This window comes from Stenotrophomonas maltophilia group sp. vghtpe118 (assembly GCF_052605195.1).
In genome coordinates this window covers 1-218,852 of sequence record NZ_CP199672.1, presented here as the reverse complement: position 1 = coordinate 218,852, position 218,852 = coordinate 1, and the positions used below count along the sequence as shown (strand labels likewise).

Annotated in this window: 217 protein-coding genes, 12 tRNA genes, 1 other RNA gene, 2 pseudogenes and 1 riboswitch (1 of these 233 running past the window's edge); of the genes and pseudogenes, 87 read left to right on the top strand and 145 right to left on the bottom strand. The window is 66.4% G+C overall.

What is annotated here, in order from left to right:
- On the top strand, positions 1-1,137 hold the 3' portion of the coding sequence (locus ACUDTM_RS01160; protein WP_111007452.1) for a BaiN/RdsA family NAD(P)/FAD-dependent oxidoreductase. The gene continues 48 nt to the left of window position 1, outside the view; 1,137 of the gene's 1,185 nt are visible here — the last part of the coding sequence; its start codon lies beyond the left edge, outside the window; it ends in the stop codon at positions 1,135-1,137.
- 91 nt (positions 1,138-1,228) lie between these two features.
- Positions 1,229-3,298, top strand: coding sequence for an EAL domain-containing response regulator (locus ACUDTM_RS01155; RefSeq protein WP_061477970.1), 2,070 nt, complete (start codon positions 1,229-1,231; stop codon positions 3,296-3,298).
- Positions 3,299-3,410: 112 nt separating this feature from the next.
- On the opposite strand, the gene fabV is transcribed toward ACUDTM_RS01155, so the two are convergent.
- The 6 genes from fabV to queA all read right to left on the bottom strand — a co-directional run bounded on the left by fabV (position 3,411) and on the right by queA (position 11,171).
- Entirely contained in the window at positions 3,411-4,670 is a 1,260-nt protein-coding gene (gene fabV, locus ACUDTM_RS01150) for an enoyl-ACP reductase FabV (protein ID WP_072168292.1), read from the bottom strand.
- A gap of 775 nt (positions 4,671-5,445) precedes the next feature.
- Positions 5,446-6,426: a protein translocase subunit SecF gene (gene secF, locus ACUDTM_RS01145; protein WP_049413603.1), complete on the bottom strand. Its 981-nt coding sequence runs from the start codon at positions 6,424-6,426 to the stop codon at positions 5,446-5,448.
- A gap of 16 nt (positions 6,427-6,442) precedes the next feature.
- Positions 6,443-8,299: a protein translocase subunit SecD gene (gene secD, locus ACUDTM_RS01140; protein ID WP_445391063.1), complete on the bottom strand. Its 1,857-nt coding sequence runs from the start codon at positions 8,297-8,299 to the stop codon at positions 6,443-6,445.
- 61 nt (positions 8,300-8,360) lie between these two features.
- Complete coding sequence (yajC, locus tag ACUDTM_RS01135; protein ID WP_005416201.1) at positions 8,361-8,705, bottom strand: preprotein translocase subunit YajC; 345 nt, start codon at positions 8,703-8,705, stop codon at positions 8,361-8,363.
- A gap of 138 nt (positions 8,706-8,843) precedes the next feature.
- Entirely contained in the window at positions 8,844-9,974 is a 1,131-nt protein-coding gene (gene tgt / locus ACUDTM_RS01130; RefSeq protein WP_014646826.1) for a tRNA guanosine(34) transglycosylase Tgt, read from the bottom strand.
- Between the two features lie 129 nt (positions 9,975-10,103).
- Complete coding sequence (queA, locus tag ACUDTM_RS01125; protein WP_072168295.1) at positions 10,104-11,171, bottom strand: tRNA preQ1(34) S-adenosylmethionine ribosyltransferase-isomerase QueA; 1,068 nt, start codon at positions 11,169-11,171, stop codon at positions 10,104-10,106.
- A gap of 210 nt (positions 11,172-11,381) precedes the next feature.
- Here queA and ACUDTM_RS01120 point away from each other — a divergent pair, with 210 nt between their 5' ends.
- Both ACUDTM_RS01120 and ACUDTM_RS01115 read left to right on the top strand, forming a co-directional pair.
- Positions 11,382-12,878: an aminotransferase class III-fold pyridoxal phosphate-dependent enzyme gene (locus ACUDTM_RS01120; protein ID WP_445391062.1), complete on the top strand. Its 1,497-nt coding sequence runs from the start codon at positions 11,382-11,384 to the stop codon at positions 12,876-12,878.
- Positions 12,879-13,129: 251 nt separating this feature from the next.
- The gene (locus ACUDTM_RS01115; protein ID WP_005416197.1) at positions 13,130-13,723 is read left to right on the top strand and encodes an LOG family protein; all 594 of its coding nucleotides are present in this window, start codon (positions 13,130-13,132) and stop codon (positions 13,721-13,723) included.
- Positions 13,724-13,742: 19 nt separating this feature from the next.
- Here the strand turns inward: ACUDTM_RS01115 and ACUDTM_RS01110 are convergent, their stop codons facing one another.
- The gene (locus ACUDTM_RS01110; RefSeq protein ID WP_088497659.1) at positions 13,743-16,583 is read right to left on the bottom strand and encodes a bifunctional diguanylate cyclase/phosphodiesterase; all 2,841 of its coding nucleotides are present in this window, start codon (positions 16,581-16,583) and stop codon (positions 13,743-13,745) included.
- A 247-nt stretch (positions 16,584-16,830) separates the two neighbouring features.
- Between ACUDTM_RS01110 and ACUDTM_RS01105 the strand changes: the two genes are divergently transcribed.
- From ACUDTM_RS01105 to ACUDTM_RS01085, 5 genes are all read left to right on the top strand, one after another.
- Positions 16,831-17,349 (top strand): RNA polymerase sigma factor, encoded by a 519-nt coding sequence (locus ACUDTM_RS01105; RefSeq protein ID WP_229298559.1) that lies wholly within the window; start codon positions 16,831-16,833, stop codon positions 17,347-17,349.
- The gene (locus tag ACUDTM_RS01100; protein WP_088497660.1) at positions 17,346-18,335 is read left to right on the top strand and encodes a hypothetical protein; all 990 of its coding nucleotides are present in this window, start codon (positions 17,346-17,348) and stop codon (positions 18,333-18,335) included. The genes ACUDTM_RS01105 and ACUDTM_RS01100 overlap by 4 nt, the downstream gene beginning before the upstream one ends.
- Before the next feature lie 40 nt (positions 18,336-18,375).
- Entirely contained in the window at positions 18,376-18,972 is a 597-nt protein-coding gene (locus ACUDTM_RS01095; RefSeq protein ID WP_072168299.1) for an IMPACT family protein, read from the top strand.
- Positions 18,965-20,737 carry an ABC transporter transmembrane domain-containing protein gene (locus ACUDTM_RS01090; RefSeq protein WP_072168300.1) on the top strand — a complete coding sequence of 591 codons (1,773 nt, stop codon included), beginning with the start codon at positions 18,965-18,967 and terminating at the stop codon, positions 20,735-20,737. Before ACUDTM_RS01095 ends, ACUDTM_RS01090 begins: the two co-directional genes overlap by 8 nt.
- A gap of 70 nt (positions 20,738-20,807) precedes the next feature.
- Positions 20,808-21,002, top strand: coding sequence for a hypothetical protein (locus ACUDTM_RS01085; RefSeq protein ID WP_005416191.1), 195 nt, complete (start codon positions 20,808-20,810; stop codon positions 21,000-21,002).
- A 259-nt stretch (positions 21,003-21,261) separates the two neighbouring features.
- On the opposite strand, the gene ACUDTM_RS01080 is transcribed toward ACUDTM_RS01085, so the two are convergent.
- The 3 genes from ACUDTM_RS01080 to ACUDTM_RS01070 form a co-directional block, all read right to left on the bottom strand.
- Complete coding sequence (locus tag ACUDTM_RS01080; RefSeq protein WP_088497661.1) at positions 21,262-22,386, bottom strand: prephenate dehydrogenase; 1,125 nt, start codon at positions 22,384-22,386, stop codon at positions 21,262-21,264.
- The gene (gene pdxY, locus ACUDTM_RS01075) at positions 22,383-23,291 is read right to left on the bottom strand and encodes a pyridoxal kinase (RefSeq protein ID WP_061477932.1); all 909 of its coding nucleotides are present in this window, start codon (positions 23,289-23,291) and stop codon (positions 22,383-22,385) included. The genes ACUDTM_RS01080 and pdxY overlap by 4 nt, the downstream gene beginning before the upstream one ends.
- Before the next feature lie 562 nt (positions 23,292-23,853).
- Positions 23,854-25,053, bottom strand: a complete 1,200-nt coding sequence (locus ACUDTM_RS01070) for an MFS transporter (protein WP_072168302.1) — start codon at positions 25,051-25,053, stop codon at positions 23,854-23,856.
- A 72-nt stretch (positions 25,054-25,125) separates the two neighbouring features.
- Between ACUDTM_RS01070 and ACUDTM_RS01065 the strand changes: the two genes are divergently transcribed.
- Entirely contained in the window at positions 25,126-25,923 is a 798-nt protein-coding gene (locus ACUDTM_RS01065) for an AraC family transcriptional regulator (RefSeq protein WP_065179663.1), read from the top strand.
- Between the two features lie 122 nt (positions 25,924-26,045).
- Here the strand turns inward: ACUDTM_RS01065 and dnaJ are convergent, their stop codons facing one another.
- From dnaJ to hrcA, 4 genes are all read right to left on the bottom strand, one after another.
- A complete protein-coding gene (gene dnaJ, locus ACUDTM_RS01060) occupies positions 26,046-27,170 on the bottom strand; it encodes a molecular chaperone DnaJ (protein ID WP_072168303.1) in 1,125 nt (374 codons plus the stop codon).
- Between the two features lie 154 nt (positions 27,171-27,324).
- Positions 27,325-29,247: a molecular chaperone DnaK gene (gene dnaK, locus ACUDTM_RS01055; protein WP_005416183.1), complete on the bottom strand. Its 1,923-nt coding sequence runs from the start codon at positions 29,245-29,247 to the stop codon at positions 27,325-27,327.
- Positions 29,248-29,428: 181 nt separating this feature from the next.
- Positions 29,429-29,944 carry a nucleotide exchange factor GrpE gene (grpE, locus tag ACUDTM_RS01050; RefSeq protein ID WP_061477936.1) on the bottom strand — a complete coding sequence of 172 codons (516 nt, stop codon included), beginning with the start codon at positions 29,942-29,944 and terminating at the stop codon, positions 29,429-29,431.
- A 63-nt stretch (positions 29,945-30,007) separates the two neighbouring features.
- Positions 30,008-31,072: a heat-inducible transcriptional repressor HrcA gene (gene hrcA / locus ACUDTM_RS01045; protein WP_005416180.1), complete on the bottom strand. Its 1,065-nt coding sequence runs from the start codon at positions 31,070-31,072 to the stop codon at positions 30,008-30,010.
- 115 nt (positions 31,073-31,187) lie between these two features.
- Between hrcA and recN the strand changes: the two genes are divergently transcribed.
- The gene (gene recN, locus ACUDTM_RS01040; protein ID WP_445391061.1) at positions 31,188-32,849 is read left to right on the top strand and encodes a DNA repair protein RecN; all 1,662 of its coding nucleotides are present in this window, start codon (positions 31,188-31,190) and stop codon (positions 32,847-32,849) included.
- Positions 32,850-32,974: 125 nt separating this feature from the next.
- Here recN and ACUDTM_RS01035 read toward each other — a convergent pair whose 3' ends face one another.
- Entirely contained in the window at positions 32,975-33,892 is a 918-nt protein-coding gene (locus tag ACUDTM_RS01035; RefSeq protein WP_088497210.1) for a LysR family transcriptional regulator, read from the bottom strand.
- A gap of 97 nt (positions 33,893-33,989) precedes the next feature.
- Here ACUDTM_RS01035 and ACUDTM_RS01030 point away from each other — a divergent pair, with 97 nt between their 5' ends.
- The gene (locus tag ACUDTM_RS01030) at positions 33,990-35,234 is read left to right on the top strand and encodes an SGNH/GDSL hydrolase family protein (protein ID WP_445391060.1); all 1,245 of its coding nucleotides are present in this window, start codon (positions 33,990-33,992) and stop codon (positions 35,232-35,234) included.
- A gap of 58 nt (positions 35,235-35,292) precedes the next feature.
- On the opposite strand, the gene fur is transcribed toward ACUDTM_RS01030, so the two are convergent.
- Entirely contained in the window at positions 35,293-35,709 is a 417-nt protein-coding gene (gene fur, locus ACUDTM_RS01025) for a ferric iron uptake transcriptional regulator (protein WP_014646807.1), read from the bottom strand.
- Positions 35,710-35,812: 103 nt separating this feature from the next.
- Between fur and ACUDTM_RS01020 the strand changes: the two genes are divergently transcribed.
- Complete coding sequence (locus tag ACUDTM_RS01020) at positions 35,813-36,205, top strand: outer membrane protein assembly factor BamE (protein WP_005409234.1); 393 nt, start codon at positions 35,813-35,815, stop codon at positions 36,203-36,205.
- A 34-nt stretch (positions 36,206-36,239) separates the two neighbouring features.
- Here ACUDTM_RS01020 and ACUDTM_RS01015 read toward each other — a convergent pair whose 3' ends face one another.
- The gene (locus tag ACUDTM_RS01015; protein ID WP_072168307.1) at positions 36,240-36,497 is read right to left on the bottom strand and encodes an RnfH family protein; all 258 of its coding nucleotides are present in this window, start codon (positions 36,495-36,497) and stop codon (positions 36,240-36,242) included.
- 3 nt (positions 36,498-36,500) lie between these two features.
- Entirely contained in the window at positions 36,501-36,926 is a 426-nt protein-coding gene (locus ACUDTM_RS01010) for a type II toxin-antitoxin system RatA family toxin (protein WP_061477941.1), read from the bottom strand.
- A gap of 57 nt (positions 36,927-36,983) precedes the next feature.
- Here ACUDTM_RS01010 and smpB point away from each other — a divergent pair, with 57 nt between their 5' ends.
- Complete coding sequence (smpB, locus tag ACUDTM_RS01005; RefSeq protein ID WP_005416174.1) at positions 36,984-37,487, top strand: SsrA-binding protein SmpB; 504 nt, start codon at positions 36,984-36,986, stop codon at positions 37,485-37,487.
- Between the two features lie 75 nt (positions 37,488-37,562).
- On the opposite strand, the gene ACUDTM_RS01000 is transcribed toward smpB, so the two are convergent.
- Positions 37,563-38,135: a hypothetical protein gene (locus ACUDTM_RS01000; protein WP_334271454.1), complete on the bottom strand. Its 573-nt coding sequence runs from the start codon at positions 38,133-38,135 to the stop codon at positions 37,563-37,565.
- 220 nt (positions 38,136-38,355) lie between these two features.
- Here ACUDTM_RS01000 and ssrA point away from each other — a divergent pair.
- Positions 38,356-38,709, top strand: a transfer-messenger RNA (tmRNA) gene (gene ssrA / locus ACUDTM_RS00995).
- Positions 38,710-38,874: 165 nt separating this feature from the next.
- On the top strand, positions 38,875-40,080 hold the full coding sequence (locus tag ACUDTM_RS00990; protein ID WP_343647823.1) for a phage integrase central domain-containing protein: 1,206 nt from the start codon (positions 38,875-38,877) through the stop codon (positions 40,078-40,080).
- A gap of 3 nt (positions 40,081-40,083) precedes the next feature.
- On the opposite strand, the gene ACUDTM_RS00985 is transcribed toward ACUDTM_RS00990, so the two are convergent.
- Entirely contained in the window at positions 40,084-40,587 is a 504-nt protein-coding gene (locus ACUDTM_RS00985; protein WP_088497207.1) for a hypothetical protein, read from the bottom strand.
- A gap of 279 nt (positions 40,588-40,866) precedes the next feature.
- Between ACUDTM_RS00985 and ACUDTM_RS00980 the strand changes: the two genes are divergently transcribed.
- A complete protein-coding gene (locus ACUDTM_RS00980; RefSeq protein ID WP_143592539.1) occupies positions 40,867-41,715 on the top strand; it encodes a hypothetical protein in 849 nt (282 codons plus the stop codon).
- 657 nt (positions 41,716-42,372) lie between these two features.
- A pseudogene (locus ACUDTM_RS00975) lies at positions 42,373-42,582 on the top strand (SOS response-associated peptidase family protein); the annotation flags it as partial.
- 40 nt (positions 42,583-42,622) lie between these two features.
- Here the strand turns inward: ACUDTM_RS00975 and ACUDTM_RS00970 are convergent.
- The 3 genes from ACUDTM_RS00970 to ACUDTM_RS00960 all read right to left on the bottom strand — a co-directional run bounded on the left by ACUDTM_RS00970 (position 42,623) and on the right by ACUDTM_RS00960 (position 44,515).
- Positions 42,623-43,186 carry a hypothetical protein gene (locus tag ACUDTM_RS00970; protein ID WP_445391059.1) on the bottom strand — a complete coding sequence of 188 codons (564 nt, stop codon included), beginning with the start codon at positions 43,184-43,186 and terminating at the stop codon, positions 42,623-42,625.
- A gap of 1 nt (position 43,187) precedes the next feature.
- Positions 43,188-43,958 carry a hypothetical protein gene (locus ACUDTM_RS00965; RefSeq protein ID WP_445391058.1) on the bottom strand — a complete coding sequence of 257 codons (771 nt, stop codon included), beginning with the start codon at positions 43,956-43,958 and terminating at the stop codon, positions 43,188-43,190.
- Between the two features lie 478 nt (positions 43,959-44,436).
- Positions 44,437-44,515, bottom strand: a tRNA-Met gene (locus tag ACUDTM_RS00960).
- 154 nt (positions 44,516-44,669) lie between these two features.
- Between ACUDTM_RS00960 and ACUDTM_RS00955 the strand changes: the two genes are divergently transcribed.
- Entirely contained in the window at positions 44,670-44,873 is a 204-nt protein-coding gene (locus tag ACUDTM_RS00955) for a hypothetical protein (protein ID WP_262093508.1), read from the top strand.
- On the opposite strand, the gene ACUDTM_RS00950 is transcribed toward ACUDTM_RS00955, so the two are convergent.
- From ACUDTM_RS00950 to ACUDTM_RS00935, 4 genes are read right to left on the bottom strand one after another with little or no spacing between them, the layout of a single operon-like run.
- Complete coding sequence (locus ACUDTM_RS00950) at positions 44,870-45,403, bottom strand: hypothetical protein (protein ID WP_343648306.1); 534 nt, start codon at positions 45,401-45,403, stop codon at positions 44,870-44,872. The genes ACUDTM_RS00955 and ACUDTM_RS00950 overlap by 4 nt on opposite strands.
- Entirely contained in the window at positions 45,393-45,605 is a 213-nt protein-coding gene (locus ACUDTM_RS00945) for a hypothetical protein (RefSeq protein WP_343648304.1), read from the bottom strand. Before ACUDTM_RS00945 ends, ACUDTM_RS00950 begins: the two co-directional genes overlap by 11 nt.
- Positions 45,602-46,111, bottom strand: a complete 510-nt coding sequence (locus tag ACUDTM_RS00940; RefSeq protein ID WP_343648302.1) for a hypothetical protein — start codon at positions 46,109-46,111, stop codon at positions 45,602-45,604. The genes ACUDTM_RS00945 and ACUDTM_RS00940 overlap by 4 nt, the downstream gene beginning before the upstream one ends.
- The gene (locus ACUDTM_RS00935; RefSeq protein WP_343648300.1) at positions 46,096-46,491 is read right to left on the bottom strand and encodes a Ref family recombination enhancement nuclease; all 396 of its coding nucleotides are present in this window, start codon (positions 46,489-46,491) and stop codon (positions 46,096-46,098) included. The genes ACUDTM_RS00940 and ACUDTM_RS00935 overlap by 16 nt, the downstream gene beginning before the upstream one ends.
- Positions 46,492-46,535: 44 nt before the next feature.
- Here ACUDTM_RS00935 and ACUDTM_RS00930 point away from each other — a divergent pair, with 44 nt between their 5' ends.
- Positions 46,536-47,177, top strand: coding sequence for a DUF4145 domain-containing protein (locus ACUDTM_RS00930; RefSeq protein WP_343648298.1), 642 nt, complete (start codon positions 46,536-46,538; stop codon positions 47,175-47,177).
- Positions 47,178-47,188: 11 nt separating this feature from the next.
- Here ACUDTM_RS00930 and ACUDTM_RS00925 read toward each other — a convergent pair whose 3' ends face one another.
- Together ACUDTM_RS00925 and ACUDTM_RS00920 are read right to left on the bottom strand one after the other, a co-directional pair.
- On the bottom strand, positions 47,189-47,809 hold the full coding sequence (locus ACUDTM_RS00925; protein ID WP_343648296.1) for a hypothetical protein: 621 nt from the start codon (positions 47,807-47,809) through the stop codon (positions 47,189-47,191).
- Positions 47,806-49,116, bottom strand: coding sequence for a replicative DNA helicase (locus ACUDTM_RS00920; RefSeq protein ID WP_445391057.1), 1,311 nt, complete (start codon positions 49,114-49,116; stop codon positions 47,806-47,808). Before ACUDTM_RS00920 ends, ACUDTM_RS00925 begins: the two co-directional genes overlap by 4 nt.
- Here ACUDTM_RS00920 and ACUDTM_RS00915 point away from each other — a divergent pair.
- Together ACUDTM_RS00915 and ACUDTM_RS00910 are read left to right on the top strand one after the other, a co-directional pair.
- Entirely contained in the window at positions 49,075-49,434 is a 360-nt protein-coding gene (locus ACUDTM_RS00915; protein WP_445391056.1) for a hypothetical protein, read from the top strand. The genes ACUDTM_RS00920 and ACUDTM_RS00915 overlap by 42 nt on opposite strands.
- Entirely contained in the window at positions 49,431-49,655 is a 225-nt protein-coding gene (locus ACUDTM_RS00910; protein ID WP_445391055.1) for a hypothetical protein, read from the top strand. Before ACUDTM_RS00915 ends, ACUDTM_RS00910 begins: the two co-directional genes overlap by 4 nt.
- 55 nt (positions 49,656-49,710) lie before the next feature.
- On the opposite strand, the gene ACUDTM_RS00905 is transcribed toward ACUDTM_RS00910, so the two are convergent.
- The gene (locus ACUDTM_RS00905) at positions 49,711-50,403 is read right to left on the bottom strand and encodes a hypothetical protein (RefSeq protein ID WP_445391054.1); all 693 of its coding nucleotides are present in this window, start codon (positions 50,401-50,403) and stop codon (positions 49,711-49,713) included.
- A 58-nt stretch (positions 50,404-50,461) separates the two neighbouring features.
- Between ACUDTM_RS00905 and ACUDTM_RS00900 the strand changes: the two genes are divergently transcribed.
- The 7 genes from ACUDTM_RS00900 (at position 50,462) to ACUDTM_RS00870 (ending at position 53,306) form a co-directional block, all read left to right on the top strand.
- Positions 50,462-50,614: a hypothetical protein gene (locus ACUDTM_RS00900; RefSeq protein ID WP_445391053.1), complete on the top strand. Its 153-nt coding sequence runs from the start codon at positions 50,462-50,464 to the stop codon at positions 50,612-50,614.
- On the top strand, positions 50,607-51,095 hold the full coding sequence (locus ACUDTM_RS00895; RefSeq protein WP_445391052.1) for a hypothetical protein: 489 nt from the start codon (positions 50,607-50,609) through the stop codon (positions 51,093-51,095). Before ACUDTM_RS00900 ends, ACUDTM_RS00895 begins: the two co-directional genes overlap by 8 nt.
- Positions 51,092-51,340 carry a hypothetical protein gene (locus ACUDTM_RS00890; protein ID WP_065197411.1) on the top strand — a complete coding sequence of 83 codons (249 nt, stop codon included), beginning with the start codon at positions 51,092-51,094 and terminating at the stop codon, positions 51,338-51,340. The genes ACUDTM_RS00895 and ACUDTM_RS00890 overlap by 4 nt, the downstream gene beginning before the upstream one ends.
- Positions 51,337-52,020: a DNA adenine methylase gene (locus tag ACUDTM_RS00885; protein WP_445391051.1), complete on the top strand. Its 684-nt coding sequence runs from the start codon at positions 51,337-51,339 to the stop codon at positions 52,018-52,020. The genes ACUDTM_RS00890 and ACUDTM_RS00885 overlap by 4 nt, the downstream gene beginning before the upstream one ends.
- Before the next feature lie 134 nt (positions 52,021-52,154).
- Positions 52,155-52,337 (top strand): hypothetical protein, encoded by a 183-nt coding sequence (locus ACUDTM_RS00880; RefSeq protein WP_445391050.1) that lies wholly within the window; start codon positions 52,155-52,157, stop codon positions 52,335-52,337.
- An 11-nt stretch (positions 52,338-52,348) separates the two neighbouring features.
- Positions 52,349-52,567 carry a helix-turn-helix transcriptional regulator gene (locus ACUDTM_RS00875; protein WP_065183319.1) on the top strand — a complete coding sequence of 73 codons (219 nt, stop codon included), beginning with the start codon at positions 52,349-52,351 and terminating at the stop codon, positions 52,565-52,567.
- Between the two features lie 256 nt (positions 52,568-52,823).
- Positions 52,824-53,306 (top strand): hypothetical protein, encoded by a 483-nt coding sequence (locus ACUDTM_RS00870; protein ID WP_334271453.1) that lies wholly within the window; start codon positions 52,824-52,826, stop codon positions 53,304-53,306.
- A gap of 14 nt (positions 53,307-53,320) precedes the next feature.
- Here ACUDTM_RS00870 and ACUDTM_RS00865 read toward each other — a convergent pair whose 3' ends face one another.
- Positions 53,321-53,782, bottom strand: coding sequence for a methyltransferase family protein (locus ACUDTM_RS00865; RefSeq protein WP_334271476.1), 462 nt, complete (start codon positions 53,780-53,782; stop codon positions 53,321-53,323).
- Positions 53,783-53,928: 146 nt separating this feature from the next.
- On the opposite strand from ACUDTM_RS00865, the gene ACUDTM_RS00860 reads away from it, so the two are divergent.
- Complete coding sequence (locus ACUDTM_RS00860) at positions 53,929-55,950, top strand: esterase/lipase family protein (RefSeq protein WP_445391049.1); 2,022 nt, start codon at positions 53,929-53,931, stop codon at positions 55,948-55,950.
- A gap of 17 nt (positions 55,951-55,967) precedes the next feature.
- Here ACUDTM_RS00860 and ACUDTM_RS00855 read toward each other — a convergent pair whose 3' ends face one another.
- Complete coding sequence (locus tag ACUDTM_RS00855; RefSeq protein WP_245884935.1) at positions 55,968-57,191, bottom strand: cytochrome P450; 1,224 nt, start codon at positions 57,189-57,191, stop codon at positions 55,968-55,970.
- A gap of 379 nt (positions 57,192-57,570) precedes the next feature.
- Here ACUDTM_RS00855 and hchA point away from each other — a divergent pair, with 379 nt between their 5' ends.
- The 3 genes from hchA (at position 57,571) to ACUDTM_RS00840 (ending at position 60,250) form a co-directional block, all read left to right on the top strand.
- Positions 57,571-58,443, top strand: a complete 873-nt coding sequence (gene hchA / locus ACUDTM_RS00850; RefSeq protein WP_445391048.1) for a glyoxalase III HchA — start codon at positions 57,571-57,573, stop codon at positions 58,441-58,443.
- A gap of 4 nt (positions 58,444-58,447) precedes the next feature.
- Positions 58,448-59,152 carry a PA1136 family autoinducer-binding transcriptional regulator gene (locus tag ACUDTM_RS00845; RefSeq protein WP_445391047.1) on the top strand — a complete coding sequence of 235 codons (705 nt, stop codon included), beginning with the start codon at positions 58,448-58,450 and terminating at the stop codon, positions 59,150-59,152.
- A 240-nt stretch (positions 59,153-59,392) separates the two neighbouring features.
- A complete protein-coding gene (locus ACUDTM_RS00840) occupies positions 59,393-60,250 on the top strand; it encodes an endonuclease/exonuclease/phosphatase family protein (protein ID WP_072168313.1) in 858 nt (285 codons plus the stop codon).
- A gap of 19 nt (positions 60,251-60,269) precedes the next feature.
- Here ACUDTM_RS00840 and ACUDTM_RS00835 read toward each other — a convergent pair whose 3' ends face one another.
- A complete protein-coding gene (locus ACUDTM_RS00835; protein WP_049414598.1) occupies positions 60,270-60,533 on the bottom strand; it encodes a hypothetical protein in 264 nt (87 codons plus the stop codon).
- Positions 60,534-60,674: 141 nt separating this feature from the next.
- Here ACUDTM_RS00835 and ACUDTM_RS00830 point away from each other — a divergent pair, with 141 nt between their 5' ends.
- Complete coding sequence (locus ACUDTM_RS00830) at positions 60,675-61,052, top strand: VOC family protein (RefSeq protein WP_005416164.1); 378 nt, start codon at positions 60,675-60,677, stop codon at positions 61,050-61,052.
- 43 nt (positions 61,053-61,095) lie between these two features.
- On the opposite strand, the gene ACUDTM_RS00825 is transcribed toward ACUDTM_RS00830, so the two are convergent.
- The 6 genes from ACUDTM_RS00825 to ACUDTM_RS00800 all read right to left on the bottom strand — a co-directional run bounded on the left by ACUDTM_RS00825 (position 61,096) and on the right by ACUDTM_RS00800 (position 68,923).
- On the bottom strand, positions 61,096-62,517 hold the full coding sequence (locus ACUDTM_RS00825) for an efflux transporter outer membrane subunit (protein WP_072168314.1): 1,422 nt from the start codon (positions 62,515-62,517) through the stop codon (positions 61,096-61,098).
- Complete coding sequence (locus ACUDTM_RS00820) at positions 62,511-63,248, bottom strand: SDR family oxidoreductase (protein WP_072168315.1); 738 nt, start codon at positions 63,246-63,248, stop codon at positions 62,511-62,513. Before ACUDTM_RS00820 ends, ACUDTM_RS00825 begins: the two co-directional genes overlap by 7 nt.
- A 67-nt stretch (positions 63,249-63,315) precedes the next feature.
- Positions 63,316-66,486, bottom strand: coding sequence for an efflux RND transporter permease subunit (locus ACUDTM_RS00815; RefSeq protein ID WP_072168316.1), 3,171 nt, complete (start codon positions 66,484-66,486; stop codon positions 63,316-63,318).
- A 127-nt stretch (positions 66,487-66,613) separates the two neighbouring features.
- Complete coding sequence (locus ACUDTM_RS00810) at positions 66,614-67,837, bottom strand: efflux RND transporter periplasmic adaptor subunit (protein ID WP_088497191.1); 1,224 nt, start codon at positions 67,835-67,837, stop codon at positions 66,614-66,616.
- Positions 67,838-67,928: 91 nt separating this feature from the next.
- A complete protein-coding gene (locus ACUDTM_RS00805; protein ID WP_072168317.1) occupies positions 67,929-68,699 on the bottom strand; it encodes an SDR family NAD(P)-dependent oxidoreductase in 771 nt (256 codons plus the stop codon).
- Entirely contained in the window at positions 68,696-68,923 is a 228-nt protein-coding gene (locus tag ACUDTM_RS00800) for a hypothetical protein (protein WP_049414419.1), read from the bottom strand. Before ACUDTM_RS00800 ends, ACUDTM_RS00805 begins: the two co-directional genes overlap by 4 nt.
- A gap of 147 nt (positions 68,924-69,070) precedes the next feature.
- On the opposite strand from ACUDTM_RS00800, the gene ACUDTM_RS00795 reads away from it, so the two are divergent.
- The gene (locus ACUDTM_RS00795) at positions 69,071-70,102 is read left to right on the top strand and encodes a LysR family transcriptional regulator (RefSeq protein WP_061477953.1); all 1,032 of its coding nucleotides are present in this window, start codon (positions 69,071-69,073) and stop codon (positions 70,100-70,102) included.
- Positions 70,103-70,304: 202 nt separating this feature from the next.
- Here ACUDTM_RS00795 and ACUDTM_RS00790 read toward each other — a convergent pair whose 3' ends face one another.
- Complete coding sequence (locus ACUDTM_RS00790; RefSeq protein ID WP_005416156.1) at positions 70,305-71,000, bottom strand: OmpA family lipoprotein; 696 nt, start codon at positions 70,998-71,000, stop codon at positions 70,305-70,307.
- Between the two features lie 139 nt (positions 71,001-71,139).
- The gene (locus tag ACUDTM_RS00785) at positions 71,140-72,555 is read right to left on the bottom strand and encodes a cryptochrome/photolyase family protein (protein WP_072168318.1); all 1,416 of its coding nucleotides are present in this window, start codon (positions 72,553-72,555) and stop codon (positions 71,140-71,142) included.
- Between the two features lie 109 nt (positions 72,556-72,664).
- Between ACUDTM_RS00785 and ACUDTM_RS00780 the strand changes: the two genes are divergently transcribed.
- Positions 72,665-73,249, top strand: coding sequence for an SMI1/KNR4 family protein (locus ACUDTM_RS00780; RefSeq protein ID WP_053499158.1), 585 nt, complete (start codon positions 72,665-72,667; stop codon positions 73,247-73,249).
- Between the two features lie 19 nt (positions 73,250-73,268).
- Here ACUDTM_RS00780 and ACUDTM_RS00775 read toward each other — a convergent pair whose 3' ends face one another.
- Genes ACUDTM_RS00775 through ACUDTM_RS00760 form a run of 4 tightly spaced genes read right to left on the bottom strand, consistent with a single transcriptional unit; the run spans position 73,269 to position 78,886 of the window.
- Complete coding sequence (locus ACUDTM_RS00775) at positions 73,269-73,883, bottom strand: inorganic diphosphatase (RefSeq protein WP_088497189.1); 615 nt, start codon at positions 73,881-73,883, stop codon at positions 73,269-73,271.
- A 10-nt stretch (positions 73,884-73,893) separates the two neighbouring features.
- Positions 73,894-75,261, bottom strand: a complete 1,368-nt coding sequence (locus ACUDTM_RS00770) for a metallophosphoesterase (protein ID WP_445391046.1) — start codon at positions 75,259-75,261, stop codon at positions 73,894-73,896.
- Positions 75,258-76,373 carry a phytase gene (locus tag ACUDTM_RS00765; protein WP_445391045.1) on the bottom strand — a complete coding sequence of 372 codons (1,116 nt, stop codon included), beginning with the start codon at positions 76,371-76,373 and terminating at the stop codon, positions 75,258-75,260. The genes ACUDTM_RS00770 and ACUDTM_RS00765 overlap by 4 nt, the downstream gene beginning before the upstream one ends.
- Positions 76,373-78,886 carry a TonB-dependent receptor gene (locus tag ACUDTM_RS00760; RefSeq protein ID WP_445391461.1) on the bottom strand — a complete coding sequence of 838 codons (2,514 nt, stop codon included), beginning with the start codon at positions 78,884-78,886 and terminating at the stop codon, positions 76,373-76,375. The genes ACUDTM_RS00765 and ACUDTM_RS00760 overlap by 1 nt, the downstream gene beginning before the upstream one ends.
- A gap of 217 nt (positions 78,887-79,103) precedes the next feature.
- Here ACUDTM_RS00760 and upp point away from each other — a divergent pair, with 217 nt between their 5' ends.
- Together upp and ACUDTM_RS00750 are read left to right on the top strand one after the other, a co-directional pair.
- Entirely contained in the window at positions 79,104-79,736 is a 633-nt protein-coding gene (upp, locus tag ACUDTM_RS00755; RefSeq protein WP_005416149.1) for a uracil phosphoribosyltransferase, read from the top strand.
- A gap of 185 nt (positions 79,737-79,921) precedes the next feature.
- Positions 79,922-80,215 (top strand): PsiF family protein, encoded by a 294-nt coding sequence (locus ACUDTM_RS00750; protein WP_272040857.1) that lies wholly within the window; start codon positions 79,922-79,924, stop codon positions 80,213-80,215.
- Between the two features lie 41 nt (positions 80,216-80,256).
- On the opposite strand, the gene ACUDTM_RS00745 is transcribed toward ACUDTM_RS00750, so the two are convergent.
- The 6 genes from ACUDTM_RS00745 to rsmD all read right to left on the bottom strand — a co-directional run bounded on the left by ACUDTM_RS00745 (position 80,257) and on the right by rsmD (position 85,068).
- Positions 80,257-81,144 (bottom strand): MBL fold metallo-hydrolase, encoded by an 888-nt coding sequence (locus tag ACUDTM_RS00745; protein ID WP_072168323.1) that lies wholly within the window; start codon positions 81,142-81,144, stop codon positions 80,257-80,259.
- A 117-nt stretch (positions 81,145-81,261) separates the two neighbouring features.
- Entirely contained in the window at positions 81,262-82,992 is a 1,731-nt protein-coding gene (gene ggt / locus ACUDTM_RS00740) for a gamma-glutamyltransferase (protein WP_072168324.1), read from the bottom strand.
- Complete coding sequence (locus tag ACUDTM_RS00735) at positions 82,989-83,270, bottom strand: YfhL family 4Fe-4S dicluster ferredoxin (RefSeq protein WP_004153175.1); 282 nt, start codon at positions 83,268-83,270, stop codon at positions 82,989-82,991. The genes ggt and ACUDTM_RS00735 overlap by 4 nt, the downstream gene beginning before the upstream one ends.
- A 132-nt stretch (positions 83,271-83,402) precedes the next feature.
- A complete protein-coding gene (locus tag ACUDTM_RS00730; protein ID WP_005409092.1) occupies positions 83,403-83,894 on the bottom strand; it encodes a hypothetical protein in 492 nt (163 codons plus the stop codon).
- Positions 83,895-83,953: 59 nt separating this feature from the next.
- Positions 83,954-84,463, bottom strand: coding sequence for a pantetheine-phosphate adenylyltransferase (coaD, locus tag ACUDTM_RS00725; RefSeq protein WP_005416145.1), 510 nt, complete (start codon positions 84,461-84,463; stop codon positions 83,954-83,956).
- Positions 84,464-84,489: 26 nt separating this feature from the next.
- On the bottom strand, positions 84,490-85,068 hold the full coding sequence (gene rsmD, locus ACUDTM_RS00720; RefSeq protein WP_072168325.1) for a 16S rRNA (guanine(966)-N(2))-methyltransferase RsmD: 579 nt from the start codon (positions 85,066-85,068) through the stop codon (positions 84,490-84,492).
- Between the two features lie 641 nt (positions 85,069-85,709).
- On the opposite strand from rsmD, the gene htpG reads away from it, so the two are divergent.
- Positions 85,710-87,602: a molecular chaperone HtpG gene (htpG, locus tag ACUDTM_RS00715; protein WP_072168326.1), complete on the top strand. Its 1,893-nt coding sequence runs from the start codon at positions 85,710-85,712 to the stop codon at positions 87,600-87,602.
- A 153-nt stretch (positions 87,603-87,755) separates the two neighbouring features.
- Here htpG and ACUDTM_RS00710 read toward each other — a convergent pair whose 3' ends face one another.
- Entirely contained in the window at positions 87,756-88,055 is a 300-nt protein-coding gene (locus tag ACUDTM_RS00710) for a hypothetical protein (protein ID WP_188241252.1), read from the bottom strand.
- Between the two features lie 129 nt (positions 88,056-88,184).
- Between ACUDTM_RS00710 and ftsY the strand changes: the two genes are divergently transcribed.
- The 3 genes from ftsY to ACUDTM_RS00695 all read left to right on the top strand — a co-directional run bounded on the left by ftsY (position 88,185) and on the right by ACUDTM_RS00695 (position 90,955).
- Complete coding sequence (gene ftsY / locus ACUDTM_RS00705; RefSeq protein ID WP_188241251.1) at positions 88,185-89,471, top strand: signal recognition particle-docking protein FtsY; 1,287 nt, start codon at positions 88,185-88,187, stop codon at positions 89,469-89,471.
- An 84-nt stretch (positions 89,472-89,555) separates the two neighbouring features.
- Positions 89,556-90,680 carry an A/G-specific adenine glycosylase gene (gene mutY, locus ACUDTM_RS00700; RefSeq protein WP_088496297.1) on the top strand — a complete coding sequence of 375 codons (1,125 nt, stop codon included), beginning with the start codon at positions 89,556-89,558 and terminating at the stop codon, positions 90,678-90,680.
- Positions 90,681-90,685: 5 nt separating this feature from the next.
- A complete protein-coding gene (locus ACUDTM_RS00695; RefSeq protein WP_438915199.1) occupies positions 90,686-90,955 on the top strand; it encodes an oxidative damage protection protein in 270 nt (89 codons plus the stop codon).
- 78 nt (positions 90,956-91,033) lie between these two features.
- Here the strand turns inward: ACUDTM_RS00695 and ACUDTM_RS00690 are convergent, their stop codons facing one another.
- From ACUDTM_RS00690 to ACUDTM_RS00645, 10 genes are all read right to left on the bottom strand, one after another.
- The gene (locus tag ACUDTM_RS00690; RefSeq protein WP_065195830.1) at positions 91,034-91,483 is read right to left on the bottom strand and encodes a DUF6491 family protein; all 450 of its coding nucleotides are present in this window, start codon (positions 91,481-91,483) and stop codon (positions 91,034-91,036) included.
- Positions 91,484-91,669: 186 nt separating this feature from the next.
- Positions 91,670-92,383: a lipoprotein-releasing ABC transporter ATP-binding protein LolD gene (gene lolD, locus ACUDTM_RS00685; protein ID WP_032954095.1), complete on the bottom strand. Its 714-nt coding sequence runs from the start codon at positions 92,381-92,383 to the stop codon at positions 91,670-91,672.
- Positions 92,376-93,617 carry a lipoprotein-releasing ABC transporter permease subunit gene (locus ACUDTM_RS00680; protein ID WP_005416136.1) on the bottom strand — a complete coding sequence of 414 codons (1,242 nt, stop codon included), beginning with the start codon at positions 93,615-93,617 and terminating at the stop codon, positions 92,376-92,378. The genes lolD and ACUDTM_RS00680 overlap by 8 nt, the downstream gene beginning before the upstream one ends.
- 23 nt (positions 93,618-93,640) lie before the next feature.
- Entirely contained in the window at positions 93,641-94,090 is a 450-nt protein-coding gene (locus ACUDTM_RS00675) for a hypothetical protein (protein WP_072168330.1), read from the bottom strand.
- Positions 94,041-94,289 carry an FAD assembly factor SdhE gene (locus ACUDTM_RS00670; protein WP_049413478.1) on the bottom strand — a complete coding sequence of 83 codons (249 nt, stop codon included), beginning with the start codon at positions 94,287-94,289 and terminating at the stop codon, positions 94,041-94,043. Before ACUDTM_RS00670 ends, ACUDTM_RS00675 begins: the two co-directional genes overlap by 50 nt.
- A 98-nt stretch (positions 94,290-94,387) precedes the next feature.
- Positions 94,388-95,173: a succinate dehydrogenase iron-sulfur subunit gene (locus tag ACUDTM_RS00665; protein WP_005409079.1), complete on the bottom strand. Its 786-nt coding sequence runs from the start codon at positions 95,171-95,173 to the stop codon at positions 94,388-94,390.
- 66 nt (positions 95,174-95,239) lie between these two features.
- On the bottom strand, positions 95,240-97,030 hold the full coding sequence (sdhA, locus tag ACUDTM_RS00660; protein WP_014036803.1) for a succinate dehydrogenase flavoprotein subunit: 1,791 nt from the start codon (positions 97,028-97,030) through the stop codon (positions 95,240-95,242).
- A 31-nt stretch (positions 97,031-97,061) separates the two neighbouring features.
- A complete protein-coding gene (gene sdhD, locus ACUDTM_RS00655; protein WP_005409077.1) occupies positions 97,062-97,448 on the bottom strand; it encodes a succinate dehydrogenase, hydrophobic membrane anchor protein in 387 nt (128 codons plus the stop codon).
- Entirely contained in the window at positions 97,445-97,837 is a 393-nt protein-coding gene (gene sdhC, locus ACUDTM_RS00650) for a succinate dehydrogenase, cytochrome b556 subunit (protein ID WP_005416132.1), read from the bottom strand. The genes sdhD and sdhC overlap by 4 nt, the downstream gene beginning before the upstream one ends.
- Before the next feature lie 56 nt (positions 97,838-97,893).
- Positions 97,894-98,064: a DUF1674 domain-containing protein gene (locus ACUDTM_RS00645; protein ID WP_252744393.1), complete on the bottom strand. Its 171-nt coding sequence runs from the start codon at positions 98,062-98,064 to the stop codon at positions 97,894-97,896.
- Between the two features lie 39 nt (positions 98,065-98,103).
- Between ACUDTM_RS00645 and ygfZ the strand changes: the two genes are divergently transcribed.
- Positions 98,104-98,973, top strand: coding sequence for a CAF17-like 4Fe-4S cluster assembly/insertion protein YgfZ (gene ygfZ, locus ACUDTM_RS00640; RefSeq protein ID WP_072168332.1), 870 nt, complete (start codon positions 98,104-98,106; stop codon positions 98,971-98,973).
- Positions 98,974-99,047: 74 nt separating this feature from the next.
- Here ygfZ and ACUDTM_RS00635 read toward each other — a convergent pair whose 3' ends face one another.
- Positions 99,048-100,130 carry an ABC transporter ATP-binding protein gene (locus ACUDTM_RS00635; RefSeq protein ID WP_353762355.1) on the bottom strand — a complete coding sequence of 361 codons (1,083 nt, stop codon included), beginning with the start codon at positions 100,128-100,130 and terminating at the stop codon, positions 99,048-99,050.
- Between the two features lie 352 nt (positions 100,131-100,482).
- Here ACUDTM_RS00635 and zwf point away from each other — a divergent pair, with 352 nt between their 5' ends.
- The 5 genes from zwf to eda all read left to right on the top strand — a co-directional run bounded on the left by zwf (position 100,483) and on the right by eda (position 106,482).
- The gene (gene zwf / locus ACUDTM_RS00630; RefSeq protein ID WP_072168334.1) at positions 100,483-101,919 is read left to right on the top strand and encodes a glucose-6-phosphate dehydrogenase; all 1,437 of its coding nucleotides are present in this window, start codon (positions 100,483-100,485) and stop codon (positions 101,917-101,919) included.
- Complete coding sequence (gene glk, locus ACUDTM_RS00625) at positions 101,916-102,923, top strand: glucokinase (RefSeq protein ID WP_072168335.1); 1,008 nt, start codon at positions 101,916-101,918, stop codon at positions 102,921-102,923. Before zwf ends, glk begins: the two co-directional genes overlap by 4 nt.
- Complete coding sequence (gene pgl / locus ACUDTM_RS00620) at positions 102,920-103,642, top strand: 6-phosphogluconolactonase (protein WP_049413491.1); 723 nt, start codon at positions 102,920-102,922, stop codon at positions 103,640-103,642. Before glk ends, pgl begins: the two co-directional genes overlap by 4 nt.
- A gap of 58 nt (positions 103,643-103,700) precedes the next feature.
- On the top strand, positions 103,701-105,617 hold the full coding sequence (gene edd, locus ACUDTM_RS00615; protein WP_445391044.1) for a phosphogluconate dehydratase: 1,917 nt from the start codon (positions 103,701-103,703) through the stop codon (positions 105,615-105,617).
- Positions 105,618-105,822: 205 nt separating this feature from the next.
- Positions 105,823-106,482 carry a bifunctional 4-hydroxy-2-oxoglutarate aldolase/2-dehydro-3-deoxy-phosphogluconate aldolase gene (eda, locus tag ACUDTM_RS00610; RefSeq protein ID WP_334271621.1) on the top strand — a complete coding sequence of 220 codons (660 nt, stop codon included), beginning with the start codon at positions 105,823-105,825 and terminating at the stop codon, positions 106,480-106,482.
- Positions 106,483-106,582: 100 nt separating this feature from the next.
- On the opposite strand, the gene ACUDTM_RS00605 is transcribed toward eda, so the two are convergent.
- The 3 genes from ACUDTM_RS00605 to ispG all read right to left on the bottom strand — a co-directional run bounded on the left by ACUDTM_RS00605 (position 106,583) and on the right by ispG (position 109,426).
- A complete protein-coding gene (locus ACUDTM_RS00605; RefSeq protein WP_005416124.1) occupies positions 106,583-107,230 on the bottom strand; it encodes a response regulator in 648 nt (215 codons plus the stop codon).
- Between the two features lie 170 nt (positions 107,231-107,400).
- Positions 107,401-108,180 (bottom strand): phosphatase PAP2 family protein, encoded by a 780-nt coding sequence (locus ACUDTM_RS00600; protein WP_088496460.1) that lies wholly within the window; start codon positions 108,178-108,180, stop codon positions 107,401-107,403.
- Entirely contained in the window at positions 108,161-109,426 is a 1,266-nt protein-coding gene (gene ispG / locus ACUDTM_RS00595; protein ID WP_049414673.1) for a flavodoxin-dependent (E)-4-hydroxy-3-methylbut-2-enyl-diphosphate synthase, read from the bottom strand. Before ispG ends, ACUDTM_RS00600 begins: the two co-directional genes overlap by 20 nt.
- A gap of 114 nt (positions 109,427-109,540) precedes the next feature.
- Here ispG and ACUDTM_RS00590 point away from each other — a divergent pair, with 114 nt between their 5' ends.
- Complete coding sequence (locus ACUDTM_RS00590; protein WP_049414674.1) at positions 109,541-110,767, top strand: ATP-binding protein; 1,227 nt, start codon at positions 109,541-109,543, stop codon at positions 110,765-110,767.
- Positions 110,764-111,327, top strand: a complete 564-nt coding sequence (locus ACUDTM_RS00585; RefSeq protein ID WP_005409063.1) for a response regulator transcription factor — start codon at positions 110,764-110,766, stop codon at positions 111,325-111,327. Before ACUDTM_RS00590 ends, ACUDTM_RS00585 begins: the two co-directional genes overlap by 4 nt.
- Before the next feature lie 102 nt (positions 111,328-111,429).
- On the opposite strand, the gene pgi is transcribed toward ACUDTM_RS00585, so the two are convergent.
- From pgi to pcnB, 6 genes are all read right to left on the bottom strand, one after another.
- Positions 111,430-112,944, bottom strand: a complete 1,515-nt coding sequence (gene pgi / locus ACUDTM_RS00580; RefSeq protein WP_072168337.1) for a glucose-6-phosphate isomerase — start codon at positions 112,942-112,944, stop codon at positions 111,430-111,432.
- Positions 112,941-113,321 carry an aspartate 1-decarboxylase gene (gene panD / locus ACUDTM_RS00575; protein ID WP_006432456.1) on the bottom strand — a complete coding sequence of 127 codons (381 nt, stop codon included), beginning with the start codon at positions 113,319-113,321 and terminating at the stop codon, positions 112,941-112,943. The genes pgi and panD overlap by 4 nt, the downstream gene beginning before the upstream one ends.
- Positions 113,322-113,482: 161 nt before the next feature.
- On the bottom strand, positions 113,483-114,322 hold the full coding sequence (gene panC / locus ACUDTM_RS00570; RefSeq protein ID WP_061480289.1) for a pantoate--beta-alanine ligase: 840 nt from the start codon (positions 114,320-114,322) through the stop codon (positions 113,483-113,485).
- The gene (gene panB, locus ACUDTM_RS00565; protein ID WP_049439732.1) at positions 114,319-115,134 is read right to left on the bottom strand and encodes a 3-methyl-2-oxobutanoate hydroxymethyltransferase; all 816 of its coding nucleotides are present in this window, start codon (positions 115,132-115,134) and stop codon (positions 114,319-114,321) included. Before panB ends, panC begins: the two co-directional genes overlap by 4 nt.
- A 34-nt stretch (positions 115,135-115,168) precedes the next feature.
- Entirely contained in the window at positions 115,169-115,654 is a 486-nt protein-coding gene (gene folK / locus ACUDTM_RS00560; RefSeq protein ID WP_072168338.1) for a 2-amino-4-hydroxy-6-hydroxymethyldihydropteridine diphosphokinase, read from the bottom strand.
- 3 nt (positions 115,655-115,657) lie between these two features.
- A complete protein-coding gene (gene pcnB / locus ACUDTM_RS00555) occupies positions 115,658-117,031 on the bottom strand; it encodes a polynucleotide adenylyltransferase PcnB (protein WP_049411322.1) in 1,374 nt (457 codons plus the stop codon).
- A 52-nt stretch (positions 117,032-117,083) separates the two neighbouring features.
- Here pcnB and ACUDTM_RS00550 point away from each other — a divergent pair.
- A tRNA-Glu gene (locus ACUDTM_RS00550) sits at positions 117,084-117,158 on the top strand.
- Between the two features lie 350 nt (positions 117,159-117,508).
- On the opposite strand, the gene ACUDTM_RS00545 is transcribed toward ACUDTM_RS00550, so the two are convergent.
- On the bottom strand, positions 117,509-118,933 hold the full coding sequence (locus ACUDTM_RS00545; protein ID WP_445391043.1) for a sugar porter family MFS transporter: 1,425 nt from the start codon (positions 118,931-118,933) through the stop codon (positions 117,509-117,511).
- Between the two features lie 194 nt (positions 118,934-119,127).
- Between ACUDTM_RS00545 and fdxA the strand changes: the two genes are divergently transcribed.
- Complete coding sequence (gene fdxA, locus ACUDTM_RS00540; RefSeq protein WP_005409054.1) at positions 119,128-119,451, top strand: ferredoxin FdxA; 324 nt, start codon at positions 119,128-119,130, stop codon at positions 119,449-119,451.
- A gap of 198 nt (positions 119,452-119,649) precedes the next feature.
- On the opposite strand, the gene ACUDTM_RS00535 is transcribed toward fdxA, so the two are convergent.
- The gene (locus ACUDTM_RS00535) at positions 119,650-120,165 is read right to left on the bottom strand and encodes a hypothetical protein (RefSeq protein WP_005416115.1); all 516 of its coding nucleotides are present in this window, start codon (positions 120,163-120,165) and stop codon (positions 119,650-119,652) included.
- A gap of 32 nt (positions 120,166-120,197) precedes the next feature.
- Positions 120,198-121,091 carry a 4-hydroxy-tetrahydrodipicolinate synthase gene (gene dapA, locus ACUDTM_RS00530; RefSeq protein WP_061480294.1) on the bottom strand — a complete coding sequence of 298 codons (894 nt, stop codon included), beginning with the start codon at positions 121,089-121,091 and terminating at the stop codon, positions 120,198-120,200.
- Positions 121,092-121,255: 164 nt separating this feature from the next.
- Between dapA and ACUDTM_RS00525 the strand changes: the two genes are divergently transcribed.
- The 10 genes from ACUDTM_RS00525 (at position 121,256) to ACUDTM_RS00480 (ending at position 127,215) form a co-directional block, all read left to right on the top strand.
- Positions 121,256-121,816 carry a glycine cleavage system protein R gene (locus ACUDTM_RS00525; RefSeq protein WP_005409051.1) on the top strand — a complete coding sequence of 187 codons (561 nt, stop codon included), beginning with the start codon at positions 121,256-121,258 and terminating at the stop codon, positions 121,814-121,816.
- Between the two features lie 79 nt (positions 121,817-121,895).
- A complete protein-coding gene (locus tag ACUDTM_RS00520; RefSeq protein ID WP_049411307.1) occupies positions 121,896-122,375 on the top strand; it encodes a peroxiredoxin in 480 nt (159 codons plus the stop codon).
- Positions 122,376-122,459: 84 nt separating this feature from the next.
- Entirely contained in the window at positions 122,460-123,860 is a 1,401-nt protein-coding gene (locus ACUDTM_RS00515; protein ID WP_005409049.1) for a PhoH family protein, read from the top strand.
- A complete protein-coding gene (locus tag ACUDTM_RS00510) occupies positions 123,857-124,363 on the top strand; it encodes a hypothetical protein (protein WP_088496462.1) in 507 nt (168 codons plus the stop codon). The genes ACUDTM_RS00515 and ACUDTM_RS00510 overlap by 4 nt, the downstream gene beginning before the upstream one ends.
- A 12-nt stretch (positions 124,364-124,375) precedes the next feature.
- Complete coding sequence (locus ACUDTM_RS00505; protein WP_053500054.1) at positions 124,376-125,044, top strand: YoaK family protein; 669 nt, start codon at positions 124,376-124,378, stop codon at positions 125,042-125,044.
- Positions 125,045-125,171: 127 nt separating this feature from the next.
- Positions 125,172-125,981, top strand: coding sequence for a bifunctional hydroxymethylpyrimidine kinase/phosphomethylpyrimidine kinase (gene thiD / locus ACUDTM_RS00500; protein WP_353080098.1), 810 nt, complete (start codon positions 125,172-125,174; stop codon positions 125,979-125,981).
- On the top strand, positions 125,978-126,904 hold the full coding sequence (locus ACUDTM_RS00495) for an alpha/beta hydrolase family protein (RefSeq protein WP_260808651.1): 927 nt from the start codon (positions 125,978-125,980) through the stop codon (positions 126,902-126,904). Before thiD ends, ACUDTM_RS00495 begins: the two co-directional genes overlap by 4 nt.
- Positions 126,895-126,971: transfer RNA gene (locus ACUDTM_RS00490), tRNA-Arg, on the top strand. Before ACUDTM_RS00495 ends, ACUDTM_RS00490 begins: the two co-directional genes overlap by 10 nt.
- A gap of 58 nt (positions 126,972-127,029) precedes the next feature.
- Positions 127,030-127,106 (top strand) — tRNA-Arg (locus ACUDTM_RS00485).
- A gap of 32 nt (positions 127,107-127,138) precedes the next feature.
- A tRNA-Arg gene (locus tag ACUDTM_RS00480) sits at positions 127,139-127,215 on the top strand.
- A 651-nt stretch (positions 127,216-127,866) separates the two neighbouring features.
- Here the strand turns inward: ACUDTM_RS00480 and ACUDTM_RS00475 are convergent.
- Positions 127,867-128,787 carry a LysR substrate-binding domain-containing protein gene (locus tag ACUDTM_RS00475; protein ID WP_072166658.1) on the bottom strand — a complete coding sequence of 307 codons (921 nt, stop codon included), beginning with the start codon at positions 128,785-128,787 and terminating at the stop codon, positions 127,867-127,869.
- Between the two features lie 140 nt (positions 128,788-128,927).
- Here ACUDTM_RS00475 and ACUDTM_RS00470 point away from each other — a divergent pair, with 140 nt between their 5' ends.
- Together ACUDTM_RS00470 and ACUDTM_RS00465 are read left to right on the top strand one after the other, a co-directional pair.
- The gene (locus ACUDTM_RS00470) at positions 128,928-129,629 is read left to right on the top strand and encodes a pirin family protein (protein ID WP_005416106.1); all 702 of its coding nucleotides are present in this window, start codon (positions 128,928-128,930) and stop codon (positions 129,627-129,629) included.
- Between the two features lie 169 nt (positions 129,630-129,798).
- Positions 129,799-130,938: an MFS transporter gene (locus ACUDTM_RS00465; RefSeq protein WP_151354883.1), complete on the top strand. Its 1,140-nt coding sequence runs from the start codon at positions 129,799-129,801 to the stop codon at positions 130,936-130,938.
- 81 nt (positions 130,939-131,019) lie between these two features.
- Here ACUDTM_RS00465 and ACUDTM_RS00460 read toward each other — a convergent pair whose 3' ends face one another.
- Positions 131,020-132,138, bottom strand: a complete 1,119-nt coding sequence (locus tag ACUDTM_RS00460; RefSeq protein WP_151354882.1) for an alpha/beta hydrolase — start codon at positions 132,136-132,138, stop codon at positions 131,020-131,022.
- Between the two features lie 182 nt (positions 132,139-132,320).
- On the opposite strand from ACUDTM_RS00460, the gene ACUDTM_RS00455 reads away from it, so the two are divergent.
- The 4 genes from ACUDTM_RS00455 to ACUDTM_RS00440 all read left to right on the top strand — a co-directional run bounded on the left by ACUDTM_RS00455 (position 132,321) and on the right by ACUDTM_RS00440 (position 139,201).
- Complete coding sequence (locus tag ACUDTM_RS00455; protein WP_353080121.1) at positions 132,321-133,667, top strand: c-type cytochrome; 1,347 nt, start codon at positions 132,321-132,323, stop codon at positions 133,665-133,667.
- A complete protein-coding gene (locus ACUDTM_RS00450) occupies positions 133,664-134,590 on the top strand; it encodes a c-type cytochrome (RefSeq protein WP_252744326.1) in 927 nt (308 codons plus the stop codon). The genes ACUDTM_RS00455 and ACUDTM_RS00450 overlap by 4 nt, the downstream gene beginning before the upstream one ends.
- Before the next feature lie 115 nt (positions 134,591-134,705).
- Positions 134,706-137,084 (top strand): TonB-dependent receptor domain-containing protein, encoded by a 2,379-nt coding sequence (locus tag ACUDTM_RS00445; RefSeq protein WP_438915180.1) that lies wholly within the window; start codon positions 134,706-134,708, stop codon positions 137,082-137,084.
- An 8-nt stretch (positions 137,085-137,092) separates the two neighbouring features.
- The gene (locus ACUDTM_RS00440) at positions 137,093-139,201 is read left to right on the top strand and encodes a phosphocholine-specific phospholipase C (protein ID WP_445391042.1); all 2,109 of its coding nucleotides are present in this window, start codon (positions 137,093-137,095) and stop codon (positions 139,199-139,201) included.
- A 109-nt stretch (positions 139,202-139,310) separates the two neighbouring features.
- On the opposite strand, the gene ACUDTM_RS00435 is transcribed toward ACUDTM_RS00440, so the two are convergent.
- From ACUDTM_RS00435 to ACUDTM_RS00420, 4 genes are all read right to left on the bottom strand, one after another.
- The gene (locus ACUDTM_RS00435; RefSeq protein ID WP_088497753.1) at positions 139,311-140,906 is read right to left on the bottom strand and encodes an alkaline phosphatase D family protein; all 1,596 of its coding nucleotides are present in this window, start codon (positions 140,904-140,906) and stop codon (positions 139,311-139,313) included.
- Between the two features lie 10 nt (positions 140,907-140,916).
- Complete coding sequence (locus tag ACUDTM_RS00430; protein WP_188241242.1) at positions 140,917-143,856, bottom strand: TonB-dependent receptor; 2,940 nt, start codon at positions 143,854-143,856, stop codon at positions 140,917-140,919.
- 140 nt (positions 143,857-143,996) lie between these two features.
- Positions 143,997-145,019 (bottom strand): FecR family protein, encoded by a 1,023-nt coding sequence (locus tag ACUDTM_RS00425; RefSeq protein WP_188241241.1) that lies wholly within the window; start codon positions 145,017-145,019, stop codon positions 143,997-143,999.
- Positions 145,016-145,531, bottom strand: coding sequence for an RNA polymerase sigma factor (locus ACUDTM_RS00420; protein ID WP_072166673.1), 516 nt, complete (start codon positions 145,529-145,531; stop codon positions 145,016-145,018). Before ACUDTM_RS00420 ends, ACUDTM_RS00425 begins: the two co-directional genes overlap by 4 nt.
- 327 nt (positions 145,532-145,858) lie before the next feature.
- Here ACUDTM_RS00420 and aceE point away from each other — a divergent pair.
- Positions 145,859-146,197: pseudogene (gene aceE / locus ACUDTM_RS00415) on the top strand (pyruvate dehydrogenase (acetyl-transferring), homodimeric type); the annotation flags it as partial.
- A gap of 68 nt (positions 146,198-146,265) precedes the next feature.
- Here aceE and ACUDTM_RS00410 read toward each other — a convergent pair.
- On the bottom strand, positions 146,266-146,748 hold the full coding sequence (locus ACUDTM_RS00410; RefSeq protein ID WP_061480151.1) for a hypothetical protein: 483 nt from the start codon (positions 146,746-146,748) through the stop codon (positions 146,266-146,268).
- A 223-nt stretch (positions 146,749-146,971) separates the two neighbouring features.
- On the opposite strand from ACUDTM_RS00410, the gene ACUDTM_RS00405 reads away from it, so the two are divergent.
- Entirely contained in the window at positions 146,972-149,302 is a 2,331-nt protein-coding gene (locus ACUDTM_RS00405; protein WP_445391041.1) for a TonB-dependent receptor, read from the top strand.
- Between the two features lie 119 nt (positions 149,303-149,421).
- Here the strand turns inward: ACUDTM_RS00405 and ACUDTM_RS00400 are convergent.
- The 15 genes from ACUDTM_RS00400 to rlmE form a co-directional block, all read right to left on the bottom strand.
- Positions 149,422-149,514, bottom strand: a tRNA-Ser gene (locus tag ACUDTM_RS00400).
- 78 nt (positions 149,515-149,592) lie between these two features.
- A complete protein-coding gene (gene csrA, locus ACUDTM_RS00395) occupies positions 149,593-149,796 on the bottom strand; it encodes a carbon storage regulator CsrA (protein WP_004152909.1) in 204 nt (67 codons plus the stop codon).
- A gap of 147 nt (positions 149,797-149,943) precedes the next feature.
- Entirely contained in the window at positions 149,944-152,592 is a 2,649-nt protein-coding gene (gene alaS, locus ACUDTM_RS00390) for an alanine--tRNA ligase (RefSeq protein ID WP_227837852.1), read from the bottom strand.
- Between the two features lie 109 nt (positions 152,593-152,701).
- A complete protein-coding gene (gene recX / locus ACUDTM_RS00385; protein ID WP_227837854.1) occupies positions 152,702-153,193 on the bottom strand; it encodes a recombination regulator RecX in 492 nt (163 codons plus the stop codon).
- Between the two features lie 110 nt (positions 153,194-153,303).
- A complete protein-coding gene (gene recA, locus ACUDTM_RS00380) occupies positions 153,304-154,341 on the bottom strand; it encodes a recombinase RecA (RefSeq protein WP_005416046.1) in 1,038 nt (345 codons plus the stop codon).
- A 204-nt stretch (positions 154,342-154,545) separates the two neighbouring features.
- Entirely contained in the window at positions 154,546-155,181 is a 636-nt protein-coding gene (gene lexA, locus ACUDTM_RS00375) for a transcriptional repressor LexA (protein WP_445391040.1), read from the bottom strand.
- A 182-nt stretch (positions 155,182-155,363) separates the two neighbouring features.
- Positions 155,364-157,046 (bottom strand): 2-polyprenylphenol 6-hydroxylase, encoded by a 1,683-nt coding sequence (gene ubiB, locus ACUDTM_RS00370; RefSeq protein ID WP_188218131.1) that lies wholly within the window; start codon positions 157,044-157,046, stop codon positions 155,364-155,366.
- Positions 157,047-157,080: 34 nt separating this feature from the next.
- Complete coding sequence (locus tag ACUDTM_RS00365; RefSeq protein ID WP_072166934.1) at positions 157,081-157,575, bottom strand: CinA family protein; 495 nt, start codon at positions 157,573-157,575, stop codon at positions 157,081-157,083.
- A gap of 122 nt (positions 157,576-157,697) precedes the next feature.
- Positions 157,698-159,008 (bottom strand): ribosome rescue GTPase HflX, encoded by a 1,311-nt coding sequence (gene hflX, locus ACUDTM_RS00360; RefSeq protein WP_005412934.1) that lies wholly within the window; start codon positions 159,006-159,008, stop codon positions 157,698-157,700.
- Positions 159,009-159,022: 14 nt separating this feature from the next.
- Positions 159,023-159,298, bottom strand: a complete 276-nt coding sequence (gene hfq, locus ACUDTM_RS00355; RefSeq protein ID WP_004152891.1) for an RNA chaperone Hfq — start codon at positions 159,296-159,298, stop codon at positions 159,023-159,025.
- A 96-nt stretch (positions 159,299-159,394) separates the two neighbouring features.
- A complete protein-coding gene (gene miaA, locus ACUDTM_RS00350) occupies positions 159,395-160,348 on the bottom strand; it encodes a tRNA (adenosine(37)-N6)-dimethylallyltransferase MiaA (protein WP_111178621.1) in 954 nt (317 codons plus the stop codon).
- Complete coding sequence (folP, locus tag ACUDTM_RS00345; RefSeq protein WP_445391039.1) at positions 160,348-161,244, bottom strand: dihydropteroate synthase; 897 nt, start codon at positions 161,242-161,244, stop codon at positions 160,348-160,350. The genes miaA and folP overlap by 1 nt, the downstream gene beginning before the upstream one ends.
- A gap of 678 nt (positions 161,245-161,922) precedes the next feature.
- The gene (locus ACUDTM_RS00340; RefSeq protein WP_049482998.1) at positions 161,923-162,108 is read right to left on the bottom strand and encodes a hypothetical protein; all 186 of its coding nucleotides are present in this window, start codon (positions 162,106-162,108) and stop codon (positions 161,923-161,925) included.
- Between the two features lie 102 nt (positions 162,109-162,210).
- Positions 162,211-164,145, bottom strand: coding sequence for an ATP-dependent zinc metalloprotease FtsH (gene ftsH, locus ACUDTM_RS00335; protein WP_005416038.1), 1,935 nt, complete (start codon positions 164,143-164,145; stop codon positions 162,211-162,213).
- Between the two features lie 69 nt (positions 164,146-164,214).
- A complete protein-coding gene (rlmE, locus tag ACUDTM_RS00330; protein ID WP_005409014.1) occupies positions 164,215-164,847 on the bottom strand; it encodes a 23S rRNA (uridine(2552)-2'-O)-methyltransferase RlmE in 633 nt (210 codons plus the stop codon).
- Positions 164,848-164,912: 65 nt separating this feature from the next.
- On the opposite strand from rlmE, the gene yhbY reads away from it, so the two are divergent.
- The gene (gene yhbY, locus ACUDTM_RS00325) at positions 164,913-165,218 is read left to right on the top strand and encodes a ribosome assembly RNA-binding protein YhbY (RefSeq protein ID WP_019658872.1); all 306 of its coding nucleotides are present in this window, start codon (positions 164,913-164,915) and stop codon (positions 165,216-165,218) included.
- Between the two features lie 13 nt (positions 165,219-165,231).
- The gene (locus tag ACUDTM_RS00320) at positions 165,232-165,606 is read left to right on the top strand and encodes an Mth938-like domain-containing protein (protein ID WP_061480160.1); all 375 of its coding nucleotides are present in this window, start codon (positions 165,232-165,234) and stop codon (positions 165,604-165,606) included.
- A gap of 28 nt (positions 165,607-165,634) precedes the next feature.
- On the opposite strand, the gene ACUDTM_RS00315 is transcribed toward ACUDTM_RS00320, so the two are convergent.
- The 5 genes from ACUDTM_RS00315 to surE form a co-directional block, all read right to left on the bottom strand.
- Positions 165,635-166,123, bottom strand: coding sequence for a hypothetical protein (locus ACUDTM_RS00315; protein WP_072166688.1), 489 nt, complete (start codon positions 166,121-166,123; stop codon positions 165,635-165,637).
- Between the two features lie 192 nt (positions 166,124-166,315).
- Positions 166,316-167,098 carry a peptidoglycan DD-metalloendopeptidase family protein gene (locus ACUDTM_RS00310; RefSeq protein ID WP_005416034.1) on the bottom strand — a complete coding sequence of 261 codons (783 nt, stop codon included), beginning with the start codon at positions 167,096-167,098 and terminating at the stop codon, positions 166,316-166,318.
- A complete protein-coding gene (locus ACUDTM_RS00305; RefSeq protein ID WP_005416033.1) occupies positions 167,095-167,709 on the bottom strand; it encodes a YqaA family protein in 615 nt (204 codons plus the stop codon). The genes ACUDTM_RS00310 and ACUDTM_RS00305 overlap by 4 nt, the downstream gene beginning before the upstream one ends.
- An 18-nt stretch (positions 167,710-167,727) precedes the next feature.
- Entirely contained in the window at positions 167,728-168,405 is a 678-nt protein-coding gene (locus ACUDTM_RS00300; RefSeq protein ID WP_005416032.1) for a protein-L-isoaspartate(D-aspartate) O-methyltransferase, read from the bottom strand.
- On the bottom strand, positions 168,402-169,181 hold the full coding sequence (surE, locus tag ACUDTM_RS00295) for a 5'/3'-nucleotidase SurE (RefSeq protein ID WP_005416031.1): 780 nt from the start codon (positions 169,179-169,181) through the stop codon (positions 168,402-168,404). Before surE ends, ACUDTM_RS00300 begins: the two co-directional genes overlap by 4 nt.
- Before the next feature lie 209 nt (positions 169,182-169,390).
- On the opposite strand from surE, the gene ACUDTM_RS00290 reads away from it, so the two are divergent.
- Positions 169,391-169,930 (top strand): Smr/MutS family protein, encoded by a 540-nt coding sequence (locus ACUDTM_RS00290; RefSeq protein WP_072166690.1) that lies wholly within the window; start codon positions 169,391-169,393, stop codon positions 169,928-169,930.
- Between the two features lie 70 nt (positions 169,931-170,000).
- Here the strand turns inward: ACUDTM_RS00290 and truD are convergent, their stop codons facing one another.
- The 10 genes from truD to ACUDTM_RS00240 all read right to left on the bottom strand — a co-directional run bounded on the left by truD (position 170,001) and on the right by ACUDTM_RS00240 (position 177,894).
- The gene (gene truD / locus ACUDTM_RS00285) at positions 170,001-171,032 is read right to left on the bottom strand and encodes a tRNA pseudouridine(13) synthase TruD (RefSeq protein ID WP_072166692.1); all 1,032 of its coding nucleotides are present in this window, start codon (positions 171,030-171,032) and stop codon (positions 170,001-170,003) included.
- Positions 171,029-171,526 (bottom strand): 2-C-methyl-D-erythritol 2,4-cyclodiphosphate synthase, encoded by a 498-nt coding sequence (gene ispF, locus ACUDTM_RS00280; protein WP_353080103.1) that lies wholly within the window; start codon positions 171,524-171,526, stop codon positions 171,029-171,031. The genes truD and ispF overlap by 4 nt, the downstream gene beginning before the upstream one ends.
- A gap of 34 nt (positions 171,527-171,560) precedes the next feature.
- Positions 171,561-172,259 carry a 2-C-methyl-D-erythritol 4-phosphate cytidylyltransferase gene (gene ispD, locus ACUDTM_RS00275; protein ID WP_005416029.1) on the bottom strand — a complete coding sequence of 233 codons (699 nt, stop codon included), beginning with the start codon at positions 172,257-172,259 and terminating at the stop codon, positions 171,561-171,563.
- Positions 172,256-172,609 (bottom strand): cell division protein FtsB, encoded by a 354-nt coding sequence (gene ftsB, locus ACUDTM_RS00270; RefSeq protein ID WP_005416028.1) that lies wholly within the window; start codon positions 172,607-172,609, stop codon positions 172,256-172,258. Before ftsB ends, ispD begins: the two co-directional genes overlap by 4 nt.
- 4 nt (positions 172,610-172,613) lie before the next feature.
- Positions 172,614-173,906, bottom strand: coding sequence for a phosphopyruvate hydratase (gene eno / locus ACUDTM_RS00265; RefSeq protein WP_053500065.1), 1,293 nt, complete (start codon positions 173,904-173,906; stop codon positions 172,614-172,616).
- 96 nt (positions 173,907-174,002) lie between these two features.
- Positions 174,003-174,332 carry a hypothetical protein gene (locus ACUDTM_RS00260; protein ID WP_061480167.1) on the bottom strand — a complete coding sequence of 110 codons (330 nt, stop codon included), beginning with the start codon at positions 174,330-174,332 and terminating at the stop codon, positions 174,003-174,005.
- On the bottom strand, positions 174,332-174,679 hold the full coding sequence (locus ACUDTM_RS00255) for a hypothetical protein (RefSeq protein WP_072166696.1): 348 nt from the start codon (positions 174,677-174,679) through the stop codon (positions 174,332-174,334). Before ACUDTM_RS00255 ends, ACUDTM_RS00260 begins: the two co-directional genes overlap by 1 nt.
- Complete coding sequence (gene kdsA / locus ACUDTM_RS00250; protein ID WP_049412800.1) at positions 174,676-175,506, bottom strand: 3-deoxy-8-phosphooctulonate synthase; 831 nt, start codon at positions 175,504-175,506, stop codon at positions 174,676-174,678. The genes ACUDTM_RS00255 and kdsA overlap by 4 nt, the downstream gene beginning before the upstream one ends.
- Before the next feature lie 89 nt (positions 175,507-175,595).
- On the bottom strand, positions 175,596-177,260 hold the full coding sequence (locus tag ACUDTM_RS00245) for a CTP synthase (protein ID WP_005416023.1): 1,665 nt from the start codon (positions 177,258-177,260) through the stop codon (positions 175,596-175,598).
- 400 nt (positions 177,261-177,660) lie between these two features.
- A complete protein-coding gene (locus ACUDTM_RS00240) occupies positions 177,661-177,894 on the bottom strand; it encodes a hypothetical protein (RefSeq protein ID WP_005408997.1) in 234 nt (77 codons plus the stop codon).
- 171 nt (positions 177,895-178,065) lie between these two features.
- Between ACUDTM_RS00240 and parE the strand changes: the two genes are divergently transcribed.
- From parE to ACUDTM_RS00225, 3 genes are all read left to right on the top strand, one after another.
- Positions 178,066-179,955 (top strand): DNA topoisomerase IV subunit B, encoded by a 1,890-nt coding sequence (parE, locus tag ACUDTM_RS00235; protein WP_061478449.1) that lies wholly within the window; start codon positions 178,066-178,068, stop codon positions 179,953-179,955.
- A 176-nt stretch (positions 179,956-180,131) separates the two neighbouring features.
- Positions 180,132-180,710, top strand: a complete 579-nt coding sequence (locus ACUDTM_RS00230) for a GNAT family N-acetyltransferase (RefSeq protein ID WP_072166935.1) — start codon at positions 180,132-180,134, stop codon at positions 180,708-180,710.
- Positions 180,711-180,820: 110 nt separating this feature from the next.
- Positions 180,821-182,317 carry a S10 family peptidase gene (locus ACUDTM_RS00225; protein WP_445391038.1) on the top strand — a complete coding sequence of 499 codons (1,497 nt, stop codon included), beginning with the start codon at positions 180,821-180,823 and terminating at the stop codon, positions 182,315-182,317.
- Positions 182,318-182,707: 390 nt separating this feature from the next.
- On the opposite strand, the gene ACUDTM_RS00220 is transcribed toward ACUDTM_RS00225, so the two are convergent.
- Positions 182,708-183,829, bottom strand: a complete 1,122-nt coding sequence (locus ACUDTM_RS00220; protein ID WP_019658889.1) for an inorganic phosphate transporter — start codon at positions 183,827-183,829, stop codon at positions 182,708-182,710.
- Between the two features lie 13 nt (positions 183,830-183,842).
- Positions 183,843-184,469, bottom strand: a complete 627-nt coding sequence (locus ACUDTM_RS00215; RefSeq protein WP_004152833.1) for a DUF47 domain-containing protein — start codon at positions 184,467-184,469, stop codon at positions 183,843-183,845.
- A gap of 292 nt (positions 184,470-184,761) precedes the next feature.
- Here ACUDTM_RS00215 and ACUDTM_RS00210 point away from each other — a divergent pair, with 292 nt between their 5' ends.
- Positions 184,762-186,066: a hemolysin family protein gene (locus ACUDTM_RS00210; RefSeq protein ID WP_088497741.1), complete on the top strand. Its 1,305-nt coding sequence runs from the start codon at positions 184,762-184,764 to the stop codon at positions 186,064-186,066.
- Entirely contained in the window at positions 186,050-186,709 is a 660-nt protein-coding gene (locus ACUDTM_RS00205; protein WP_053501113.1) for an exopolysaccharide biosynthesis protein, read from the top strand. Before ACUDTM_RS00210 ends, ACUDTM_RS00205 begins: the two co-directional genes overlap by 17 nt.
- A 112-nt stretch (positions 186,710-186,821) precedes the next feature.
- On the opposite strand, the gene ACUDTM_RS00200 is transcribed toward ACUDTM_RS00205, so the two are convergent.
- From ACUDTM_RS00200 to ACUDTM_RS00185, 4 genes are all read right to left on the bottom strand, one after another.
- Positions 186,822-187,319: a pyridoxamine 5'-phosphate oxidase family protein gene (locus ACUDTM_RS00200; protein ID WP_005416015.1), complete on the bottom strand. Its 498-nt coding sequence runs from the start codon at positions 187,317-187,319 to the stop codon at positions 186,822-186,824.
- A gap of 69 nt (positions 187,320-187,388) precedes the next feature.
- Positions 187,389-188,384: an LLM class flavin-dependent oxidoreductase gene (locus ACUDTM_RS00195; RefSeq protein ID WP_334271555.1), complete on the bottom strand. Its 996-nt coding sequence runs from the start codon at positions 188,382-188,384 to the stop codon at positions 187,389-187,391.
- A 192-nt stretch (positions 188,385-188,576) separates the two neighbouring features.
- Positions 188,577-189,344, bottom strand: coding sequence for a sulfurtransferase (locus tag ACUDTM_RS00190; protein WP_088497739.1), 768 nt, complete (start codon positions 189,342-189,344; stop codon positions 188,577-188,579).
- Positions 189,345-189,801: 457 nt separating this feature from the next.
- On the bottom strand, positions 189,802-190,167 hold the full coding sequence (locus ACUDTM_RS00185) for a DUF6164 family protein (RefSeq protein ID WP_072166702.1): 366 nt from the start codon (positions 190,165-190,167) through the stop codon (positions 189,802-189,804).
- 70 nt (positions 190,168-190,237) lie between these two features.
- On the opposite strand from ACUDTM_RS00185, the gene ACUDTM_RS00180 reads away from it, so the two are divergent.
- Together ACUDTM_RS00180 and ACUDTM_RS00175 are read left to right on the top strand one after the other, a co-directional pair.
- Positions 190,238-190,672: an FKBP-type peptidyl-prolyl cis-trans isomerase gene (locus ACUDTM_RS00180; RefSeq protein WP_005416011.1), complete on the top strand. Its 435-nt coding sequence runs from the start codon at positions 190,238-190,240 to the stop codon at positions 190,670-190,672.
- A complete protein-coding gene (locus ACUDTM_RS00175) occupies positions 190,659-191,906 on the top strand; it encodes a TIGR03862 family flavoprotein (RefSeq protein WP_334271553.1) in 1,248 nt (415 codons plus the stop codon). The genes ACUDTM_RS00180 and ACUDTM_RS00175 overlap by 14 nt, the downstream gene beginning before the upstream one ends.
- 39 nt (positions 191,907-191,945) lie before the next feature.
- On the opposite strand, the gene ACUDTM_RS00170 is transcribed toward ACUDTM_RS00175, so the two are convergent.
- The 4 genes from ACUDTM_RS00170 to ACUDTM_RS00155 all read right to left on the bottom strand — a co-directional run bounded on the left by ACUDTM_RS00170 (position 191,946) and on the right by ACUDTM_RS00155 (position 196,050).
- Positions 191,946-192,407, bottom strand: a complete 462-nt coding sequence (locus ACUDTM_RS00170; protein ID WP_088497737.1) for a GNAT family N-acetyltransferase — start codon at positions 192,405-192,407, stop codon at positions 191,946-191,948.
- A 100-nt stretch (positions 192,408-192,507) separates the two neighbouring features.
- Positions 192,508-194,130 carry an FMN-binding glutamate synthase family protein gene (locus ACUDTM_RS00165; RefSeq protein ID WP_061478458.1) on the bottom strand — a complete coding sequence of 541 codons (1,623 nt, stop codon included), beginning with the start codon at positions 194,128-194,130 and terminating at the stop codon, positions 192,508-192,510.
- Positions 194,131-194,185: 55 nt separating this feature from the next.
- The gene (locus ACUDTM_RS00160) at positions 194,186-195,472 is read right to left on the bottom strand and encodes a nucleotide sugar dehydrogenase (RefSeq protein ID WP_072166707.1); all 1,287 of its coding nucleotides are present in this window, start codon (positions 195,470-195,472) and stop codon (positions 194,186-194,188) included.
- 143 nt (positions 195,473-195,615) lie between these two features.
- A complete protein-coding gene (locus ACUDTM_RS00155; RefSeq protein WP_088497736.1) occupies positions 195,616-196,050 on the bottom strand; it encodes a BLUF domain-containing protein in 435 nt (144 codons plus the stop codon).
- 131 nt (positions 196,051-196,181) lie between these two features.
- On the opposite strand from ACUDTM_RS00155, the gene ACUDTM_RS00150 reads away from it, so the two are divergent.
- Positions 196,182-196,268 (top strand) — tRNA-Leu (locus tag ACUDTM_RS00150).
- A 21-nt stretch (positions 196,269-196,289) separates the two neighbouring features.
- On the opposite strand, the gene hemN is transcribed toward ACUDTM_RS00150, so the two are convergent.
- On the bottom strand, positions 196,290-197,699 hold the full coding sequence (hemN, locus tag ACUDTM_RS00145; RefSeq protein WP_072166936.1) for an oxygen-independent coproporphyrinogen III oxidase: 1,410 nt from the start codon (positions 197,697-197,699) through the stop codon (positions 196,290-196,292).
- A 44-nt stretch (positions 197,700-197,743) separates the two neighbouring features.
- Entirely contained in the window at positions 197,744-198,184 is a 441-nt protein-coding gene (locus tag ACUDTM_RS00140; RefSeq protein WP_088497761.1) for a group III truncated hemoglobin, read from the bottom strand.
- A 178-nt stretch (positions 198,185-198,362) separates the two neighbouring features.
- Between ACUDTM_RS00140 and ACUDTM_RS00135 the strand changes: the two genes are divergently transcribed.
- Together ACUDTM_RS00135 and ACUDTM_RS00130 are read left to right on the top strand one after the other, a co-directional pair.
- On the top strand, positions 198,363-198,650 hold the full coding sequence (locus tag ACUDTM_RS00135; protein ID WP_014036651.1) for a hypothetical protein: 288 nt from the start codon (positions 198,363-198,365) through the stop codon (positions 198,648-198,650).
- Positions 198,647-199,696, top strand: a complete 1,050-nt coding sequence (locus ACUDTM_RS00130) for a 4Fe-4S dicluster domain-containing protein (RefSeq protein ID WP_088497735.1) — start codon at positions 198,647-198,649, stop codon at positions 199,694-199,696. Before ACUDTM_RS00135 ends, ACUDTM_RS00130 begins: the two co-directional genes overlap by 4 nt.
- A 9-nt stretch (positions 199,697-199,705) precedes the next feature.
- Here the strand turns inward: ACUDTM_RS00130 and ACUDTM_RS00125 are convergent, their stop codons facing one another.
- Both ACUDTM_RS00125 and ACUDTM_RS00120 read right to left on the bottom strand, forming a co-directional pair.
- Positions 199,706-199,942, bottom strand: a complete 237-nt coding sequence (locus ACUDTM_RS00125; RefSeq protein ID WP_005416001.1) for a hypothetical protein — start codon at positions 199,940-199,942, stop codon at positions 199,706-199,708.
- A 359-nt stretch (positions 199,943-200,301) separates the two neighbouring features.
- Positions 200,302-200,505, bottom strand: coding sequence for a hypothetical protein (locus tag ACUDTM_RS00120; protein ID WP_061478465.1), 204 nt, complete (start codon positions 200,503-200,505; stop codon positions 200,302-200,304).
- Between the two features lie 111 nt (positions 200,506-200,616).
- On the opposite strand from ACUDTM_RS00120, the gene ACUDTM_RS00115 reads away from it, so the two are divergent.
- Both ACUDTM_RS00115 and crcB read left to right on the top strand, forming a co-directional pair.
- Positions 200,617-201,018, top strand: a complete 402-nt coding sequence (locus ACUDTM_RS00115) for a helix-turn-helix domain-containing protein (protein ID WP_061478466.1) — start codon at positions 200,617-200,619, stop codon at positions 201,016-201,018.
- Positions 201,019-201,040: 22 nt separating this feature from the next.
- Positions 201,041-201,104: riboswitch (Fluoride riboswitch) on the top strand.
- Between the two features lie 81 nt (positions 201,105-201,185).
- A complete protein-coding gene (crcB, locus tag ACUDTM_RS00110) occupies positions 201,186-201,578 on the top strand; it encodes a fluoride efflux transporter CrcB (RefSeq protein WP_072166715.1) in 393 nt (130 codons plus the stop codon).
- 3 nt (positions 201,579-201,581) lie between these two features.
- On the opposite strand, the gene ACUDTM_RS00105 is transcribed toward crcB, so the two are convergent.
- Positions 201,582-202,415: an AraC family transcriptional regulator gene (locus ACUDTM_RS00105; protein ID WP_088497733.1), complete on the bottom strand. Its 834-nt coding sequence runs from the start codon at positions 202,413-202,415 to the stop codon at positions 201,582-201,584.
- A 184-nt stretch (positions 202,416-202,599) separates the two neighbouring features.
- Between ACUDTM_RS00105 and ACUDTM_RS00100 the strand changes: the two genes are divergently transcribed.
- Positions 202,600-203,676 carry an alpha/beta hydrolase family protein gene (locus tag ACUDTM_RS00100; protein WP_445391037.1) on the top strand — a complete coding sequence of 359 codons (1,077 nt, stop codon included), beginning with the start codon at positions 202,600-202,602 and terminating at the stop codon, positions 203,674-203,676.
- A gap of 22 nt (positions 203,677-203,698) precedes the next feature.
- Here the strand turns inward: ACUDTM_RS00100 and ACUDTM_RS00095 are convergent, their stop codons facing one another.
- The 5 genes from ACUDTM_RS00095 to ACUDTM_RS00075 all read right to left on the bottom strand — a co-directional run bounded on the left by ACUDTM_RS00095 (position 203,699) and on the right by ACUDTM_RS00075 (position 205,651).
- Positions 203,699-203,968 (bottom strand): hypothetical protein, encoded by a 270-nt coding sequence (locus ACUDTM_RS00095; protein WP_005415995.1) that lies wholly within the window; start codon positions 203,966-203,968, stop codon positions 203,699-203,701.
- Between the two features lie 218 nt (positions 203,969-204,186).
- The gene (locus ACUDTM_RS00090; RefSeq protein ID WP_353762482.1) at positions 204,187-205,101 is read right to left on the bottom strand and encodes an ADP-ribosylglycohydrolase family protein; all 915 of its coding nucleotides are present in this window, start codon (positions 205,099-205,101) and stop codon (positions 204,187-204,189) included.
- A gap of 116 nt (positions 205,102-205,217) precedes the next feature.
- A tRNA-Cys gene (locus ACUDTM_RS00085) sits at positions 205,218-205,291 on the bottom strand.
- A 66-nt stretch (positions 205,292-205,357) separates the two neighbouring features.
- Positions 205,358-205,433: transfer RNA gene (locus tag ACUDTM_RS00080), tRNA-Gly, on the bottom strand.
- A gap of 142 nt (positions 205,434-205,575) precedes the next feature.
- Positions 205,576-205,651, bottom strand: a tRNA-Gly gene (locus tag ACUDTM_RS00075).
- A gap of 131 nt (positions 205,652-205,782) precedes the next feature.
- Here ACUDTM_RS00075 and ACUDTM_RS00070 point away from each other — a divergent pair.
- Entirely contained in the window at positions 205,783-206,232 is a 450-nt protein-coding gene (locus tag ACUDTM_RS00070) for a hypothetical protein (RefSeq protein ID WP_134968034.1), read from the top strand.
- A 4-nt stretch (positions 206,233-206,236) separates the two neighbouring features.
- On the opposite strand, the gene ACUDTM_RS00065 is transcribed toward ACUDTM_RS00070, so the two are convergent.
- The 13 genes from ACUDTM_RS00065 to ACUDTM_RS00005 all read right to left on the bottom strand — a co-directional run.
- Positions 206,237-207,157, bottom strand: coding sequence for an HlyD family secretion protein (locus ACUDTM_RS00065; RefSeq protein WP_445391036.1), 921 nt, complete (start codon positions 207,155-207,157; stop codon positions 206,237-206,239).
- Positions 207,154-207,882: an ABC transporter ATP-binding protein gene (locus tag ACUDTM_RS00060; RefSeq protein WP_188241110.1), complete on the bottom strand. Its 729-nt coding sequence runs from the start codon at positions 207,880-207,882 to the stop codon at positions 207,154-207,156. Before ACUDTM_RS00060 ends, ACUDTM_RS00065 begins: the two co-directional genes overlap by 4 nt.
- A 10-nt stretch (positions 207,883-207,892) precedes the next feature.
- Positions 207,893-209,032: an ABC transporter permease gene (locus tag ACUDTM_RS00055; protein ID WP_188241111.1), complete on the bottom strand. Its 1,140-nt coding sequence runs from the start codon at positions 209,030-209,032 to the stop codon at positions 207,893-207,895.
- Positions 209,029-210,492, bottom strand: coding sequence for an efflux transporter outer membrane subunit (locus ACUDTM_RS00050; protein WP_445391035.1), 1,464 nt, complete (start codon positions 210,490-210,492; stop codon positions 209,029-209,031). Before ACUDTM_RS00050 ends, ACUDTM_RS00055 begins: the two co-directional genes overlap by 4 nt.
- 605 nt (positions 210,493-211,097) lie before the next feature.
- Positions 211,098-211,173, bottom strand: a tRNA-Gly gene (locus ACUDTM_RS00045).
- A 114-nt stretch (positions 211,174-211,287) separates the two neighbouring features.
- Positions 211,288-212,571 carry a type II toxin-antitoxin system HipA family toxin gene (locus ACUDTM_RS00040; protein ID WP_445391034.1) on the bottom strand — a complete coding sequence of 428 codons (1,284 nt, stop codon included), beginning with the start codon at positions 212,569-212,571 and terminating at the stop codon, positions 211,288-211,290.
- On the bottom strand, positions 212,564-212,881 hold the full coding sequence (locus ACUDTM_RS00035) for a helix-turn-helix domain-containing protein (RefSeq protein WP_053501247.1): 318 nt from the start codon (positions 212,879-212,881) through the stop codon (positions 212,564-212,566). The genes ACUDTM_RS00040 and ACUDTM_RS00035 overlap by 8 nt, the downstream gene beginning before the upstream one ends.
- Before the next feature lie 155 nt (positions 212,882-213,036).
- The gene (locus ACUDTM_RS00030) at positions 213,037-214,143 is read right to left on the bottom strand and encodes an NAD(P)/FAD-dependent oxidoreductase (RefSeq protein WP_252745439.1); all 1,107 of its coding nucleotides are present in this window, start codon (positions 214,141-214,143) and stop codon (positions 213,037-213,039) included.
- Positions 214,144-214,370: 227 nt separating this feature from the next.
- Positions 214,371-214,446: transfer RNA gene (locus ACUDTM_RS00025), tRNA-Gly, on the bottom strand.
- Positions 214,447-214,681: 235 nt separating this feature from the next.
- Entirely contained in the window at positions 214,682-215,308 is a 627-nt protein-coding gene (pgsA, locus tag ACUDTM_RS00020) for a CDP-diacylglycerol--glycerol-3-phosphate 3-phosphatidyltransferase (RefSeq protein WP_005412825.1), read from the bottom strand.
- 18 nt (positions 215,309-215,326) lie between these two features.
- Positions 215,327-217,171 (bottom strand): excinuclease ABC subunit UvrC, encoded by a 1,845-nt coding sequence (gene uvrC, locus ACUDTM_RS00015; protein ID WP_053500510.1) that lies wholly within the window; start codon positions 217,169-217,171, stop codon positions 215,327-215,329.
- Complete coding sequence (locus tag ACUDTM_RS00010) at positions 217,168-218,580, bottom strand: hypothetical protein (protein WP_445391033.1); 1,413 nt, start codon at positions 218,578-218,580, stop codon at positions 217,168-217,170. Before ACUDTM_RS00010 ends, uvrC begins: the two co-directional genes overlap by 4 nt.
- On the bottom strand, positions 218,577-218,852 hold a 276-nt coding region (locus tag ACUDTM_RS00005; RefSeq protein ID WP_445391032.1), incomplete at its 5' end, for an arsenate reductase/protein-tyrosine-phosphatase family protein. The genes ACUDTM_RS00005 and ACUDTM_RS00010, both read right to left, overlap by 4 nt.

Here is a 218,852-nt window from a genome sequence, read left to right as displayed (position 1 = left end):
GGGCTGATGACCGCGATCACTGCCGGCCAGCGCGGCCGCCAGGTGCAGGTGATCGACCATGCCAACAAGGTCGGCAAGAAGATCCTGATGTCCGGCGGTGGCCGCTGCAACTTCACCAACACCGGCACCACCCCGGCCAACTTCCTGTCGGCCAACCCGCATTTCTGCAAGTCGGCGCTGGCCCGCTACACACCCTGGCATTTCATCGAGCTGGTGCACAAGCACGGCATCGCCTATCACGAAAAGGAACTGGGGCAGTTGTTCTGCGATGTCTCCTCCAAGCAGATCGTGAGAATGCTCGTGGACGAATGCCAGGCGGCCGGCGTACAGATCCGTACCGACTGCAGCGTGCAGCGCATCGAGCATGGCAGCGATGGTTTCCGCGTGCACACCACGCACGGCCTGTTCCATTGCGCCTCGCTGGTGGTTGCCACCGGTGGCCTGTCGATTCCCAGCATGGGGGCCAGCGGCTTTGGCTATGAAGTGGCCCGCCAGTTCGGTCACCAGGTGCTGCCGACCCGCGCCGGGCTGGTACCGCTGACCCTCAGCGGCAAGCACCAGGAGCGGCTGGCCGACCTCAGCGGCGTCGCACTGCCGATCGAGGCGCGCTGCAACGGCAAGAGCTTCCAGAACTTCATGCTGCTGACCCACCGTGGCGTGAGCGGCCCGGCCATCCTGCAGATCTCTTCGTTCTGGCAGCCCGGCGATGCGCTGGAGCTGGACCTGTTGCCGGGCCAGGATGCGGGCGAGTGGCTGCGCCAGATGAAGCGCGACCGCCCCGCCGCCGAGCTGCGCACGGTGCTGGGCGAGGTACTGCCGAAGCGGCTGGCACAGCGGCTGTGCGAGCACTGGCTGCCCGACCGCCCCGTGCGCCAGCTGGACGAGCCGGTGCTGCGCCAGGCTGCGCAGCTGCTGGGCGCATTCCCGCTGGTGGCCAGCGGCACCGAAGGCTACCGCACCGCCGAGGTCACCCTGGGCGGCGTGGACACCGCCGAAGTGTCATCCTCAACGATGGAATCCAAGCGCGTCCCCGGCCTGCACTTCGTTGGCGAGGTGCTGGACGTGACCGGCTGGCTGGGCGGCTACAACTTCCAATGGGCCTGGGCAAGCGGGCACGCAGCGGGCGGCGTGGTGTGAACCACTTCGCCGTTCCATTCGCGCAAGGGGGACGCGCATGGACGGTTCGCCGCGCATCGTGTATCTAGATTCGCAGATTGGGGAGCAGTGCATGCAGAACGCGAACGACATCACCATCCGCCTGCTGATCGTCGATGACAGCGGCGAGAATGCCGAAGCCATCGTCAGCACCCTGCGCAACAGCGGCATCGCGGTACGCCCGTGGCGCCCACAGGATGCAGCCGAGCTGGCCCAGGTGCTGACCAGCCAGGCCATCGACCTGGTGCTGGCCTCGCCGTCGCAGGGCATTCCGCTGCAGCTGGCAGCCCAGCACATCGCCGCCAGCGGCAAGGACATCCCGCTGGTGCTGCTGGCCGAGCGCATCGACGAGGACGAACTCGTGCAGGCCAGCAGCCATGGCATCCGTGCCCTTGCCCTGCGCCAGCGCCCCGAGCACCTGCTCGCCGTGGTCCGCGACCAGTGGGTCGACCTGCAGGCGCGCCGCGGCCTGCGCCGCATCGAGGCGCAGATGCGCGAGACCGAGCGCCGCTGCGACGCGCTGATCGCCTCCTCGCGCGACCCCATCGCCTACGTGCATGAAGGCATGCACATCCGCGCCAACGACGCCTACCTGGAGATGTTCGGCTACGAGCATTTCGACGACATCGAAGGCATTTCGCTGCTGGACATGGTCGCCGCCCAGCACGTGGAGGGCTTCAAGCAGCTGCTGAAGGGCCTCAGCCGTGGCGAGGCGCCGCCGCCCCAGTACCAGCTCGACGCGCGCCACCAGGACGGCAGTGCGTTCCCGGCGACGATGGAATTTGCGGCGGCCACCTACGAGGGCGAGTCCTGCCTGCAGGTGGTTCTCCGCCGCCGCATGGAGTTCGACCCCGAACTGGCACGCGAGGTCGAGGACCTGCGCCAGCGCGACCAGGTCACCGGCCTGCTCAATCGCCCGACCTTCATGCTGCAGCTGGAAAGCGCGGTGGCCCAGGCCGGGCGCAGCGAGGGCCAGTTCGGCCTGCTGCTGATCGAGCCGGACCACTACGCGCGCCTGCTGCCGGATATCGGCCTGGCCTCGGCCGACACCCTGATCGGCGCCCTCGCCGCCCTGCTGGCCGAAGTGGTTGGCGAGGACGCGCAACTGGCCCGTTTCGGCGAGCACAATTTCGCCGTGCTGCAGGCCGGGCCCTACGCACAGACCGTGGCGCTGGCCGAGCGCATCCGAGAAGCCTACGCCGCACACGTCTTCAGCATCGGCGCACGCTCGGCCACGGTGACGGTCAGCATCGGTGGCGTGCAGGTCGGTGAGAAGATCGCCAGCATCGGCCAGGTGCTGGCGCGCGCCAGCGAATGCACCCAGGCTGCAGCCGAGCTGGGTAACACCTGCCGCATCTTCGACCCGGCTGCTGCCGACCGTGTCGAGGAAGAGCGTGTGCAGCGCTGGGTGGCGCGCATCCGCGAGGCGCTGGCCGGCGACGGTTTCCAGCTTCACTACCAGCCGGTGCTGAACCTGCAGGGCGAACCACTGGAGCTGTACGAAGCCTATCTGCGCCTGGAAAACAATGGCGAGCTGCTGAGCCCGACCGCGTTCCTGGGCATCGCCGAGGAACACGGCCTGCTGGCCGACATCAACCGCTGGGTGGTCTCGCAGGCGATCGCGGTGCTGGGTGAACGCGCACGTGCGGGTCATGCCACCCAGGTGCTGGTGAAGGTCACGCCGGAATCGTTCGATGACCCACAGATGATCGCCACCCTGCGCCGCGAGCTGCAGGCACAGGGCGTGCCCGGCGAACGGCTGTGGCTGCATGCACCGGAAGCGAAGGTGTTCACCCACCTGCGCAGTGCACAGCAGTTCCTTGCCGAAGTGGCGCCACTGGGCTGCCGCATCGGCCTGGAGCAGTTCGGTTCCGGGCTGGACTCGTTCCAGCTGCTGGCCCACTTCCAGCCGCAGTTCCTCAAGCTGGACCGGGGCTTCACCAGCGACCTGGCCGCCACCCGCGAGAACATCGACCGCATCAGCCAGATCACCGCGCGTGCTCAGGAAGCGGGCATCTGCACCATTGCCGAATTCGTCAGCGATGCCAACTCGATGACGCTGCTGTTCAGTGCCGGCGTGGATTACGTGCAGGGCGATTTCGTCGGCCCGGCGCTGCCGGAGATGGGCTTCGAATTCGGGTGATGCCTCTCTGTAGCCGAGCCATGCTCGGCTGCGGGACTCAAGCGAAGAGCAGCCGAGCATGGCTCGGCTCTACACAAACCAGAAGGCCGGCTTTCGCCGGCCTTCTGCTTGATCAGGTCATGTCGACGAGATTTTCGATCTTCACGTCCGGATTGACGTCGGCCTCGTAGTCGACGCCCTCCACGCCAAAACCGAACAGGCGCAGGAAGTCGGCCTTGTAACCGGCCAGGTCGCTGATTTCGTACAGGTTCTCGTTGGTCACCTGCGGCCACAGCGCGACCACCTTGCCCTGCACGTCTGCGGCCATTTCCTTGTAGTCCGCACGCAGGCGGCCTTCCTCATCGACCAGCGCGACGGTGTGGCCGCCGCCATCGACCAGATCATGGCGCAGGCGATCAACCGCCGTGCCATCAGCCTTGCCGCCGTAAAGGATGTCGTACAGCACGTCGAGCTGCTCGATGCAGCCTTCGTGAGTGCCCTTTTCCTTCATCACCTTGAACAGCAGCGACAGGTACAGCGGCATGGTCGGAATGGCCGAGCTGGCCTGGGTCACCACGGCCTTCAGCACCGACACGCGCGCGTCGCCGCCGATTTTCGCCAGCTTTTCGCGCAGGCCCAGCACCTTGGTGTCCAGGTCCTTCTTGGCCGCGCCGATCGAGCCATTCCAGTAGATCGCCTGGGTGATCTCTTCGCCCACGTAGGTGAAGGCCGTGGTGGTACAACCATTGGCCAGCACGCCGGCATCGGCCAGTGCATCGATCCACATCTGCCAGTCCTCGCCGCCCATCACCGCGACGGTGCCGGCGATTTCTTCCGGGGTGGCCGGCTGCAGGGTGGTTTCGGTGATCACTTCCTTGTCGGTATCCAGCCCGCGCAGGGTGATCGGCTCGCCGATCGGCTTCAGCGTGGAGCTGATGATCTCGCCGGTCTTCGGGTGCTTGCGGCGCGGCGCGGCCAGGCTGTAGACAACCTGGTCGACCTGGCCCAGATCGGCCTTGATCATTTCGATGGTCTTCGCCTTCACTTCATCGGAGAAGGCATCGCCATTGATGCTCTTGGCATACAGGCCGGCTTCGTCGGCGTACTTGTGGAACGCGGCCGAGTTGTACCAGCCCGCGGTACCCGGCTTGGTCTCGCTGCCCGGTCGTTCGAAGAAGATACCGAGGGTGGCAGCGCCACTGCCGAAGGCAGCGGTGATGCGTGCGGCCAGGCCGTAGCCGGTGGAGGCGCCGATCACCAGCACACGCTTGGGACCGTTCTGGATCGGCGGGCGCGCACGGATGTAGTCGATCTGCTGCTTGACCGCGGCCTCGCAGCCGGTCGGGTGGGTGGTGACGCAGATGAAGCCGCGGACGCGCGGTTTGATGACCATGGATACCTCGGGTTGGCAGATGCGGCGCACGGGGCGCTCAGCAGGAGTACGGGCGCGCACGCGCGCGAACCGCAGGATCGTAGTGCGCGGGGGAAGATTGCACAACCGACGCTGGCGTAGGGTGGTGTTTCTTTTGCAGGGTTGCACCCTGCACCCGCAGAGGCCTGAGCAACGGCCAGAGCCAGAGCAACGTCAAAAGCTGGGTTCCTGGGGGTGGGCGGGGTGGGTCCGGTTGAGGGGGACGCTGCAAGTCCCCCTCCGAGGCCCGGCCCAGCCGCTGGCGGCTGTGCGTTCGGGCGCTTGCGAAGCAGTGCTTCGCAACCAAAGCGCCCTCACCCATGTAAGCTCGGTCGCCGCATCCATGCGGCTCACGCCCCCTCAACCGGACCCGCCCCGCCTTCGACAGACTTCCGCGATCTGTTGGAACGGCGTGCGGCCCTGGTAGGTGTCGACCTTGGTCGACACGGTTGAATTCATTCGATATCTGACAGATGTGTCGGCCAAGGTCGACACCTACCAACAGCCGCCGGAATCTGTCAGAGGTGGGGCGGTGTCGGAGTGCGGGGTGTCAGCCGCATGGATGCGGCTGCCAAGCCTACACGGACGTACTTGCGGCGTCCCCGCACTCCGACACCGTCCCGCCCACCCACGGAATACACGCTGTTGCTGTTGCCGGCCAGCGGCCGGCACTACCGCGGGTGCAGGGCTGCAAGCCCTGCAAACAAAAAACCCCGCTTGCGCGGGGTTCTCTGTGTGTTGCGTGCAGCGCGAACGCTTACGGGCGACGGGCCAGGGCCTCGACGTCCTTCGCCTTCGGCAGCAGGTCCTGCTTGCTCACGCGCAGCACACCAATCGTCAGCATCGGCACCGCCACCAGGATCGAGGACAGCACCACGATCACCGCGCCGATCATGTGCGTCTCGGCCAGCCCTTCCATCGAGCTGCCACCGTACAGGTACAGGGCAAGCGCCGACAGGAAGAACATCACGGCAGTGATCACCGTACGCGACAGCGTCTGGTTGATCGAACGGTTCAGCACTTCCATCGAGTCCACGCGCAGGCTGCGGAAGTTCTCACGGACGCGGTCGAAGACCACGATGATGTCGTTGATCGCAAAGCCCATCACCGACAGCAGGCCGGCCAGCACGGTCAGGTCGAACTCACGGCCCAGCAGGGACACGTAAGCGACCGTCACGATCAGGTCGAACATCGCCACGATGCTCGCGGTGACCGCGAACTTCCACTCGAAGCGAACCGCGATGTAGATCAGGAAGCCGGCCAGCATGAAGATGGTGGCATACAGGCCATTCATCGCCAGGTCCTTGCCGATCTGCGGGCCCACGAACTCGTTGCGGAGCACGGTGGCCTGATTGTCGGCAGTAGACAACGCCTTCACCACGGCAGCGGCCGTGGCCTTGTCCTCGTGGGCGGCATCGCCGGTACCCGGAGCATGCTCGCCGTGCGGGGCCAGGCGGATCAGCAGGTCGGTGTTGCCGCCGACGCTCTGCACCTGGGCGCCTTCGAAGCCACTCTGCTCGAGCTTGGTGCGGACCTGCTCAACATCCACCGCCTTGTCGAAGCGGGCTTCGATCAGGGTGCCGCCGGTGAAGTCCAGTGCGTAGTTGAAGCCTTTGATGCCGATGATGGCGACCGAGGCCAGGAACACCACGATGGTGACTGCCATGGCGACATGGCGCCAGCGCATGAAGTCGATCTTGGTGTCGTTCGGGAGGATGTGCAGCGGAAACAGTTTCATTGTGCGTGTCGTCCCGTCAGATGGCCACGTTCTGGAGCTTCTTGCGGCCGCCGTAGATCAGCGTCGCCAGCGCGCGCGATACGGTGATCGCGGTGAACATGGAGGCGAAAATACCGATGATCATGGTCAGTGCGAAGCCCTTCAGGGGACCGGTACCGAATGCGAACAGCGCCACGCCGACGATCAGGCCGGTCAGGTTGGCGTCAAGAATGGTGCCCGAAGCACGCTCGTAACCGGTCACGATCGCCGTCTTGCCCGGCACGCCGGCTCGCAGCTCTTCACGGATACGCTCGTTGATCAGCACGTTGGCGTCCACCGACAGGCCGACCGACAACGCCAGGCCGGCAAAGCCCGGCAGGGTCATGGTGGCACCGAACAGCGACATCACCGCCACTACGATCAGCAGGTTGAACAGCATCGCTGCCGAGGTGATCACACCGAACATGCGGTAGTACACGCTGAAGAACACCAGGGTGAACAGGAACGCGAACACCACCGCGCGCATGCCGTTCTTGACGTTCTCGGCGCCGAGGCTCGGGCCGACCACGCGCTCCTCGACGAAGTCCATCGGCGCAGCCAGCGAACCCGACTTCAGCAGCTTGGCCAGGTCTTCGGCTTCCTTCTTCTGCAGGCCGGTGGTCTGGAAGTTCTTGCCGAACACGCCGTTGATGTTGGCCACCGAGATCACTTCCTCGTTGACCTTGAAGCCACGCACTTCCTGGCCGTCGACGACGGTTACGGTTGGCACGCGCTCGGTGTAGACCACCGCCATCGGCTTGTTCACGTTGGCGCTGGTGAAGTCGAACATGCGCTGGCCACCGACGTTGTTCAGCGTCACGCTGACGGCCGGCGAGCCGCTGTTCGAATCGGTCACCGCCTGCGCACCGACCATCTGGTCGCCGGTGACGATCACGCGCTTGTTCAGCAGGATCGGGCCGCGGCCGTCACGCTGCTGGTAGACCTTCGCTTCCGGCGGAATGCGGCCGGAGTTGATGGCGTCCTGCGCATTGCCTTCAACCACCGCACGGTACTCCAGGGTGGCGGTGGCACCGATCATGCGCTTGGCTTCGGCGGTGTCCTGCACGCCCGGCAGCTGCACGACCACACGGTCGGCACCCTGGCGCTGGATGATCGGCTCGGCCACGCCGAGCTGGTTCACGCGGTTGCGCAGGGTGTTGATGTTCTGCTCGATGGCGCCGTTGGCGATCTGCGTGATCTCGGTCTCCGGCACGGTGACCGTGATGCGGTTGCCGCTGACGTCATAGCCGAGGGTCGGCTGCGCCTTGACCAGCGCGGCGCGGGCGCGCTGCGCGGCGTCATCGCCGGCGGATGGGCTCAGGTTGGCCACGATGCTGTTATCGGCGCGGCGTTCCACCGACTGGTAGGCGATGCGCGCGTCACGCAGGGTGCTGCGCACGTCTTCGGTATAGGCATCCAGGCGCTTGTCGAGGGCAGCCTTCTGGTCGACCTGCAGCACGAAATGCACGCCGCCCTGCAGGTCCAGGCCCAGCACCATCGGGCGACCGCCGAGGTTGGCCAGCCAGTCGGGCACGGTCGAAGCCAGGTTCAGCGCCACGGTGTACTTCTCGCCGACGGTGTCACGCAGGACGTCGCTGGCAGCGGACTGCGACTTCAGGTCCGACAGGCGGACGATCAGGCTTTCCCCTTCCTTTTCGGCACCGATGGTGGCGATGCCGGCCTTTTTCAGGTCGGCCAGCACACGGTCGCGCAGTGCATCGTCGATCTGCCCGCCACGGTTGGCGGTGATCTGGATGGCCGGGTCCTTCTGGTAGATGTTGGGCAGCGCATACAGCGCGCTGAGCGCCAGTACGATCAGGATGACGACGTACTTCCAGCGTGGAAATTCGAGCATTGCTTGGGTCCCGCGCGGCGCCATCCCCGGCGCCGCGGTTGTGCTTCGGAAAGGGAGTGGCTTACTTGGCCGAATCCAGGGTGCCGGTCGGCAGCACGCTGCCGACAGCGCCCTTCTGCACGCGGATGCGCACGTTGTCGGCCACTTCGACGGTGATGAAGTGGTCGCCAATGTCGGTGACCTTGCCGGCGATGCCGCCGTTGGTCAGCACTTCATCGCCGCGCTTGATCTTCTCCAGCATGGCCTTGTGCTCCTTCTGCCGCTTCATCTGCGGGCGGATCATCAGGAAGTACATGATGGCGATCAGGATGATCGGGAACAGCAGCGTGGTCAGGCCCATGCCCTGCGGTTGGCCGCCGGCGGCCTGGGCGTGGGCGGCGGGAATCAGGAAAGCAAGCAGGTTCATCGTTGGTCCTTTGGTTGGGCGGCGCTCCCGTCCCTTGAGGGGGCGGGGGTGTCGACCGCGGATCTGGGTCAGCCTTGAAGTATGCCACGGCCCCGGGCGTTCGTCCTTGGGCCGTTCGGCAGGGGGGGGGCGTCGGGGTTACAGCGGCGGGGCCACCGCTCCGCGTGCCGCGTAGAAGGACTCGCGGAAGGCCAGGAAGGTTCCCGCCTCGATCGCGGCACGGATGTCGGCCATGAGCTTTTCGTAATAGAACAGGTTGTGCAGGGTGCCCAGCATCGGCGCCAGCATCTCGTTGCAGCGGTCCAGGTGGCGCAGGTAGGACCGGGTGTAACCGCCGGTGCAGGCCACGCAGCCGCAGCCCGGCTCGATCGGGTCCATGTCCCGCGCGTACTGGGAATTGCGGATGCGAACGGTGCCGAACGAGGTGAAATAGTGGCCGTTGCGCGCATTACGGGTCGGCATCACGCAGTCGAACATGTCCACGCCGCGCGCCACGCCCTCGACCAGGTCCTCCGGCCGGCCCACGCCCATCAGGTAACGCGGCCGGTCGCCCGGCAGCTCCGGATCCAGGTGGTCGAGCATGGCATTGCGCTCGTGCTCCGGCTCGCCCACGGCCAGGCCGCCGATGGCGTAGCCGTCGAAGCCGATCGCCTGCAGGGCGTCGGCCGAGCGGCTGCGCAGGTCGGTGTGCACGCCCCCCTGGACGATGCCGAACAAGGCCGCGTCGTTGCCCAGCTCGTCATGCGCGTTGCGGCTGCGCTGGGCCCAGCGCAGGCTCAGCTCCATGGAACGGCGGGCAACGTCTTCGGTGGCGGGGTACGGGGTGCACTCGTCAAAGATCATCACGATGTCCGAATCGAGCACCTTCTGGATCTTCATGCTCTCCTCGGGACCGAGGAACACGCGGGCGCCGTCGGTGGGCGAGGCAAAGGTCACGCCCTGCTCGGTGATCTTGCGTCGATGGGCCAGCGAGAACACCTGGAAACCACCGGAGTCGGTCAGGATCGGGCCATCCCAGCGGCAGAAGCCGTGCAGCCCGCCGTGGTCGGCGATGATGTCCAGGCCCGGGCGCAGGTACAGGTGGAAGGTGTTGCCGAGGATGATCTCGGCGCCCAGCGCCCGCACCTGGTCCGGCAGGATGCCCTTGACCGAGCCATAGGTCCCCACCGGCATGAAGGCCGGCGTTTCCACCGTGCCACGCGGGAAGGTCAGGCGGCCACGGCGGGCACGGCCGTCGCGGGTCTGGAGCTGGAACTGCAGTCGGGACATGGAGCGGTCATTCGGGCAAATAGTTGTCTATTGTCTCCCAAGAAGGCGTACGCACCAAGGTGCGCACCCACGCACCCATAAGTACCCCGGCTTCCCAGGCGCTCTGCCCTCCCAAGGTGCCCTGCCTGCTCAGCCCGCCTGCGGGAACAGCAGCATCGCGTCGCCGTAGCTGAAGAAGCGGTAGCGCTGCTCGATCGCGTGCCGGTAGGCCTCGAACACGCGGTCCTTGCCTGCAAACGCCGAGATCATCATCAGCAGCGTGCTTTCGGGCAGGTGGAAATTGGTCACCATCGCGTCGACGCTGCGTATGCGGTAGCCCGGGGTGATGAAGATCTGGGTCTCGCCGGCGAACGGCAGCAGTTCGCCATCGCGCATCGCGCTTTCCAGCGCGCGCACCACGGTGGTGCCGACGCCGATCACCCGGCCACCGGCCGCGCGCGTGCGCCGCACCTGCTGCACCAGCTCGGCGCCGACGTTCAGCCACTCGCGGTGCATCACGTGGTCCTTCAGGTCATCGGCGCGCACCGGCTGGAAGGTGCCCGCGCCCACGTGCAGGGTGACGTGGCCGAACTCCACGCCCTTGTCCTTCAGCGCCGCCAGCAGCGGTTCGTCGAAATGCAGGCCGGCGGTCGGTGCCGCCACCGCGCCCACTTCGCGCGCGAACACGGTCTGGTAGCGCTCGCGGTCGTCCACGCCCGGTTCGCGCTGGATGTAGGGCGGCAACGGCAGGCGGCCGGCATGCAGCAGCCACTGCTCCAGCGACTCCGGCACATGGAACTGCAGCACGTAGAACTCGCCATCGCGGCCCAGCACCTCGGCTTCGCCACCGGCATCCAGCGCGATGCGGCTGCCGGCCTTCGGCGACTTGCTGGCGCCGACCTGCGCACGCGCCTGCTGAGCGCCGAGCAGGCGCTCGATCAGGATCTCCACGCGGCCGCCGCTGGCCTTCTGCCCGAACAGGCGCGCCGGAATCACCCGGGTGTCGTTGAACACCAGCAGGTCGCCCGGCTGCAGCAGCGACGGCAGGTCGCGCACCTGCAGGTCGGTGAAGGCACCGGGCGCCGGCGGTACCACCAGGAGGCGGCTGGCGGAACGTTCGGCCAAGGGAGCCTGCGCGATCAGTTCAGCCGGCAGGTCGTAATGGAAATCGGACTTCTTCAAGGCGGTGGGCGGCAACAGGTCGACAATGGCGCGCATTGTACGTCCAGCGTCTGCGAGCCGGCGCACTTCGCGGCGAACGTCGCGCAAAATGCTGCTATGCAGCAGGTTTCTGCGGGGTTATCGCGCAAAAAAACAAGTGCTAGCATCGAACCGGAAGTCCGCTGCACGAGCCTGCCCCAAGCGCGCGTGATGACGCGCGTTTTGCTTTTGATGGCCCGTGCGACCCATTGTTTCAGGAGATCTGCAATGAGCTTCATCGAACGCCTCGCCCCCCTGCGCAACCAGCCCGGCACCCGCCTCACCACCGGCCTGGACGATGCCACCCTGACCGCCCTGTCCGCCAACCACCCGCAGCTGATCGCCGCAGTGGACGCCGCCGCCGAGGAATTCGCGCGCGTGCAGGCCGACCTGGGGCCGCTGCTGGCGCAGGACGAACAGGCACAGATCGACGCGATGCAGGACGGATTCGTCAATTTCTATGCCGATGACGCGGTGACCCCCTACGTGGCGCTGGCCGCGCGCGGCCCATGGGTGGTCACCCTGAAGGGCGCCGTGCTGTACGACGCCGGCGGCTACGGCATGCTCGGCTTCGGGCACACCCCGGACGCCGTGCTGGAAGCCATGGCGCGCCCACAGGTGATGGCCAACATCATGACCCCCAGCCTGTCGCAGCAGCGCTTCATCACCGCCCTGCGCGCCGAGATCGGCCACCGCCGTGGCGGCTGCCCGTTCGCCCGTTTCATGTGCCTGAATTCCGGCTCCGAAGCCGTCGGCCTGGCCGCGCGCATCGCCGACGTCAACGCCAAGCTGCAGACCGATCCGGGTGCACGTCACGCCGGCGCTGCGATCAAGCGCGTGGTGGTCAAGGGCAGCTTCCATGGCCGTACCGACCGCCCTGCCCTCTATTCGGATTCCAGCCGCAAGAGCTACATGCAGCACCTGGCCAGCTACCGGGGCGAGGACTCGGTGATCACCGTGGCGCCGTACGATGAGGCCGGCCTGCGCAAGGTGTTCGAGGATGCCGCGCGCAACCAGTGGTTCATCGAAGCGGTGTTCCTCGAACCGGTGATGGGCGAAGGTGACCCGGGCCGTTCGGTGCCGCCGTCGTTCTATGCCGTTGCCCGTGAGCTGACGCGTGCACACGGCAGCCTGCTGCTGCTGGACTCGATCCAGGCCGGCCTGCGTGCGCATGGCGTGCTGTCGGTGGTCGACTACCCGGGCTTCGAAGGGCTTGACCCGCCGGACATGGAGACCTACTCCAAGGCGCTCAACGCCGCGCAGTACCCGCTGTCGGTGCTGGCGGTGACCGAGCACGCCGCGCAGCTGTACCGCAAGGGCATCTACGGCAACACCATGACCAGCAATCCGCGTGCGCTGGACGTGGCCTGCACCACCCTGGCCCAGCTGACCCCACAGGTACGCGCCAACATCGCCGAACGTGGTGCCGAGGCCGTGCGCAAGCTGGAACAGCTGAAGAACGAGCTGGGCGGGCTGATCACCAAGGTGCAGGGCACCGGGCTGCTGTTCTCCTGCGAGCTGGCCCCGCAGTTCAAGTGCTACGGCGCCAACTCCACCGAGGAATGGCTGCGCCAGCACGGCATCAACGTGATCCATGGCGGCGAAAACTCGCTGCGCTTCACCCCGCACTTCGGCATGGACAGCGAGGAGCTGGACCTGCTGGTGGGCATGGTCGGCCGCGCCCTGCGTGAAGGCCCGCGCCGCGAGCAGGCTGCGGCGGCGTAAGCCGCCGCTTGCGTAGAGCCAAAGGCAGCGGCAGGAGCCGCTGCCAACGTCGCTGGCGACGGCCCGAAGGGTGCCGGCCAGGACGACCGGCATAGCCCTTGCTCGGCTGGCCTTTGCCGCGATCTGAACGAAGAGCAGCCGAGCATGGCTCGGCTCTACAGAAGGGCTCATAATCCAAGGGCACCCCGTCTCTGACCGCCATGCGGTCGGTGACGGGGCGTTTTCGTTTCCGGTCAAGAGACAGAAGATCCATGAAATCGATCTGTGTGTACTGTGGTTCCAACGCTGGCAGCAAGCCGGCCTACACCGAACGCGCCATTGCCCTGGGTGATCGCATCGCCCGCGATGGCCTGCGCCTGGTGTATGGCGGCGGCAACGTTGGCCTGATGGGCACCGTGGCCAACGCCGTGCTCGCCGCTGGCGGCGAGGTGACCGGCGTGATCCCGCGCCAGCTGGCCGACTGGGAAGTGGCCCACCGCGGCCTGACCGAACTGGAGATCGTCGGCTCGATGCATGAGCGCAAGTCGCGCATGTTCGACCTCGCCGATGGCTTCGTTGCCCTGCCCGGTGGCTTCGGCACCATGGAAGAGATCTTCGAGATGCTGACCTGGCGCCAGCTGGGCATCGGCAACAAGCCGTGCGCGTTCCTCGATGTGGAAGGTTTCTACGCGCCGCTGATCGGCATGATCGACCGCATGGTGGAAGAGCGTTTCCTGCATCCGGACCAGCGCCAGGACCTCTGGTACGGCTCGGACATCGAGGAAATGCTGGTGTGGATGCAGAACTACCAGCCGGCGCAGGCCTCGAAGTGGATCGACGAGAAACGTCGCTCGGCTCTGCGCTGAAGTGAACCGTCGCGGTGGCTCACGCCAGCGTCCGCGCCCACGGTGCGGGACGGCCCAGCAGGTAGCCCTGGCCATAGTCGCAACCGAGTTCGCGCAGTGTCTGCCGCTGCGCCTCGGTCTCGATGCCTTCGCCAATGGTTTCGATGCCCAGAGTGCGGGCCAGTGACAGCACGCCTTCGACCAGCGCGCGCGTGCTCTGCACTTCCGGCCCGTGCAGGCCGGCGATGAAACTCTGGTCGATCTTCAATGTACTGATCGGGAATCGGTGCAGGTAGGACAGCGCAGAGAAGCCGGTACCAAAGTCGTCCAGCTGCACCTGGATGCCACGCTCGCGCAGGCCCTGCAGGATGCGCAGCGTGTGCGGCGCATCGTCCAGCAGCGCGACCTCGGTAATCTCCAGCCGCAGCCGGCGCGGATCGGCGCCACACGCGTCGAGCAGGCCGAACAGGCGGTCGCTGAACTCGGCCGAGCGGAAATGGCGCGGCGAAACGTTCACCGAGACATAGCTCTGCCCACCTTCGGCCAGGCGCGCGATGACCTGCTCGTAGATCAGCCAGTCGACCTGTTCGATCAGGCCACTTTCTTCTCCCAGCTCCAGGAACGCGCCGGGCAACAGCAGGCCACGACGCTCGTGCTGCCAGCGGAGCAATGCCTCATGTCCCACCACTTCGCCATCGGACAGGCGCACGATCGGCTGGAAGAACGGAACGAAATCACGGTTGTTGATCGCGCGGCGCAGATCGGCTTCCAGGTCGAGGCTGCGCATGGCCTGTTCACGCATGTCCTCGTCGAAGATCGCGCAGCGGTCATGGCCCTGTGCCTTGGCCCGGTACATCGCCGCATCCGCATCACGCAGCAGTTCCTCGCCGGTACGGTAGCGCGGATTCCACAACGCGATACCCAGGCTGCCGGACGGGAACAGCTCGCGGCCGGCGATCCATATCGATTCCTGCAATGCCAGCAACAAGCGCTGGCCGAAATCCAGCGCCTGTGCCAGGCCCTGCGGGCATTGCAGCAGCACCGCGAATTCATCACCGCCCAGCCGTGCCACCACGTCATCGGCGCCGGCCATCGATACGATGCGCTTGGCGACCTCCACCAGCATGCGGTCACCCGCGGCGTGGCCGATGCTGTCGTTGACCAGCTTGAAGCGATCCAGGTCGAGGAACAGCACGGCGAACACCGGCCCACCCTCGCGCTTGGCCAGCGCCAGCGCATCCTGCAGGCGATCGAGCAGGTGCAGCCGGTTGGGCAGGCCGGTCAGCGCATCGTGCATGGCCTGATGGGTCAGGCGTTGCTCGGCCCGCAGGCGCTCGCCGATCTGGCCGAGCAACTTCTCGTTGACCTCGGCCAGCTCACGCGTGCGTTCATCCACGCGCTTTTCAAGTTCGGCATGCGCCAAACGCAGCCGTTGCTGGTCGCGCTGGCGCGCCAACCCGGTTCCGATGTTCTGCGCAACGAACGTCAGCAGCCGCTGATCGTGCACGCTGAACGTACTGTTCTCGCTGTAACTCTGCACCACGATCGCACCGACCACCTCGTCATCGCGCAGCAGCGGCACGCCCAGCCAGCAATGCGAGCGCGCGCCGGATTCACGCACCTCGCCACTGGCCAGCAGCGCATCGATCTGGGCGCGTGAGGCCAGTAGGGGCCGCCGGTTGCGCACCACGTATTCGGTCAGGCCGCGACTGAACGGACGAGGTGCACGGCTGGCATTGTGCTCGTCCACCGAATAGACGAAGTCCAGGCCGTTGCCGCTTCCGTTCACCAGCGCGATATAGAAGTTGCGCGCATCGAGCAGGCGCCCGACCACGCCATGCACCTGCCCGTAGAACTGGGCCAGGCTGTCGGCCGACATCGCCATTTCGGCAATGTTGTACAGCGCGGTCTGCAGTTGCTCGGCGCGCCGGCGCTCCGCCACTTCATCCTGCAGGCTGCGGTTGGCACGCTGCAGTTCCAGCGTGCGCCGCTCCACCTGTTGCTCCAGCCGGACCTGCGCCTGGCGCCGATCCATCGCAGTCTGCACGTGCTGCGCGACAAAGCCCAGCAACGCCCGCTCGGCCTCGCCATAACGGGCCGCCAGCTCATAGCTCTGCACCACGATTGCGCCGCATACCCGGCCATCGCGCAGCATCGGCACACCCAGCCAGTCCAGGCTCTCGGGGCCACGCTGCGGGTCGTGCTCCTGCTCGACCACGCGTGCCAGAAGTTCGCGCGAGGGTCCGCTGAGCGGCTTGCCGTGGCGCAGCAGCGCGACGGTCAGGCTGCGCGGCATCTCGGCGGCGTCATGGCTCTGCGACGGGTCGGCGACGAAATCGTCGACCTGGTCGGCGAAGTACAGGAAGCGGATCTGGTCACGCACATCATCGTATTCAACGATGTAGCAGTTCTCCGCATACATCAGCGTGCCGAGCACGCCGTGCACGTGACGCAGCATCTCCGACATCTCCAGATCGGCGCCGGCCAGATCGGCGATCTGGAACAGCGCCTGCTGCAACCGTTCAGCCTCTTCCAGCGCCTTGATCTGCCCGGCCTGGCGGCCACGCTGCAGTGCCAGTTCCATGGCCTGACGGGCCAGCCCCCACCACGCCGCGGAAGGCACGGCGCCTTCCACCGACAGCTGCAGGCGTGCACCGTCATGTTCCCAGCCATGGCAGCCGTCGCCGATGCCCGGCGCAGTGAACGCGCCTGCCGCCCCATCGGCCGGCCACCCGTCCTGACCCCGCCCGAGCTGCGGGTCGTCCCAGCCGACGCGGACCACAGCCGTTTCCGGCAAAAGCGCATGCAACGCGCGCACCAGCGCCGTGCTCAGCACGGCCTCGTGTGGTGGCTCTTCCGCCGGTTCAGCATGCGTGGACAAATGACAATCTCTTGGCGCCGTCTATGCGTCGCCTCCCCTGAGCCGACGAGCATAGCGCGCCACCCGGGGGGCAATGGAAGCCCGTAAACCCCGAATCGTGCGCCCGTACGTTTTTCCTGCTGTCCGCAGCCCCTTCCGAGCCATGACCCTCGCCCTGCCCGCCCCTGCCACCGGCTATGCGCCATCGCCTGCAGGCCTTACCCTGTACGCCGTGGAAGCCAGCGCACTGCCAACCGATGAAGCCTTGATGCTGGCCTGGGCCGGCGGCGACCTGCACGCGTTCGAAAGCCTGTATGCGCGCCATCGCAAACGACTGTTCGGCTTCCTGCTGCGCCAACTGCGCGACAACGCGCTGGCCGAGGAGATCTTCCAGGACGTCTGGCAGCGGGTGATCAGCGCCCGTGCCGGGTGGCAGCCCGAAGCGGCGTTCAGCACCTGGCTGTTCCGCATCGCCCACAACCGCCTGAACGACCATTGGCGCGCCGCCCGCCATCGCCCTGCCGCGCCGGCCGACGCCGACCTGCGCCTGGCCGCGATCGAGGACGGGCAGACCCCGGAAGCCGAACTTTCCGAATTCGAACAACGTCGCCGCATCCAGCTGGCGATGGAGCAATTGCCGCCGGAGCAGCGCGAAGTGCTGCAACTGCGGCTGGATCAGGAACTGAGCCTGGAGGAGATCGGCCAGATCACCGGCGTAGGCCGGGAAACCGTGAAATCGCGGCTGCGCTATGCGATGGACAAGCTGCGTGCGGGATTGAACGCATGAACCGAGACGAACCGCTGACGCCGGAAGAACGCGAGCTGGCCCGGCTGCTCGGCCGTCGCGCCGAGCAGGCACCACCGGCCGCACTGGACGCCGCCATCCTGGCTGCGGCGCGTGCCGCCGTGGACGCTCCGGGTACAGATGTTGCCGCCTCTCCCGAGGCGCCGCGCAAGCAGCGCACAGGCCCGCGTTGGCCAGCGGTGTTCGGCATCGCCGCTTCGATGGTGTTCGCCATCGGCATCGCCTGGCAGCTGCGTCCTGAACCGCCGCCGGTTCCGGCGGGCGAGACTGCTGTTGCCGCAGCACCGGCTGCGGCAGAAGACGTCGCGACTGCCGATCAGGCCGCTGGAAGTGGTTCGGCCCACAGCGCAGTGGCGGTTGCGGAACCAGCCGCTGCGCCGGCAGCACCCGAGTCCGCCCCTGTTTCCGCTGCCCCAGCGCCGGCCATCGCGCGTGCGCACAAGCCTGCGCCGGCCAAGACCGCTGAAGTGCCGGCCCAGGCCGCACGATCCATGGCTGCGGATGCGGCCGCCGACACCTCCTTTGCGACGCTCCCGTCCGCTCCGGCTGCAGCACCGCCCGCGCCACCTGCACCGACCGCCTACTCGGCACCCGCACCGGCATTCGCGCCAGCAGCGTCCGGGGCAATGAAAGCACGCACGGCGGCGGCACCGGCAGCCAATGCCACCGAGGCCGAGCGGGCGCAGGCGCTGGATCGGGTGGAGATCACCTCGATGAAGCGTGAGGCGCCCAGCCGTTCCGCACCGGGCGTCATGCGCCGCGGCAGCGATGCGGGCCTGAGCGCGGATGCCGTGCAGGCCGAGGTGGACGCCGACGCGCGACTGCCGCGCCGGCAGTGGCTGCAGAAAATCCGCGCGCGTCGCGACGATGGCCAGCGCGATCTGGCCCGCGCCAGCCTGGAGCGCTACGTGCAACAGTATCCGGAAGCACGCCTGCCGCGCGACCTGCGCCCGTTGCTGGACGACTGAAGCAGAACGTGATCTCCGGCGACCCCGTAGAATGACGGGAATGCTCGATACCCTCGCCCAGCCTGTCAGCCACACGCTGGAAGTCAAACACAGTCGTTTCATCGCCCATGCTGCGCCGATCGACAGCGCCGCAGCGGCCATGGCGATCCTGCAGCAGGTTGCAGCAGCCGACGCGACCCACAACTGCTGGGCCTACCGGTACGGCCAGGACTACCGCTCCAGCGACGATGGCGAGCCCGCCGGAACGGCCGGACGACCGATCCTGGCGGCGATCGATGGCCAGGGGTTCGACCGCGTGATGGTGGTGGTGACGCGCTGGTTCGGCGGCATCAAGCTGGGCGCCGGTGGACTGGTGCGCGCCTACGGTGGCGCTGCCGCCGAGTGCCTGCGCACCGCCCCCCGCCTGCCCCTGGTGGCGATGGCCCGGCTGCAGCTGCTGGCCGGCTTCGAGGACCTGGGCACCCTGCACGCCACCCTGCCCGCCTTCGGCGCCGGGAAGCTCGATGAACGGTTCGATGCCAACGGCGTGTGCCTGCGGGCCGAATTGCCGGCCGATCAGGTCGATGCATTGAAAATCCGCCTGCGCGACGCCACCCGTGACCGTATCCGCATACAAGACGACACCCAGGATGACTGACAAGGACGACGCCCCTGCCTCGACCCCGCCGCTGCGCCGCCTCGGCAGCCTGCGGACGTTGTGGCCGTTCGTGCGCCGCCATAGCGGGTTGTTCACCGCCTGGCTGCTGGCCCTGGCGGTCTCTTCGGCCGCCACGCTGAGCCTGCCCCCCGCCGTGAAGCAGATGATCGACCACGGCTTCACCAGCGGTGGCCAGATCAACCGTGCCTTCGCCCTGCTGATGCTGGTGGCGGTGGTGCTGGCACTGGCGACGGCCGCACGGTTCTTCTTCGTGTCGCTGCTGGGCGAGAAGGTCGTCGCCGACCTGCGCAGCCGCCTGTACGCACACCTGATCCAGCTCGGCGCCGGTTTCCACGACCGCAGCCGCAGCGGCGAACTGGTCTCGCGCCTGACCGCCGACAGCGAACTGCTGCGCAGCGTGGTCGGTTCGACCATGTCGGTCGCCCTGCGCAGCAGCGTCACCGTGGTCGGCAGCCTGGCGATGCTGTTCGTCACCAGCCCGCGGCTGGCCGCGTGGTCACTGCTCGGCATCCCGCTGGCGGTGCTGCCGATCATCATCGGCGCGCGCAAGCTGCGCACGGTTGCGCGCAGCAGCCAGGACCGCATCGCCGATGCCAACAGCCTGGCCAGCGAGACGCTGGGCGCCGTGCGCACGGTGCAGGCGCATGCGCGCGAGCCCTATGAGCGCGGGCGCTTTGACAAGGCGCTGGGCGATGCCATCGGTGCCGCACGCCGGCGCATCGGTGCGCAATCACTGGTTACCGCCAGCGCCATCCTGCTGGTATTTGGCGCCATCGTTGGCGTGCTGTGGCTGGGCGCGCACGATGTCATCGACGGCCGCCTCAGTGCCGGCACGCTGGGCCAGTTCGTGTTGTACGCGCTGATCGGCGGCGGCTCGGTGGGCGCCCTGGCCGAAGTGTGGAACGAGCTGCAGCGTGCGGCCGGTGGCATGGGCCGTATCAGCGAGCTGCTGCAGGAAGACATCGAGATCCGTGCGCCCGCGCAGCCACATGCACTGCCGCAACCGCTACGCGGCGAAATCCAGTTCGACGACGTGGTGTTCCACTACCCGCAGCGCCCGGACCAGGCCGCGCTGGACCACTTCAATCTGCATGTCCGCCCGGGTGAGACCGTGGCCCTGGTCGGCCCGTCGGGCGCAGGCAAGAGCACGGTGCTGTCCATGCTGCTGCGCTTCCACGATCCGGCCAGCGGCCGCATCTGCGTGGATGGCATCGACGTGCGCCAGGTCGATCCGGCCGAGCTGCGCGCGCAGCTGGCACTGGTACCGCAGCAGCCGACGCTGTTCGCAGCCAGTGCACGCGACAACATCCGCTACGGCAGGCTGCAGGCCAGCGACGCCGAGGTCGAGGACGCCGCACGTGCAGCAGAGGCCGATGGCTTCCTGCGAGCATTGCCGCAAGGCTACGACAGTGAACTGGGCGAACGCGGTGCGCGCCTGTCCGGTGGCCAGCAACAGCGCGTGGCGATCGCCCGCGCGTTGCTGAAGAATGCGCCGATCCTGCTGCTGGACGAAGCCACCAGCGCGCTGGATGCGCAGAGCGAGCATGGCGTGCAGCAGGCACTTGAGCGGCTGATGGCCGGTCGCACCACGCTGGTCATCGCCCACCGCCTGGCCACCGTGCTCAAGGCCGACCGCATCGTGGTGATGGACCAGGGCCGTATCGTCGCCGAAGGTACCCATGCGCAGCTGCTGGCCGAAGGCGGACTGTACGCTGAACTGGCCCGACTGCAGTTCATCGATTGATGACGGCCGGCTAACATCGGCAAGACCAAGCTGGCCGCGCACCCGCAGCATCCGCTGAAGGAGGTACGCGATGTCGTTCCGTCAGTTCCCCGCCGTCGACAGTAATGGCGAAAGCCACATCATCATCGAATTCAAGCCCGAGGCGAACGGCAGCGGGCACCACTCCGAAGCCACGCCGCGCTATGAGCTGGATGACGGGCGCCAGCTGGTGCGCAATGGACGCGAGTTCACCACCAGTGGTGGTGAACTGCGGTTGACGATCTGAGGTTCGCCGGGCATGGCCCGGCGCTACCGCATTCGTGCTGCTCCGCGCTCGCGCTACCGGATCTCCATCCTCCGCTCTGGTAGGTGTCGACCTGGGTCGACACGCTTGTCGCCAAAAGGAGTCGAGCATGGCTCGACCCAACAAAGAAGCGCGGCCAATTTTTCGCCAGGTATCTTGACAGCCTTTCCCAGCAAGGGCTGAGCGAGGTTATCCACACATTTGCTTAGGATCCATCCACACCACCTGTGGATGAATGTGGTCAGCCGAGCACCCGCCCGATGCCGCTGGCATCCACTTCCGCAGCCGCCCGGGTGATCGCGGCCGGATCACTGCCGGCGATGAACCCGATGCGGAAGTGCACTTCGCCGCCGGGCGTACGTGAGGAATGGATCGAGGCCAGGCTGATGCGATGCTGCTCGAATACATTCAGCAGCTCACGCAGCGAGCCCGGCCGGTCTTCCGGCAGGTGCACCGACAGCGCGTTGCGCTCGGTCAGATCGGCCAGCAGATAGCCCACGCGTTCGAACGTATAGTTGCCGTCCGCCAGCGCCTGCTCACCGAAAGCACTGCGATTGGCCGACAGGAGCTGCTCGCGGAAGGCATCACGTGCACCGTCGTCCCCCTGCCCGACCTGCGCCTGCAGGGCCTGCAGCTGGCCCACCAGCCGCTCCAGCATCGGCGCCACATACGGGTTGCCGAACTGGATGTCTTCGTAGATCGCCGGGTTGAGCGACAGGATGCGCGAAATGATCGCCGTATCCAGCTCGAACGATGCCGAACGGTACGGCATCATCGCAGCCAGATCGCCCAGCTGCGGCTGGTACTGGCGCAACACGCCGGCCTGGGCCAGATGGGTGGCATGCACCATCGCCTGCACCAGCGCCATCATCTGGTCGTGGTGCTGCGGCGTGGCCCGCACGCACTCGGCCTGCAGCGCGGCGCACAGCGTATCGACCCACGCCTGCCAGAGCTGCAGCCGCGCTTCGCAGACCACCATCACCCGCCCCTTCAGGGTCGGCGCCTTCGGTGGTGCGGTCATCGGGTGCAGGCCAACCACTTCGGCCTGCGAGGCCAGCATCGCCTGCACCGGCGCCTCCTTTACCGAGGTCACATCCAGCCACAGCCTGCCCTGCTCGCGGCCCGCCGATTGCCGCACGTACTCGGCGATCAACGCCGGCGTGTGCCGGATCGGTGCCGAGAACACCAGCACATCGGCCTGCGCCAGCAGGTGTTCCGGCGTGTGCGAACCTGGGTCGGCCGGATCGTGGCCGATCACCTGCAGCTGCAGGTGCTGCTGGAAGAAGCGGGTCAGCCAGCGCCCGTAGGCGCCAGCGCTGCCGATGATGCCGACCGTGCGCGGCGTGCGTGGGTCCAGGCCGCTCATGCCACGCGTTCGGCGCGGAAGCGCATTCCTTCGGCCAGCGCCGCCGGCGCGGCGGCGACCACGTCGAATTCCTCGAAGCCGTTGTCCAGGGTCGCCTCCAGCGCCGCATGGGTGCCGGCAATCGCACGCGAAATCGCCTGCTGCATCGATTCGCCGCGCAGCAGGAACGACACCACCAGCGACATCAGCACATCGCCGGTACCGGCCACGTCCACCGGCAGCAGCGGCGAGGTCCAGCGCCAGGTTTCCTCGCGGCCGACGGCCAGGGTCACCAGTTCACCCGGGGTGCCGCCCACGCTGTGCGCGATCACCCAATGCGGGCCGCGATCCAGCAGCGTGCGCGCGGCGGCGAGGGCATCGGCCTCGGCCAGCGCCGGCATGCCGGTCAGGCGATTCAGTTCGAAAGCGTTGGGCGTCACCAGCCAGGCATGCGGCAGCAGGCGCTCGGCGAAGATCGCTTCCAGCCCGGGTTCCACGTAGGGGCCGGTGTGCGTGTCGCCAATCACCGGGTCCAGGCAATAGCGCAGCTGCGGGCAGCCCGGCAGGATGTCGTCCAGCCAGTCTGCGAAGGCGGCACCGTTGGCGGTGCTGCCGAAGTAGCCGGAGACCAGCATCTTCGCCCGCTGCGGCAGGCCGCGTTCGTGGGTGCCCAGCAGCAGGTCGGCGAACCAGTCAGCCGGCAGCACGCGGCCACGCGTGGTGTCGTAGAACGGCGCGTTGCTGAGAAGCACCGTCGGAATGCTTGCCACGCGCACGCCCAGCGCGCGCATCGGCGGTACGGCAGCGCTGTTGCCGGCGTGGCCGTAGACAAGTTGCGACTGGACCGAGATGACATCGATCGGCGACGGGCCGTCGGGCCGCTGGCGGCGGCCGTGGACCAGGTGGTTATCAAGGGATTCGCTCATGGTCGCATTCTACGCCCAAGGGGGTTTTCGGCAGGGCTTGCAGCCCTGCACATGCCGAAGCTGCAAGTAACGGCAACGGCAAAAGCGAGCTATCCGTGGGGTAGCGGGGCGGTGTCGGAATGCGGGGACGCCGCAAGTACGTCCCTGTAGGCTTGGCAGCCGCATCCATGCGGCTGACACCCCGCACTCCGACACCGCCCCGCCTTCGACAGGTTCACGCGGCTGTTGGTAACTGCGGCTGTTGGTGGGTGTCGACCTTGGTAGACACATCTGTCAGATATCAAATGAATTCATCCACGCATGGCATGGGTCTACCGTGTCGACCAAGGTCGACACCTACCAGAGCAGTACACCGTTCCGACAAATCGCAGGAAACTGTCGAAGGCGGGGTGGGTCCGGTTGCGGGGGCGTGAGCGCCATGGATGGCGCGACCGAGCCTGCAGGGACGTATTCACGGCGTCCCCCGCAACCGGACCCACCCCGCCAATCCACGGATAGCGCGCTTCGGCTGTTGCCGTTGCCTCTGCGGGTGCAGGGCTGCAAGCCCTGCAACCCAACCCCCTCAGCGAGCAGCAGGCCGCGACGGCGGCAGCCACGCCGCCACGATGCCCAGCAACGGCAGGAACGCGGTCAGCTGGTAGACGTACTCGATGCTGGTCCTGTCCGCCAACAGGCCGAGCACGGCGGCACCCAGCCCGCCCATACCGAACGCGAAACCGAAGAACAGGCCGGACACCATGCCGATGCGGTGCGGCATCATCTCCTGCGCGTACACCACGATGGCCGAGAATGCCGAGGACAGCACGAAGCCGATCAGTACCGCGAGCACCGTGGTCCACAGCAGATCGGCATGCGGCAGCATCAACGCAAACGGCGCCACGCCGAGGATCGAGGTCCAGATGATCGGCTTGCGGCCGATCCGGTCACCCAACGGGCCGCCGAGGAAGCCGCCAGCGGCGGACGCCACCAGGAACGCGAACAGGTGCAGCTGCGCCTGCGCCACCGGGATGCCGAAATGGTGGATCAGGTAGAAGGTGAAGTAGCTGCCGATGCTGGCCATGTAGAAGTACTTGCTGAAGATCAGCACCAGCAGGATCGCCAGCACCTTGGCCACCGTGCGTGGTGGATGGCGCGGCGCCATCGAGGCGGTACTGGCTGGGCGCGGCGTGCCCAGATGCAGCGCGTACCAGCGGCCGACATAGGTCAGCAGCGCGATGCCGATCAGGGCCGCGCCTGCGAACCACGACGCGGCATGCTGGCCGTACGGCACGATCACTGCCGCCGCAATCAGGGGGCCCAACGCGGTACCGAAATTGCCCCCCACCTGGAACACCGACTGCGCGAAGCCATGACGGCCGCCCGAGGCGAGCCGCGCGATGCGCGAGGCCTCCGGATGGAAGATCGCCGAGCCGATGCCGACCATTGCCGCTGCCAGCAGCACCATCGCGTAGTTCGGCGCGAAGCCGAGCAGCAGCATGCCGCACAAGGTCGAGGCCATGCCGATCGGTAGCGAATACGGTGCCGGGCGGCGGTCGGTGGCTACACCGATCAACGGCTGGAAGATCGACGCAGTGAGCTGATAGGTCAACGTGATCAGGCCGATCTGGGTGAAGCTGAGACTGAAGCCACCCTTGATCACCGGATAGATGGCCAGGATCAGCGACTGCATCATGTCGTTGACGACGTGCGAGGTGGAAATGGCGGCCAGCACGCCGGGGGCCGCCGGGCGTGAGGTCGTTGCGGGAGAAGCCAGGGTGGACATGGACGCAGTCAGGTTGGGGGCGAGCCCCGCATGCTACGGTTGCCCTTCCCTCCCTTCTGCCGCGTTCAGGTCATGCCCTATCGCAAAAAGGACATAGCCAGTGACGTCGATCCGGCCGCGCCCTGGCGGGAGGTTCCACTGCATCGCCCGGTCACCTATCGGGTCACCCAGTACCCCGTAGGTACCCACATCCCTGGTCACAAGCATCAGCGCCACCAGCTGGTCTACGCCATCTCCGGCCTGATGGTGGTGCGGTCGGAAGTCGGGCGCTGGGTGGTGCCATCGAACCGCGCGATCTGGATGCCGGCCGGCATGGTGCACGCGGTGGACTGCATCGCCGCCGTGCACATGCGCAGCCTGTACATCGACCCGCCGTTTGCCCCGCACCTGCCGACCGAGCCGTTCGCGGTGCAGGTGTCGCCCCTGCTGCGCGAGCTGCTGCAGGCCGCCACGCTGGTCAAGGGCGAGCACATCGAGGACAGCCGCGATGGCCGCGTGGTGCGCCTTCTGCTGGACGAACTGCATCGCATGGACGTGCTGCCTCTGCACCTGCCTGCGCCAAGCGACCCGCGCCTGCTGCGGATCTGCCAACACCTGCAGAAGCACCCCGGCGACGACGCCACACTGCAGGACTGGGCACAGGCGCTGGAGGTGGACGTGAAAACCATCCAGCGGCGCTTCGCCACCGAGCTGGGCATGACCTTCGGCCAGTGGCGGCAGCAGGCACGGCTGCTGGCCGCGATGGAACGGCTGGCGGTCGGTGACAAGGTCATCGATGTCGCGCTGGCGACGGGCTACGACAGCCCCAGCGCGTTCACCAGCATGTTCAAGCGCCAGCTGGGGCAGACACCTGCGGCGTTTTTCCGGTAACGCCGTCCACGCATGGCGTGGATCCACCATCGCGGCGCATGCCCGGCGGAAACCATCGCAGATCGCAAACGAGAACGCCGGGCATGGCCCGGCGCTTCCGCTTAACGCTTCGGTTGAAAAACTCAGGACGTCATCCGGTCCCAGAAGCCCTTCACGCCGTCGATGAAGGTGGCCGACTTCGGCGAATGCTTGCGCGCTTCCTCGCCGACGAAGGTGGCTTCGAACTGCTCCAGCAGCTTGCGCTGTTCGGTGGTGAGGTTGACCGGAGTCTCCACCACCACGCGGCAATACAGGTCGCCTTCGCTGCGGCTGCGCACCGAACGCACACCCTTGCCGCGCAGGCGGAACAGCTTGCCGGTCTGGGTCTCGGCCGGAATGCGGATCTCCGCTTCGCCGCCGAGGGTAGCCACGCGCACGGTGTCACCCAGTGCCGCCTGCGAGATGCGGATCGGCACTTCGCAGTGCAGGTCGTCGCCATCGCGCTGGAAGATCGCATGCTCGCGCACGCGCACTTCCACGTACAGGTCGCCCGGCGGCGTACCGGCCGGCCCGGCTTCACCCTCGCCCTGCAGGCGGATGCGGTCACCGGTATCGACGCCCGCCGGCACCTTCACCGACAGCACCTTGTCTTCCTCGACGCGGCCGTTGCCGTGGCAGGTCTTGCAGGGCTTGGCGATGATCTGGCCACGGCCGCCGCAGTTGTGGCAGGCCTGCTGCATGGCGAAGATGCCGCGCTGGATGCGCACCTGGCCGCGGCCATGGCACACGTTGCAGGTCTCGACCTTGCCGTCCTCGGAGCCACTGCCATCGCAGTCGCCGCACTCGGCCAGGGTCGGAATCTCGATGCGGCGCTCGACGCCGCGCACGGCCTCTTCCAGATCCAGCTCCATCACGTAGCCGATGTCGGCGCCGCGACGGGCCTGGCGCGGACCACCGCCGCCACCGCCAAAGATGTTGCCGAAGATATCGCCGAAGATATCGTTCATGTCCGGGCCGCCCGGGCCGCCGCCGCCCATGCCGTGCTCGAACGCGGCGTGGCCGTGGCTGTCGTACATGCGGCGCTTGTTGCCGTCGGACAGCACTTCGTAGGCTTCCTTGCACTCCTTGAAGGAGGCCTCGGCCGCCGCATCACCCGGGTTGCGGTCCGGATGGAACTTCATCGCGCAGCGACGGTACGCCTTCTTCAGCTCGTCGTCGGTGGCGGTGCGGGCAACGCCCAGCACTTCGTAGTAATCGCGCTTGCTCATATCGTGAATCGGGTTCCGGAAAGTCGGGATTCGTCAAAGCGGAAGAGCGGAACCAGGTCCGCTCTTGCGTCGGGCGCCCCGACACGCCGGTGGGCGGTCAGGACCCTGATGCGACAACGGGACGCTGGTGGCCAGCGTCCCGCGTCGGTCCGGATCAGGACTTCTTGTCGTCCTTGACTTCGGTGAACTCAGCGTCGACCACGTCATCCTGCGCCTTGCCGGCATTGCCGGCGTCGGCACCCGGGGCACCGCCCTGGTCGGCCGAAGCAGCGGCGAACAGCGACTGGCCAGCTTCTTCCAGTGCCTTCGACTTGGCTTCGATCTGTGCCTTGTCGTCGCCCTTCATCGCGGTTTCCAGGTCGGCCAGCGCCGCCTCGACCTTGCCGATGACATCGCCGCCGACCTTGCTGCCGTGCTCGGTGATGGCGCTGCGGGTGCCGTGGATCAGGGCGTCGGCCTGGTTGCGGGCCTGCACCAGTTCCTGGAACTTCTTGTCTTCCTCGCGGTTGGCTTCCGCGTCGGCGACCATGCGCGCGATCTCTTCCTCGGACAGGCCCGAACCGGCCTTGATCTCGACCTTCTGTTCCTTGTTGGTCTTCTTGTCCTTGGCCGACACGTGCAGGATGCCGTTGGCGTCGATGTCGAAGGACACTTCCACCTGCGGCAGGCCACGCGGGGCCGGCTCGATGCCGGACAGGTCGAACTTGGCCAGCGACTTGTTGAAGCGGGCCTGTTCGCGCTCACCCTGCAGCACGTGCACGGTCACGGCCGACTGGTTGTCCTCGGCGGTGGAGAACACCTGCGAGGCCTTGGTCGGGATGGTGGTGTTCTTCTCGATGATCTTGGTGAACACGCCACCCATGGTTTCGATACCCAGCGACAGTGGGGTCACGTCCAGCAGCAGCACGTCCTTGACGTCGCCGCCCAGCACGCCACCCTGGATCGCCGCACCCAGTGCCACGGCTTCGTCCGGGTTGACGTCCTTGCGCGGTTCCTTGCCGAAGAACTCGGTCACCGCCTGCTGCACCTTCGGCATGCGGGTCTGGCCGCCGACCAGGATCACTTCGCTGATGTCGCTCGAACGCAGGCCGGCATCGTTCAGGGCGACGCGGCACGGCTCGATCGACTTCTTGATCAGGTCGTCCACCAGTGCTTCCAGCTTGGCGCGGGTCAGCTTGATGTTCAGGTGCTTCGGACCCGACGCGTCAGCGGTGACGTACGGCAGGTTCACTTCGGTCTGCTGGGCGCTGGACAGCTCGATCTTGGCGCGCTCGGCAGCATCCTTCAGGCGCTGCAGGGCCAGCGGATCCTTGCGCAGGTCGATGCCCTGGTCCTTGTTGAATTCTTCAACCAGGTACTCGATGACGCGGTTGTCGAAGTCTTCGCCACCCAGGAAGGTGTCGCCGTTGGTGGCCAGCACTTCGAACTGCTTCTCGCCGTCGACATTGGCGATCTCGATCACCGAGACGTCGAAGGTGCCGCCGCCCAGGTCGTACACCACGATCTTGCGATCCTTGTTGTCGCCCTTGTCCAGGCCGTAGGCCAGCGCAGCCGCGGTCGGCTCGTTGATGATGCGCTTGACGTCCAGGCCGGCGATGCGACCGGCGTCCTTGGTCGCCTGGCGCTGGCTGTCGTTGAAGTAGGCCGGCACGGTAATGACCGCTTCGGTGACCTTCTCACCGAGGAAGTCCTCGGCGGTCTTCTTCATCTTCTCCAGCACCTTGGCCGAGATTTCCTGCGGGGCCATCTTCTTGCCGTCGCTGGTGGCGACCCAGGCATCGCCATTGTCATGGGCCAGGATGCTGTACGGGACGTGGGCGATGTCCTTCTGCACCTCGCCATCGGTGAACTTGCGGCCGATCAGGCGCTTCACCGCGTAGAAGGTGTTCTTCGGGTTGGTCACGGCCTGGCGCTTGGCCGAGGCACCGACCAGGACTTCGCCGTCCTTGGTGTAGGCGACGATCGACGGGGTGGTGCGATCGCCTTCCGAATTCTCGATGACGCGGGCCTTGCCGCCGTCCATGATCGCCACGCACGAGTTGGTGGTGCCGAGGTCGATACCAATGATCTTGCCCATGGGGGAGACTCCTGAGGATGCTTGTTGGGGTCAGTCCGGCCGTTCGGCCGGTGGATGAATACGATGTGGGGGAGGCCCGTGGAACATTCAAGCCACCTCCCGAACGCTGTGTTTCCGGTCGCGCGGCGCGTTCAGCGTCGGGCCGGGTCGCAGGTGATTCCCGCCGCCCGGCCCGGCAGGGTCAGTCGGCGGCCACCACCACCAGCGCCGGCCGCAGCAGGCGCTCGTTGAGCAGGTAGCCCTTCTGGAACACGGTCACCACGCTGCCCGGGGCAGCGCCCGGGGTCGGCGCCTGGCTGATGGCCTGGTGGTGCTCCGGGTTGAACGGCTGGCCGATCGGGTCCAGCAGGACCAGGCCGTTGTCGGCAGCGACCTTGAGCAGCTGCTTGTAGGTCAGCTCCAGGCCTTCGCGCAGCGGGTGCGGGTCGTCGCCGGCGGCCTTCAGGCCGGCATCCAGGCTGTCGAACACCGGCAACAGCTCGCCCAGCAGCTTCTCGTTGGCGAACTTGCGGGCCTGCTCGATGTCACGGGCAACACGCTTGCGCTGGTTTTCCAGGTCGGCGCGCTCACGCAGCGCATCGGCCTTGACCTGCTCGACTTCGGCGCGCAGGCGCTCGACTTCGTCGTTGACGCCGGCGGTGGCAGCCGCATCGGCGGCACTCTGCTGGGATTCGATATCTGGATGTTCGTGGTTCATGTCTGGGTCCCTGGCGGTCACTCTCCGCCTCCACCCACCCTAGTGTGGGCGGGATGCTGCGTTTCAAGCGTCGGATGTTCCCGGCGTGCGTCCGGCCGGCGAAAAGGCCGCGCCAAGCACATCGGCGGTGGCCTGGACCAGTGGGATCACCCGGTCGTAGGCCATCCGCTTGGGACCGATCACGCCCAGCACGCCCAGCACCTGGCCATTGGCGGTGTAAGGGGCAGTGACCAGCGAGACGCCCTGCAGCGGCATCATTCCGGTCTCTTCGCCGATGAAGATGCGCACCCCCGGCGCCTGGATGGTCCGCTCCAGCAGCTGCAGGATTTCGCGCTTGCTGGAGAACAGCTCGAACAGTTCGCGCAGGCGCTCCAGGTCGGACAGGTCCTGCACGCCCATCAAGCGGGTCTGCCCGGCCACCAGCATGTCGTCGGCCGCCGGCTGCAGGGCCTGCTCGGCCAGTTCGATGCTGTGGGCCAGCAACTGCTCCAGTTCGGACCGGGCGTCGCGCAGCTCCAGCAGCAGGCGGGTACGGATCTCGGCCATCGGCAGGCCGGCGAAATGCGCATTGAGGTAATTGGCGACCTGCTCCAGCTGGCCTGGCGCAAACTCCTGCCGGGTCTCGATCACCCGGTTCTGCACCTCGTTGTCGGCAAATACCAGGATCGCCAGCACCCGGCGCCCGTCCAGCGCCACGAAATCGATCTGGCGGAAGGCGAACTGCTCACGCCGCGGGGCGCTGACCACGCCGACGAAGTGGCTCATCGCCGACAGCAGCTCCGAGGCGCTGCCGAGCAGGGCCTGGGTACTGCCGCCGCCGGCCAGTTCCTGGCGCAACCGGGCCAGCTCGCCCTCGCCCGGCGGCTGCATCTGCAGCAGGCTGTCGACGAACACCCGGTAGCCATGCGCGGTCGGGACGCGGCCGGCCGAGGTATGTGGCGAGGCCAGCAGGCCCAGATCCTCCAGGTCGCCCAGGATGTTGCGGATGGTGGCCGGGCTGACCTCCAGGCCGGCCACGCGCGCCAGCGTCTGCGAGCCGACCGGCTCGCCGTCCTGGATGTATCGCGCGATCAGCGTGCGCAGCAGGTGGCGCGCACGCGGGGCAAGCTGGTCGGGAGAACCGTGCATGGAATCAACCTGTGAGACACGGACACTAGATAATGGCGGCGCATCGCCTTGGCAAGTCATTGGACCTCCCGCGCCCGCGTGCTAGCGTTGCGCGGCTGCTGACACCCCCTTACCCATGCTCAGACATCTTTCGATCAAGGATTTCGCCGTCGTCCGCGCCACCGAACTGGAGTTCGGGCCAGGCATGACCGTGGTTTCAGGCGAGACTGGCGCCGGCAAGTCGCTGATGGTCGACGCACTGGGCTTCCTGTCCGGCCTGCGCGCCGACAGCGGCGTGGTCCGCCATGGCGCCGCACGCGCCGAGCTTTCCGCCGAGTTCGCGCTGGAGCAGCTGCAGGCCGCCCGCCAGTGGCTGGCCGACAACGAGCTGGACGACGAGGACCAATGCCAGCTGCGCCGCGTAATCCGCGCCGACGGCGGCTCGCGGGCCTGGATCAATGGCCGCCCGGTGACGCTGGCACAGCTGGGCGACCTGGCCTCGCTGCTGGTGGAGATCCACGGCCAAAATGAACAGCAGGCGCTGCTGGCGCGCCCGTCGCAGCTGGCCCTGCTGGATGCCTATGCCGGCAACGAGAACGAGCGCCGCCAGGTGCGCCATGCCGCCGCGGCCTGGCAGGCACTGGTCGATGAATCGCTGGCGTTGTCGCAACAGGGCGACGTCAGTGACCGGATCGGCTTCCTGGAGCACCAGCTGCGCGAACTGGACCGCGAGGACCTTGAACCGGAGTCGATCGCCGCACTGGGTGCCAGCCACCGCCGCCAGGCCCACGCCAGCGCCCTGCTGAGCGCCTGCCAGGCGGCCAGCAACCAGCTCAACGGTGAAGACGGCAGCTCCGCGCTGGACCTGCTGCAGCAAGTGCGCCACGAGCTGTCGCGGCTGGTCGAGCACGACCCGCGCCTGGGCGAGGTGGACGGCCTGATCGAGAACGCCTCGATCCAGCTGCACGAAGCCCTGTCGCTGCTTGATCGCGTGCACGACGACCTCGACGCCGACCCGGAACAGTTCGAGGAGAACGAGCGCCGCCTCGGCCGCCTGCACGACCTGGCCCGCAAGCACCGCGTGCCGATGGACGAGCTGGGCGCGCAACGTGAGCGCATGCATGCCGAAGTGGAGCAACTGCGCGGTGCCGATGAGCGCCTGCAGCGCCTGGCCGGCGAGATCGACAAGGCCGCCGCCGCCTGGCGCGTACAGGCTGAAGTGCTGACCGCCAGCCGCCGCAGCGCCGCTGCCGAACTGTCGGCCACCACCACCGGCATCATCGCCGAGCTCGGCATGGGCGGCGGCCAGTTCCTGATCGAACTGGAGCCACAGGACAGCGGCAAGCCCGACCCGCAGGGTGCCGAGCGCGTCGAGTTCCTGGTGGCGGCCAACGCCGGCCAGCCGCCGCGCGCCCTGCGCAAGGTGGCCTCGGGCGGTGAACTGTCACGTATCTCGCTGGCCATCGAAGTGGCCGCGCTGGACCTGGATGCGGTGCCGACCATGGTGTTTGACGAGGTCGACTCCGGCATCGGCGGCGCGGTGGCTGACATCGTCGGCCAGAAGCTGCGCGCGCTCGGCGAGAAGCGCCAGGTACTGTGCGTGACCCACCTGCCGCAGGTCGCTTCCAAGGGCCACGCCCATTACCGGGTCAGCAAGGCCCCGGTGGAAGGCATGACCCAGAGCGCAGTGGAAAAGCTGGACAACAAGGCGCGCGAGGAAGAGCTGGCGCGCATGCTCGGCGGCGTGGAAGTGAGCAAGGAAGCGCGCGCCGCCGCCCGCAAGCTGCTGCAGGCCTGAGGCCTGTTCACGGTTATCCACGCATGGCGTGGATCTACAACCCACCCGCACGGTAGTGCCGGCCGCTGGCCGGCAACCCAACACCGGTGGACGATGATCGTGAGGTTGCCGGCCAGCGGCCGGCATTACCCCCGTGGCCGCGCCAGATCCACGTTCTCCACCAGGAAATCGAGGAACGCGCGTACCCGCAGCGGCAGGTAACCGCCCTGCCCCAGGAACACCGCGTGCACCTCTTCCAGGTCACCGGGATTGGCCTCTTCCAGCACCGGCAGCAAGCGCCCGGCAGCAATGTCCTCCTGCACCTGGAATGCCGCCAGCCGCGCCATGCCCAGCCCGCCCAGCACCAGCTGGCGCAGCGCATCGCCGTTGCTGGCGCGGGCATTGCCACTGGGCAGCAGCATCCGCTCGCGCCCCTCCTGCAGCAACGGCCACCCCTGCATCGCACGCGCGTGGCCGATGTCCAGCCGGTTGTGCGACTGCAGTTCCTCGGCAGTGCGTGGCAGCCCGTGCCGCTGCGCGTAGGCCGGTGCAGCCACGATCATCATCCGCGTCGCGCCCAGCCGTCGCGCCACCAGACTGGAGCTCTTCAGCGGCCCGGCCCGCACTGCCACGTCGGTGCGCTGCTCAAGCAGGTCGATCACCTCGTCGTTGAGGGTCAGGTCCACGCCCACCTGCGGGTTACGCTCAAGGAACGCCGGCAGCAGCGGCAACAGGAAATGGCGGCCAAACGGCACGTTGGAGTTGACCCGCAGCCGCCCGCGCGGCTCGGCATGGGCGCTGGCACAACGCTCGGCCTCCTCCAGGTCGGCCAGCACGCGCAGGCCACGCTCGTAGAACGCGCAGCCTTCCGGGGTCAGCTGCAGCTGGCGGGTGGAGCGTTGCAGCAGGCGCGTGCCCAGCCGTTGCTCCAGCCGCGCCACCAGCTTGCTGACCGCCGACGGCGTCATGTCCAGCGTGCGGGCCGCAGCGGAAAAGCCACCGGTCTCGATCACGCGCACGAACACTTCCAGTTCGCCGGATCGGTTGATGTCAGGTCGCGCCATGGCAATGAATCCAGTTCACAGATGATTGTCCATGCGCAGTCTAGTTCACAGATAAGCACGGAATCACCATGGCGGTCCCTCCACTCGGGACTGCCCGATGAACCGCTTGAGCCAGCTCACCGCCACCGCCCTGCTCGCCGTGTCCGGCGCCGCCAGTGCCGCATCCGCCCCGCACTGGGTCGCCAGCTGGCAGGCCAGCCCGCAGCCGGTCTGGAACGCGGATTTCCTGTTCCCGACCCTGGTCCCGGCCACACTGCAGGACCAGACCTTCCGCCAGACGGCGCGCATCAGCCTGGGCGGCCCGCGGCTGCGGGTGCGGCTGAGCAATGCCTACGGCACCCAGCCGCTGCGGATCGGAGCAGCCAGCGTGGCCGCACGCGCGGGCGCCATCCCGCAACCGCTCAGCTTCGGCGGCCAGCCCGGGGTGTTGATCGGGCCCGGTGAGGAACAGCTGAGCGATCCGCTCCCGCTGGCCACGGATGACCGCCAGGCAGTGCAGGTCAGCGTCTTTGTGCCGGGGCCGGCAACCGTTCAGACGTTCCATTGGGCAGGCCGCCAGACCAGTTGGATCGCCCCCGGCGACCAGAGCCGGGCCCAGGCCCTGAACGCAGCCAGCAGCACCACCGCCCGCCTGCTGCTGACCGGAATTGACGTCGAGGCCGGCGCCGACGCGCGCAGCGTGGTGGTGATCGGGGATTCGATAACCGACGGTGCCACCGCCAGCCTCGACCAGGACCAGCGCTGGACCGATCATCTGGCCGCGCGCCTGGCAGCGCGGGGCATAGCCGTGGTGAACGCCGGCATTTCCGGGGGGCGGCTGCTGCGCGACGGCATGGGTGAATCCGCCCTGGTCCGCTTCCGGCGCGACGCGCTGGACCAGCCTGCGGGATCCAGTGTGATCGTGCTGATGGGCATCAATGACATCAGCTGGCCAGGTACCGCATTCGCCCGGAACCAGGCCCGGCCCACGCTGGCCGAACTGCAGGCGGGGTATCGCGCGCTGGCAGAACAGGCCCGCCATCGTGGCGTGCGGATCATTGGCGCCACCCTGCCGCCGTTTGCCGACGCCCTGCCCGGCACGCCACTGGACGACTACTACCACCCGGACAAGGATGCCCTGCGCCAGCGGATCAATGCCTGGCTGCGCACGGACAGCCCGTTCGACGCAGTGATCGACCTGGACGCGGCGCTGCGCGACCCGGCCGATCCCTCACGGATGGCCGCCGCCTACGACTCCGGCGACCACCTCCACCCGGGTGACGCCGGCAACCGGGCCATGGCCGAGGCGGTCGATCTTGAGGTGCTCATGGGGCCATCCACGCCTGGCGTGGATCTACCGTAAGCAACGAAAAACCCCGGGCAGGCCCGGGGTTCCGTCGCATCCAGCTGGCCGGAACGGCTTACTTGCGCTTCTTGCGCACGTACAGCACCAGCGAGTGCTCTTCCAGCTCGTAGCCATGGTCTGCGGCGATCTTGCGCTGCAGCTCCTCGATCTCGTGGCTTTCGAACTCGATGATCTTGCCACTGTCCACGTCGACCATGTGGTCGTGGTGGCCGCCACGGTCCAGTTCGTAGACCGCCTGGCCGCCCTCGAAATTGTGCTTGAGCACGAGGCCGGCGGCCTCGAACTGGGTCAGCACCCGGTACACCGTGGCCAGGCCGATCTCGTCGCCGTGCTCCAGCAGCTGGCGGTAGATGTCTTCGGCGGTCATGTGATGCTGGTGGTGCTGGGCATTGCGCTGCTCGAGCAGCGCCAGGATCCGCATCCGCGGATGGGTCACCTTCAGGCCGACTTTACGCAGGTCGTGGGTTTCCATAGGTCTCCGTTCATTGGCGATTTAGCGCCAGCTGCCTCGGATTGGGTCGCGGTGGCACGCCGGGAGTGTATCATCGGTTTGATTTCCCCAACCGCCAGTCCCGATGCGCAATCTCCTGTTGGTCGCCGCCGTCGCCCTGTCCACCACCGGGTGCGGCATCATCTACAAGCAACCCATCTATCAGGGCAACCTGATCCGGGAAGATGCCGTGGCCAAGCTGCAGGTCGGGCAGAGCAAGCAGCAGGTCACCGCGCTGCTGGGCACCCCGTCCATTCCCGACCCGTTCCACGCCCAGCGCTGGGACTACACCTCCAGCCAGCGCGTGAACCGCCTGGGCCGTACCGAAGTGAAGAACTTCGTGGTGTTCTTCGAGAATGACACCGTGACCCGCTGGGAAGGCGATTACTTCCCGGGCAACGACAAGGCCCTGGCCCAGCAGACCGTGCGCCAGTTCGGCCGCAATCTGCCGAAGGACAAGAAGAAGAAGGGCCGCTGAGCCCCCTGCCCGTCCGCAGGTACGGCTGCCGGAATCAACCGCCGAGCGCGCGACGCCGGCGGTTATCCTTCGGATCTGCCAGCAGCGGGCGCAGCAGTTCGATGCGGTCGCCGTCCAGCAGAACCTGGTGCGGGCGTGCCACTACGCCATGCACGGCGACGGCGGGACAATCGGCACTGCCTTCCAGTGCGGCCGCCGCGACAGCATCGGCGACGGTGGCCCCCTCTTCCAGCTGCAGGCGGCACGACAGCACCCGCTGCGGCCAGGCCAGTACCACCTCGACTTCGATCATCGCTCAGCCCTCGTCGGCGACGCGGACGAAATCGTTGACCATGCGATCGGCCAGCCCCTGGAAGCCGATTGCCAGCGCCGGACCGAGCAGGCGCGAGCTGGGTTCGAACTCCAGGGTCAGGGTGACCTTGCAGGCATCCTCGGCCAGCGCATGGAATTCCCAGCGGCCGTGCAGCTGCTTGAACGGGCCATCGCGCAGCTGCATATCAATGCTGTGCGGGCGCCGCAGCGTGTTTTCGGTCTGGAACCAGGTGCTGAAAGAGCCCAGGCCGAGGTCCAGGCGCGCCACCAGGCGGTCCTCGCCCTGCTCCATGATCTGGGCAGCCGAGCACCAGCGGAAACGGCTCGGATAGGCCTGGACATCATTGACCAGGTCGAACATGCGCGCGGCCGAATGTTCGACCAGGGCGCTGCGGCGGATAGTAGGCATGAATACAGGACGTTTCGGCAATCGACCGGGCGGGCCCGAATCGGAGACAATACGGAAATGAGCAAGAACAGCGGCAAGGATAAAGCAAAGAGCGCGACGGCCAACAAAACCATCGCGTTGAACAAGCGTGCCCGCCACGAGTACCACATCGAAGAGCGCTTCGAGGCCGGCCTCGCCCTGCAGGGCTGGGAGGTCAAGTCGATCCGCGCAGGCCGCGGCAACATCATCGACGCCTACGCCTATGTGAAGCGCGGCGAGATCTACCTGATCGGCGCACAGATCACCCCGTTGATCCAGGCCTCCACCCACGTGGTGGCCAATGACCGGCGCGAGCGCAAGCTGCTGCTGCACCGAAACGAGATCGACAAGCTGATCGGCAAGGTCGAGCGCGATGGCTACACGATCGTGCCCACTGCGATGTACTGGAGCAAGAACAAGATCAAGCTCGAAGTCGCGCTGGCCAAGGGCAAGCAGACCCATGACAAGCGCGATGCCGCCAAGGACCGCGACTGGGCGATCGAGAAGCAGCGTGTGATGCGTCGCGGCAACCGCGACGCGTAAGGCTGTAGCGCCGAGCCATGCTCGGCTTCGGCAAGAAGGGCAGCCGAGCGCAGGCTCGGCTCTACAAAAGGCGGGTCACCCCGCCAGCATGCCCTGCCCGCGCATGCGCGGTGCCAGCGCCGCGTGCATCACGGCCAGGTGCATCACCACTGCCAGTTCCGGGGCATGCCGGTCATCGCCCGCGCGCCACTGCTGTGCCATCTGGGCCGCATCGGCCGGCAACAGGGCCAGCAACTGGGCGTCATCCAGCGAATCGGCAGCGCCCTGCAACTGGCGCGCCAGCTGCCGCGACTGCCACACATGCACGCCGATGCTGAGGCTGGCCAGCGACATCAGGACCACGGCCAGCCCGTGCTCGAACCACTGCGACAGCACTTCCGGCCCCCACAGCAGGGCCGCCAACACCGCCATGCCGGGCAGACGCCAGCCCAGCCAATGGATGCGACCGCGTTGCGACCAATGCACCACCACCGCACTGGCGACCAGTGCTGCGGCCGCTGTGGCCGGCAGTTCGGTCAGCGCGGTGGCCGCAAGCAGCACACCCAGCACGGCCCAGACCCAACCAGGCGGCAGCGCGCGCCGCTGGTAGTCGGCCCCGACGGGTCCGACCAGCTGTCGCAGGCTGCGTTGTTGGCTTGCCTCGGTCACCCACAGTCTCCGTGTTTGTCCTGGCCCGGATGGTCGCCGCCAGTGTGTCGCAAATTCGTGCCCATGACGTTACCAATCCGCTATGACGGAGGCTCTACAACTTGTTGTGGATTGCCAAGGTGACTGTTCAGCTGTTTTGCCGTAGCATTGCCACTGTTGGGCAGGCACTGACCGTGGCGACACGAAACAGGCCTTGTACCTCGCAGTACTTGAAGAAGCCGGGGGTGCATTGGTTTCGACGGGGGTTGTGAAGTCGCCTGGCGCATGCCGAGGGGGTAGCTTTCCTCGTAAATCCAGCTGCAAAACTCTAGTTGCCAACGACGACAACTACGCTCTGGCCGCTTAAGGCCTAAGCCTCGAAACCGCTTGTGTCCATGCTCGCGGTGTAGAGTCACTATCATGGAATCGCGCTGGACGGCTGCCTGTCAGTCCGGCACTAGAACACAACAGGCTGGTTCCCGGATGCGCTTTGCGCACCGTGCTGTTCGGGGACGAGATCCAACGGTGAGCTAAGCATGTAGTGCTGGGGATGGAGTGCCTTCGGACGGCGGTTCAATTCCGCCCACCTCCACCAACGAACGGTTCGTAAAGGACCGGAGAAGCCCGGAAACCCCCGCATCACAAGGGTTTCCGGGCTTTTTTATTGTCCGCAGCAGACCGGGGCAATCCGTTTCAATCCATGAGACGGTGGGGGTATATCAAGGGGTATCCGACCGCCCCCACTGAAGCGATACCCCCAATGCCTCTGACCGACGCAGCCATCAGGCGCGCCAAGCCCAGCGACAAGCCGCAGAAGATCACCGACGGTGGCGGCCTTTACCTCTACCTCACCCCGACCGGCGCACGCAGCTGGCGCTGGAAGTACCGCATCGCCGGCAAGGAGAAGCTGCTGTCGATCGGCCTGTACCCGGATGTCTCCTTGGCGCGCGCCCGCGAGGCCCGCGACGAAGCCCGCCGACTGCTGGCCCGAGGCGTCGACCCTGGCGCGCAGAAGAAGGCCGCTGCCCTCGCCCACTCCGCCCTTGGCTCGGACAGCTTCGAGACCATCGCCAATGAGTGGCTGGCCACACGCCCATGGGTGCCCAGCTATGCGGAGAAGGTCGAAGCCTGGATGAAGAATGACGTATTCCCGTGGATCGGGTCGCGCTCTGTAGCTGACCTCACCGCGCCGGATTTCCTCCGGGTGGCCCGACGCATCGAGGAACGCGGCGCAATCGAATCCGCGCATCGGATCATGCAGAACTGCGGCCAGATCATGCGCTACGCCGTGGCCACTGGCCGCGCCGAGCGAAACCCGGTTGCCGACCTGAAAGGAGCGCTCGCGCCGCCTAAGGAGGCCCACCATGCGGCGATTACTGACCCCGTGCAGCTGGGTGGCCTGCTGCGCTCCATCGAGGCATACAGCGGATCTGCCATCACCCGCGCGGCGCTGCGACTGGCGCCGCTGGTGTTCCTGCGTCCTGGCGAACTGCGACATGCGGAATGGGAGGAATTCGACCTCGACGCGGCCGTGTGGACTATCCCTGCCAGCAAGATGAAGATGCGTGCCGCACATTTGGTGCCGCTGTCCAGGCAGGCGCTGCAGATCCTGGAGGACATCAAGCCGATCACCGGCCGACACAAGTGGGTGTTCTCTGGCGCCCGCGATTCCAAACGCCCGATGTCAGAGAACGCCGTTACCGCAGCGCTGCGCAACATGGGTTACGACCGCACGATGATGACCGGCCACGGCTTCCGCGCGACGGCTCGCACCATTCTGGACGAGGTCCTGCACTTCCGCCCGGACATCATCGAGCACCAGCTTGCTCACGCGGTGAAGGATCCCAACGGCCGGGCCTACAACCGCACGTCGCACCTGCAGGAGCGCGTGCGGATGATGCAGGTCTGGGCGGATTACCTCGATGGTCTGCGCGACGGCAACGTGGTGAAGCTGCGGGCAGGATGAGGCCTACACGCCCCGCCGCATCTGCTGCAGCCCTGCCCTCACCCAGGCCTTGGTGCGAGCGTCCCTCGCTCGGGGTTTCGTCTCCGCTGGCGGCTTGCGCGGTTCAAGCGCCGCCTTGATCCGCTCGACCTCCTTCGCCCCTGCCTCGGCCAAGCGCCGGGCCTGTTGCTGCTGCTCGCGGGTTGGTGGCAGGCCGGGCAGCGGCGGCTCGGGCTGGATCGGGGTGCTGTCGGTCAGCCGGGCGACTGCCTGGCGCAGAGGCAGATCGGGATAGAGCCTGGCCGCACACCAGCGCTCGGCGTACCGCTTCGCCTGCCGGACGTTGGCCGCGCGCACTTCCTTCACCTGCCACATCTTCTGGCCTTCCATCCATAGCCGGACCCCAGGACCACCGTCGGGCGTGACGCTGGCCGTCTCGCGGCCGTTGTACCAAAGCGCCCAGCGCTCACCGGTTTGGACCCAGCCAGAGGGGATCGGGGCGGTGCGGAAGCCGTGGGAAGATCGCATGGCCGGAAGGATACGGCCGGCGGTCGCAGATCCTGCGAACACGGCGGCGACCTGGCTGAATCGTTCGGACTGGATGCCGGCGCGGCGCCACTCGGCGCTCCCGCTGAGCCAGCTGTGGCCCGACCTCGACTTTTAGCCTCAGCGCCATGAGAGCTCTGACGAGCGATATTGCGCGCTTCATGAATAGAAGCTAAATTCTACTCACCCAGCCCTGCCAGCAAAATGTAAAGCTCACTGTGGAGCGATCGTAACGTGCTTAAGAGGAGCTAAGGAAATCGCATGAGAACCGGCCTGTCTGTTCTTTTAGGTGCGCTACTAGGTGCGCTGCTCATCATTGGCATCGGGATATGGTTTTCAGAAAGCCGAGCGGAGTCCAGTGCAGTCCCGCCGGCTGCAGTGCAACGTGCAGCCCAACCACCCAGACAGGCCGAACGCCGCCCTCTGACTACCCAGCGGGTTAATGGGACAAGCAACAACTACGTCGTGATGCCCGGACGTGCGATTGATGTCGAAGCACAACTGAGGAACTCCGCCACTGCCGGCGACGCGGATGCCGCTTTCAAAATCTACCTCAAGCTAAACCAATGCTCTGATTCCATTGTCAATGGGGTTAGTGAGCAGGAACTTGCCATGTACCGCAAGGCTGGTGTTGACACCAAAACCCTTGAATCAATGGCTTCCAAACTTCGGTCTGACTGTGAGGGGGCACAGCAGTTAATTGCCGAACGCGGACGGTGGCTGGACAAAGCAGCCTCGGGAGGTCTTGAAGAAGCCCAAAAGCTATTCGCTGCCGATCCTAGCGCAATTCTTGGGACAAGTGACGTAACCAAGATTGATCCAGCAGCCGCGGACGCTTACGCAGAACGGAGCGAAGGATACATGACAGCCCTAGCGCGGACAGGGGACGTTGACGCCATGCTCTCACTATCACTGATGTACAAGGCAAGCGAGTTTACCCCGCGGGATCCGGTGCGATCAGCCGCCTATCGCTTGGCTGCTGAAGGGGTCGCACCTCTACAGATTAGACCTCAGCCGATTGAAATGACCATGAGGGGATTGAGCTCCCGGGAACAGGCTGAGGTGACACGATTGGCCAGAGAGATTCAGTCTCTGTGCTGCAAGAACTAGGCACGTCTTGCCTAGGGCGTCCTCGCCCCATCCAACGCAGGGATGAAGGTGGACGGAACTTTTCAATCAGAAGGATATGATTGTGATCAAAAAGACCCTAGCCTTAGCTTGTGTGTTTGTCTCGGGAATCGGCGCAGGCATCGCCGGCAACTACGTCTTCGGAACACCTGAATTGTATGGTCCATTTGTGTGCCAGGACTGCACACTCCGAACTCCCGCGCCAGACGCGGGGTCAAGAGCATATATCGACTATACAGACAATTGGCTCAACGACGGGCCCAATTACACTCGACTGACTGGCGACAAGTTCGTCGTGTGCAACGCGACACACTGTGCGACTTATACGCGCACTGCGAGTGGAGACTATATGGGAAGCCCTGCGGTGCCCCAAGACATGGGAACTGGCAGCGGAGGCGACGGCAACGACGGTGGCGGTGCCGCAGGCGGAAATGGCGGGATGGATACTCCCGGCAGCAACTGGGGCAACGAGCCACCAACATGCGGCAGGACCCACTGCAGCGGCACAGTAACCGTTGGCGGCTAACCAAGCTGACCAAAGCGATGGGTCTGCGGCAGACCCATCGCATCAGTTCATGATCCTGTAGGCTAGAGATTCTCGCCTCTCACATCGAGCTCAGTATTTTCTGACACGATACAAACAGCAGCAGCGTCTCGACCGACATCCATGACCGCATGCCGGTGTGGCTGCAGGCGGGACAGATCGACGAGTGGATGGCCGCCAGCCCCGACGACGCCATGGCCATGCTGCTGGCCAGCGAGCCGCCAGCGATGGAGGCCTACCGGGTCAGTCGCGCGGTGAACACGCCGCGGAACAATCGTGAGGATCTGCTGACCCAGGTTGCCTGAAGCAGGAGGGCCGAGCTTGGCTCGACCCTACCAGCCCCGGTCAGGCGATCGGGAAGCACTCCCACTGCAGCCGGTTGCCGGTGATCCGAGCCACCGACACCAGCTGTAGGCCAGGCGCCGCGGTCAGGAAATTCTCGACCGCGAACCGCTCGCGCTGCAGGCGGCAGTAGAGGCTGCCCCCTTTCATGTACGACAGGACCACGTCCGACACCGCCAGCTCGGCGTCCCGCTTCTCGTCCGTGGCCAGCCTGGGGTCGCTCATGCCCGGGAAGCTGGTGAACACCATCTGGTTCACTTGGGAGTCGTACCACCACAGCCAGGCCATCCCAGCCTGCACGAACGCGACATGCGCCCGCATGTTCTGATCGAACGCCAGGGCGATCTCGGTCATGCCCGGACGGCTGAACAGGACAACCGGCGCGACCCCGTCGGCGCTCAGGACCGCGTCGTCCCCCTTGACCTCGATGGTCCACAGCCGCGCCTGCAGGCCGGTGCTGGCATCGCCCAGGGCGTTGCCACCCAGCTCATAGTCGACCAAGGGCATGCGACGCGCGTTCACCTTCTCAACGAAATCGCCCGGCAGCGGGACGCTCGACAACGCCATGTCAGGGAACATGTCGCCCCCAGGTGCTGCGGACCTGCAGCGTCAGGACCTTGGTAGCGTCCTTCGGGATCTTCGGGGTGAACGAGGTCTGGAAGTCACTGAAGGTGTTCGACACCACCACGGCCCCCAGGCCGGTGGCAAAGTTGCTGTTGTTCAACTGTGCCGTGAGGACGTGGCTGCGGTAGTACGTGCCGTTCACATAGGGCTCGTTCGTGTAGTCCATCGAGTTCGACGTGCCGCCGGGCATGCTGGTGACCGAACCAAGAACGTTGCTCTCGGTACTGCGCGCGCCGGAAGCGCGGTTCGCCGTGTTGATGGTGATGGCGTCGCCGAGCTGCAGGCCCTGATTGCCGCCGATGTTGGCCGGGCGCAAGACACACGCATAGGTGACGCCACTGATGACGACATTGAAACTCACGTCCGCCTCGTTCACGTAGGCACGCAGCTCGTAGGTGACGTCAAGGACTTCGTCGCTCAGCACCGTGATGGTGCTCGGATTGCCACCACCGTCGAGGATCAGCGCTCGGCTGAACACCGCCGTCGAGGACCAGCCGATGCCAACCTCGGATAGGTTGCCCGCCGCAGCGCCGGCCGCAAACCGGAACGTCTTGCGCTTCCAACCGTAGCGCGGGGATACCACCATGCCGTTGGTGTCCGAGTTGATCGTGGTCGTGCTGGCGACGCGGGATTGCAGCTGAGTGTCCCCTTCCGCTGGGGCGGCGCTGCCAGACCCCACAATGCAGGTGCTGAGGTAGTCGCTATTGCTACCCATGCGGTCCAGGCCGGCGTTAACGACCAAGTTGTCGAACCAGTCGGCAGCCAGTCGGCGCGAGCCCTGGATCTCTTACCCCTGTGCGTCGACCTTGAACGCCTCGATCTTGAAGCGGCCGGCCACGGCATGCGGAATGTTCAGTTCAACGATGTTGTTTCGAGCGTTCATGCGAGGGTTCCCGAGGTAATGGACATGGATGCGTCGACGCCTTCAGGCGCCATGGTGGTAGTAATCAGCACTTGGGCCAACGTTCCGGAGACGATTGCCAGGCCGGAATCGACGCCCTCTGGCACCATCGTGTACCGGCGGCGTGACCTTCAGGGCTGCGGTCCCCACCGCGTCAATGATTTCTCCCCGCATGTCGGTTCCATGGTTGATCCGGTTCGGCATGACGCCCTCCCCGATTGGTCGATAGGTGCCCGTCACCGCAGCCCGGCAGGCTCGGCGAATTGGTCCGGTGAGGGTGGACGGGCGTAGATGGTTGCGGGGGCCGGATTCGAACCGGCGAATCTCCGGGTTATGAGCCCGGCAGCCTGGACCTCTGGCCTACGCCCGCAGGAAGCGCAGTCCCGGAAACGCAAAAGCCCCGACGCAGGGCCGGGGCTTCAGGGACAATTCTTGACAGTTGCAGAATTAGGACACTTCCTTGTGCAACTTGTCAACCAGGCCTCACCCCAATATGGTTTTGACCTCCAATCAAGGAGGAATAGCATGTTCGTAGTTTTCAACGCCACGCACCTGCGGAAAGACCACGTCACGTCCATCAGTTGCCCCTCCGAGGAGGGGTCGTTCAGCGGCAACGTCTTCCGAGTGGTGGTGAAAATGCTCAACGGTGACGACCACACGGTGGATTACCCCGACCGCCAACAAGCGCAGACTGCCGTAGACGCGCTCACGAAGGCCGTCATCGGCTAAGCGGCCCTCGCGCCGCCGATCCAATCGACGGCGCGCTGCAGCTCCCGGCGGTACTGCCAGACCGACAAAGTGCCGCCGTACTTCTCCGCCACCATGCGCGCCTTCACTGCCTGGCTGGCTGACACCGTGTACTCGGTATGCAGCACCAGAGCGCGCAGTGGGTGCTGGCGCATCATCGAGGCCAGCGCCTGCTCGACCCACCGCAGTTCGTCGGGGATACCGACGTCGACGGCGATCTCGGGGTTGTCGTGCGGTTTGTCGGCATCGTTCGTTGACCGCACCGGATCCACAGCCCATGCCGGCAGCATGCCCATGCCCTCCACGCCGCTGCGGTCGGCCATGAACCGCCGGCGGCTGGATCCATCCCGGCCGACCAGGTCGCGCAGGGCCCTTTCCCGGGTGCCTGGCGCCATGTCGCGGGCCTTCTCCAGCACGTGGGTGCTGCGGTCAGCGTAGGTCAGTGCGAAGCGGTTGGCCTGCGCATGACCCCATGCCCGGAGCTGTTGCACCAGGTAGTCATCAGTCGCCATCGCGCATCCCCTTCAGCACGTTCTCGTCGAATCGGAACACCGGCAGCAGGCCGTCGGTGTCGCAGCCGCCCTGCCGGTCCGGCCGGCGCTGGCAGTGCGCGGGGCTGCTGCCCCGCTCGCGCATGGTGCACACCGCGCACCGGCCATGCCGACGCAGGTAGGCGTTGTAGCGTTTCCGCGTGCGGGCCTCGGCCGTCGTCATGCGCCACCCCTGAGCAGGCTGTCGCAGTACAGGCCAATCAGCAGCGCATCGGCGCGACCGTTGTCCTTCTTCCGCTGCAACTGGGTCGCCGCGGCCGGGAATCGCTGGATAGCCAGCACGCGGCCGGCGTCCTTGCCCTTCCCCGACAGGTCGAAGCGGCGCTTCCACACCGACGGCTGCACTAGGACCAGCTGCAGGCCAAGCAGTCTCACAGTCGCCTTCAGCTGCCCGAAGCCCTCGGCCAGGTTGTGCCTGGCCACTGATCCCTCGATGGCCTTGCCCTCGTCGTTGCGCATCGGACGGGCGTGGATGCGTTCCAGAGCTACGGCGATCACCGCACCAGAATGGGCGTCCCGCTGTTGGCGAAGGAATGCGGCAACGGCGCGTGCGTCTACCTCCCCGTCCATCACCGGCATGTCGACCATCGGGCCGGGCTCGCCATCGATCAGCGTCACGATGGCGCCGGTCAGGCCGGGGTCGATGCCAAACGTCAGGCGGCTTGCCATTGGCGGGTCTCCTTCATGTGTTGCTCGATCAAGGTGTTCTGTAGGTCCAGCAGGTAGTCGTCGCTGCCGACCTCTTGGCGGAACTTGCGGGGTTGACGGGCAGAGGACGGGCCGAACAGTTCTTCGCACCGGGCAGCGGACATGCGCCCAAACGGCTCACCGCGGTGGGACCAGGGATTCAGGCCGATGGTGAAGTCGTGTCCTCGCCGCTTGGCGCCGTGCTTGCCGCCGACCGTCAGGTGGTGCACTTCGGCTGGAATCGGTCTGTCGCCCAGGTCGATTCCCAGGCTATGGGCGACGATGCAGCCGATTTCAGCGATGACATCCATCCGTTGCTGCTGGGCCACGGTCGGCTTGCCGGTTGAGCGTCCGCGCTTCATGCTTCCCCCCAAGCAGCCCGATCCCGGGTAACCATGGAGTGGATATGTCTGTAACTCTTGTCCGAGACTGCCCGCATTGCAGCGCGACCAACGTGGCTATGCAGCCAATCGCACTGGTTTCCAAAGGAAATACACGCAGCACGGCGGCGTTCTCCTGCAATAGATGCTCGGAAATCCTTTGCATCGGCTTCTTCCACCCTGCCAACAGTACAAATTGGGTGATGTCTTTCCTGGGCGATTTCGACCGATACATAAAGCAGACGAAATCTTCGATTGTTATCGAGTATCCAAAGAAGGACCGCCTCACTGCTCCGGCGAGCGTTCCTCAAGCGGTTGAACGCTCGTTCGTCCAAGGTCTCGACAATGCTCGCCGCGGAAACACTGATGCAGCGGCCTCCATGTTCCGAAAGGCCATTGATGCAGCCACTCGTGAACTTGATCCATCGCTTGCAGGCAAGATGCTGGCGAAACGGATTGACCTCCTCGCCGACGATGGAAAGCTCACCACTGATCTGAAGGAATGGGCTCACCTCATTCGCCTCGATGGCAATCAAGGTGCCCACGACGACGAAGAGCTCACTGCCGCCGAGGTTGAACAGCTCGAAGAATTCACCAAGCTGTTCCTCATCTACACGTTTACGCTTCCCGCACAGGTTCTCGCGCGCAAAGCTGGTGCGGAGCCTTGAAAACGGCCACATTAGGCGACCCTCCTGTTCTGCCCTGCCATGTCCCAGAATTCGGCGCGCACCTCGTCGAGCATCACGTGGGTGTAGCGGTGGCCGATGTACTCGGTCAGACCGTCGAACAGCTCCTGGAACCGGGCCTGTTCCATCTCGTCGAATGACAGGCTCTCGGCGCGCTTGACCGGGATGGTGCGGATCTCCGGCAGCACGCCTGCCAGCACCCTGCGGGCGCCTGCACCCAGCAGCGCCTCGCAGGAATCCAGCACCGCGGCGATCACTGGGGTGGCGTCCATTTCCACGGTCTCGCAGCAGACGTCAGCGTCCAGCTGCAGGCGCTTCACCGCATCGTGCGCGCCCAGCTGCTCCCAGCCTTCGACGTTGTCGACCATGAGGTGCCCGATCTTGTGGATGAGGCGGTGCTGCCATTCCTCGCGCGGCTGCTTCAGTTCGCCGCGGATCTCCCGGCCCACGCGGAACTTGCGATCGCGGAGCAGGCGCTGGTCGACCTCATGGGCCGGCACCAGGGCGCCCACCAGCGCACCGGTGTTCGGGTCGATCAGCTTGGCCACCACCAGGTAGATCGGCCGGCGCGCGCGCTTGGCGCGGATCTTCTTCGCTGCAGCGGTCTGGGTCACGCGACCTCCCCGAGCTCGTCGGCAGCGCTGCGGTTGACGTAGGACGTCGACCCGCCGTGCCAGGTCACCGGCACAACGCCGATGTTCCCGTGCCGGTTCTTCACCACGTTGATTTCTGCCGCGGTGCGCTCGGCCTGCGGGTTGGACAGGTCCCGCCACAGCATCATGATCTGGTCGGCTTCCTTCTCGATCTCCGAGCTGTCGGCCAGGTGCTTCATTTGCGGACGCTCGCCGTCGGCCTCGCGGTTTACCTGGGCGAGCGCGACCACAGGGATTCGCAGATCGCGCGCGAGGTTCTTCAGGCTGCGGGTAATGCCGCCCACCTGCTGGTGCTTCGGAGCGCGAGACATCGATGCGATCTCGATGCGCTGCAGGTAGTCCACATAAAGCACGCGGATGCCCAGCTGGTGTTTCCACCTGCGGGCCTCGCGCACCACCTCGGTGATGTCCGGCGATGGACGGTCGTGGATGCGCACCGGAAGCGCGCCGTACTGCTCGGCGGCGTGCAGCAGCGAGCCGACGTCGTCGTGGCGGAACTTGCCAGCGCGCAGGCGACCGACGTTGACACCCGACCCAGCGGCCAGCCAGCGCAGGCCCACCTGGTCGGCAGGCTGCTCGCCCGAGATCAGGCCCACCGGCCCGCCCTTGGCGCCAGCGGCAGTGGCGCCAAGCAGGAAGCCCGTCTTACCCATCGCCGGCCGCGCACCTACGATGATCAGGTCGCTGTCGTGGAAACCGCCCAGCGCCTCGTCCAGGTCGAAGATGCCCGTGGAAACGCCGATCAGCTTCCCGCCGTTGCGTTGCGCTTCCATGGCCTGAGCCACGGCGGCATCGAGCGCCGACTGCGAGGTGTGTTCGTAGCTGCGGTCCGCGGTATGCAGGGTCATCAGCCGTTGGATCGCAGCGTCGACCGCGTCTTCCTGCCGAGCCTGCGCGCCTTCCTGCAGCTCTCGCGCGATCGCCAGGGCCTCTCGGTCACGCCAAGCTGCCAGCAAGATCGAGGCCTGATAGGCCGGCTGGCTGCTGGGGTACAGGTCGCGGTCGACGCCGATCAGCATCGCCAGCTCGCTCAGTCGCGGGCTGCCCATGCGGTCGGCCACGTCCGAGATCGTTATGGCGTCCACAGGTTTGCCACCGGCGTCCATGCTGCGGATCAGCTCCCACAGCTGGCCGTGCGCCTCGTTGCCGAAGTGGCCCGGCTGCAGCGGCATGTCGGCGATGCTGGACGGGCGGCACATCGCCGTGTGCAGCACCTGGCGCTCGACATGATGGATCGCCGCGCGGTGGTTGGCTTCGAGGGTCGTCATGCGCTGAGCCTCGGCAGTGCGCCCTTCTGCTGCGCTGGCGCTGTACCCGGCCGGGTCGGCGCCTGGTTCTGCGCGCGGCTCAGCCAGGAATTCACGAACCGCATGGCACCGCTGCGGGTTTTCCGGTTCTTCGGGTTGGAGATCGTCCAGGCCTTGATCGCCCGCAAGGTCTGCATCACGTCGATGGCCGGATACAGCTCGGCGAACTCACGGACCTGGGCCTCGGTGATTTCGAAGGTCGAACTGAACCACCTCACCCAAAGCTGGCAGCGCCGCACCCGTTGGCCGCTGCTGGCAAATCAGGAGACCCATCCGTGACCAGCATCCACGTACAGCCGACCTTCGAGCTGGCCACGCAGGCTGAGAAGGACCGCCAGCGGGCCGAGATCGCCGACGACGTGGCGCAGTTCCTGCGCTCTGGCGGCAAGGTCCAGATCCTCGGCAACAGCCCCATCGACCGATCCACCCTCAGCCGCCGCAACCTGGCTGAGGGTGGCAGTCACAGCTGCGCGAAGACGCGGGAGACGCCACATGCTTGACCATGCCCTGGGCACCGAGGGCGTACCTCAATGCGATCGCCGAGACGCGAGAACCTCAAGACTTCTTGAGCAAGCCTTCTTCGTCAGGATAGTCGTGCTCACCGGCACCGGCGAACTCTCCGAATCGTCTTGCAAGCGTCAGACTCTCGGCCAACGTAGCCGCCAATTGGTCCCTCAACGCGGCGAAATCTTCGTTGTCCCCGTTGTAACTCATGATGATCATGTGCCCCTGAAAGTTGGAGCGGTAGAAGCGAGAGTCGACCCGCTGCGACGCGTCGACGAGCCCCCTGCACATACCGACAACCTGAGCAACCCGGTCGCCGAGCGAATCGGGAAGGTTATGCAAGCGGTCCAGAGACTCTTCCGTGGATGGCAAAAAGGTCCGGCCAAGCTCACCCAAGATCCATTCTGTGGTGGCCCGGTTATGGGGATCTGCGGGTCCGGAGGGAATAACTTTATCCAGACTACGGAGCACGGCACCCAGCTTAGTTGGCAGCACCAGGACCTCTGCCGCCAGCAAACTGCCCAGAATTCTGGCAGTGCCTTCGCGCAGAGCAACAGCCTCATTGTGTTGTTGGGCTGCGATGTCTTTCGCGTCTTTGGCAGTTTTTGCGGCACCGCGAGATGTGCTGTTGGCGATGGACGCGACCCAAATCGTACCGGCCGCGGCGAATACACCGACCACCACAGCCGCCCAATCAGCGATATTTCCCCAGTCCGCTTCGAGCGGACAGAACTCAATTGCCATAGATCCTCCCTGTTGAGGCGGATTCTGCCACGGCAAGAGCGCCTTGGGGGTCGTCTCCATGGCTGACCAGGTGCTCACCGCTGCAATGGTCCACGTGCTCGCCCTGGCCGGGTTCCTGGTCGGCATCGCCACCCTGTGGGCGATCAGCCGCGCATGCCGCGCCGCGCGCAATGGGCTGCGCTGGTGCTGGCGGAGGTGCGCTCATGGCTGAGGCAATCGACCACCGCGAGGTCGGCCGGCAGCTGGCCAGCATGTCCGGGGTCGAGCTCGACTCGATCGCTCCCCAGGATGCTCGTCTGTGGGAGGCCCGTGGCCAAGCGCTTCAGGCCCTCGCTGCCGGCGACATGGACGCCGCGCTACGCACCATGGGCATGGTGTCCTCGCGGATGATGGACCGAGACGAAGCATGGGAGATCGCATCGAACGCGGTAGCCGTTCGGATCGCCGCCGGCTGGACGCGCGACATGCTGGACAGCAGCACCGAGGCCGGCCGCGCGCCGTGTGGTCGCGGCTACTACCTGTTCTGCTCCGGGGCTATCGCGGTTTGCTACTTCCCGATGGTCTGCATCACCGACATGAACGGTCGCGGCTACCACTTCCATATCGCCCAGGACCTGCTCAACGAGCGAGATCCCAGCTCTTACGCAATCCGTCGTCCGGCCGTCCCGCAGCAGTTGGAGATGTTCCGATGATCGCCGCTGGCTTCCCGCTCGCCCGCCACAGGTTGCTGATCTTCATGCGGCAGCACCTGGCACTCGCCCGGCGCGTGCGTCTGCATGGCCCAGGCAATGGCGGCCTGATGGATCCGCCGTTCTGGCACTGCATGGACCTGGCCGCCGCGAATCGCGCGCGCCTGCTGCATCTGATCGCCGTTGAACGATCAGCAGTGCCCGCCCCATCTCCGGCGCTGCCGGCCCAACTGGACCTGTTCGCATGATTACCCGCCCCGCGCTCCGGTACCACGGTGGCAAGTGGCGGCTGGCCGATTGGATCATCGGACACCTGCCCCAGCACCACTGCTACGTCGAGCCGTTCGGCGGGGCAATGTCGGTGCTGCTGCGGAAGCGGCCATCCGCGATCGAGGTCTACAACGACCTCGACCAGCACGTGGTCGACTTCTTCCGGGTGCTGCGAGATCCAGTCAAGGCAGAGCAGCTGCGCCAGGCGCTGAGTCTGACACCCTACTCCCGCGCCGAGTTCGTGCAGGCCTGGGAGGACCACCCTGATCCGGTCGAAGCCGCACGCCGCATGGTGATTCGTACCGCGCAGGCGATCGGCGCCAAGAAGCGGCTGGCCCGGAACGGCTGGCGTGCTGGCCCCACCCACCACACACCGACCAGCATGTGGCGCGGGTGGCCAAAACACATTCCCGCATATGTCGATCGCCTGCAGGACGTGCTGATCGACCAGCAGCCAGCGGCCGACGTCATCGCGCAGTTCGATTCGCCGGAAACGCTGTTCTACGTCGACCCACCCTATGTGCTGAAGACCCGCTCCGGCGACCACCGGAAGGTCTACGCGCATGAGCTGGAAGACGCCGAGCACGTCGCGCTGCTGGACCAGCTGCTGCAGCTCCGCGGCATGGTGCTGCTCAGTGGGTACCGGCATCCGCTGTAAGACGAGGCACTGGTGGGCTGGCGCCGGGTCGACGTGCACGCGCGCGCCCAGTCCAACCAGCCCCGCATCGAATCCCTGTGGATCTCGCCTGCAGCCGCAGCAGCGCTGCCGCATCCCGCATTGGAGCTTGAACCATGCCCGACCAGCTTTTCCCCCGCGAACCGCGCCGCATGAAGCAGCCGGCCAAGGACGTGCTGCGCGAGCAGCTGGTGGTCGCGGCTGATGAAGTGATCCGCCTGCGCGCAGAGGTCATGCGCCTGCGCGATGCAGCAACCCAGGCTACCGAGCAGCTGCGCGCTGCGCTGGCCACGAACTGAAGGAGGACAACATGGCTACCGAGCCGCTCGTTTTCATCAAGATGCCAGAGGTCAAGCGCCGCACGGGCCTGGGCAAGACCACGATCTATGACCGAATCAGCGCCGGCACCTTCCCGGCGCCTGTGCCGCTGGGCGGCAACGCGGTAGGCTGGATCGAGGCTGAGGTGGACGCCTGGCAGGCCGCCCGGGTTGCCGAGCGGGATGGAATTGAACCCGCCAAGGCTGCATAGAGTGGGGGTATTGCTGGGGGTATCAGTTTCTGACACCAGCACCAACCGCCTTCACCATCAACAACACGTTCACATTGCGGTAGGGCCCACCTCCACCATCTGTAAGGCCTGTCGAGGCCGCAAGAAGCCGGATCTCCCGTCAACTGGGGTTCCGGCTTTTTTGTGCCTGCACGTCGCGCAGGAGGTGTGGCGCATAATCGGGATGACACCTCCAACACAGCAGTCCCTCCATCCGCGACCGCCAGAAGGATCTGCCATGAAAGCCCCCCTCGCGATGTCCCTGCTCCTCACCGCGCTCGCCGCAGCCCCAGCCACGCACGCCGCAGCCCCGGCCATCGCGCCGCCCGGCATCGCCACGCTGGAGGCGCTGCTGGCCTGCAAGGCAGGCTCGGATTTCAGTGCGGCCGACGCCATCGATGCGCTGCAGGCGGCCGGCCTGGCCAAGAAGCCGGGCGGCACGTTCGAGCCGGAGGACAAGCCGGTCGCGCTGTTTGGTGGCACGGTCACCAGTGCCGATGTGAACGTGGCCGAAGGCGAGAGGAGCCTCTTCGTGTACTTGAACGGTGTCGATGCCAAGCGCCTGGCCAAGGCCTGGTCGGTGACCGAAGTCAACGAGCACGCCAATACCGAAGAACCGTCGTACGCGAAGCGCATCGACAAGCGCCATACCCTGCACGTGATCGCGGGCGACGATTACGAGGGCTATTCGGCCGCACTGAAATGCCAGATCAGCCGCTGATGGCGTAGCCAACGCTACAGCCAGCGTGGCACGCGATGACGGTACTGCGCGTACGCCTCGGGAAAGCGGACCATCAGTGCCCGCTCCTCCGGCAGGATCTGCAGCCAAGTGATGTACGCCAGGAACAGCGGCACCACCAGCAGCGCGATCAGGTTCTGCAGGTACACCATGGCTCCCAGCAGAACCAGCGCCTGGCCGAGATACATCGGGTTTCGGGTGCGGCGATAGATTCCGCTGGTAACCAGCGCGCTCGACGCCGAAGGTCGCAGAGGATTGACGGTGGTACCGGCGCGTCGGAAAGAGATCTTGGGCAGCAAGTTGAGCACGACACCCAGCGTCACCGTCACCCCTGCCAGCAGAACCGGCACCGGCACCCGAAGGTGCAAACCCGGCCACAGCCAGCGTGCTGCAAAGCCCATAGCGGCGAACAGCAGCATTACCACGGGCGGGGGAATACGGGTTTCCAGCCAGACCATCGCGATCACCGTGTCCTTTCCATTGGCCGCAGTGTCACACGGGAATGGCTGAATCACCCAAGGCGGCCAGGCCCAAACCGACCGTCCGGTCTATTCCGCTTTGACAGGCCCACCGCTAGAGTGGCGCCACCGCGCAGGAGCATCGCATGGCTACCACGGGCTTGGGCTTCATCGGCCGCACGACACTCATCATCACCGTGCTGCTCACCCTGGGCGGCTGCGCGACGCTTCGCCAGTTCGGGCCGTCGGTGCAGGTTGCCTCAGTCACGCCCGGCCAGTACATCGCGCTCAAGCGCGGTGACATCCTGACCTCCGGCAAGCTCAGCGCGGCGACCATCGAGACCCTGCGCGTGGCCGGGCTCGACGAGGGCGTCTGTGCCAAGCCCGGCCTGCCCTGCATCGAGGCGATGGAAGGCAGCATCGTGGTGCGCGAGGAAGACAAGCGCTCCAGCCTGGCCGAGCTGTGGCTGCAGTATGCGATGACCCTGCCGGCGCCAAAGCGCGAGTACTCGGCATCCGGCCGCGCCAAGACGGCAATCACCGAGCTGGATGCCGACTTCCAGCCACGCCTCGATGCGTGGATGCAGGTCGCGCGCCAGGCCTATGCCTATCTGTTCTTCACCGAGCGCACGGCGAACCAGCGCGGCTTCGAAGACCGCCAGACCCAGGTGCGCGATTACTACAACCTGGCGGTGCAGGAAGCCTCGGTCCAGCTTTACAACGCCTATGCCACCGGGCGCGTGCACGGCCAGGCCAGCCATTTCCAGCTGGGCCGCTGGACCTTCGTGCTGGCCCCTTCAGACGAAGCATCGGCGCTGGACCAGCGTACCCCCAGCGAGCTGGTACCCGCCGCCTCGCTGTCGTTCACCGGTACGCTGCGCAGCGTGCATCGCCGCGATGGCTTCGGTGCCGAGCTGGTGGCGGTGATGGAGGACCCGGCCGGCAGCACGGCCACCACGCTTCGGGCAGCGGCGCAGGCAACGCAGGCCAGCACTTCGGCCACGCAGAGCTGGAGCGAGATGCCCTCGCCATCGATGACGGTGCTGCTGCGCTTCTCGGGGACAAACCTGTGGGAGGTGCTGCACGATGACGAGCCGGAGCTGGAGATCCACGATCCCTACCAGGTTTCGGAAGTGACCCTGCACGGCCAGCAGGTGCCACTGGCGGCCAACTTCACTGCCGGCTATGCGCTGTGGCTGGCCCGCTCCAACTTCAGCCGACAGTCGCTGCGCACGCTGTTCGGCGGCAAGGGCGGCATCGACACGCCGCATCTGTACATGATGCAGCCCTATGACCCGAACCGCCGCGTGCTGCTGATGATCCATGGCCTGGCCAGCAGTCCGGAAGCCTGGGTCAACGTGGCCAACGAACTGCTGCGCGACGACGAGATCCGCCGGGACTTCCAGGTCTGGCAGTTCTATTACCCGACCAACATGCCCATCGCGATGAGCCACGATGCGATGCGCCACACGCTGGCTGAAGTGTTCAAGCACTTCGACCCCAGCGGCAAGGCGCAGGCCTCGCATGACATGGTGCTGGTGGGGCACAGCATGGGCGGGGTCATCGCACGGTTGATGATCTCCTCCTCCGGCGACCACCTGGTCGACACCCTGCTGGCCACCGCGCAGATGACGCCCGCCCAGCGCGAACTGCTGCGCACCAAAGGCGCACCGGTGCTGACCTTCCTGCCGGAACCGGAAGTGTCCCGCGTGGTGTTCATCGCCACGCCGCATCGCGGCACCGACGTGGCGGGCACCCGCCTCGGCCGATGGATCGGCCGGCTGGTGCGGTTGCCACTGACCGTGCTGGAAGACGTCGCCACCATTGCCAACGACGGCCAGATCGACCGCAATGACGGCAAGCACGGCTACCAGATGAACAGCATCCAGAACCTGGACAAGGACGACCCGTTCGTCCGCGCCGTGGCTGACCTGCCGATGTCACCGAAGGTGCACTACCACTCGATCATCGCCCGCGCCAAGGCCGATGGCCCACTTGAGAAGACCGATGACGGGCTGGTGCCCTACTGGAGTTCACACCTGCCGCACGCGGATTCGGAGAAGGTGATCGTGTCCGGACACAGCGTGCAGGAAGCTACGCCGGCCATCGTCGAGCTGCGGCGGATCCTGCATGAGGACATGCAGGCACACGGGCGAACGGGAAAGTAAGCCGCCGTCCCGACAGATCAGGCACCGGCCGTACGACGCGAGAACGTGCCATGCAGCGCCGCCGGAATCGCAAAGCCCTCCATGCGCACCTCGGGCCGATAGTCGGCGCTGGGGGTGAAGCGGAACTCGCGTGCCAGCAGCGCGCACAGCAGTACCAGCTGTGCATTGCCGACCGCCGACCCCACGCAGGAACGCGTTGGGAAGCCGTAAGGCACATAGATGCCGGCGGTACGCTTGCGCCGTTCGGGCAACCAGCGATCAGGATCGAACTGCAGCGGGTCATCCCAGTACTTCGCCGAGCGGTGCTGGATGAACGAACTCAACTCGAACACTGTGCCTTCGGCGATGGCCTCCCCTTCCACCTGCAGATCGCAGGCGGCCACCCGGCGGTTGTTGAAGGGCGTGGAGTACAGCCGCATCACTTCCTTCAGGAAGCGCATCGTGCAGGGAATCCTGGCGATCGGCAGCGCATGGATCTCCGCATCCGAGAGCGGCGCGAATTCCTCCTCGATGCGCTGGCGCCAGTGTGGATGCATCTGCATCGCCAACAGCAGGCAGGCGGCCATCATGCCGGGCACGCCGGAAATGGCGATCAGCTGCACGGTGACCAGGTAGGTGACCTTGTCCAGGCCGATGCGCTCTCGCAGGCTCAGCAATGACTGCGCGTAGTCCAGCGCCGAACGTCCGCTGCGGACCCGGCGCTTGAGTTCGGCGGCGATCGCCCGTGATTCGGCACGGCCGATGAGGAAGTTGCGCAGCAGGTGGCGCCGATGGATGACCTGCTCGACCTGGGTGGTGTAGCGCAGATGCAGGGCGCGTTCGATGGCTGCGGTGCCGCGTGCGTCGAGCCCATCGATCACCAGTGGCACCAGCGGATGCGCCATCACCTTCCACACGGCTGGCGTGGCATCCAGCTCGCGCCCGCACAGTGCGTCCAATGCCTGCCGCATGCGCGACTGCAACGCCTCCAGAGTCTGTGCACTGGTGAGTTCAGCACTGCGCGTGGCAATCAGGCTGCGCACTTCGGTCCAGCGCACGCGTTCGTGCCGGCGGAACAGGTCGGCCAGCGACTCGACCACGAACAGGTGCTCGGAATTCTCCTTATCGACCTTGCCGGCCAGTTCCGGGCAGAACACCCCGATTCCACCGGTTTCCAGCTTCAGCACAGGCCCTTCGCGCTCCACGCGCGCAGCCAGGCGCTCGGCAGCAATGGCGCTGCCTTCATTCGACATCCCTTGCATGCAGTGCGTCTCCGGCAGGAAGGGACTCGAAAGACGAGTCCCTTCGTCTTGCTACCGCTCAATCGCGGGTTTGGCCCGCAGGATCAGAATTCGACCCACAGAGGCCAGGTATTCCACACGCTGCTCTTTTCGTTCGGATGAATATTCAGAGTGACGCGCAATGCTCGGGCGAATCTTTTCATTTTCATTCCTTTGCTTGCTGTGTGGTTATGCCGGGATTATCCCGGCACCGGCTAGATAACACGACATAATCCCGCTGTCCAACCGGCCGGGTGGCGCACTGCAGCATCCTGGTTGCGGCCGATTGAGGGGAATCCCTCATCGCGCCTGCGCGTCCGGCCTCCTATGCTGGGCTCACTTTCCCCCAACGGAGGTCTGCATGAACACGCAAGAGCCCAGCCGCCAGCCCAGCCCCGATCCGGCCGAGCGCGATGCCTTCTTCCCGTCGCCGTATTCGCTCTCGCAGTTCACCTCGCCCAAGAGCGACCTGTCCGGCGCCGACTATCCGGATGCGCGCCGCGATGGTCGCTGGAAGGTGCTGATGATCGCCGCCGACGAGCGCTATCTGCCGACCGCCAATGGCCACCTGTTCTCCACCGGCAACCATCCGGTGGAAACCCTGCTGCCGATGTACCACCTGGACAAGGCCGGCTTCGACATCGACGTGGCGACGCTGTCCGGCAACCCGGTCAAGTTCGAATGGTGGGCCTTCCCACACAAGGACAGCGAGATCGGCGCCCTGTACGAACGCTACCAGGCACGCTTCCGCCAGCCGTTGCAGCTGGACCAGGTGGTGGCCGGCCTGGGCACCGATTCGGACTACGCCGCTGTCTTCATTCCCGGTGGGCACGGCGCGTTGATCGGCCTCCCGGAAAGCCGCGCTGTGAAGGCCACCTTGCAGTGGGCCATGGCCGAGCAGCGCCACATCATCACCCTCTGCCATGGCCCGGCGGCGCTGCTGGCAGCGGGCGTCGACGAAGCCGAGGGTGACTCGTTGTTCCGCGGCTACCGCATCTCCGCCTTCCCCGACGCAATGGACCGGCAGACACCGGAGATCGGCTACATGCCCGGGCAGCTGCGTTGGTTCTTCGGCGAACGACTGGCCCAGCAGGGCGTGCAGATCGTCAATGAGGGCATCGATGGCAGCGTGCTGCAGGATCGCCTGCTGCTGACCGGCGACAGCCCGCTGGCCGGCAATGCGTTGGGCAAGCTGGCCGCGCGTACGCTGCTCGATGCACTGGCGGGGCGCTGAGCCCATGCCTGCGCTGGTGCCCGCGCTGCTGGAACTGGAACAGGCTCGGTCATTGCCTGCGGTGGGCGGCGTGCTGCGCGCCGCCGCCTCACCCTTGGGCTACGACCGCCTGTTGGTGTTTGCCACCGGAACCGGGCTGGAGCGCGGCGCACAGCGCGTGTACTGGATCGAAGGTGACTGGTTCGGTGACGGCAGCGATACCGCACTCGCCCGCTACCTGCATGCCTGCCCGGTCAACCGTCATGTGCTGGACAGCACTGCGCCGTTCTTCTGGAGCAAGCGCCAGGGCGTGCGCGGCGAACGCTATCAGGTGGTGAAGCAGCCGCGCGGCGATGGCCTGCATGGGCTGCAGGTTCCGGTGTTCGGCCCGACCGGTCTGGAGGGTGCGGTCAGTTTCGCCGGCACCTCGATTGATGCATCCGCCAGCGCGCGTGTGCTGCTGGACATGGTCGGCACCTCCGCCTTCCGTGCGGCGCGGCGTCTGGCCGAAACGCCGGCCGACATCCGCGCGGGCGCGCTGAGCGCACGCGAACGCGAGGTGCTGCGCTGGGTCGCCGCTGGACGGCGCCAGGCAGAGATAGCGGCCACGCTGGGGCTGTCTGCGCGCACCGTTGAGAACCACCTGCGGCGAGCACGGCAACGACTTGGCGTGGCCACCACCGCTCAGGCAGTGCGCGCGGCAGGCCGCCGTGGCGAGATTGAAGACTGATCAGGATGGAGACACTTCCTGCTGCCTGATCAGCGTGCTGCATATGCGCTGGGCATCTGCGCGATTGCAGAAGGCAGGCGACGGGATGAGCTACGACCCGTGATCGCCGGTGCGCGGTCCACCGGGTGGGACGTTCATCGCCCGCCCGGCATCCGCGAGCCACCCATCCCTGCATAACGCTGTCCGCGCATTCGTGGCATGCTCTGTGAAACCGTTTTCATGGAATGGAGGGATTCCACGATGTTGTCGCGTTTCCGTCGCCCCGTACTCTGTGCCCTGCTGGCGCTTGCCCTGCCTGCGACCAGCGCCTGGGCCGCAGCCCCTGCGCCGTTGAAGGTGATGTCGTTCAATGTGCGCACCCCGGCCGATACCGAGCCCGGCAAGCGCTGGCCCGATCGTCGCGATGCGATGGTGAAGGTCATCCTCGATGCGCACCCGGCGGTGATCGGTACCCAGGAGCTGGTGCAGGAGCAGGCCGATTACCTTGCCCAGCACCTGCCCGGCTACCGCTGGTTCGGCGAGGGCCGCCGCGGCGGCAGCGGCGACGAGCACATGGGCGTGTTCTACGACAGCAAGGTGCTGGCGATCGAGGAATCAGGCAACTTCTGGCTGTCTGATACGCCCGATGTGCCCGGCAGCATCACCTGGGGCAACCTGTATCCACGCATGGTCACCTGGGCGCTGTTCCGCCGCATCGATGACGGCCGCCGCTTCTATTTCATGGATACCCACCTGCCCTACCGCGACGAGGACGAACCACGACGGGTGAAAGGTGCCGAGCTGATCGGCAGGCGCGTGGCCGGCCTGCCGGCCGACCTGCCGGTGGTGCTGACCGGTGACTTCAACAGCGAACCCGGCGGCGACACCTACAAGGCATTCACCCGCGTATTGCACGACACCCGTACCCAGGTGAAGACACCGCAGGGCCCGCGACTGACCTTCCACGATTTCACTGGCAAGGCCACCGCGCAGCTGGACTGGGTGCTGGTGCGCGGTTTCCACGCGCGCAGCTTCCTGACCGATGACCGCCGCATCGATGGCGTGCTGCCATCGGATCATTTCCCGCTGGTGGTCGAACTGGACTGGCCACAGCACTGACCCCGCACGGCAGCCGCAGCTACAGCGGCGGCTGCCGCGACAGCAGGCGATACAGGGCCTGATGCTGATCGCGCGCCTGGCAGATGCGGGCCCCTATCGCCAGGAACACCGCCACGCCGATCAGGCCCAGTCCCAGCATCGAATCCTGCAGGCGCAGGAAACCGACCGCTGCGGCCATCGTCGCCAGCACCAGCAGTACCACGACTGCCACTGACAGCCCCGCACCCGGTGGACCCGGATCGCCGAACAACATCCGTTGGGTATCCCGCCTTCCGTCCGCCATCGCCTTCCTCCCGAGTGCCTGACCCACTAGTTACACGGCGGGCCCGAAATCCGGCAGAGTCAGAAACGTCACGAAGGTGAAGACGTACGCGGAATGCACCGCGCTACCCTGCCGCGTACCCCTCGAAGTGCGGAGCAGCACATGGCACACCAGAGCCGGCTGGCTGGATTCATCATCGACTGCCAGGACCTTCCCGCCGACGAAGGCGCCCGTTTCTGGGCCGCCGCGCTCGGCCTGCAGGCACAGGCGGCGCGTGCCGAAGGGGGCGCCGAGTATGCCGACCTGCTGGGCGCACCGGCGGGCCTGGACGTTGAGGTCCAGCGGGTCGATCACCCGTCACGGGTGCATCTGGACATCGAGAGCGACGACATCGATGCCGAAGCCGACCGCCTGGAGAAGCTCGGCGCGCGACGGATAGGCTTCGTCAAGCGCTGGTGGGTGATGGAAGCACCGACCGGCCATCGCTTCTGCATCGTGCGCATGCGCGAGCGCGAGGTGCCGGCCAATCAGTGGCCCTGAAAGAGCAAAGGGACGGAAGCCACGGCCTCCGTCCCCCCTGGAGTCATTGCACCTGCGCCACGCTCGGTTGCTGCGGTGATTGCCCCCAGCCGCCCAGCGCCTTGTACACGCCCACCACGCTGACGTTGACCTCGGACTCGGCCGCCGCCAACGCATCATCGGCTGCCAGCTGCGTGCGCTGCGCATCCAGCAGGGTCAGGAAGTCCTCGGAGCCCTCGCGATAGCGGATCTGAGCCAGCGATTCGGCACGCCGTGCCGCCTGCGCCTGCTCGACCACGATCGCCAACCGTGCCTGCTGCTTGGAATAGCGGGTCAGCGCGTTCTCGGTGTCTTCCAGGGCCAGCAGTACCGCCTGCTCATACTGCGCGGCCACGCCTTCGGCTTCAGCCTTGCTGGCGCGCAGGCGTGCACGCACGGTGCCGAAGTCGAATGCCGCCCAGCTCAGCGACGGGGTCAGCGACCAGGCCTTGTTGCTGCCATTGACCAGGCCGCTGGCATCGCCGCCGAGGAACCCGACGAAGCCGGACAGCGACAACCGCGGGAACAGGTCCGCCGTGGCCACGCCCACGCGTGCGGTCGCAGCCGCCAGGCGACGCTCGGCCACGCGCACGTCGGCACGCTGGCGCAGCAGTTCGCGGGTATCGCCCAGCGGCAGTGCCTTGGCGAAGGCCGGTACGTCGTGCGGCGCGAGCATGTCAGTCAGCACTTCCGGGCGCTGGCCGAGCAGCACGGCCAGCCGGTTGCGCGACTGCGCCTCGGCCACTTCCAGCAACGGGATGTCAGCCTCGATCGCCTTCAGGCGGGCACGGCTGCTCTGCACATCCAGCTCGCTGCCTGCGCCCAGCTCCCAGCGCGCCTCAGTCAGCTTCTGCGTATCGCGCAGGTTTTCCAGCGTGTGCTGGGCCACCGCGATGCGCTTCTGCGTACCACGCAGCTCGAAGTAATTGCGTGCCACTTCAGCGGCGACCAGGACCTGCGCATCGGCCAGGTTGGCCTGCTCGGCACCGAGGTCGGCGCGCGCGGCTTCAGCAGCACGGCGCTTGCGGCCGAACAGATCCAGCTCCCAGCCGGCGTCGAAGCCGAGCTGGTAGCTTTCACTGAACACCCGCTGCCCACCCAGCTGCGGATCGGGTTGCTTGCGGCGGTCGTAGCTGCCGCCAGCGGTGACGTGCGGAGCCTGGTCGAGGCGGCTTTCCACGAACACCGCGCGGGCCTGGCTGACGCGGGCCACGGCCACGCGAAGGTCCAGGTTGTCCGACAGTGCGCCGTGCACCAGCTGTTCCAGCACCGGATCATCGAACTGCGCCCACCAGCTGGCGACCGGCGAAGCGGTACTGAACACCGGCTGCTGTGCACCCTGCAGGACCACCGGTTCCTGCACCGGGGCCTTGTAGTTCGGGCCGACGCTGACACAGCCCGCCAGCACCAGGCTGGAGACGGCCATCGCCAACGTGCGGATCACCATGGCAGCACCTCGCCCAGGTAGGTGAAGCTGCCGTTCGGGCCTTCATGGCCGATCAGCGCCATCTGCACGCTGGAGCGCGCGCCTTCGGCGATTTCGATTTCGCCGTGGCCGCCGTTCATGTCGGTCTTCACGTAGCCCGGGTGCACGGTGTTGACCTTGATCGGCGTGTTGCGCAGTTCGTGCGCCAGTGCCAGGGTCCAGCTGTTCACAGCGGCCTTGGAGGCGTTGTAGGCCGGAACCTTCATGTCGTAGATGCCCGACGCCGGATCGGCATGCAGGGTCTGCGAACCGAGGATGCTCGAGACATTGACGATGCGGCCTGCCTTGGCCTGCTGCAGCAGCGGCAGGAAGGCCTGGGTCACCGCGACCAGTGCGTAGACGTTGGTCTCGAAGGTGCGGCGCCAGGTGTCCAACGACTGCTCCGACGGCCGCTGCGCCGGATTTTCCAGCAACACGCCCGCATTGTTGACCAGGATGTCGAGGCGGCCGTGGCGCTCGCGCACCTGCTGCACCGCCTCGGCGATGCTGGCGCTGTCGGTGACGTCCAGCTGCAGTGCTTCCACCGGCAGGCCCTCGGCCTGCAGCTTCAGCGCCTGCTCCACGGCGGCCTCACGCTTGCGCCCGGCCAGCAGCGTATGCACGCCGTTGCTGGCCAGCTGGCGTACGGTTTCGGCGCCGATGCCACGGGTGGCGCCGGTAACCAGTGCGATCTTGTTCTGATGGGAGTTCATGGAGTCATGCCTTGATGAGGGGGAAAACCGACACCGACCGGGCGGCCAGTGTCAGCAACGTTCCCTGTCAGTGATGGATGGTCGGTTCGCCGTGCTGCACCAGCTGGCCACCACCGTTGCGGGTGACGAACTTGCGCAGGGCCACGTAGAACACGGGGGTGAGGAACAGGCCGAACAGCGTCACACCCAGCATGCCAGCAAACACGGTGATGCCGGTCACCGAGCGCACTTCGGCGCCTGCACCGTGAGACAGCACCAGCGGCACCGTGCCGGCGATGAAGGCGATGGAGGTCATCACAATCGGGCGCAGGCGCAGGCGGCAGGCTTCCAGCGCGGCTTCAACGATACCCTTGCCGCCCATCTCCAGCTCTCTGGCGAATTCGACGATCAGGATCGCGTTCTTGCACGCCAGGCCCATCAGCACCACCAGGCCGACCTGCACGAACACGTTGTTGTCACCGCCGGTCAGCCACACGCCGAACAACGCGGACAGCAGGGTCATCGGCACGATCAGGATCACCGCCAGCGGCAGCGACCAGCTCTCGTACAGCGCGGCCAGCACCAGGAAGGCCAGCATGATCGCCACCGGGAACACGATGAAGGCGGCCTTGCCCTGGGTTGCCTGCTGGTAGCTCAGGTCGGTCCATTCGGTGGTCATGCCCACCGGCAGCACCTTGCCGGCGATCTCGGTCAGCTTGGTCATCGCTTCGGCCGAGGACAGAAGGCGCGGGTCGGCTTCACCGGCCAGGTCCGCTGCCGGATAGCCATTGAAGCGCAGCACCGGGTCCGGGCCGAAGGTCTGCTTGATGGTGACCATCGAACCGATCGGCACCATCTCGCCGCGGTCGTTGCGGGTACGCAGCTTGCCGATGTCCTCGACCGTCTCGCGGTACGGACCATCTGCCTGGGCGATCACCTGCCAGGTGCGGCCGAACTGGTTGAAGTCGTTGACGTAGGCCGAACCCAGGTAGGTCTGCAACGTGTCGAACAGCTCGGTGAGCTGCACGCCCTGTGCCTTGGCCTTGACGCGGTCGACCTCGGCATCGAGCTGCGGCACGTTGGCCTGGTAGCTGGAAATCGGGAAGGCCATGCCCGGCGTCTGCGCAACGGTGCCCTGCATGGCCTGCACGGCATTCTGCAGCGCGCCGTAACCCAGGTTGCCACGGTCCTCGATGAACATCTGGTAGCCATTGCCATTGCCCAGGCCGAGGATCGGCGGCGGCATCATCGCGAACGCGAAGCCTTCCTGCAGGCCGGCGATCTTCTGGTTGATCTCGGCATTGATCTGCGCGGCGGTGCGGCCATGGCGCTCGGCGAACGGCTTGAGTGGGATGAACGCCACACCGGTGTTCGGCGTATTGGTGAACTGCAGCGCGTTCAGACCGGGGAACGAGATGGTGTGAGCGACGCCATCGGTTTCTTGGGCGATCTTGGCGACCTTGCGCAGCATTTCATCGGTGCGGGCGATCGACGAACCTTCCGGCAGCTTCACACCGGCGATCAGGTACAGCTTGTCCTGGGTCGGAATGAAGCCCGGCGGTACCAGCTTGAAGATCACGCCGGTACCGACCAGCAGGATCGCGTAGACCACGAACACCGCACCGCGGCGGCCGAGGATGCGGGCCACGCCACGCTCGTACTTCTCCGAGCTGGACTTGAAGAAGCGGTTGAACGGACGGAACACCCAGCCGAACAGGCGGTCGATCAGGCGGCTCGGGCCGTCCTTCGGAGCGCCATGGGCCTTCAGCAGGCGCGCGGCCAGGGCTGGCGACAGGGTCAACGAATTGATCGCCGAGATCACCGTGGAAATGGCAATGGTGACCGCGAACTGCTTGTAGAACTGGCCGGTGACACCGGACAGGAAGGCCATCGGCACGAACACGGCACACAGCACCAGCGCGATCGCCACGATCGGGCCGGACACTTCGCGCATGGCCTGGTGGGCCGCGGCGGTGGGTGACAGGCCTTCCTCGATGTTGCGTTCAACGTTCTCCACCACCACGATCGCGTCGTCGACCACGATGCCGATCGCCAGCACCAGGCCGAACAGGCTCAGCGTATTGATCGAGAAGCCCAGCAGGTACAGCGCGGCGAACGTACCCACCACCGACACCGGCACCGCGATCAACGGAATGATCGACGCACGCCAGGTCTGCAGGAACAGGATCACGACCAGCACCACCAGGGCGATCGCTTCCAGCAGCGTGGAGACCACGGCCTTGATCGAGTCGCGCACGAAGATGGTGGTGTCATACACCGCTTCGTACTTCACATCGGCCGGCATGGTCTTCTGCATCTCGTCCATCGTCGAGATGACCTGATCGCGGATTTCCAGCGCGTTGGCACCCGGCGACTGGAAGATACCGATACCCACCGCGTTCTTGCCGTCCAGCTGCGAGCGCAGGGTGTAGTCGCCCGCACCCAGTTCCAGGCGGGCCACGTCGGACAGGCGCACGATCTCGCCATCGGTGCCGCTCTTGAGCACGATGTCGCCGAATTCCTTTTCGGTCTTCAGACGGCCCTGGGCATTGATCAGGGTCAGGAACTTGCTGTCCGGCAGCGGTTCGGCGCCGAGCTGGCCGGCCGAAACCTGCACGTTCTGCTCGCGCATGGCACGCACCACGTCGCTGGCGGTCAGGCCGCGCGAGGCCACCTTGTCCGGGTCCAGCCAGGCACGCATGGCGTAGTCGCCGCCACCGAAGATCTGCGCGTCACCCACGCCCGGAATACGCGCCAGCGCATCCTTGACGTGCAGGCGCGCGTAGTTGCGCAGGTACAGGGTGTCGTACTTGCCTTGCGGCGAGGTCAGGTGCACCACCATCAGGAAGGTCGGCGACTGCTTCTGCGTAGTCACGCCCTGCCGGCGCACGTCCTCGGGCAGGCGCGCCTGCGCCTGCGCCACGCGGTTCTGCACCTTCACCGCCGCTGCGTCCGGGTCCGTGCCCGGGCGGAAGGTGACGGTCATCTGCAGCACGCCGTCCGAGCCGGCCACCGACTTCAGGTACATCATGCCTTCGACGCCGTTGATGGCCTCTTCAAGCGGCGTGGCGACGGTCTCGGCAATGACCTTGGGGTTGGCGCCCGGATACACCGTGCGTACGACCACCGACGGCGGCACCACTTCGGGGTACTCACTGATCGGCAGGATTGGAATCGTGATCAGGCCTGCGGCGAAGATCACGATCGACAGCACCGCCGCGAAGATCGGCCTGTCGATGAAGAAGCGGGAAAAGTCCATGGAGGAATTCCTGGGAAAGGCATTCGGCGGGCAACAGCCACCCCGCCCCTCGCCGGGATGACGAAGGCAGGGAAGGCTGCCGCTGGCGCCGGCAGCTAAGCGGAAACGCGGATCAGGAGACGGCGGATCAGTGCTTCAGGGCAGCGGTGGCATCGCGGCCCGGTGCCGGCGCCGGCTGTGGCTGCATCGCCACCGCCTTGGCCTGCACCGGCATGCCCGGCATGAAGACCTTCTGCACGCCATCGATGATCACCTTGTCACCGGCGGCCAGGCCGTGCTCGACGATACGCAGGCCGTCGGCGGTGCGGCCGAGCTGGATGTCACGGCGCTGGGCCTTGCCATCCTTGTCGACCACGTACACGTACTTGCGGTCCTGGTCGGTCAGCACGGCCTTGTCGTCGATCAGCAGCGCCTGGAACTGGCCGCTGCCAAGCAGCTGCACGCGGGCGAACAAGCCCGGCGTGAACTGGCGATCGGCGTTGTCCAGCAGCGCGCGGACGCGGATGGTCCCGGTACTGCGGGCGACCTGGTTGTCGAGGAAGTCGACCTTGCCCGTGTGCGGGTAGCCTTCTTCACCGGACAGGCCGACCTTCACCGGCAGCGCGCTGTCACGCTCGCTCGGGCGCTCACCCTTGCGTGCCATCTGGGCGTAGCGCAGGAAGGTGCCTTCGTCGGCATCGAAGTAGACGAACACCGTGTCCAGCGAGACCAGCGTGGTCAGCACGCTGGCGCTGTCGCCGGCGGTGACCAGGTTGCCGGCGGTGACCATCGCGCGGCCGGCACGGCCGTCGATCGGTGCCCGCACCTTGGTGAACTCAAGATTGAGGCGGGCGGCATCCAATGCTGCCTGCGCGGCCTGCACGGCGGCGCCGGACTGGTCGGCAGCCGCACGGCGCTGCTCGGCGGTCTCGGTGGAGATCGCCTGCTGCTCGGACAGCCGCTTGGCGCGCTCGGACTCGCTGCGGGCCAGCGTGGCCTGGGTACGGGCGCGGGCCAGTTCGGCGGCTGCCCGATCGTACTCGGCCTGGTAACTGCGCGCGTCGATGGTGAAGAGCACTTCGCCCTTCTTCACTTCCTGGCCTTCAACGTAGTTGACCTTGTCGATGTAGCCGGACACGCGCGGACGCAGTTCAACGCTCTGCACCGCTTCGACGCGGCCACTGAACTCGTCCCACTGGCTGACCTGCTTGACCAGCACCGGCGCGGCGCTGACCTGCGGCGGCGGCGGTGCACCGCCTTCTTCGGCATGGCCGCCGCTGCAGGCTGCAAGCACGGCCGCGGCGAGGATCGACACGCCGGCCATCGCAATGCGATGGCCGAAACGATGTGGGGTGGTATTGGGGGAAGTCATGGCATGCATCCGTACGGAGGGGTGGTACAGCGATATGAGAACGTGTTGCAAAAATCGGCGGCGAATACTGCGACCTCAACCATGGTCGAGGTCAAGCGATGCCTGCGGTGTCGCGCCACAGCGGAGGAACTTCCAGGTGCAGCAGGCCACGCGGCAATTCGGCATCGCTGCTGTCGCAGCGGACGATGGCGCGGTTGTCGCGGCACCCATCAAGCAGGGAGACCACACGACGACCGACCAGCAGCGAGCTGGGCCACTCGATGCAGGCATTGGCCGCGTTGGCCGGGGTACACACCGGGCTGCAGACTTCCAGCATCTGCGCGCGCACGCCCAGCGCCTGCGCTTCCTGGTGCACCACCTGCGCGTACATGCGCAGTGCGGCGGTGGTGATCGAGGTCTCGCCGTAGCCCGCCCAGGGCTTGGCGTTGGCCGGGCTGCCGATCATCACGTAGCGGCGCGCATGCACGTTGTCCTGCAGCAGCGGCAGCAGGTGGCGCACGGCGTGCACGTGCGGCATCAGGTCGGCCTGCATCGCGCCCAGCAGCTCATCGCCCTTGCGGTCGATCACCCGGCCGCGACGGTAGGGGCCACCCATGGCCGCGATCACGGCGGCCAACGGACGCGGGCGCTGCGCGATGCGTTCGGCCAGCGCGCGTGCCGAGCCGTCATCGCTGAGCGAACCCAGCAGCGTCTCCAGTCCGGGCTCATCCGCGAACTGCTCATGCAGCGCGGCCAGCCGGCCCGGATCGCGGCCAACCACCAGCACCGGGCTGCCGGCTTCCAGCAACGCGCCGACCACGCCCTGGCCGACGGCACCGGTACCGCCAAGGACCAGGACTTCGGGCGTCAGTATCCCATTCACGGGACATTTCCTCCCAAATCCGGGATAGTCCCGATTCGACGCAGCCGGTCGCCCTTGTGCGGGACCAGGCGGATGGCACCGCCACGCTGCTGACGCATGGGCGCGGTAAACTCACGAAAGTCCTTGTGTACCAAGGAACTCGGACGGGCTTCGACGGTCATCGCCAGGTCCAGGGTGTTCTGGCCGGCGTTCCGGAGTCGGGCAAGAATGTTGCGCAGGCTCATGGCGGACGGGCTCCAATTAACGAATGGCGCCACGATAGACCTCAAACCTTTACTTGATTAGTCCTGATTAAGGGGAATAATCATCCCGCACCCGGTCCAATCGTTCTGTCACGATTGTCCCATCCCCGACGTCCAGGACCCCCGACCATGTCCCACGATCTCAACGAGACGCTGATCTTCGTCAAAGTGGTCGAGCAAGGCAGCTTCATTGCTGCTGCCAAATCGCTCGGCCTGCCCAAGACCACGGTCAGCCGCAAAGTGCAGGAGCTGGAAACGCGCCTGGGCGCGCGCCTGCTGCACCGGACCACGCGCCGCCTCGGCCTGACCGAAGCCGGTTCGATCTATCACGAGCACTGCCAGCGCATCGCGCGCGAGCTGGAAGAAGCGGAGAGCGCGGTGAGCCAGCTGCAGTCCGGCCCGCGCGGCTGGCTGCGCTTCACTGTGCCCTACTCGATCGGCATCACCTGGATTGCGCCGCTGCTGGGCCAGTTCCATGCGCAGTATCCAGAGATCCGCCTGGACATGCACATGGGCAACGAGAAGCTGGACCTGATCGCCGGTGAAGCGGACCTGGCACTGCGCGTGGGTGCCCTGCCCGATTCCAATCTGGTCGCGCGCAAGCTGGGCAGCCTGCGCACGCAGGTGTTCGCCAGTCCGGCCTACATTGAGCGCTATGGCGAACCGCTGCATCCGGAAGAGCTGCAGTTCCATCGCATCCTGGCGATGCGCAAGCCGTACCATACCGGCAACTCGCCGCGCTTCACCTGGCAGCTGGGCGAGAACGGGGGCGAACTGCGCGACTTCCCGGTCACCCCGCTGATGACCGCCAACGACATGTCTGCGTTGAATGGTGCATTGGTCTGTGGCGAAGGCCTGCTGCTGACCGGTGATGTGATGGCCAAGCCGTTCGTCGAATCGGGCATGGTGCGCCGCGTGCTGGCCGGCTGGACCGGCCCGGAAGTGGATTTCAATGCCGTATTCGCCGGCGGCCGCCTGGTCTCGCCGAAGGTGCGTGCATTTGTCGACTTCCTGGTCGAGAAGCTCAACTTCGATGCCAACTACATGCTGGCGCAGTGCCCCGGCGCGAAGCTGGCACAGCAGCAGAAGGCACAGGAAGATGCCGCGCTGGAGAACAGTGGCAAGCGGATCCTGGAGAAGGTGGCCGCTTCGGCGGCGTAACCTGCAGCAAGAGCGCCTATCCATCTCCTGGTAGATGCCGACCTTGGTCGGCATGGCTTACAGAGGGAGTCGAGCGCGGCTCGACTCTGCATGCGCTGTCGGCGTGCCGAGCAACGCTCGGCACCCACAAAAATGCCGCCTGCAAGGGCGGCATTTTCGTTCCGGCCGATGGCCGGACCGGCTCAAGCAGCAACGCTACGCGTTATTGCTTGAGCGGAATCACGCGAATCTCGACGCGGCGGTTCTTGGCGCGGCCGGCATCGGTGCTGTTGTCGGCAATCGGGTACGCCTTGCCGGCGCCCAGCGTTTCGATACGCACGCTCTGCACGCCCTGGCCGATCAGGTACTGCGCGACCGAGTCGGCGCGTTCCTTCGACAGGCGGTTGTTGACCGCGTCGCTGCCGATGCTGTCGGTGTGGCCAACCACCTCGATCATGGTCTGGTTGTACTCACGCAGCGTACCGGCCACGCCGTTGAGCGAGCCATAGAACTGCGGCTTCAGGGTCGCCTTGCCGAAGTCAAAGGTAATGCCGTCCGGGAGGTTCAGCATGATGTTGTCGCCCTGGCGCTGCACATCGATGCCGGTGTTGGCGGTGCGCTCGCGCAGTGCGCGTTCCTGGCGATCCTGGTACTGGCCGACGGCGGCACCGCTGAGTGCGCCGATACCGGCACCGATCAGCGCGTGCTGGCGCCGCTCGGTAGCACTGTCGCCGGTCAGCAGGCCGGCCGCCACGCCGATGGCGGTACCGATCAGCGCGTTGCGGCCGGTCCGGTTCTGCTGTTCGGTCGGGTTGCCGTACTGGTCACTCTGCACATAGGAGCCGCCGGTGGCGCAGGCCGACAGGACGGCCGCACTCATCAGGGCCAGTGCGACGTTGCGGGTGGTGTTGCGGATCATGAGGTTCTCCTTGGTTTCCGGTCGGCCGGCGGCTTGCGGGCGCAGAGAGGATAAACAGCCGAATGCGATGTCGGGATGATGATCCGGTGCGCCGACAGGGCCGCGTTCAGCTAACTGACCGGATCGCTCGGGTCACCTTTTACCCCGCCCCCGACTGGCGGTATGCCGCCAGCGCAGCATCGCGGCCCTCTGCCAGGTCCACCATCGGCGTGCGTGGGTAGTCAGGCGCGTGTGCGGCCAGGAGCAGAGGATGCTGCCACGGCGCAAACCGCGCCTTCACCGGCAGCGCCGCCAGCTCGGGCACCCAGCGGCTGATGTAGCGGGCCTGCGGATCGAACTTCTCGGCCTGGGTGACCGGGTTGAACACCCGGAAGTACGGCGCGGCATCGGCGCCGGTCCCGGCCACCCATTGCCAGCCCATCGTGTTGTTGGCCAGATCGGCATCGACCAGGGTGTCCCAGAACCAGCGCGCGCCATGCAGCCAGTGCGCGCGAAGGTGCTTGCACAGGTAACTGGCCACGATCATCCGAACCCGGTTATGCATGTAGCCGGTGTGCCTCAGCTCGCGCAGTCCGGCATCAACGATCGGCACGCCGGTGTTGCCGCGCTGCCAGTCGTGCAGTTGCGCTGCAGTCGGCGCCGCCCAGGGGAAGCGGTCAAAACGCGGATTGAGGTTGTCCGTGGGCGTCTTCGGAAAGTGATGCAACAGGTGGTAGGCGAAATCACGCCAGCCCAGTTGCCGCAGATAGCCGTCGATGTCGGCATCGGTGCCGGCACTGCGCCGTCTTTCCAGCGCATGCGCGATGCGCCACGGTGCGATCTCACCGAAATGCAGGTGCGGCGACATCCGCGAGGTGCCCACGCGATCGGGCAGGTCTCGCTGCTCGCGGTAACCGCGCAAGGCGCCGTCCTCGAACACCGACAGCGCCTCCAGCGCACCGGCTTCGCCCGGCTGCCAGTGCTCCCAGAAGCCGGTATCCCAATCCAGCGTCGGTGCAAGCTGTAGATCATCAATTGCGAGGCTGTCGACCGCGTGCGTCGCCAGTGCCTGCGGTGCGGCCTGCAGTGTCGGCAGGCGCCAATGACTGAGCACGTTGCGCCAGTACGGCGTGAACACCTTGTACGGCTGTCCCTGCTGGGTGGCGATGTCCCAGGGCTCGAACAACAGGCTGCCATTGCAGCTCTGCGCGTCGACGCCCTGCTCGCGCAGCGTGCGCTTGATGGTGGCGTCGCGAGGCTGGGTGGCCGGCTCGTACTTGCGGTTCCAGTACACCGCCTCGGCGCCGGTCTGCTCGATCAGCAACTGCAGGGCCGGCAGGCTGTCACCACTGCGCAGCACCAGCGACGAGCCGCGCGTGCGCAGGTCGGCATCCAAGGCACCAAGTGAACGGTGGCGCCACGCATCGGAGGCGGCACCCGGCGTCCACTCCCCCTCTTCATGCGGCGCGTGGATGTAGACCGGCACCACATGGTGACCGGCATCCAGCGCGGCCTGCAGGGCCGGATTGTCCTGCAGCCGCAGATCACGGCGGAACCATACCAACGCTACCGACACAGGCAATGCCTTCGTTGTGGAAGGCGCACATGATAGCCAGCGGTGGTGAAGGCGATGCGCGCAGACGCCGTCTGCTAGGCTGCACGGCCGCTACCCGATGGACTCTGACATGGATGATCTTCACGCCTCATTCGCCCGCTTCGGGCTGCTGCATGCCCAGCACGAGAGCGACTGGCAGGGCCCGTTCCCGCTGCCCCCGGTACTGGCACGCTTCTACGCGCAGGTCGGGCCGCTGGGCGAAGTGATCAATGCCCGGGTAGGCACCGCCGGCATCACCGTTCCCGGCCTTGATGTCTGGATACCGCCGCTGCAACGCCTGTGGAGCCATCAGGCCGGCTATCGATGGCATGGCATCAGCGGCGAACGGATCAACGACTGGCCCTCGAACTGGCTGGTGATTGCCGATCGCAGCGCTGATCCGTTCATCCTCGATCTGGACGACGGCCGTGTGCTGTTCAGCCATCACGGTGCCGGCCTGCTGGATGCCGACGAAATGGCTGCCGACGTGCCGACCCTGATGGCAGCTCTGGCTGCAGCAGGCACGGTGTACCTCGATGCCGGCGATGACCTTTACAACGACGATGACGATGGCGGCATCCGCCCTGAACACCAGGACGCAGCCGTACAGGCGGTGGCCCGGGTACTGGGCGACCGCCTGCAGGCCGAATCGTTCATCGAGACGTTGCTGGACTGAATCCACGCATGGCGCGGATCTACCTTTCGAAGCGCTTCATCGCTTCGCTGATCAGCGCCCGCGCCTCGGCGGCGTTGCCCCAACCGTTGAGCTGCACCGCGTTGCGCCCGGCCGGCAGGTCCTTGTAGACCCGGAAGAACGCTTCGATGCGCTGTCTTTCGATCTCCGGCAGATCGGCCAGGTCGCGGATGTTGGCGTAGGTCGGGTCAACCTTGTCGGTCGGCACGCCGATGATCTTCTCGTCGTGCTCGCCGCCGTCGATCATCTTCAGGTAGCCGATCGGCCGGAAGCGTACGATCACGCCCGGATGCAGGGGTTCACGGGTCAGCACCAGCGCGTCCAGCGGATCGTTGTCGCCAGCCAACGTGCGCGGCATCGAACCGTAGTTGGCCGGATAGGCGACCGGCATCGACTGGAAGCGGTCCACATGCACCAGGCCGTCTTCCTTGATCTCGTACTTGGTCACGCTGCCGGCGGGAATCTCCACCGCCAGATTCACCTCCTGCGGGGCTTCCCTTGGCTGGGCCACCAGGAACGGATGCAGCACGGTATCGGCAGCGGTCACCGCACTGGTCAGCAACAGCAGAGCGGCGCCGATGGCAGCGAGAGGAAGGATGCGACGGGGCGTGGTCATCGGCGTGTCCTCATTCCCAGCAGCGATCGGCGCGACCCTTGGCGGTCTGCGCACGCGGGCAATCACGCGGCGTGATGCGGCCTTCGGTCAGCTCCATGCGCTGTTTTCCCCCCTTGGCATCGCGGCGCAGTTCGAAGGCATCGTAGAGACGGCCGGTCACGGTGCGCGCTTCATAGCGCAGGCGCTGCGGGTCGATGTTCAACACCTGGAACAACTGGGTGTCTTCGGCCACTGGGTTCATCGTCCTGCGCGCTTCATCGGACAGGCGGTACTGCTTCGGTCCGGCTACAGTCACCACGTACTGCGGCGTCGCGGCCTGCCCCTCGCCACGACGGCCATAGGTGTGGTCGTGGCCCTGCAGCACCAGATCGACGTTGTGGCGGCGTACCACCGGCAACAGCACGTCACGCAGCGCGGCGTTCTCGCGCCCTTCGCGCGGCGAGTAGAACGGCTGGTGCAGCAACACGATGGTCCACGGCTGCGGATTGCCGGTCAACACCTTGTCCAGCCATTGCGCCTGTGCCTTGGCCGTGCCAAGGTCGAGTGCCGAAGTGCCATCGACCACCGCCACGCGCACGCCCTGCGCATCGAACCAGTAGCTGCTCTGCTGCGCAGCGCTGGCACCATTGCCCGGCAACGCGAACGTGACCGGCCAGTGGCGGCCCAGCACCCGGCGCTCCTGCGGGGTGTCCTCGAATTCCTCGAAGTACTCGTGATTGCCTATGGCCGGCGCCACCAGCATTTCCTGCGCCAGCCAGCCGACGGCGGAAAACCATTCGCCCCACTCGCTGTCATCCATGTTGTCGCCGCCGCTGACCAGGTCGCCGGCAAACAGGCTCATGCGTGCCTGCGGTGCGGCCTTCTGCGCGGCACGCACCACGCGGCTGACATGGCTGACGTTCTTGTTCTGGGTATCGCCGAAGTACAGCAGGGTCAGCGGCTGGTCGGCGGCAGCCAGCGTGCGCAGCTGGTTCCATGCACTCCAACTGCCGTTGCCCTGCACACGGTAGACGTACTGGGTATCCGGCTGCAGGCCATCGATATCTGCACGATGGTGGTGCGACAGGCCGTTCTCGGTCTGCAGCGCGCGGGTCGTCGCACGAACCTGGCGGATGCCTTCGATGGCCGGCGAATCTGCGGCCATTGCGATCTCCAGCAGCGGCGCCTGCACGCTGCCATCGGTGCGCCAGGCCACTGCGAACCCATGGCTGGAATCGGCCGCCGGCGAGGCGACGATGCGGTCCGGCACCGTCGTCGCTGCGTAGTGGCGGCTACCTGCCGGCACCTGGGTATTCGGTTCGGCCGCCGCGATCGACAGCGACGGCAGCGCCAGCAGCAGGCCCAGGGCCAGCGTGCGCATCACGAGCTGCCGGCTCATGCACCACACTCCAGCGGCAGCGCCAGTTGCTTGGCGATGCTTTCCCAGTCGAAGGCCACCACACCCTGATCGTCGTGTACGGCATACAGCGCGCCGTGCGGGAAGCGCTTGCTGGCTTGCTGCATCATCCAGATGCCGTCGGTGTTGGCCACGGTATTGCCCTGGAACGCGCCGACCGGCTTCAGCGTGTGCCGGTCGAACAGATGGAACACGCTGCGCTGCTTGCCCTGTTCGGTGGTGATCCACCAGCCATCCTTGCCGCAGGTGCGCAGGGTCACGCCTTCGGCCTGCGCCTTGAACACGTCGCGGCCGAAGGTGGTGCCGGTGAAGCGGCCCGCCAGGGTGTAGACCTTGAACTCGCTGGCGTAGCTCTCGTCTTCTTCGGCAATCAACAGGCGGTCGTTCTCGGGATCGCCCCAGATCGACTCGACCACGCGCAGCGCTCCCGCCTCGGTGGTATCGCCGATGCTGGCCACCCGCTTCGCGTCGACCTTCTCACCATTGCGGGTCACGTGATACTGGCGCACGCGCTTGTCCAGCTCGGCCAGCGGCGGCAGGAGGTCACGCCCCTGTGCATCCTCGCCGTTGTCCCAGGAGTCGGTGACGTAGACGCTGTAGCCATCGGCACGACGGTCGACCCACAGTCCGTAAGGCTTGCGCAGGTCGTCCGCAGCGAACGTCGCCAGCGGCGTGAAGTCCGGCAGGCGCAGTACCTGCACGCGGTGATTGTCGCGCTCCACGATCCACAGCAGGTCGTCGATCACCGCGATACCATTTGGGCGGTCGAACTGCCCCGGTGCGGTGCCGCTGCTGCCGACGTCACGCAGGTGCTGTCCGGTGCTGCCGTCGTAGACCACCAGCTTGTCGGTGGCCTTGGCGGTGGCGATCAGCCACAGCGCGCCGTCCGGCGCGCGCCAGGCCGCGGGGGAATCGATGTTGTCGGCTGGGGTCATCGGTGACAGGAAGGCTTCGGCGATGGTGGTCACCACGCGCTCGCCTCCGGCGGCCGGCGCGGCCGCTCCCGCAGCCGGATCGGTGCCGGTGGCCGGCGTGCAGCCGGCGACCAGCGTAGCTGCCAGCGCGGCGGCCAGGACGGTGACGCCACGCCCCATCACAGCGCCACCTTCAGGCCCAGCGCATAGGTGCGGCCGTACTCTTCCATCTGCAGGGTGCGCGAACGCGTGCCCTGGTACAGCTCCAGCGGCTTGTCCAGCAGGTTCTGCGCTTCGAAGTACACGCTCACGCGCGGGGTGAACCTGTAGTCAAGCGAGAAATCGAGCTGGGTATTCGGCGCAACGTAGATATCGAACGCGCGGCCCTTGCCGATGCTGTCCAGGTACTCGCTGCGGTACACGGCCGCCAGGCGCGTGCTCAAGCCGTACTTCTCATAGCCGATGTGCGCGCTGTAGACGTGCTTGGAGGCGCGTGGCAGGGTGAAGTCCTCGCCCGCACGGTCCTTGATGCCGGCATCGAACTTCGTATCCAGCCAGGTGCCACTGGCGCCGACCAGCAGGCCATCCAGGCCGTCCGGCAGGAAGGCCAGCTGCTGCTGCCAGTTGAACTCCGCACCACGCACGGTGGCCTCGCGACCATTGATCGGCTGCGTCACATCGAATCCACCGTAGGCCGGATCATTGGTGCGCACGGTTCCGACGATGTAGCCATCGATCGACTTGTGGAACAGGCCCAGCGAAACGATGCCGCTGCTGCCGATGTACTTCTCCACCGACAGGTCGATGTTCTTCGACTCGTACGGATCCAGTTCCGGGTTGCCCAGGCGCACTTCCTCGTCACCGCGGCTGTAACCCACGCGCGGCGAGACGTCGCCGAAGGACGGACGCGATACGGTCTTGTTGGCCGAGGCGCGCAGCACCCAGTCATCAGCCGCGTCATAGCGCAGGTGCAGGCCCGGCAGCACGTTGGTGTAGCTGCTGTTGGCCACGCGCGGGGTGACGGTGAAGCTGCGGCCGTTGGCGGCCACGTCCACCTGGTTGCCGATCGCCTTGAAGCGGGTGTTCTCCACGCGCACGCCGCCGATGATGCGCAGCGCACCCACGTCCCAGGTACCCATGGCATAGCTGGCGAAGATGTCCTCGCTGGCCACGTAATCCTCTTCCAGCGACGTCATCGCATTGCCGCCGACGTCCTGCGGGCGGGCGCTGTACTGGCTGCCGTTGGCTGCCCAGAAGGCACGCATCGCAGCCGAATCCATACCGTCGCCGAAGTTGCCGTGGCGATGTTCGGGCGAGGAGGTGGTCCAGCCCGCCAGCGTCACCTTCGGGCCGACGCGCAGTTCGCGCTCATCCACATTCACGTCGCGGTCGCGCCAGCGGCCCAGCAGACCGAACTTGATGCTGCTGCTGTCGCCGTCGAAGCGCACGTTGACCTGCGCGCTGTGCTCCTTGTCGTTCACCTGCTTGGGCGAAAGCACGAAGCGGTCGAACGCGTAGTTGCTGTTGTCCAGCCACTGCGGGTTGTCGAAGCTGTAGCTGGGCAGCCGGCTGCTCTGGTCCAGGCTGCCGTTGAACGCCTTGCCGTTGAGCTTGAAACGCGCCTCCATCTCGTCGTTCACGCGCTCTTCGGTACGGGTGTAGCCGATCCGGTAATCGACCACGGCGTTGGTCAACTTGTTCTCGCCGCCCAGGCTGGCCGCGAAGGTGTTTTCCTTCTTGGTGCGGTAGCGCATGCGCTTGTCGATCGAATCCTCCGGCATGCCATCCAGGCGGTACTGGTCGGTGCCGGTCTTGACCATCTTCGCGTCGTCGAAGTTGAAGATCACACGCTGGCGGGTCTCCGCATCGTCGAACTGGCTGTACAGCGTGCGCAGGTAGTACCGGCTGTCTTCGTCCGGCCGCCAGTCGAGGTTGAGGTTGGCGCCGATGCGCTTGCGCTCGATCTCGTACTTGCGGTGCTGCAGGTTGATCGCGGTCACGTCACCGGGGGCGGCATCGTCCTCGCCGTCGTACTCCACTTCGGTGTTGTCCGACTCGAACCTGCGCTTCTGGTAGTTCACGCCCAGCGCCACGCCGAAGGTGTCGTTGAACACTTCGCTGTAGTTGAAGGCCGCCTTCGGGCTGGTCTCGCCGGACAGCTGCTGGTGACTGCCCTCGATCTTGCCACGCAGGCTGCGACCGTCGCGGTCGAAGGCCGAGGCCGATTCCACCAGCACGGCACCACCGATGGCATCACCGGGCATGTCCGGGGTCGGCGACTTCACCACGCGAAGGCGTTCGGTGGAATCGGACGGGATCACGTCCAGCGGCGCGGCACGGCTGGAATCCTCCGGCGTGCCCACGGCGATGCCATCCACGCTGACGCTGTTGAGATTGGCGTCCAGGCCACGGATGACCACGAAACGGCCCTCGCCCTGGTCACGGGTCACGCTGATGCCCGGCAGGCGCTGCAGTGATTCGGCCACGTTCTTGTCCGGGTACTGGCCCAGGGCATCGGAGGACACCGCGTCTTCGATGGCGTCGCTGCCGCGCTTGAGGTCGACCGCGCGGATCTGCGATTCGAGCTGGGCGCGCACCTCGATACGGTCCAGGTCGACCGCGTCGGCCGCCACGGCGCCGGTAGCGGCTACCGCCTGCTGCCCGGCGGCCTGCAGCGGTGCCGCAGCCCCCATCGCCAGGGTCAGGGTGATGGCAACGGCCAACGGAGTCTTGATATGCACTGGGAATCCCCATTCCTGTTAAGAATGGGTCTGCACGGTATGTCCGCAAGGTTGCATGGCCGTGACATGCCTCTGCACATTTCATGTACAGCGGCCCCGGGCCCGGTTTGGGCTTCGCCCCGCCAATCCGGCAAAATGGCGGCCTCTCTCCCTATTCCCCTTCCCGACCATGAAGATCGTCGAAGTGCGCCACCCGCTGGTGCAGCACAAGATCGGCCTGATGCGCAACGCTGCGCTCAGCACCAAGGATTTCCGCGAACTGGCCAACGAGCTGGGTACGCTGCTGGCCTACGAGGCCACCGCCGACCTGGATACCGAGCCGCACACCCTGGCCGGCTGGGCCGGCCCGGTGACGGTACAGCGCATTGCCGGCGCCAAGATCACTGTGGTGCCGATCCTGCGTGCCGGCCTGGGCATGCTCAGCGGCGTGCTGTCGCTGATCCCGGCAGCCCGTGTCAGCGTGGTCGGCCTGCAGCGCGATGAAGAAACCCTGCAGCCGGTGCCCTACTTCGAGCGCCTGACCGGCCGCCTGGAAGAGCGCGACGCACTGATCCTCGACCCGATGCTGGCCACCGGCGGCACGCTGATCGCCACCATCGACATGCTCAAGCGCGCCGGCGCCCGTCGCATCAAGGGCATCTTCCTGGTGGCCGCGCCCGAAGGCATCGAAGCAGTGAAGGCCGTGCACCCGGACGTGGAAATCTACACTGCGGCCATCGATGCCCAGCTCAACGACAAGGGCTACATCCTGCCCGGACTGGGCGACGCAGGTGACCGCATCTTCGGCACCCGCGTCGGCTGATCCGGCAAACCGCGGTCGGATCCCTCTCCGCAGGAGAGGGCTCTGACCCGACAACCGTTCGCGGGCGCGCTTCGCCGCGGCACGTGAACGCCCGTGGACGCGGGTGTGGCCGACGCGTGATTCTTCACGTGGCCTTGCCGGCCGGAGGCGAATGCTCCGCGCACCCGCCACCCTTGGAGCTCGCGATGAAGGCCTCATTCCTGCTGGCCGCCGTCCTGCTGGCCGGCCTGCCCCTGGCTGCCAACGCCACCACCCCGCAGCAGCAACGCATGGCCGAATGCTCGGCCAAGAACAAGGGCTTGAAGGGGGATGCCTACAAGACCGCGCAGAGCTCCTGCCTCAGTGGCCAGGCTGCCGCAACCAAGCCGGTCAATACGCAGCAGGAACGCATGCGCAAGTGCAACGCTGACGCGGGCGCGAAGAAACTGGCAGGCGATGCGCGCAAGACCTTCATGAGCAGCTGCCTGAAGGCGTCGTAACGACGAGTGATGCAGAGCCGAGCCCACGCTCGGCTCTGCCATTACCCCAGGGCGCGCGCCTTCAGCTCGCCCTGTTCGTGCAGGGTCACGAAACGTCCCTTGTCATCACGGCCCAGCTGCGCCAGCGCCACCTGCGGGTCGTGGGTGAAGAACAGCCGCACGTTGCGCGCCAGCTTGTCCTCAAGGAACTGCCGTTTCTCGTCGATCAGCAATTCGGCATTGCGGTCATAGCCCATGGTGATCGGCACGTGCACCCATGAACGACCTGGGATGAGGTCGGCACAGAACACCACGCCACCGTGCGCATCTTCACCGGCATGCGCGTGGCCAACGATCTCGGCCAGCATCAGCCCCGGCGTATGCCCATCGCTGTAGCTGAAGCGCACGCTGCGGCCGAGCGCCTTCGAGTACTCGCCATCCACCACTTCCAGGCGGCCACTGGCCTGCAGCAGGCCGGGCAGCTCAGGTATGAAACTGGCCCGATCGCGCGGGTGTGGCTGCACGGCGCGCTGCCAATGCTGCGCACCAACCACATAGGTTGCGTTGGGGAACAGCAGCTCGGGCTCACGCCCTTCGCTCCATGCGGCAAGCAGGCCACCGGCATGATCGAAGTGCAGGTGGCTGAGCACCACCACGTCGATGTCCTCGTGCTCGAAACCCGCTTCGCGCAGTGAATCGATCAGCACGTGCTGGCTTTCCTGCACGCCGTAGCGCTCTCGCATGCGCGGGTCGAAGAACGCACCGATACCGGTTTCAAACAGTACCGTCTTGCCTTCCAGCGGACTGGCAAGCAACGCACGGCAGGCCAGCTCAATGCGATTGAGCTCGTCCGGAGCCGCCCATTTTTCCCACAACGCACGCGGCGCGTTGCCGAACATCGCGCCGCCGTCCAGGCGCTGCGAGTTTCCACGAATAGACCAGAGTTTCATGCGTCGATTATCGGCGCCGGACCGTTAAATAATCGCTAGAAAGGAAACAGGAAACCCCGCCGGTTGGCGGGGTCCTGGTGATCTGCGGATTGCCGGCCAGTGGCCGGCACCACCACATCAGTGGGCCGGCACGACCTGGGCACTGCCCACCGGATTGCGCGGGTCGCTGCCACCGAACAGCTTGTTCGCCTTGCGGTCCCATTCCACGGTCTGCAGGTTGCCCCACACGTGGCTGGAACCGCGACCGCCGGCGGCGACATCGCCCGGCAGGTCGATCCTGTGGCCCATCGCCTGCAGCTGCTTCACCGTCGCCGCGTCGAACGCATCATCCTCGGCTTCGATCAGGTCCGGCAGCCACTGGTGGTGGTAGCGCGGCAGCGCGGCAACCTGCTGCGCGTCCAGGCCAGCGTCGTAGCCGAGGATGCCCAGCAGCACCATGGTGATGATGCGGCTGCCACCCGGGGTGCCCAGCACGATCACCTTGTCGCTGTTTTCCATGAAGGTCGGCGTCATCGAGCTGAGCATGCGCTTGCCCGGCTTCGGCGCATTGGCCTCGTAGCCCATCACGCCGAAGGCATTGGGCGTACCCGGCTTCAGCGCGAAATCGTCCATCTCGTTGTTCAGCAGCACACCGGTGCCCTTGGGAATGAGCCCCGAGCCGTACAGCAGGTTGACGGTCTGGGTGGCGCCGACGCGGTTGCCGTCGCGGTCGATGATCGAGAAGTGCGTGGTCTCGTCGTCTTCCAGCGGCGTCGGGTTGCCCGACAGCAGGTCGCTGGGCGTGGCCTTCTCTGGATGGATGGTCGCACGCAGGCCCTGTGCGTAGTCCTTGCTGGTCAGCACCTTCTGCGGGATCTGCACGAAGTCCGGATCGCCGAGGAAGAACGTACGGTCGCGGTAGGCACGACGCATCGACTCCACCACCAGGTGGGTACGGTGCGCCGGATCCATCTTCCTGATGTCCCAGCCTTCCAGGATCTGCAGCATGCTGGCCAGCGCAATGCCACCGGACGACGGCGGCGGCGCGGTGGTGATCTTCCAGCCGTTGTAGTTGAACACGATCGGCTCGCGCTGCTTCACGCGATAGCCGGCCAGCTCTTCGGCGGTCCACTTGCCGCCGGCCTGCTTGACGCCCGCCAGCAACAGCTTTCCGGTCTGGCCCTTGTAGAAGCCGTCGAAACCTCCAGCGGCCAGGCGCTCCAGCGTCTGCGCCAGCTCCGGCTGCTTGAACAGGTCACCGCTGGCGATCGGCTTGCCGTTGCGCAGATAGACTTCACGCGTGCCGGGATAGCGCTCCATCACTTCACGGCGCGACGCGTAGCCCTTGGCCATGCGGTCGTACACCGGGAAGCCTTCGCGTGCGATGCGGATCGCCGGCTGCAGCGAGGCCGACAACGGCAGCTTGCCGTGCCGGGCCGACAGTTCGACCAGCGCTGCGGGCAGGCCGGGAATACCCGCCGACCACGCACCGTTGACCGAGCGGTCGCGGTCCAGGTTGCCCTGCTTGTCGAGGAAGGCCTGCGGCGTGGCCGCCGCCGGTGCGGTCTCGCGTGCATCCAGCATCACGTCCTTGCCGGTGGCCGCGTCGTGCAGAAGGAAGAAGCCGCCGCCGCCGAGTCCGGAACTGATCGGCTCGACCACCGCCAGCGTGGACGAGACCGCCACCGCAGCGTCGAAGGCGTTGCCGCCCTGCGCCAGGATATCGATACCGGCCTGGGTGGCCAGCGCGTGGCCGCTGGCAATGGCTGCGCCGTCGGGGCGCTCGGCACGGGCCGGGCTGTCGGCCCAGGCCATCGGGCTCAGCAGCAGGCCGAGCAGCAACAGGGGGCGGACGATCAGCGTCTTCATTCGGATGGGGGCTCCGCATAGAGTTCGGGGTGATCGTGCTGCAGCTGGCGCAGCTTGGCCAGCAGCTGGTCTTCCGTTTCCACGATCTCCGGATCCGGGTCGATGCACTCGACCGGGCAGACGACCACGCACTGTGGCTCGTCGAAATGACCCACGCATTCGGTGCAGCGCGCAGGGTCGATCACGTAGATGGTTTCACCCATCGCAATGGCCTGGTTCGGGCAGGCCGGCTCGCAGACGTCGCAGTTGACGCAGAGCTCGTTGATTTTCAGCGACATGGCGATACTCCTCGCCCGCGCCTTGGGACAAAGGACCGGCCAGCGCGGGCGCGCGGGCCGGTCAGGTCATCAGCGGCGCCCTGGCAGGACGCCGCCCGGGCCATGCCGGAGCATGGCCGCCATGGCTCGGTATTACTTGGCTTCGACGAAAATGTACTCGGCACCGGTCGGCTGGATCGCAGCCTGCACGCGGGCGTTGTCGGCCGACTGGCCGATGAAGACGACGCGCACGCCCTTCATCGAATCCGGCGAAACGTCCTTGAACACGGCCTGGATCATGTCAGCCATCTTGCCCGAGGCCGACGAACCGAAGGCCAGCATGTTGCCCGGCTGCACGCCACGGGCCACGGCCTGGGTCGCGCTCTCGGTCTGGCGCTCGTACTTGGCCTGGAAGTCCGGGTCCGATTCCGGCGAGAGGTAATACAGGAACGGGCTGTTGGTGATGTTGCCCATGTTCTGGATGGCCACTTCCTGCAGGTACTTCTTCCAGCCTGCATCGTCGTCCTTGGCCGGGGCGACCAGGGCCTGCTTGGCCTCGTCGACCGGAGCGGCCTCTTCCTTCTTGCAGGCGGTGAAGGCCAGGGCCAACGAAGCGATCAGCATCGCGCGCATGGTGGTGTTCATGGATTTCCTCCCGGAATGGTGCGTGGTGTTGTACGTAATGGGGTGCAGGTACGGCGGGCTTACGACTGTGCCGCCTTCGCTTCGCGGACCTTGCGCAGGGCTTCGAGCACCGCGGCCGGCACGAAACCGGACACGTCGCCGCCCAGGCGCGCGATCTCGCGGACCAGCGAGGACGAAATGAAGCTGTGCTGCTCGGCCGGGGTCAGGAACAGGGTCTCGACCTCGGGGATCAGGTGGCGGTTCATGCTGGCCATCTGGAACTCGTACTCGAAGTCGGACACCGCGCGCAGGCCGCGCAGCAGCACCCCGCCCTGGACCGAACGTACGAAATGGGCCAGCAGGGTATCGAAGCCGATGACTTCGACATTGCCATGGTGGGCCAGGGCGCCACGCGCCAGCTGCACGCGCTGTTCCAGCGGCAGCGCCGGGCCCTTCGACGGGCTCTGCGCCACGCCGACCACGACCTTTTCGAACAGCGGCGCGGCCCGGCTCACAAGGTCGATGTGACCGTTGGTGATCGGGTCGAACGTGCCGGGATAGACGGCGATGCGGCGGTTGGCCACGGTCATGGGCGGTAGCAGATGTTCAGATGAGGTCAAAGTGTAGCAGTGGCACGGCGGTACAGGGCAAAGCGCACCTCACGGGTGCCGCCCTCGCGGTGCAGCAGCCAGCCCTGCGGCAGCACCGGCACGTGGCCGGCCGGCGACTCCAGGTACAGCCAGGCGTCGGCGGCCAGGTGCCGCGGCAGCTGGGCCAGCACGTCCTGCCACAGGCCATCGGCGAACGGCGGGTCGATGAACACCAGATCGGCCTGCTGCGCGGGCGCACCCTGCAGCCAGCGCAGGGCATCGGCCTGCACGACGCTGATCTGGTCGCTGGCCTGCAGCTTGGCGACGGCGGCGGTCAGGTTGCGTCCCAGCTGCGCATCGCGCTCGACCAGGGTGGCGTGGGCGGCACCGCGCGAGACCGCTTCCAGGCCCAATGCGCCGCTGCCGGCGAACAGGTCCAGCACACGGGCCCCGCCGAGCTTGGGCATCAGCCAGTTGAACAGGGTTTCGCGCACACGATCGCTGCTGGGCCGCAGTCCCGGCAGGGTCGGCACCGGCAGGCGGGTATTGCGCCAGCGACCGCCGATGATGCGGACCTGCCCGTCGTTGCCCCCACGGCCGCTCATTGGCGCCCCCGGCGGGAGGTATTCAAGAATTTCAGCATGAGTGGGATTGTAGTTCGGCCGGGCTTTGCCCGGCACCCGCAGAGTCCGAAGCAACGGCCGAAGCAACTTCAAAAGCTGGTTTCCTGTGGGTTGGCGGGGCGGGTCAGGTTGTGGGGGACGCCGTAAACCCGTCCATGGGGGCTTGGCCGCGGCATCCATGCCGCGGACACCCCCACAACCTGACCCACCCCGCCTTCGACAGTTTCCTGCGATCTGTCGGAACGGCTTTCTGCTCTCGTGGGTGCCGACCGTTGGTCGGCACAAATGAATTCATTCGATATCTGACAGATGTACCGACCAACGGTCGGCACCTACCAACAGCCGAGTGAACCTGTCAGAGGCGGGGCGGTGTGGGTTGGCAGGACCGTTGGCGCCATGGATGGCGCCATCGAGCCCCCATGGACGGGTTTACGGCGTGTCCTGCCAACCCACACCGCCCCGCCATCCCACGCAATGCCCGCTGTTGCTGTTGCTGTTGCTGTTGCCTCTGCAGGTGCAGGGCTGCAAGCCCTGCCGACCAGCCCCTTGATTTCGGGACAATCATCCCTACCCCTTGGCGAGGCCGCACGCGCTGGCGCGGCATTGCACATGGAGCCCTATCGATGACCGAGACCACCCAGACCGAAACCCTTGGCTTCCAGACCGAAGTCAAGCAGCTGCTGCAGCTGATGATCCACTCGCTGTACTCCAACAAGGAAATCTTCCTGCGCGAGCTGGTCTCCAACGCTGCCGACGCCGCCGACAAGCTGCGCTTCGAGGCCCTGACCCAGCCGGCGCTGCTGGAAGGCGACAGCGAGCTGCGCGTGCGCGTCAGCTTCGACGCCGCCGCCCACACCATCACCATCGAAGACAACGGCATTGGCATGAGCCGCGCCGAAGCCATCGCCCACCTCGGCACCATCGCCAAGTCCGGCACCGGCGACTTCCTGCGGCAGCTGTCCGGCGACCAGAAGAAGGATTCGCAGCTGATCGGCCAGTTCGGCGTCGGCTTCTACAGCGCTTTCATCGTCGCTGACGAAGTGGAAGTGACCTCGCGCCGCGCCGGCCTGGCTGCAGCCGAAGGCGTGCGTTGGAGCTCGCGTGGCGAAGGCGATTTCGAAGTGGCCACCGTCGACAAGGCCGAGCGCGGTACCCGCATCGTGCTGCACCTGAAGGACGGCGAGCACGACTTCGCCGATGGCTGGCGCCTGCGCAGCATCCTCAAGAAGTACTCGGACCATATCGGTCTGCCGATCCAGATGCCGAAGGAAGGTGGCGAAGAAGGCACCGCCGTCGAGTGGGAGACCGTCAACCGCGCCAGCGCGCTGTGGACCCGCCCGCGCACCGAGATCAGCGACGCCGAGTACACCGAGTTCTACAAGCACGTAGCGCACGACCATAGCGACCCGCTGGGGTGGAGCCACAACAAGGTCGAGGGCAAGCTGGAGTACACCTCGCTGCTGTACGTGCCCGGCCGCGCGCCGTTCGACCTGTACCACCGCGATGCGCCCAAGGGCCTGAAACTGTACGTGCAGCGCGTGTTCGTGATGGACCAGGCCGAGCAGTTCCTGCCGCTGTACCTGCGCTTCATCAAGGGCGTGGTCGATTCCAACGACCTGTCGCTGAACGTCTCGCGCGAGATCCTGCAGTCCGGCCCGGTCATCGATTCGATGAAATCGGCGCTGACCAAGCGTTCGCTGGACATGCTGGAGAAGCTGGCCACCGACAAGCCCGAGCAGTACGCCACGTTCTGGAAGGAGTTCGGCCAGGTGCTGAAGGAAGGCCCGGCCGAGGACTACAACAACCGCGAGAAGGTGGCCGGCCTGCTGCGCTTCGCCTCCACCCGCGGCGACGGCGATGCGCAGAGCGTGTCGCTGGCCGATTACATCGGCCGCATGACCGAAGGCCAGGACAAGATCTACTACCTCACCGGCGAGAGCTACAGCCAGGTACGCAACAGCCCGCACCTGGAAGTGTTCCGCAAGAAGGGCGTGGAAGTGCTGCTGCTGACCGACCGCATCGACGAGTGGCTGATGGGCTACCTGACCGATTTCGACGGTAAGGGCTTCGTCGACATCGCCCGTGGCGATCTCGACCTGGGCGCACTGGAAACCGATGCGGACAAGCAGGCACAGGAAGCGGCAGCAAAGGACAAGCAGGGCCTGGTCGAGCGGCTCAAGACGGTCCTGGGTGACGAAGTGGCCGAGGTGCGCGTGTCGCACCGCCTGACCGATTCGCCGGCGGTGCTGGCCATCGGCGAGCAGGACCTGGGCCTGCAGATGCGCCAGATCCTGGAAGCCAGCGGGCAGAAGGTGCCGGACAGCAAGCCGGTGCTGGAGATCAACCCGGGCCATCCGCTGATCGCCAAGCTCGACGCCGAAGCCGATGGCGCGCGCTTCGACGACCTCGGCCGGGTGCTGTTCGACCAGGCCGCACTGGCCGCCGGTGACAGCCTGAAGGACCCGGGTGCCTATGTGGCGCGCCTGAACAAGCTGCTGCTGGAGTTGTCGGCCTGATCGACAGATCGGGTGCCGGGCAGCGTCCCGATGGAGGCCAACCCTGGCTCACGCGCATTTGTAGAGTCGAGCCATGCTCGACTGCTCCATGAGTGCCGACCAAGGTTGGCACCTGCCAGGGGCAGCGGTTGGCACCGGCCAAAGCGGTGTTGCTCAGGTCTCCCGATCCAGCAGCGAGCCCAGCATCTGATCGTGTCGGCGGATCACCGAGGCATTGGCGGCGAAGGCCACTACCTCGGCTTTCGCCGCCAGCAGATCTCCCAGCAGTGCACCGACATCGACGCCGGCGGCAGTCACCGAGGCCTGCACCCCGCCCTGTCCAGTGGCACCGCGCTGCAACTGCAGGCGCCGCGCATCGGGGGTCGCCAGATTGGCCACGTTGTGCGCTGCAACCTGCACGCCCTGCTGGGCCGCACGCATGCCGCCTAGGGCGATTCCCATCACGTTGTTCATGGCGGTCTCCGGGCCGCTCCGCGCAACCCTCCGGACCGGTTAGCGGCCGGCCGGCCGCGATCTTGAGTCCACATCGGCCCGACAGGCCCGAGTGGTAGCATATCCCTCTGATTTCAGCGCCTTTTGCCAATGCTCAGTTTTTTCCGCCGCAAGAAGCCCCAGGATGCCCCCACCACGGAGGCGCCCAAGACCCAGCACTACTCGGCTGAAGAGCTGGCGGCGGCGTTCCCGTCGGCCGCCCCGGCCGAAGACGCACCCACCGCCGCGGTGGTCGAAGCCAAGGCACCGGAACCGGCCACCGTCGCCGTACAGGCCCCCGTCGCCGAAGTGCCTGCCGTGCCAGCTGCGCAGCCGGCCACCGCGTCCGAGGACGTCCAGGCTGAAGCGCTCGCTGCGGCCGCTGTGCTGGCTCCTCTGGCTCCGGTCATTCCGGTCGAGGAACCAACCGCCCCGGCCACCGACCTGCCGGCGCTGGTGGATGCCCCGCCGGCGCCCGCCGGCAAGCCCGGCTGGCGCGAACGCCTGCGCAACAGCGTCATCGCGCGCAGCTTCGGCGGCCTGTTCTCGCGCAACCCCAAGCTCGACGACGATCTGCTGGACGAGCTGGAAACCGCCCTGATCACCGCCGACGTCGGCGTGGGCGCCACGACCGATCTGGTCGAGGGCCTGCGCAAGCGCATGAAGTCGCGCGAGTTCGCCGACGCCAATGCGCTGCTGACCGCGCTGCGCGCCGAGCTGATCGCAATCCTGCAGCCGGTGGCCAAGCCGCTGGTGATCGACCGCAACGCCAAGCCCTTCGTGGTGCTCACCGTCGGCGTCAACGGCGTCGGCAAGACCACCACCATCGGCAAGCTGGCCAAGCGCTTCAAGGATGACGGCCACAGCCTGATGCTGGCTGCCGGCGATACCTTCCGCGCCGCCGCCGTGGCCCAGCTGCAGGCCTGGGGCGAGCGCAACGGCGTGGCCGTGGTCGCGCAGGGGCAGAACGCCGATGCCGCTTCGGTGGCATTCGACGCACTGCAGGCCGGCAAGGCCCGCGGCACCTCGGTGCTGATCGCCGATACCGCCGGCCGCCTGCACACCCAGTCAGGCCTGATGAACGAGCTGGGCAAGATCCGCCGCGTGCTCGGCAAGATCGATCCCACCGCCCCGCACGAAGTGCTGATGGTGATCGACGGCACCACCGGCCAGAACGCGCTGTCGCAGCTGCGCCAGTTCAATGCCGCAGTGAACGTGACCGGCCTGGTGGTGACCAAGCTGGACGGCACCGCCAAGGGCGGCGTGGTGTTCGCACTGGCCCGCGAGTTCGGCATTCCGATCCGCTTCGCCGGCATTGGCGAGCGCCCGGAAGACCTGCGCGTGTTCGACCCGGAAGCCTTCGTCGACGCCCTGCTGCCCGAAGCATTGGGCGCCTGATACACCGTGCAGCCACGCATGGCGTGGCTCTACTGCGATCTGGTAGAGCCACCCCATGGGTGGCTGCCTCCTTCCGGAACACTCATGCCCCGCCAGCCGCACGCCAGCGCCGACACTGCCAAGGAAGACGACTTCGTCGCCCGCCTGCTGCACTGGTTCGACGACCACGGTCGCCATGATCTGCCCTGGCAGCACCCGCGCAGCCCCTATCGGGTCTGGCTGTCGGAAATCATGCTGCAGCAGACCCAGGTGGCCACGGTCATCCCGTACTTCCAGCGGTTCCTGCAGCACTTCCCGACCCTGCCCGACCTCGCTGCCGCCAGCAATGACGCAGTGATGGCGCAGTGGGCCGGGCTCGGCTACTACGCCCGCGCACGAAACCTGCATGCCGCGGCAAAGCGCTGCGTGGAACTGCACGACGGCGACCTGCCGCGCGATTTCGATGCACTGCATGCCCTGCCCGGCATCGGCCGCAGCACCGCTGGCGCGATCCTCAGCCAAGCCTGGAACGACCCGCTCGCGATTCTCGACGGCAACGTCAAGCGCGTACTCAGCCGCTATCACGGCATCGACGGCTTCCCCGGCCTGCCGGCCATCGAGAAACAACTGTGGGCGATTGCCGACGCGCACGTCACGCAGGTGCCGGCCGGGCGCATGGCCGATTACACCCAGGCGCAGATGGACCTGGGCGCGACGGTATGCAGCCGGGCCAAGCCGGCCTGCGTGATCTGCCCGCTGCAGGACGCATGCGTGGCGCGGCGCGAAGGCCGCACCGCTGAACTGCCCACGCCCAAGCCCAGCAAGACCCTGCCCGAACGCGAAGCAGTTGCACTGCTGCTGCGCGACGCCCAGCAGCGCGTGCTGCTGCAGAAGCGGCCGGACACCGGCATCTGGGCGCAGCTGTGGACGCTGCCGCAGGCCGAGGCCGGCAGCGACCTGCAGGACTGGTTCGACGCACATGTCGACGGCTCGCTGGAAGATGCAGAGGAACTGCCGGTGCTGCAGCACACCTTCAGCCACTACAGGCTGCACCTGCAGGTACTGTCACGGAAGGTGCGCGGCCTGCGCGTGGAAGAACCCACGCTGCGCTGGGTCGCCAACGACGAGCTACCCGCATTGGGCCTGCCGGCACCGATCCGCAAACTGCTCGACGGCGCCACGATCAAGACGCCGAAACGAAATTCCAGCAAACCCCGCAACCACGAGTGAATGCCATGCACCGAACCGTCTTCTGCCAGTACGAACAACGCGATGCCGAGGGCCTGGACTTCGTGCCCTACCCCGGCGAGCTGGGCCAGCGCATCTTCAACAACATCGGCAAGCAGGCCTGGGCCGCGTGGCTGGCCCACCAGACCATGCTGATCAACGAGAACCGGCTGTCGCCGCGCACGCCGGAACATCGTGCGTTCCTTGAAGGCGAACTGGTCAAGTTCCTGTTCGAGAAGGACGCGGAAAAGCCGGCCGGCTTCACCCCGGAAACCTGACAGACGGGCAGGTCGTGCCGGCCGCTGGCCGGCAATCTGGCATCTGCGCGATGCCGGCCAGCGGCCGGGACTACCGCGCTATTTCGCGTTTTCCTCGCGCTCCTGCACCTGCGCCTGGCGCAGCTCCTGCTCGGACGCGCGCAGCGCCTTCACATCCAGCTTGCGGATGCTGTTGATGAAGCACGGCAGGCGCGGGCCGCCGGTGGGGTCGCGCACCAGCACTTTGTCAAAGCGCGACGACACACGGCCCATGCTGCTGGTCAGGCCGATGGCGGTCGCATATGGCAGGTCCTGGCAGGGGCCATTCAACTCCAGCAGATAGGCTTCGCTGGGACGGGTCCACACCGCCAGCGCACTGTCGCCCAGCTCGGTCCAGCCATTGAGGCTGCCAAAGAACTGCATGTCATTCTGCGGCGCGCCGGCGTGGGCACGGTACAGATCCAGTTTCTCGGTACTGCTGAGCCGGCCGGTGGTCGCACAGGCGGCCAGTGCCAGGCAGAGTCCGGCCATCAGGATCGGGGTCTTCATGGCGATCTCCTCGGGGAACTGTCGCCATCATGCGCCTGGGCTGGCAACGCCGGCGCGACGGCTCGCGCCCCATTCAGCCGCCGGTCGGCGGCTACTGGCCGGACCACGGTAGACGCCAACATGGTTGGCGCTTGCCCTGCAGGAGCAGCCGACCAAGGCCGGCCTCTACCAGAGCGGTCCCAGCGCTCAGACGTCGGCGTGGGCCAGTGCGTGCAGGCGCCCTTCGCGTAGCTCCAGCACCCGGTCCAGGCGCCGTGCCAGGCTGCGGTCGTGGGTCACCAGCACCAGGCTGGTATGACGCGCGCGGTTGAGTTCCAGCATCAGCTCGAACACGGTGCCGGCAGTGCGGTCATCCAGGTTACCGGTCGGCTCGTCGCCGAGCACGCAGGCCGGATGATTGACCAGCGCGCGCGCCACTGCGGCACGTTGGCGTTCGCCGCCGGACAGCTCGCCCGGCTTGTGGTCCAGGCGATGGCCGAGGCCGACCGCTTCCAGCAGCGTGGTGGCCCGGCTGCTCGCCTCGGCCACGGCGGTGCCGGCCAGCAGCACCGGCATCATCACGTTTTCCAGCGCGGTGAACTCCGGCAGCAGGTGATGGAACTGGTAGACGAAGCCCAGCGCCTGGTTGCGCAGCAGGCCGCGCGCGGTATCCGACAGCGCCGACATGCGCTGGCCGGTCACATACACTTCGCCGGCAGTCGGAATGTCCAGGCCGCCCAGCAGGTGCAGCAGCGTGCTCTTGCCGGCACCGGAGGCACCGATGATCGCCACCGTCTCGCCAGCAGTCACGGTCAGGTCCAGCCCATCGAACACCGGGGTCTGCATGCGCCCTTCGGCATAGGTCTTGCCCAGCGCTTCGGCGCGGATCACTTCATCGCCGCGGTTGACGACCTTATTCATAACGCAGGGCCTCCGCCGGCTGGGTGCGTGCTGCCCGCCAGGCGGGATACAGGGTGGCCAGGAAGCTCATCAGCAGCGCGACCACGGTGATCGCCACCACGTCGCCGGTCTGCATGTCGGTCGGCAGGCCGGTGATGTAATAGACATCCTCCGGCAGCAGCTTGACGTTGAACACGCTCTCGATGGCGCCGAGGATGCGTTCCAGGTTGAGGGTCAGGGTGATGCCGCCGATCAGGCCGGCCAGCGTGCCGAAGATGCCGATCAACGAGCCCTGCACCATGAACACCTGCATCACCCCGCCCGGGGTCAGGCCCAGGGTGCGCAGGATGGCAATGTCGGCCTGCTTGTCGGTCACCAGCATCACCTGCGAGGACACCAGGTTGAAGGCCCCCATGGCGATGATCAGCGACAGCAGGATGCCCATCACCACCTTCTCCATGCGCAGCGAGTGGTAGAGGTTGGCGTTCTGCTGCGTCCAGTCACTCACGCGGTAGGCACCGCCGAGGCTCTGCGCCAGGTCCACGCCCACTTCCAGCGAACGGTCCATGTCGTGCAGCTTCAGCCGCACGCCGGTGGCGCCGTCACTGCGCAGAACACGCTCCAGGTCCTGCATGTTGGCGAAGCCGACGCCGCGATCGACCTCGTTGTACCCGGCCTCGAAGATGCCGCTGACGGTGAAGCGCTTCATCCGTGGCACCGCACCGGCCGGCGTGCCCTGCACTTCGGCAAAGGTCACCAGCACCTGGTCGCCAACGTCCACGCCCAGCCAGATCGCCAGCTCCTTGCCCAGCAGCAGGTTGAAGCTGCCCGGCTTGAGGCTGTCATAGCTGCCCTTGGTGACCTTCCTGTCGATCACCGAGACGTTCGGCTCCAGCGCCGGATCGATGCCCTGGATGATCGCGCCCTGCACGCGCGGGCCGCTGATCATCGATTGGATCTCGATGTACGGCGCGGCACCCGCCACGCGCGGATCCTTGCGGGCGACATCAACCACCCGCATCCAGTCCGGCATCGGCTCGCCATCGCGGCTGATGGTGGTATGGGCGGTCATCTGCAGCAGGCGGCTGCGGATTTCCTTCTGGAAACCGCTCATCACCGCCAGGGTGGTGATCAGCACCGTAACGCCGAGCGCGATGCCCAGGATCGATGCCATCGAGATGAAGGAGATGAAGCCGTTGCGGCGCTTGGCGCGCAGGTAGCGCAGGCCGATGGCCACGGGAATGGGTTTGAACATGCAGGCACGCCGGTCAATTCAGCTTATGGTGCCATTGACCGGGGCCGACGGGAAACGCTGCGTGTGGCCACGGCCAGTCGCAGTTCACGTCGCTGCCCTGAATCGAGCACATCCGGCCAGAACAGCAGGCGCCGGCGGCGCCGATCCTCCCGCCACAGCAACAACAACCATGGGCCACGCACCACCAGCCGTGGCGTATCGACATCCCGTCCGGCCACCTGCAATGCCTCGGGAAGCGGAGGCAGAAGCACCTGCACGCGCGGCCTGCGCTGGCGCCAGGCCAGTTCGGCCAAGCCGACGCCCCAGGCCAGCAGCAGCGCGGGCATCAGCAACCGCGCAGGCAGATCCGAGGCGCGCAACAACCAGGGCGCGGCCAGCAGCACCGCCAACTGGGCGGCAGCCTGCAGCCGCGAGGGGCGCCACTCAAGGCTTGAGGGCGAGGATCTTCTGCATGAGGGGGATCGCGTGCGCATGCGGGCAGGCCTCATAGCCCATGAACCAGCGCCACAACTTATCGTCCTCGCAGTCGAGCAGGAACAGGAAAACCTCGCGCTCTCCGGTCGGTGCAGTGCTCCACTCACGGTCCAGGTAGCGGCCGAACAGCTGGTCCAGTTCGCGCATGCCGCGGCGGCAGCGCCAGCGCAGCTTCTTCAGCAGGACATCGTCTTCCATCGTGCTTCTCCAGATACAGCAAAGCCACGCATGGCGTGGCTCTACTGGGTGGTGCAGCCTCACGTGACGTGGCTCCACCGGGTACTGCCAGGCCTGTATCAGGCGCGGCGCTCCATCATCAGCTTCTTGATCTCGGCGATCGCCAGCGCCGGGTTCAGGCCCTTCGGGCAGGTCCGGGCGCAGTTCATGATGGTGTGGCAGCGGTACAGCTTGAACGGATCTTCCAGATCGTCCAGGCGCGCGCCGGTGTCCTCATCGCGCGAGTCGATGATCCAGCGATAGGCCTGCAGCAGGATCGCCGGGCCCAGGTAACGCTCGCCGTTCCACCAGTAGCTCGGGCAGCTGGTCGAGCAGCAGGCGCACAGGATGCACTCGTACAGGCCGTCGAGCTTCTTGCGGTCTTCCGGCGACTGCAGGCGCTCGCGGTCCGGCGGTGCCGGGGTCTGGGTGCGGATCCACGGCTTGATCGAGGCGTACTGCGCGTAGAAGTGGGTCAGGTCCGGAACCAGATCCTTGACCACGTTCATGTGCGGCAGCGGGTAAATCGGCACTTCCTTCTTGCCGCAGTCCGAGATGGCTCGGGTGCAGGCCAGGGTGTTGGTGCCGTCGATGTTCATCGCGCACGAACCACAGATACCTTCGCGGCAGGAACGGCGGAAGGTCAGGGTCGGGTCGATCTCGTTCTTGATCTTGATCAGGGCGTCCAGGACCATCGGGCCACAGGCGTCCAGATCGACTTCATAGGTATCGGTGCGCGGGTTGCTGTCGTCGTCCGGACTCCAGCGGTAGATCTTGAAGGTGCGCACGTTCTTGCCGCCGTTCTTGACGGGGAAGTGCTTGCCCTTCGTGATCTTGGAATTCTTGGGGAGTGAAAACTCGGCCATGGCTGCTCTCGTTGGCTCAGGCGGCCCGCGCCCGTGGGCGCGGATTGCATGGTAGGCGGGGTCGGATCAGTACACGCGCGGCTTCGGCGGCACCACGGACACGTCGTCGGTCAACGTGTACATGTGCACCGGACGGTAGTCGAAGCTGCACTTGCCCTTCTCGTCGACGCTGACCAGGGTGTGCTTCTGCCAGTTGACGTCGTCGCGGTCCGGATAGTCCTCGTGCGCATGCGCACCACGGCTTTCCTTGCGCTGTTCGGCCGAGTTGATCGTCGCCACCGCGTTGAGCAGCAGGTTGTTCAGCTCGTAGGTCTCGATCAGGTCCGAGTTCCAGACCAGCGAACGGTCGGAGACCTTCACGTCCTGGAACGAGTCGAAGATCTTGTCCATCTTCTCGCAGCCTTCCTTCAGCGTCTGGCTGGTGCGGAAGACGGCCGCGTCGGCCTGCATGGTGCGCTGCATGCGATCGCGGATGACCGAGGTCGGGGTATCGCCGTTGGCGTGGCGCAGCTTGTCCAGCAGGCCCAGCGCCTTGTCGCAGGCATCGGCCGGCAGCGGCTTGTGCGCGGCACCCGGCTTGATGGTCTCGGCGCAGCGGTTGGCCACCGCACGGCCGAACACCACCAGGTCGAGCAGCGAGTTCGAGCCCAGGCGGTTGGCGCCGTGCACGGACACGCAGGCCGCTTCGCCGATGGCGTACAGGCCCGGCACCACGGCGTTGTCGTTGTCGCCGACCTTCTGCACCACTTCACCGTGGTAGTTGGTCGGGATGCCGCCCATGTTGTAGTGCACGGTCGGAATGACCGGGATCGGCTGCTTGTGCACGTCGACGCCGGCGAAGATGCGGGCGCTCTCGGCGATGCCCGGCAGCTTCTCGTCGATCACGCCCGGGCCGAGGTGGGTCAGGTCGAGCAGGATGTGGTCCTTGTGCTCGCCGACGCCGCGGCCTTCGCGGATCTCGATGGTCATCGAACGGCTGACCACGTCGCGCGAGGCCAGGTCCTTGTAGTGCGGTGCATAGCGCTCCATGAAGCGCTCGCCGCTGCTGTTGCGCAGGATGCCGCCTTCACCGCGGACACCCTCGGTGATCAGGCAGCCGGCGCCGTAGATGCCGGTCGGGTGGAACTGCACGAACTCCATGTCCTGCATGGCGATGCCGGCACGCATGGCCAGGCCGCCACCGTCGCCGGTGCAGGTGTGCGCCGAGGTGGCGCTGAAGTAGGCACGGCCGTAGCCGCCGGTGGCCAGCACCACGCCCTGGGCGCGGAACAGGTGCAGCGTGCCATCGGACATGTCCAGGGCCAGCACGCCGCGGCAGGCGCCTTCGTCGTCGAAGATCAGGTCGAGCGCGAAGTACTCGATCATGAAGCGCGCATCGTGCTTCAGCGACTGCTGGTACAGGGTATGCAGCATCGCGTGGCCGGTACGGTCGGCCGCCGCGCAGGTACGCTGCGCCGCCGGGCCTTCGCCGTACTTGGTGGTCATGCCACCGAACGGACGCTGGTAGATCTTGCCTTCGGCGGTGCGCGAGAACGGCACGCCGTAGTGTTCCAGTTCGATGATGGCCGGGATGGCCTCACGGCACATGTACTCGATGGCGTCCTGGTCGCCCAGCCAGTCCGACCCCTTGATGGTGTCGAAGAAGTGGTAGCGCCAGTCGTCCTCGCCCATGTTGCCGAGTGCGGCCGAAATACCGCCCTGGGCGGCAACGGTGTGCGAACGGGTCGGGAAGACCTTGGTCAGGCACACGGTCTGCAGGCCCTTGGCGGCCAGGCCGAACGTGGCGCGCAGGCCGGCACCGCCGGCGCCGACCACGACCATGTCGTACTTGTGTTCGGTGATCTTGTAAGCGGACATCTAATCTGGATTCCTGTGTAGGTGCCTGGGCTCAGGCAACGCCGAGGGCGATGCGGCCCACCGCAAACACACTGACGATCATGCCGAGCACGGCGACGAACTTCACCGCGGTCTGCAGCACCAGGGCCAGCAGCGATTCGTGGATGTAGTCTTCCAGCACGACCTGCATGCCGAGCTGCGCGTGCCAGAACATGGCGATCAGCAGGCCGATCAACGGCACTGCATTCCACGGCTTGGCCACGGCGGCGGCGGCGGTCGCGTAATCCGAGCCCAGCAGGCCCAGCACGAAGACCAGGAACCAGATGCCCAGCACCACCAGCGCGGCGGCGGTCAGGCGCTGGTGCACGAAGTGCTCGGTGCCGGTCTTGGCCGAGCCCAGGCCGCGCACGTTCTTCAGCGGGGTACGGAACTTGCTCACGCGGCACCTCCGAACATCACATAGGCCCACACCAGCAGGGTGATCACCAGGCTGCCGATGACCGACAGCCAGCTGCTGCGGATGAAGGCAGGGATGCTGAAGCCGATGGCGAAGTCCTGCACCACATGGCGGATGCCATTGCACAGGTGATAGGCGAACGACCATGTCCACGCGAACAGGAACACGCGGCCATACCAGGCCCCGGCATGGCCGGTGAAGCAGTTCCAGGACTCGGGCCCCATCATCAGGGCCAGCAGGCCGGCAGCGATGATGAGGGCACCAACAGACAGAAAGATGCCGGTGGCTCGATGCAGGATCGAGGTGGCCATCTGAATCTGCCAGCGATACACCTGAAGGTGCGGGGAAAGTGGGCGTTGTCTGGTCGCCATTCGCTGGGCTCGTTGTCTCGGCTGGGCGGCACGCGGCCGCGTTGGCTCAATGCTGATCAGAAATCGATGCAGCGTCCGTTTTTCTCCCAATCGCCATACCGCACCGGATCAAGTCCGCCGCGGCCGCCGAATTCCTCTGCTTTTTCCTGTTCCACGGGCACGGCTGCCGCGGGGACCAGCGGGGCTTCAGATTCGTCGTCGGGAGTGGGGGTTGTTTGGCCTATCATGTTCGGTCTCGCAACGCACAAATTTTAGACCTCGTTCACGTGCCTGACAACCTGCCCCCTGCTTTCGTCGGATATCCGCGCCTGCCCGGCCACCAGCTGCTGAGCCTGCAGGGCCCGGATGCGGCCGCCTTCGCCCACGCCCAGTTCAGCAGCGATGTCACCGCCCTGCCCCTGCTGCACTGGCAGTGGAGCGCCTGGCTGAGTGCCAAGGGCCGCACCCTGGCAGTGTTCCAGCTGCTCCGGCTGGCCGACGATCACGTGATGCTGGTGTTGGCCGACGGCGATGCCGATGCGATTGCGTCGCAACTGCAGCGCTTCGTGTTCCGTCGCAAGGTGAAGGTACAGGTGCGCAGCGATCTGGCCGTGGCCGGTGCGTTCACTGCACCCGAGGCTGCCAGCGGCGCCGCGATCGCGCACGCTGCAGGTGACGGCTGGGAGCTGGACCTGGGCAGCGACGCCCTGCCGCGCACCCTGCGCATCGGGGCGACGGATGCCGTTGCATCCGGCAGCGAAACCGATGAGGCCGCCCTCGCCTGGCGCCAGGCCGACCTGCGCTACGGATTGCCGCGCTTGGACGAAAGCCAGCGCGAAGTGTGGACCCCGCAGCAGCTGGGCCTGGACCGCCTGAATGGCTACAGCGTGAAGAAAGGCTGCTACCCAGGCCAGGAAATCGTCGCCCGCACCCACTTCCTCGGCAAGGCCAAGCGCGCGGTGCAGCTGCTGCATACCGCGGCACCGGCACAGGCCGGCGATGGCGTGCTGCAGGACGGCGCGACGCTGGGCACGGTCGCCAGCGTGGCCGGCAACCTGGCGCTGGCGGTGCTGCCGCTGGAAGCCAGTGACGCCGACCTGCAGGTGGGCGGCGCCACCGCCCAGCGCGTGCCATTGCTGGACGGGCTGGCGCGCTGAATGAGTGGTAGTGCCGGTCGCTGGCCGGCAACCTCAACCAGGTGTGGTTGCCGGCCAGCGGCCGGCACTACCGGTTACAGGCGCTCGCCGCTCTCTGCGTTGAAGAAATGCAGGCCCTGCGGGTGAATCGCCACGCGGATCTGCTCACCCACTGCTGGCAGCGACTGTGGTGCCACGCGCATGGTCAGCGCGTGCTGGCCACTGCTCATGTTGACGAAGATCTCGTTGCCGACCGGTTCGATGCCTTCGATGCGCGCGGTGAATGCATGCGCATCATCGGCAGCCGCCGGCTGCAGGTGCTCCGGGCGCACGCCCACCGCGATCGGCTTCTGCAGCCATGCCGGATCGATCGTCGCCTGGCCCAGGGGGGCACGCCATTCGCCGTCGACCACGCTCACGCCGCCGGCATCGCCCTGCAGCGTGCCACGCAGCACGTTCATCGCCGGGCTGCCGAGGAAACCGGCCACGAACAGGTTGGCCGGGCGATCGTACAGCGCCATCGGCGTATCGATCTGCTGGATGATGCCGTCCTTCAGCACCACGATGCGCTGGCCCAGGGTCATCGCTTCGACCTGGTCGTGCGTCACGTAGATCATGGTGGTGCCCAGCTTGCGGTGCAGCTGCGCGATCTCGGTACGCACGCTGTGGCGCAGCTTGGCGTCGAGGTTGGACAGCGGCTCGTCGAGCAGGAACACCGCCGGCTCGCGCACCAGCGCCCGGCCCAGTGCCACGCGCTGGCGCTGGCCACCGGACATCGCCTTGGGCAGCTTGTCCATCATCTCGGTCAGGCCCAGCGTCTGCGCCGCCTCGGCAATGCGCTTGTCGATGGTCGCCTTGTCATGCCCGCGCAGCTTCAGGCCGAAGGCCAGGTTCTCGGCCACGGTCATGTGCGGGTACAACGCGTAGCTCTGGAACACCATGGCGATGTCGCGATCCTTCGGCGCCACGTCGTTGACCACGCGATCACCGATGGTCAGCGTGCCGCCGCTGATTTCTTCAAGGCCCGCCACCATCCGCAACAGGGTCGACTTGCCACAGCCGGACGGACCGACCAGCACCATCAGCTCGCCATCGGCGACCTCGAAGCTGGCGTCCTTCACCGCGACCTGGCCGTTGTCATAGACCTTGCGCACACCCTGCAACTGCACTTTTGCCATATCACCTATCCGGTCCGCCCGAAGCCGGGCTGTCTTTTGGGACTGCCTCGGCCCTCCCGATGGCAGTGATGATTGCGCGCTTGCCGCATGACGGCGAGCACTGCAATCGAATACAGTTGCCCATTCTGCCATGTAAACGTTTTCACGTGGCACTATCCGATGATCGGTGCGCACCGATCTGCGTCGGCGGTTGAACGAAGGTTCCGCCGAGGTAGTGGTTTCGAATGGAACGGTCTTCCGCAACACCGGAGATCGCCCCTGACGAACCTCGGACAGGCAGTTGCGCGGATGTCCCCCGAACCCAGCCATGAAGCGATTGACAACGATGTCACCCGGATCTGAAACTCGAGCGATGCACGACACCCTCTTCCTGTTCGGTGCCACAGGTGATCTGGCCCAGCGCTACCTGTTCCCTTCGCTGCTTCGCCTGCTTGGCGACGGCCTGCTGCCGGAGGACTTCCGCATCCGCGCACTGGCCCTGTCCGGGCATGACACCGAAGCCTTCCATGACATCCTGCGGCCGCGCCTGCAGCAGGCCATGCCGATGGCCACGCAGGACGACATCGCTGCCCTGCTGCGCCGTATCGACTACCGTTCGGTGGACCTGCGCGACGTCGACTCGGTTGCCGCTGCGGTCTCCGACCTGGTGCACCGCAAGTGCGTCAGCTACCTCGCCATTCCGCCGGGCCTGTACATTTCCACCTGCGAAGGCCTGGCCAAGGGCGGCGCCCTCGCCGCGCCGGCACGCCTGATGCTGGAGAAGCCGATCGGCAGCGACAGCGAGAGCGCCGAGGAAATCATCAGCACCATCGGCCAGTGGATCGACGAGGACCGCGTGTTCCGCCTCGACCACTACCTGGGCAAGGCGGCAGTGCAGAACCTGATCGCGCTGCGCTTCGGCAATACGCTGCTGGAAGCGGTGTGGAACCGCAACTACATCGAATCGGTGCACATCCTGGTGGCCGAGAGCGAAGGCGTGGACGGCCGTGACGCCTACTACGCCCGCTCCGGCGCGCTGCGCGACATGGTGCAGAGCCACATCCTGCAGCTGCTGTGCATGGTGGCGATGGAGCCGCCGGCGTCGCTGGAAGCCGACCGCATCCGCGACGAGAAGGTCAAGGTGCTGCGCGCCCTTCGCCCGCTCGACGCGAAGCACGCCGCGCGTGACAGCATCCGCGGCCGCTACACCGCCGGCACCATCAACGGCCAGCCGGCGCAGGCTTACCAGCCGCCGGAAGGCAGCGACGTGGAAACCTTCGCCGGTGTCACCGCGCATATCGACAACTGGCGCTGGAGCGGCGTGCCGTTCCATCTGGTCACCGGCAAGCGCCTGCCCGAGCGCACCACCCGCGTGGTGGTCACGCTGAAGCCGGTCACCCATTGGCTGTTCGAGCGCCCGCAGCGCGCGCAGGCCGCACCGAACCGCCTGGTGTTCCAGCTGCAGCCGCAGGAAAACATCGAACTGGGCCTGATGAGCAGCCTGGCCGGCCCGGAATGGGGCGCGCTGGAACTGCATCCGCTGGAACTGGAACTGTCAGTGCCAACCGGCCTGCATCGCCGCATCGCTTACGAGCGCCTGTTCCTGGATGCCTTCAATGGCAATCACACGCTGTTCGTGCGCGACGACGAAGTGCGTGCAGCGTGGGCCTGGATCGACAGCGTCGCCGACGCGTGGAAGGACGCCAAGCTGCCGCTGGAGCCCTACCCCGCCGGCCAATGGGGCCCGAGCAATGCCGGCGAGTTCCTGCCGCAGGACGTGGACGCACCGGACAGCGGAGCGTCGGCATGAGCGCCAGTTCGCAGCCGGTGCTGGTGGCCGACATCGGTGGCACCAATGCCCGCTTCGCCCTGGCTGACACCTCGCAGGACGCACCTCTGCAGAAGGACAGCATCCGCGAGTACGCGGTGGCGGAGTTCCCTTCGCTGGGTGATGCCGCGCGCCACCATCTGGAACAGATCGGTGCCACCACAAGCCGCGGCGTGTTCGCAGTGGCCGGTCGCGTTGATGGTGATGAAGCACGCATCACCAACCATCCGTGGGTGATCTCGCGCAGCCGCACCGCAGCGATGCTCGGTTTCGACGAACTGCACCTGATCAACGACTTTGCCGCACAGGCGATGGCGATCTCACTGCTGCAGCCCGAGGACGTGGTCCAGGTCGGCGGTGCCGCCTGGGTACCGGGCAAGCCGGGCCAGCCGCGCAACTACGCAGTGATCGGGCCGGGTACCGGCCTCGGCGTGGGCGGCCTGATCATGCGCCACGGCCGCTGCTACCCGCTGGAAACCGAAGGCGGCCATGTCAGTTTCCCGCCGGGAACCCCGGAAGAGATCCGCATCCTCGAGATCCTGTCCGAACAGTTCGGCCGCGTCTCCAACGAGCGCCTGATCTGTGGCCCCGGCCTGGTCAACATCCACCGCGCCGTGTGCGAGATGGCCGGTATCGACCCGGGCCAACTGCAGCCGGTGGACGTGACCGCCCGCGCCCTGCACGGTGATCCGCAGGCAATGCGCACCGTGGACGTGTTCTGCGCCGTGTTCGGCGCCATCGCCGGTGACCTGGTGCTCACCCAGGGCGCCTGGGATGGCGTGTTCCTGACCGGCGGCCTGACCCCGAAGATGCTCGATTCGCTGCAGCACTCCGGTTTCCGCCAGCGCTTCGAACACAAGGGCCGCTTCTCCTCCATCATGGCGCGCGTGCCCTCATTGGCGGTGATGCATCCCCACGCCGGATTGCTGGGCGCCGCCGCCTATGCCACCGACGCCGAACGTGACGCACCAGGAGTTGCCGCATGAACCCCAGCTTCCACGACGATCGCATCGAGTTCATCCAACACGGCGACGCCGACGGCTGGATCGAAGCGGTGGCCGCTGAGATGGCACGCACCCTCAACCACGACATCAATGAAGTGGGCCGCGCCCGCATCCTGCTGTCCGGCGGCACCACGCCGGCCCCGGTCTACCAGGCACTGGCCGAGCTGGACGTGCACTGGGACCGGGTTGAAGTGAGCCTGGCCGACGAGCGCTGGCTGTCGCCGCAGGATCGCGACAGCAACGCCTGGCTGGTGCGCGAGCACCTGCTCAAGCGCACCGAGGGCGCCCACTTCGATCCGCTGGTACGGATCGGCAAGCCACTGCCCGAATGCGTGTACACCGCCAACCTGCAGGCGCAGCACAGCCAGCCGCCGAGCCTGGTAGCGCTGGGCATGGGCAACGACGGGCACACCGCCTCGCTGTTCCCTGGCTCGAAAGACCTCGCACGTGCACTGGAAAGCACCCTGCCCTATGCCGCGCTGGATGCCACCGGCTGCCCAGGCGCGAACCAGTGGCCGCTGCGCATCACGCTGACCCCGCACGGCCTGCGCCAGTGCCGCCAGCGCCTGCTGCTGCTGCGTGGCAAGCAGAAGCTGCAGGTACTGCGCCAGGCGCTGGACAGCAACGACGCCCAGCAGTACCCGATCCTCAATGCGATCAACCTGGAAGGCGCGCGCCTGCGCGTCCACTGGGCTGATTGATGTCGGCGGCGGCGCCCTGCCGCCGCTTGCCTCTCGCCACCACGAACGCCGGTAGCCAATGAGCCTCCATCCTCAACTGCAAGCCATCACTAAGCGCGTCATCCGCCGCAGCGCCGCCTCGCGCGCCGCCTATCTGGCCGCGATCGATGCCTCCCTGCGTGAGGGCCCGTTCCGCAGCCGCCTGAGTTGCGGCAACCTCGCTCACGGGTTCGCCGCCTGCGGCGGCACCGACAAGAGCCGCCTGCGCGGCGGCGTGACGCCGAACCTGGGCATCATCACCGCCTACAACGACATGCTGTCGGCCCACCAGCCGTTCGAGACCTATCCCGAACAGATCCGCGACATCGCCCGCGAGCTGGGCGCCACTGCACAGGTCGCCGGCGGCGTCCCTGCAATGTGCGACGGTGTCACCCAGGGCCGTGGTGGCATGGAGCTGTCGCTGTTCTCGCGCGATGTCATTGCCCAGGCCACGGCCATCGGCCTCAGCCATGACATGTTCGATACCACCGTCTACCTCGGCGTGTGCGACAAGATCGTGCCGGGCCTGCTGATCGGTGCGCTGGCCTTCGGCCATCTGCCGGCGGTGTTCGTACCGGCCGGCCCGATGACCCCGGGCATCCCGAACAAGCAGAAGGCCGAAGTGCGCGAACGCTACGCCGCCGGTGAGGCCACCCGCGAAGAGCTGCTGGAAGCCGAGTCCGCGTCGTACCACGGTGCGGGCACCTGCACCTTCTACGGCACGGCCAACTCCAACCAGGTGCTGCTGGAAGCCATGGGCGTGCAGTTGCCGGGCGCCTCGTTCGTCAATCCGGGCACGCCGCTGCGCGACGCCCTGACCCGCGAGGCAACCGAACGCGCGCTGGACATCACCGCACTGGGCGACGACTTCCGCCCGCTGGGCCGGATCATCGACGAGCGCGCGATCATCAACGCGGTCATCGCGCTGATGGCCACTGGCGGTTCGACCAACCACACCATCCACTGGATCGCGGTGGCGCGTGCGGCCGGCATCGTGCTGACCTGGGACGACTTCGACGAACTGTCGCAGCTGATTCCGCTGCTGGCCCGTGTCTATCCGAACGGCGAGGCAGACGTGAACCGTTTCGCGGCCGCTGGCGGCCCGGCCTTCGTGTTCGGCGAGCTGATCAAGGCGGGCCTGATGCACGGCGACCTGGTCAGCGTCGCGCGTGGCGGCATGGCCGACTATGCGCGCGAGCCGCAACTGCGTGAAGGCCGGCTGGTCTACCTGCCGGGCCTGGAACGCAGTGCCGATGACGAAGTGGTGCGTGGGGTCGACAATCCGTTCGAGCACCAGGGTGGCCTGCGCCTGCTGCGCGGCAACCTCGGCAAGTCGCTGATCAAGCTGTCAGCGGTGAAACCGCAGTACCGGACGATCGAAGCACCGGCGGTGGTGGTCGATGCACCGCAGGTATTGAACAAGCTGCACGCCGGTGGCCTGCTGCCGCAGGACTTCGTGGCGGTGGTGCGTTACCAGGGCCCGCGTGCCAACGGCATGCCCGAACTGCATTCGCTGGCACCGCTGCTGGGCCTGCTGCAGAACCAGGGCCGGCGCGTGGCGCTGGTCACCGACGGCCGCCTGTCCGGTGCGTCGGGCAAGATCCCAGCGGCCATCCATGTGACGCCGGAAGCGGCGCGCGGTGGCCCGCTGGCCAAGGTCCGCGAGGGCGACATGATCCGCCTCGACGGCGAGGCCGGCACGCTGGAAGTGCTGGTGGACGCGGCGGAATGGGCGGCACGTCCGCTGGCGCCGAACACCGCGCCGGCCGCGCATGACCTGGGCCGCAATCTGTTTGCGATCAACCGTCGCGTGGTGGGTCCGGCGGACCAGGGGGCGATTTCGATTTCGTGCGGGCCGGCGGCGGCCGATGGCGGGCCGTGGGACTACGACGCGGAGTATGAGCTGGGGCACGATGCGGCAGCGGCGGCGGCGCCGCATGAGGCGAAAGACGCCTGACGCGAAAAGCCGCGGCAGGCTTCCCGGCTTGGGCAGTAGAGCGCCCTGTCCGGGACACGCCGTAAACCCATCCATGGGGGCTCGATCGCGGCATCCATGCCGCTCACGGTCCCGGCCAGGGCGCTCTACTGCCCTTGGACAATTCCCGGCGCGTCATTTGCGCTGCGGCCACTGAATCAAGAAGAGCAAAGGCAAGGGCAAAAGCATGGGTATCGAACAACATCAGGTGAAGGCGGCGGAGCTGTTGCATGCGGCGGGCATCCTGCCGGTGGTGACGATTCATACGCTGGACCAGGCACGGGCGGTCAGTGCGGCGCTGCTGGAAGGTGGTCTGCCGGCGATCGAGCTGACGCTGCGCACGCCGGTGGCGATGGAAGCGCTGGCGATGCTCAAGCGCGAGCTGCCCGATGTGGTGGTGGGTGCAGGCACGGTGCTGACCGTGGAGCAGATGCAGCAGTCGATCGATGCGGGTGCGGACTTCCTGGTGACGCCGGGGACGCCGCCGGCGCTGGCTGATGCACTTGCCGCTGCGCCGCTGCCGGTGGTGCCAGGTGCGGCGACGCCGAGCGAGCTGCTGTCGCTCTACGCCCGCGGCTTCCGCGTGTGCAAGCTGTTCCCGGCCACGGCCGTGGGCGGGCTGGCGATGATCAAGGGACTGGCCGGCCCGGTGGCGGACCTGAAGCTGTGCCCGACCGGCGGCATCACCGAGAACACCGCCGCCGAGTACCTTGAACAGAAGAACGTGGTCTGCATCGGCGGTTCGTGGATGGTGCCGGGCAACTGGATCGCCGACGGCGAATGGGACAAGGTGCGCGCCAGCGCCGCCGACGCGGCGAAGATCATCAAGCGCGTGCGCGGCCACTGAGCCCGAAGCAGGTGTAGAGCCGAGCCCATGCTCGGCTCCACTCCAGCGGAATGGAGAGCAGCCGAGCATGGGCTCGGCTCTACACAGAAGGCCGAAACCCTTACAACGGCCGCGCCGGATCCACCAGCCCGTACTGGCTGGCCATGCGCGCCAGCGCGATGTTGTCGTGGATCCCCATCTTCTCGAACAACCGCGCCTTGTGCGTGTTCACCGTCTTCGCACTCAGGCTCAGGCGCCGCGCGATGTCTTCCTGGCGCAGGCCCTGGGTCAGCAGCAAGGCTACTTCCAGTTCGCGCGGCGACAGGCTGTCGAACGGCGATCCATTGCCCTCCACCGTCGACAGGGCCAGGTTCTGCGCGATGCTGGTGCCCAGGTAGCGACGGCCCATGGCCACATCGCGCACCGCGCGCAGCAGCTCCTGTGCATCGCAGCCCTTGCCGATGTAGCCCGCGGCCCCCGCCTCCAGCAAGCGCTTCGGCAGCGGCCCGTCTTCCAGCACCGATACGATCACCACGCGGGTGTTGCGGTGGCTGCGGACGATGCGCTCGGTCACTTCCATGCCACTCACACCGGGCAGGTGCAGGTCGCAGAGCACCACGTCCGGCAGCAGCTGGCGGACGTCGCGCAGTGCGTCTTCACCGGTCTCGGCTTCGCCCACCACCTCGATGTCGGTCTCCCCCGACAGGATCATCTTCATCCCGGTGCGGACCAGCGCATGGTCATCCACCAGATAGACTCGAATCGTCATTCACGTACCTCTTCGAATGCGGCCATTGCAGGTCAAGCTAGGCAGGACGCCGATACCCCTGCAAGCGCGTCCGGGACGCGATCCGGGCGTTCTGCCTTGCGCATCACAGTAACGCGCGTTGTGCTTGCCCCCTGTCTTGCAGAACCTGCTGCAACGAAACAACTGATCTATTACGTAGACGCCCCGGAAGGGTCATCCACGTCACCCCCCTGTGATGATGCTTCGCTGGCCGTCGCTGGCGGCGAATCCCGACGTCGCCAAGGATGCCGGCGACTGAACATGACCAGATAGCACCCTACCACCCAAACCAGCGCGGCACACCATCCGGCCAGGATGTCCGAGGGATAATGCACGCCCAGATAGACCCGTGAGACGCTCACCAGCAGGCTGAACGGGGGCGCCAGCAGCAGTACCGGCCAGCGCCAGCGTGTATTCCAGGCCAGCAGCACCAGGGTCACGGCAAGGGTCATCGAGCCCATGGCGTGCCCGCTGGGGAAGCTGAACGTCGATTCCGGCGCAATCGACTCCCACAGGCTGGGGCGCTGGCGCTGGAAGAAGTGCTTGCTGCCCATGTTCAGCAACGCCGATCCCACGAAACTGACCGCGACGAAGGTCGCCTCGCGCCAGCGCCGGTAGCCCAGCAGCGCACCGATGATCAGCACGTCAGCAGGGATCAGGAACCACTCGTAGCCCAGTTTCGAGATGAGCACGAAGAAGCGGTCCAGCCATGGCGAATGCAGGCCATGCATCTGCCACAGCAGCGGCGCATCGAAATGGAACGATTCAAATTCGTGCACTTCGTCGGCCAGGGCGACGAAGCCCGCCAACGGCAGCAGTACGCCACCGAACAGCAGGACCAGGCGCCAGGCGTTGCGCGCCATCCAGTGGCGGAAACCGGAGGCCGACTCCGGTGCGGCGAGGATCGCAGGCTTATCCGGCGCTTCGGACATATTTGTGTTCGACGTAATCGTCGATCAGGGCGACGAACTCCTGGGCGATGTTGTCGCCACGCAGGGTCACCTTCTTCTCGCCATCGACGAATACCGGTGCTGCCGGCGTCTCGCCCGTGCCCGGCAGGGAGATGCCGATGTTGGCATGGCGCGACTCACCCGGCCCATTGACGATGCAGCCCATCACCGCCAGGGTCATGTTCTCCGCCCCCGGGTGGTGGATCTTCCACAGCGGCATCTTCTCGCGCACATGGTTCTGCACCACTTTGGCCAGTTCCTGGAAGAACTCGGAGGTGGTGCGACCGCAGCCCGGGCAGGCCGTGACCAGCGGCGTGAAGGCGCGCTGGCCGGTGGTCTGCAGCAGTTCCTGGGCGACGATCACTTCCTGCGTGCGCGACTGGCCCGGTTCCGGGGTCAGCGAGATGCGGATGGTGTCACCGATGCCTTCCTGCAGCAGCACGCTCAGCGCTGCCGACGAGGCGACGATGCCCTTGCTGCCGATACCGGCTTCGGTCAAGCCCAGGTGCAGGGCGAAGTCCGAGCGCTGGGCCAGGTCGCGGTACACCGCGATCAGTTCCTGCACGCCACTGACCTTGGCCGACAGCACGATCCGATCGCGCGGCAGGCCCAGTTCCACGGCCTGCTCGGCCGAATCCAGCGCCGAACGGATCAGCGCCTCACGCAGCACGCGGCCGGCGTCCCAGGGCTGCTCGCGCAGGCTGTTCTCGTCCATCAGCCTGGCCGCCAGGGCCTGGTCCAGCGAGCCCCAGTTGGCACCGATGCGCACCGGCTTGTTGTAGCGGATCGCGAACTCGATCAACTGGGCGAACTGCAGGTCCTTCTTCTTGCCGAAGCCGACATTGCCCGGGTTGATGCGGTACTTGGCCAACGCTTCCGCACATGCCGGCTCGGCGGTGAGCAGCTGGTGGCCGTTGTAGTGGAAGTCACCGATCAGCGGTACATCGATACCCATCATCGCCAGCTTGTCGACGATGCGCGGAATGGCCGCAGCGGCTTCCACGGTGTTGACGGTCAACCGCACCATCTCCGAACCTGCACGCCACAACTCGGCCACCTGCTTCACGCTGGAGGCCACATCGGAGGTATCGGTGTTGGTCATCGACTGCACCACCACCGGCTTGCCTCCGCCTACGGTGACCCCGCCGATCTGGACGGCATGGGTCTGGCGACGGGGCCAGGCGGTGGCATCGGAGGGGGGAGTCGGGCGGGTGACGGCGTCGTGCATGGGCGCATTCTACCGCCCACTCCCGCATTCGGGGTGACTCGCATTCAGCCTGCGGCACGGCTGCGGCCGATTGTCGCAGGCATGTACACGCATGAACGCATACGATGGGCGTGAATGACCGGTCCCGACGCCCCGTTTCTCCGTACCCTGTGCAGCCTGCGCTGGCTTGCCGTAGGCGGCCAGGCCGCCACCATCCTGGTCGCGACCTGGGTGCTGGGCCTGCCGTTGCCGCAGCTGCCGTTGTGGGCCGGCGTGGCGGTGCTGGCCCTGTTCAACGTCTACACCCAGCTGCGCCCGGAAGCGGCCGACACTGCGCCGCTGACCGCATTCGGCCATATCCTGGTGGACGTGATCATCCTGACCTGGATGGTGGGCTGGAGCGGCGGCATGGCCAACCCGTTCAGTTCACTGTTCCTGATCCTGATCGCGCTGGCCGCCTTCGCCCTGCCCCTGCGCTGGGCACTGGCGGTCGCGCTGGCCTGCCTGCTCGGCTACGCCGCCAGCGGCATCTTCGGGCAGGCGCTGCCGGACGGCTACTTCCGCGCACAGGACCTCAATCGCTGGGGCGTGGTCGCCAACTTCCTGATTTCCGCCACAGTGGTGCTGGCCTTCTCCACCCGCCTGGCACTGGCCCTGCGGGAGCGCGAACTGGAACTGTCGGCACTGCGTGAGCGCTTCGCCCGCAACGAGGGCATCGTCGCGCTGGCCACCCATGCCGCCTCGGTGGCACATGAACTGAACACGCCGCTGGCGACCATGACCCTGCTCGCCGACGATGTCGCCGAGCGCAGCGAAGAGCCGGAAGTGCGCGAAGACATGGAGACCCTGCGCGAGCTGCTGGTGCAGTGCCGTGAGCGCGTGCTGGCACTGGCCGCCCCGGCCTCGGCCGACGCGCCGGGCCGCAGCCATTCCAGCGCCCAGCAGGTGCTGGAGCAATGGCGCCTGGTGCGACCGACCATCGACCTGCATCGCAACGACGATGCGCCGCTGCGGCTGCCGCTCGACCCGGGCGTAGGCCACCTGCTGATGGTCCTGCTCAACAATGCCGCCGATGCCGGCGAGAAGGCCGGCCGGCCGCGCGTGGACCTGGACCTGCGCATCGAGGGCGACGACCTGATCGGCGAAGTACGCGACTACGGCCATGGTTTCGACGCCCGTGCCGCCGTGCTGCCGGGCAAGCTGTTCGGCAGCAGCAAGAGCGAGGGCATGGGCGTCGGCCTGGCCCTGTCCCATGCCACCATCGAACGCCTCGACGGCGAGATGTGGATGCGCCCGGCCCAGGGGGCCGGCAGCCGCGTCGGCTTCCGCCTGCCGCTGGCCCCACGCGAGGAAACCCCATGAGCGCCTCAACCCTTGGTCTGCTGGTCGACGACGACGAGCTGTACCTGCGTACCCTGCAGCGCAGCCTGGCCCGCAAGGGCCTGGAAACACAGACCGCACAGGATGCCGCCAGTGCCTTGGCACTGGCCCGCCAGCATCCGCCGGCGTTCGCGCTGATCGACCTGAAGCTGGGCAGCGATTCCGGCCTGGCGCTGATCCAGCCGCTGCGCGCACTGCGCGCGGACATGCGCATCCTGCTGGTGACCGGCTATGCCAGCATCGCCACCGCAGTGGAGGCGATCAAGCTGGGCGCGGATGATTACCTGCCGAAGCCGGCCACGGTGCCGATGATCCTGCGCGCGCTTGGCGAGGAGGACGACGGCCCGGCCGACGACGGCGAAATGGAAGTGCCGGACGCGATGACGCCGATCAGCCGCCTGCAGTGGGAACATATCCAGCAGGCGATGCACGAGACCGGCGGCAACGTGTCAGCGGCCGCACGCCTGCTCGGCATGCACCGGCGCTCGCTGCAGCGCAAGCTGGCCAAGCGGCCCAGCCCGGAACGCGATCCGAGCCGGTGAGACGCCACGTCGTGCACCGGTAGTGCCGGCCGCTGGCCGGCAACCTCATGAACGATTGAAGCATCGCCTGGATGCCGGCCAGCGGCCGGCACTACCCGGGCATCAGCCCTTCAACTGCGCCAGGATCTCGCGGGTCATCGGATCGGCAACCGCCACATCCTCGCCCTGCAGCGCCGGCAGCAGGCCACTGGCCAGCTGCTTGCCCAGCTCGACACCGAACTGGTCGAAGGCGTTGATGTTCCAGATCACCGACTGCACGTATACAGCGTGCTCGTACATGGCGATCAGTGCACCCAGCGCCTGCGGGGTCAACGCGTCGAGCAGGATCAGCGTGCTCGGCCGGCCCCCCGGGTAGTCGCGGTGCGGATCTTCGCTGCCCTGGCCATTGGCCAGCGCTTCGGTCTGCGCCAGCAGGTTGGCCAGCAGGGCCTGGTGATTGATCGTATACGGATCATCGTTGTGCACACAGCCGATGAAGTCGGCCGGAACGATGCTGGTGCCCTGGTGCAGCGCCTGGAAGAAGCTGTGCTGCACGTCGGTCCCTGCCCCGCCCCACCACACCGGCACGGTGTCGACGGTGACCGGCTGGCCGTCGCGCTGCACGCGCTTGCCCAGGCTCTCCATCACCAGCTGCTGCAGGTAAGCCGGCAGCAGCGCCAGGCGCTGGTCGTAGGTCATCACCGCGTGCGTGGCATGGCCCAGCAGGTTACGGTTCCAGATGTCGGTGAGGCCGTGCAGCACCGGCAGGTTGCGCTCCAGCGGTGCATCCAGCGCATGCGCATCCATCTGCGCAGCGCCTTCCAGCAGCTGTTCAAAACGTTCGAAGCCGATTGCCAGCGCGATCGGGAAACCCACCGCCGACCACAGCGAATAACGGCCACCGACCCAGTCCCACATCGGCAGCACGCGATCGGCGGCGATCGCGAAGGCCTTGGCGGCGCGCTCCGGATTGGCGCTGACCGCATACAGGCGCTCGCTGCCACCCAGCCAGTCGTGCAGGATCTGGCCGTTGAGCAGGGTTTCCTGGGTACCGAAGGTCTTGGAGATCAGGATGCCGGCGGTCTTCGCCGGATCCAGCGTGGCCAGCGTGCGCTGCATGGCGGCGCCGTCCACGTTCGACACGAAATGCACGCGCAGGCGCGCACCGCTGACCGGGCGCAGCGCATCGGCGACCAGGCGCGGCCCGAGGTCGGATCCCCCGATGCCGACACTGACCACATCGGTCACGCCGCTGTCTTCCAGCGCGCGCACCAGCACGCCCATGCGCTGGCGGATGCCGCGCGCGGTGGCATAGGCCTCGGCCGCCACCGGCGCATCGACCACGTCGCCACGCAGCGCGGTATGCAGCGCGGCGCGGCCTTCGGTCAGATTGACCTGCTCGCCGCGGAACAGGCGGGTGATGGCGCCGCCGACATCACGCTCGGCAGCCAGCGCCAGCAACGCCTGCAGCGCCGCGGCATCGTACTTCTGACGGGCGAAGTTGACGTACAACGGACCGACCCGCAGCGCCAGGTCCTGCACGCGGCCGGGTTCGGCGGCGAGCAGGCTGGGAATGCTTGCGCCCTTCAGGCGCTGGGCGTGGGAATGCAGCGAGTCGAATCCGTTGTTCGTTGTCATGCGGCCTGGGTCGGGATCGTGTCGTTGGTGTGGGTGATCTGGTTGTTGCCATCAACGTACACCAGCTTCGGCTTGAAGCTGTCAGCTTCCTGCTCGGTCATGCTGGCGAACGCGGCGATGATGATGATGTCACCGACCTGCACGTGGCGCGCGGCGCCACCGTTGAGCGAGACAACGCCGCTGCCGGCTTCGGCGCGGATGGCATAGGTCGAGAAGCGCGCACCGTTGGTCACGTCCCAGATGTGCACCTGTTCGAACTCGCGGATGCCAGTGGCAGCCAGCAGGTTGTCATCGATGGCGATCGAGCCTTCGTAGTTCAGCTCGGAATGGGTGACGGTGGCGCGGTGGATCTTGGTCTTGAGCAGGGACAGGTGCATGGGGGGCGCTGCAACGGCAAAGGAAAGAGCGGATTCTAGCACCCGCACAGCGCCGGGCATTACGGCCGGCAACCTGTTCAGGTAGGCGGTGAAACCGGGGTCGGATCCCTTTTCCCTGGGAAAGGGATCTGACCCCATGCATCGCGCGGCACCGCCGGAACTCAGAACTCCAGGTTGTCGATCAGCCGGGTGGTACCCAGCCGTGCGGCGATCAGCGCCACCCGGCCGCCGCCGTCGAAGGTCGGCTCGGCCAGCTCCGGAGTGCGCAGCACCGCGTAGTCAACCTGGAAACCGGCCGCCTGCAATGCGGCAGTGGCCTCGGCCTCGATGCGTTCACGTGCCTGCCCGGCCACGTAGCCTTCGCGCATGCCCAGCAGGGTCCGGTGGATGGTGGTCGCGACCGGACGCTGTTCAGCGCTCAGGTACTGGTTGCGCGAGCTCTTGGCCAGGCCATCCTCGTCGCGCACGATCTCGGCGCCGACGATCTGGACCGGGAACGACAGCTCGGCCACCATCTGCTTGATCACGGCCAACTGCTGGTAGTCCTTGCGACCGAACACGGCCACGTCCGGCTGCACCTGCAGGAACAGGCGTGCCACCACCGTGCAGACGCCATCGAAGTGCCCCGGACGGCTGGCACCTTCCAGCACTTCACTCACGCCCGGCGCGTGCATGCGCGTGGTCTTGTCCACGCCCAGCGGGTACATCGCCTCGACGCTGGGCAGCCACACCGCATCACAGCCAGCCTGCTCCAGCCCGGCCACGTCGGCCTCGGGCGTGCGCGGGTAGCGGCTGAAGTCCTCGTTCGGCCCGAACTGGGTCGGGTTGACGAAGATGCTCGCCACCACCTTGTCGGCGTACTGGCGGGCCAGCGCCACCAGCGAATGGTGGCCCCCATGCAGGTTGCCCATGGTCGGCACCAGCGCCACGCGCAGGCCCTCGCGCTTCCACTGGGCGATCTGCCCGCGCAGCGCGCCGAGCTCGTTGAAGGTCTGGATCATTGGGCGTACGCGTGCTGTTCGTCGGGGAAGCTGCCGTCGCGCACGGCGTCGGCAAATGCGCGGGTGGCACCGGCCACCGAGCCGCCTTCGGCAAGGAAATCCTTGACGAACTTGGGACGGCGATGGCCACTGTCCAGGCCGAGGAAATCGTGCAGCACCAGCACCTGGCCATCGCACTGCGGGCCAGCACCTATACCGATGGTCGGCACATCCACCGCAGCGGTCACTTCGGCGGCGACGGGGGTCGGCACGCATTCAAGCACCATGATGCTGGCGCCTGCGGCGGCCACGGCCTTGGCATCCTCCACCAGCTGGCGCGCAGCATCGCCGCGGCCCTGGATCTTGAAGCCGCCCAGGCGCAGCACCGATTGCGGGGTCAGGCCCAGGTGCGCGCAGACCGGAATCTCGCGCTCGACCAGGTAGCGGATGATGTCGACCTTGAAGCCGGCACCTTCGATCTTGACCATCTCGGCACCGGCCTGCAGCAGCTGCAGCGAGGCATCCAGCGCGCGTTCCGGGGTGGCATCGGCGCCGAACGGCAGGTCGGCCACCAGCAGCGCACGCTGCAGCACGCGGGCCACGGCGCGGGTGTGGTAGACCATGTCGGCCACGGTCACCGGCAGGGTCGAATCATGACCCTGCACGACCATGCCCAGCGAATCGCCGATCAGGATCAGATCGACGCCGTTGGCATCGAAGGTGCGGGCGAAGCCGGCGTCGTAGGCGGTCAACATGACCAGCTTCTGGCCATTGCGCTTGGCCTCGGCCAGGGCGGGAACGGTCCAGGGCTTGCTGTCTGCGTGGGTGCTCATGTGCTGATAACCGGGGGAGATAACCCGGTCATTATCACCCTATCGGCGCAATCCCGCAGGCATCCACCCGCACCACTGCATCCCGCACGCTGCCATGACCGGGAATGGCCAGATCAGGCGCGATTTCGGCCAGCGGCACCAACACGAAGGCGCGCTCGTGCAGGTAGGGATGGGGTACCTGCAGACCGGGCTGATCGAGGACCTGCGTGCCATACAGCAGCAGGTCCAGGTCCAGCGCGCGCGGCCCCCAGTGCACCGCCGGATCGCGCACGCGGCCAAAGCCCCGCTCCAGCGCCAGCATGGCATGCAGCAACTCATCGGCCGCCAAGGTGGTTTCGACCGCAGCCACGGCATTGACGAACGGCGGCTGGTCTTCATTGCCCCAGGCCGGGGTTGCATAGAGCCGCGAGGCCTGTCGCAGGCGCGTTCCCGGCAGGCCGTCCAGCGCGGCAATCGCCGCGCCCACGGTCGCGGCCGCGTCGCCAAGGTTGGCGCCGAGGCCGATCCAGGCGAGGGTCATCGCTTACTCGCCCGCCGCAGCAGCACCGGGACGTCGACGGCGACGGCGGCGCTTGCGCGGTGCCCCGCTCTCGTCATCGCCGTCTTCACTGTGCATCGCATCCAGCGACGACTCCAGCTCGCGACCGGACTGCGCCTGTGCTTCGCGCCAGAACTCGACATCCACTGCATGCTCGGACGAAGCGACCTGGCGCAGGCTGAGGAAATCGAACGCGGCGCGAAAGCGCGGGTGGGTCAGGGTACGGAACACGCGCTTGCGCTGGCGCGAGCTGAAGCGCGACTGCAGCAGCCAGATCTCCTGCATCGGCAGCGAGAAGCGGCGCGGCAGCGCGATGGTGCTGAGCTGCTGCACGGTGACCCGGTCGGCGGCGCGGCGCTGCGCCTCTTCCGGTGCCACCCCCTGCTTGAGCAGGGTCGCCTGTGCGCGGCAGAACGCCGGCCACAGCAGCAACGCGAACAGGAACGCCGGCGAGACCGGCTCGTCGTTGGCCACGCGGGCATCGGTGTTGGCCAGGCCTTCGACCAGCATGCGGCGCAGTGCGCCGGTGCGGTTGGACTTCAGCGCCTTGGCGCTCTCCGGGAACAGCACGTCGAGCAGGCCGTAACGCTCAAGGCCTTCGAAGCTGGCCACGCCGTGCCCGGACAGGAACAGCTTGAGCACTTCCTCGAACAGGCGCGCCGGCGCGGCTTCATTGAGCAGGCCGGCCAGGTGCGGGATGGGCGCAGCGGTCCCCTCTTCGATCTGGAAGCCGAGCTTGGCCGCCAGGCGCACCGCACGCAGCATGCGCACCGGGTCTTCCCGATAACGCTGCTCGGGATCGCCGATCAGCTTCATCAGGCGCGCCTGGACGTCTTCGAAGCCGCCGGTGTAGTCGCGCACCGAGAAGTCCTCGATGGCGTAGTACAGGGCGTTGCAGGTGAAGTCTCGGCGGACCGCGTCGTCTTCGATGGTGCCGTACACGTTGTCGCGCACGAGCATGCCGTTTTCCATCTCGCGGTCGCCGCTGCCGTCATCGCTGTTGGCACGGAAGGTGGCGACTTCGATGATTTCGCGGCCGAACACTACGTGGGCGAGGCGGAACCGACGACCGATCAGGCGGCAGTTGCGGAACAGCTGCTTGACCTGTTCGGGCGTGGCATCGGTGGCCACGTCGAAATCCTTGGGTTGGCCATTGACCAGCAGGTCGCGCACCGCGCCGCCGACAAGGTAGGCGCCGAAGCCGGCATCGCGCAGGCGATAAAGCACGCGCAGGGCGTTCGGGCTGATGTCCTTGCGGGAGATCGTGTGCTGGTCGCGCGGGATGACGCGCAGGCTGAACGGTGATGTAGCAGGGGAAATGATGTTGGCGCTTCCGGTTGAAGTTTCGGGATTGCCCAATGGCATCGAGGTGCATATACTAGCGCTCCTGCCTCGGCAGCGACACAGTTACGCTCCCTTCGTCTAGTGGTTAGGACGTGGCCCTCTCAAGGCTAAAACAGGGGTTCGAGTCCCCTAGGGAGCGCCAGTCGCCGCAGCAGGAACCGAAAAAGCCCGCCTTGTGCGGGCTTTTCTGTTTTCCGGGGTTGCAGTGATTGCGGTCGGATTGGCCGCTTGTGCGCCTCTCTGTTCCTGCGTGGGAGGGGGCGGGCCACCCTGGCCTGGACACGCAAAAGCCCATCCATGGTGCTCGATGGCGCCATCCATGGCGCCAACGGTCCAGGCCAGAGTGGCCCGCCCCCTCCTGACAGTTTCCCGCGAAGGCGGCACGAACAGCCTCGCTCATCCGCAGCCAATTCAATCCCGACGTGCTGTCTTGGATCGGCTGGCCTGCCGCCTCCGCATGAAGAAAGCAGGCGCTGAAACACAGGCCGGCCGTCAGCCTTCCATCTGCTCCAGCTCCTTGCCCTTGGTCTCGCGCACGTAGCGGACCACGAAGACGATCGAGAGGATCGCCGCGACGGCGTAGATGCCATAGGCGCCGGCCAGGCCGATGCCGGCCAGCAGCATCGGGAACGTCACGGTGATCGCGAAGTTCGAGGTCCATTGCGCCGCACCCGCCACCGCCAGCGCCGGGCCGCGGATCTGGTTGGGGAACATCTCGCCCAGCATCACCCACATCACCGGGCCCCAGGACATGTTGAAGAACACCACGTAGACGTTGGCTGCCACCAGCGCCAGCCGCCCCATGCCATCGGACAGCTGCAGGCGCCCATCGACAAGGCTGCCGCTGGCAAACGCCACCACCATCAGCACCAGCGCCACCGACATGCCGACCGAACCGATCCACAGCAGCGGCCTGCGCCCGATGCGGTCGATCAGCAGTACCGTCAGCAGGCAGGCACCGATGCTCAGCGCGCCGGACAACACGTTGATCAGCAGCGCGTCGCTTTCCGAGAAACCCACCGCCTGCCACAGCACCGCGCCGTAGTAGAACACCACGTTGATGCCGACCAGCTGCTGGAAGATGGCCAGGCCGATACCCACCCAGAGAATTGGGCGCAGCTTGCCGGTGGCCTTGTTGCGCAGGTCGCCGAAGCGCGGCTTGTGCTGGTCCTGGGCAAGGCTGGCTTCGATCTCGGCCTGCTTGGCGGTGGCCGCGGCCTCGCCGTACAGCCGCGCCAGCACCGCCCTCGCCTGCCCCTGCCGCCCCTTCAACACCAGGAAGCGCGGGCTTTCCGGGATCACCAGCAACAACAGCAGGAACAGCCCCGAGGGCAGCGCCTGCATCCAGAACATCCAGCGCCAGGCCTCATGGCCCAGCCACAGGGGCGCGGTCGAGGCGCCGGCGGCACGCGCCAGCAGGTAATTGCTGAGGAAGGCCGCAAACAAACCGCAGATGATCGCCATCTGCTGCACCGTGGCCAGCCGGCCGCGGTAACGCGCCGAGGCGACTTCGGCGATGTAGGCCGGTGACATCACGCTGGCCGCGCCCACCGCGAAACCGCCCAGCACGCGGGCGGCGATGAACAGCCAGGACGCGTGGGCCGCGCCGGCACCGAGCGCCGAGACAAGGAACATCAGCGCTGACACGATCAGGACACCGCGGCGCCCCAGGCGATCACCCAGCCACCCGGCCAGGAAGGCGCCGATCGCGCAGCCCAGCAGCATCGAGGCGACTTCGAAACCGAGCGCCGCCTCACTGGAGTTGAAGGCCTGGCGGAGGCCATCGACCGTGCCATTGATGACACCACTGTCGAAACCGAACAGGAATCCACCAAGGGTGGCCACGCAGCTGATCAGGACGATGAATGCAGTGTTCTCACCGCCATGCGGCGCGGTGCTGGGCTGGGTTTGGGACATGGACGATCCTGCTGGGAAGGGAGTCCGGCCACGGTGGGCGACCGAGTGCCCCGCAGCGTCGCACAGCCCCCGCCGTGCCGCCAATGACTCCCACGGTCGCGCCTGCCAGACGCCCGTTTTCCGCCCCGCGCCGACACCGGGGGCCAACCTGTTCTAGAATTGGCGGGTTCAGGAATCGATCCACCCCCAAGCCCATGCCCTTTGTCGTCACCGAAAACTGCATCAAGTGCAAACACACCGATTGCGTGGAAGTGTGCCCCGTGGATTGCTTCCACGAAGGCCCGAACTTCCTGGTGATCGACCCGGATGAGTGCATCGACTGCACCCTCTGCGAGCCGGAGTGCCCGGTCAATGCGATCTTCCCGGAGGACGACGTTCCTGCCGGACAGGAAGGCTTCGTTGCCCTCAACGCCGAGCTGGCGAAGGAGTGGCCGGTGCTGACCGTGCGCAAGGACCCGCCCGCCGACGCCGGCGAATGGGATGGCAAGCCGGACAAGCTGAAGCTGCTGGAGCGCTGAGAAGCGCCCACGGCGGTAACGAAAAGGGCGCCCATGGGCGCCCTTTTCTGTTCTTCGGCAGACCCCAACCGTGCGTTCCGGCCGGTGCCAACCGCGCGACCTGGTAGGTGCCAACCTTGGTTGGCACAAAAGCGCCGACCAAGGTCGGCCGCTACCAGAGCGGGTGCGGACCAAGGCCCGCAGCCACCCGACCAGCCCTTACTGGGCGAGCTTCGCCTTCAGCGCGGCGATCAGCTTCACCGGCGCTTCGGCGGTGGCCGGCAGGCCACGCGGGTCAACCGCGGAGATGTAGGCGCCGGCATCGACGGCCACTACGCGGACCAGGAAGTTGCTGCCCTCGTAGGCCACGTCGTACGAACCCAGCAACTGCGCGCGGCTGGCGATGGTCACGCCCTCCACGCCTTCCAGTGCGGTACCGACCTTGGCGAAGGCTTCATCCTTGCCACCGGCAATGGTGAAACCGGTGCTGCCGGCTGCCGGAGCCGCAGCAACCGGCGCCGCCGGCTTGGTGGCCGAGGCCAACGTCGGCACCTTGTTGTCGGTGGTGGCATTGGGCAGGTTCAGGTCCGGCGGCACTTCCAGCGGACGCATTTCCGGGGCCAGGGCGTAGTCGCCCTTGGCGCCGCGCTTGAAGCAGCCGGTGGTGCCGGCAGCGACCGCCACAGCAAGCAGGGCATAGGACAGCACGCGGACGGTGGAAACGGATTGACGCATGTGAATCTCCTGGGTCAGACCAAGACGGAAGGTCAGTGGCTGGAAAGGGCTTCGAGGGCGGCGATGTCGCCGGCAAGATGGTCGGCAGCCGGATGATGCGCTGCCGACAACGGCAGCAGTGGCAGGCGCAGGTCGTGACCGATGCCGATGCGGCGCAGCAGCGCCTTGACCGGGATCGGGTTCGGTTCGACGCCGCAGAAATCATGGAAGGGATGCAGGCGCGCATCCCACGACGCGGTGGCTTCGTGGTCGTGTGCGGCGGCCAGCTCGCACATCCGGCGGTAGGCACCGGGAAGCACGTTGGAACCCACTGAGATCAGGCCGTCGATACCGGCCTGGATCGAACGCGCGGCCGTACCGTCGTCCCCGCTGAGCACGGCGAACTGTGGGCTGCGCAGAGCGAGCAGCGCCTGCACCCGGCCGGTGTCGCCCACCGCCTCCTTGATGCCGACGATGTTGGGGTGGCTGGCCAGCTCGGCCACAGTCTCAGGCTGCATGTCGCAACCGGTACGGCCGGGCACGTTGTACAGCACGACCGGCAGCCCGCCCTGGTCGGCCACCGCACGGTAGTGCGCGATCAGGCCGGCCTGGGTGGGGCGCACGTACGGCGGCGTGACCACCAGCGCGTGGCTGGCGCCGAGGGCGGCGGCACGACGGGTCTGTTCGATGGTCTTGGCAGTGCCCGAAAGGCCGGTACCGGCCATGACCGGAATGCGACCGCCGATGCGCTCGACCGCGCTGGCCAGCAGCAGGTCGTACTCGGCGTCGGTGAGGGTTGCCGCTTCGCCGGTAGAGCCGGCTACGACAACGCCATGGACGCCACCTTCCAGTTGCAGGTGCAGCAGGCGCTGCCAACCGTCGGGATCGAGGGCGCCGTCGGCCCGGAACGGGGTCGCCAGCGCGGTGATGAGGCCGGAAAGGGACAAGGACGTGCTGCTCTTGGCTGGGAAGGGAAAACGCCCGCCACGAAAGGCCGGGGGCGACTTGAATGTTACTTGCGGCGCGAAAGCACGGGCAAGTATGCTGGACACCGGTGGATCCCCGCCTCTGGCGGGCATTCAGACTAACGCATGCATTACCCGGAATCGCCTTGACCGACACCACCCCGCGCCCCGCGCCGAGCGAAAACCACCTCCTGATCAACGCCTATACGACGCATCCGGAGTCCCCCCTGCTGTCCGTCACCCGCCGCATCGCCGACAGCGGCTGCAATCTGGTGGATGCACGCCTGGCCACGGTCGGCCGCGATGTCTCGGTCACCGCCCTGGCCACCGGCTCCTGGGACTCGGTGGCCAAGCTTGAGGCGATGCTGACCCGGCTGGAGCGCGAGGAAGGCCTGAAGCTGGTCTGGTACCGCACCGCCGCCAAGCAGGCGCAGTCCAACCTGCTGCCGTACATCGTCGAAGTGATCGCCGCCGACAAGCCGGGCATCCTGTTCCAGCTGGCCGACTTCTTCGACCGCCAGGGCATCACCATCGAGAACCTGCAGAGCACGCGCTACCGCGCCATGCAGACCGGCGCGGAAATGTTCAGCGCACAGGTCACCATCGGCGTGCCGGCCAACATGCACATCGCCGCGCTGCGCGACGATTTCCTCGAGTTCTGCGATCACCTGAACCTGGACGCGATCATGGATCCGATGAAGTTCTGATTCTTCGCGCGTCTCTCACGGGCGCGTGGCGTTTCATGTAGCTGTAATGGCAAGAACCCAGGCTCGACAGAAGGACCTCATGAACAACGGCGACACCCTGGACAGCACCACCCTCTCCCTGCCACTGGCCCTGTCCGGCGGCGACCAGGCCACCCTCGGCGACTATGCCGGCCAATGGCTGGTGCTGTACTTCTATCCCAAGGACAGCACCCCGGGCTGCACCACCGAAGGCATCGACTTCAACGCCCTGCTGCCGAAGTTCAGGAAAGCCGGCGCCGTCGTGCTGGGCGTCTCGCGCGACTCGGTGAAGTCGCACGACAACTTCTGTGCCAAGCAGGGCTTCAATTTCCCGCTGGTCAGCGATGGCGACGAAGCGCTGTGCAGCGCCTTCGACGTGATCAGGATGAAGAACATGTACGGCAAGCAGGTACGTGGCATCGAACGCAGTACCTTCCTGATTTCCCCCGACAGCCGCATCGTGCAGTCCTGGCGCAAGGTCAAGGTTGCCGGCCATGCCGATGCCGTTCTCGCCGAACTGAAGGCCTCCCAGTCCAAGTGAGTCCCACTGCCTACTGTGTCTGCCATCACCCTGCCCCGCAGCAGGCCGTGGTGGTTTTTCCCTGTCCGTAACCAGGAATCGACGATGACCCGAGGCAAGCGCATCTACGTGCTGGATACCAACGTGCTGATGCACGATCCGACCGCGCTGTTCAAATTCGAGGAGCACGACATCTACCTGCCCATGCAGGTGATCGAGGAGCTGGACAACGGCAAGAAGGGCACCTCCGAAGCGAGCCGCAACGCCCGCCAGGTGAGCCGCTTCCTCAACGAGCTGGTGCAGGAATCGGGCCTGGACAACCTGGCCGACGGCATTCCGCTGCAGCGCCCCAACGGCCTGCAGCTGCGCGGCAAGCAGAGCGCCGGCAAGCTGCGCTTCCAGACCAGCCATTTCGACGCGGGCAAGAGCTTTGGCAAGGTCATTCCGGACAATGCCATCCTCGGCGCGATCCTGGCCCTGAAGGAAGAAACCCCCGACCTGCCGGTGGTGTTCGTCTCCAAGGACATCAACCTGCGGATCAAGGCCGCCATCGCCGGCATCGTGTCCGAGGACTACGAGAACGATCGCGCGCTGGACGATTTCAGCCTGCTCTACACCGGCGCTACCGAGCTGCCGGAAGACTTCTGGAAACGCCACGGCGACGACCTGCGCAGCTGGAGCGACAAGGGCCGCTCGCATTACGAAATCCAGGCGCAGGACGGCGAGGAGTGGTATCCGAACCAGTACGTCTACCTGCCGGGCGAGGATGAAGTCGAGCTGCGCGTCAGCCGCGTGGTCGGCGATGGCAAGGTGGTGCTGTCGCTGGTCGATGATTTCCGCCACGGCAGCCACGCCGTGTGGGGCATCAGCGCACGCAACCGCGAGCAGAACTTCGCGCTCAACGCACTGATGGACCCGGAGATCGACTTTGTCACGCTGCTGGGCACCGCCGGCACCGGCAAGACCCTGCTGGCACTGGCCGCCGGCCTGGCGCAGACAATGGACCAGCAGCGCTACCGCGAGATCATCATGACCCGCGCCACGGTCAGCGTCGGCGAAGACATCGGCTTCCTGCCCGGTACCGAGGAAGAGAAGATGACGCCGTGGATGGGCGCGTTGACCGACAACCTGGAAGTGCTCACGCACAACCAGGAAGGCGGCACATGGGGCCGCCAGGCCACCAACGACCTGCTGGCCAGCCGCATCAAGATCCGCTCGATGAACTTCATGCGCGGCCGCACCTTCCTGTCGCGCTACCTGATCCTGGACGAGGCGCAGAACCTCACCCCCAAGCAGATGAAGACGCTGATCACCCGCGCCGGCCCCGGCACCAAGATCGTGTGCCTGGGCAACGTCGAGCAGATCGACACCCCGTACCTGACCGAGACCACCTCGGGCCTGACCTACGCGGTGGACCGCTTCAAGAACTGGCCGCATAGTGCGCACATCACCCTGCGCCGTGGCGAGCGTTCGCGCCTGGCCGATTACGCTTCGGAGGTGTTGTGAACCGCTGCACGCGCCTGTTGTTGCCCACGGCTGCGATCACCCTCGCCGCCGTGCTCGGTGCCTGTACGACCACGCGCGGCCCGGCCAGCGTGCCCACCGCCGAGCGCACCGGCCAGTCCTGGGTGGTCACCCGCCCGATCATCGCCGCGCAGGTGCTCGACACCTGCTCGCGCCCCAGCCCCGGCCGCGAGGCCGGGCGGGTGTCGGGCTACTGGGCGCCCAGCCGGCAGCAGGTCGACCAGCTGGAGGCGAAGCTGTCGTCGCTGGAAGCGCAGGTCCCGAAGGTGCAGGGCTTCGACCGCCAGTACGTCGGCATCGAAAGCGCCGGCAAGCGGCTGATCTACATCAACGCCTTCCACCTGCCTGACGACAGCGGCGTCAATCCGGCCCGCGAAGCGATCCGCGTCTGCGATGGCGGCGCACAGTTCTGGGGCGCCGTGTTCGACCCGGCCAGCAACACCTTCAGCGAGCTGCAGTTCAACGGCGGCTTCGGCGGGCCCTGAGGGGCCTCGCCGATGGGAATACGCCTGCCCACCTGGGTCTGGATCGGCGCGGTCGCACTCTCGTGCGTGGCCGGCATGGTCAACGTGGTCGGCTTCCTCGGGTTCGAGCATCAGGCGGTCAGCCACATGACCGGCAGCACCAGCCAGCTCGGCATGGCATTGGCCCAGGGCGACTGGCGCGCGGTCGGCCACCTGTGGGGCCTGCTGATCGCGTTCTCGCTGGGCGCGATGCTCAGCGGCCTGCTGATCCAGGACAGCACCCTGCAGCTGGGCCGGCGCTACGGCGTGGCACTGGCGCTGGAATCGGCTCTTTTGCTGGTGGCCATTCCGCTGTTTGAAGAGCACCAGATCTGGGGCGCACTGGCCGCCGCCATGGCCTGCGGCCTGCAGAATGCAATGGCTACGACCTTCAGCGGCGCGGTGGTACGCACCACCCATCTCAGCGGCATGTTCACCGATCTCGGCATCGGCCTGGGCCACCTGCTGCGCGGGTTGCCGTTGCAGGTACGACGACTGACCCTCAGCGGCCTGATCATCAGTGGCTTCCTCGCCGGCGGCGTGATCGGCGCCTGGCTGTTCGCGCGCTGGCAGTACGACGCCCTGCTTGCTCCCGCCCTGCTCACCGGCCTGACCGGCCTGGGCTATGTGGTGTACCAGCAGTGGGCGCGTTGGCGGCATTGAGGGCCGCGCTGCGGGGGCCAGATCCCTTTTCCTGCTGAAAAGGGATCTGACCCCGCCTGACGGATCAAAGGCATCCACGCATGGCGTGGATCTACCCTCCCCTGCGGGACCACGGCACAATCGCCTGATGAGCCCGACCACTCCCGTATCCGCCCTCACCATCGCCGGCTCCGACTCCGGCGGTGGCGCAGGCATCCAGGCCGACCTGAAGGCCTTTGCAGCACATCGCGTGCACGGACTCTCCTCGATCGCCGCACTGACCGCACAGAACACCCGTGGCGTCATCGCTGTGCACGTGCCGCCGATCGATTTCCTGCGTGCACAACTGGATGCCTGCTTCGATGACTTCGACGTCCATGCGGTGAAGCTCGGCATGCTGGCCAACACCGAGGTGATCAATGCCGTCGCCGATGCGTTGGAGCGCCATCACCCGCCACACGTGGTGCTGGACCCAGTGATGGTCGCCACCAGCGGCGCGCGCCTGCTGGAAGACAACGCTCTGCAGGCAATGCGTGAGCGGCTGATCCCGCTGGCCACGCTGATCACCCCGAACACGCCGGAAGCAGAGCTGCTGGCCGGACGGAAGATCGGCAACGGCGATGACGCCGAACAGGTGGCCTCCGCCCTGCTCGACCTGGGTGCCGGTGCGGTGCTGCTGAAAGGTGGCCACCTGCAGGAAGGCAACCGCGTAATCGACCGCTACTTCGACGGCGTGAGCAGCGAAGAATTCATCCACGCCCGCCTGCCGCTGGATGCACACGGCACTGGCTGCACGCTGGCCTCGGCCATCGCCGCGCAGCTGTGCAACGGCCTGAGCCTGGCCAACGCCTGCGAAGCCGGCATCGACTACGTTGCGCGCGGCCTGCAGCAGGGCTATGCCCCCGGCCGCAGCGAGGTACGGGTGCTCGACCACTTCGGCGCGGCACCGCACGCATGAACCTGACGCCGGCCCTCCTTCCAGTGCAGTGCAGCGACGGGCATCGCTACGAAGTGGTGGCCTGCATGCCCGCACAGCCCATCGCCCGCTTGTTGTGGCTGCCAGCGCTGGGTGTGGCCGCGCGCCACTACCTGCCGCTGGCACAGGCGCTGGCAGCGAAGGGCGTGGCGGTCTACCTGCATGAGTGGCGCGGCAACGGCAGCAGCTCGCTACGCCCGTCGCGCGCGCAGGACTGGGGCTACCGCGAGGTACTCGAGCAGGATCTGCCGGCCAGCCAAGCGGTCATGGCGGCCGCAGACGAGGAAGCAGGCCCCCTGCCCTGGATCATCGGTGGCCACAGCCTGGGCGGGCAGCTGGCCTGCGTGCATGCCGGCCGCAACCCTCTGCACTTCCATCACTTGTGGTTGGCGGCCAGCGGCTCACCGTTCTGGCGTGGATTCCCGCCACCGCGCGGCTGGCTGCTGCCACTGGTCTACCGCTTCCTGCCGTGGATCGCGCAGCGCCAGGGCGTGCTGCATGGCCGTCGCCTCGGCTTCGGTGGCACCGAAGCACGCGGACTGATCGCCGACTGGGCACGCGTCGGGCTGAACAACCACTACGCTGCCGCGGGCATGGGTGAAGACCTCGACGCACAGATGGCGCGCGTGCACGGCAGCGCACAGGCCGTACTGATGGAACACGACTGGTTGGCTCCGACCGGATCGATGCAGGCGTTGCTCGCAAAGCTGCCGAATGTGGACGCGAAGCTGCGCGTGCTGTCCGCGCAGGAACTGGGCACGCGCGCCGATCATTTCGCCTGGCTGAAGGCACCGGATGCCGTGGCGGACAGCTTTTTCATTCAGTTGGATGAAAATTTTCACAAAACTGTTGACGGTGTGCGCCGACATCCGCATAATTCCGCTCCTGTCGCAGGGCGCCCGTAGCTCAGTTGGATAGAGTACCTGGCTACGAACCAGGCGGTCGGGAGTTCGAATCTCTCCGGGCGCACCACTCGACAGGTTTTCAGCATCCGCCGCTGGAAATGTTTTAAAATTTGATTGTGTACCGCGCGCCCGTAGCTCAGTTGGATAGAGTACCTGGCTACGAACCAGGCGGTCGGGAGTTCGAATCTCTCCGGGCGCACCATACACAGTCGGCACAACAAGTTTATGTAATTGGCGCCCGTAGCTCAGTTGGATAGAGTACCTGGCTACGAACCAGGCGGTCGGGAGTTCGAATCTCTCCGGGCGCACCATTACACCGAAACAGCAGGCCTCGGCCTGCTGTTTTTTTATGTGTGTTTTTCGGCAGGGCTGCGCCCTGCACCTGCAGAAGCTACGGCCGGAGCAACAGCAACAGCTGGCATTCCGAGGGATGGCGGGGCGGCATGGGCAGGCAGGACACGCCGTAAACCCATCCATGGGGGCTCGATGGCGGCATCCATGCCGCCAACGGTCCTGCCTGCCCATGCCGCCCCACCTCTGACAGATTTCAGCGATCTGATGGATCCACGCCATGCGTGGATGAATCTCCGTCGGAATCGAATATTTCGAATCAAGATCGAAAAGCATCCACGCATGGCGTGGATCTATCGTGTCGACCAAGGTCGACACACACTAACAGCCCCAGGAATGTGTCGAAGGCGGGGTGGGTCCGGTTGCGGGAGTGTCCGCGGCATGGATGCCGCGGCCAAGCCCCCATGGGTGAGGGCGCTTTGCTTGCGAAGCACTGCTTCGCAAGCGCCCGAACGCACAGCCGCCAGCGGCTGGGCCGGACCGCGGAGCGGGGTCTACGGCGTCTCCCGCAACCGGACCCACCCCGCCATCCCTCAGCAAACCAGCTTCTGCTGTTGCTGTTGCTGTTGCTCTGGATCGTAGCGGGTACAGGGCGCAGCCCTGCCAATCCCCTACCCCTTGGCCATCGCCTGCCACCACTGCGACAGCAGCTCCGGCCTGCGTAGGCGCTCGCGCCACCAGCGCAGTGCCGCGCCATCCTCACCGGTGCGCCAGGCCAGCCAGAACGTTTCCTCCGGCTTGTGTTCCTCCACCTCGCGGATCACCAGCTGGCCACGCGCCACCGCAGCACGCGCGCATGGCTCGGGCAGGAAGCCGAAGCCCACGCCTTCGCACTGCAGCTTCAATTTGCTGGCCATGTCGGGCACGGTCAGCATCTCCTGCCCCATCAACAGGCCCACCGTGCGCGGCAGCAGCCTGCGCGCCGAATCGGAAACGGCGATCGCGCAATGCTCGACCAGCTGCTCACGGCCCAGCACGCCCTGCGCGTTGGCCAACGGATGATCGGGTGCCACCGCGAACACGAACGCCACCGTGCCCAGCGGCTCGACCACATAGCCGCCACCACTGGGCCCTTCGCCCGGCGCGCCGACCAACAGGTCGGCACGGCGGTCGAGCAGGGCCTCCCAGGTGCCGGACAGGGCCTCGCCGATCAACCGCAACCGGGTTGGTGCCTCGGCCTCACGGAATGCGGCGATATCCGGCCCAAGCAGCCAGGTCGGGAACACCGAATCCACCGCCAGGGTCAGTTCGGTCTCCCAACCCGACGCCACCCGGCGCACCCGCAGCTCCAGCTCGCGGGCCGCGCGCAGCAGGTGTCGGCCTTCGTCCAGCAGCGCGCGCCCGGCCTCGGTCAGCTCTGCACGTGGGCCGACCCGGTCGAACAGCTGCACGCCCAGATCCTCCTCCAGCTTGGCCACGGTATAGGAGATCGTCGAGGGCACCTTGTGCAGGGCCTTGCCGGCGGCGGCAAAGGAGCCACGGCGGTCGATGGCATCCAGGATCTGCAGGGCATCGAGGCTGAGCTTAAGCATTCGAATTTTTCGATGATGGTCGTCAAAACTATCCGTTTTTCAAACCCCGGACGCAAGCGGATACTTCTCTTCAACGGGGAAACACAGCGGTCACTGGTCCACCCCGCCCCATCGAAACCATCGAACAAGGAGATTCCCTCATGCTGCAGATCCGCAAGAGCGCTACCCGTGGCCTGGCCGAGCATGGCTGGCTGTCCTCGCGCCATACCTTCTCCTTCGCCAACTACTACGACCCCCGTTACGTCAGCTTCGGCCCGTTGCGGGTGATCAACGAAGACAAGGTGATCGGCGGCCAGGGCTTCGGCACCCACGGCCACAGCAACATGGAGATCATCTCCTACGTGCTGGGCGGTGCACTGGAACACAAGGACTCGATGGGCACCGGTTCGGTGCTGCGCTACGGCGACGTGCAGCGCATGAGCGCCGGCAGCGGCGTCACCCACAGCGAGTTCAACCACTCCGCCGACGAGACCGTGCATTTCCTGCAGATCTGGATCTTCCCGGACACCGAGAACATCGCGCCGTCCTACGAGGAGACCCACTTCACGCCGGACAGCAAGCGCGGCCAGCTGCGCCTGATCGCTTCGCCGGACGGTGCCGAGGGCTCGCTGCGCATCCACCAGGATGCCCGCATCTTCGCCACCATTCTTGATGGCGGCCAGAAGCTGCACCATGCGCTCGGCAACGGCCGTGGCGCCTATGTGCAGGTGGCGCGTGGCCAGCTGCAGGTCAACGGCATCACCCTGGAAGCCGGTGACGCGCTGCAGGTCAGTGACGAAGCCCAGCTGACCCTGGAAAACGGCAACGACGCCGAAGTGCTGGTGTTCGACCTGCCGCTGTAAACACGCCCTGTCCTGAAGACGTGGCCCGGCGATGCGGAAAGGCATCGCCGGGCCCGCTGCGCCTGATGGACGGCCCGCAATCGTATTCGGCCTTCGGTGACCCGAATGCCCCTTGCCCGATGCGACTGGAAACGCTTTCATGACAGTGTTTATCCGGACCCGCTCTCGCATGACGCCTTCATCTCCGCGTGCCCAGCAGCACGCCACCCGTGCCGCCTTCTTCATTCCTGGATTCGCCACCGCCGCGTGGGCGCCGATGGTGCCTTACGCCAAGGCCAAGGCCGGGCTGACCGACGCCAGCCTGGGCGCCGTGCTGCTGTGCCTCGGGCTCGGCTCGCTGCTGGCGATGCCGCTGGCAGGTGCACTGACGGGGCGGTTGGGTTGCCGCCGGGTGATGGTGATCACCTGCGCGATGATGCTGTGCGCCCTGCCTTTGCTGGTGCTGGCACCCTCGCCGGTGTCGCTGGGCGCGGCGCTGTTCGTGTTCGGTGCCGGCGTCGGTGCACTGGATTGTGCGATGAACATGCAGGCGGTGGCGGTCGAGCGCGATGCCGGGCGCGCGATGATGTCCGGCTTCCACGCCTTCTACAGCATCGGTGGATTCGTCGGTGCTGGCTGCATGACCGGGCTGCTGATCCTCGGCACGCCGCTGTGGCTGGCCGCGCTGGTTTCGGTGGTGGCACTTCTGCTGGTTGCGATGCTGTCGGCGCCGCATTGGCGTCCGCAACGGATCCTGCACGAAGGCCCGCTGCTGGCACTGCCGCATGGCGTGGTGCTGTTCATCGGCGTACTGGCCTTCGTGGTGTTCCTCGCCGAGGGCTCGATGCTGGACTGGAGCGCCGTGTTCCTGGCCGAAGTGCGGCAGGTGCCGCGTGACCAGGCCGGGGCCGGCTTCGCGTTGTTCACCCTGGCGATGACGGCAATGCGCCTGTTCGGTGACGGCATCGTCGAGCACCTCGGCCGCACCCGCACCCTGGTCTTTGGCGGTATCACGGCCGCGGCAGGCTTCACCCTGGCCACGCTGGTGCCCTCGTTTCCGGTGGCGCTGGCCGGCTACGTACTGGTCGGGCTGGGCTGCGCCAACATCGTGCCGGCGCTGTTCTCGATGGCAGGCCAGCAGCGGGTGATGCCGGAAAGCATCGCCATCACTGCCGTGACCACACTGGGTTACGCCGGCATCCTCGCTGGCCCGGCTGCGATCGGCGCAGTGGCGCACGCCACCAGCCTCGGCTTTGCCTTCCTGTGCGTCGCCGTACTGCTGCTGGGCGTAGCCGCCTCCGCCCGCTCACTGGCCCGACGCGTGGCCTGACAGAAAAAGGGGACGGAGGGGATTAAGTCGCACCTGCCCCGAGTGTGCTGCAAACGACTTAATCCCCTCCGTCCCCTTTTTTCAGCCGTGTGCCAGCCATTCGGCCTGGGCCGGCAGCTGTGGGGCTGGGCACGCGCTCTGCGGGTGGTGCTCGTCGCGCGCCATCCAGTCATCGACCACGCCGGCCAGCAGGTCCAGCCGCAGCGGCAGGGTGATGTGGTCCTCTCCACGCATTTCGATGTAGTGCGCGCGCGGGTTGGCCTGCGCAAGCTGCCGGCCCTGGCTGACCGGAATGTGCTGGTCACCCTGACCGTGCAGCAACAGCACGCAGGCGCGGGTATCGGCCAGCGCACGCGCGACGTCGACGCGGTCCAGATCGACATCGATACGGCGGCTGGCGGCGGCGATCACCTGGTTGATGTCCTGGCCCCCATAGCGCCAGCGTGCGTACGACGCCACCGCCTGCGCCTTCAGCCCCTCCGGCTGAAGTCCCATCAGGTGCGGGATCATCGTGCGGATCGCCGCACCGGCATTGGCGAACGATTCCATCGCCACCACACCGGCTACCTGGTCACCCAGCTTGTCGGCGGTGAACACCGCCGTGGCCGCACCATAGGACACACCGAACAGGTACAGCGGGCCGGTCACTTCGCCGCGCGCGCGCAGCTCGCCGATGACATCGACGACGTCATCCGATTCATAGGTGCCATAGCCGGACGGACCTGCACCGGACTGGCCATGGTTGCGAAGGTCGAGCGTGACCACGCGGTAGCCGGACTCGGCCAGCTGCAGCGACCATGGCAGCATCGAATCACCATTCATCATCCACCCGTGCAGCAGCACCACGGTGCCGCGTGGCGCCTGCGCGCGGAACGGCTGCGGCACGGCCAGACTCAGGCCGGTATCAAGAGGCAGGCCGTTCTCATGACGCTGCGGAAGGTAGTGGTAGTGCGCGCCGTAGTCGCCGGGGTCGAACGCGCGCCAGAAGATCGGCACGCCATCGCGACCCGCTGCGAAGCCATGCCGGTTGGGCAGCCCGGCAATGGCCGCGGCGATGCGCGGGCGATCGAGCAGGGTCGACACGCCGCCTGGCGCGATCAGCCGGTCGGCAAGCGAGGTGGACGAGGCGTTGATCGAGGATGAGCATGCAGCCAGCCACAGGCCGGCGCACGCCAGCAACAACAGCAGCAGGCGCTTCATGGGCAATCGGGAAAGGATGCGACAGCGTGGCAGGTTAACGACGCGGGCGTGGGCCATCTATCGCGCGTGGATGACGGCTTGATGACAATGCGGGATCGATTCAGGTTGTCACAATGGCGCGATCGACCTCGGCATTGATCCGGATCAATGAATACGCCGGCATGCTTGCCCACAGTGCCCCCATGCGCACCTCGTTCAAGCTCGCCATTGCCCTGGCCGCCACGCTGGCCGCCGCCTATGGCATCGCCCGCAGCACGCCCTACTGGTTCGCACCTCGGCAGGCCGCGCAGGTCGACATCCACGACCCGGCGCTGATCGCACAGGGGCAGTACCTGTCGCGCGCCGCCGACTGTGCGGCCTGCCACACCGCGCCGGGCGGCAAGCCGTTCGCCGGTGGCCTCGGCATGCAGACGCCGATGGGGACGATCTACTCGACCAACATCACCCCCGATCCGGAAACCGGCATCGGCGCCTACGACTATGCCGACTTTGAACGCGCGGTGCGCCGTGGCATCCGCCACGATGGCCAGCCGTTGTATCCGGCAATGCCGTACGCCTCGTACGTGATTGCCCGCGACGCCGAGATCAAGGCGCTGTACGCCTATTTCATGGGCTCGGTGCAGCCGGTGAAGCAGGACAACGCCGACAGCACGATTCCATGGCCCGCCAACATGCGCTGGCCTCTGGCATGGTGGCAACTGCTGTTCGCACGCCCACGCAGCTTCAGCCCGGATCCGTCGCTGGACGCCGGCCAGCAGCGTGGTGCCGAACTGGTGGAAGGCCTGGCGCATTGCGGTGCCTGCCACACGCCACGCGGCCTGGCGTTCCAGGAAAAGGCGATGGCCGATGATGGCAGCCGCCAGTTCCTGTCCGGTTCGGTGCTGGAAGGCTGGTACGCGAAGAACCTGCGCAACGAATCGACCGGCCTGGTCAGCTGGAGCGAAGGCGAGATCGTCGACTTCCTGCGCACCGGCCGCACCGATCGTTCGGCGGCTTTCGGCGGCATGGCCGATGTGGTCGAGCACAGCACGCAGTACCTGTCCGACGCGGACCTGCTGGCGATGGCACGCTACCTGAAGCAGCTGCCCGCCCGCGAAGGACGCAGCGCACAGTGGTCGCCCGGCACCGACACCACCACCGCCGCACTGCGCAGCGGCGACTACCGCGTGGCCGGTTCGCTGGCCTATGCCGAGCACTGCCAGGCCTGCCACCGCGCCGACGGCCGCGGCATGCCTCGCGTCTATCCGGCCCTGGCCGGCAACTCGATCGTGTTCGCCGACGATCCCAGCTCGCTGGTGCAGGTGACCCTGATCGGCGGCCGCACGCCACAGACCCCGCACGACCGCATGGCCTTCACCATGCCAGGCTTCGAGCAGCTGCCGAATGCGCAGCTGGCACAGATCCTGACCTTCATCCGCAGCAGCTGGGGCAATCAGGCCAGCGCAGTGAGCGAGGTCGACGTGGCGCGCATGCGCCGGGTGGTGCGCGACAAGCCGGTGCACTACGTTCCGCAGGAGGCCGCACAATGAAGCGTTCGCGCACGCGTTCCCGCCTGCTGATCGGCAGTGCGATCACCCTGGTGCTGCTGGCCGGCGCCGGTACCCTCGCTTACCGTCATCTGTACCCGGATCTGGATGCCGCCGTGACCGGCACGATCGATATCCTCGATGCACAGGGCAAGGTGGTCGGCGCCTACCATGCGCCGAGCGCCGAAGAAATCGCCGGGCTCGGCAATGCCGAGTCGGTGATGCTCGGCCGCCGCATCCTCAACGAAACCGCACGACTGCTGCCGGACAACGTCGGCAACGATCTGAACTGCAATTCGTGCCACATGGCCGAGGGCAAGCGTCCCTTCGGCAACCACTACTTCAACACCGGTGGCGGCGCCTATCCGCGTTACATGCCGCGGCCTGGCAAGGTGATCGGCCTGACCGAACGCATCAATGGCTGCCTGCAGCGTTCGATGAACGGCAAGCCGCTGCCGAAGGACGCGCCACAGATGCGCGCGATGCTCGACTACATGGCGTGGCTAAACAGTGCAGTGCCGGACGGTGCAAAAGTCGCCGCGCCAAGCGAAGGGCCCATCGACAGCACGCTGGCCCCGGATCCGATCCGCGGCCAGGCGCTGTACGCCGCGCAGTGTGCCGCCTGCCACGGCGACAACGGCGAAGGCCGGCGCGACGCCAGTGGTGACATCGCTTTCCCGCCGCTGTGGGGCGACCACAGTTTCAACATCGGCGCCGGCATGGCGCGCCTCTACAAGGCGGCCGGTTTCGTCAAGCACAACATGCCACCGGCAGTGACCCGCGAACCTCCGCTGGGGCAACAGGTGATGCCCGACCAGGATGCGGTGGACATCGCCAGCTATTTCATCAACCAGCCGCGGCCGGACTTCGCCAACAAGGGCAAGGACTGGCCGCGCGACCCGAAACCCAAGGACGCGCGGTACTGATGCAGGCAGCAGCTGCGGGCCGTCACACAACACGGTTCCTGCATCTTCGCGTCATGCCGATGTCATTGGCGCTGCCGACACTCCGGGGCTTCCCTCTGCTGAAGGTCCGGTTTCGATGCGAACGATTGCGTGCTTTCCCCGTGTTTCGCTGCTTGCCCTGCTGATCGCCCCTGCACTGGACGCCCTGGCCGAAGCACCGCAGGGTGACGCGGCCGAGGCGCGCAGCACTGATGCCCGTACCCTGGACCAGGTGCAGGTGATCGGCCAGGCCACCAGCTACGCCAAGACCTCGGTGCGCGCGGAAACGCTGAACCGGCAGACCGTGATGAGCAGCGTCAACGATGCACTCAACGAGGTGCCCGGCGTGGTGGTCAGCGAGGCCGATGCCACCGGTTCGTCGGTGTGGGGCACGCAGATCAGCATGCGTGGCTTCGTCACCAACCGCGATACGCAGCAGATCGGCACCACCATCGATGGCCTGCCCAACGGCGGTTCCGGTTACGGCGGCGGCTCGCTGGCCAACCGCTACATCGACACCCTCGACCTGGAAACGGTGGAAGTCAGCCAGGGCACCGCCGATATCTCCTCGCGCTCGAACGAAGCGCTGGGCGGCACGCTCAACTTCCTCACCAGCGACCCGTTGCAGGACAGCCGCCTGCGCTTCGTGGTCGGCGCCGGTGACAACGATGCGCGCAAGTACTACGTGCGCTACGACACCGGCCTGCTCGGCGGCCACACCCGCGCCTGGGTCAGCGCCTCCTCGTCGAAGGTGCACGACTGGATCGACGGCACCGGGCACGCCAGCAACGACCACATCGCCGGCAAGTTCATCACCGAACTGGACCGCTGGACGCTGACCGGCTACCTGTCCTACAACGATGCGGACGAGCCGGAATACACCAGCGTCTCACCGAAGGGCTTCGCGACCAATCCGGATCGCGACAACCTGGTCGGTACCCTCACCGGCATTCCCTACCTGGACCAGAACTACCGTTCCGGCTCGCGTGCGTTGCGCGAGAACACCTTCGGCTACCTGCGCGCGGCCTTCGACGCTGGCAACGGCTTCAAGGCCTCGGTGGCCGCCTACGGGCACCGCATGCAAGGCCGCGGCGACTGGCTGCCACCGTACCTGGCGCAGGTCAGCGATGACGGTGCCGGCCGCCCCGAATCGGAGTACATCGGTGGAAAGACCGTGTACGGCGGCAGCAATCGTGGCCAGATCTTCTTCGTCAATCCCGACGGCAGCGCCGCGCAGCGCCTGGCCAACTGCACACCGCGGCTGGGTTTCACTGCCGAATATGATCCGAACTGCTACGCCGGCAACGTGCTGGGCGCGCAGTCGTATCGCCACACCCACTACGACAACGACCGCATGGGCGTGACCGCCGACGTCGAGTGGCGGCAGACCTTCGGCACGGTCGACAACACGATCCGTGGCGGCCTGTGGGTGGAGAAGCTGGACCGATCGGCACGCCGCGACTGGCATCGCCTGCTCAACGTCGGCCAGGATATCGCCTTCGACCATCAGCCGTACTGGGTACAGTTCGAGGACAAGTACAAGGTTGACGAGCAGATGTACTACGTCGAGGACGTGGCGAGGTTCGGGCCGTTCAGCGCACGCCTGGGCGTGAAGCAGTTCTTCGTCGACCAGTCGCGCCGCCGCGTGATCGGTGCCAGCGAGCACGTCAGATCCGATTCCAGGTCCGACCCGCTGCTGTCCACCGGCTTGACCTGGGCGCCGGGCGTGGAAGGCATGGAGCTGTTCGCCGGCTTCTCGCAGAACTTCGCCGCGATTCCTTCCGGCGTGCTCGGCGAGACCGACCCGCAGCGCTTCCGCAACGTCGAGCCGGAGACCGCCGACAACATTGAAGTGGGCATGCGCATCAGCCGCTGGCCGCTGACCGCCTCGGTCACGCTGTACAACATCAAGTTCGACAACCGCATCGTCTACCTGCCGGCCGGCTTCGTCAGCGGCATTGACTACCTGGGCGAGACCGACGGTGTCTACGAGAACTTCGGCGGCGTGGAAAGCAACGGCCTGGAAGCGGCGTTCGGCTATGGCTGGGACAACGGCTGGCGCCTCAACGCCGCCTATACCTACAACCGCTCCAAGTACCTGGGCAGTGGCGATGCCGCGCGTGATACCCAGCTGGGCATCGTCGACGGCGCCAAGGTGATCGGCCAGCCCGAACAGACCCTCGTCCTGTCGGCGGACTGGCAGGGTGAGAACTGGAACTTCGGCCTGTCCGGCCGTTACCTGGGCACGCGTTATCTCGACGCCGCCAACGTCAACAAGCTGCCGTCGGCCACCGTGTTCAACGCCAACATCGGCTTCGACCTGCAAGGCCTGTCGCCGCGCCTGAAGGGCATGGGCGCCAACCTGGTGGTGAGCAACCTCACCGACAAGCGGTATCTTGCAGGGGTGGACGGCCGCGACAACGCCTTCATCGGCGCTCCGCGCACCGTCGGCATCTCTTTCCGCGTGGACCTGTGAGTGAGCCCGTGACCGATATCGGCCGACGCCGGTTGTTGCAGGCCGGCGTTGCCGCCGGCTTTTCTCCACTGCTGCCCAGCATCGCCCGGGCCGCCGCGATCGCCCCCGCCGCGCAGACGCGCAGCCTGGAAGACCTGCAGCACATCGTGGTGTTCATGCAGGAGAACCGTTCGTTCGACCACTACTTCGGCACGCTGCCGGGCGTACGTGGCTTCGGTGATCGGTTCGTCGCCCCGGCCGCCGCGCTGCAAGCTGGTGGCCGCGTCCGCAGCCTGTGGCTGCAGCCCGATGCCAGCGGCAAGCGCGCGATCGCGCCGTTCCCGCTGGATACCGCCGCGCATTTCGGCTACATGCGCGTGGAAGGCACGCCGCATACCTGGCCCGATGCGCAGCGCGCCTGGGACCAAGGTCGCATGGGGCAATGGCCGAAGGCCAAGCAGAACCATTCGATGGGCTACTTCCAGCGCAGCGACCTGCCGTTCCAGTGCGCGCTGGCCGATGCCTTCACGATCTGCGATGCCTACCACTGCGCAATGCAGGCCGGCACCAACCCGAACCGGGTGTTCCTGTGGACCGGCCACAACGATCCGCAGGCCCACGCTGGTGGCCCGGTGATCGCCAACTCGCACGACAATTTCCCTGAACAGGGTGGGCACCCGGCGTCGTACCGCTGGACCAGCTATGTCGAGCGCCTGCAGAGGGGCGGCGTGTCCTGGCAGATCTACCAGGACCTGGCCGACAACTTCACCGACAACCCGCTGGCGGGTTTCGAGGCCTTCCGTCAGGCCCACCGCGCGGCGCCAGGGCATGACCCGCAGCTGCGCGCTCGCGGGGTCAGCACGCGGGGCCTGACGCAGCTGCGCCAGGACGTCATTGACGGGCGCCTGCCGCAGGTCAGCTTCATCATCGCCGACGCGGCCGGCAGCGAACATCCCGGCCCGTCCAGCCCGGCACAGGGCGCGGCCTATACCGCACGCGTGCTGGATGCGCTGACCGCCGATCCGGACGTGTGGAGCCGCACCGCCCTGCTGCTGATGTTCGACGAGAACGATGGCTTCTTCGACCACATGCCGCCCCCTGCCCCGCCTTCGCCGGTGGACGGTGGCTGGGCGGGTGTATCCTCGGTCAGCACCGAAGGCGAGTACCACCGGCACCCGGCACCGGGTGACGAAAAGTACGATCTCGCCGAACTGCGCGGGCGCCCGTACGGTCTGGGACCGCGCGTGCCCCTGTACGTGATCTCGCCGTGGAGTCGCGGCGGCTGGGTCGATTCGCAGGTGTACGACCACACCTCGGTCATACGGCTGATCGAGCGCCGCTTTGGCGTGGCCGCACCGGACATCTCGCCGTGGCGCCGCGCGGTCTGCGGCGACCTCAGCACTGCGTTCGACTTTGCCCAGCGCGATACCCGCCCGTTCGTCCGCGGCCTGCCCGACGTGAGTGCGGTTGCCGCACGCGCCGCTGCCTTGCCGGGACGCACCGTGCCCACGCTGCCAGAGGGGCTGAAACCAGCGAAACAGGAAAGCGGTGTACGCCCGGCGCGCGCCCTGCCCTATCGTCCGCAGGCATCGATTGCCGCAGTCGATGCCTCGGGTGTGGATCTGACGCTGTCCTGCGAAGGCGCGGCGGCCGTGCTGCATGTCTACGATCGGCTGCGGCTGGATGCGGTACCACGCCGCTACACGCTGCTGCCAGGTACGCCACTGCGCGAGCGCTGGCCGCTGGACGCCCAGGGTCGCTATGACCTTTGGCTGCTTGGTCCGAACGGCTTCCACCGCCACTTCCAGGGTGCGGTCAAGGCGCCTGCCGTGCAGGCTTCGATCGAGCGCGCGGACGGCCAGCTACGGCTGCAGCTGCGCAATCTGCACAACAGCGCGCAGAATGTGCGGGTGCAGGCCGGCGCCTATGCCGGGCACATGCCGGAGCAGGCGCTGGTGCTGCCGGCGCATGCTGAGGCCACGGTGGCGTGGGACGCGGCGCCCACCGCAGGGTGGTACGACCTGCGCATCGGTGCGGGCGACAGTGCACTGCGACTGGCCGGCCGCGCCGAGGATGGGCGCCCCGGCACCAGTGACCCGGCAATGGGCAGCGAGCCATTGCGGTTCGAGCACGATTGAGGAGCCCTCTGTAGAGCCGAGCCCATGCTCGGCTGCTTTGTCGGGGCAATGCGACCAGGGCGAGAAGCAGCCGAGCATGGGCTCGGCTCTACGGGGCAGATCGGCAGATTCAGGCCTCCTGCAGCCCCGGCCGGCCGTGCTCCACCGCATAGCGCTTCCAGCTCTGCAGCGCGCCATTCGGCTGCATTACGGTATCCAGCGTCTTCATGTCGCCGATCCACGCATCGCGGGTGACATCGCACAGCACGTAGCCACGCTTGTCGGTGGTCGCCTTCAGGTAGGGACTGTGCGCAAGCTGGTTCATGGCATACGCGTCCACGCCCTGGCCGTCGGCACCGGAAGTGATCGAGGTGGCGAGGAACTCGCTGGAGACCACACCCGAGTCACGGTGGTCCTGTACCAGATCGCTGGCGTAGTGGCGATGCGCGTCGCCGCAAGCGGTCACCACGTTGCCGAAGCCCACCTTCTGGATGTGATCGAGCAGGCGTCGGCGGCTGTCCAGATAGCCCGACCACTGGTCGTCGGACGACTGCACTACCCCGTCCTTCTCGCGCATGTAGTTGCCCAGCGCCACCTGGTGGGCGATGGTATGCCAGCGCGGCGCCGCATCGGCCAAGCCGTCGAACAGCCAGCGTTCCTGCTTCGCCCCCACAATGCTGCGCTCCGGCGATTCCACCTCCTCACGCAGCGCCATGTTCACCTGCTTGCTGCGGTACTGGCGGGTGTCGAGCAGGTGCAGATCCATCAGCGTGCCGTAGCGTGCGCGCCGGTACATCTGTATGTGGCCATCGCGCGGGAATGCCGTACGGCGCAGCGGCATGTTCTCGTAGTAGGCCTGGAACGCCTGCGCGCGCCGCAGCAGGAACACTTCGCTGGGCGTATCGTCCTGGTCTTCGGCGCCGGCCCAGTTGTTGTCCACTTCGTGGTCATCGAAGGTGACGAACCAGGGGGCCGACGCATGCGCGGCCTGCAAGTCGGCGTCGCTCTTGTACTGGGCGTAGCGGCGGCGGTAATCATCCAGCGTATAGATCTGCGGGCCGACGTGGTTGCGCAGGTTGGTGAACGGCTGGCCGTTCATCTTCCGCGGGCCCGGCTGGCTTTCGCCTTCGTAGATGTAATCGCCATAGTGGAAGACGAAATCGAGCGGTTCCTCGGCGATGCGTCGCCACGCGGTGTAGTGGCCTTCTTCGTAGTGCTGGCAACCAGCCACCACAAAGCGCACCCGGTCCACCGCTGCCGTGGCTGACGGCAGCGTGCGCGTACAACCCACTGCGCTGGCGTGGCCGCCTACGGTGAAGCGGTACCAGTAGGGCCGTCCGGGCGCCAGCCCGTCCAGCTCCACGTGCACCGCGTGGCCGAGTTCGGGATGCGCGAGGGCCGAACCCTGGCGTACCACCTTGCGCATGCCTTCGTCTGCTGCCAGCTGCCACTCGACCACCATCGGCCGGGCCGGCATGCCACCACCGAACACCAGTGGCTCGGTCGCCAGCCGTGTCCACAGCACCATGCCATCGGCCGAGGGATCACCAGAGGCCACGCCCAGGGTGAAGGGCGTGCTGGCAAAGCGCGGCGAGGCCAGCAGGTTGCGTGGGTTCAGTGCAGTGGCGTCGGTCTGCGCGGCCAGTGCGCGCGCCGTGCCCATCCAGGCCCCTGCGGCCGACAGGCCGGCCAAGGCCAGGAATCGCCTGCGATTGATCGTCTCCACGGATGCCCCCTCAGTTGTAGATGATGTGGAAATAGAAGAAGCGGCCGTAGTCGTCGATCTCGGTTCGGAAACGCCCGTTCGGACCGGTGCTGTAGGTTGGCTGGGTGTTGAACAGGTTCTTGGCCTCGTACTTCAGCGTTACGTGCTTGCCGACCTTGTGGCTGAAAGCCATGTTGAACGTCATGTATGGGTCGTAGTACGAATCCAGCCATTCGGTGTCACCGAAGTCGACCAGCATCCGGCTGCGGTAGGTTCCGGACAGGCGCAGTTGCGAGCTCTTCCACGGCATGCGCCAGATCACTGACCCATTGAGCGACCAGTCCGGCTGGTACAGCAGGCGGTCCAGGCGCCGCTCGGTGCCATCGGTGATGCGGTAGTTGGTCTGGCCTTCCAGACGCGTCGCGTTGAAGTACATGTCGAAGCGCTGGCGGCCCCACTGCAGATTGCGATTGGCCACCGCGAACTCAACGCCACGCAGCTTCGACTCGTCGGTGTTCATCGGCTGGGTGACCCGGTAGCGGGTGTCCCCCACGTTCTCGAACGTGGTCAGGGTGTAGATATCGTCCTTGATCACCTTGTCGAACAGCGCCACCGAGACCAGGCCATTGTTGCCGTTGAAATACAGGTCCCACGCCAGGTCGACGTTGGTGGAACGGCGCGGCTGCAGGTTGGCGTTGCCCTGCTTGATGGTGCAGAAGCCCCTGCCCTCCTCGTCATCGCCACAGCTGGTGCTGGTGGCCTGGGCGATGTTGCTCGGCGTCGGCCGGCCCAGCGTACGGCTGGCGGAGAAGCGCAGGCGCTGGTCCTCGCTCAGCTTGAACGTCGCATTCAACGAAGGCAGCAGGTTGTTGTAGCCACCACTCGTGTTGCGGAAGGCGGAGGTATACGTACTGCCGCCATCATCGCTGAACGGGCTGTAGGCATTGAAGCGGGTGTGGTCGTAACGCAGGCCGCCGATCAGCAGCAGCCGGTCCCAGGCGTAGTGAGCGGACACATAGGCATTGGTGATGTCCTCCACGTACTTGTAGTCGCTGGTGAAGTTGGCATTCGGATACGCCGCATTGTTGTTGCCCAGCTTCGGCAGCAGTTCCTCGTTCCACTTGCGGTTGTCGATCAGCGGGAAGCCCGGCACGCTGCCCAGCAGCGTCGAACCCGGATACAGGTAATCGTTGAGCGTGGCACTGCTCTTGAAGTAGTCGAAGTCGATGTCCTGCCAGATCTTCAGGTGGCGGTACTCGGCGCCGGTGGCCAGGCCGAAGCCACGCGCATCGGCGTCGATGTTGTAGCTGAAGTCCGCGCGCAGGTTGTCGATGCTCTCCTTGGCATCGCGTGGGGAGACATAGGCCTGCGCCGGATTGAGCTTGAACGCGGAGCTGGTCAGCAGGCTGGAATCAGAAACCGCTACCGCGTTTGGGAACCCGTGACTGTCATTCTCGTAGTCGACGAACAGATTGCTTGGATAGGCGCGCACGCCCCAGTAGACCTGGTTGTTGTGGAAGGTCTCTTCGGTGTGGCCACCACGCAGGGTCAGGCGCGAACGGTCGCCGATGTCCCAGTTGAAGCTGGCGATGGCGCCACGGTTGCTGCGGTCCCAGCGGTCGTGGCGGTTCTTGATGTAGATGCTGTTGATCTGGGTGGTACCGCTGTCCTCGGTCTGGTTGCGGATCGGAAACTTGGCGTTGCCATACAGATCCGTCTTGTTCATCGTCGAGTTCTCGTAGAACCGGTACGAGTACAGCAGCAGCGATGCGTAGAACGGATCATCCGAGGGCTTCCACTCAAGCTTGGCGGAGCCACCGAAGTTGGTGATGAAGTTGGTATAGGTGCCGGTACTGAAGTTGCCAGGCGCACGCAGGCCGTTCCAACCCTTGGCCTCGTCCGGACCCGTGGTGCCGTCGGTGAGGTATTTTCCAGCGTCGTTGTAGTAGTAGTTCGACTCCACCCAGCGCTTGACGCTGTTGCGTGAACGCTGCTCATAGCGTGCCACCGCAACGATGCCGAATTCCTGGTCGGCGCCGAACTGGTTGGAGAACACCATCTTGGCACTCTTGCCGAAATGGCCCAGGGTCTCGTGGTTGCCGCCGGCACTGCGCTCGACGTTGGTCTCGGCTGTGGAATAGATGCCTGCCACATCGGCAAACACGTACCTGCCCGACCGGTCGAAGGCGCTGCGGCTGATGATGTCGATCACACCGCCGATCGCATCCGGTGCCTGCTCCGCGCTGAAGCTCTTGTAGATGTCGGTTCGGGTACCGATGTCGCTGGGAATCAGCTGCAGATTGTTCATGCGCTCCCCGGAGCCACTGCCCCCCACGCTGGCGATCGCGATGCCATCGATGGTGGTGTAGTTGAGGTTGGCCTGCACGCCGCGCACGGTCACATAGCGTGGTTCGCCGGCATCCTCCACTGCACTCAGGCCTGGAGCGGCCATCAGGCTCTCGGCCAGGGTCTCGTCGCCGTAGCTGTCCATCTCGTCGTAGACCACCGAATCCTTGATCACCGGCGACGACTTCTTCTGGTCGATGACCTCATGCGCGGCAATCACCTTCACCGTGCCCAGGGTCGGCGCCAGCACCGCCCCGGCCTCGCGCGGCATCGGCGCGGCTGGCTTCGGCGCATTGCGTGCGGGTGCCGGATCGATGGCGATGACATTGCCATCCACCACGGTGTAGCCAAGGCCGGTACCCGCCAGCAGTGCGTCCAACGCCTGCTTGACGGTGGCGCCCCGCGGCACAGCCCCGGCCATGTGCGCTTCACCGCTGCCCGAGTACAGGAACTGCACGCCGGAACTGCGCGACAGCTGCTCAAGCGCACGTGCCAGCGGTTGCGCCGCGATCGCCGCCGACACGCGGGCTTCAAGGCCATCGGCAGTGGCCGCGGCCGCGGCCGCCATTGGCACGCTGCAGGGAGACAGGGCGAGGATGATCGACAGGTAGAGCGTGTTGCGCATCACGGGTCCTTGGAAGAGAAAAGGCTGCGAGGTCGCCGCGTGACTTGGCAGCGGCTTCTCCCAAGTAAGAGCCCGCATCCACCGAAGTGGAGAACAGGGATTCGATGAATTTTTTCTGACAGTCCACGACCACACGGGCCTCAGCGACTGCCGACCCGCACTGTGTCGCCTTCGCGCCTCACCACGAAGCGTGGGTCGCGTTCAAGGAAGGCCTGCAGCGCACCGATGCGATGCGCATCAAGGCTGCCGGACAACCGCGCCGATGCTGCGCCTTCGTCCAGCACGCGCACCTGCACCTGGTTGTGCCGGTTGAAGGCAGCTGCCACCTCATCGAGCCGCTCATCGAGGAAGGAGACTTTGCGCTGCTGCCAGTCCAGCAGCATCGACAGCGGCATGTCCACTGGCTCGACGGCATGGCTTCGCGCGTCGACCTGCACCACCCGGCCCTGCTCCAGCTGGGCCAGGCGGCGGGCACCCGCGCCCTGGCTCCAGACCTCGACCTCGCCGGAGACCACGCCGATGCGGGTGCTCTGCAGCCGTCGCGATACATCGAATACAGTGCCGATATCCCGGATCTCCAGGCCGTTCACTTCCACCTCGAACGGACGGCGGTCGCGGGCGATGTCGAACGTGGCCTCCCCCTGCAGCAGCTCCACCCTTCGACTGAACCAGCTCATGCGTACCCGCAGTCGGCTGTCCGCGTTGAGCCGCACCTGGGTCTGGTCGGGCAGCACCAGGTCGCGGAGTTCACCATGCCCGGCACTGTAGAGCTGCTGGGTGGGCATCATCTGCGAAACCAGGCCCACGCCGAGCAGGGCAACACAGGCCGCGGCAGAGACCGTCCACCAGCGCACGCGACCGCGACGCAGCGCGGCGCGGGGCGGCGCGTGCGCACGACCGAACAGCGGCACCACCTTGGCGGCGACCTGCTGCGGTGGCACCAGCGCCGCATCAGCCAACGGCGATTGCAGCGCCTCGCCCACCTGCCGGTGCAACGCGAGCGCGCGCATGTAGGCGCGAACATGCTCGGGCGAGCGCTTCATCCAGTCGAGGAACGCGACACGCCCGGCCTTGTCCAGCCCCCCCTCGCGATTGCACAGGAACCAGTGCGCCGCCTCACGTTCGATCGCGTCGTCAGGCCTGCGTGATGGATACCGATTCATGTGAGCTCCCTGGCGCCCAGCGCCTTCCTGCAGGCCTCCAGCCCCTTGCCGATATGCTTGCGCACCATGTGCACCGACACCTGCAGCTGCTGGCTGATTCCCGGGCAGTCCAGCCCGTCGCGGTAATGCAGCTCCATCACCCGGCGCGTGGTCGCCGGCAACCGCGCGATGGTGCTGCGGATATCGTTCCAGCGCTGCGCACGCTCGAATTCGCCCTCGATGTCTTCTTCGCTTTTCAGCACTTCGGCCAGCAGATCGACGTCCTCGAGCGGCGGTAGCGACGACCGCGCTCGTGCATGTTCGCGCGCCAGGTTGGCCGCCACGGTGAACAGGTAGGCTTCCGGGTTCTCGACCGCGTCGGCATCCTCGCCGGTGCTGCGCAGCAGCCGCAGGTAGACCTCCTGCGCCAGGTCTTCGGCATCCTCGCTGGCCGAACCGCGACGCAGGAAGAAGCCACGCAGCAGCCGGCGCCGCAGTTCGTAGCTCTTCTCCCAGATCCTCACGCTGTTCACGGCCGGCCAACCACCCCGAGGCTGGAAAGCCCAGCAGGGTGACGGCCATTGATGACAGGGGCGTTGCAGCAGACGAACGCACCAGGCATTCCCCGCCCGGCACGTCGGCGCACGATACGGCGCGCTGCTCCAACTCTTGCTTGCCAGAAACCGAAGCCGGGCCCGCCTATCGAAGGCGCGAGGACGGGCCTACGCTTGTCTCCTCGGTGGCTGCCACGTCCGCCCTTCGCGTCACGGCATTGCCGTGGCGACCCCGCTCCAGTGCTGTGCGCCCTGATGGTGTTGTCGCCTAGGCAGACGTCCGAGCGGCGCCCTCCGGAGACAGTCATGAACCAATTTCTGATCCCCTTCGATACCGACCCGCTGGAAACGCGGGAGTGGCGTGAATCGCTGCAGGCGGTGATGCAGGCCGGTGGCCGGCCACGCGCGCACTACCTGATCGATCAGCTGAGCGGGCTGGACGCCCCGCAGCACGGCGACCTGCATACCTGCGCATGGACGGCCTACGTCAATACCATCCCGCCCGAACGCCAGCCGGCCTATCCGGGCGACCTGGCCGTCGAGCGCCGCCTGAACGCGATGATCCGCTGGAACGTGATGGTCATGGTGCTGCGTGCTGGATGCAGGACGCCATGGGCAGGTATGGCATCGACACCGGCAAGCGCGACCCGGCCCCGGTGTAAGGCGGCGGTGTTCACCACGCCCGTTGTGCGGGCGTGGTGAACGCAGGATCGCTACGGCATGCGTTTGAACAGGTTGGTCTGCAGGATCGGCGTCCCGTCGTGAGCGTAGAACGCCTTGGTCTCGGTCATCGTCGCCTGGTCATCGGCCACGGTGTAGATACGGGTGGAGGCCGGCGTACCGTGGTCCACCAGCTGCATCACCAGGGTGTTCGGCGCCGGCAGCTTCAGGTTGGCCTTGTCCGCGCCATAGGTACCGGACAAAGGGCCCGGCGTACCGTCCAGCGCCAGCGTGCCGTCGGACTTCATGGTATTGCCATCATGCAGGACGATATCCACGTGCGAGCTCCAGCGCCCACCACCGGCGTCCTTGAACTCCAGCACCACCCGCTTCGGACGCTGCGCCTCGGGCAGTGCCGAGGTCGCGGTGTCCAGCGACCAACGCCCCAGCAGCGGCGACGGGGACGCTTCCACCGCCAGCGCCAACCCGGCCGGCAGCGAACACGCACACAACAACACAGCGGACAACAGCTTCATACGTTGCTCCGTTCCAGTGAAGAAGGTGCTGCGTGACGCGTTGTGGGGCGCAGCGCTTCGGATCGTGCACAGCATCGGGGCCCCGCACAAGGCAGGGCGCTGAACGCGCGGCAACCTCGTTCGCGCCTCCCGCGATTCAGGTCTGGCGGCAAGGCCTCATCACGTCCTTGTCGATACAGATCGTTACGTTATAACATTTCACGCCTATTTCACGAGTCCTGCTATGCGTCGCCACCTGCTTGCTGCCGCCATCCTGCTCGCTGTCCACACCGCCCACGCTGCGGACGCGCCTACCCTTCCCACCCTCCAGGTCCAGGCCTCCCCGACCTCGCGCGTCGACAGCCGGGTCACCGTCGACAATCCACAGGCGCAGAACCGTACCCTCGGAAGCCTGCTCGAACATGTCTCCGGCGTGCAGAGCAGCGCCTTCGGGCCGAACGCGGGCGCCCCGGTCATCCGCAGCCTCAGCGGCAACCGCGTGCAGATCCTGCAGGATGGCCAGTCCATTCTCGGCATGAACGCGATCAGCGGCGACATCAACATTCCGTTCGATCCACTGTTCGTGCGCAGCGTCATCGTCAACAAGTCCTCCGATACCGTGCGCTATGGCGGCAATGCGATCGGCGGCAGCGTGGAGATCGATTCGGGCCTCATCCCGCGCAGCCTGGAAGACACGGAGCAGTCGATGGAGCTGGTCCTGCGCAAGGGCTTCAATGCCGCCGACGCGCAGGGCTTCCGCATGAACTTCAACAACCAGCGCAACCTCTCGACCAACCTGCAGGTCTCGCGCCAGCGCATCTCGCACTACGACATCCCGGGCAACAGCAAGGCCGACGTCTGCAACACCCGCCTGTTCCCGCCGACCGGCGGCGTCAACTCGGCGCTGGCCGACAGCTGCCAGAAAGAGGCGCGCGTCCAGCAGATCTACAACAAGGCCTCGCAGCCCTACATCGACCAGTTCATGAGCGAGAATCCGGACTGGGCCGATGGTGACTTCTCGTTCTACACCAACCATCCGACCTCGGTCTGGCAGCACCGCACCTACATCAATCCGGCCAACCCGGCCTACGTGCCCGGCACGCCGTCGTACGTGCAGAAGCAGATCAACAACGATGTCACGCCCGACTACCATCACCGGCTGGGCAACAGCTACGCACGCAACTCGCAGGTGGCCTTCGGCTCGACGCTGTTCTTCGACCGTGGCTACGTGGGTGTCAGCATCGATGCCAAGGACAGCGAATACGGCGTGCCGGGATTCTCGATGCAGAACCTGTCGTTCGGTTCGAACTATGCTGATGGCCTGCCGGTGGGCGTGGTGATCAAGCAGGAACGCTACGCGCTGGACGCCCTGCTGCGCGATCCGCTGCCGTGGTTCGAGCGCGCGGAGCTGCGAGTTTCCAGGCTGGACAACACGTCGGGCGAGCGCCTCGGTGCATCCAAGGCCAATGACTACGACTTCGAAAGCTCCCAGGCCGAGCTGCTTCTGAGCCATCAGCGCATCGGTCCGCTCAGCGGCCTGCTCGGCTTCAGCCACCAGTCGCGCCAGGTCACCGGCAGCGGTTCACTGCGCTACCTGCCCGACGTCGACACCCGCAGCAACGCGGTGTTCCTGAAGGAGACGCTGGACTTCGGCTGGGCCAGTTTCGATGCAGGCGTGCGCCACGAGCGCGTTGACCATGACCTGCAACCAAGCCGCTTCAAGACAGCGCGCAATGCCGCCAACACGAAATTGCAGGACCGCGACTACCGGCTCAACAGCTACACCCTCGGATCGTATGTCGAGCTAGGCCCCTTGTTCGCCGCCAAGGTGCGCTACGCATCCTCGCAGCGCGCACCGGAGATCAACGAGCTGTATGCCAGCAACGCACACTATTCGGTGATGACCCAGGAAGAAGGCAACCAGAACCTCAAGCCTGAGCGCGCGAAGAACCTGGAGCTGACCGGCCTGTTCCACATCGGCGGTTTCGAGCTGTCGGCCACCGCTTACCGGATGAAGTACGAGAACTATCTCTACCTCGGCCATTCCGGCCTGCAGACCGCCAACCGTCTGCCGCTCAAGTACTGGAAGCAGACCGACACCACGGTGAAGGGTTTCGAGATCGACGCATCTCAGGTGCTGGACTTGGGCCGGTATGGCACGTTGAACATCTCTGCCTTCGCCGATCTGGTGAAGAACAAGGCCGACCACCCCGATCCGCTGCGCGCCCACAACGATGGCGAGTACCTCCCGAACATGCCGACCAACCGCTACGGTGCCAACCTGCAATGGCAGCGCGAAGGTTGGAAGGCGCAGCTGTCGAGCACCTACTACGACACGCAGAAGTACCTCGGCCGCAACGTCAGCGAGGAAATCCCGCTGGACGCGTTCAACCTGGTTGATCTGCCGGTCAGCCGCGAACTGCCGGTGCGCAGCAGCTACATCGCCGGCATGGAAGTGTTCGTCAACGGCAGCAACCTGCTCAATGAGGAAGCGCGTCCACACAACTCGCCGCTGAAGTACATCGCGCCGCTGCCGGGGCGGGGCTTCCAGGTGGGTGTGACGCTAAAGCTCTGAGGAGAGCCTGATTCGGTCGCCATCAGCGATCTATGATCGCTGGATGGCACGCCGGGACCCTGCATCCGCGCAAAGAAAAACGCCTGCAGATCGAGGATCTGCAGGCGCTTCTTTGTATCTGGCGGAGTGAGAGGGATTCGAACCCTCGATAGAGCTTTTGACCCTATACTCCCTTAGCAGGGGAGCCCCTTCGGCCACTCGGGCATCACTCCGGGGTTTTCTCCGCGTCTGGTGCGTCGCACCTCAGCGGGGCGTGAATCATAACGTTAATCGAGTGCGAAGGTAAAGCGTTATTCGGCAGAATTTTCGCTACCGGTGCCACCGGCTTCATCACCACGCTGGATGCGCTGATAGATCTCTTCGCGATGCACAGCGACGTCCTTCGGCGCGGTGATGCCGATACGCACCTGGTTACCCTTGACGCCAAGCACGGTGACGCTCACCGAGTCTCCGATCATCAGGGTTTCGCCGACGCGGCGAGTCAGGATCAACATTTTTGTAAGTCTCCATGGAACCGTGTGGAAGGGTATCCCCCACCGGCTTGACGCTCCGTCAAGAAGCGCTACCACGACAAAGGGAAAAGATTCGCAATGGTACCGTCAGCCGTCCCGCTCCTACAAGGAGGGGGACGGCCAGGTTCATCACAGGCGGGGGCTGACCCATTCGACGACGGCAGCCAGCGCAGTGGCAAGGGCGGGCCCGTCCTCGCCACCACCCTGGGCGAGGTCCGGGCGTCCGCCGCCCTTGCCCCCGATCTGACCGGCGATATGGGACAACAGTTCCCCGGCCTTGACCTTGCCCATTGCGCTGCCGTTCACGCCTGCGACCAGGGCCGCCTTGCCGTCCTGGGCGCCGGCCAGCACGATCACCGCGTCGCCCAGCTGCTGCTTGAGGCGATCCATGGCGTCACGCAGGGCCTTGGCGTCGAAGCCCTCCAGGCGGGCAGCCAGCACCTTCACGCCAGCGACCTCGACGGCCTGGCCGGACAGGTCGGCCGTGGCACCCGCAGCAACCTTGGCCTTCACGGCCTCCAGTTCGCGCTCCAGCTGCTTCTGGCGCTGGCCGAGGGCACGGATCTTCTCGACCACGTCGGCGGCGCTGCCGCCGAGCAGCTCAGCGGCCTCGGCCAGGCGGGCCTCTTCGGCGTCCACGTAGTCCAGCGCGCCCTGGCCGGTGACGGCCTCAATGCGGCGCACGCCCGCGGAGACGCCGCCCTCGGAGGTGATCTTGAACAGGCCGATGTCGCCGGTACGGTTGACGTGGGTACCACCGCACAGCTCGGTGGAGTAGTCACCCATCTTCAGCACGCGCACGTGCTCGCCGTACTTCTCGCCGAACAGGGCCATCGCGCCGAAGTCCAGCGCTTCCTGCATGCCCATGGTGTGCACTTCGGCGGCGTTGTTGGCGCGCACCTGCTGGTTGACCTTGCGCTCGATCACCGCCAGTTCGTCGGCACTGATCGGCTGGAAGTGCGAGAAGTCGAAACGCAGGCGGTCCGGGGCGACCAGCGAGCCCTTCTGCTGCACGTGGGTGCCCAGCACTTCGCGCAGGGCGGCGTGCAGCAGGTGGGTGGCCGAATGGTTGAGGATGGTGGCGCCGCGGCGCTCGCCATCAACCTGGCCGGAGAGCACGTCGCCGACCTTCAGGCCGCCGCCGGACAGGGTGCCGACATGGCCATGGAACTGGCCGGCGAACTTCTGGGTGTCTTCCACCACCAGGCGCACGCCGTTGCCGGTCAGCACGCCGGTGTCGCCGACCTGGCCGCCGGACTCTGCGTAGAACGGGGTCTGGTTGGTGATGACGATGACTGCGTCACCCGCATCGGCCGACTGCACCGGACGACCGTCCTTGAGCAGGGCCAGCACGCCCAGGCCGTCGGCCTGCAGGCGGTCGTAGCCCAGGAACTGGGTCGGGCTGAGGGTCGCCACCAGCTCGGCTGGCAGGGTCACGCCGCCACCGAACTTGCCGGCCGCGCGCGCGGTCTCGCGCTGCTGCTCCATCGCGGCATCGAAGCCGGCGATGTCGACGGTCAGGTCGCGCTCGCGGGCGATGTCCTGGGTCAGGTCGAGCGGGAAGCCATAGGTGTCATACAGGCGGAAGGCGTCAACGCCCGGGATTACGCCATTGCTGGCCTTGCCGGCCACGTCTTCGAAGATCTTCATGCCGGCATCGAGGGTTTCGGCGAAACGCTCTTCCTCGGCCTGCAGCGCACGGATGACGGTGTCCACCGCCGCCGGCAGTTCCGGATAGGCCTCGCCCATCTGCTCGACCAGCGTCGGCACCAGCTTGCTGAAGAACGGCTGGCGTACGCCCAGCATCCAGCCGTGGCGCAGGGCGCGGCGGATGATACGGCGCAGCACGTAACCCCGGCCTTCGTTGGACGGCAGCACGCCGTCGACGATCAGGAACGAGCAGGCGCGGATGTGGTCGGCAATCACGCGCAGCGACTTGTTCTCCAGGTCGGCGGTGCCGGTCAGCTCGGAGGCCTTGCGGATCAGCGCCTGGAACAGGTCGATCTCGTAGTTGGTGTGCACGTGCTGCAGGATCGCAGCCAGGCGCTCCAGGCCCATGCCGGTATCCACGCACGGCGCCGGCAGCGGCACCAGGGTGCCGTCGGGCTGGCGGTCGAACTGCATGAACACCAGGTTCCAGATTTCGATGAAGCGGTCGCCGTCTTCATCCGGCGAACCCGGGGGGCCGCCTGCGATATGGTCGCCGTGGTCGTAGAAGATCTCGGTGCACGGACCACACGGACCGGTGTCGGCCATCTGCCAGAAGTTGTCCGAAGCGAACGGCGCACCCTTGTTATCGCCGATGCGCACGATGCGCTCTTCCGGCACGCCGACCATGTCGCGCCACAGCTCGTAGGCTTCGTCATCGGTCTGGTAGACGGTGACCAGCAGGCGTTCGGCCGGCAGCTTCCAGACCTGGGTCAGCAGTTCCCAGGCCCAGGCGATCGCGTCCTTCTTGAAGTAGTCGCCGAACGACCAGTTGCCCAGCATTTCGAAGAAGGTGTGGTGGCGTGCGGTGTAGCCGACCTGGTCGAGATCGTTGTGCTTGCCGCCCGCGCGCAGGCAGCGCTGCACGTCGGCCGCGCGCACGTAGCTACGCTTCTCCGCGCCGAGGAACACGTCCTTGAACTGCACCATGCCGGAGTTGGTGAACAGCAGGGTCGGATCATTGCCCGGCACCAGCGGCGCCGAGGGCACGATGGTGTGGCCTTTGCCCTTGAAGAATTCAAGGAAGTCGCTGCGGATCTGGGATGTCGTGAATTTGGCGGATGCGTTCATTGGGGGCTGGCAGTCTGCGGGCCGGCGGACCCGGACCACCGGCCGTGTTGGCCAGAGTCGCGAGGGACCGCCGAAAACCTAAAGGGTATCAGGCCCGGCGCCGCCAGTCTCAGTCATCCGGGTCGTAGCGGGTCGCACGGCCGATGCTGTCGCCGTCGAAGCCCCGTCGGGCCAGCAGATCGGCGGCCTTGCGCCGCTGCGTCAGGTCCTGCGGACCGGCCTCGCCAAAGCGTCGGCGGACCAGATCACGGGCGTTCTCCTGCCAGTCGCCTTCGTAGCTGTCCATCGCTGCAGCAATCGCGGCACTGTCCAGGCCGTGGGTCCCCAGCTCGGCGCGGACATGGATCGGCCCATAACCGGCGTTGGCGCGCATCCTCACCAGGTTCTCGGCAAAACGGGTGTCGTCCTGCCAGCCCGCCTCGGTCAGCTTGGCGACAGCGGCCTGCGCGGCTTCGTCTTCGATGCCACGGGCGGTCAGCTTGCGGGTGAGTTCCTTGCGCGAGTGCTCGCGGCGGACCAGCAGGCCCAGCGCCCGTTGGACGGGAGTCTGCTCACGCTGCCGGCGCTTGCGGCCGGTGGGAATGTCTTCGGCGTCGGACATCGGTGCTCCAAGGGTGGCGCCGTCCTTGGCGCCCTGCCCATCCCTGGGCGATTCGAACCTGCGGGACAGGGCGACGTCACTGACGGCGCCGCCCTGCCCCACAGCAAGCCTTACTCGTCGTCGCCTTCGTCGTCGCCTTCCTCGCGGGCCGCTTCGGCCGGCTGGAATTTCTCACGCAGCTCGGCCTCGAGCTTGGCGGCGACGGTCGGGTTGTCGCGCAGGTAGCCGCGGGCATTGTCCTTGCCCTGGCCAATGCGCTCTTCACCATAGCTGTACCAGGCGCCGGCCTTCTCGACCAGCTTGGCATCCACGCCCATGTCGATCAGTTCGCCCTCGCGGCTGATGCCTTCGCCGTACAGGATCTCGGTGATGACCTGCTTGAACGGAGGCGCCAGCTTGTTCTTGACGACCTTGATCTTGGTCTGGTTGCCGATGATCTCATCGCCCTTCTTGATCGCACCGATACGGCGGATGTCCAGGCGGACCGAGGCGTAGAACTTCAGCGCGTTGCCACCGGTGGTGGTTTCCGGGCTCTGGCCCGGCATCATCACGCCGATCTTCATGCGCAGCTGATTGATGAAGATCACCAGGGTGTTGGAACGCTTGATGTTGCCGGTCAGCTTGCGCAGCGCCTGGCTCATCAGGCGGGCCTGCAGACCCGGCAGCTGGTCACCCATTTCGCCTTCGATTTCGGCCTTCGGGGTCAGCGCGGCGACCGAGTCGACCACCAGGATGTCGACCGAGCCCGAACGGACCAGCATGTCGGCGATTTCCAGCGCCTGCTCACCGGTGTCCGGCTGCGACAGCAGCAGGTCGTCCACGTTCACGCCCAGCTTCGCGGCGTAGATCGGGTCAAGCGCGTGCTCGGCATCGATGAAGGCCGCGGTACCGCCCATCTTCTGGCATTCGGCGATGGCCTGAAGGGTCAGGGTGGTCTTGCCCGAGGATTCCGGCCCGTAGATCTCAACGACACGGCCCTTCGGCAGACCGCCAATGCCCAGTGCGATGTCGAGCATCAGCGAACCGGTCGGGATGGCTTCGACGGGCTCGACCACGCGGTCGCCCATGCGCATCACCGAGCCCTTGCCGAACTGCTTCTCGATCTGGCCCAGAGCAGCAGCCAAGGCCCGCTTCTTGTTCTCGTCCATCGTATTGGTCCTTGCAGAGGTCATGTCGTTGGGGGTGCTGTCTTTGGGGGTCTTCTTTGCCATGGGTTCACTTTAAGTCGGACGTATCGCACAGGCTGAGATTCTGCCCGGCGCTCTGAAAAGAATTATCGGACATCCGTACCAACCTCAGTGGAACCAGAGAATCGCCACAAAAGACCGCGGGGTAATGCACTATGGAGCGGGTCAACGATTGGGCCGAAGCAGGCCGCAATAGAGGCCTTCGATCGCAAAATCCTGGTCCGGCAGCACCTCGATCGGCTTGTAATCGGGATTGCGCGGCAGCAGGCGGATGCGGTCCTTGGCGATCTTCAGCAGCTTGACGGTGATCTCGTCATCGATGCGGGCCACCACGATCTGCCCGGAACGGGCGTCGCGGGTACGGTGCACGCCGATCAGGTCACCGTCGAAGATGCCCTCGTCGATCATCGAGTCGCCCTGCACTTTCAGCAGGTAGTCCGGCGCTGGCGAGAAGAACACCCGGTCCAGCACCACGAAATCGTCGGAGCCGATGTCGGCACCGATCGGCAGGCCGGCAGCGACCCGGCCCAGCACCGGCAAGCGCAGCACGCTGTCCGGAGGGCCCGGCTCGGCGAGCTTTTCGACCGGCGGTGCCTGCACCAGACGGATGCCGCGAGCCTGGCCCGGGATGCGACGGATCGCACCGGCCTGCTCCAGGGCTTCCAGGTGGTACTGGGCCGCGCGCACGCCCTTGAAGCCGAACGCACGTGCGATTTCAGTCTGCGACGGCGGTGCGCCTTCGCTCTCGATACGCTCGGCGATCAACTGCAGGATCGCCTGCTGGGTGTCGGTCAGGTCCATGATTAGTAGTATTACTACTAATGCGCACAACTGCAAGTGCCGGGTCTGTAGTGCCGCGCCATGCTCGGCAGTTGGGCCAATGGCCGGGCGGCAAAGGCAAAAAGCAGCCGACCAGCGATTGGCCCTACCGGAATCGCGCAGCGATTCCGCGGTTCCAGTGGGGAACCGCTGCGGCAAGCACACTATGTGTGCTTGCCGCTCCTCCATATCGAGTACAGGATCCACACGCCACAGAAGCCGGCGCCGATGAACCCGCACACCCCCAGCGCCAGCAGCCAGCGACTGGAGACCCCGCCAACGCTGTGCATCACGATCGAGGACCCGATGATCAGTGCGGCGGTGACGATACCCATCACCAGCCGGTTCGCTGCCCGATTCACCTGTTCGCCGAAGCCCTGCAGCGCGGTGGTTTCCACCTTCAGCTGGAGGCGGCCGCGGCGTGCGGCCTGGACCAGCTTGCGCAGGTCGCGCGGCAATTCCCCGGCGAAGTCGACCAGGCCCAGCAGGCTGCGTCGGCCACGCTTGAGCAGCGCCCTGGGCGCATAGCGCTGCAGCACCACCCGTTCAAGGAATGGGCGCGCGGCACTGGCCATGTCGAAATCCGGGTCCAGCTGGCGGCCCATGCCTTCCAGGGTCAGGAAGGCCTTGATCATCAGCGCCAGATCGGCCGGCAGGGTCAGGCTGTAGCTGCGCAGCAGCTGGGTGATATCGCCCAGCATCAGGCCGATGCGCAGGTCCTTCAGCGGCACGCCGCGATACTGGTCAACGAACTGGCTGATGTCGTGCTGCAGGCGGTTCTCGTCAACTTCCACGCCGCCGGCCCAGTCCAGCAGCACATCGGCCACGCCCTGCGGATCCTGCTCGACCAGCCCGTGCAGCAGCTGCGCGACCTGGAAGCGGCGCACTTCGGACAACGCGCCGACCATGCCGAAGTCAATCACGCCGATGCGGCCGTCACGCAGGTAGAGGATGTTGCCGGGGTGCGGGTCGGCGTGGAAGCAGCCGTCCTCCAGCACCATCTTGAGCACGATGCCGGCACCGCGCCGAGCCAGTTCGCGCCGGTCCAGGCCCGCCGCATCGACGCCGGCCAGGTCACGGCCGGGAATGCCGTCGACGAAGTCCTGGACGTTCAGGCTTTCACAGGTCCACTGCCAGTGCACGCTGGGGATCAGGATGTCGTCACGGCCGTTGAAGTTGCGCGCGATGCGCTCGGCGTTGCGGCATTCGGCGGCGAAATCCAGCTCGCGTCGCAGCGACACGGTGAACTGCTGCACGACCTCGGCCGGACGATAGCGGCGCAGGTCCGGCAGCCGCGCCTCGACGATTTCGGCCAGGCGCGCCAGCAACCGCAGGTCGGCTTCAACCACGTCACGGATGCCGGGGCGGCGCACCTTCAGTACTACTTCGCGGCCGTCGTGCAGCCGTGCACGATGGGCCTGCGCCAGCGATGCGGCGGCCATCGGGATTTCATCGAGGAAGGCGAACACGTCTGCGGGCGAGGCACCCAGGTCGGCCTCCAGCTGCTCGCGGATATCGGCATACGGCAGCGCGGGTACCGCGTTCTGCAGTTCGGACAGCTCGGCGATCCATTCCGGCGGCAGCAGGTCAACGCGCGTCGCCAGCACCTGCCCGAGCTTGACGAAGGTCGGGCCGAGATCCTGCATCGCGCTGCGTACGCGCACCGGCGCGGTCATCCGCAGCAGTTCCTGGCGATCCTCGTTCCAGTGCAGCAGGCGCCCTGCGCGCTCCAGCGTGGTGGCCAGGCCGATGCGCCGCACCACGTCACCGAAGCCATAGCGGATCAGGACGACCGCAATTTCCTGCAGTCGGCCCAGGTCACGGACCGTGCCCAGCGTTTCCCACATCATGCGTGCTCCGGACGATTACCGGAGCAGCATGTCACAGCTGGGCGTCGATGCCGCGCAATGCCGCCGCTACGGTTTGCCGGCGGATGGCTTCGCGGTCGCCCTCGAACTGGAACAGCTCGGCGCGGGCGTAGCCGCCGCGCCGCTTCCAGCCGATCCAGACGCTGCCGACCGGCTTGCCAGGGCTGCCACCGCCCGGTCCGGCAATGCCGGTCACCGCCACCGCGATGCCGGCACCGGAATTGACCAGCGCACCCGACACCATCTCCAGCACGGTTTCGCGGCTGACCGCACCGTACTGCTCCAGGGTCTGCGCCCTCACGCCCAACAGCCGCTGCTTGGCTTCGTAGCTGTAGACCACCATGCCGCAGTCGAAGAATGCCGACGAACCCGCGATGTCGGTCATGCACTTTGCAATCCAGCCACCACTGCAGCTTTCGGCCGTCACCAGCTGCAGCGAGGCCTGCTCCAGGCGCTGCCCAAGCGCGGCGGACTGGCTATTGAGTTCAGCGTCGGTGGGGATGGACATCGGCATGACGGTGGGGTGAAGAACCTGCACGTTGTACCGCAGATGACAGCCAGATGTCGCGCCCCTCCGGCACGGTTGCGTTGCCGGCCAGCGGCCGGCACTACCGGGCACCGGTCGCTACCTCACCACTCCGGCAGTTTTTCCGGCAGCAGCGCGCGGATCGGGGCGCCATCGGCACTGGCGGCCAGCTTTTCGGCTTCGGCGATCGGCAGGTCGACCTGCAGCAGCCAACCATCCTCATCGGCCTGCTCGCTGCGGATCACCTCCAGCTGGTGCAGGCGCGCGCGCAGGCGGCCTGCATCCGGGGGAAGACGCAGTTCGCCGGTGACATGCTGCAGGCCCAGGCGCTTGCCCAGCACCGCCTGCAACAGCTCCAGGCCCTGACCGTCACGCGCGGAAATCCACACCCGCTCGCGACGCGATTCGTCCGGGATACCGTCCTGGCCGTCGTGGCGCACGTCGGCGCCGTCAATGCGGTCGATCTTGTTGAACACCAGCAATTGCGGCAGGTCACCGGCACCGACTGCGGTCAGCACCTCGTCGACCTGGGCGATGCGCTCCTCGCGGTGCGGATCGGCAGCGTCGACCACATGCAGCAGGAAGTCGGCCTCGCGCGCCTCGGACAGGGTCGAGCGGAACGCCGCGACCAGATCATGCGGCAGATCGCGGACGAAGCCAACGGTATCGGCCAGCACCACGTTGCCCCCCGGCACCGCGATGCGGCGCACGGTCGGATCCAGCGTTGCGAACAGCTGGTCGGCGGCATAGGCCTCAGCGCCGGTCATGGCGTTGAACAGAGTCGACTTGCCGGCGTTGGTGTAGCCCACCAGGGCCACGCGCGGCAGCTCGCTGCGCACACGCGCACGGCGCATCTGGGTGCGCTGCACTTCGACCTTTTCCAGGCGCTTCTGCAGCTGTTCCACCCGCTTCTGCAGCAGGCGGCGGTCGGTTTCCAGCTGGGTTTCACCCGGGCCGCGCAGGCCGATCGAACCGCCGCGCTGGCGCTCCAGATGGGTCCAGCCGCGCACCAGCCGCGTAGCCAGGTGGCGCAGCTGTGCCAGTTCGACCTGCAGCTTGCCTTCGTGGCTGTGCGCACGCTGGGCGAAGATGTCCAGGATCAGGCCAGTGCGGTCGATCACGCGGCGCTCGAGGAAACGTTCCAGGTTGCGCTCCTGGCCCGGGCTCAATGCATGGTTGACCAGGATCAGGTCGGCCCCGCTGGCGTCGGCCGCTGCCTTGATCTCGTCCAGCTTGCCGCTGCCGATCAGGGTCGACGGATTCGGACGGTCCAGGCGCGCAGTGATCGTCGCGGCGATGCTGGCCCCGGCCGAGCGGGCCAGATCACCGAATTCTTCGAGCACATCGTCTTCCAGCTTGCCGAAATGGGGCTGGATCAACAGGGCGTGTTCACCCTTTTTCGAGCGGTCAAACATTCACCGCTCCGGTATTACTCGTCTGCTTCATCACCTGCCTGACCACCTTCACCCGACTGCACGTAACCGCCGCCCGGACCGACCTTCACGTTGCGTGCCGGAACGACGGTGGAAATGGCGTGCTTGTAGACCATCTGACTGACCGTGTTGCGCAGCAGGACCACGAACTGGTCGAACGACTCGATCGTGCCCTGCAGCTTGATGCCGTTCACCAGGTACACCGAAACCGGCACGCGTTCGCGCCGCAGTGCGTTCAAGAAAGGATCCTGCAGCGATTGCCCCTTGGACATTGCACACTCCTGATTATTGTTCTTATTGGGTTGCCGACGGTTGCCGCGGCCCCCGAGCCGCCCGCCGACCGATGATGTTACACGGCTGGCGGGGATTCAGCGTGCGACGAAGGTCGACACCGCGCTGGCCAAGCGCTCACCATCAACATGGGGGTCGAACCAGCGCGCATCAAGCTCGCCGCGCAGCCAGGTCAGCTGGCGCTTGGCCAGTTGCCGGGTGGCAAAGATCGCCTTGTCACGGAAACGGGCGGCATCCCCCTCCCCGTCCAGGTACTCCCAGGCCTGCCGATAGCCGACCGCACGCACTGCCGGCAGGTCCAGGGGCGCCGCCACGGCAGCCATTTCCGGCATCGCGCGCAATGCCCGCACCTCGTCGAGAAACCCCTGCCCCAGCATGGCGTCGAAGCGCGCCTCGATGCGCTGGTGAAGAACCGCACGGTCGCGTGGGGCGAGGATAAGCTTGAGGGTGCGCACCGGCAATGGCGCTACGCCCGGCCGGCGCTGCCATTCAGTAATGGGGATACCGGTCAGGCGATAGACCTCCAGCGCCCGCTGGATGCGTTGCGGATCGGTGGCATGGATACGTGCGGCGGCGGCCGGGTCGACCTTGGCCAGCTCGGCGTGCAGTGCCGCCCAGCCACGCTCGGCCGCCTCGGCGCTGAGCGCTTCGCGTATTGCCGGGTCGGCCTCCGGCATCGGCGACAGGCCCTGCAGCAGCGCCCGGAAGTACAGGCCAGTGCCACCGGCCAGGATCGGCGTCCTGCCACGCGCCACGATGTCGGCCACGACCCGCCCGGCATCGGCGGCGAACTCGGCCGCCGAGTAGGTCTGCCAGGGGTCACGCAGGTCCAGCAGATGGTGCGGCGCCTGCGCGCGCTCCGTCGCATCGGGCTTGGCCGAACCGATGTCCAGGTGGCGGTATACCAGTGCCGAGTCGACGCTGACGATTTCCCCATCCAGCTGCCGTGCCAGGGCGATCGCCGTGGCGGTCTTGCCACTGGCCGTCGGCCCCATCACGGCGATCGCCAGCGGCCGCCGGTCGATGCCCATCAGTCTTCGTCCGGCCAGCGGATCGTCGGCGTGGCGTCGGCGCGCGGCGTTGGCACGGCCTCGACTGCCTGCCAGATCTTCAGCGCATCGACGGTGGCCGCCACGTCATGCACGCGTACGATGCGCGCGCCACGCTGGACTGCGATCAGGTGCGCGGCCACCGAGGCCGCTACCCGCTCGGACGGCGTATCGCGACCTGTCAGTTCACCGAGACTGCGCTTGCGCGACAGGCCGGCCAGCATCGGCACGCCCAGCTCCAGGAACCGCTCGGAGCGTGCCAGCAGGGTCATGTTGTGGGCAGTGGTCTTGCCGAAACCGAAACCGAGATCGATCAGCAGGTTCTTCTTCGCAATGCCCGCCATCTCGGCAGCGAACAGGCGCTGGACCAGGAAGCCGTGCACCTCGGCGACCACGTCGTCGTAATGTGGATCGACCTGCATGTGGCCTGGCTCGCCCTGCATGTGCATCAGCACCACCGGCACGCCGGTTGCAGCGGCGGCGTCCAGCGCCCCTTCCTGACGCAGGCCGAAGATGTCGTTGATCATGCCAGCGCCAGCCGCCACGGCCGCGCGCATCACTTCCGGCTTGAAGGTGTCGATGCTGATCGGCACCCGGGTGCGTGCGGCCAGCTGCTCGATCACCGGAATCACCCGGCGCAGTTCCTCCTCCACCGATACCGGCGCAGCGCCCGGCCGGGTCGATTCGCCGCCGATATCGAGAAGGTCCGCGCCCTCCTCGACCAGCTTCAGGCCATGAGCGACTGCGGCCTCGGTGGTGTCGTGCGCGCCGCCATCGGAGAAGGAGTCCGGGGTGACGTTGACGATGCCCATGACCTGGGCACGGTCGAAGCGCAGGATGCGGCCGGCGCAGTCGAGCTGGGGCGAGGTATCGAACATGGGCAATCCTGCAGGGACAACGGTGGGTAGTTTAGTTCGGCAGCGCGGCGCCCTGCACCCGCAGAGGCAACGGCCACAGCAAAAGCCCAGGCCACAGCAGAAGCTGGTTTCCTGAGGGTAGGCGGGGTGGGTCCGGTTGCGGGAGACGCCGTAAACCCCGCTCCGCGGTCCGGCCCAGCCGCTGGCGGCTGTGCGTTCGGGCGCTTGCGAAGCAGTGCTTCGCAAGCAAAGCGCCCTCACCCATGGGGGCTTGGCCGCGGCATCCATGCCGCGGACACTCCCGCAACCGGACCCACCCCGCCTTCGACAGATTTCCGCGATCTGTTGGAACAAATACCGGGGTCAGATCCGTTTTCCGGAGGAAAACGGATCTGACCCCATATTGGTTTCGATATCTGACAGCGATTCATCCACGCATGGCGTGGATCTACCGTGTCGACCAAGGTCGACAGCCACCAACAGCAGCAGGAATCTGTCAGAGGTGGGGCGGTGTCGGAGGGCGGGGTGTCAGCCGCATGGATGCGGCTGCCAAGCTTACAGGGAAGTACTTGCAGCGCCCCCGCACTCCGACACCGCCCCGCCATCCTACGGAAAGCCCGCTGTTGCTGTTGCTGTTGAGGTTGCCGGCCAGCGGCCGGCACTACCGCGGGTGCAGGGCGCAGCCCTGCCGACACCCCCTCAACGGCGGCGGCGCTTGCGGTCCACGTACAGGGTCTTGGCGATGCTCAGCACGATGCCAACGGCGATACCCACCACGCAGCCCAGCAGCAGATTGTCGGCTCCCAGGCCCACACCGACGCCGACCACGGTGGCGATCACCATCTCGGCGGTGTGGGAAATCGGTTCGGGCTTCGGGGCGGACATGCGGGCTCCAGCGTCAGTTCGGTTCTTCGGAATGGGCCGGTAGCCCGGAAACGACGAAGCCGGGTTGCCCCGGCCTCGTCTGGTGTCACGCGCAGCGGGCCGTCAGTGCGATTCGGCCGGGCCCGCGATCGGCGGCAGCGGACGGGCGTCGCCGCCCTTGTCGTTGCCACCATCCTTGTTCGACTTGCTCCAGCCGGCCGGCGGCGGCGGATCGCGGCCTTCCATGATGGCGTCGATCTGCGGCGCGTCGATCGTCTCGTACTGCAGCAGCAGCTGGGACATCGCGTGCAGCTTGTCCAGGTTGGCCGTCATCAGCTCGGTGGTGCGCGCGTAGGCTTCGTCGAGGATCTTGCGCACTTCCTCATCGATGCGACGCGCGGTGTCGTTGGACACGCTCTTGTGCTGGGTGACCGATCGGCCCAGGAACACCTCGTCATCCTCTTCGCCATAGGCGATCGGGCCGAGCTGGTCGGACAGGCCCCACTTGGTGACCATGTTGCGGGCCATCTTGGTGGCGCGTTCGATGTCGTTGGAAGCGCCCGTGGTGACCTTGTCGGCACCGAAGATCAGCTCCTCGGCCACACGACCACCGTACAGCGAGCACAGCTGCGACTTGATCGCCACGCGGTTCATCGAATACTTGTCGCCTTCCGGCAGGTACATGGTCACGCCCAGCGCACGGCCGCGCGGGATGATCGTGACCTTGTAGACCGGGTCGTGCTCGGGCACCAGGCGGCCGACGATGGCGTGGCCGGCTTCGTGGTAGGCGGTCAGGGTCTTCTCTTCTTCGCTCATGGCCATCGAGCGGCGCTCGGCACCCATCAGGATCTTGTCGCGGGCACGGTCGAAGTGGTCCATGCGGACTTCCTTCTCGTTGCCACGCGCGGCGAACAGGGCCGCCTCGTTGCACAGGTTGGCCAGATCAGCACCGGAGAAGCCCGGGGTACCCCGCGCGATCACCATCGGCTCGACATCGTCGGCGAGCGGCAGCTTGCGCATGTGGACCTTCAGGATGTGCTCGCGGCCCTTCACGTCCGGCAGGCCAACCACGACCTGGCGGTCGAAACGGCCCGGACGCAGCAGCGCCGGGTCCAGCACGTCCGGGCGGTTGGTCGCGGCGATCACGATCACGCCTTCGCCACCTTCGAAACCATCCATTTCGACTAGCAGCTGGTTCAGGGTCTGCTCGCGCTCGTCATGACCGCCGCCCAGGCCGGCGCCACGGTGGCGACCGACGGCGTCGATTTCGTCGATGAAGATGATGCACGGAGCATGCTTCTTGGCCTGCTCGAACATGTCACGCACGCGGCTGGCGCCGACGCCGACGAACATTTCCACGAAGTCCGAACCGGAGATCGAGAAGAACGGCACCTTGGCTTCGCCGGCAATGGCCTTGGCCAGCAGCGTCTTGCCGGTACCCGGCGGCCCGACCATCAGCACGCCGCGCGGAATCTTGCCACCGAGCTTGGTGAACTTGGACGGGTCGCGCAGGAAGTCGACCAGCTCGCCCACTTCTTCCTTGGCCTCATCGCAGCCGGCGACGTCGGCGAAGGTGACCTTGATCTGGTCTTCGCCCTGCAGCTTGGCGCGCGACTTGCCGAAGGACATCGCGCCCTTGGCACCGCCGCCCCCGCCCTGCATCTGCCGCATGATGAACAACCAGAAGCCGATGATCAGGATGACCGGCAGGAAATTCATCAGGATCGCGCCCAGGGAGATGCCGCTGGACGGCTCCTCCTGCACGATCTCCACGTTCTTGGTGCGCAGCACGTTGATCAGGTCGCGATCGAACGGTGCGGTGATGGTGGATGTCTGCCCGCCGCGGGTGGTGTAGGTCAGCTGGCTGGTGCCACCGCGCATGTCGCCGCCGAAGGCGACCTTCTGCACGTTGCCGCTGTCCACCTGGTCCAGGAACTGCGAGTACGACGCACCCTGCGCGCCGGCTCCGGAGGACTTCGGCGAGAAGCTCTGGAAGACCACCATCAGCACGACGGCGACGACCACCCATAGCAGGAGGTTCTTGGTCAAGTCGTTCATCCTCATTGGCTCCGGTGTTCCTCTCAGTGCTGGCGTTGCGTGGGGGTCGAACTTGCGTACATTGCGAGCTTACTTCATGTGGGCGCGTTTTCCCTGACCCAAGGCGTACACCTCGGGAGAGCGCTTGCGCGAGGCTTCCGGCTTGCGGATGGAGACCTTGTCGTACCGGCGGCGCATGTCGCGCACGTAGTCGTCAAAGCCTTCACCCTGGAACAGCTTGATCAGGAACGCCCCACCGGTCTTGAGGTGGTTGTCGGCAAAATCCAGGGCCAGCTCCGCCAGATGCATCATCCGCGGCTGGTCGACCGCGCCCACACCACTCTTATTGGGGGCCATGTCCGACAGCACAAGGTCTACCGGCTGGTCCCCGAGCATGGCTTCAAACTGCGATAGGACGGCTTCTTCCCTGAAGTCACCATGAAGGAACTCCACGCCGGCCAGCGGCGGCATGTCCAGGATATCCAGGGCCAGCACCCGGCCGGTATCGCCGATCTGTCTCCGCACCTGTTGAGACCAGCCGCCCGGGGCCGCGCCGAGGTCGACCACCACCATGTGCGGCTTCAGCAACCGGTCACGTTCCAGCAGCTCTTCGAGCTTGTAGGCGGCACGCGAGCGCATGCCTTCGGCCTGGGCCTTCTTCACGAAGGGGTCGGAGAAGTGTTCCTTGAGCCAGCGCTGGCTGCTTTTGCTGCGGGTAGCCATTGAAAATAGGGGCTGATGGGGTCCTCATGATACCCTGATCGCCCCATTCAACCGTCTTTTCCTGCATGTCCATCGCCCTGACCGCCTCCCAGACCCGTTTCCTGCGCGGCCAAGCCCACGACCTGAAGGCCCTGCTGCAGACCGGCGGCAAGGGTGTGACCCCGGCCTTCATTGCTGAGCTGAACGAAGTGCTGGAGCGCCACGAGCTGGTCAAGGTGAAGGTCGCTGCCGAAGACCGCGAGGCCCGTGACGTGATGATCGGCGAGATCGTCGAAGCCACCGAAAGCGCGCTGGTGCAGCGCATCGGCCACGTCGCCGTGCTGTACCGCCCGAGCAGGGAACAGCGCCAGATCGTGCTGCCGCGCGGCTGATCGCCCTACCGTCATGCAGCTGAACCACGAACCGCCCGACTACGCCTACAGCCTGCGCGCCGCCGATGGCCGCTCGGCCAAGGTCAATGACCAGGTGCTGGACGGCAGCTTCTTCCTGACCCCGGACCAGCTGGTCGCGCATTGGCCGGTGGCGAGTGCCGCTGCGTTGCAGCTGGCGGACCTCGAGCCGATCCTGGCGCTGAATCCGGCGCTGATCGTGCTGGGTACCGGTGACCGCCAGGTGTTCCCGCCGGCGGTGGTAATGGCCGCCTGCCTGTCCCGCGGCATCGGCCTGGAAGTGATGAACAATCCGGCTGCTGCACGCACCTTCAACATCCTGGCCGGCGAAGGCCGCAAGGTTGCGGCTGCTTTCATCCTGGAAGGCTGAGTTCTCGAGCCACCGGCGCCTCCGGCCGCTAGCGGCCTGAAGGCGCGCAGCGGAGTGCCGAGAACTCCTGGAGCCGGCCGATCAGGTGGCCGCCCTGCCCCCATCGGATATCCATGACCTTCCAGTCGCGGTCCTGCCGCTGCAGCAGGACCCGGTCGGTCCAGCGATAGTCGCCCACTGCCATGTCGACGCGGACCCAGGTCGCGTCACCCCTCGATTCGGGCATTCCCACCGCTACCGTGTCCGGTCGATCCGGCGCCAGCAGATACGGACTCTGGTCGAGCATGTGCGGTTTCTCATCGTGCGCGGCCAGCGCGGTACAGGCCCGCTCGTAAGCATGCTGCGCATCGACCGCTGAGCGCAGTGCATCGCCCAGCAGCGAAGAAATGGCCGTTTCGTTCGACGTCGGCGCCTGGATGGCGTCGTAGAGACGGGTGACCACGTCACGTGGATCGCTGGCGGCGGTCGCCAAAGGCGCGACGATGAGCAGCACGAAAAGGGCTGTTGGTCGAGACATGCGGCACCGGATCGGGGGGGGGCTGGTTCCGTTGAAGCATGCCGCTTCCCTGGCTTGCCGGGAAGCTTGAGATGCGCCACTGAAGATCGCAGATGGCCACTCGCGGCGGCCAGCGTACAGCGAGTCGAGCATGGTTCGACTCTACAGGTCAGGAACGCCAGGCATGGCCCGGCATTCCCTGTTCCAACCGCGTCACCGTGCCGGCAGGTACTGCTGCGGATCGACCGGCTTGCCGTTGTAGCGAATCTCGAAGTGGACCATGTCGCGGTTCGCACCGGTGCGGCCCATTTCGGCGATCTGCTCGCCAGCCTTCACGCTCTGCCCTTCATTCACCAGGCGCTTGCGGTTGTGACCATAGGCGGACAGCCACTGGTCGCTGTGCTTGATGATGATCAGTTCGCCGTAGCCGACCAGGCCGGCACCGGAGTACACCACCACACCGTTGGCGGTTGCCTTGACCGGCTGGCCGCTGGTGCCGGCGATGTCCACGCCCTGCTTGGTCGCGTCACCGGCCACGTAGCGGCCGACGATCGCGCCATCGGCTGGCCAGCGCCAGGCGATGTTGCTCTTGACCGGCCCGACCGGCGCCGGGGCCGGCGCGGTGCTGCCGCCACTGCTGCCAGCCGAACGCGGCGGGGTGACCACCGTGGTCGGCGCACGGCCGCTGGTGGCCCCCTGCGGATACAGGCGGATCACCTGGCCGGGGTAGATGGTCGACGGGTTGTCCAGACGATTCCAGGCAATCAGGTCGGCCGGGGTGATGTCATGGATGCGGGCCAGCGCATAGATGGTGTCGCCCTTGCGCACCACCACGGTCTGCCCAGGCTTGGGTACCGAGGTCTTCGGCGTGGTCACGCCACCAGCGTTGCCGCCGCCCGGGCGGACCACGGTGGCGGTACCGCAGGCGGCCAGTGTGGAAACCAGCAACGCCAGCGCGCCGATGCGCACTCCCTTGCTCAGACGATCAGGATTCATGCGAACTTCGACCTCCATACAAGCCAGGCGATCAGCACCACCACCAGCACGGTGGCGATCCAGCCCAGCGGTTCAATCCAGCGACGCAGCGCCGCTTCGGCACGCGCACCACCGATACGGATGACCGCGGCCAGCACGAACACGCGCTTGCCACGACCGATCAACATGCTCAACAGGTACTGCGGCATCGGTACGCCGACGATACCCGATGCCCACGTGAAGACCTTCATCGGGATCGGCATGAAGCCGCCCAGCACCAGGAAGGTGAACACCGCCCACGGTGATTCGGCCATCTTCGCCTGCACGGTGGTGATGCCCTGCTCGATCGCTGGAAGCATGCCCAGCGCCTCGAACACTGGCTTGATCGCCTCGAAAGCGTAATGACCCAGCGCGTAACCCACCAGCGCGCCGACCATCGAGCCCGCCAGGCTGAGGGTGGCGAACCACCAGCCACGCTTGGGCTGGGCCACGCACATCGGTGCCAGCATCACTTCCGGCATCACCGGGAAGATGATCGCTTCAAAGAAACTCAATACCGTCAGATAGGTCGGCGCGCGTTCGTGCGCCGCCCACTTCATCGCCCGCTCGTACAGCGGCCCGAAAATCTTCATGCAACCCTGCTCCGTGGATTAGTCGAGCATGCCAGACAGCAGCGGCACGAACGTGACCGGCGCCAGCACGCGTTGTTCGATGCTGCCATCGGGCTTGCGGTCCAGCTGCACCAGCGACTGTCCGCCCGGGCCACCCACCGGCGCCACCAGGCGCCCCCCTTCAGCCAGCTGCCCGACCAGTTCATCGACCAGTGCAGGCGCCGCGGCGGTGACCACGATGGCATCGAACGGACCGTGCTCGGCCCATCCGGCGCGACCGTCATCATGCTTGGTGCGGATGTTCATGCCCAGTGCGCGGAAGCGCTTGCGTGCCTGCCGCAACAGGTCACCGATTCGCTCCACGGTGTAGACCTCCAGGCCCAGCGCGCCCAGGATGGCGGCCTGGTAGCCCGAGCCGGTGCCGACTTCCAGCACGCGCTTCGGCGCGACCTGGAGCACTGCCTCGGTCATCCGGGCGACCACCCAGGGCTGCGAGATGGTCTGGCCATGGCCGATCGGCAGCGCGGTGTCCTCATAGGCACGCGAGGCCAGTGCTTCATCGATGAACAGGTGGCGCGGCACTACCCGGATTGCGTTCAAGGTGGACTCGTCGACGATGCCAGCTTCGCGCAGGCGATCGACCAGACGGTCACGCACGCGCTGCGAGGTCATGCCGATGCCGACAGCTTCCGGCTGCAGTCGCAGGCGTGGACTCATGCCGGCCGGTCCAGCGCGGCGCTGAGGCCACCCACCCAGCTGGCCACTTTCTCCAGCGCCTGGTAGCGGGTCAGGTCCACCTGGATCGGGGTGATCGAGATGTGGCCGGTACGCACCGCGTGGAAGTCGGTGCCCGGGCCGGAGTCCTGCTCGCGCCCGGCCGGGCCGATCCAGTACACCTCGTTGCCGCGCGGATCCTTCTGCGCGATGCAGCCTTCGGCACGATGGCGGTTGCCGAGGCGGGTGACCTCGAAGCCCTTGACCTCGCTCCACGGCAGATCCGGCACGTTGACGTTGAGGATGGTGTCGGCCGGTAGCGGATCGGCCTTGAGCCGGGCGACGATCTCCACTGCGGCACGCGCGGCGGTGTCGAAGTGCTTCGGATCGTGGTTGCGGGTGACCAGCGAGACCGCCACCGCCGGCAGGCCGAGGAAGCGGCCTTCCATCGCCGCCGAGACGGTGCCGGAATAGATCACGTCGTCGCCGAGGTTGGCGGCGTTGTTGATGCCTGACACGACGATGTCCGGCTCGAATTCAAGCAGGCCGGTCAGCGCCAGATGCACGCAGTCGGTCGGCGTGCCCGCCACCGAGACGGTGTAATGGTCGATGCGCTTGAGCCGGATCGGCAGGTCCAGGGTCAGCGAGTTGCTGGCACCGGAGCGATCGCGGTCAGGCGCGACCACCGTGACTTCGTGTCCGGCCTCGCGCAGGACCGAAGCAAGCATCCGGATGCCTGCGGCGTCGACACCATCGTCATTACTGACCAGGATTCGCATCTTCGATTTAACCGCTTGATTTTCCAAGAATTCGATTCCGTCACCGTGCAGTGTGGGCGGGACCGTCGTACTCCCCTGCGGAAGCCGTCGACCCTGCAAGGGCATCGTCTATTGTGCCGCATGCGAGCCGCCGGTCCTACCCTGCCGGCGGTCACGACCGACATCGAGCCGTCATAGGCAGACCCGCGCCGGCGGTTTACCCTGTGCGCATGTCGCACCCTGAAGACGAAGATCCGGCCGCGCTGTTCCGTGCGGCCATCGGTGAAGTGACGCCGCTGCGCAAGGATGCCGAACCGGCGCCTGCTGCGCCCCGGCCGAAGCCGCGCGCACGCATGGCCGAACGCGACGACGCCGAAGCCGCGGGCGAGTTCGCCCGGCTGCTGCGCGACAGTACGCCGCTGGAAGCGGGCGACGTGGCCAGCTACCGCCGCGACAACCTGCCACCGCGCCTGTTCCAGCGTCTCAAGCGCGGCCAGTATTCGGTGCAGGATGAGCTGGACCTGCACGGCGCCACCGCCGCGCAGGCGGAAACCCTGCTGCGCCAGTTCCTGCTGGAAGCGCATGCACACGAGTATGGCTGCGTGCGCATCATCCACGGCAAGGGCCTGCAATCCGATGGCGGTGCACCGGTGCTGAAGAACCTGGTCGATCGTCTGCTGCGGCTGCGCAACGACGTGCTGGCGTTTCATTCGGCGCCGGCCGGGCAAGGCGGCACCGGCGCGGTGCTGGTGCTGCTGGCACGGCGTTGAGAAACACGGACGGAGGGAATCAAGTCGTTTGTGCCACAAACGACTTGATTCCCTCCGTCCCCTTTTTCTGTCAGGCCTGCGCGGCGTCTTCGACGGGGCCGAGTTCGTGCAGCACGGCGGTGGCGTAGCAGCCCGGCGGCAACGCGAACGAGAGTTCCAGTACATCACTGGCCAGCCACTGATGCTGCAGCAATGCCGGGCGCAGGCGCAGCGCGCGGCGCTCCTGCTTCAGCCGTGCGTCTTCCAGGCCAGCGCGCAGCGCCTTCGATTCCTCGTCGTCCAGCGCGGCCAGCTCCAGCTCACGTGCAGCGTCGGCGCTGCGCAGCTCGCCTTCGCCCCACAGCGGCGCGCTGGGATGGATGTCGAAACGCGCCAGGCGCTCGGCCAGCACGTCGGTGTAGGGTTCGGGGCCGAACACGCTGCGGCTGCCATCGAGCATCCACACTTCACCGTCCAGCGGTTGATCCCAGTTGCCCTGCTCCACGCGCGCGGCGAGCACACGATTGAACAGCGCCGAGCGCGCGGCTGACAGCAGCAGCGAACGCTGGTCCTTGCGCATGCGGCGGCCACCGAACATCGCCAATGCCGCCGGCACGTTGCCGCCGTCGCGGCCGAAGCGCTGCTCGCCAAACCAGTTCGGCAAGCCGCGCCCGGCGATCTGCTGCAGGCGCTCGCTGATCGCCGCAGCATCGCCCTGCACCTCGCGCAGCACCAGCCTGAAGCGGTTGCCGGCCAGTGCACCACGCTGCAGCTTGCGGTTGTGCCAGGTCGCTTCGAGCACTTCGATCTCGTCACTGGCCAGCTCGGCCAGGTCCGGCGCGATGCGCTTGGGCAGGTGCACGCTGAAACGCTGGGTGGTGACCGCATGGCGATCCTTCATGCCTGCGTAGCTCACCGCCATTTCCGGCAGGCCCGCCCACTTGGCCAGCAGCTTGGCCACATGCACGGTGTTGGCGCCGCGCTTGCGGATGTGCAGCAGCAGGTGCTCGCCTTCACCGGTGGCCTCGAACGCCGGCAGTTCATCCACCTGGAAATCGTCCGGCGTGGTGCGGATGCGCGCCGTCAACAGCGGCGCACCAAACGCCAACGGCAGCGGGATCATGCCGCCACCAGCAACACGACCGCCTGCGCGGCGATGCCTTCACTGCGGCCGGTGAAGCCCAGCTTCTCCGAGGTGGTGGCCTTGACGCTGACCGCGTCCAGCGGCAGCTGCAGCAACCCACCAATGCGCTCACGCATGGCCAGCGCATGCGGGCCAACCTTCGGCCGCTCGCAGATCACGGTGATGTCGGTGTTGCCAACACGCCAGCCACGCTCGCGCAGCAGGCTGTCGCAATGGCGCACGAAATCGCTGCTGTCGGCGCCCTTCCAGCGATCATCGCTCGGCGGGAAATGCTGGCCGATGTCGCCCAGTGCCAACGCACCGAGCATCGCATCGCACAAGGCGTGCAGGATCACGTCACCGTCGCTGTGCGCCAGCACGCCGCAGCAGTGCGGCACGTTCACCCCGCCGAGCATGATGTGATCGCCTTCACCGAAGGCATGGACGTCGTAGCCCTGGCCGATACGGACGGGCGGGAACGGTGCGGTGCTCATGGATGCAGCCCTTGCAGCAGGGCCGCGCAGGCAGTCAGCCGGCGCGGCGGGAAAGTACGAATTCGAACCGGTCCAGATCGGCCGGGGTGGTGACCTTGAAGTTGTCCTCGCTGCCTTCCACCAGCAGCGGGCGCTGGCCCTGGCGCTCCATGGCCATGGCCTCGTCGGTGACTTCGACACCGGCAGCGGCGGCGTCAGACAGCGCGCGGCTGAGCTGGTGGCGGCGGAACAGCTGTGGTGTCAGCGCACGCCACAGCCGCTCGCGCGGTTCGGTGCCATCGATGCCACCGTCGTCGCCCGCACGCTTGAGGGTGTCGCGCACCGGTGCGGCCAGGATCGCCCCGACCGGATCGGCACGCCCGACTTCAAGCAGGCGGCCAAGATCAGCCAGCGACAGGTTGGGTCGCGCGGCGTCGTGGACCAGCACGAATTCGTCGGCGCGCACCGAGTCCGGCAGTGCCTGCAGCCCGGCCAGCACCGAGGCGGCACGGGTCGCGCCACCGATGCAGGTCAGTACCGGTTTGCCGGCCCATTCGCTCCAGCCCGGCCAGTCGCCATCGTCCTGGCCGATCACCACCATTGCGCCGGCCACGGCCGGATGCGCCAGCAGCGCGTCCAGGGTATGGGCGAGCAGGATCTGCCCGCCCGCCTGCAGGTACTGCTTGGGCAGCGGCGCACCAAAGCGGGCGCCACGGCCGGCAGCCGGAACCACCACCCAGATCGCCGCGCTCATGGCACGTCCGCCGGGTGATCGCCGGCCTGGACAGTGACGCCTGCAGCGGGCTGCGCCGGACGGACCGGCGCATCCTCGACCACGCGGTAGAACTTCTCGCCGGGTTTGATCATGCCCAGCTCGCTGCGCGCGCGTTCCTCGATGGCGGACTGGCCTTCCTTGAGGTCCTTCACTTCAGCGGCCAGCGCGTCGTTGCGCTGCTGCAGGCCCTCATTGTCCCGCTCCTGGTTGGCGACCTGGGCTTCGAGCATCATCACTTCACCCGAATTGCCCGGACCGAACCAGAAGCGGTACTGCAGCCAGCCCAGCAACAGGGCCAGCACCAGCAGCATCCAGCGCCAGTCGCGCATCGGCTCAGCGCTTCAGCGAAACGAACGCGTCACGACCGGCGTAACGCGCGCCGGCGCCGAGGGCTTCCTCGATGCGCAGCAGCTGGTTGTACTTGGCCACGCGATCGCTGCGGCACAGCGAGCCGGTCTTGATCTGGGTGGCGGTGGTGGCCACCGCGATATCGGCGATGGTGGTGTCTTCGGTTTCGCCCGAGCGGTGGGAGACCACGGCGGCATAGCCGGCGCGGTCGGCCATGGCGATCGCTTCCAGGGTTTCGCTGAGCGTGCCGATCTGGTTGACCTTGATCAGGATCGCGTTGGCGGTGCCCGAGTCGATGCCTTCCTGGAAGATCTTCGGGTTGGTCACGAACAGGTCGTCACCGACCAGCTGCACCTTCTTGCCGATGCGGTCGGTCAGCAGCTTCCAGCCGGCCCAGTCGTTCTCGGCCAGGCCGTCTTCGATCGTGATGATCGGGTACTGCGCGGCCCAGTCGGCGAGGAAGTCGACGAACTGCTCGGAGGTCAGGCGCTTGTTCTCGCCGACCAGGTTGTACTTGCCGTTCTCGAAGAACTCACTGGAGGCCACGTCCAGGCCCAGCAGCACGTCTTCACCGGCGGTGTAGCCAGCCTTGCCGATCGCTTCGAGGATGGTGTCCAGCGCTTCGACGTTGCTGCGGAAGTCCGGCGCGAAGCCGCCTTCGTCGCCCACCGCCGTGCTCAGGCCGTGGCCCTTCAGCACCGACTTCAGCGAATGGAAGATTTCGGTACCAGCGCGCAATGCTTCGGAGAACGAGGTGAAGCCCACCGGCAGCACCATGAACTCCTGGAAGTCGACGTTGTTGTCGGCATGCGCGCCGCCGTTGATGATGTTCATCATCGGCACCGGCAGCGACGGGGTCACGCCTGTCCGGGCGGCCAGGTACTGCCACAGCGCCTGCTTGCTGGATGCGGCGGCGGCGTGCGCGGCGGCCATCGAAACACCCAGCAGCGCGTTGGCACCCAGCCGCCCCTTGTTCTCGGTGCCGTCCAGATCGATCAGGCGACGGTCGAGGCCGGCCTGGTCGGTGGCTTCGAAGCCCTTCAGCGCGGCGGCAATCGTGGTGTTGACGTTGTCCACGGCCTTGCGCACGCCCTTGCCCAGGTAACGGGTCTTGTCGCCGTCACGCAGCTCGACCGCTTCCTTGGTACCGGTCGAGGCGCCGGAGGGAACCGCGGCGCGACCGAACGAACCGTCCTCCAGGATGACTTCGGCTTCCAGCGTGGGATTGCCACGGCTGTCGAGGATTTCACGGGCGTGGATGCTGCGGATCGTACTCATGATCGGGCCGGTTACCTGTCTGGAGAGGGGGCGACAAAACGAATGCCGCGTGATTATCCCCGGCTGCCTGCCACTTGCCAAATGGCGCAGGCGCCGTCAGGCCAGAGTGGCCCCGATCACCATCAGGATCAACGACACCAGTACCACCAGCAGGCCACCGGCAATGGCGGCCAATACGCCGCCGCGGCGGCAACGCCAGGCCATCACCATCGCCACCAGGCTGCCAACAAAGGACAGCACGAGCATGGTCAGTGCAGCCAGGATCCAGTACTGCATGGCCTGCATGCCATGGCTGCCATCCCCGGGCGAACCGAAACTGGCGGCGAAGGCGAATACAGCTGCCATCAGGCCGGCCCAGGCAAGAACAGCCAGCGCCAGCGCGATCAGGCCCCAGGGCCGATCACGGGTTGCCAGGGTCGCATTCATCAGAACAGCCCGTAGAACAGGGCACCAAGCCACAGCGACAGCAGGACGATCGCCAACCCGGCGGCCACCTTGCCACGGTTCAGGCGCCAGGCCAGTACGGCGGCAGCGACGCACCCCACGGCGCCGACCAGCTCTGCCACCAGCAGCGCAATGAAGTACGCCCGAAGATCGGGCGCGCTGCTGCCATCACCCGGTGGCCGCACCGATGCAGCACCGATCAGCACCAGGCAAAACATGCCCACGGTGAACACCACGGACAGCCCCAGCGCGAGCAGACCCCACGGCCACTGTCTCCAGTGCCGGCGGTGACGCTGGGTTTCCAGCGCCATCCACGGGTCACGACTCACGCGAAGCGCGAGAAACCGTGCTTCTTGGTCACCGCGTCGAGTTCCATCAGGGTCTCGAGCAGGGCCTCCATCTGGTCCAGCGGCCACGCGTTGGGACCATCGGACAGCGCCTTGGACGGGTCCGGATGAGTCTCGGCGAACAGGCCTGAGATGCCCACCGCCACGGCGGCACGGGCCAGCACCGGCACGTGCTCACGCTGGCCACCGGAACTGGTGCCCTGCCCGCCCGGCAGCTGCACCGAATGGGTGGCGTCGAACACCACCGGGCAACCGGTCTCGCGCATCACCGCCAGCGAACGCATGTCGCTGACCAGGTTGTTGTAGCCGAAGCTGGCACCGCGCTCGCAGACCATGATCTGCTCGTTGCCGGTGGCCTTGGCCTTCTCCACGACCGGCTTCATGTCCCACGGCGCCAGGAACTGGCCCTTCTTGATGTTGACCGGCTTGCCGGCCGAGCACACTTTGCGGATGAAGTCGGTCTGGCGGACCAGGAAGGCCGGGGTCTGCAGCACATCCACCACCGAGGCCACTTCATCCATCGGAGTGTACTCGTGGACGTCGGTCAGCACCGGCACGCCGATCTGCTTCCTGACCTCGGCCAGGACCTTCAGGCCCTCTTCCATGCCCGGGCCGCGGAAGGCGGTACCCGAAGTGCGGTTGGCCTTGTCGAAGCTGGACTTGAAGATGAAGTTGACGCCGAGCTTGTCGGTAATCTCCTTCAGCTTGCCGGCGGTATCGAGCTGCAGCTGCATCGACTCGATCACGCAGGGGCCGGCGATCAGGAACAGGGGCTGGTCCAGCCCGACCTCGAATCCACACAGTTTCATGGCGTTTCCTTGTTGTCCGCAGCACCGGCCGGGCCGGTGCGCTGGGGGTTGAAGCATGCAGGATGGGGGCCGAAGCCCCCATTCACAAGTCAGGCGCGCGCTTCGGAAAGCAGCTTGCCGCCGGCCTTGCGCTCGCGCGCGGCACGGATGAAACCGATGAACAGCGGATGGCCGTCACGCGGCGTGGACAGGAATTCCGGGTGCGCCTGGCAGGCCAGGAACCACGGGTGGGCGTCGCGTGGCAGCTCGACCACTTCCACCAGGGTGTCGTCCATCGACTTGCCGGCGATCACCAGGCCCGCATCTTCCAGCTGGGTGCGGTAGCGGTTGTTGAACTCGTAGCGGTGGCGGTGGCGCTCGGCGACCACGTCCTTGCCGTACAGCTCGCGGGCCAGCGTGCCCGGCTTCAGGCGCTGCTCCTGCAGGCCCAGGCGCATCGTGCCGCCGAGGTCGCTCTTGTCGTCACGCTTCTCGACATCGCCGCTGGCGGTGCGCCATTCGGTGATCAGGCCGATCACCGGGTTCGGCGACTGGCGATCGTTCTCGGTGCTGTTGGCACCTTCCAGCCCGACCACGTTGCGCGCGTAATCGACCACCGCCGCCTGCATGCCGTAGCAGATGCCGAAGTACGGCACCTGCTGCTCGCGGGCGAACTTCGAGGTCAGCACCTTGCCTTCGAAACCACGGTCACCGAAACCACCCGGCACCAGGATGCCGTCGACATCGGCCAGTGCGGCCATGTCGGTGCCTTCCAGGTCCTGTGCTTCCAGCCACTTCAGGTTGACCTTGGTGCGCTGGCGCAGGCCACCGTGCTTGAGGGCTTCGCCGACCGACTTGTAGGCATCCTGGTGATCGACGTACTTGCCGACCACGGCGATGGTCACTTCGTCCAGCGGGTGCAGGGTCGCATCGACCGCGTCTTCCCACATCGACAGATCGACCGGACCGGCCTTGTCGGCCAGCTTCAGCTGGTTCACCACGATTTCGTCCAGGCCCTGTGCATGCAGGCCGGACGGGATGCGGTACAGCACGTCCACGTCCGGCACGCTGATCACCGCACGCTCGGAAACGTTGGTGAACTGGGCGATCTTGCGGCGCTCCGAATCCGGCACAGCCTGCTCGGAGCGGCACAGCAGCACATCCGGCTGGATGCCGATCGAACGCAGCTCCTTCACCGAGTGCTGGGTCGGCTTGGTCTTCAGCTCACCGGCGGCGCCGATGTACGGCACAAGAGTGAGGTGCATGAACAGCGCCTTCTCCGGGCCACGTTCGGTGCGCACCTGGCGGATCGCCTCCAGGAACGGCAGCGACTCGATGTCGCCAACGGTGCCGCCGATCTCGACCAGCGCCACGTCGTAACCTTCCGTGGCTTCATCGATGCAGCGGCGGATCTCGTCGGTGATGTGCGGGATGACCTGCACGGTCGCGCCCAGGTAGTCGCCACGGCGCTCCTTGCGGATCACGTTCTCGTAGATGCGGCCGGTGGTGACCGAGTTCTTGCGGCTCAGGCGGGTGCGCACGAAGCGCTCGTAGTGGCCCAGGTCGAGGTCGGTCTCGGCGCCGTCGTCGGTGACGTAGACCTCACCGTGCTGGAACGGGCTCATGGTGCCCGGGTCGACGTTGATGTACGGGTCGAGCTTCATCATCGTGACCTTCAGGCCACGGGCTTCGAGAATGGCGGCCAGTGACGCAGCGGCAATGCCTTTGCCGAGCGAGGACACCACGCCGCCGGTTACGAAAATCAAGGGAGTCATGGCTGCAAGCATCCTGTCTGGAAATGGAAAACGGCAGCACCACGCGCACCCGGAGGGCGGGCATGGAGCTTGAAGGGGGTTTTCCGGTTCGCTGGGGCAGCGAGGGAGGTGCTGGGCCGTGCGGCGGCAGGCGCCGGACGGGGACCACCCTGCGAGGTCGGGGCGGCCGTGCCGGTCAAATCGACCGTCACCTGCGACCCGCATTGCTGGCGACCACGCATGGTCGTGCCAGCCCATTCGCAAAGGGTGGACACGCACTTACTCCCGGAAAGCCATAGTTTACAGATTGATGGGCGCCAACCCAAGGGGCAGTTGCGGCCGTCACTCAAAAGAAACGCCCCGCTGGGCGGGGCGTCGGGGGGCGAATCCCTTGCGGCAAGGGCTTCGGAGGGCGGAAGAATTACTTCTTCTTCCGCGCCTCTTCTTCCTCTTCCTGCTGCGGGGCCGGCTGGCCCTGCGCCTTCATTTCGGCATTGGCCTGGGCGCGGCGCTTGGCCTTGGCATCGGCTTCGGCCTGCGCCTTGTCGGCCTGGCCACCCTGCTGCGGGGCCGGCTGGCCGGCGTTCTGCGCCACCACCAGCGGCACTGCAACGGCGGCAGCGGCCAGGATCGCAATGGTCAGCAACTTCTTCATGAGGTCCTCCTCGCGGTATGGCTTGGACGTTCAGACCCAACGGGGCCGCCGGCGTTCAGATTCCAGCGGCTGCCATTTTACCCCCTCCCCGCCGCCGAGGCTGAACCGCAGGCGTGCAAATTCCCTTGCCAGACCCCACACTTGCCCGTCGCTCCAAGCTTTCGAAGACAGATGAACGCCCGCTATAACGCCGCCGATATTGAAGTCCTGTCCGGCCTTGACCCGGTCAAGCGCCGTCCCGGCATGTATACCGACACCGCGCGCCCGAACCACCTGGCGCAGGAAGTGATCGACAACTCGGTGGACGAGGCCCTCGCCGGCCACGCCCGCTCGATCGAGATCACCCTGTACAAGGACGGCAGCGTGGAGGTCAGCGATGACGGCCGCGGCATGCCAGTGGACATCCATCCGGAGGAGAAGATCCCGGGTGTCGAGCTGATCCTCACCCGCCTGCACGCAGGCGGCAAGTTCAGCAACAACAACTACACCTTCTCCGGCGGCCTGCACGGCGTCGGCGTCAGCGTGGTCAATGCGCTCTCGACCCTGGTGGAGGTGCACATCAAGCGCGACGGTGCCGAACACCGCATCACCTTCCGCAACGGCGACCGTGCCACGCCGCTGGAAGTGGTCGGCAGCGTCGGCAAGAAGAACACCGGTACCCGCGTGCGCTTCTGGCCGGACCCGAAGTACTTCGATACGCCGAAGTTCGCGGTGCGCGCGCTCAAGCACCTGCTGCGCGCCAAGGCCGTGCTGTGCCCGGGCCTGACTGTGAAGCTGACCGATGAAGCCACCGGTGAAGTCGATACCTGGTACTACGAAGACGGCCTGCGCGATTACCTGAAGCTGGAGCTGGGTGATCGCGAGATGCTGCCGGCCGAGCTGTTCGTCGGCAGCCTGAAGAAGGACACCGAGGTCGTGGACTGGGCAGTGGCCTGGCTGCCGGAAGGCGAGCTGGTGCAGGAAAGCTACGTCAACCTGATCCCCACCGCCCAGCACGGCACCCACGTCAACGGCCTGCGTACTGGCCTGACCGAGGCGCTGCGCGAGTTCTGCGACTTCCGCAACCTGCTGCCGCGTGGCGTCAAGCTGGCCCCGGAAGACGTGTGGGACCGCGTGTCGTTCGTGCTGTCGCTGAAGATGACCGACCCGCAGTTCAGCGGCCAGACCAAGGAGCGCCTGTCCTCGCGCCAGGCGGCCGGCTTCATCGAAGGTGCCGCCCATGATGCCTTCAGCCTGCTGCTCAACCAGAATGTGGAGCTGGGCGAGAAGATCGCGCAGATCGCCATCGAGCGTGCCAGCGCGCGCCTGAAGACCGAGAAGCTGGTCGTCCGCAAGAAGGTCACCCAGGGCCCGGCCCTGCCCGGCAAGTTGGCAGACTGCATCAGCCAGGACCTGTCGCGCACCGAGCTGTTCCTGGTGGAAGGTGACTCGGCAGGCGGCAGCGCCAAGCAGGCCCGCGACAAGGATTTCCAGGCGATCATGCCGCTGCGTGGCAAGATCCTGAACACCTGGGAAGTCTCGTCCAACAGCGTGCTGGCCTCGGAGGAAGTACACAACCTGGCCATCGCCATCGGCTGCGATCCGGGGAAGGACGACATCAGTGGCCTGCGCTACGGCAAGGTGATCATCCTGGCCGACGCGGACTCCGACGGCCTGCACATCGCAACGCTGCTGACCGCGCTGTTCCTGAAGCACTTCCCGGCGCTGGTCGATGCCGGCCACGTGTTCGTGGCGATGCCGCCGCTGTTCCGCATCGACGTAGGCAAGCAGGTGTTCTATGCCTTGGACGAAGAAGAAAAGCGCTCGATGCTGGACAAGATCGAACGCGAGAAGATAAAGGGCGCCATCAACGTGACCCGCTTCAAGGGCCTGGGCGAGATGAATCCGCCGCAGCTGCGCGAGTCGACCATCCACCCGGATACGCGCCGCCTGGTACAGCTGACCGTGGACGATGGCGAGCAGACCCGCTCGCTGATGGACATGCTGCTGGCCAAGAAGCGCGCGTCCGACCGCAAGGGCTGGCTGGAGAGCAAGGGCGACCTGGCGTCGCTGGAAGTCTGATCCAGCCCCATCATCCGGTAGTGCCGGCCGCTGGCCGGCACCCTCGGCATCCGCGTGATCAGGGCAGATCCGCCGGCCAGCGGCCGGCACTACCGGTTCATGCGCCCTTGGCATTACGCCGCCATCGGCAAACCCGGCGGAGCCATAATGCGCGTCCACCCGTGTGGACCATCGTATTGGCCAGCCACTCGTTGCTGTTCCCCGCCCTGCCGCTGCACAGCGCGCGGTTGGTGCTGAGCCCGATCCGCCGTGACGACGCGGCCGCGCTGTTCGCGCTGCAATCCAATCCGGACGTGATGCGCTGGTGGAACCATCCGGCCTGGACACGACCGGCCGAAGCCCGCGAACAGATCGACGACGACCTTGCCGCGCACGCGATCGGCACCCAGTTGAAGCTGGCCCTGCGCGAATCACCCAACGGCCCACTGCTGGGCGTCTGCGTCGCATTCGCCATTGATCGTGAGGCCATGCGGGCCGAGATCGGCTATCTGCTGGCGCCCGACCGCCAGGGCCAGGGCTACATGCATGAGGCCCTGCAGCAGATGCTGGGCTATCTGTTCCGCACCTTGCACCTGCACCGCATCGAAGCCGAGATCGATCCACGCAACGTACCCTCGGCACATGTGCTTGACCGCCTCGGCTTCCACCGCGAGGGGGTGCTGCGCCAGCGCTGGCGCATCCAAGGCGAGCTTTCGGACTCGGCCGTCTATGGCTTGCTGGCCAACGACGAAGCGGCAGCCGCCCTGCCCGTTTGATCCAATCTGGCCACAAGCCGCTGCAGAACGTGGCCATGCCTTTGGACACATACGGCACGGCACTCCACCGGCCTAGCATCGGAACCCCCTTCCGCTGCCGATCCGGTGCCATGAAGTCCCTGCTGCACACTGCCGCGCTCTGCGTCGGCCTGCTCATCGCCCCCACCAGCGTGCTGGCCGCGCCCGCCGCTGACACCAAGCCCGATTCGAAAGACGACAGGACCGACGCGCCTGCGCTGCCCGCCGATGCGTCGGCGCGCCAGAGCATGCGCCTGGCCGGCCGCACCCTGGACTACACCGCCACCGTCGGCACCCTGCCGGTGCGCGATGGGAAGGGCAAGGTCATCGCCGATGTGGTGTTCACTGCGTACACGATGCCGGGCAAGGACCGGCCGGTGACGTTCGCGCTCAATGGCGGCCCCGGTGCCTCGTCGGTGTACCTCAACATGGGCGCGATCGGGCCCAAGGTGGTCACCTTCGGTTCGGAAGGCGACAGCGCCTCGGCGCCCGCCACCCTGCATGACAACCCCGGCACCTGGCTGGACTTCACCGATCTGGTGTTCATTGATCCGGTCGGGACCGGCTTCAGCCGCGCGCGCATCGGCGACGACGAAGCGAAGAAGGCGCTGTACAACCCCAGCGCCGACATCGAATACCTGTCACGCTCGATCTACGACTGGCTGCTGCGCAACCAGCGCATGGCGTCGCGCAAGTACCTGACCGGCGAGAGCTACGGCGGCTACCGCGGCCCACGCATCACCCACTATCTGCAGACCCGGCTGGGTGTTGCGATGAACGGCCTGGTATTGGTCTCGCCTTACCTGAGCCCGACCCTGGAAGACAACGCCGATGTCTCGCCGATGGCGTGGATGCAGACGCTGCCGTCGATCGCCGCCGCGCACCTGGAGCGCCAGGGCAAGCTGACCGATGCAGCGATGCGCGAAGTAGTGGAATACACCCGTGGCGACTACGCCACCGCGTTGATGAAGGGCCGCAGCGATCCGCAGGCGACCGAGGCAATGCTGCGCCGGGTGACCGAACTGACCGGGCTGGACCCGCAGTTCGTGCGCCGTGCCGGTGGTCGGCTGGAAACCCAGGCCTACCTGCGTGAAGTGTTCCGCGACAAGGGCACGCTGGGCAGCCGCTACGATTCCAACGTAACCGCGTTCGATCCATTCCCGAACGATCCGGAGCAGCGCGCCAACGATCCGCTGCTGGACAGCATCATCGCGCCGACCACCACCGCGATGGTCGACTTCGTGACGCGCGTGGTCGGCTGGAAGGTGGATGCGCGGTACCAGGCGCTGAACTACGACGTGAACCGGCTGTGGGACCGCAATGGCGAACTGCGCGATGGCGCGGTGACCCAGCTGCGCCAGGCCGTGGCGATCGACCCGCACCTGCAGGTGCTGATCGTGCATGGCTGGAACGACCTGTCGTGCCCGTTCATGGGTTCGATCCTGACCGTGGACCAGATGCCGACGATGGGCAGCAATCCGGACCGGGTGCAGGTGCGCAGTTATCCGGGCGGGCACATGTTCTACAGCCGGGCGGACAGCCAGGCGGCGTTCCGCAGGGATGTGCTGGCGTTGTTCCAACGCAATTGAGGACGGTCGGCCGGGCCTGCCGCTGGCCCGGCACCCGCCGGATCAACGGCAACGGCAACGTCAAAAGCAGAGTTTCCGTGGGTTGGCGGGCCGAGGTGGGCAGGCGGGGGACGGCAAAAACCGCTCCTGCGTGCCTCGTAGAGCGCCATCCATGGCGCTCTGCGCCCCCGCCTGCCCACCCCGGCCCGCCTTCGACAAATTTCTGCGAGCCGTCGGTGGGTCCCGACCGTTGGTGGGTGCCGACCGTTGGTCGGCACGGGATCCGAACCTGATTCTGCTTTTGGTAGGTGTCGACCTTGGTCGACACGATGGGTGCAGAAATAATGTTCTTCCCATGAAAAAGCCCGCCGGAATCCGGCGGGCTTTTTCGTGTGCACCTTGGCGTGGCGATCAGGTCCAGCCGAACAGCTCGAACAGCTTCAGGATCAGGTACGCACAGCCGCCTGCCGCGGGAATGGTCAGGATCCAGGCCCAGACGATGCGCTCGATCACGCCGAACTTCAGCGAACGCGGGTTCTTGGCGAAGCCCACGCCCATGATCGCGGTGGAGATGCTGTGTGTGGTCGAGACCGGCATGCCGAAGTGGGCCGCCAGGGTCAGGATGGTGGCCGAGCTGGTCTCCGCGGCGAAGCCGTGGATCGGGTGCAACTTGACCATCTTGTGGCCCAGGGTCTTGATGATCTTCCAGCCGCCCGAAGCGGTACCGGCGGCCATCACCACCGCACAGGTCAGCACGATCCACATCGCGATGCCGTCACCGGCGTGGGCGTCCGGGTGCATGAAGGCCAGCCAGGACGGCAGATCGTTCAGTGCGCCGGTGGCTTCGGCACCAATCAGGGTCATCGCGATGATGCCCATGGTCTTCTGCGCGTCGTTGTGGCCGTGGGCGAAGCCCATGTAGGCCGCCGAGGCGATCTGCGCCTTGCCGAAGAAGGCATTGACGATGCGCGGACGGGCCAGGCGGCCGATGGCGCCACCGACCTTGGCCAGGCCGGCGATCAGCGCCCACAGCAGCACCATCACCACGATGCCGAGCAGGAAGCCGGCGATCGGCGAGGTGATCATCGGCACGAACACCTTCCACAGCAGGCCCTTGTTCTGCGCCCAGCTGCCCAGGCGCTCCGACCAGATCAGCGCGTCCCAGTTGTTGTGGGCCGCGGCCAGACCGGCACCGCAGAGGCCACCGATCAGGGCGTGCGAAGACGAGGACGGCAGGCCCTTCCACCAGGTGATCAGGTTCCAGATGATGCCGCCCAGCAGGGCGCACAGGATCACCTGCGGAGTAACCTCGACCACGTTGGTGTTGAGCAGGCCCGAGGCGATGGTCAGCGCCACCGCAGTGCCGGTCAGCGCACCGATGAGGTTCATGAAGGCGGCCAGCATCACCGCCCAGCCGGGCGAGAGCACCTTGGTCGCGACCACGGTGGCAATGGAGTTGGCAGTGTCGTGGAAGCCGTTGATGAACTCGAAGACGAGCGCGGCCAGGATCACCACCAGGACAAGGGTCAACATGCGGCGGCGTCCGTCAGCTGTTCTTCAACACGATCTGGTACGCCACCACGCCGGCCTCGCGGCAACGGTCGATGGCCTTCTCCAGGATCTCGAAGAATTCCTTCAGCAGGAACATCTGCAGGTTGTCCAGGCGACCGGAGTAGATGTCGCGGTACAGCTCGAGCATCAGGCGGTCGGCCTCGTTCTCCAGCGAGCGCAGCTTCTCGTTCAGCGCGGTCATCCGGTCCAGGTTCATGTGGCGCAGGTCGGCCACCATCTCCACCACCACGCCGGCGGCCTGTTCCAGCATCGCCGCGCGCGGCGCGAAGTCGATGTGCTCCAGGTGGGTCGTGGCCAGCGAATAGCGATCGGCGAACTTCTCGATCTGCTTCGGAATCTTGTACAGGGCCGAACCCAGCGCTTCGATGTCTTCGCGCTCGATCGGGGTCATGAAGCTGTCGACCAGCGCCTGGCTGATCTTGTCCGAGGCCGCGCGTTCGCGCAGGCGGGCCAGCTTGAAGGCGTCCAGCGCGGGCTGGCGGTCGGCCTCGCGCAGCATGGAATGCAGCGCCTTGGCGGCATCGGAAGCCGCGACGGCAGCCTCATCAAGCAGGGTGTAGAACTGTTTGCCGGAACCGAAAATGGTCTGCAGAGAGAACATTGAGAAACCTGTCAGCCGTCGCGGGAAGGACGGCACCAGAGCGAATTATGACGGCTAGATGACCATCACGGGTATCCCCGCCCCCTTTCCGGGGCTTGGAACCCCGAACCTGAACAGGCGGTTGCCACCCTGCCACGCCCCTTTGCTAAGATGCCAGCGCGCCTTCGGGCGCATCCTATGGACGACGACCCTTATCCCCCAGCGCCGCGCCGGACCCTGTTCCTGAGCGCCAGCCGCCATCGCAAGCACCCGCCCTCCCTGCCACCAACCGGGGACGACGCCCGTGTTTGAAATGATCCTGATTGTCTTCGCGCTGGTTCTACTGAACGGCTTCTTCGCCATGTCCGAGATGTCGGTCATGACCTCGCGCAAGAGCCGCCTGAAGCAGATGGCCGCCACCTCCAAGCGCGCCGCCAAGGCGCTGGAGCTTTCGGAGAAGCCGGAGAGCTTCCTGTCCACGGTGCAGATCGGCATCACCGTGATCGGCGTACTGACCGGCTACCTCGGTGGTGATGCGATCGGCGACGCGATCGCCGGCTGGCTGCAGGGCCTGATGCCCGCCTTTGCGTACGCGCGCGAAGTAGGCACCGCCCTGGCGGTCTCGCTGATCACCTTCATCACGCTGATCTTCGGCGAACTGGTGCCCAAGCGTCTGGCCCTGACCCGCTCCGAGGCCATTGCCGGCCTGGTCGCGATGCCGATGAGCTGGCTGGCCAAGCTGGCCCTGCCCTTCGTCTGGCTCCTGTCCAAGACCACCCAGCTGGTACTGAAGGTGCTGGGCCTGGGCAAGGACGAGGCCGCGCAGGTGACTGAAGAAGAGATCCGGATGCTGGTGGCCGAGAGCCACGAAGCTGGCGTGATCGACGCCCACGAGCGCGACATGATGAACCGCGTCATGCGCCTGGGCGACCGCACCGCCGACAGCCTGATGACCCCGCGCAACCGCATTGCCTGGCTCGACACCCAGGCCGGGCTGGAGCGCAATCTGGACATCATGGCCGAGCACGAGTTCTCGCGGTACCCGGTGTACCGCGACAACGACATGGACGTGGTCGGCGTGCTGGAGCTGAAATCGCTGGCCACGCGCATGGCGCGCGGCGACAACGCGCTGTTCCAGACCCTGCGCGAACCGCTGTACGTCTCCGAATCGACCCACGCGATGAAGCTGCTGGAGATCTTCCGCGAGGAGCAGCAGTCGATGGCGCTGGTGGTGGACGAGTACGGCGAGATCCAGGGCCTGGTGACCATCAGCGACCTGATGGGCGCCGTGGTCGGCCGCCTGCAGGCGGTGGAGAATGCCGATGAAGATGCACTGGTGGTGACCCGCGAGGACGGCTCGCTGCTGGTCGACGGCTCGCTGCCGATCGAGGACCTGCGCGAGCTGATCGGAAGCAACGACCTGCCCGATGCCGAGGATGGCGACTACTACACGCTGGCCGGCATGTGCATCCATTACTTCGGCCGCATCCCGCACGCAGGCGAGTACTTCGACTGGGCCGGCTGGCGCTTCGAGGTGGTCGACCTGGACGGTGCGCGGGTGGACAAGCTGCTGCTGCGCACGTTGTCCGACGAGCAGGCCGATGAGCTCACCGCCTGAGGCCGGCCAGGGCCAGGGCGCGCAGCGCCCGACCTACCGCAACGAGGGCATCCGCACCCTGCTGGAGATGTTCGCCTCCGGCGATCCCGCCGAGCACATGCCGCTCGGCCAGATCCTCAGCAACCTGCAGCAGAGCGCGTTTGGCGTGTTCCTGTTCGTGGCGATCCTGCCCTCGTTCATCCCGATCCCGGGCATGGGGGGTGCGGTCAGCGGCCCACTCGTGGTCCTGATCGGACTGCAGATGCTGTGTTGCCTGCGCCGGCCCTGGCTGCCCGGTTTCATTGCCCGACGCGGGCCGAAGCGCGGCACCATGCACCGCTTCCTGGACCGTATCGATCGCCCGTTGCGGCGACTGGACAGGATGCTGAAGCCTCGCCTGCCGCAGTTGCTGACACCGCTGCCCGCGCACGCCTTCAGCGGCCTGCTGCTGGTACTGCTGGGCATCCTGCTGTCATTGCCGATTCCGTTCACCAACTTCCTGTTCGGTTTCCAGCTGCTGCTGTTCTCGCTGGCGCTGCTGGAGCGCGATGGTGCATTGATGCTGTTCAACTGGATCGCAGCGCTGGTGGCGATCGCGTTCTTCGGCTTCAGTTCGGGGCAGCTGGTGGGCTATACAGTGGAACTTTTCCAGCGCTGGTTCTGAAGCGGCATCCGGTAGAGCCGGCCGATGGCCGGCTGCCACGTTTCCAGGGTTGCCGGCCAACGGCCGGCACTACCGGCATCCGCTAGATCCACGCAACGCGTGGATGCGGCAATCACCGAAGGTCGACGAATCCGTTGTCCGCCAGCGGTGCCGGATCGTCCTGCACCGCCGACAGCACGAAGCTCAATGCCTTGCCCAGCAAGGTGCCCGGGCCATCCCAGTATTCGGCGCTATCGGCGCGCACGTGGATCAGGCGAAGGTTGGGGTCTTCCTTGCCGGCGGGGAAGAACAGCTTCATCGCCGGCGACCACAGCTCTTCGATCTTCGCGCGATCATCGACAACCCGCGCCCGCCCCGCCACAGACACATAGGTGTTCTTCGATGGCGAGGCATAGGCCACATTGACGCGCGGGTCGAGCGCGATCTCGGCCACCTTCGGGCTGTCGGCGGTGATCACGAACCACAGGTCACCGTCGAAGGCGACCTGCTGGGTGGCCAACGGCCGGCTGTAGAGCCGCCCATCGACGCCGGTGGTGGTGAACATCGCCACCTCCACGTCCTTGATCAGTTCAGCCAGCTGGGCAATGTGTTCGGCACGGGTCTCGGCCATGGTGGGAACTCCAGAAAGGGGAGCTCCCATCAGACGCGGATCGGCCGCAACGGGCCGTGACGCGATTGTTCAGCCCGCGTGGCGGCCATGCCAGGCCTTCATCGCCAGCTCGAAGGAACGCAGGCGCGCACGGTGGTCATACAGGTTGGCAGTGAGCATCAGCTCGTCAGGCTTGTGCCGCTCAACGAAAGCGGCGATACCCTCGGCCACCTGCTGCGGATCGCCCAGCACGGTGCAGGCCAGGGCCCGTTCCACGCCGAGCTTTTCGTGCGGCTCCCAGAAGGCTTCAATGTCGTCGATCGGCGCCGGGATCTTGCCCGGCCGGCCGCGGCGCAGGTTGACGAAACTCTGCTGTTGGCTGGTGAACAGGCGACGCGACTCGGCCTCGCTGTCGCTGGCAACAACATTCAGGGCCAGCATCGCGTGCGGCTGCTTCAACGTGGCCGAGGGGCGGAATTCGCGGCGGTACACCGCCAGCGCTTCGTCCATCACGTCCGGCGCGAAATGCGAGGCGAATGCATACGGCAGGCCCATCGAGGCGGCCATGCGTGCGCCAAACAGGCTTGAACCGAGGATCCAGGTCGGCACCCGCAGGCCACCACCCGGAACGGCCTGCACTGCCTGTCCAGGCTGGACCGGCTCGAAGTAGTGCAGCAGCTCGCGCACGTCCTGCGGGAACTGGTCGGCGCTGTCGAAATAGCGGCGCAGTGCACGCGCGGTCGGCTGATCGGTGCCCGGCGCACGGCCCAGGCCAAGGTCAATGCGGTCCGGATACAGCGAGGCCAGCGTTCCGAACTGCTCGGCCACCTGCAGCGGGGCATGATTGGGCAGCATGATGCCGCCCGCGCCGACACGGATGCGCCGGGTGCCACCGGCAACATGGCCGATCAGCACGGCGGTGGCGGCACTGGCGATGCCGGGCATGTTGTGGTGTTCGGCCAGCCAGTAGCGGCGGTAGCCCAGCGCATCGGCGTGCTGCGCCAGTTCCAGCATGTTGGCGAAGGCGGCGGTGGTGTCACTGCCCTCGCAGACCGGGGCTAGGTCAAGGATCGACAACGGGATCATCAGGCGTTTTTCCGTCACAGGATCACCCTTGCATGGGGGCGGCCGGGCGCAGCGGCCAGTGACGGTGGCGGGATGCTGATTCCCGTAGGGCAGGTTCAGCACCCACCGGATCGTGTGGAGCCGAGCCCATGCTCGGCTGCCTTTCGTCGACCAACAGCAGCCGAGCATGGGCTCGGCGCTACAGAAGCGCGGTCAGAACGCGCTGGGGCGCGGCTCCGGCAGCGGCTGGTCGACCATCGGCTTCAGCTCGGCATCCAGCGCCACACGCTCATCGAACACGAAGCAGCGGCCTTCGTAGCCTTCGCCGCCCACTTCCTCGAAGTAGCCGAGGATGCCGCCATCGAGCTGCAGCACATTGTCCATGCCGTCATTGACCATCCACAGCGCGGCCTTCTCGCAGCGGATGCCGCCGGTACAGAAACTGACCACGGTGCTGTCCCGCAGCGCATCGCGATGCGGCGCCAGCGCCTCGGGCAGGTCGGTGAACTTGCGGATGGGCAACACCAGCGCATCCTTGAAGGTGCCGTACTCCACTTCCTGCAGGTTGCGGGTATCGAGCATCACCACCGGCTTGCCGGCATCGTCATGCCCCTGCCGCAACCAACGCTGCACGGTGGCCGGATCAACCGCTGGTGCGCGCGGATAGTCCAGCGGCTGGCCGTCATCGCGGCGGAAGCTGATGATCTCGTCCTTGACCTTGGCCTTCAGCCGCGCGAACGGCTGGTGCTCGCTCAGGCTGGTCTTGACCCGCATGTCGGCGAAACGCGCATCGGCACGCAGCGCTGCATAGAAGCCCTCGACCGCCTCCGGCGCCCCCGCCAGGAACAGGTTCAGCCCCTCGCCGGCCACCAGGATCGTGCCGCGCAGCTGCGCCGTCTCGGCACGGGCCAGCAGCTGGTCGCACAGGGCCTGGGGAGCGTCGATGACGGCGAAATGATAGGCAGCGGTATTGGCGATCATCCCGCCATTTTAGCGCCAGACCGCCCCAGGGTCAGATATCCCCATTCATCCACGCATGGTGTGGATCTGCTGTGTCGACCAAGGTCGACACCTACCAATAGCCGGGAGGCTGTCAGAGGCGGGGCTGTGTGGGCAGGCGGGACCGTTGGCTCCATGGGCCCGAGGCATGCCTCGGGCGGGTTGGGCAGGACGCCCAACCCCGGTCTTGCGTGTGCGCAGGACAGCGCACACGAGCAAGGCGCCATCGAGCTCCCAGGGGTGGGGGCGCTTTGCTTGCGAAGCACTGCTTCGCAAGCGCCCGAACGCACAGCCGACAGCGGCTGGGCCGGACCGCGGAGCGGGGTTCACGGCGTGTCCCGCCTGTCCACACCGCCACACCCTCCCACTGAAGCCCGGCTTTTGACGTTGCCGTTGACCTTGCTTCGGCGGGTGCCGGGTGCAACCCGGTCGAAACCCGTTACCCCCGCAACAGCAGGAACGGCAGCAGCACCAGCGCCGCCGCGCCGGCCATCGCCAGCAGCACCAGCACCACATAGGCCGGCCGCCGCCGGAACAGGCTGCCGAAGGTCTCGGCCGTGCCATCACGCAATGCCTGCTCACGCTCAGCGCGGATGCGAGGGCCGCGCTCGGCCTGGTACTCGGCCATCAACGCCTTCGCACGCGGATGATCAGCGTCGTCGCGCAGCCACAGGCCACCATTGGAAATGCCCCACGGGCTGGGTTCGGTGCGATACCAGGCGATGCCGTGCTGATCGAGCAGCGTGCAGACATCGGCATATTCGTCGTCGCCGACGTTGCGCAGATTGAGCAGGAGTTTTGCCATGGCCCCATGATACCCGGCGCCGATGCGCTACCCTTGCCGCCCTCGCCCCGCGCCCTTCTGGAGACGCCCGATGCGCCGCCTGCTGCTTCCCCTGCTGCTGTCCCTCGCCGCCGCTGGCTGCTCGACCGAACCGTCCGGCCCGCCGCCCGGCGGCACGCTGACCACCTTCGAGCGGATCGATACCGTGCCAGGCACCGGCGCCGAAGCCATCGCCGGCAGCAAGGTCACGGTGCACTACACCGGCTGGATCTACGACAACCGTACCGAGACCAAGCACGGCAAGACCTTTGACAGCTCCTTCAAGCACGGCGAGCCGTTCACCTTCGCGCTCGGCGCCGGCCAGGTCATCCGCGGCTGGGACGAGGGCGTGGCCGGCATGAAGGTCGGCGGCAAGCGCACGCTGATGATTCCGCCGGACTACGGTTACGGGGACCGCAAGGTCGGCCCGATTCCGGCGGGCTCGTCGCTGGTGTTCGACGTCGAGCTGCTCGATGTCAAACCGTAATGCCGCCATGCCCCATCGGGTCGCCGTCATTGGCGGCGGCCCGGCCGGCCTGTTCGCCGCCGAACGCCTGCGTGCCGCTGGGCTGGAGGTCGACCTGTACGAGGCCAAGGGGTCGCCTGGCCGCAAGTTCCTGATCGCCGGCAAGGGCGGCCTCAACCTCACCCATTCCGATCCGCGGCCGTTGTTCGACAGCCGCTACCGCGAGCAGGCCGCTGTGGTCGGCAACTGGCTGGACGGCTTCGACGCACAGGCACTGCGTGACTGGGCCGCCGGCCTGGGCGTGGAAACCTATGTGGGCAGCTCCGGCCGCGTGTTCCCGGTCGACCGCAAGGCGGCGCCGCTGCTGCGCGGCTGGGTGCGCCGGTTGAAGGAACAGGGCGTGCGCCTGCACGCCAACCACCGTTGGATCGGCTGGAGTGACGACGGCGCCCTGCGCTTTGCCACCGAGGCGGGGGAAATCGATGTGCACCCCGATGCCACGGTACTGGCGATGGGCGGCGGTAGCTGGCCGCAGCTGGGCAGTGATGGCGCCTGGGTCGCGCCACTGCAGGCGCGTGGCGTGGACATCGCGCCGCTGCAGTCAGCCAATTGTGGCTTCGACGTGGACTGGACGCCGTTCTTTGCCCAGCGCAATGCCGGCGCACCATTGAAGCCGGTGGTCGCGCACTGGATCGACCTGGCTGGACAACCGCGGTCGCTGCAAGGCGAGTGCGTGGCCAGCGAATATGGCATTGAAGGCAGCCTGGTCTACGCGTTGGCCGCCGACCTGCGCGAGACCATCAACCGCGATGGCCACGCAATGCTGTGGCTGGACCTGGTGCCCGGTCGCGACGAGGCGCGCCTGCTGGCCGACCTGTCACGTCCCCGCAAGGGCCGAAGCTTCGGCGAGCACCTGCGCCGCCAGGCGGGTCTGGATGCGGTGAAGGCCGCTCTCGTGTTCGAGATTCTTGGCAAGGAGGCCGGCAACGACCTGCCGGCTGTGGCCACCACGCTCAAGCGCCTGCCGCTGCGCCTGCTGCGCCCAAGGCCGATGGCCGAGGTGATCAGCACCGCCGGTGGCGTGCGCCTGGATGCGCTGGATGACGGCCTGATGCTGCGGGCCGTTCCTGGCGTGTTCTGCGCCGGTGAAATGCTGGACTGGGAGGCCCCCACCGGCGGCTACCTGCTGACCGCGTGCTACGCCAGTGGCCGGCGTGCCGCCGAAGGCGTGATCGGTTGGTTGGCGGAGCGGTGACGCCTGTGGCGTAGCGTCGAGCCCATGCTCGACGCCACGTCACCACGGCCTGCGCATGCTCACCGAGGCCAACGCCACACCGCTGGGATGTGCATAGGCTTCCTCACGCACGCTGACAAAGCCCTGCCGTTGATAGAACGGCACCGCATTGAGCGAGGCCGACAGCACCACCTCACGCTCACGATCAGCCATCGCCAGCAGGCGCTGCATCAGCGCCTGGCCAATGCCCAGGCCGCCATGATCCGGATCGACGAACAACGCATCGACTTCATTGGCATCGACATCAAAGACGCCGAAGCCGAGCAGGCCACCCTGCCCGTCCTCGGCCACCACGCAACCGCCCTGCCCCAGCAGCCGCGCGTACTGCGCGGGCGGCGGCGACGCCGACCAGGGCGCAATGACCGCGGGTGGGTAATGGCTGCTGCAGGTCTCGCGCACGCAACGCGTGCGCAACGCCCACAACTTGGCCACGTCATCCATGGTGCCGGTCCTGAACTGCATGACATCTCCTCGTAGAGCCGAGCCCATGCTCGGCTGTTCTTCGTTCCGACCTCGCGATGAGAACAGCAGCCGAGCATGGGCTCGGCTCTACAACATCACGCTACCGCGACTTGCTGGCGCGCAGAGCCTGGATCTTCGGCGGCGGCTGGAACGAGTCGCTGCGCGCATCGGCCCAGAAGGCATGGAATACCGCATGATCGGGCACCTTGTGCAGCAGCTCGCCCGGTTCCAGGTAGCGGTAAAGCGACGCCAGCGAACGGATTTCCACCGGCGACACGCGACGCAGGATGTGCTCCGGCCCCAGCTCGGCCGGATCGTTCAGGCCCGCCGCGCACAACAGTTCCTTCAAGGCATGCAGTGTGTGCTCGTGATAGCTGTACACACGGGTGGCCTTGTCCGGTGCATCCAGATGCTTCCAGCGCGCGGGGTCCTGGGTCGCGATGCCGGTCGGGCATTTGTCGGTGTGGCAGCTCAACGACTGGATGCAGCCCAGCGCGAACATGAAGCCTCGGCCGGCATTGCACCAGTCGGCACCCAGCGCGATGGTGCGCGCGATGTCGAACGCACTGGTGATCTTGCCAGCGGCGCCGATGCGGATGCGCTCGCGCAGGTCCAGGCCGACCAGGGTGTTGTGCACCAGCAGCAGTGCTTCATGCATCGGTACGCCGACATGGTCGACGAATTCAGCCGGTGCCGCGCCGGTGCCTCCCTCGGCACCATCGACCACGATGAAGTCCGGCAGCAGCCCGGTTTCCTGCATCGCCTTGGCGATGCCGAACCATTCCCAGGGGTGTCCGATGGCCAGCTTGAAACCGACCGGCTTGCCACCGGACAGCTCGCGCAGCCGGGCCACGAACTGCAACAGTTCGACCGGCGTCGAGAATGCCGAGTGACGCGACGGCGATACGCAGTCCACGCCCATCGGAACACCACGGGTCACCGATATTTCGGCGGTCACCTTTGGTGCCGGCAGCACGCCGCCGTGGCCCGGCTTGGCACCCTGCGACAGCTTGATCTCGATCATCTTGACCTGGTCGTGGGTAGCGTTGGCGACGAAGCGCTCTTCGCTGAAACCACCCTTCTCGTCACGGCAGCCGAAGTAGCCCGAGCCTATCTCCCAGACCAGATCGCCGCCCATCTCGCGGTGGTAGGGCGAAATCGAACCTTCGCCGGTGTCGTGGTAGAAGCCACCGCGCCGCGCACCTTCGTTCAGTGCGCGGATCGCGTTGGCCGAGAGCGAACCGAAGCTCATCGCCGAGATGTTGAACACGCTGGCCGAATAAGGCTTGGCGCAGTTCGGCCCAATCAGCACGCGGAAATCATGCTTGGCGATGGAGGTGGGAGCCAGCGAATGGTTGATCCACTCGTAATCCACCGCATAGGTACTGCGCAGGGTACCGAACGGCACCGTGTCCATTTCGTTCTTTGCGCGCTGGTAGATCAGCGCACGCTGCTGGCGCGAGAACGGCACGTCCTCCAGGTCGCTCTGCACGAAGTACTGGCGGATTTCCGGGCCGATTGATTCCAGGCCATAGCGGAAATGCGCCATCACCGGATAGTTGCGGCGCAGCGTGCTGCGCTTCTGCAGCAGATCCCAGGTCCCCAGCGCCACCATCGCGGCAGTCAGGCCGACGCCCCAGTACCAGGCCGGCCAGATCGTGGCCAACCACAGGCAGATGGGAAACATCAGGATGGCGAGCAGGTAGACGATATACCGGTGCATGGCGTTCCTTGGTTGCAACTGCCTGCGAGTCTACCGCGCCGGCCATCACCGGCGTTTACAGGCGACCGTCAACCACGTTGCGCGGCCAGGCCGATTTCACGTCGTAGACGATGCCGCCGGGCGCCAGCAGCGCCTGGATTGCGGCGTCATCCATGGCTTTGAATCGGGCATGGGCCACTGCCAGAACTACGGCGTCGTAACTCCCCGCCACCGGCTCGGCCAGCCAGTGCACGCCCGCGTCAGCCAATGCCGCCGGGCCGACCCACGGGTCGCTGACCTCCACCTGTGCGCCGGCATCACGCAGGCGCTGCGCCAGTTCCAGCGCGCGGCTGTTGCGCAGGTCCGGGCAATCCTCCTTGAAGGTCACGCCCAGCACCAGGATACGCGACTGCGCAGGTGCGCGGCCACGTTCGGCCAGCATTGCCAGCACACGCGACGCCACGTGCTCACCGACGCGGTTGTTGACCTGCCGCGCGGTGTGGATCAGGTCCGGGTGGTAACCCACGCTCTCGGACTTGTGCAGCAGGTAGTACGGGTCCACGCCGATGCAGTGGCCGCCAACCAGGCCCGGCCGGAATGGCAGGAAGTTCCACTTGCTGCCGGCGGCGTCGAGCACATCCTGGGTGTCGATGCCGAGCCGGTCGAAGATCAGCGCCAGCTCATTGACCAGCGCGATGTTGACGTCACGCTGGATGTTCTCCACCACCTTGGCCGCTTCGGCCACACGCATCGACGGCGCCGGGAAGGTACCGGCGGCGATGATGCGCTGGTACAGGCCATCAATCACCGCAGCCACTTCCGGTGTCGACCCCGAGGTGATCTTGCGGATATCGGCCAGGCGCCGCTGGCGGTCGCCGGGGCTGACCCGCTCCGGGCTGTAACCACAGTAGAAGTCTTCGTTGAAGCGCAGCCCGGAAAGCTGCTCCAGCAGCGGCACGCAGACCTCTTCGGTGGTGCCGGGGTACACCGTGGATTCGTAGATCACCAGGTCACCCGCACGCAGGTGGCTGGCGATCAGCCGCGTCGCCGAACGCAGCGGCTCCAGATCGGGCTGCTCATAGGCATCGATCGGGGTCGGCACGGTAACGATGTAGACATTGCAGGCATCGAGCAAAGCCGGATCGCTGCCGTACTGCAACTGCTGCGCACTGGCCAGCTCATCGGCCTCCATTTCCAGCGTATGGTCCTGGCCGTCGCGGAGCTCGGCGATGCGATCAGCATCGATGTCGAAGCCGAGCGTCGGCCAGTGCCGGCCGAAGGCCACCGCCAGTGGCAGGCCCACGTAGCCCAGCCCGATCACCGCGAAGCGCGGCGACGCTGCTGCCGCAAGCGGCGCGCTCAACGCCGCATCCCATGCAACGGCTGAAATCGCATGCGTACTGCCATGGGCATGGCCGACCTACTCATTCGCTTTGCCACTCCGGGAAGATCCATGCCAGAAAGGCTACAGCCTAACGGCCCGGGTGCCCGGCCGCCAAGGTGGGGTCAGGAACCCAGTGCGACCGCGGCCGGCTCCAGTTCGCCATCGGCGCCGGTCCAGGCCTGCAGCAGGCGCTCGAAGCCACCGCCGCCAAGCACGAAGCCCGGCCATGAGGCGTCGACGATCTGTACCAGCAGTTCTGTATCAATGCGCCGGGTCCCCATCGACCAGCGCGGGAATGCCCGCTGCGCCACCGGCGCGCGGCACAGCACCTTCAGTTGTCCATGGCTGCGCGCATTGGCGATGCGCTGGTACACCGAATCGATGCCATCCTCCGGGCCTTCCAGGTACTGCAGGAAACGGCTGCCATCGAACATCAGCACACCCGTGACACCGGCTACTCGGTTGAATGCCGTGGCATCGGCCAGCAGGCGGTCAAGATCGGTTGTCTGCAGGTCGGCGCGGGCCTCGCTGGCATAGGCAATCGCGTGCAGCGACATCGGGTGGCTCCCCCCCTGGGAACGAGGCTTTGGACTATGACATGAATGGGAGCGACAGTTAAGCACACCGCCGCTCCACTGCAATCCGGTCGGGATTCTGCAGCTGGGCTACAATCGGCGCCGCGCTGCAGGCCCGGATGGCGAAACTGGTAGACGCATCGGACTTAAAATCCGCCGGGGGCAACCCCATGCCGGTTCGATTCCGGCTCCGGGCACCATCGCGCTTTTCACGACGAACGTCAGATTGCACGCGAGTAGCGCGGCTGCTCGCAGGCGGCACGCAGGTACGGGTCGAAGCACATCGCCAGCAGCCGCAGCAACGGCCGTCCAGGCTCGCTGGCGCGCACTACACCGTCACGGTACTCGGCGAGGCCGTCTTCCTGCAGCCGCTGCACCGAACGCAGGTCTTCGGCGAAGTACTGCTCGAAATCCACGCCATGGCGCTGGCCCAGCACCGCACCGTCCACCTCGCCCTGGCACATCAGCTGCTGGATGAGTTCTGCGCGCAGCTGGTCGTCGGCGCTGAGCGCCACGCCGCGCCACACCGGCAACTGCCCCTGGTCCACGGCATCCTCCCACGACGGCAGGTCGCGCGGATTCTGACTGTAGGTGGCACCGATGTGGCTGATCGCACTCACGCCCAGGCCGAGCAGATCGGTGTCGGCGTGGGTGGTATAGCCCATGAAATTGCGATGCAACTGCCCGGCGCGCTGCGCACGTGACAGATCTTCTTCCGGCAATGCGAAGTGATCCATGCCGATGTACTGGTAGCCGGCCGCAGAGAGTTTCTCCACCGCCAGGCCCAGCAGCGCCAGCTTGTCTTCCGGCGAAGGCAAGCGGCGTTCGTCGATCTGCTTCTGTGCGCGGAAAAGATGCGGCAGGTGTGCGTAGCCGTACACCGCCAGGCGATCCGGGCGCAATGCCAGCACCCGTTCCAGGGTGCGGCCAAACCCTTCCAGGCTCTGTCCCGGCAGCCCATAGATCAGGTCGACGTTGACCGAACGCATGCCGCTGTCGCGGCAGGCCTGCAGGATGTCCAGCGTCTGCTGCACGCCCTGCACGCGGTTGATCGCTTCCTGTACCTGTGGGTCGAAATCCTGCACGCCCAGGCTGGCGCGGTTGAAGCCCAGCCGCGCCAGCATGGCGACATCGCGGGTATCGATGAAGCGCGGATCGAGTTCGATCGAGAAATCGCGCTGCGGCGAATCGCTGAAATCAAAGCGCCGGCGCAGTCCTTCCACCAGCGTGGTCATCGCCTCGGCCTCGAGGAAGTTCGGCGTGCCCCCGCCCAGGTGCAGCTGGATGACCTCACGGCCGTCCTCGAACTGCGGCGCCAGCAGGTCGGCCTCGGCCAGCACGCGCGCGACGTAGCTGTGGCCACGGCCGCGGTCGCGGGTGATCACCCGGTTGCAGCCGCAGTAGAAGCAGGGGCTGGAGCAGAACGGCACATGCACGTACAGCGACAGCGCGCGGGCCAGCTGGTTGCTGTCGGCGATTGCCCGGCGCAGTGCCGGCGCATCGAAGCCATCGTGGAAATGAGGCGCGGTCGGATACGAGGTGTAGCGCGGCCCGGGCCGGTCATGCCGGCGCAGCAGGTCGGGGTCGAAGGTCCAGGCCAGACCGCCGGCGGCGGGAGAGAACGTGTCCATGCCGCCAGCATCGCGCCGGGCGGACGCCACCGCCTTGACCCAGATCAATCGCGGGTGGGGATTCCCAGCACCGGCAGGCCGACCTGCGGCCAGCGCAGCATCTGGTAGCGCTTCCAGAAGGTGTCACCGATGCGCGCGGCGACGTCGTTGGCCAGCGCCTGCATGGGCGGGTTGCCGCACTCGGCGGTGGTGATCCGGAACAGCACCAGCCAGCGGTCGAACAGGTCCTTGTCCAGCTCGATGGCCATGTGCTTGGACATCGGCGAGCCCTTGAAGCGGCGCGTACCGCGCAGCATTGCCGACCAGAAATCGACCAGCTGCGCCAGGTGTTCCGGCCAGTCGCGGACGTGTGCCTCGAACACAGGCCCCAACCGCTCTTCCTCGCGCACGCGCGCATAGAAATCGTGGACCAGGCGGGTCACTTCCTGCTCGGTGCACAGCCCGGGCGAGGCGACGGGCAGCACAGGTGGCGATATTGCGTTCATCGGGTACCCAAAGCTTGCCGGCATTGTGCCGTAGCTGGCCGGCACCGCCGTTGATCCAGATCAATGTCGGCGCAGTCCGCTGCACCTAGGCTGGCACGCCTGCAGGAAGCATGCCCTGCGGATGCTGCGCCAGCCTCGGCGGAGTATACGCGCCGCCCTCATTCCGATCCGGGACAGCATGAACAGACCCTCTCCCAGCCGCCGCCAGCAGCTGATCCAGCACTGGGGCGCCATCCTTTGGCCCAGCTTCATCGCTGCAGGCCTGGCCAGCGTGGTGTTCTTCGCCTTTGTCGACCCGCTGCGTCTGCAGGCGATCAGCTTTCCGGGTACGGCGATCAGCCGCGAACTGGGCTATACGGCAGGATTCTTCATGTTCTGGTCGGTGACCGCACTGTCCAGCGCGGTCACCTGGTACCTGCAGCGACCGATGCCAAGCGACGACGACGACGAGCTGCCGCTGGGATGAGTACGCCCTGCACCGGAATCCCACGCCGCTGGCATTGGCGCGCCGCGCTCAGCGTGCTCTTGCTGGCCTTGTTCTATGCCTTGCCATGGCTGCGCTGGAATGGGCGGCAGGCCCTGCTGCTGGACATCAACGCGCGGCGCTTTGACCTGTTTGGCTGGACATTGTGGCCCAGCGATGTCGGCGTGCTGATCGGGTTGCTGGCGGTGCTGGCGGTGGGCCTCGCGCTGCTCACCCACCTCGCCGGCCGCATCTGGTGCGGCCACGCCTGCCCGCAGACGCTATGGCGCCGCGCCTTCGACTGGATTGCGCGCGCCATGGCCCGGGCCTTTCCAGCGCCCGTCGTGGTCCCTGCCACCCAGCTGGCATGGGGGCTGCTGTCGCTGTGGACCGGCATCACGTTCGTCGGTCTGTTCAGCCCGATCGAAGAACTGGTGGCCGCCGCGCCGCATGCCGGCTGGAGCGGCTGGGAAACGTTCTGGGTGCTGTTCTATGCCGCCGCCACCTGGGGCAATGCCGGCTTCCTGCGCGAGCAGGTGTGCCGTTCGCTGTGCCCGTTCGCGCGCCTGCAGCCGCTGCTGACCGATCCGCATACACCGCGCATGTTGTACGACGCGCGCCGCGGCGAACCGCGCGGCATGCGTCCGTCGGGGCTGGGGGGCGTGCTCGGACGCGGCCGTGGCCTGCTCGACCCGACCACCGCACAGGACTACGTGTTCCGCGCTGCACACCCGCTGCTGGCCGGACCGATGCCCACCTTCAGCGCCGACCGCCTGGGCGACTGCACCGATTGCGCTGCCTGTGTCAGCGCCTGCCCGATGCAACTGGATATCCGCCAGGGACCTCAGGCCGATTGCCTGGCCTGCGGCGCCTGCCTGGAGGCCTGCTCGCAGCAGCAGCACCAGGCCGGTTTCGGCCCGGGGCTGGTGCGCTACTGCAGTCCGCAGGCCATGGCCGGGCAACCGCGGCAATGGTGGCGACCGCGGACCCTGGCACTGCTGTCGATACTGCTGGCGCTGTTGGCCTGCGGCGCCTGGCGCCTGCTTTGAATCAACGGATCAACGCGGCCCGTTGGCGTGCGGCGGCACCAGCTGCGCGCGTCGGACGATGCCCAGCTGCTCGATGATCAGCGCCATTTCATTGGTAACTTCGGTACGCTCGGTCCCTTGCGGGACCAGGCGGTCCAGCACCTGCTGGTAGGTATCCCAGAACGCCGGACCGCATCCGTGTTTGTGATAACTGGCTTCCAGTTCGCGGCGTACCCGTTCAGCCAAGCCATGCATGCCGTATTCCATACGACCTCCGTTGGACTTGTTCTGCATCGTTGACGGTCTACCGACTCACTTGCGAGCTACTGAAAGACTCCCGGGCTTCACGTCCGGTTGATCCCAATTAGTCATAGATTTCACGACAGGTCAATTACATACCGCGACTTTCGTGATCGAAATTATTAATCGTTCACGAAACCACATACGGGGAGACGGGGTGCCCGGATGGGTCGGACCCGACACACTGCCCCGATTTCCCCGGCCCCGCTTTGGTAGGCGCCATCGATGGGCCAGCCCCGTTCCATCGAAGTTTCCAATGTTGCTAAGCATACTTAGCAAATACTGTTTAGAGTGCTATATGCGACAAAAGGCGGCGTAGTTGGGGCTTACTCGCCCTGCGTCGCCTCAGTCGCGGGGAACAGGTTGGGATAGCGCTGATGCAGGATGTATTGGCGTAGCGCAGGAATCGGGAAGTTCTTGGGCCATTGCGACACGGCAGATCGGCTTATGCCAAAAAAGCGCGCCAGTTCGGCATCGGTCCGGAAACCCAGCCGGGCGCGTACCTGCCCCTTGCTCCAGAATTCGGTCACGGTCGGTCCTTCTGTTAACCAGACTTATTCTTGGAACAAGGGAACTTTGCGATCCACGCGTTAAGCTGGCTTGCATAGATGAATACTCTCGGCCAACGACTCGCCATTGCCATGAAGAAAGCCGGGCACCCTCGCCCGGCCGATCTGGCCCGCGCCGCCGATTCGACGACGGCAACCATCAGCAACTGGCTCAACGACCATGTCAGCCCCGCCCATGTGAAGGCCGAACAGCTGTTCCGCATCGCCGATGCGGCCAAACTGGACGCGCGTGAACTGCTGTACGGCGTGAGCGGGCTTGGCGTCGGTGAGCGGGGCAATACCTATATCCCCAGCCAGGCCCACCTGGATGTCTGGCAGGACGCCTACGAACTGGTCAGCCATCTGGTGGAGGAGAAGGGATTGCAGATCGACCATCGCCGCCACGCGGCCCTGGACCTGCTGGCCTTCGAACTGCTGATGGACGGCTTCAGCCGCAGCAAGGTCATCCGGGTGCTGACGACCTCGATGACGTGAATGCACTACCACTGGTAGCATGGTCGCGGATGGGGATGGGGCTCCCCCGATAACCGCCCGAAAGGGCTGATGGCTCCTGCCAGGACGAACCGGTCTTCGTCGATGGCGGGCCGTGCCTGCCGTCGGCGTTCGCCATCGAATCAGCGAACCCCCAACCGAGGCACGTGATGCACGCATTGAACAATTATCTGCTGGTCTTCATCGGCGGCGGGCTCGGCGCCTGCCTTCGCCATGCCTGCAACCTGATCGGTACGCGGGTAGCGGTCGGCAGCCCGTGGCCGTGGTCGACCTTCCTGATCAACATCAGCGGTGCACTGCTGATGGGCGCGCTGGTCGAAGCCTTCGCCCTGCGCAATGGCGCCTCGCCGCAGTTGCGCCTTCTGCTGGCCACCGGCGTCCTCGGCGGCTACACCACATTTTCCACCTACGCGCTGGAAATCGGTCTGCTGCTGCAGCGCGGCCAGCATGGCCTGGCAGCGTTGTACGCCGGCGGTTCGGTGGCACTGGGCCTGGTCGGCCTGTTCGGTGGCATGAAACTGGCCCGGCTGGTGCTGGGCTGAGGCTCAGCCCGCGCCGGCGCGGGCCTGTCCGCGCCACTCCCGCGGCGACTGTCCGGTATGTGCCTTGAATGCACGCGACAGTGCGGCTTCGCTGCCATAGCCGACGTCGTCAGCGATCCGCTTCAATGGGCGCCCCTGGCGCAGCGCCTGCTGCGCCAGGCCCACCCGCCAGCCCTGCAGGTACTGGCCCGGGGTAGTGCCCATCGCCTCACGGAAACTGGCAGCAAAGACGCTGCGTGACATGCCGGCGACCTCGGCCAGGTCTTCCAGGGTCCAGGACTGTGCGGGCGCCTCATGCATCGCCACCAGCGCCAGCCGCAGCCGCGGATGCCCCAGCCCGGCAAACAGGCCACCACGCATCTCGCCCCCTTCCATCAGCTGCCGCAGCACCTGGATCATCACCACCTCGAACAGCCGGTTGACCATCGCCGCACGCCCGCAGCGCTGCTCGAAGGCTTCTTCGAACAGCAGCTCCAGCGCTGCGTTGCCGCCGTACAGATCGGCCAGCGGCAGGCAGATGAAATCGGGCAACGCCGCGCTGATCGGGTTGAGCCGCCCGCCCTCGAAATGCAGATTGGCGCAGGCCATGTCGGCGCCATGCTGCGGATCGGTGCTGAACCGATGCGGCATCGGCCGTGGGTACAGCAGCAGGCTCGGCACCTCGACCTGGACGATCTGCTGGCCATGGCTGACCTGCAGCGGGCCACGTCGCACCAGATGCAGCTGCCCGGCGTCATCCTCGCCCGCCAGCGTGTTGATGCCGCACAGCGCGCCAGCATGGAACACCGAGGCGGTAACCGCAAAGCGTTCAAGCAGAATGGCAAGACGGTCGACCATGACGGGACCCTGGGTAAAGTAGAAAGAGATCAAGGCGACACATCGTATCGGAATCACCCCCTTAGCGGACGTGATCAACTCTGGGAGCGGGTGCCCCCCAGCCCGCCCTTCCTGCGGCAGTGCAGCGCGCGCAACATTTCGCTGGCATCTATGCTCGGGGTCATTCCCGCATGGAATGACCCCGATGCCCGCCCTGCTTCGATGCGCCCTCGCCCTCGGCCTGCTGCTGCCTTCGACGACCTTGCTGGCGTCAGCGCCAACGGCGGCACGCACGCTGAGCGGCGAGCTGCAGGGCGCGCCGTGGCGCCTGGACGTGCCGGCCGACTGGAACGGTGACCTGGTGATGCTGGCGCACGGCTACGAGCCGGTAGGCATGCCACGTGCTACGCCGATGGCTGCCAATGACGGCACCGCGCCACTGCTGGCGGCAGGCTACGCCGTCGCGCAGAGCGCCTATGCCAGCCAGGGCTGGGCGGTGGCCGATGCGATCACCGACATGGAACGCCTGCGCCGACATGCAGTGGCTGAACTCAAGCACGTGCGCCATATCTGGATGCTGGGATTTTCGATGGGCGGCGCCGTGACCCTCGCCAGCCTCGAACGGTTCCCGCAACACTACGCTGGTGGCGTGTCGCTATGCGGCGCCAATCTCAGTGGCGAACAGATCGCGAGTGATCTGCTGAGCACGCTGGTCGCTTTCGATTACTTCTTTGCCAAGGCCGAAGGCCTGCCGGCTGCGGGACTGGTCTCACGCGAAGCGGCTGCGCTGCCACAGGGCGAACTGTACCAGGGCATCTCCAATGCGCTGCAACGCAGCCCGTCACATGCCGCGTTGCTGGCACAGCGGCTGCAGGTGTCAGCTGATGCACTGGCCGGCACGATCAGCCTGCATGCTCTGGTCCTGCACGAACTGGCCACGCGCAGTGGCGGCATGCCGGTGGGCAACATAGGTGTGGCTTACAGCGGCTTCGGTGACGACATGGCGTTCAATGCCGGCGTGCAACGTGTCGACGCCGTGCCTGCCGCGCAGGCCGCTGTCCGCAGGGAGCTGGCATTGAGCGGTGCGTTGAGGCGACCGCTGGTGATCCAGTTCAACAACAACGACCCGACGATCTTGCCGCGCATGCAGACGGTGTATCCGCAGACGGCCGCACGGGCCGGCGCCCGTCCGCTGCCACAGGTGCTGCCGCCCGTTGGCGAAGGCCATTGTGGCTTCTCCGGCGCGCAGATCATCGAGGCGTTGAAGGCCGCGCAGCGTTGAGCAATCGCGGCCCACGCGCAGGTCAGCCGCCCAGCGTGCCCATCGTGAAGGTGTAGCCCGAGCTCATCAGGAATTCGCGCATGCGCATTTCCGCGCGCCGTGGTGAGGCCAGGTTGGCCGGCGCGTACAGGGCATACACCAGGCCCGACCCTTCGATATGCTCGCGGCGCACCCCGCAGCGGGCGGTTTCCGAGGCGATGACCCATCCGTCCTTCAGCCGATCCGGGCCAATGGATTGCCCGTTCTTCAAGCGGAAGGTCAACCAGCGCACATCTGCCGTGACTTTGCTCATTTCCGTTTCGCTCCGTGGCTGGAACGACGCGTGATGTCCTTGCTCGCCATTGCGGCTCCCTGAGACGTGGAACTCGACCATAGCGCCTTTCCATGTCGTGGCCGGCTGAGACTGGCGACCGGGGCGTGTCGAACGGCTGCAGGTGATACAGCGCGGCGTCGGAAATGGCGGCGGCAGGGAGCGTCCTGCCGGCGCAGTTCACAGGCAGGGAACCCGACTCACGCAGCGCGGTCGCTGCCCTGGTTCAAGGCGTGCAGCACATCGGCCAGCGCCTGGATTTCGGCACGCAGGGCCAGCCTCTGCAACCACCGCCCGGGGATTCCGCGCGCACCATGGAATGCACCCGCCAGCTGCCCCGCGATGGCGGCCGTGGTGTCGGCGTCCTCGCCAAGATTGGCCGCCTCGAGTACGACGGCTTCAAAGGTGTCGTGGCGATCAAAGCACCAGAGTGCAGCTTCCAGACTGTCGACAACATAGCCATTGCCACGGATCTGCTCACGCGTGGCACCGCGGTAGGCGCCCGCCGCGATCTGCTGCAGCCGCGCGCTCTCGACGGGGACATTGCTGAGATCCAGCACCGCGTCACGGGTGCCACCTGCCAACGCCCGCTCCAGCGCGACCGCCAGCAGGCGGCACGCCTCCAGGCACTCCTGCGCACCGTGCGTGGTTCGCGAACTCAACGCGGCCATGGCCTGCAGGTCGGGAGTCCCGGCGTAGCGCAATGCTACCGGCGCCAAACGCATGATCGAGCCATTGCCAGCGCTGCGTGGGTCGTCACTCCCCGCCAGCGGATGGCCATCCTGCAGGAACCGGTCGATGGCAGCCCGCGTTGCCATACCGATATCGAAGCACTCGCCGGTCGCACTCCAGTACCCATGCCGGTACCAGTTGGCGTAGCGGTTCATCTGATCGTGCACATCGAAGGTGTCACAACGCACCAGGCTCTCGGCCAGGCACATCGCCATGGAGGTATCGTCGGTCCATTGCCCCGGCTGCAGCTGGAACGGCCCACCACCCACCATGTCGGTGATCGGGGTGAAGCTGCCACGAGGCTTGAACTCCAGCGTGGTACCGACGGCATCGCCGCACGCGAGGCCGAGCAAGGCGCCGCGGAAGTGATCAATCTGGTTCATCACACGAGTGTAGCGCCACCGCATCTGACATGACTGACTGCCGGGCGGTGATCGCGCGAGCGGGAATTGATCGCAGCCAAACAAAAAAGCCCTGACCGGAGTCAGGGCTTTTCAATTGGAGGCCTCAAGCGGAATCGAACCGCTGTAAACGGATTTGCAATCCGGTGCATAGCCACTCTGCCATGAGGCCAACGTACTGCGCGCCAGGAACCCAGCCCTGACAAGACAAAACCCCAAGATGGGGCCTGTCGGAACATGGAGCGGGAAACGAGACTCGAACTCGCGACCTCAACCTTGGCAAGGTTGCGCTCTACCAACTGAGCTATTCCCGCGTAAGCCGACATGCTACCGGAAATCCGGAAAACACACCAGCGATTTCACTTTTCTGACTGCGCGTAAAGCCTTGTGGCCCAACGTGCCCCGCCTTGCCGGGGCGGGAGAAAAACAAGGCCCCTACCGGGGCCCTGTAGAATCTGGAGCGGGAAACGAGACTCGAACTCGCGACCTCAACCTTGGCAAGGTTGCGCTCTACCAACTGAGCTATTCCCGCAGATTCTTCGACCTGCGTCGAAGGAGCGCTATTGTGTCCAAATTCCTTCACGCCGTCAACAGTCTTCACATCATGCGGTCACGAGCGTCCGCGCTGGGGTACGCTGCCCCGCCCAAGCACGGACACCGCCGATGCCTAGACGCTACGTCCGCCTGTTCTGGTTGCTGGTCGCGCTGACCTGGTTGGCGCTGATCGCCGCACTGGTCAATGCGGGCTTCACTCCGGACTACTGGCTGCTGCATCGCCTGGAAGGCGCCCAGCTGCCCTATCCGACCAGCACCGTCATCGTGTTCGCGTTGCTGGGCACGGTTGAACTGGTGGTGGCGGCGCTGATCGTGCGCCCGTGGAAACTCAAACGCCTGTGGCTGCGCCTGCTAATCGCCTTCGCCCTGCTGCTGGTCTGGTCGATACCGTGGATGCTGTCGGCGATGCACCAGCCTCCGGTACAAGGCATGCACCTGCTGTGGTTGCTGCTGCTGGACGTGGGATTGCTGCTGGCGCTGTGCGTGGTGTCGGCGGTGAGCGCGTGGCGGGCGCTCTGCCGGCGCGGGTCACCACAGACTCCCCCGCCGCAGCGCTAGAGACCTACTTCCGGAACTCCACCCGCACGTGCTGGCCGAAGCGCGCCTTGGCTTGCCCATCGAACTCCAGCACGCACTCCACCACTTTGGCCACGCCACGCCCTGCATCTTCAGGCAGGCGTGCCTGCGCGAACACCGGACTGATGCGCACCAGGCGTGCAGGCGGCAGCGTGCCCGTGTTCTCCGCACCATCACTATCCGGCACGACAGTAGCCTTCATGCCCACCTGCACGGCATCGGCGTAGGCGGCGCTGAGTTCGGCGCGCACCTGCAGCGGGCGCGCCGGCAACAACGAGATCACCGGCTTGCCCGCCTGCACGAAGGCACCGACGCCCGGCACCTGGCCGACCACGGTGCCGGCTTCCGGCGCGCTCAATGACATCTGCTGCAGTCTCAGCTTCGCGTGCTCCAGCTTGTGCTGCGCCAGGTCGACCTGCGCACCGGCCACGTCGACATCGGCACGCACACCGGCCAGCTGCTGTTTGGCCGCATCGGCCTGCTGGTTCGAGGACACACCTTCGCTGGCGCCCGTGGACAGTCGGGTGGCGTTGCGCTCCAGTTCGCGCAGCTGCGCCTGGCTGCCCTTCAGGCGGTCATTGGCCAAGGCCAGATCGGCGGTGGCCATTGCCACTTCCTGCTGCAACAGGGCGCCATCCAGCGACAGCAGCAGCTGCCCCTTCTTCACCGTGGCGCCTTCCTTCACCGGCGCTGCAGTGATCGAGCCATCCACCGGCGGTGCCAGTGCGATCAGGCCACCTTCGACGTCAATGATGCCCCGCGCCACGGCAACCTTGCCGTCGGCGGCAGTACCCGCCTTGCCTGAGGGGGCCGACGCGGCGGTGGGCGCTTCCCTGGAACAGGCGCCGAGCAGCAGTGCCGCGGACAGGGCCAGGCTGAGGGGAAGCAGATGCGACGTCTTGGTCATGGGGCGGACTCTACGGTTTCGTTCTGGCGGCGGTCGTCACGGACCATGCCGTCTTCCATGGCGATCACCCGATCGGCATGCCGGATCAGGCGCGGATCGTGGCTCACGCACAGCACGGTGGCGCCCTGCGCGCGTGCGTAGCGATGCAGGATGTCGATCACGCGCTGACCGTTCTCGGCGTCCAGCGCGCTGGTGGGTTCGTCTGCGAAGATCAGGGTCGGCGACTTGGCAAACGCGCGGGCAACCGCCACGCGCTGTTTCTCGCCACCGGACAGCTGCGCCGGGCGCATGTGGCTGCGATGGCTGAGGCCGACTTCTTCCAGCGCCTTGCGGGCCAGCGGCTCGCTTTCGCGATTGCGCATGCCGCGGTAGCCCAGTGGCAGCTGCACCTGCTCCAGCGCGGTCAGTGCCGGGAACAGGTTGAAGCCCTGGAACACGAAGCCGACATGGTGCAGGCGGAAACGCTCCACTTCACTGCGGGTCATGTGACCCACGTCCTGGCCCAGCGCGTGCACGCGACCGCCATCGGGTGCGGACAGGCCGGACAGCAGCGACAGCAGCGTGCTCTTGCCGCAGCCGGACGGGCCGGATACCAGGGTCAGCTCGCCGGGATAGATGTCCAGCGACAGGCCACGCAGCACCGGCACCTGCACATCACCGGACATGAAGCCTTTTTCCAATGCTTCGGCCTGCAGGGTCGGGGCGATGGCGCGTGTGGAAGTCATCGGCCGGTCCTCAACGCAGCAGCAACGATGGATCGGAGCGGACGACGCTGCGCACCGCCATGATGCTGGAGAGCATGGCCATCACCGCGACCAGCGCCACGCAGCCGAGGATCACCATCGGCGTCAGCTGCACCGGTACGCGCTGGGTCTGCGCGATCAACAGCACCACCGTGCTGAACGCCGCCGCCAGCAGCATGCCCACGCCACCGATCAGCAATGCCTGCTCGAACACCACCCGCGCCAGCGCATAGCGGCCTGCACCGAGTGCATTGAGCGTGGCGTACTCGCGTACCGAGCCGGCCACCACCGAGGCGAACGACTGGTTGGTGATCACCGCACCGACGAAGCAGACGATGACGGCCATGAACAACACTGCGATACCTGCGCCGGTATCGAACAGCCAATACTGCTGCGAACGGCTGGCGAACGCCGGCGCGGTCCAGAACTCGACCGGTGTGGCCTGGCCCATCGATGCGGCCAGGCGGTCACGCACGCGGTCGGCCAGGTCCGGCGAGCGCAGGCCCGCCACGAAATAGGTGCTGCCCTCGTGCGGGTCAGTGCCGGCGATGGCGCGCGCGGTGTCCAGCGAGGCCAGAACGTTGACGCCACCGAGGCCGCGCAGGCCCGGTTGTGCGGCGACCACGCGCACCGCCTTGCCATTGATCCAGGCACGGTTGTTCTGCAGGTCCACGCCCAGCGTATCCAGATCGGCGCTGTCGACGATCACCGCACCCGGCTCGCGCAGCTGCGCGCGCAGGTTGGCAGGGAGGATGCGCGCGAACATCATCGCGTCGTCCCGGGTGGAGATGCCGGACAGGTACACCGACACGTTGCCGGTGCCCTGCGCGCCGGACCGCCATTCGCCATCGACCCACTCGTAGGGCTCGACGCGGGTGACATCCGGGTCCATGCGCAGATGGCTTTCCACATCCGCGCTGATTGCATGGCCGTAATTGACGCTCTGGGTGCCGGGGAAACCAGCCCAGATATCGGCCGAGGACGCCTTCACGTAGATCGCGGCGGTACCGAAGATGCCCAGCACCAGTGCGGCCTGCACGATCAACAGCACACCGGCGAAACACATCGCCAGCACCACCGGCAGGAACCGGCGCCACTCATAGGCCAGGGTCTTGCGCGCGAGTGCGATCATTGTGGTTCGCCCTCACCCTCGGCAGGCAGCTGGGCACCGCCGAGGGCGCGGTACAACGATGCAAAGGCCAGCACGCGCGCACCCTGTGCAGCGATCAGATCAGCCTGCGAGGCGAGTGCGGCGCGTTGCGTGTCGAGTCCGTCGAACTCGCTGGACAGGCCCAGCTGCACCTGCCGCGCCTGGCGCTTGACCTGCTGGTCGGCGGCATCATTGGCCACACGCAGCGACTGGATGCTGCTGTCCTGGCGCGCCAGGCTACCCAGTGCACCTTCCACTTCGCCCACGCCTTCCAGCACCGCCTTGCGGTATCCCAGCAGCGCGGCGTCCAGTTGCTTCTCATCGGCATGGAACCGCGCGCGACGCTGGCCCCAGTCCCATAGCGGAATATCGATGTACGGGCCGATCGACGGGCTGGAGTCGGAATTGGAACGGGCGTTCTGGGTGAGGTTGTAGGCATACAGGATCGAGCCACCCAGGCTGATCCGCGGATACATCGCAGCGCGCGCCGCGCCTTTGCTGGCGGCGGCCTGCATCACCTCCGATTCGGCCAGCAGGATCTGCGGTCGATGTCGCAGCAGGTCAGCCGGGACCTGCTGCAGCGTGAACGCACCCAGCGTCGGCGGCGTGCGATAGGCGTGCCAGGCCGGATCCGGGCCATCGCGGCCCAGCAGCAATGCCAGCGCACGGGCGGCGTTGTCGGCGTTTTCCCGCGCCTGCGCGATGGCGGCACGGGTGGCCGCCTGCCGCGCGCGCAGCCGTTGCAGCTCGCCCGGCTCATCCAGGCGCAGCCGCTGACGGACCAGCGCCAGCTGTTCGCCGCGGTCGTCCACGGCCTGTTGTCGGGCCAGCAGGTCCTGCTGGGCCTGGGCCACGGTCAGGTCGAGATAACTGCGCACCACGTCGGCGATCACCGCCACCTGCGCGGCATTGCGCAACGCCTCGGCATTGCCGGCCGAGGCCTGCGCGCTCAGCTGCGCGCTCTCGGCGGCGCCGAACAGCCCCAGGTCCCAGATCGCTTCGATGCCTGCATGGAAATAGGTGTCGACCGCGGCGGCGTCCTGTACCTGCTTGGCGCTGGCCGAGATTTCCGGCAGGAAGCGCGAATCCGAGGCGCCGGCGACGATCCGCACTGCCTGCAGGCGCAACGTGGCCTGCTGCAGATCAAGGTTGCCGGCGATGGCCCGGTCGACCAGGCCATCCAGCGCTGGGTCGGCCAGCACCTTCCACCACTGCCTGGCATCCACCGCCACGCCCTGGCCCTGCGGCACCTGGGTCCAGGCGGTGGGTGTGCGGTCAGGCAGGTCCGGAGCCGGCACCGACATGCAACCTGCCAGCGCCAGGCTGGTCAGCAGCGTGCCCGGGCGCAGCACTGCCTGCAGGAAGAGTCCGCGCCCGGTCCTGGGCACTGCCACTGGAGTGATACGCCTGACCACCAGCCCGCCAACGTGTAGAAGGAGCATGAAGGCTACCGTGCGATTGTGGAGCGAACATGGAGAAATCGTCCGAAAAAGGTCACAGCACGCGTGCGGTTCAGGCAACGCCGACCCAGACTTTCACTACGCTTTCAATGCGTTCCCGGCACGGAACACTGGACGACTTCCACGGCGTATTGCACATTGCGGTAATTCCTTGCTTCGATGCTGCACGACCGTGAAACACCCTCGCCGTTGGCTGCTGATTGGCTCGATCACGACAGCGACTGTCGGTGTGATCGTGCTCGTCCTGACCACCCCACTGGTCTCGAACGCCCTGCTGCTACTGATGGAGCGCAGCAACTCCATTCCCGCCGAATCCTCGATCCTCACCTTCGAGCCGTATGCGATCAACGACGGCTCGTCGAACTACTGGTTGTATGGGAAGGACCGCACCTACTACTACCACTTCACCTACGAGGATGACGTTCCCTACGTCTACATCCCGCAGGACAACCGCTGCCCCGGTTTCGACCGGCAGAATGCCCGGACCTGGTGCAGCGCCCTGCCCGGCAAGGCACGCTGGCGCGGTGGTGGTGCAACCGGTGTGACAAACGAAAAACGCTCCCTTTCGGGAGCGTTCTTCTTGAATCTGGAGCGGGAAACGAGACTCGAACTCGCGACCTCAACCTTGGCAAGGTTGCGCTCTACCAACTGAGCTATTCCCGCAGATTTCGTTCGACCTGCGTCGAAGGAGCGCTATTGTGTCGATATTGCTGCACGGCGTCAACAGGAATTTTCGGCCGCATTGTGGGGCGGCGTTCAGGCCCTCGGACCCGGCCCTCAGGGCCGCAGGCCACGCCGGACTTCCCGCAACAGAGCTACGTTCTCGTTGATGCGCCCCTGGATCATGATCAAGGTGTCTTGAGCAATAACGTTTGAGTACATGCTGTTGGCGATTTCCGTGAATTGGCTGGCCACGTCGCAAATGCTGCCAATCGCCAGACTGGCGTCCGCGTGCTGCACTTCTGCCTCTTCGGCAAGGCGAAGCAGGTCAGCACGGGAAATCTCCAGTGCCTCCCCCATGACGTCCATCTGGTGATATCCGTTGGGTCCTTCGCAGAAGGTCACGTCGTAGGCCGGAGCCAAACGCCATTGCCCATCTGGCGACATGATGTAGGCAAAGTTTTTCGGATGATCGTCCCGGTTGTTGAACGCAACGTTGAAGACCGCACGTTCGAAGGCCACGGCCATTTGCCGCACGTCATTGGTGCACAACCGGGTCGCGCGCAGGAAGTTGACATAGTCCAACGACCCCGCCGTCTGGTAGTTGGCGCCCGTGAATGCAGCAAGACTCTGCATCGGCACACGCAACCCATCGTGGCGATCAAAGCGCTTGCTGGCGAACGCGGCCAGCCCGTTGGGCAGGCTGAAGTACTGCGTGTCCGGGGTCTCGATGCCACACCTGCGCAGGCACTCGGCGTAGACCATTTCGATGGCGCACACCTCGGCATGCTCTTCTCTGGCCGGGAACTTGATCAACCAGGCTTCGAAGCCGGGCGTGACGGCCGTGGTGAACGCGCCCGATCGCGGATCGCGATAGACCAGGGCCTTGGGCCTTGCACCTTGGGGCGAACCACCCACCAGCAGCAAGGTCTGCAGGAATTCACCACCTTCTCCGTGGAGCACCTGCTGCACTTCCGCGGAAAGCTGCTCGAGCGGTATATGGACCTTCGGCGCCTCACCTTCGGGCGCCACGGGCTCAAACGTCATGGCCCCCATCGCGTTGCCACCGATATAGGCCAGCCGCTGGAGCGGGCCAATGCGTGCAGCGTTGATTCCGCGGCGCCTGAACATGCGGTCCATCAGCAGCATGCCCCAGCCGTCTGGCAACGCGTCATACACAGGCCCGGGCAGTTGCAGCTGATGGTCCGGAAAATCCCGCCGCAACGGAGGGCCGGCCAGCGGCAGCTTGTACGAAGACAGTTCCAGTCCCCTTCGCCGGGCCTCGTTGCTGTACTCGAACGCGATCAGCGGCCGACCGGTCAGGGCGATGCTGGAGATCAGCGTTCCCCAGTGCCATCGCTCTCCCCACCCTTCGTAGAAGACCTTCACCTGTTCAGGCATTACGGGGCTTCCTCTTCGTCCGGAGGCGGTTCGCAGCCTCTTCGTAGCGCCGAATGTCTTCGATGCTGTCCAACTTTGGCTGGAACAGGCCTTCGAGCTCGTTGATCCGACCAAGGACCATCGCCACGCGGACCACCGCCTCGAAGCCAACATTGCGCCCGGCCTCCAGGTTGGACACGGTGTTGGTACCAATGCCGGCACGCCCGGCCAGATCCGACTGTGTCATGCCCAACGCCATGCGCTCTGTGCGCAAGCGCCCGCAGAGTCGCTTGACGACCTCGCTGGGCTTGCTGAAGCTTAAATCCAACATAGCGCGTATCATCCCCTCTCTATGCCGTTTAACACCCAAAATAATAGAATTAATCCCAATTCCATTCAATTGATTTAATTCCCGAATTCTGTGTTTTATTTGGGAATTCAGTTATATAAATACAGAATTCTGGAATTACATTGGCAAAGCACACGTCACGTGCGCAGGCCGCGGCGGTGGAAGTAGACCTGCTCGGCAATGCGCCGCGTGGCCGCCGTGTGCAGCAGTGCGTTGAACGGCCATTCGGCCTGCAGATGATCCATCGCCCAGCGCAGCAGGCGCTTGCCATGGAATGCCGGCGCCACCTGCCGCGCCACCCGTTCCGCTTCCGGCCCCTGCCCACGCAGATGGCGGGCCATCGCCTCGCCGACCGCCCAGCCGTGCCGCCACGAGGAGTGGATGCCCCCTGCGGAGAGCGGCGAGACGATGCCCGCCGCGTCGCCGGTCAGGATCACGCGTTGGCCGGTGATCGGCCCATCCGGTCGGCCGCAGGGCACCAGGCCAGCGCGGGTGGCCGAGGGACGCGCAGATGGCGGGATGCCGACCACATCGCGCACATGCTCAAGGAAACCATCAATATCCAGCGGCCGCGCCTGTCGCGGATCATGACGCAGGGCCAGCCCGACCTGCAGGCCGGTCGGATTCTGCGCGACCCAGCCGATGTAGCCCGGTGCAAAGCGCTTGCTGAGGAAGCAATGCAACGCGTCGCCCTCTGTCACCTGCAGGCCGGCGAACTCACGCTCGACGCCGTAGAGGTTGTCACGCACCTGGCCAAGCCCGGTGCGCTGGGCAACGCGTGAGCGTGCGCCATCTGCGCCGACCAGATAGGCGCAGCGCCCTGTCCCTTCGACCTGCCAGCCGTCACCACAGCGGCGAGCGTCGGTGAAGGACTGCTGCAGGCGCAGGTCGACACCGTTCGCGCGCAGTTCGCTGGCCAGCCAGCGCATCACGTTCGGCGTATCGGTGGTGAGGAAGTAATAGCCCGGTGCGGCCAGCAATACGCTGCGCAGGTTCGGCGCATAGAGGCGCACGTTGGCGACCCGCTGCACCAGATGTTCGGGCATGCGCCCCAGCCAGGTCTGCTCCACCGCTTCCTTCACCACGATGCCCGTTGTGTGCAGGCGTTCGCCGGGGTCGGCCTTGCGTTCCAGCACGCAGACGCGCAGGCCGTATTGAGCAGCAGCCAACGCGCAGGCGGCACCGGCGAAGCTGGCGCCGACGATGACCACATCGTGGTCGTAGGCGGAGGGAGTTTGGGGCATGGCTGCATCGCCGTGGAGAATCGGAGATGCAGGTTCGCCAGCGCGGATGGTAGGGCGATGGGGTGTGGGTGAAGTGGGGATGAAGCGGTGGATTGTTGGCGAGGGATGGCGGATTTCAGACATCACCGGCATGCGTTCGCGTGCATCGGCGCAGGACGAAGACTGATTGCCGGCGGGACGACCGCAGAACGAAAAACGCCCCCTTCCGGGAGCGTTTTTCTTGAATCTGGAGCGGGAAACGAGACTCGAACTCGCGACCTCAACCTTGGCAAGGTTGCGCTCTACCAACTGAGCTATTCCCGCTTGGGAGGCGAAATTCTACCTGTTCTGGGAATGGCGTCAAGCGGTTTTTTCGAGGCCTGCGAGGCGCCTTGCACCGCGTATCCACGCATGGCGTGGATCTACTACAGCATCCCCGCAAACCGATAGATTCGCATCCTTCGTGGATGCAGCATTTCCAGTAGATCCACGCCATGCGTGGATGGGCGCATCAATGGGGTCAGAGCCCTTTCCTTCGGAAAGGGATACGACCCCGGGCTCAGTTGCCCAGCTTCTTCTGCCGTGCACGCTCGCGCGCGGCACGCTCGTCATCGCGCAGGCTCGGCCAGGCCGCGTGCAGGTACTGCAGGCCCGACCACAGGGTCAGCACGGCGGCAATCGCCAGGGTCCAGTCGCCGATGTGGAACACCGGCCAGCCCATCCAGATGTCTTCCACCGGCACGTTCGGTGCCACCGAATACAGCAGGCACAGCAGCGCGACCATCTGCGCGGTGGTCTTGATCTTGCCGATCATCGCCACGCGCACCTTGGCGCGCTGGCCCAGCTCGGCCATCCATTCGCGCAGCGCCGATACCGCGATCTCGCGGCCGACGATCACCGCCGCCCAGAATGCCATCCACGGCGTCGGATGGCCCTGCACGATCAGGAACAGCGCTACTGCCACCATCAGCTTGTCCGCAACCGGGTCGAGGAACGCGCCGAAGGCCGACTCCAGCTGGTAACGGCGTGCGATCCAGCCGTCGAGCCAGTCGGTGATCGCGGCCAGGCCGAAGATCGCCGCCGAAGCGAAGTTGGTCCAGGTGTAGGGCAGGTAGAACACCAGCACCAGCACCGGGATCATCACGATCCGCAACAACGTCAGCCAGGTGGGCAGGGTCAACTTCATGCTTGCGTGCTTCTCTCTCTACTCGGCTGCATCGGGCGTGGCCAACCCGTGCAGGTTAGCGTAGATACGTGCCGCGAGGGCGTCATTGATGCCTTCCACCTTGGCGATTTCCGCTTCGCCAGCGGCTTTCAGGCCCACCAGGCCACCGAAATGCTTGAGCAGGCTGGCGCGGCGGCGCGGCCCGATGCCGGGGATATCCTCCAGCTTGCTGGTCATCCGTGCCTTCTGGCGGCGCCCACGGTGGCCGGTGATGGCGAAGCGATGCGCCTCGTCGCGCACCTGCTGAATGAACTGCAGCGCCGGGTTGGCCGCGCCCGGGCGCAGCTCGCGGCCATCGGGCATCACCAGCGCTTCGTGGCCGGCGCGGCGCTCCACGCCCTTGGCCACGCCCACCAGCAGGACGCCTTCCACGCCCAGGTCGGCCAGTGCGGCCTGCGCCTGCGCCAGCTGGCCGGCGCCACCGTCGATCAGCAGCACGTCCGGCAGCACGCCCTGCTCTTCCACCGCGCGGCGGAAGCGGCGGTCGATGGCCTGGCGCATCGCGGCGTAGTCGTCGCCCGGCTCGATGCCGCTGATGTTGAAGCGGCGGTACTGCGCGCGCACCGGACCGGCGGCGTCGAACACCACGCACGAGGCCACGGTGGCCTCGCCCAGCGTATGGCTGATATCGAAGCACTCGACCCGCTTGACCGGCTCGGCCAAGCCCAGCATCTCGCGCAGTGCGTCGCTGCGCGCGTGCTGCGCGTTGCGGCTGTTGAGCTCGGTGGCCAGGGTCAGCTGCGCGTTGCGACTGGCCAGCTCCACGTAGCCGGCACGCTCGCCGCGCACGTTCCACTTCAACTGCACCTTGCGCTCGGCCGAGGCGGACAGCGCGGCGACCAGCAGATCGGCGTCGGGAATCTCGCGATCCAGCAGGATCTCGCGCGGTGGCTCGAATTCGATGTAGTACTGCGAGACGAACGCGGCCAGCACTTCCTCCGGACTCTCCTCGCCGTTGGTGCGCGGGAAGAATGGGCGGGTGCCGAGGTTGCGGCCATCGCGGAAGGCCAGCAGCAGCACGCAGGCCTGCGAACCCTGCATGGCCACCGCCAGCACGTCCAGGTCGGCGGCGCGGCCGTCCACGTACTGGCGGGTCTGCATGCTGCGCAGCGAGGAGATCAGGTCGCGCAGGCGCGCGGCCTGCTCGAACTCCAGCGCCTCGCTGGCGGCCTGCATCTGCTCGCCCAGCTCGCGGGTCAGTTCGTCGCTCTTGCCTTCCAGGAAAAGCGCAGCGCGGCGCACCGACTCGGCGTAGTCCGCGGCCGGCACCAGTTCCACGCAGGGCGCGCTGCAACGGCCGATCTGGTATTGCAGGCACGGTCGCGACCGATTGCGGAACACGCTGTCCTCGCAACTGCGCAGCTTGAACAGCTTGTGCATCAGGTTCAGCGTTTCGCGCACTGCGGTCACGCCCGGATACGGCCCGAAATAGCGGCCGGGAATGGCGCGCGGGCCACGATGCAGGGCGATGCGCGGCCAGTCCTCGCGGGTCAGCAGCACATGCGGGTAGGTCTTGTCGTCGCGCAGCGAGACGTTGTAGCGCGGCGACAGCGACTTGATCAGCTGGTTTTCCAGCAGCAACGCCTCGGCTTCCGAGCGCGTCACGGTCACGTCCATGCGCGTGATCTGCGAGATCATCGACATGATCCGCGCGTTCTTCGGGCTGCCGTTGAAATAGCTGCCGACGCGGTTGCGCAGCGCGCGCGCCTTGCCCACGTACAGCAGGGTGTCGTCGGCCGCGTACATGCGGTACACGCCGGGGGCAGTGCTGAGCTGGGCCGCGAAGGCCTTGCCGTCGAAGGCCGGGGCGGGAACGTCGGTCATTCGCTGATCGGGACTTCGCTGAGCACGCCGCTGTCGGGGTCGAATCGCAGCACGGCATGGGCGTCGGTCTCGGCGATCCACACCGCACCTGCGCCCACCGCCAGGCCAGCCGGGCCGTGCAGGCGGCGCGGCAGCGGCTGGGTGGTCAGTTCACCGCCGCCCAGGCGGAGCGTGCGCAGGCGACCGTTGCCGGTGTCGGCGATCCACAGCAGCGGGGCGTCCGCGCCCAGTGCGATCGCCTGCGGGAACTGCAGGCTGGCCTGCGCGCGCGGGCCATCTTCACTGCCGAAGCGCCACGGACCCTGCCCGACCAGGGTCTGCACCAGGTCGCCGCGCAGCTGCAGTGCACGGATCGAGGAACCCAGTGCATCGGCCACGTACAGCACCTGCTGCACTACGGCCAGCGCAGTCGGTTGTGCGAAGGCAGCCAGATGGCCGCTGCCATCACGCTCGTCGATGGAACCACTGCCGGCGCGCCATTGCAGGCTGCGCTGGCCCAGGTGGTAGCTCCAGATGCGGTTGTCGCCGGCCATGGCGATGTGCAGCTGGTTGTCGGCGATGGCCAGGCCGACCGGATGGTCCAGCGAGACCTGCCGGGCCTGCGCGACCGGACCTTCCACCGGCGCACCGGGGCGGCCATTGCCGCACAGCGTGTCGACGATGCCGGTCAGCAGGTTGATGCGGCGCAAGGCATGGTTGCCGGTATCGGCGACGTACAGCGAATCGCGCTCCAGCACCAGCGCCTGCGGGCGGTGGAACGCCGCTTCGGCGAGATTGCCATCCATGAAATCGGCGGTGCCGAGGCCGAACTGACGCAGGATGCGGCCGCCATGGCTGCATTCGAGAATGCGGTGATGGCCGCTGTCGGCGATGTACAGGCGTTCGGTGCTGACCGCCAGCCCCTGCGGGAAGCGCAGGGCCTGGCGCGGTTCCGGATGCAGTTCGCTGCCGCCACGCGGCGGCGCCGATGGTGCGCCCTGGCACAGCGCGTTCAAGGCGCGCTCCAGTTCACCGGGCGCGCCCTGCCCGACCAGCCGTTGCTGTTCACGGCCCTGCGCGTCCAGCAGCACCATGGTCGGCCAGGCGGTGACGCCGAAGCGGCGCCAGCCATCCCAGTCGGCATCGAGCAGCACGGGCATGGTCAGGCCCTGACGGCGCAGCAACTTCAGTGCGGCCGTGGCATCGCGTTCGAAATCAAAACGCGGCACCTGCAGCACCAGCGGCTGCAGCTTGCCCGGGTGGCGCGACATCCATTGACCGAACTCGGCCAGGCGTTGCGCACTCCAGGCGGAGGCCGCATTGACGAACAGCAGCGCGACCGGCCGGCCGCGCAGTTCGGTCAGGGTGCAGGGGGTGGCATTGAGCCAGGTGGCGAATTCGGGCAGGTCCGGGACGGGCTGGACGTTCATGACCTGATTATGCCGGAGTCGGCGTCATGCAACAGTCGTGCCACCGCACGTTTTGCAGCATCGTCGACCAGCGACCAGACCTGTTCGAAATGATCGCTGCCGCCGGTGTAGGGGTCAGGGATGGCTACCCGCCCCTGCCCGCCGGACCAGGGCAGGTACAACGCCAGCCGTTCACGCTGGGTCGCCGACGCCAGGCGCCCGGCATCACGCAGGTTGGTCTCGTCGGCACACAGGATCCAGTCGAAACGGTCGAAATCCACCGCCTGCAGCTG

Excerpts from the sequence above, each read along its gene's own strand:
- ACUDTM_RS01155 (WP_061477970.1), top strand. The coding sequence starts at position 1,229 with ATGCAGAACGCGAACGACATCACCATCCGCCTGCTGATCGTCGATGAC.
- fabV (WP_072168292.1), bottom strand. The coding sequence starts at position 4,670 with ATGGTCATCAAACCGCGCGTCCGCGGCTTCATCTGCGTCACCACCCAC.
- secF (WP_049413603.1), bottom strand. The coding sequence starts at position 6,426 with ATGAAACTGTTTCCGCTGCACATCCTCCCGAACGACACCAAGATCGAC.
- secD (WP_445391063.1), bottom strand. The coding sequence starts at position 8,299 with ATGCTCGAATTTCCACGCTGGAAGTACGTCGTCATCCTGATCGTACTG.
- yajC (WP_005416201.1), bottom strand. The coding sequence starts at position 8,705 with ATGAACCTGCTTGCTTTCCTGATTCCCGCCGCCCACGCCCAGGCCGCC.
- tgt (WP_014646826.1), bottom strand. The coding sequence starts at position 9,974 with ATGTCCCGACTGCAGTTCCAGCTCCAGACCCGCGACGGCCGTGCCCGC.
- queA (WP_072168295.1), bottom strand. The coding sequence starts at position 11,171 with ATGCGCGCCATTGTCGACCTGTTGCCGCCCACCGCCTTGAAGAAGTCC.
- ACUDTM_RS01120 (WP_445391062.1), top strand. The coding sequence starts at position 11,382 with ATGAGCTTCATCGAACGCCTCGCCCCCCTGCGCAACCAGCCCGGCACC.
- ACUDTM_RS01115 (WP_005416197.1), top strand. The coding sequence starts at position 13,130 with ATGAAATCGATCTGTGTGTACTGTGGTTCCAACGCTGGCAGCAAGCCG.
- ACUDTM_RS01105 (WP_229298559.1), top strand. The coding sequence starts at position 16,831 with ATGCTGGCCTGGGCCGGCGGCGACCTGCACGCGTTCGAAAGCCTGTAT.
- ACUDTM_RS01100 (WP_088497660.1), top strand. The coding sequence starts at position 17,346 with ATGAACCGAGACGAACCGCTGACGCCGGAAGAACGCGAGCTGGCCCGG.
- ACUDTM_RS01095 (WP_072168299.1), top strand. The coding sequence starts at position 18,376 with ATGCTCGATACCCTCGCCCAGCCTGTCAGCCACACGCTGGAAGTCAAA.
- ACUDTM_RS01090 (WP_072168300.1), top strand. The coding sequence starts at position 18,965 with ATGACTGACAAGGACGACGCCCCTGCCTCGACCCCGCCGCTGCGCCGC.
- ACUDTM_RS01085 (WP_005416191.1), top strand. The coding sequence starts at position 20,808 with ATGTCGTTCCGTCAGTTCCCCGCCGTCGACAGTAATGGCGAAAGCCAC.
- ACUDTM_RS01080 (WP_088497661.1), bottom strand. The coding sequence starts at position 22,386 with ATGAGCGGCCTGGACCCACGCACGCCGCGCACGGTCGGCATCATCGGC.
- pdxY (WP_061477932.1), bottom strand. The coding sequence starts at position 23,291 with ATGAGCGAATCCCTTGATAACCACCTGGTCCACGGCCGCCGCCAGCGG.
- ACUDTM_RS01070 (WP_072168302.1), bottom strand. The coding sequence starts at position 25,053 with ATGTCCACCCTGGCTTCTCCCGCAACGACCTCACGCCCGGCGGCCCCC.
- ACUDTM_RS01065 (WP_065179663.1), top strand. The coding sequence starts at position 25,126 with ATGCCCTATCGCAAAAAGGACATAGCCAGTGACGTCGATCCGGCCGCG.
- dnaJ (WP_072168303.1), bottom strand. The coding sequence starts at position 27,170 with ATGAGCAAGCGCGATTACTACGAAGTGCTGGGCGTTGCCCGCACCGCC.
- dnaK (WP_005416183.1), bottom strand. The coding sequence starts at position 29,247 with ATGGGCAAGATCATTGGTATCGACCTCGGCACCACCAACTCGTGCGTG.
- grpE (WP_061477936.1), bottom strand. The coding sequence starts at position 29,944 with ATGAACCACGAACATCCAGATATCGAATCCCAGCAGAGTGCCGCCGAT.
- hrcA (WP_005416180.1), bottom strand. The coding sequence starts at position 31,072 with ATGCACGGTTCTCCCGACCAGCTTGCCCCGCGTGCGCGCCACCTGCTG.
- recN (WP_445391061.1), top strand. The coding sequence starts at position 31,188 with ATGCTCAGACATCTTTCGATCAAGGATTTCGCCGTCGTCCGCGCCACC.
- ACUDTM_RS01035 (WP_088497210.1), bottom strand. The coding sequence starts at position 33,892 with ATGGCGCGACCTGACATCAACCGATCCGGCGAACTGGAAGTGTTCGTG.
- ACUDTM_RS01030 (WP_445391060.1), top strand. The coding sequence starts at position 33,990 with ATGAACCGCTTGAGCCAGCTCACCGCCACCGCCCTGCTCGCCGTGTCC.
- fur (WP_014646807.1), bottom strand. The coding sequence starts at position 35,709 with ATGGAAACCCACGACCTGCGTAAAGTCGGCCTGAAGGTGACCCATCCG.
- ACUDTM_RS01020 (WP_005409234.1), top strand. The coding sequence starts at position 35,813 with ATGCGCAATCTCCTGTTGGTCGCCGCCGTCGCCCTGTCCACCACCGGG.
- ACUDTM_RS01015 (WP_072168307.1), bottom strand. The coding sequence starts at position 36,497 with ATGATCGAAGTCGAGGTGGTACTGGCCTGGCCGCAGCGGGTGCTGTCG.
- ACUDTM_RS01010 (WP_061477941.1), bottom strand. The coding sequence starts at position 36,926 with ATGCCTACTATCCGCCGCAGCGCCCTGGTCGAACATTCGGCCGCGCGC.
- smpB (WP_005416174.1), top strand. The coding sequence starts at position 36,984 with ATGAGCAAGAACAGCGGCAAGGATAAAGCAAAGAGCGCGACGGCCAAC.
- ACUDTM_RS00990 (WP_343647823.1), top strand. The coding sequence starts at position 38,875 with ATGCCTCTGACCGACGCAGCCATCAGGCGCGCCAAGCCCAGCGACAAG.
- ACUDTM_RS00985 (WP_088497207.1), bottom strand. The coding sequence starts at position 40,587 with ATGCGATCTTCCCACGGCTTCCGCACCGCCCCGATCCCCTCTGGCTGG.
- ACUDTM_RS00980 (WP_143592539.1), top strand. The coding sequence starts at position 40,867 with ATGAGAACCGGCCTGTCTGTTCTTTTAGGTGCGCTACTAGGTGCGCTG.
- ACUDTM_RS00970 (WP_445391059.1), bottom strand. The coding sequence starts at position 43,186 with ATGGCGTTGTCGAGCGTCCCGCTGCCGGGCGATTTCGTTGAGAAGGTG.
- ACUDTM_RS00965 (WP_445391058.1), bottom strand. The coding sequence starts at position 43,958 with ATGGGTAGCAATAGCGACTACCTCAGCACCTGCATTGTGGGGTCTGGC.
- ACUDTM_RS00955 (WP_262093508.1), top strand. The coding sequence starts at position 44,670 with ATGTTCGTAGTTTTCAACGCCACGCACCTGCGGAAAGACCACGTCACG.
- ACUDTM_RS00950 (WP_343648306.1), bottom strand. The coding sequence starts at position 45,403 with ATGGCGACTGATGACTACCTGGTGCAACAGCTCCGGGCATGGGGTCAT.
- ACUDTM_RS00945 (WP_343648304.1), bottom strand. The coding sequence starts at position 45,605 with ATGACGACGGCCGAGGCCCGCACGCGGAAACGCTACAACGCCTACCTG.
- ACUDTM_RS00940 (WP_343648302.1), bottom strand. The coding sequence starts at position 46,111 with ATGGCAAGCCGCCTGACGTTTGGCATCGACCCCGGCCTGACCGGCGCC.
- ACUDTM_RS00935 (WP_343648300.1), bottom strand. The coding sequence starts at position 46,491 with ATGAAGCGCGGACGCTCAACCGGCAAGCCGACCGTGGCCCAGCAGCAA.
- ACUDTM_RS00930 (WP_343648298.1), top strand. The coding sequence starts at position 46,536 with ATGTCTGTAACTCTTGTCCGAGACTGCCCGCATTGCAGCGCGACCAAC.
- ACUDTM_RS00915 (WP_445391056.1), top strand. The coding sequence starts at position 49,075 with ATGATGGATCGCCGCGCGGTGGTTGGCTTCGAGGGTCGTCATGCGCTG.
- ACUDTM_RS00920 (WP_445391057.1), bottom strand. The coding sequence starts at position 49,116 with ATGACGACCCTCGAAGCCAACCACCGCGCGGCGATCCATCATGTCGAG.
- ACUDTM_RS00905 (WP_445391054.1), bottom strand. The coding sequence starts at position 50,403 with ATGGCAATTGAGTTCTGTCCGCTCGAAGCGGACTGGGGAAATATCGCT.
- ACUDTM_RS00900 (WP_445391053.1), top strand. The coding sequence starts at position 50,462 with ATGGCTGACCAGGTGCTCACCGCTGCAATGGTCCACGTGCTCGCCCTG.
- ACUDTM_RS00895 (WP_445391052.1), top strand. The coding sequence starts at position 50,607 with ATGGCTGAGGCAATCGACCACCGCGAGGTCGGCCGGCAGCTGGCCAGC.
- ACUDTM_RS00890 (WP_065197411.1), top strand. The coding sequence starts at position 51,092 with ATGATCGCCGCTGGCTTCCCGCTCGCCCGCCACAGGTTGCTGATCTTC.
- ACUDTM_RS00885 (WP_445391051.1), top strand. The coding sequence starts at position 51,337 with ATGATTACCCGCCCCGCGCTCCGGTACCACGGTGGCAAGTGGCGGCTG.
- ACUDTM_RS00880 (WP_445391050.1), top strand. The coding sequence starts at position 52,155 with ATGCCCGACCAGCTTTTCCCCCGCGAACCGCGCCGCATGAAGCAGCCG.
- ACUDTM_RS00875 (WP_065183319.1), top strand. The coding sequence starts at position 52,349 with ATGGCTACCGAGCCGCTCGTTTTCATCAAGATGCCAGAGGTCAAGCGC.
- ACUDTM_RS00870 (WP_334271453.1), top strand. The coding sequence starts at position 52,824 with ATGAAAGCCCCCCTCGCGATGTCCCTGCTCCTCACCGCGCTCGCCGCA.
- ACUDTM_RS00865 (WP_334271476.1), bottom strand. The coding sequence starts at position 53,782 with ATGGTCTGGCTGGAAACCCGTATTCCCCCGCCCGTGGTAATGCTGCTG.
- ACUDTM_RS00860 (WP_445391049.1), top strand. The coding sequence starts at position 53,929 with ATGGCTACCACGGGCTTGGGCTTCATCGGCCGCACGACACTCATCATC.
- ACUDTM_RS00855 (WP_245884935.1), bottom strand. The coding sequence starts at position 57,191 with ATGCAAGGGATGTCGAATGAAGGCAGCGCCATTGCTGCCGAGCGCCTG.
- hchA (WP_445391048.1), top strand. The coding sequence starts at position 57,571 with ATGAACACGCAAGAGCCCAGCCGCCAGCCCAGCCCCGATCCGGCCGAG.
- ACUDTM_RS00845 (WP_445391047.1), top strand. The coding sequence starts at position 58,448 with ATGCCTGCGCTGGTGCCCGCGCTGCTGGAACTGGAACAGGCTCGGTCA.
- ACUDTM_RS00840 (WP_072168313.1), top strand. The coding sequence starts at position 59,393 with ATGTTGTCGCGTTTCCGTCGCCCCGTACTCTGTGCCCTGCTGGCGCTT.
- ACUDTM_RS00835 (WP_049414598.1), bottom strand. The coding sequence starts at position 60,533 with ATGGCGGACGGAAGGCGGGATACCCAACGGATGTTGTTCGGCGATCCG.
- ACUDTM_RS00830 (WP_005416164.1), top strand. The coding sequence starts at position 60,675 with ATGGCACACCAGAGCCGGCTGGCTGGATTCATCATCGACTGCCAGGAC.
- ACUDTM_RS00825 (WP_072168314.1), bottom strand. The coding sequence starts at position 62,517 with ATGGTGATCCGCACGTTGGCGATGGCCGTCTCCAGCCTGGTGCTGGCG.
- ACUDTM_RS00820 (WP_072168315.1), bottom strand. The coding sequence starts at position 63,248 with ATGAACTCCCATCAGAACAAGATCGCACTGGTTACCGGCGCCACCCGT.
- ACUDTM_RS00815 (WP_072168316.1), bottom strand. The coding sequence starts at position 66,486 with ATGGACTTTTCCCGCTTCTTCATCGACAGGCCGATCTTCGCGGCGGTG.
- ACUDTM_RS00810 (WP_088497191.1), bottom strand. The coding sequence starts at position 67,837 with ATGACTTCCCCCAATACCACCCCACATCGTTTCGGCCATCGCATTGCG.
- ACUDTM_RS00800 (WP_049414419.1), bottom strand. The coding sequence starts at position 68,923 with ATGAGCCTGCGCAACATTCTTGCCCGACTCCGGAACGCCGGCCAGAAC.
- ACUDTM_RS00795 (WP_061477953.1), top strand. The coding sequence starts at position 69,071 with ATGTCCCACGATCTCAACGAGACGCTGATCTTCGTCAAAGTGGTCGAG.
- ACUDTM_RS00790 (WP_005416156.1), bottom strand. The coding sequence starts at position 71,000 with ATGATCCGCAACACCACCCGCAACGTCGCACTGGCCCTGATGAGTGCG.
- ACUDTM_RS00780 (WP_053499158.1), top strand. The coding sequence starts at position 72,665 with ATGGATGATCTTCACGCCTCATTCGCCCGCTTCGGGCTGCTGCATGCC.
- ACUDTM_RS00775 (WP_088497189.1), bottom strand. The coding sequence starts at position 73,883 with ATGACCACGCCCCGTCGCATCCTTCCTCTCGCTGCCATCGGCGCCGCT.
- ACUDTM_RS00770 (WP_445391046.1), bottom strand. The coding sequence starts at position 75,261 with ATGAGCCGGCAGCTCGTGATGCGCACGCTGGCCCTGGGCCTGCTGCTG.
- ACUDTM_RS00765 (WP_445391045.1), bottom strand. The coding sequence starts at position 76,373 with ATGGGGCGTGGCGTCACCGTCCTGGCCGCCGCGCTGGCAGCTACGCTG.
- ACUDTM_RS00760 (WP_445391461.1), bottom strand. The coding sequence starts at position 78,886 with ATGGGGGCTGCGGCACCGCTGCAGGCCGCCGGGCAGCAGGCGGTAGCC.
- upp (WP_005416149.1), top strand. The coding sequence starts at position 79,104 with ATGAAGATCGTCGAAGTGCGCCACCCGCTGGTGCAGCACAAGATCGGC.
- ACUDTM_RS00750 (WP_272040857.1), top strand. The coding sequence starts at position 79,922 with ATGAAGGCCTCATTCCTGCTGGCCGCCGTCCTGCTGGCCGGCCTGCCC.
- ACUDTM_RS00745 (WP_072168323.1), bottom strand. The coding sequence starts at position 81,144 with ATGAAACTCTGGTCTATTCGTGGAAACTCGCAGCGCCTGGACGGCGGC.
- ggt (WP_072168324.1), bottom strand. The coding sequence starts at position 82,992 with ATGAAGACGCTGATCGTCCGCCCCCTGTTGCTGCTCGGCCTGCTGCTG.
- ACUDTM_RS00735 (WP_004153175.1), bottom strand. The coding sequence starts at position 83,270 with ATGTCGCTGAAAATCAACGAGCTCTGCGTCAACTGCGACGTCTGCGAG.
- ACUDTM_RS00730 (WP_005409092.1), bottom strand. The coding sequence starts at position 83,894 with ATGAACACCACCATGCGCGCGATGCTGATCGCTTCGTTGGCCCTGGCC.
- coaD (WP_005416145.1), bottom strand. The coding sequence starts at position 84,463 with ATGACCGTGGCCAACCGCCGCATCGCCGTCTATCCCGGCACGTTCGAC.
- rsmD (WP_072168325.1), bottom strand. The coding sequence starts at position 85,068 with ATGAGCGGCCGTGGGGGCAACGACGGGCAGGTCCGCATCATCGGCGGT.
- htpG (WP_072168326.1), top strand. The coding sequence starts at position 85,710 with ATGACCGAGACCACCCAGACCGAAACCCTTGGCTTCCAGACCGAAGTC.
- ACUDTM_RS00710 (WP_188241252.1), bottom strand. The coding sequence starts at position 88,055 with ATGAACAACGTGATGGGAATCGCCCTAGGCGGCATGCGTGCGGCCCAG.
- ftsY (WP_188241251.1), top strand. The coding sequence starts at position 88,185 with ATGCTCAGTTTTTTCCGCCGCAAGAAGCCCCAGGATGCCCCCACCACG.
- mutY (WP_088496297.1), top strand. The coding sequence starts at position 89,556 with ATGCCCCGCCAGCCGCACGCCAGCGCCGACACTGCCAAGGAAGACGAC.
- ACUDTM_RS00695 (WP_438915199.1), top strand. The coding sequence starts at position 90,686 with ATGCACCGAACCGTCTTCTGCCAGTACGAACAACGCGATGCCGAGGGC.
- ACUDTM_RS00690 (WP_065195830.1), bottom strand. The coding sequence starts at position 91,483 with ATGAAGACCCCGATCCTGATGGCCGGACTCTGCCTGGCACTGGCCGCC.
- lolD (WP_032954095.1), bottom strand. The coding sequence starts at position 92,383 with ATGAATAAGGTCGTCAACCGCGGCGATGAAGTGATCCGCGCCGAAGCG.
- ACUDTM_RS00680 (WP_005416136.1), bottom strand. The coding sequence starts at position 93,617 with ATGTTCAAACCCATTCCCGTGGCCATCGGCCTGCGCTACCTGCGCGCC.
- ACUDTM_RS00675 (WP_072168330.1), bottom strand. The coding sequence starts at position 94,090 with ATGCGCACGCGATCCCCCTCATGCAGAAGATCCTCGCCCTCAAGCCTT.
- ACUDTM_RS00670 (WP_049413478.1), bottom strand. The coding sequence starts at position 94,289 with ATGGAAGACGATGTCCTGCTGAAGAAGCTGCGCTGGCGCTGCCGCCGC.
- ACUDTM_RS00665 (WP_005409079.1), bottom strand. The coding sequence starts at position 95,173 with ATGGCCGAGTTTTCACTCCCCAAGAATTCCAAGATCACGAAGGGCAAG.
- sdhA (WP_014036803.1), bottom strand. The coding sequence starts at position 97,030 with ATGTCCGCTTACAAGATCACCGAACACAAGTACGACATGGTCGTGGTC.
- sdhC (WP_005416132.1), bottom strand. The coding sequence starts at position 97,837 with ATGGCGACCAGACAACGCCCACTTTCCCCGCACCTTCAGGTGTATCGC.
- ACUDTM_RS00645 (WP_252744393.1), bottom strand. The coding sequence starts at position 98,064 with ATGATAGGCCAAACAACCCCCACTCCCGACGACGAATCTGAAGCCCCG.
- ACUDTM_RS00635 (WP_353762355.1), bottom strand. The coding sequence starts at position 100,130 with ATGGCAAAAGTGCAGTTGCAGGGTGTGCGCAAGGTCTATGACAACGGC.
- zwf (WP_072168334.1), top strand. The coding sequence starts at position 100,483 with ATGCACGACACCCTCTTCCTGTTCGGTGCCACAGGTGATCTGGCCCAG.
- glk (WP_072168335.1), top strand. The coding sequence starts at position 101,916 with ATGAGCGCCAGTTCGCAGCCGGTGCTGGTGGCCGACATCGGTGGCACC.
- pgl (WP_049413491.1), top strand. The coding sequence starts at position 102,920 with ATGAACCCCAGCTTCCACGACGATCGCATCGAGTTCATCCAACACGGC.
- edd (WP_445391044.1), top strand. The coding sequence starts at position 103,701 with ATGAGCCTCCATCCTCAACTGCAAGCCATCACTAAGCGCGTCATCCGC.
- eda (WP_334271621.1), top strand. The coding sequence starts at position 105,823 with ATGGGTATCGAACAACATCAGGTGAAGGCGGCGGAGCTGTTGCATGCG.
- ACUDTM_RS00605 (WP_005416124.1), bottom strand. The coding sequence starts at position 107,230 with ATGACGATTCGAGTCTATCTGGTGGATGACCATGCGCTGGTCCGCACC.
- ACUDTM_RS00600 (WP_088496460.1), bottom strand. The coding sequence starts at position 108,180 with ATGTCCGAAGCGCCGGATAAGCCTGCGATCCTCGCCGCACCGGAGTCG.
- ispG (WP_049414673.1), bottom strand. The coding sequence starts at position 109,426 with ATGCACGACGCCGTCACCCGCCCGACTCCCCCCTCCGATGCCACCGCC.
- ACUDTM_RS00590 (WP_049414674.1), top strand. The coding sequence starts at position 109,541 with ATGACCGGTCCCGACGCCCCGTTTCTCCGTACCCTGTGCAGCCTGCGC.
- ACUDTM_RS00585 (WP_005409063.1), top strand. The coding sequence starts at position 110,764 with ATGAGCGCCTCAACCCTTGGTCTGCTGGTCGACGACGACGAGCTGTAC.
- pgi (WP_072168337.1), bottom strand. The coding sequence starts at position 112,944 with ATGACAACGAACAACGGATTCGACTCGCTGCATTCCCACGCCCAGCGC.
- panD (WP_006432456.1), bottom strand. The coding sequence starts at position 113,321 with ATGCACCTGTCCCTGCTCAAGACCAAGATCCACCGCGCCACCGTCACC.
- panC (WP_061480289.1), bottom strand. The coding sequence starts at position 114,322 with ATGATCCAGACCTTCAACGAGCTCGGCGCGCTGCGCGGGCAGATCGCC.
- panB (WP_049439732.1), bottom strand. The coding sequence starts at position 115,134 with ATGAGCACCCACGCAGACAGCAAGCCCTGGACCGTTCCCGCCCTGGCC.
- folK (WP_072168338.1), bottom strand. The coding sequence starts at position 115,654 with ATGACCCTCGCCTGGATCGGCCTCGGCGCCAACCTTGGCGACGCGGCC.
- ACUDTM_RS00545 (WP_445391043.1), bottom strand. The coding sequence starts at position 118,933 with ATGTCCCAAACCCAGCCCAGCACCGCGCCGCATGGCGGTGAGAACACT.
- fdxA (WP_005409054.1), top strand. The coding sequence starts at position 119,128 with ATGCCCTTTGTCGTCACCGAAAACTGCATCAAGTGCAAACACACCGAT.
- ACUDTM_RS00535 (WP_005416115.1), bottom strand. The coding sequence starts at position 120,165 with ATGCGTCAATCCGTTTCCACCGTCCGCGTGCTGTCCTATGCCCTGCTT.
- ACUDTM_RS00520 (WP_049411307.1), top strand. The coding sequence starts at position 121,896 with ATGAACAACGGCGACACCCTGGACAGCACCACCCTCTCCCTGCCACTG.
- ACUDTM_RS00515 (WP_005409049.1), top strand. The coding sequence starts at position 122,460 with ATGACCCGAGGCAAGCGCATCTACGTGCTGGATACCAACGTGCTGATG.
- ACUDTM_RS00505 (WP_053500054.1), top strand. The coding sequence starts at position 124,376 with ATGGGAATACGCCTGCCCACCTGGGTCTGGATCGGCGCGGTCGCACTC.
- thiD (WP_353080098.1), top strand. The coding sequence starts at position 125,172 with ATGAGCCCGACCACTCCCGTATCCGCCCTCACCATCGCCGGCTCCGAC.
- ACUDTM_RS00495 (WP_260808651.1), top strand. The coding sequence starts at position 125,978 with ATGAACCTGACGCCGGCCCTCCTTCCAGTGCAGTGCAGCGACGGGCAT.
- ACUDTM_RS00475 (WP_072166658.1), bottom strand. The coding sequence starts at position 128,787 with ATGCTTAAGCTCAGCCTCGATGCCCTGCAGATCCTGGATGCCATCGAC.
- ACUDTM_RS00470 (WP_005416106.1), top strand. The coding sequence starts at position 128,928 with ATGCTGCAGATCCGCAAGAGCGCTACCCGTGGCCTGGCCGAGCATGGC.
- ACUDTM_RS00465 (WP_151354883.1), top strand. The coding sequence starts at position 129,799 with ATGACGCCTTCATCTCCGCGTGCCCAGCAGCACGCCACCCGTGCCGCC.
- ACUDTM_RS00460 (WP_151354882.1), bottom strand. The coding sequence starts at position 132,138 with ATGAAGCGCCTGCTGCTGTTGTTGCTGGCGTGCGCCGGCCTGTGGCTG.
- ACUDTM_RS00455 (WP_353080121.1), top strand. The coding sequence starts at position 132,321 with ATGCGCACCTCGTTCAAGCTCGCCATTGCCCTGGCCGCCACGCTGGCC.
- ACUDTM_RS00450 (WP_252744326.1), top strand. The coding sequence starts at position 133,664 with ATGAAGCGTTCGCGCACGCGTTCCCGCCTGCTGATCGGCAGTGCGATC.
- ACUDTM_RS00445 (WP_438915180.1), top strand. The coding sequence starts at position 134,706 with ATGCGAACGATTGCGTGCTTTCCCCGTGTTTCGCTGCTTGCCCTGCTG.
- ACUDTM_RS00430 (WP_188241242.1), bottom strand. The coding sequence starts at position 143,856 with ATGCGCAACACGCTCTACCTGTCGATCATCCTCGCCCTGTCTCCCTGC.
- ACUDTM_RS00425 (WP_188241241.1), bottom strand. The coding sequence starts at position 145,019 with ATGAATCGGTATCCATCACGCAGGCCTGACGACGCGATCGAACGTGAG.
- ACUDTM_RS00410 (WP_061480151.1), bottom strand. The coding sequence starts at position 146,748 with ATGAAGCTGTTGTCCGCTGTGTTGTTGTGTGCGTGTTCGCTGCCGGCC.
- ACUDTM_RS00405 (WP_445391041.1), top strand. The coding sequence starts at position 146,972 with ATGCGTCGCCACCTGCTTGCTGCCGCCATCCTGCTCGCTGTCCACACC.
- csrA (WP_004152909.1), bottom strand. The coding sequence starts at position 149,796 with ATGTTGATCCTGACTCGCCGCGTCGGCGAAACCCTGATGATCGGAGAC.
- alaS (WP_227837852.1), bottom strand. The coding sequence starts at position 152,592 with ATGAACGCATCCGCCAAATTCACGACATCCCAGATCCGCAGCGACTTC.
- recX (WP_227837854.1), bottom strand. The coding sequence starts at position 153,193 with ATGTCCGACGCCGAAGACATTCCCACCGGCCGCAAGCGCCGGCAGCGT.
- recA (WP_005416046.1), bottom strand. The coding sequence starts at position 154,341 with ATGGACGAGAACAAGAAGCGGGCCTTGGCTGCTGCTCTGGGCCAGATC.
- lexA (WP_445391040.1), bottom strand. The coding sequence starts at position 155,181 with ATGGACCTGACCGACACCCAGCAGGCGATCCTGCAGTTGATCGCCGAG.
- ubiB (WP_188218131.1), bottom strand. The coding sequence starts at position 157,046 with ATGTGGGAAACGCTGGGCACGGTCCGTGACCTGGGCCGACTGCAGGAA.
- ACUDTM_RS00365 (WP_072166934.1), bottom strand. The coding sequence starts at position 157,575 with ATGTCCATCCCCACCGACGCTGAACTCAATAGCCAGTCCGCCGCGCTT.
- hflX (WP_005412934.1), bottom strand. The coding sequence starts at position 159,008 with ATGTTTGACCGCTCGAAAAAGGGTGAACACGCCCTGTTGATCCAGCCC.
- hfq (WP_004152891.1), bottom strand. The coding sequence starts at position 159,298 with ATGTCCAAGGGGCAATCGCTGCAGGATCCTTTCTTGAACGCACTGCGG.
- miaA (WP_111178621.1), bottom strand. The coding sequence starts at position 160,348 with ATGGGCATCGACCGGCGGCCGCTGGCGATCGCCGTGATGGGGCCGACG.
- folP (WP_445391039.1), bottom strand. The coding sequence starts at position 161,244 with ATGTTCGATACCTCGCCCCAGCTCGACTGCGCCGGCCGCATCCTGCGC.
- ACUDTM_RS00340 (WP_049482998.1), bottom strand. The coding sequence starts at position 162,108 with ATGTCCGCCCCGAAGCCCGAACCGATTTCCCACACCGCCGAGATGGTG.
- ftsH (WP_005416038.1), bottom strand. The coding sequence starts at position 164,145 with ATGAACGACTTGACCAAGAACCTCCTGCTATGGGTGGTCGTCGCCGTC.
- rlmE (WP_005409014.1), bottom strand. The coding sequence starts at position 164,847 with ATGGCTACCCGCAGCAAAAGCAGCCAGCGCTGGCTCAAGGAACACTTC.
- yhbY (WP_019658872.1), top strand. The coding sequence starts at position 164,913 with ATGTCCATCGCCCTGACCGCCTCCCAGACCCGTTTCCTGCGCGGCCAA.
- ACUDTM_RS00320 (WP_061480160.1), top strand. The coding sequence starts at position 165,232 with ATGCAGCTGAACCACGAACCGCCCGACTACGCCTACAGCCTGCGCGCC.
- ACUDTM_RS00315 (WP_072166688.1), bottom strand. The coding sequence starts at position 166,123 with ATGTCTCGACCAACAGCCCTTTTCGTGCTGCTCATCGTCGCGCCTTTG.
- ACUDTM_RS00310 (WP_005416034.1), bottom strand. The coding sequence starts at position 167,098 with ATGAATCCTGATCGTCTGAGCAAGGGAGTGCGCATCGGCGCGCTGGCG.
- ACUDTM_RS00305 (WP_005416033.1), bottom strand. The coding sequence starts at position 167,709 with ATGAAGATTTTCGGGCCGCTGTACGAGCGGGCGATGAAGTGGGCGGCG.
- ACUDTM_RS00300 (WP_005416032.1), bottom strand. The coding sequence starts at position 168,405 with ATGAGTCCACGCCTGCGACTGCAGCCGGAAGCTGTCGGCATCGGCATG.
- surE (WP_005416031.1), bottom strand. The coding sequence starts at position 169,181 with ATGCGAATCCTGGTCAGTAATGACGATGGTGTCGACGCCGCAGGCATC.
- ACUDTM_RS00290 (WP_072166690.1), top strand. The coding sequence starts at position 169,391 with ATGTCGCACCCTGAAGACGAAGATCCGGCCGCGCTGTTCCGTGCGGCC.
- truD (WP_072166692.1), bottom strand. The coding sequence starts at position 171,032 with ATGATCCCGCTGCCGTTGGCGTTTGGTGCGCCGCTGTTGACGGCGCGC.
- ispF (WP_353080103.1), bottom strand. The coding sequence starts at position 171,526 with ATGAGCACCGCACCGTTCCCGCCCGTCCGTATCGGCCAGGGCTACGAC.
- ispD (WP_005416029.1), bottom strand. The coding sequence starts at position 172,259 with ATGAGCGCGGCGATCTGGGTGGTGGTTCCGGCTGCCGGCCGTGGCGCC.
- ftsB (WP_005416028.1), bottom strand. The coding sequence starts at position 172,609 with ATGCGCGACTGGCGCTGGATGCTGCTGGTGCTGGCCCTGTTGCTGGGC.
- eno (WP_053500065.1), bottom strand. The coding sequence starts at position 173,906 with ATGAGTACGATCCGCAGCATCCACGCCCGTGAAATCCTCGACAGCCGT.
- ACUDTM_RS00260 (WP_061480167.1), bottom strand. The coding sequence starts at position 174,332 with ATGAATGCGACCCTGGCAACCCGTGATCGGCCCTGGGGCCTGATCGCG.
- kdsA (WP_049412800.1), bottom strand. The coding sequence starts at position 175,506 with ATGAAACTGTGTGGATTCGAGGTCGGGCTGGACCAGCCCCTGTTCCTG.
- ACUDTM_RS00245 (WP_005416023.1), bottom strand. The coding sequence starts at position 177,260 with ATGACTCCCTTGATTTTCGTAACCGGCGGCGTGGTGTCCTCGCTCGGC.
- ACUDTM_RS00240 (WP_005408997.1), bottom strand. The coding sequence starts at position 177,894 with ATGAAGAAGTTGCTGACCATTGCGATCCTGGCCGCTGCCGCCGTTGCA.
- parE (WP_061478449.1), top strand. The coding sequence starts at position 178,066 with ATGAACGCCCGCTATAACGCCGCCGATATTGAAGTCCTGTCCGGCCTT.
- ACUDTM_RS00225 (WP_445391038.1), top strand. The coding sequence starts at position 180,821 with ATGAAGTCCCTGCTGCACACTGCCGCGCTCTGCGTCGGCCTGCTCATC.
- ACUDTM_RS00220 (WP_019658889.1), bottom strand. The coding sequence starts at position 183,829 with ATGTTGACCCTTGTCCTGGTGGTGATCCTGGCCGCGCTCGTCTTCGAG.
- ACUDTM_RS00215 (WP_004152833.1), bottom strand. The coding sequence starts at position 184,469 with ATGTTCTCTCTGCAGACCATTTTCGGTTCCGGCAAACAGTTCTACACC.
- ACUDTM_RS00210 (WP_088497741.1), top strand. The coding sequence starts at position 184,762 with ATGATCCTGATTGTCTTCGCGCTGGTTCTACTGAACGGCTTCTTCGCC.
- ACUDTM_RS00205 (WP_053501113.1), top strand. The coding sequence starts at position 186,050 with ATGAGCTCACCGCCTGAGGCCGGCCAGGGCCAGGGCGCGCAGCGCCCG.
- ACUDTM_RS00200 (WP_005416015.1), bottom strand. The coding sequence starts at position 187,319 with ATGGCCGAGACCCGTGCCGAACACATTGCCCAGCTGGCTGAACTGATC.
- ACUDTM_RS00195 (WP_334271555.1), bottom strand. The coding sequence starts at position 188,384 with ATGATCCCGTTGTCGATCCTTGACCTAGCCCCGGTCTGCGAGGGCAGT.
- ACUDTM_RS00190 (WP_088497739.1), bottom strand. The coding sequence starts at position 189,344 with ATGATCGCCAATACCGCTGCCTATCATTTCGCCGTCATCGACGCTCCC.
- ACUDTM_RS00185 (WP_072166702.1), bottom strand. The coding sequence starts at position 190,167 with ATGGCAAAACTCCTGCTCAATCTGCGCAACGTCGGCGACGACGAATAT.
- ACUDTM_RS00180 (WP_005416011.1), top strand. The coding sequence starts at position 190,238 with ATGCGCCGCCTGCTGCTTCCCCTGCTGCTGTCCCTCGCCGCCGCTGGC.
- ACUDTM_RS00175 (WP_334271553.1), top strand. The coding sequence starts at position 190,659 with ATGTCAAACCGTAATGCCGCCATGCCCCATCGGGTCGCCGTCATTGGC.
- ACUDTM_RS00170 (WP_088497737.1), bottom strand. The coding sequence starts at position 192,407 with ATGCAGTTCAGGACCGGCACCATGGATGACGTGGCCAAGTTGTGGGCG.
- ACUDTM_RS00165 (WP_061478458.1), bottom strand. The coding sequence starts at position 194,130 with ATGCACCGGTATATCGTCTACCTGCTCGCCATCCTGATGTTTCCCATC.
- ACUDTM_RS00155 (WP_088497736.1), bottom strand. The coding sequence starts at position 196,050 with ATGTCGCTGCACGCGATTGCCTATGCCAGCGAGGCCCGCGCCGACCTG.
- hemN (WP_072166936.1), bottom strand. The coding sequence starts at position 197,699 with ATGGACACGTTCTCTCCCGCCGCCGGCGGTCTGGCCTGGACCTTCGAC.
- ACUDTM_RS00140 (WP_088497761.1), bottom strand. The coding sequence starts at position 198,184 with ATGAACGCAATATCGCCACCTGTGCTGCCCGTCGCCTCGCCCGGGCTG.
- ACUDTM_RS00135 (WP_014036651.1), top strand. The coding sequence starts at position 198,363 with ATGAACAGACCCTCTCCCAGCCGCCGCCAGCAGCTGATCCAGCACTGG.
- ACUDTM_RS00130 (WP_088497735.1), top strand. The coding sequence starts at position 198,647 with ATGAGTACGCCCTGCACCGGAATCCCACGCCGCTGGCATTGGCGCGCC.
- ACUDTM_RS00125 (WP_005416001.1), bottom strand. The coding sequence starts at position 199,942 with ATGGAATACGGCATGCATGGCTTGGCTGAACGGGTACGCCGCGAACTG.
- ACUDTM_RS00115 (WP_061478466.1), top strand. The coding sequence starts at position 200,617 with ATGAAGAAAGCCGGGCACCCTCGCCCGGCCGATCTGGCCCGCGCCGCC.
- crcB (WP_072166715.1), top strand. The coding sequence starts at position 201,186 with ATGCACGCATTGAACAATTATCTGCTGGTCTTCATCGGCGGCGGGCTC.
- ACUDTM_RS00105 (WP_088497733.1), bottom strand. The coding sequence starts at position 202,415 with ATGGTCGACCGTCTTGCCATTCTGCTTGAACGCTTTGCGGTTACCGCC.
- ACUDTM_RS00100 (WP_445391037.1), top strand. The coding sequence starts at position 202,600 with ATGCCCGCCCTGCTTCGATGCGCCCTCGCCCTCGGCCTGCTGCTGCCT.
- ACUDTM_RS00095 (WP_005415995.1), bottom strand. The coding sequence starts at position 203,968 with ATGAGCAAAGTCACGGCAGATGTGCGCTGGTTGACCTTCCGCTTGAAG.
- ACUDTM_RS00090 (WP_353762482.1), bottom strand. The coding sequence starts at position 205,101 with ATGAACCAGATTGATCACTTCCGCGGCGCCTTGCTCGGCCTCGCGTGC.
- ACUDTM_RS00070 (WP_134968034.1), top strand. The coding sequence starts at position 205,783 with ATGCCTAGACGCTACGTCCGCCTGTTCTGGTTGCTGGTCGCGCTGACC.
- ACUDTM_RS00065 (WP_445391036.1), bottom strand. The coding sequence starts at position 207,157 with ATGACCAAGACGTCGCATCTGCTTCCCCTCAGCCTGGCCCTGTCCGCG.
- ACUDTM_RS00060 (WP_188241110.1), bottom strand. The coding sequence starts at position 207,882 with ATGACTTCCACACGCGCCATCGCCCCGACCCTGCAGGCCGAAGCATTG.
- ACUDTM_RS00055 (WP_188241111.1), bottom strand. The coding sequence starts at position 209,032 with ATGATCGCACTCGCGCGCAAGACCCTGGCCTATGAGTGGCGCCGGTTC.
- ACUDTM_RS00050 (WP_445391035.1), bottom strand. The coding sequence starts at position 210,492 with ATGCTCCTTCTACACGTTGGCGGGCTGGTGGTCAGGCGTATCACTCCA.
- ACUDTM_RS00040 (WP_445391034.1), bottom strand. The coding sequence starts at position 212,571 with ATGCCTGAACAGGTGAAGGTCTTCTACGAAGGGTGGGGAGAGCGATGG.
- ACUDTM_RS00035 (WP_053501247.1), bottom strand. The coding sequence starts at position 212,881 with ATGTTGGATTTAAGCTTCAGCAAGCCCAGCGAGGTCGTCAAGCGACTC.
- ACUDTM_RS00030 (WP_252745439.1), bottom strand. The coding sequence starts at position 214,143 with ATGCCCCAAACTCCCTCCGCCTACGACCACGATGTGGTCATCGTCGGC.
- pgsA (WP_005412825.1), bottom strand. The coding sequence starts at position 215,308 with ATGAAGTTGACCCTGCCCACCTGGCTGACGTTGTTGCGGATCGTGATG.
- uvrC (WP_053500510.1), bottom strand. The coding sequence starts at position 217,171 with ATGACCGACGTTCCCGCCCCGGCCTTCGACGGCAAGGCCTTCGCGGCC.
- ACUDTM_RS00010 (WP_445391033.1), bottom strand. The coding sequence starts at position 218,580 with ATGAACGTCCAGCCCGTCCCGGACCTGCCCGAATTCGCCACCTGGCTC.